This window comes from Streptomyces spororaveus, assembly GCF_016755875.1.
GTDB classification, from domain to species: Bacteria; Actinomycetota; Actinomycetes; order Streptomycetales; family Streptomycetaceae; genus Streptomyces; species Streptomyces spororaveus.
Genome location: NZ_BNED01000005.1, coordinates 112,323 through 335,499 on the forward strand (window position 1 = coordinate 112,323; position 223,177 = coordinate 335,499).

Consider the following 223,177-nt stretch of genomic DNA (forward strand, 5'->3'; position numbering starts at 1 on the left):
ACCGTGTTGATCAACGAGCTGGGCCTGAGGGGACTGTCCGCCATGATCGCCTTCCGTCGTGTGCGGTGGCGATCCTATCGACCTGGGCGAACGCGGCGCCGCCCAGGTCAGGGTGCTTGCGGCGGCGCGGTCAGAGGCGGGCGGCCCGCTTCAGCAGGCCCAGGTCCACGAACTTGAAGTCGGTGTCGGTACGGGTCTCGCCGTCGGCTCCGGTGGCCGCGGGGGTGTTGTGGCCGTCCTGGACGACCAGCAGGCCGTTCGGGAACCGCTTGCCCAGCGGTGCGGTCGTGACGGCGGCGCCGTCGCACTCCTGCGAGCCGTCCGGCACGCCGGGCTTCGCGGCGTCGTCGCCTACACGGAAGCCGCGGATGTACGCGTTGTCGTGCTCGCGGTCGAAGACGGCGAAGGTGTCGTCGCCCTGGCTGGAGGCGAGCAGGTAGCCGCGGCGGCCGGGCTGCTTCGGGTCGCGCCAGATCGTCAGGCCCTCCACGTCGGCGGACACGTGCCGGCCTCCGAAGCCGGGGTCAGCGCCCGCGTCGCACTCCTCGGTCCCGGGGTTCCAGGTGCCGGGCACGCCGAAGGAGCGGACCTTCTCGACGAGGCGGGCGGGGGTGCGCAGGTCGGCGTCGAGCTTCCAGATGCCGACGTCCTCCTGACCGGCGTAGAGGTCACCGGTGTCGGGATCGACGACCATGCCCTCGACCTGGGGCCGCTCGCCGGGTTCGCCGCACGGCGACCAGTTCTGCCTGTTCGGCAGGGTGAAGGAGGCGGGCAGCGAGGTGGTGCGGACGGTGCGGTATCCGACCTTGCCCCGGGCGTCGGGCAGCAGTTCGGCCAGCGCGAGGTCGGTGGCGTGGCGCCGGCTGGTGACCGCGTAGGCGCGGCCGTCGCGGCGGTCGGTGTAGGCGGCCAGGCCGTAGGCGGTGCGCTGGTCGTTGACCTCGTCCTGGCCGGTGGAGAAGACCCGCGGGGCGGCTGCCTCGTCGGTGACGTCGACCAGCGGGGCCGCGGGCCGCTTCGGGTCGATCCGGTAGACGCGCAGCTGGTCGCGGCCGCGGTCGGAGACGACGGCCACGTCGTGACGGCCGTCGGGGAAGCGGAGTCCGGTGATCAGGTCGACGTTGTTGAAGCGTCCGGGCTTGTCGCCGTCCCCCGGCGGCGGGGGCGCGGGCAGCGACTGCACCTGGCGTCCGTCCAGGTCGTAGACGCGCAGGCCGCCCTCCTTGGCGGTGGCGATGACCAGACTGGCGTCGGGATCCTTGGCGTTGCGCCAGATCGCCGGGTCGTCGGCGTTCGCGTTGCCGCCCGCCTCGTCGTCGAAGAGGGAGGGCGTCTCGACGGAGGCCGTCACCCGGGGCAGTGACGGCGACGTGCCGCCCCGGTCCGTCCGGGCGTGCGCCGGTACGGCGAGCACGCCCAGGGCCACCATGGCCGCCGCGGCCACGACCGGGGTCCGCCTGCTCGGGATCACGCGCATCTTGCCTCCTGTTGGGGGTACGGGGTGGGGCCGGCCGCGGGGTGGCCGGGGTCCTCCGGCGTCCCGCGACGGGCCGCCCCCACGGTGGGCCACGCCCGGGTGACGACCATGGAGCGGGCATGACGTGCGCATGACGGAGTGGTGAAATCCGGCGGCCACGGGGCTCTCCCGGGAGCTTCCTTAGCGGAACGTTAGATCTGCGTGGCGGACCTTGTCCGGGTCCGACGGCCGCCGCATGCTCTGGACACTCCCCCAGCGCCGGGGCAGTTCTGCCGTCCCTCATCAGGGACTTCCGTCTGGAGCCGCCATGTCCCCGTCCGTCGTCATGCCCGCGTCTCCGCCCGGGGACGAGCGCAGGAAGCGCCGTCTCGCCCTGGTCGGCGGCTCGCTCGGCAATCTCGTCGAGTGGTACGACTGGTTCGTCTACGCCAGCTTCGCGATCTACTTCGCCGACTCGTTCTTCCCCGGCGACAACCCGACCACCCAGCTGATGAACACGGCGGGGATCTTCGCCGTCGGCTTCCTGATGCGTCCCGTCGGCGGGTGGATCCTGGGCCGTGCCGCCGACCGGCACGGGCGCAAGAGCGCGCTCACCCTCACCGTCACCATGATGTCGGTGGCCGCCCTGCTGATCGCCGTCGCCCCGACCTACGGCCAGGCCGGGTACTTCGGCGCCCTGGTGCTCCTGCTCGCGCGGCTGCTGCAGGGGATGAGCATCGGCGGCGAGTACGCGGCCAGCGCCACCTATCTGACCGAGGCGTCCGCCCGGAACCGGCGCGGCCTGGGCTCGTCCTTCCAGTACGTGTCGATGACCTGCGGGCAGCTGCTCGGCCTCGGCATCCTGATCACCCTTCAGCACACGCTGACCACCTCGCAGCTGGAGAGCTGGGGCTGGCGGATCCCCTTCCTCGTCGGGGCCCTGTTCGCGGTGGTCGTCTTCTGGCTGAGGCGGCGGCTGCAGGAGACCGACGCCTTCAAGGAGGAGACGTCGGCCGCGGGCGACGAGGCCCACGACGACAGCACGCGCGGCACGCTCAAGGCCCTGTGGCAGTACCGGCGACAGGCCGGGCTGGTCATGGCGCTCACCCTCGGCGGCACCGTGGCCTACTACACCTACACCACCTACCTCACCAAGTACCTCGTGGGCAGCGCGGGCATGGAGAAGACCACCGCCACGCTCGTCAGCTTCACCGCGCTGACCCTCTTCGCCGTGCTGCAGCCCTTCGCCGGCATGCTGTCCGACCGGATCGGCCGCCGGCCCCTGCTGATCACGTTCGCGGTGGGCTGCACCGTCGGCACGTACCCGATCATGACCGCGCTCGGATCGGCGTCCTCGTACTGGTCCGCGCTCGGGCTGTCCCTGCTGGCCCTGGTCGTCATCACCGGTTACACGTCCATCAACGCGGCGGTGAAGGCCGAACTGTTCCCGACCCGGGTGCGCGCCCTGGGCGTGGCGCTGCCGTACGCGATCGCCAACGCGCTGTTCGGCGGCACGGCGGAGTACGTGGCCCTGTGGTTCAAGAACAGTGGTCACGAGAAGATGTTCTTCTGGTACGTCTCCGGGTGCGCGCTGATCTCCCTCGTGACCTACGTGCTCATGCCGGACACCCGCGATGCCGCGCTGAGCCGCGCCGAGGCCGAGGACGACGGCGAGCCCGGGCGGGAGCGGCCGGCGGCGGCGCCCGCCGAAGCGGCACGCTGATCCTCACCCGATGGCCCGGTGGCCCGGCGGGCCGGCTCCCGTAAGCTGCTGCGCCGGGTCACGGGAAGGACTGTCCATGCACGCGCTGCTCGTCGAGGACGACGATCGCATGGCCCAGGCCCTCGGCACGGCCCTCGCCCAGCGCGGGCACACCGTGCGCCGGGTCGGGCGCGCCCTGGACGCGTTGCGGCACGTCCGCGAGGCCGAGTTCGTCCTGCTCGACCTGGGGCTTCCCGACCTGGACGGGCTGGAGCTGCTGCGTCGGCTGCGTACCGTCTGCGACGCGCCGCTGATCGTGGTGACCGCGCGCTGCGAGGAACGCGACATCGTGCAGGGACTGCGGGCGGGGGCCGACGACTACGTGGTCAAGCCGTTCCGGATGGCCGAGCTGATGGCCCGTATCGACTCCGTACGGCGCCGGACGGATCCCCACCCGGGCCGCCCGGACCCCTCGGACGCCGCCGCGACCGGCTCCCGGCCCGTGCGTGCCGGTGATGTGGAGGTGGACCTCGCGGGTCGCACGGTCACGGTGGCGGGAACCGGAGTACGCCTCACTCGACGCGAGTTCGACGTACTCGCCTTCCTTGCCGCCCGCCCGGACGAGGTGCATGCGCGCGCGGTGATCCTGGACCGGATCTGGGGTGACGTCTTCCTCGCGGCCTCCCGCTCCCTGGACGTCCATGTGGCGGGTATCCGTGCCAAGACCGGCCGCTCGGGGCTGGTGCGTACGGTCCGGGGATTCGGCTACCAGCTCGGCCTCCCGGACCCGCCCTCCGCCGACGACGGCTCCGACGACGGCCCCGACGACGACGCGCGGGACGGCGCGCCGTGAGGCGCAGGCTGCTGGCGGTACTGATGGTGCTCATGGGGGCGGCGGCGCTGCTGCTCTGCATCCCCCTGGCCGACGCCTACGCGCGCGGGCGCACCGAGCACCTGCTCCTGCAACGGCGCTCGGAGGCCGTGCGGTTCGCCGACCTCGCCGACCGGATGCGCACCGCCGCCGACCGGGCGGAGCTCTCGGCCGAGATCGGCCGCTACGCCCAGCTGTACGGGGCCGGGGTGGTCGTGGTCGACTCCTCGGGTGCGACGGTGGCCCGGGCCGGGTCCGGGCCGGCGGCGGAGGCCGCCACGAACGCGGCCACCGACACCGCTTCGGCCCCGGGCGGCTCCGCGGGCGGCTCCACCGACGGGGCGGACGCCCGACGGCGCGCCCTCACCGGCCGCTCCACCGACCGCCTGCCCACCCTGCGTCCGTGGGGCCCGCGCACCGTCGTCCTGGCCGAGCCGGTGGGCCGGGACGAACGGGTGAGCGGGGCGGTCCTGATGGCCGTGCCCACCGACGCCTCCCGCCGGGATGTGACGGTCCGCTGGTCGCTCATCGGCGCCGGGGCCTTCGGCGCCTTCGCGGCGGCGGCTCTGGTCGCGGCCGGGATCGCCCGCTGGCTGATGCGCCCGGTGCTGGACCTGGACCGCGCGGTCGGGCGCCTGACCGCCGGCAGCCTGCAGGCCCGGGCCGTGTCCGCCACCGGTCCACCGGAGCTGCGTCATCTGCGGCAGCACTTCAACACCATGGCGGAGGCGATGGCCGACTCCATCGGCCGCCAGCGCGACTTCGTCGCCGACGCCTCCCACCAGCTGCGCAATCCGCTCGCCACGCTGGTGCTGCGGCTGGAGAACGTCGAGCCGCACATCGCACCCGGGCCGGGCCTCGCCGAGCACGGCCGCGCGCTGGACGAGGCGGAGCGGCTGGAGGAGCTGCTCGACGGCCTGCTGGCACTGGCCCGTGTGGAATCGGGCACGGCGGAGCTGGGCGACGAGGACGTGTCGCGGAAGGTACGGGACCGGGTGACGGCCTGGACTCCGGTCTTCGGCGCCGCGGGGGTGGAACTGGTGGCCACCGGCCTCGCGGAGGGCCTGCGAGCACGCGCCCTGCCCGACGCGACGGGCCGGATCCTCGACGCGCTCCTCGACAACGCCGTCAAGTTCGTCCCGCGCGACGGCCGCGTCGAGGTGCGCGCCGCGCCCTCGGTGGACGGGAGCACCGCCGTCGTACGGGTCGTGGACGACGGCCCGGGTGTGCCGGAGGAGCAGCTGCCGCTGCTGCTGCGCCGTTTCGCGCGTTCCCCGGAGCACCAGAACGTCCCCGGCAGCGGCCTGGGGCTGGCCATCGCCGACGAGATCGCCCGGATCAGCGGCGGTCGGCTCGACGTCGGCCGCAACGAGCCGCACGGCCTGGTGGTGGAGCTGAGGCTCCCGTCACCTCCGCCCGGGTGAGGCGCGGCCTCAGCCGTACACCGACCGGTAGTAGGCGACCGCGCCGGGGTGCAGCCGGACCTCGCCCGTGGAGATGGCGAACCGGGGCTCCAGCCGGGCCCCCGCCGTCACCTCCCGCAACAGGTCGCGCCACCTGTCGAACACCACCTGGAGCAGGTCACGCGCGACGCCCTGCGGGACGTCGGCGCGCGCGAGCAGGTAGTTGCCGACCCCGATGGTTCCCACCGGCTCGGTCAGCCCGTAGACCCCGGCCGGCAGGGTGACCACCGTGTAGACGGGGCCGTAGCGGTCCCGTAGCGGGCCCACGTGGGCGTCGAGCGGCAGGAACCGCAGCGTCAGCTCGCGCGCGAGGTCCGCCAGGGCCGGTGTGGGCACCCCTCCGGACCAGAACAGCGCGTCGACCGAGCGCTCGCGCAGGGCCGTCACCGAGGCGGCAAGGCCCAGTTGCCGCTCGTCCGCCGCCGATGCGGGTACGGGCGCGGGTGCGGTCGCGGGTGCGCCGCCCAGCCCGGCCGCCCGCAGGACCCGTTCCGCCACCACCTGGACCCCTGAGCCGGCCGCGCCCGCCGCGACCGGGCGCCCGGCGAGGTCCGTCACGGAGTTCACGGGGCCGTCCGCGGGGACGATCAGGTGCGTGTAGTTCACGTAGACCCGGGCCAGCGCGGTCGCGGCGGCCGGCCGGAGGAACGGCTCCCGCCCCAGCACCGCGTCCTCCGCCACGTCGGCCATGGCCAGGGCCAGCTCGACGGAACCCTCGTCCAGCTTCCGCAGGTTGTCCACACTGGCCGCCGTGCTCACCGGGACGATCTCGATCCGGTGGCCGCTCGCGGCGACGGCCCGCGCGAGTGCCTGCCCGAACGCGTTGTACGGCCCGCCCTCGGGGCCCGTGGCGAGCCGGAGCCGCCCTACCGGTCCGGAATCCCCCGAGCAGCCGGCCGGCAACCCTGCGAGGGCGCCGAGGCCGAAGCCCATCACCCGTCGCCGGGTCACTTCTGCGCTGGTCACGGCGGAATCCTAGGCGCACATGTCAAGCGACGGACTTCGGGTCGTGGCCCGTCCTGGTCTCGCCGTCTTCCGCGCAGCGGCACTTCCCGCCGCCCGATAAGGTGTTCGACGTTCGTGGTGGTGCTCGTGTGCCCCACGGAGCTTACGGAGCACGGCGTTATCGGGGGAGCAGGAACAAGTGAGCGGGACCAGAGCGGTATTCGGGAGCCGGACGGACTCCGGCGGCGCGGTGAAGGCGTTCTTCCGCTCCTGGACGGTGGAATTCGAGTACTCCCCCATGGCCGAGCACGTGGAGGACGGGCTCATCACCTGGATGCAGCGCGCGCGGACCGTGCTCGGTCTCGTCGCCGCCGTCTGGCTGGTCGTGGCGTACCCGCTGAGCAGCGGCGGCGAGGAGTTCGTCCTCGGCAAACTCGTCGAACTCGGCCTCGCCTGCGCCGTCCTGGCACTCGGGAGCCTCATCGGCATCACCGTCTTCCTCGTCGCGAGCACCCCCGACAGGCGCCGTGACTTCGCCGAGCGTCTGCGCAGGCCGATCAGTGCGGCCCTGCTGCTCGTCAGCGGGCCCCTCGCCCTGTGGCTGTCCATCACGACCCTCAAGGGCGAACTGATCAGCGGTGGAGACCTGAAGGGCTTCTTCTCGGCGATCACGGGCCCCGGGGTCATCTCCTCCGCCCTGGCCTTCGTCGTCCTGGCCGTCGGCTGGATCGCCGCCGTCATCGTGGTGATCTGCTCCGTCCCCTACACGCTCGTCTCCTGCTACGCCTGCGTCTTCACCTGCCTGCGGGTCGCGGACGTGCACCAGCTGCTCCCGGCGCTGCTCTCGCCGCTGCTGGTCTGGTCGCTCTTCGCCTTCCAGGTCTTCAACGGCCCCGACGTCGCCGCGCCCCCGGAGGTGCTCTACACGTTCATGATCGGCGGCCCGCTGTCGGTGACCGCCCTGTCGGTCTGGGAGGTGCGGCGCCTGCGCGCCCGCCACGGGATCACCCTGCGCACCGCGCTCGGCCGCTGACCGCCTTGCGGCACTCGGCCGCACTCCCCCGCTCCCGGTAGCGTCGCCGCCATGCGCTACCACCACGTCGACGTCTTCACCGACCGTCCCTACGGCGGCAACAGCCTCGCGGTGTTCCCGGAGGCCGATTCGCTGACCGGCGCTCAGATGCGTGCGATCACCCAGGAGTTGCGGCACTTCGAGTCCGTCTTCCTCGTGCGCGACGACTCACCCGGGCGGCCGCGGCCGCGACGGGCCCGGCGGGCGCGCGTCTTCGACCTCACGGGCGAGCTGGACTTCGCCGGGCACCCTCTCATCGGCGCCGCCGCGGTCCTGCACGAGCTCCACGGCTCCGCGGACCACGAGACCTGGACCTTGCGCCTGCCCGACCGTCCGGTGGACGTCACCACCGAACGCCGGGGCCCCGGGCGGTACGCGAGCCTCCTCGACCAGGGCGCGGCCGCCTTCCTCGACCGCCCCGACCCGGACGGCCTGGCCGCCCTCTTCGCCCTCGAACCGGGCGATCTGGACCCCTCTCTGCCCGCGGAGGTGATCTCCACGGGCCTGCGGTACCTGGTGCTCCCCGTACGCGGCGACGCGCTGGCCCGTGCCCGGGTCGCGCAACCGCTCGACGCGCCGCTGGCCCGCCTCGGCGCCGAGTTCGCGTACCTGCTGGACGCCGCGGCCATGGAGGGGAGGCACTGGAGCAACGACGGGCTCCTGGAGGACGTCGCGACCGGAAGCGGTGCCGGGTGCGCCGCCGCCTGTCTGCGCGGCCACGGCCGGATCGGCTCCGGGGAGCGGAGCCTGCTGCGCCAGGGCCGCTTCACCGGGCGCCCCAGCGTGATGACCGTCAGCGCCGACGGCCACGGCCGGGACATCCGCTCGGTACGTGTCGGGGGCGGCGTCGCCCTCGTCGGCGAGGGACGCCTGCGCGAGCTCCCGCCGCCCTGAGGGTCTCCGGGCCGCCCCGGCTCACCTCGCGACCCGGGGCGGCCGGACCTAGGCTGATGGTGTTGCCCGAGCCCTCGGACGGCGGGAGACCATGCCGTGAAGCCAACCCATCTCCGGCTGTGCCGGGCCTGCGCGGCTGCCGCCGCGGCAGGACTGCTCATAGCCCCGGCGGCAGCGGGTTCCGCGTCCGGGGCGTCCGTTCCCCGGTCGTCCACTCCCGTCACCACGACCGCCACCACCGCGGCCACCGCCCCCACCCCGAGCTCGACCCCTTCCCCGGAGACCGGTACGGGCTTCACGCCGCTCACACCGGCCGTCGCGGCGCAACTCGACGCGGCCGTGCGTCAGGTCATGCGCGAGGCGCAGGTACCGGGCGTGACCGTCGGGCTGTGGGCCCCCGGCAAGGGCAGCTACGTACGGTCCTTCGGGGTGGCGGACAAGGCGACCGGCGCGCCCATGACGCCCTCGCTCCACGTGCGCATCGGCAGCGAGACGAAGACGTTCACCGTCACCGCCCTCCTCCAGCTCGTCGACCAGGGGAAGGTGCGGTTGGACGACCACATCGGCGACTACGTGGCGGGAGTGCCGAACGGTGACCGCATCACCCTGCGGGAACTGGCGGGCATGCGCAGCGGGCTGTTCAACTACAGCCTGGACGGGGACTTCATCAAGAACCTCCAAGCCGATCCGGAACGGTACGTCGCACCGCGGCAGTTGCTCGACTACTCCTTCAAGCACCCCGTGCAGTTCGAACCGGGGGCGGAGTTCGACTACAGCAACACCAACCTGATCCTGCTCGGCCTGGTGGTGGAGAAGATCACCGGCCGCCCGCTCCACGAGGTCATCACCAAGGACGTCCTGGGACCGGCCGGGCTCCGCAGCACGGTGTTCCCGACGAGCCCGGCCCTGCCGGTGCCCTACGCGCACGGCTACACCGACCAGACCGCCACGGGCAAGACCGAGGACGCGACGCGCTGGAATCCGTCCTGGGCCTGGGCCGCCGGAGAGATGGCCTCCGACCTCCAGGACCTGCGCAGCTGGGCCCGCACCCTCGCCACCGGCACGCTGCTGAAGCCGGCGACCCAGGCCGAGCGCCTGAAGACCACTCCGATGGACATTCCGGGTGCCGGCTACGGACTGGGCATCTTCGACGTGCAGGGCTGGATCGGCCACAACGGCTCGATCCCCGGCTACGAGGTCCTGCCCGTCTACCTGCCGTCGGCACAGGCGACGATGGTCATCCTCCTGAACACCGACAGCCAGTACAAGGGCCAGGAGCCCAGCACCCTGTTCGGTGAGGCGGTCACCAGTATCGTCACCCCCGACCACGTGTATCCCGGCCACAAACCAGTCGTGCCCAGGACGGGCTGACGACGGGAGCGGCCGTGAGCGTGGTCATCGGTACGTGGAACCTGGAGAACCTCTGCCGCCCGCTGCCCCCGGGCAGCCCGCCCTCGAACCGCTGCGCCGTCAAGGACGAGGCCACTTACCAGGCGAAGCTGGAGGGCCTCGCGGCCACCATCGGCCGGCTCGCGCCCGACCTCCTCGGCGTACAGGAGGTGGGCAGCCACGAGGCCCTGTCCGATCTGGTCGACAGGCTCGACGGTGACTGGCACATCGCCCTGTCGACGCACCCGGACCGCCGCGGCATCCGGGTCGGCTTCCTCAGCCGCCGGCCGCTCACCGTGGTCGAGGACCGCACGGCCTTCCCTGACCACCTGCCGCCCGTCCGGGTCGAGGACGACGGAACCATGATCAAGAGGATGGGCCGCGGCGGGCTGGTCGTGCGCTGGAGTCCGGCCCCCGGCCACAGTGTCGGTGCGGCCGTCTGCCACCTCAAGTCCAAGCTGCTGACCTTCCCCGGCAACCGGCACAGCACGGACGACGAGCAACTGCGCGCCCGCTACGCCGCGTACGCCCTGTACCGCCGGGCCGCCGAGGCCGTCACCATCCGCTTCGTGGCCGACCAGCTCCTGCAGGGCGACGGCCGCGCGCACGAGGTGATCGTGATGGGCGACCTCAACGACGAGTTCAAGGCGGCCACCACACAGATCCTGTACGGCCCGCCGGGCTCGCAGATCGGTGGCGGCGGATTCCACGACGCCGACCTCGGCGACCCGAGGCGGCTGTGGAACCTCGCTCCGCGCATCCTGGAACAGGGCGGTTTCTCCCGCGTCTTCGAGGGCCAGAGGGAACTCATCGATCACATCCTGGTGAGCCAGGCCCTGCTGCCCCGCCTGGAGCGCGTCTTCACCGGCCGGGAGCAGCTGCCGACGGTGGACGGAACCCACCCGGCCGCGCCGCACGACAGCCCCTCCGACCACGCGCCGGTCCTCGCCGTACTCGACTACTGACCGGCGCCCATTTCCCGGCTGCCCGAGCGGAGCTTGACGGCCCATCAGTACCGATTTCCGGCCGGAATCGGCCGGAATGGGCCGGGAATCGGCGGGGATTCGGCGGGGAGAAATTCCGGTCGGCCGACCGATTCCATTCCGGTGACCGTTCCGACAACAGCAGGTGAAACGCGGTCGACAAGCCGCCGACAGAGCCGAATCGGCCTCGCTCGAAAGATGCCCGGGTCAACCGTGTTGTCCGACAGATGAGTTACTACCCAGAAGACATGGAAGGTAGCTCTCAGTTCGGGTAGCTTTCCCTCACGTCGCCGCCACACCCGGGGCACAGGGCCCCATGGGACTAGCGGCACAAAGGACCCGACCCCTGTTGACGACAGCAACCGAAGTCTTCACAGTCCGGCCGTACACCCCGCATTGCCAGGTGATCAGCACCGAAGGCGATCATGCCGTCATAGGTATTTCCCCGGGGAACAGTTATTTTTCGGCCCAACGTGTCAATGACCTTGCCCACTGGGGCCTGCGCAACTTCGAGCAGGTCGACCTCATCTACACCGACATGCACGTGGCCGAGATGTACGAGGCTCTCGGCTACGGCGAGGACGAAGCACGGCGGAAGGCGGTGAAGAACCTGCGCGGCGTCCGCGCCAAGGTGAACAACGCCGCCGCGGAAGCCGACCCCACCGGCGCCCGGCTCCGCGCCCGCCCGATGTCGTCCCTCACCGACATCCCGGCCTACCGGGCGCTCCACAGCCACCTGACCAACCTGCTGGACACCGACCCGGAGTTCCGCAAGACCAGCAACAAGCTGGTCGACGCGTTCCTCTCGTCGAAGGTCCTGAACGGGAAGGCCGCCACCACCCGGCAGCGGGACGTGTGCCTGGAGTACGTCTGCGCCGAGATGCCGCTCTTCCTCGACACGCCGGCCATCCTCGGCGTGCCGTCCTCCCTCAACTGCTACCACCAGCTCCTGCCCATGGCGGAACTGCTCTACTCACGCGGCTCGGGCCTGCGCGCCTCGCGCAACCAGGGTCACGCCATCATCACCCCCGCCGAAGGAGCTCCCGATGCCCACTGACACCCTGCTCGACTTCCCCTTCTCCGCACGCGGCGACCAGCTCCCGCCGGAGATCGAGGAGCTGCGCGGCGAACCGGTGAAGCGGGTCCGCACCATAGCCGGGGACGAGGCCTGGCTCGTCTCCTCCTATCCGCTGGCCAAGCAGGTCCTTGAGGACCCCCGGTTCAGCCTGAAGGACACCTCCGCCCCCGGGGTGCCCCGTCAGTACGCGCTGACGATCCCGCCCGAGGTCGTCAACAACATGGGCAACATCACCGGCGCGGGACTGCGCAAGGCCGTCCTCAAGGCGATCAACCCGAAGACCGACGGGCTCACCGACTGGATGCGCGCCCAGGCCACCACCCTGGTCGACAGCCTCCTGAGCCACGGGGCGCCGGTCGACCTGCGGGGCCAGTTCACCAACCCGTACGCCGAGAACCTGCACTGCCGCATCCTCGGCATTCCCGAGTCCGACGCGCCGCGCCTGGCGGCCAGCCTCGACATCGCGTTCATGAACTCGGCCTGCCCGGTCACCGGCGCCAAGCTCAACTGGGACCGTGACATCGCCTACATGGTGGAACGCCTCGACGACCCCACCACCACCGGTCTCATCGCGGAGCTCGCCGCCCTGCGCAACGACCCCGACTACGACCACCTGACGGACGAGATGCTCGCCACCGTGGGCGTCACGCTCTTCGGCGCGGGGGTCATCTCCACCATGGGCTTCCTGACCATGGCGATCTTCTCGCTCCTCCAGCACCCCGAGATGTGGGAGCGGTTGCGCAACGAGCCGGAGAAGATCCCGGCCGCCGTGGACGAGCTCCTGCGCATCAACCTGTCGATCGCCGACGGCCTGCCCCGGCTCGCCCTGGAGGACGTCACCCTCGGCGACGTCGAGGTGAAGAAGGGCGATCTCATGCTCGTCCTGGTCGAGGCCGCCAACACCGACCCGGACGTGTACCCCGACCCCCACGTCGCGGACATCGACCGGCCGAACGCCGGCACGCACCTCTCCTTCGGCGGCGGACAGCACTACTGCCCGGCCACCGCGCTCGGCAAGCGGCACACGGAGATCGCCATCGAGGTGCTGCTGGAGAAGATGCCCCAGCTCGCCCTCGCCGTGCCCGTCGACCAGCTGGTGTGGCGTACCCGCTTCATGAAGCGCATCCCGGAGCGCCTGCCCGTGCTCTGGTGATCGTGTCGGTGCGCGGAGGACGCGCCTGACCGATGGCGGCCCCGGCCGGGGGGAATCCGGCCGGGGCCGTCGCCCTGCCCGGGAGCGGGTTCCGCAGGGGTCGCTACGCCAGGAATGCGGCGGTGGTCGCCACGAACCGGTCGGCGTCGTCGAGCCAGGGGTAGTGGCCCGCGCCCCGCTGTACGACGAACGTGGCGTCCGGGAACAGTTCGGCGAACTCGGCCGTCGACCGAGGGGGACTGTTCAGGTCGAACTCCCCCGCGAGCAGCAGCACGGGGCTCCCGCAGCCGCCGATCGCCGCGCGCGTGGCCTGCGGGTCGAAGGCACCGTCGGCCGCGAAGAGGGTGACGGCTTCCGCGTTGTCCGGGCGGGCCGCCGCCTGGTGACGGCGGGCCGCGGCGTCCCACCGGCCATGGAAGAAGGGACTGATGGCATCCCAGTCGCTGCCGGTGCCCCCGGTGATCTCCTCCAGCGCCGCGAACGCCTCCGGGAACCACGGCTCGTCCTTCCGCAGCCGCGCGAGCTCCCGCCGGCACTCCGCCGTGACGACCACGCCGACGGCCCGGGTGCCGGGTGTGATCAGGGCGAGCCTGCGGACCCGGTGCGGGTACCGGGCCACGTACCGCGTGGCGAGGTTCGCGCCGGCCGAGTGGGCCAGCAGGTCCGCCTCGGCGAGGCCGAGGTGTTCGCGCAGGGCCTCGACGTCCTCGACGAGGCGGTCGCAGCGGTAGGAGGAGGTGTCCTCGGGAACCGCGGACCGGCCGGTGCCGCGCAGGTCCAGGAAGATCAGCCGGTGGTGTGCGGACAGGCCGCCGAGGTCGCCGAGGTAGCGGGAGTCCGCCGGGCCTCCGGGGACGCAGAGGACCGGGTCGCCGCTGCCGTGGACGCGGTAGGCGAGCCGGGTTCCGTCAGGTGCGGTGAAGGTGGGCATGCCGGGATCCTGCCAGTCATAACCTGGTTGTACAACCAGGTTATGACGGAGGGCGCGCCCCGGTGTATAACCGAGGGGTGGCAGACCGAGAGAGTGCGCGGCGGACGACCGGCACGCTGACCGAGGAACAGGCCGTGCGGATGCTCGCCGGTATGAACGAGGTCATCCGCGCGGGCGAGGAGATGCGGAAGCTGCGCGCGGAGATGATCAAGCTGTTCGCCGGCTTCGGCTGGACCCAGGACACGATCGCCCGGATCGCCGACATGAGTCAGCCGGCCGTGTCCAAGCAGGTGGCGAAGTACGCGCTCGACGACCCCGCACCGCCGATGGGGCTCACCCTCGACCAGTACGACACCCCGTGGCTCGAAGGGCGCCTGTGGGGGCTCGCGGAGGCGGTCTCCGAGACCCTCGACACCGCGCGCTGCACCCGCTGCGTCGACGCACTCGGCCGTGGCCGCAAGCGCTTCACGCCGCGGACCGTCGACGAGCTGCGACGCCTGCTCGAAGAGGACCTGACGCTCCGTCGCGCGGAGCTGCCACCGGGCTTCCGGGCCGCGTACGACCAGATCAGCCGCGGTCTCGACGTCCCGCCGAAGGCGGCGGCCGGCACCGGCACGGCGGCTCCGTTCTCGGCGTCGGTACGCCGCACGCTCGCCCACCAGTTGCAGCGCGACCGGCTCCAGGACGAGCGTCCCCCCGGCGAACACTGAACCGCCGCGGTCCGGCAACCGGTTCCGGCGGCCTCGTCCCGGCGGCCTCGTCCCGGCGGTCTCGTACCGGCGCGCTCGCGTCGCGTTTGCGAGCCGCTACGGACAGCAGGAGACTGGAAATACCAGCGTGGCCCTCGCCGGACACGCGGCTGAGCGGCTCCGGCGCTTCATTCGCTGCTGCCACGCTCGTCATCGGCCGAATTGAACTTCGAGAACCTGTCCGCGCCTTGGCGGTCGGATTCCATGTCGGCGGCTTTTGCGTGGCCGGGGACCCGTCGGGCGTCCCGGCAACTCCGGTCCCTGAATTGTCGACCTCGAAGTCCAATGACGTCAAATTGAATGCGCAACCGTCGGTCCTCTCACTCAGGAGGTGCCCCATGAGCAGGACCCACCCGATCAACTGCATCATCCCCCCGTACATCCTCGACAAGCTCCTTGAGAGCGAGGACGGTGACGTACGCAAGGCCGCCCTGGACACCCTGCTGACCACGGCTCGCCTGCGCGGTGAGCGATCGGTCCGAGCAGCCTTCTCCGGCGCGGCCGCGCCCGGGAACGGGCGGCGCACCATCTTCGACTGCAGGCAGTCGGAATTCCTCCCCAGTGCCGAGCTGGCCAGGCCGGAGGACGGGCCGGCGTCGGAGGACGCGTCCGTCAACCGGGCGTTCGACGCGCTCGGCCTGACACGCGATTTCTTCAAGGAAGCGTTCCAGCGCAATTCCGTCGACGATCGGGGGATGCGCCTGGACGGATACGTCCACTACAGCATCAAGTACGCCAATGCGTTCTGGGACGGACGACAGATGGTCTTCGGGGACGGAGACGGTCAGGACTTCACCGACCTCACCAAGTCCCTCGACGTGATCGCGCACGAGTTGGGGCACGGAGTCACCGAATTCACTTCGGGCTTCGAATACCACAAGCAGGCCGGGGCCCTGAACGAGTCGATGTCGGACGTCTTCGGGTCGCTGGTCAAGCAGTGGTCGCTGAAGGAGACGGCCGATGAGGCGGACTGGCTGATCGGGGCCGACGTATGGACCCCGCTCATCGGTGGTGACGCCCTGCGGTCGATGAAGGACCCGGGAAGCGCCTACGACAATCCGTTGACCGGAAAGGACCCCCAGCCCGACCGCATGAGCGAGTTCGTACACCTGCCCGACACCAGGCGGGGCGACTGGGGCGGGGTGCACTACAACTCCGGTATCCCGAACAAGGCGTTCTACCTGGTGGCCAAGCACATCGGCGGATTCTCATGGGAGGCCGCCGGAAGCATCTGGTACGAATCGCTGAAGGCGTCCGGCGCCGAGGACACGTTCCAGGATTTCGCCGACACCACCTTCCGGAAGGCCGGGGAACTGTTCGGGGCCGACAGCCCCGAGCAGTCGATCGTGCTGGCCGCGTGGCAGGAGGTGGAAGTCCAGATCACCGGTGTGCCGACCGGGATCGCCCGGGCCCGCAGCTTCGCCGTCGACGGGAACGGCGGCGTGGGCCGGGAGGACGGTGGCATGGAAGCCCTGAGCAGGCAGATCGGGCAACTGAGCAACAAGGTGACGGTACTGGCCAAGGATCTGGCCGGGATGAAGGGCACCAGGTGACCCCAGGTTGCCCGCGATGAAGGTGACCCTGGAAACCTACGGCGGGCTGGCGGCGGTGGGCGACCTCCGCCGCCGGCCCCGGGTGCTGGACACGGACACCCTGCCCGAGGACACGGCGGCGGAGCTGGTCCGGCTGGTCACGGCGGCCGTCGCGACGCCCGATACGGACCGGGCCGAACCCGCCCGGGACGCGATGAGCTACACCGTCACGGTGCAGGACGACGGTCGGGTGACGGTTCTGGAGCAGTCGGACGCCGCCATGACCCCCGCGTTCGCGGCGCTGCTCGCCCTGCTCAGGAAACACCTCGCGCAGCAGTGACGCGGGCGTCCGGCGCGGTTGATCCGCGCGGCACCGTTGCCCGACCGGGGTCGTGATCGTTTGCGGGCTGAGAGGACATGCCGGGCAGTCATCGGCGGACGGGGCGAGTGGTCGGGTGGCCGGGTTTCGCGTGGGACCCGCGGTTCCCGCACACGTACGTCCCGGCGTACGAGACCGTGCAGCCGCGAGGGCTTGTCGACGGGGCCCGGATCAGGGCTGGTCGTACCAGGCGAAGGCCGCGATCCGCCAGCCCCGCGCGGTGCGGACGAACTGGATGGTCTTGGTCCCGGCCCCCTCGAACGGCTTGCCGTCCAGGGTCCCGGACTTGCGGTACCCGCCGAATCGCGACGCGATGTCGCCCGCGATCTCGGTCCGTTCGGAGGTCTCCCACTCGGAGAACTCGGCCAGGCGGCCGCCGGCGGACAGCAGCAGGCGGCGCGGCTCGATGAACTCGTCCACGGTGTAGACGGTGAACTGCGGGCCGGTGAGGGTGATCACCGCGTTCGGCAGGGTCAACCGCCGGATCCGGTCCAGATCGGCGCTCCTGCCGCCCCGGTTGTCGAAGGCGCCGAAGAACTCGGCGGTCACCACGTCTATCTCGGCCTTGGACGACATGGCGTGACGGTAACACCGAACCGGCGGGACGAGGACCGTTCGCGTCGGGTCAGGCGGCGGTCGCGGTCGTGACCACGAGGGGCGGTCCCGCCCGTTCCGCCGACCACGCGCGCCCGGCCGCGAGCTCCGGGTCGGCCACGGTCAGTGCCTCGTCGACGGTGGGCCGGCGCCGGGCGACGTCCCGGAATCCCGCGCGCTCCAGCAGGGCGGGGAGGGTGCCGACGGGCCACGCGTGGTTGCGTACCTCCTGCCAGGACCCGTCCGTACGCCGCAGCCGTACGGTCAGCTCGTCACCGGGCCCGTACACCTCGCCCGGGTCGCCGATCCGCAGCGAGGCGTACTCCGTGCCGCCGCAGGCGGGATCGGTGGTCAGCAGGACGAACGGGGCGCCCGGCCGCAGGAGCCGGCGGATCTCGGTGAACACGCCGAGCACCGCCTCCTGGGTCGGCAGCGACGCCAGTACGTGGTTACACATGACCGCGTCCGCGCAGCCGTCCGGCAGGCCGGTCACACGCCCGCCCTCGACCAGGTGGAATTCCGCCACCGCCGTGGCCGAGCCGCGGGCCAGCGCCAGCATCTCAGGGCTGGTGTCCACGCCGAGCACCCGGGCTCCCAGCCGCCGGGCCGCCTCGTCGGCCACCTTGCCCGGCCCGCATCCGTAGTCCACCAGGACCTCGCCGGGGCCGATCCGGTCGGCCAGGGCCCGGAAGACGAAGGGATAGCCGAGGAGCCAGTCCGTGGCCGCCTCCACCGCCGCGAAGGCCCGTGCCCCTTCGCGTCCGGACCAGGCGGTGCCGTCCCCGCCGCCACCCTGCCCGGGTCCCTCCGGCCTGTCGCTCACCACCCCACTATCGACCCGTCCGGGCTCTCCGGCGACGGAACGACACGGGGCTCGCCCGTGGCCTCGCCGAAAGCCGCCCCTCGGCCCCGCCGTCCGTTTTCCGTCCGGACCCTCCCCGCCCCTACTGGAGGTCGATCCAGTAGCGCCGCTTGGGGCCGATCAGGGTGTCGCGGACGTCCTCCAGCACCCCGCCGTTTCCCTCGATCGTGCGGGCCGACGCCTCGTTGTCCGGGTCGCAGGTCAGCAGGACCCGGTCCAGCCCCAGGAGGCGCGCCTCGTGCAGGACGGCCGCCAGGGCCCAGGTGGCCAGGCCGCGGCGGCGTGCCGAGGGCCGCACGCTGTAGCCGATGTGGCCGCCCGCGTCGAGGAGGAAGCCGTTCAGGTAGTGGCGCAGGTCGATCGCGCCCAGGTACGTGTCGCCCTCGGCGATCCACCAGTACGTCGCGTGGACCCGGCCGTGGTCGACGGGCAGGGTGCGGTCCGAGTAGCGGCGCAGGCGCTCCACCCAGGCCGCGAAGCCCTCCGGGGTGTCCACTTCGTCGTCGGCGCCGAGCCCGCCGCCGTCCAGGTGGGCGTCGGGTCCCCATTCCCGCTGTGCGTCGAGCCAGGAGGCGTGCAGGTGGGACGTGGGGGCTATGAGCTCGGGCATACCTCGGACGATAACAGTCGCCGTCGGCGGTCTCCGGCGCGCGGGCGGCGTGCCAGGGGTCAGGCGGAGCCCGTCGGCAGGGGCCGGGCCCGGGCGATGACCAGGGCGACGTCGTCGTGGTCGTCCGTGCGCCGCAGGGAGTCCAGGAGGCGGTCGCAGGTCTCCTCCAGTGGACGTCCGGTGTCGGCGAGCAGGGTCAGCAGGAGGTCGAGGCGTTCGTCGATGGGCTGGTCGCGGGTCTCGACCAGTCCGTCGGTGTAGAGGACGAGTTGGTCGCCGGGGTCCATGGCGATGGCGGTGGACTCGAAGGGGATGCCGCCGACGCCGAGCGGTGCGCCGGTGGGCAGGTCGAGGAGTCGGGGCAGGCGGCCGGAGCGGATGAGGACGGGGGGCAGGTGTCCGGCGAGGGCGACCCGGCACTGGGCGGCGTGCGGGTCGTAGACGACGTAGACGCAGGTGGCGATGGTCTCCTCCAGCGCGGCGGTCGTGTGGTCGAGCTGGTGGAGCACCTGGGGCGGGTCGAGGGCGAGTTCGGCGAGGGTGCGGGTCGCCGTGCGCAGCTGGCCCATGCTGGCGGCGGCGTTGATGCCGCTGCCCATGACGTCCCCGACGACGAGGACGGTGGTGTCGTCCGGTCCGGCGATGGCGTCGAACCAGTCGCCCCCGATCTCGCTGCTGGCCGCGGCGGGCCGGTAGCGGTAGGCGACCTCCAGGCCGGGTGTGGGCGGTGGGTGGTGCGGCAGCAGATGGTGTTGGAGGGCGAGGGCGGTGTGGTGCGCGTTGCGGTACCAGCGGGCGTTGTCGATGCACACGGCGGCGCGGGCTGCGAGTTCACCGGCGAGCACGATGTCGTCGTCGTTGAACGGCAGCGGGTTGCGGGTGCGTTTGAGGTCGAGGGCCCCGAGGACCTCGCCGCGGGCGATGAGCGGCACGGCCAGGTAGGAGCGCAGTCCGGCGCGGCTCAGGAGGCTGGCGGCGGTGCTGTCGCGGGCGATGCGCGAGATGTCCTGGGCCTGTACGTGGGCGACGAGGACCGGGTGGCCGGTCGTCACGGACTGGGTGACCAGCCGGTCCGCGGCGTAGCGCGCGATGTCGCCGGGCGGGTCGGCGGCGCGGACGGCATCGCTGGGGTAGGCAGCCGCGAGGGCCAGAGCCCGGAACACCGCGGGTTCGTGGGCGGAGGACCGCAGGGTCGGACGGCCCTCGAGGACGGAGTCGAGGATGTCGACGGCGGCGATGTCGGCGAGCTCGGGCACGACCACGTCGGCGAGCTCGCGGGCGGTCTGGTCGAGGTCGAGGGTGGTGCCGATGCGCACGGTGGCGTCCGCGATGAGGGCGAGCCGGCGGCGGCTGCGGGCGATCTCGATGGCCGCCTGGTGACTCTGGGTGACGTCCACTACGGAGGTGGCCAGGCCCAGGACCCGGCCGGTGGCGTCTTCCAGCCGGTAGTACGACACCGACCAGGCGTGTTCGGTGCGGTCTCCGCCGTGGGTGCGGCCGGCCGTGAACTGCTCGAGCAGCGGCCTTCCGGTGGCCAGGACCTGGCGCATCGCCGACTCGGCGGCCTCCGTATCGTCGAGGAAGGCCAGGGCCTCGCGGACGCCCCGGCCGATGTGCTGGTCGGCGGGCAGCCCGTTGATCCGCTCCAGCGTGGGGTTCACGAGCACGTACCGCAGCTCCGTGTCCAGGACCGCCAGGCCGATCGGGGACTGCGCCACCAGGCGCGCGGACAGGGCGAGGTCCCGCTCCAGCTGGCGCAACCGGGTGCGGTCGGTCGCGATGCCCAGGGCGAACCGGTCTCCGTGCTCGTCGAGCAGCCGCATGTTGCGGAACTCCACCAAACGCGTGGTGCCGTCCCTGCGCCGCACGGGGAAGGCACCCGCCCAGTCCCCCGCGCCGCCCATGACCCGCGCGAACAGCTCCGTGACCAGGCCTACGTGCTCCGGGGCCGCCAGCAGCCGGGCGGCGGGGCGGCCGAGTGCCTCCGCCGTCGTCCAGCCGAACAACTGCTCGGCCTGCGGGCTCCACAGCGCGACCCGTCCTTCGGAGTCGAGGACGACCGCCGCGACGTTCAGGACGTCCAGCAAACCGCTCGGCGGGGACACCCCGGCCATGCCGGATCTGATCCCACCGGTCCCCGACCCGTCGATCGCACCCATCGGCGACGCTCCTTCCGGCATCGTCGGCCCGGCACCGCCCGCCGCCACCCGCCCCTGCGGCGGGCCGAGGCGCACGGCTTCCTCTCATCGTGCCCCCGAACCCGCCCGGCAGCGTCCGGAGCGTCCGCGCCGGCCGCGCCAGGGGCTCGCACCGCGGTCGCCCCGCACGGAACGGCGGACGGCGCAACCCCGACGTTCGCCGGGGTCCGAGGCCGCCGTTCGGCCGGGGCCGGCGGGCTCGGGCGTTCGTACGGCCGGGCGCATGACGACGGCCGCCCACGCGCTCGGCGGGGCGCGAAACTCCTGGTCGACGAGGAACGGCCGGGCCGGGCCGCGGCCCCGGCCCGGCCGGTCCCCCGATCCGTCAGACCGCGCCCATGAATCCCGGGTCGGCCCCGTCGAACTGCCGTCCGGTTTCCCGGGCGATGCCCAGCAGCTCCGCCATGGGGACGGCCCGACGGCTGGTCGCGGCCACGTCGCGGCGGCCCTCGGCGGACCACAGGGGAGGGTGGAGCGACAGCCCCCGGTCGCCGTTCAGTTCCGCGACCTCCTCCCGCCACCCGGGCCAGCGCAGGTCGGCGTAGAACTGGTCGAGGGCGCCGGACAGCAGCCAGGTGAGCCACGCCGAGTGGCCGGCCCCGAGGGCCTCCCAGCGCAGCGTGTCGGGGGCGAAGTAGACCATCTCGCCCGGTCCTCCGGGGCGGCCGCTGTCGGCGGGACGCGCGCCGTTCAGGGCGAAGACCCCGCCCAGCGCGTCGTACGCCACCACGAGCCCGGCATCCGGGCGCCAGCCGGGGTCGAACGCCGTGGGGAAGCCGTTGGCCCCGGCGAGTGCGGGCAGTCCCCGCGAGCGGTCGGCGGCCGGGCTGCCGAGGACCCGCAGCCAGCCGTCGTCCAGGAGCAGGCCGCCGCAGTGCAGCACCATCGCGCCCAGGTACGAGCGCGCCGTGACCTGCAGCTGGAGGAGTGACGCCCGGGCCAGCGCGGGATCGGCGGGCAGCACCTCCATGGGCACGGCTCCCGCGCCGAGCTCCTCGCTCAGTTCGGGCCAGGCGGGTCCGTCGATGTCGATCAGTTCGTTCAGCGTGCGCATCCGCGCAATCGTCGCACCGGTACCGCGCCTCCCGGCAGCCGGGTCCGGGCGTACCGGAGCCGGGTCGCCGAGCGCGTAGGCTCGGCGGATGGCGAAATACTTCGACGTTCACCCCGAGAATCCCCAGCGGCGCACCATCGACAGCGTGGTGGACATGATCCGCGGCGGGAAGCTCGTCGCGTACCCGACGGACTCCTGCTTCGCGCTGGGCTGCCAGCTGGGCAACCGCGACGGCATCAACCGGATCCGGTCGATCCGCAACCTCGACGACCGTCACCACTTCACCCTGGTGTGCCAGAACTTCGCGCAGCTGGGCCGGTTCGTCCAGATCGACAACGACGTGTTCCGCGCCATCAAGGCCTCGACCCCCGGCAGTTACACCTTCATCCTCCCCGCGACGTCGGAGGTGCCGCGCCAGCTGCTGCACCCGAAGAAGAAGACGGTCGGTGTCCGGATTCCCGACCACGTCGTCACCCAGGCCCTGCTCGCCGAGCTCGGCGAACCGCTGCTCTCCAGCACCCTCCTGCTGCCCGACGAGCCCGAGCCGATGACGCAGGGCTGGGAGATCAAGGAGCGGCTCGACCACGAGGTGGACGCCGTACTGGACTCGGGTGACTGCGGTACCGAGCCGACCACCGTCATCGACTTCTCCGGCGGTGACGTCGAGATCGTGCGCCGGGGAGCGGGCGACGTCTCCCGGTTCGAGTAGTCACTGTCCGCAGTCGCCGCCCGTCGTCACCGTCCGGACGCCGGCTTGACCTCCGTGTAGCGGCCCAGGTACCGGAAGGCGCCCGATTCGACCTGGTAGAGGTGGGCGGTGCCGATCCTGTTCAGCACGTGCGTGTTGGTGTCGAAGGACAGCGGCTTGGCCAGGCCCTCGTGGCTCGTCCGGAAGATCCGGCGGGTCACGCCCGCCCGGTCCCGCCCCTCCTCCCCCAGGCCGGTCAGGGTCGCGGCCAGGAGGCCCACGGCGTCGTACGCCTCGGTGGCCCAGCGGGCGGGCGGCTGCCCGTACGCGGCGCGGTGGGCGGCGACGAAGTCGGCGGCGGCGGGAACGGCCAGCGGGTCGGTGAAGAGGGAGCTGAACAGCCAGCCCTCGGCGGCCGGTCCGGCGGCCGCGAGGAAGGCCGGTTCCATGGCGTGCTGGATGCCCATCCGCCGGCCCTGGAATCCGCCCTCGGTCAGGGCGCGGGCCATCAGGGCCGCGCGCTGCGGTGAGGTGCCGGCGTAGACGACGGCCTCCGCCCCGGCCTCGGTCAGCGCGCGTACGACGGCGGCGAAGTCGGTGCCGCCCGCCGGGATCCGGTGGACGCTGACCGTGCCCTGGGACGGCGGGGACTGCTGCAGGGCCCGGATGAGCGGATAGGCGGGCTCGCCGCCTTCGGCGTCCTCCACCAGGCCCGTGCGGTGGACGGGCCCGATGCGGCTGAAGTAGTCGACGACGGGGAGGGCGAGCTGGTCGCCCGCCGGGCGGGTGGCGACCACCGTGCGCCATCCCGGCTCGGAGGTGGCGGTCTCGGTGATGTCGGCGGACACCAGCAGCAGGGCGAGGTCGGCCGTGCCGCAGGCGGTGGCCATCGCGGGTACGGCCGCGTCCCAGGTGGGGCCGGTGAGTGCGAGCACCGCGGGGTCGGCGGCCAGCTCCTTGACCAGCTCGGCGGCGCGCGCGGGGTCCCCGCCGTCGTCGGCGACGCGCAGGGCCAGCCGGAACGCCGCATCCGAGCGGCCGTTGTGCCGCTCCACGGCGAGTTTCATACCGCGCTCGTGGGCCTGGCCGGTCTCCTTGCCGGATCCGGTCAGGTCGGCCTGCAGGGCGAGGGTGTGGGTGGCGAGTTCGCGGTCCGGGGGCGCGGTCGTGCCGCGGGCCCGGCCGCGGGTGGTGAACCAGGCGACCGGTGCGCCGACGACGGCCAGGCCCGCGCCGGCCGCCAGCAGCCGTCTGCGCGTGAGGCCCCGTACGGCCGTCTCCGGCACGTCGATCCGGGTCGGCTCGGGGGCGGGCAGGTCCAGGGCCCTGGTGGAACGTTCGGCGATGAGCCGGGGCAGCGGGGGCGGCAGCCAGTCCTCGGCGTCCGGGCCGGGGAGGCCGTGGCCGAGTACGCCGCGCAGCGCCTGCGGGGTCGGCCGGGCCGCCGGGTCCTTCGCCAGGCAGGCCCGTACGGTGTCGAGCAACTCCGCAGGAAGTGCGGCGAGTTCGGGCTCGTCGTGCACCGTACGGTAGACCACCGCGGCCGCGTGCCCGCCGCCGAAGGGGCCGCGCCCGGTCGCCGCGTACGCCAGGACGCAGCCGAGGGAGAACACGTCGCTCGGGGCGCCCGCCGCGGCGCCGTCCGTGCGGGCCTGTTCCGGCGCCAGGTATCCCGGGGTGCCGAGGACGGCGTCGACGGCGGTGAGCGTGACCGCGCCCTCGGCCCGTGCGATCCCGAAGTCGATCAGACGGGGCCCGTCCGGGGCGAGCAGGATGTTGCCCGGTTTGACGTCGCGGTGGACCAGCCCGGCGGCGTGCACCTGCGCGAGCGCCTCCGCGAGCCGCGCGCCCAGGGTGCGGACCGCCCGGACGGGCAGCGGGCCGTAGCCGCCCACGGCCTCGGCCAGGGAGGGCCCGGGGACGTAGGGCGTGGCCAGCCAGGGCTCGCGCGCCTGCGGGTCGGCGGCGACGACCGGGACCACCCAGCGCCCGGTCAGCTGCCCGGCGGCCTCCACCTCGCGCCGGAACCGGGCGCGGAAGTCCGGGTTCGCCGCGTGGTCGGCGCGGATGACCTTGACGGCGACCAGGGTGCCCGCGGCGGAGCGGGCCAGGTACACGGTGCCCATGCCGCCCGAACCGAGGCGTCCCAGCAGCCGGTTGCCGCCGATCGCGGCCGGATCGGCGGGAGTGAGGGGCCGCATCGGGGACTATCCCGCCGCGGGCTGGACGGCCGGGCCGACGTAGCGGATCCGGCCGCCCTCCACCTGGTGCATGAAGTAGACGTTGCCCTTGACCTTCCGCCGGTCGTCGAAGGCGTACTCCTTGGTGAGGCCGCGGAAGGTGCCCTGGGTGAGCGCGGTCAGCAGCCCGGCACGGGTCGGGCGCGCGCCGCCCGCCGCGGCCGCGACCAGCCGGTCGATGATCAGGCGGGTCGCGTCGAAGGCCTCCGCCGTCCAGATGTCCGGGGCCGTTCCGTACGCCGCCCGGTGCGCGCGGGTCATCTCCGCGACCTCGGGGGCCTCCGGGCCGGTGTACGGCGTGAAGAACTGCCAGGCTTCGGCCGCCGGGCCGGCCGCGGTGAGGAACTCGGCGCCGGCGATGGTGTAGTCGGCCACCCGGGGGCCCCGGAATCCGGCTGCGGCCAGCGACGCGGCGACCTTGGCTCCGCCGGCCGGGGTGCCCGTGTAGAAGAAGCCGTCGACGCCGTGCGCGAGCATGTCGGCGACCACCGGGGACAGGTCCTGGACCCCGCGGGGGACGACGCGCCCGTAGTAGGTGGCCTCGGGTGCGAAGTAGGCGATGGTGCGGCCCAGGAGCAGGGCCGTCTGCCAGGTGTCGGTGTCCCCGCCGCGGTCGCTGAGGATGCCCATCCGCCGGACGCCCTGCTTCCCGGCGAGTTGCAGGTTGACGGCGGCGGCCTGTGCCGAGGCGATCGGGCAGCTCTGGAAGAAGCTGCGCCGGTCGGTGATGCTGAAGGTGGTGGCCAGGGCTGACACCGTCACCAGGGGTACGGAGCTCTCGCCGTAGAGTTCGAGGCACGGGATCACGGAGTCGTTGCCGGTGGGGCCGACCACGGCGAACAGGTCGCGGTCGGCGATGAGTCCGGTGGCGGCGGCCGCCGAGCGGTCCGCCCGGCCGGCGTCGTCGGCGGTGGCGACGGTGAGCGTGAAGGGCTTGTCCTTGCGGGAGTTGAAGGCGTCGACGGCCAGGCGCACCCCGCGTTCCTGGGCCTGTCCGGCGGCCTTCTGCGGGCCGGAGAGGTCGGCGTGCACCCCGATGACCCAGCGCCGCGGGGCGTCCGCGGCGGGTGTCCCGGGCTTTCCGGGCTCGCGCAGGGCCAGCCAGGCGGCCAGGCCGCCGCCGGCCGCGAGGACGGCGCCGCCGGAGGCGAGGGCGAGGAACCGTCTGCGGGAGGGCGCCGTCGGGGCCGTTCCGGGTGCGGGGGCGGCGTCCGGGTCGGCGACGGTCTCGTCGATGCCGGGCAGGGCGAGCAGCGCGGCGGCGCGTTCGGCGATGGTGGCGACGACCGGGTCGGGCAGCCAGTCGGTGCCCTCCCCCGGGGTGTCCTCGGTCAGTGCCGCGTCCAGCTCGCTCGCGCCGGGGCGGATGTCGGGGTGCTTGGCGACGCAGGCGCGCAGCAACGCGGTGAGTTCGGGGTCGGCGAGGACCTCGGGTCCGAAGTCGGGCTCGTCGTGGACCGTGCGGTAGAGGACCGCGTCCACGGTGCCGGTGCCGAAGGGCAGCCGTCCGGTGGCGGCGTAGGCGAGGAGGCAGCCGAGCGAGAAGACGTCGCCGGCCGGTTCGGCGGGGCGGCCCTCGGCCTGCTCGGGCGGGAGGAAGCCGGGGGTGCCGAGTACGGCGTCGGCGGAGGTCAGGGCGGTGTGCTCGCCGCCACGGGCGATCCCGAAGTCGATGAGCCGGGGCCGGTCCATCCCGAGGAGGACGTTCCCGGGCTTCACGTCCCGGTGTACGAGGCCCTGCGCGTGCATCACCCCGAGGGCCTTGGCCATGGCCTTGCCGAGGATCCGTACGGCGCGCAGCGGGAGCGGGCCGTGGGCCGCCACGGCCTCGGCGAGGGAGGGCCCGGCGACGAAGGAGGTGGCGAGCCATGGTTCGGGGGCGTCCGGGTCGGCGCCGGTGATGCGTACGGCCCAGGGGCTGTCCACCTCGGCGGCGATCTCGGCCTCGCGTCGGAAACGGGCCCGGAAGTCGGCCTCTTCGGCGTACTCCGCGCGGATCACCTTGACCGCGGCGAGCGCGCCGTCTTCGGTCCGGCCGAGGTAGACGACGCCCATGCCGCCCGCGCCGAGGCGTCCGAGGAGCCGGTGGCCGCCGATCCGGGAGGGGTCCGAGGGGTGGAGCGGCTCCATCAGCCCGCCGCCTTTCCGAGCTCCTGCTTGGCCTGCAGCATCATCCGGCTGGTGCCCTGGACCACGAAGGCGGTCAGTTCCTCGTCGGTGATGCCCTTCGTTCCCCTGGCGGCGATGGCCACGGTGACGGGTCCGTACTGGGCCTGCGACCAGGTGTAGTAGTAGGGCCCGCCGTCCTGCGCGCCGATGTACTTGCCGGATTCGGTGAAGGCGTCCTCGGTCCAGCCGTTCATCTGCTCGCCGAGGTAGAGGACTCCGCCCCAAAGGCCCTTGAGCTCCTCGCCCTCACGCAGCTTCTGGTCGGGGCAGCGCAGGACCTCTTCCATCGCGCGGGCGGTCTCCCAGCCGGATTCCCCGCGGTTGTGGTGGACGGTGACCGTGGCGTTGATCCGTACGCGGCCGCGGCCGTCCGCGGCGGGGATGTGGAAGTGGCGGGTGCTCGTGGCGAGCACGTCGTCCGGCAGGCCCTCGGTCTGCCAGACGCAGGCCTCGTCGAGCACGGGCCAGCGGCCCGGATCGCTCTCGAACGGGGTGCTGCGTACGAACTCGGGCCCGAGGGCCTGCTCGGCGATGATGATGCGGCCGAGCAGGGCGCGGGCCTCGGCGGCCGTCTTCGGCTGCTTGGAGTCGTCGAGCGCGGGCATCGGGATCGGGACGGGCGTGCCGGGTGCGGCGGTCGGGGTGCTCGCTCCGCTACTGCCCGCGCCCGCACCGCCCGTGCCGGACGGCGTGCCCGGGGCCGTGGCCGACGCGCCCGGAGTGCCGGTCGCCGCACCGCCCTTGGGCGTACCGTCGGCCGTGCACCCGGCGATCAGGAACAAGCCCGCCACCGCGCAGCCGCAGGCGCGCAGCACGGACTTCCCTCTGCTCTGTCCCACCAGTCCCCCCACGGCACGGATGGTACCCGTCCGTGGGTGCGCGTAACTGGCTTATGGAAAAAGGATGTTGAGGTCCACTCTCTTCTTACTTCAGGCGGTTCAGGGTCCAGGCGGACTCGTGCCGGGTGAAGCCGACGTGCGGGTAGTAGTCGACCGCGGCCGGCGCGGCGAGCAGGACCAGCTTCGCCTCGGGCACCTCTTCCCGCGTGACGCGGATGAGCTCGCGGCCCACGCCCTGCCCCTGGTGGGCGACATCGACGGCGAGGTCGCCCAGGTAGGTCGAGTACGCGCCGTCGGTGATCGAACGGGCGATGCCGATCAGGCGGCCGTCCTCGGTCCGGGCGACGACGACGAGGTTGGCTCCGGCCAGCATCCGGGTGAAGCGCTCGACGTCGTCCACGGGACGGCGCTCGGCGAGGGTGGACGCACGGTAGACACCGAGCACCTCCTCGACGTCCAGGTCGGCGCCGATGACACGCTCACACTTCCACATACCGGTGCAACTCCTCGCACAGTTCTTCGAGTCGGCCGCCCGGACCCAGGCGGTCCCCATGGAAGCCACCCTCACATGTAATGGGTCTATCCGTCTATCGATTATTACCTGACGAGGCGACTCATATACAAACCGGTCCACCGGTATGTATCGCACCACCGCTGGGCATGCTGCAGAAGCGTCCATGACATGGGGAAGGAGCCGCTCGTGCTCACTCAGGTTCTCACTTGGCTCCGACGGCTCACAGGACGCTCCACCGGCACCCCCGACACCGGGGCCACGCCGACGAGCGCCCGGGCCCCGGCCTTCACCGCGGACTTCCGGTCGGCCACCCAGTGGGTCGCCGGCCGGTCCTGGGCCTATCCGAACGGCGGTCCCACCAACACCGGTGACAACAAACTCGACTACCTGGTGACCGACCCCTCCTACAGCCGTACCGGCACGTTCCGCGCGACCCGCCGCCCCGACGGCAAGTGGAGCGCGGGACTGCTGACCACCGAGGGCAGCGACGAAGGGTTCATGGTGCGGACCGGTGACGTACTGGAGTCCCGGGTGCGGCTGCCCGCCGAGATCGGGGCGTGGCCCGCGATCTGGACCTGGCGGGACGGCGGCAACGAGATCGACGTCTTCGAGTACCACCCCGACAACCCCGACCTGCTCGAACTCTCCAACCACGTCAAGGGCGGCTCGCGCTACCACCGCGACTCCGGCATCGCGCCCGGCGGCTGGGTGGACCTCAAGGTCGAGTTCGGGTCACGCTCGGTGGTGTGGTGGGTCAACGGCACCCGGGTCTTCGCCGACCGCCGGGGAGTCGGGCGCAACTGGCGGGCGTACCTCATCGTCAATCTGTCCGTGTGCGCCGGCCGCTATCACCCGGCGCCCGAGCCGGGCGTCTCGCAGATGTCCTACGAGGTGGAGTACCTACGCGTCCACCGGCCCTGACGAACCGCAGGCCTGGTGACCCCAACGGCTGCCGTTCTTGGTGATCATGTCACCGGCGGCGTAGGGCTTTCCGCAGGCGCAGCTGCCGGGGAACTTCGCCTTGATGGCCCGGGATCCGCCGCCGCCCGACGCGGCGCCCGCGGACGCGCGCTTCCCCGGTGCGGCCGCTCTACGGCGCACCGGCGAGGCCGCGGCGGGATCCGGTACCGGCATGTCCGGGCTGCCGAGCGCCGTACCCGCGGCCTCCTGCCGGACCGCCGCGTCGCTGGCGGCCTGGTCGGCGATCGCGTTCAGGTGGTCGCCGTCCTCGCGGTGCGCCGGAACGTACTGGAAGGTCACGTCCCGGCCCGCCAGCAGCCGGTCGATCGCCTCGACCAGTTCACGGTTGGCGACCGGCTGGCCGGAGGCGGTCTTCCACCCGTTGCGCTTCCAGCCCGGAAGCCACTGGGTCACGGCCTTCATCGCGTACTGGGAGTCCATCCGCACCTCGACGGGCGTCCCCGGGTCCACCGCCTCCAGCAGCCGCTGGAGGGCGGTCAGCTCACCGATGTTGTTGGTGGCCCGCCCCAGCGGGCCGGCCTCCCAACGCTCGGGGTGTCCCTGGGCGTCGGCGATGACCCAACCCCATCCGGCCGGCCCGGGATTACCTTTGGCCGCTCCGTCACAGGCGGCAATGATGCGATCAGACATCCCCCGATCATGCCTCATCCCGCAGGGCTTCCCGATCGGCCGGTCCGGGTGCGTGGAGCCGGCGCGGATGACCGGGCAGGGACGATCGGGCGCGGATCAGGCGCCGGGACCGTCGGCGGAGAGCAGCGCGCACTTCTCGAAGTTCATGCAACCGCACGCCAGGCAGTCGGCGACGGCGTTCCGCAGGATCCGCGTCTGCTCGATGAACCGGTCCAGTTCGGGGAGCTTGCTCTCGGCCAGGGCGCGCCACTGCCGGGTCGCGCCGCGCTCGGCGTCGCCGTCGAGCAGACCGCGGATCTCGGCCAGGGTGAATCCGGCCCGCTGGGCCATCTTGATCAGCGCGAGCCGCCGGACCGTGCCGGCCGGGTAGACGCGCCGGCCCGCGGCCCGTTCGGCGGGCGGCAGCAGGCCGACGCTCTCGTAGTAGCGCAGGGCCGATGGCTGCATTCCCACCTGCCGGGCGAGCTCACCGATCCCGAGCTGTCGCACCCGTCACTCCCCCTTGACTTCAAGCGCGCTTGAACCATGAGTCTGACCTGGTGACTCGCGTACAGACAACTCGCCTCCTCCCCCAGGCCTACCGGCCGCTGTTCGCCCATGCCGACTTCCGGCGGCTGCTGCCCGCGCTGGCGGCCTCCGATCTCGGTGACGGGATGAGCGTGGTCGCCGTGGCGTGGCTGGCCATCGAGATCGCTCCCCCGGGGCAGTCCGGGATGCTCCTGGGTGCCGCGCTCGCCGCGTACGCGCTTCCGGGGGCCGCGGGAGCCCTGCTCTTCGGGCGGTGGCTGCGCCGGCTTCCCGCCGGCCGGCTGCTGGCGGCCGACAGCCGGATCCGCGCGGTGCTCCTCGGCTGTGTGCCGCTGGCCTGGGCCGCGGGGGTGCTGCACCCGGTGCTGTACGTGGCGCTGCTGGCGGGCTCGTCCGTCCTGCACGCGTGGGGGAACGCGGGCAGGTACTCCCTGCTCGCGCAGATACTTCCGCCCGACCAGCGGCTGGCCGCCAACGCGCTGGTCAGTTCCAGCGTCTCGGCCTCCATCGTGGTCGGCCCCGCCCTCGCCGGGTTCCTGGCGGCCGTGATCGCTCCGGCCTGGCTCATCGGCCTCGACGCGCTGTCCTTCGCCGTGCTCGCCGCCCAGGTCGGGCGGCTGCGGGGCGTGGCGGCCGGGCAGGACGGGAAGGGTGGGACGGGCGAGGAGGCAACCACGGCCACGCCGGTCGACGCCGACCGGTCGGCGGCCGGCCTGCGACTGCTGCGTACACAGCCCGAGCTCCTCGGCGTCCTGGCCCTGACCTGGTTCTTCAACTTCCTCTACGGGCCGGCGGAGGTCGCGCTCCCGTTGCACGTCACCGACGACCTGCACGCCGGGGCGGGTCTGCTCGGGCTGTACTGGACGCTGTTCGGAGCGGGCGCCGTGCTGGGCGGCCTGGCCGCGGGCGCGCTGCAGCGGTTCCCGCTCTGGCCGGTCACGCTGGGGATCGTCGCGGGCTGGGGGCTGGCGCTCGTACCTTTCGGCCTCGGCGCGCCCGCGGCCGTCACCCTGGCCTGTTTCACCCTCGGCGGCCTGATCTACGGGCCGTTCACGGCGCTGTCCTACACCCTCTTCCAGGAACGCACCCCGGCCGCCTCCCTGACCACGGTCCTCGCCGCCCGCAGCGCCGCCCTCCTGACCGCCGGGCCGGTGGGCACCGCGCTCGGGGGACCGCTGATCGCGCTGCTCGGGCCCCGGCAGGTGCTGGCGGCCTCGGGGATCGCGACCGTCGCACTCGCCGTGATCGGGGCCGCGGTACGGGTCTGGGGGCTGCGGCGCGTCAGGACGACTTCTGTCGTGTGACGGCCGACGTGGTCCCGTCCGTACGGCGGCCGGTCGGCGCGTGGCACCGGGCGGAGCCGGGCAGACGGATCAGGGCCGTGCGGCGACGCCGCACGGCCCTGATCTTTCCCCGCGGCCCGTTCAGTGAACGGGCGGTACGGGGAAACGGTTCTCCGGCGCCCGGTCGTCGGACCGGGCCGTCGTCCGGAATCAGGCGGGGGTGATGTTCTCCGCCTGCGGGCCCTTCTGGCCCTGCGTGATGTCGAAGGTCACGGCCTGACCCTCCTGGAGCTCACGGTAGCCAGAGGCGTTGATCGCCGAGTAGTGGGCGAAGACGTCCGGACCGCCGCCGTCCTGGGCGATGAAGCCGAAGCCCTTTTCCGAGTTGAACCACTTCACAGTTCCCGTAGCCATGTTCATGCCTTCCCGTTGACGTACGTCTTCCACACGGCGTGGAAGACGGAGGTGATCGCCCTGGTCCTACGGCACAACACAGCAAAACTGCCCACACCAAAGGGCACGGGCAAGGCACTTGGAACCACGACAGCTACCCGTGAAGGTACACGCCTGCACGCACTGTCACCAGGGGGAATGATCTCGCCTTCGGGGCGAGATTCCGCCCTTTCGCCCACACTCCGGGCGCGGCCGCCGGTAAACATGTCGAGCACCGCCCCCGGGATGCCGTAGGCTGAGGTCTACCGACGCGGGGTGGAGCAGCTCGGTAGCTCGCTGGGCTCATAACCCAGAGGTCGCAGGTTCAAATCCTGTCCCCGCTACTGCTCGGAAGGGCCCGGATCCTCATGGATCCGGGCCCTTCTGCTGTGTCGGGACCTGTCCGCCCTGTCGGGGCCCTTCTGTCTTCTGCCGCGCCGGACCCCTCCGCGCGCCGCCCGACGCGATCGCCCGGACCGGCCCGAGGCCCGGATCCGCATCACCCCGCGGCCCGTGGCGCCGCCGCGTCTCCTCGCCGTGGCCGCCTCGACGATGAGTACCCCACCCACCGTGTGACGGCACTCACACGGCGACTTGTCGTCCGGTGTCGACCGGATGGGGTGCGGCGGGCGTATGCCCGGTGAGAGGGACACATGGATTCGGGAGCGATTTTTTGACCATCGAGGAGTTCGAGGAGTTCTACGCGCAAGCGGCAGGACGGCTCACAGGACAGCTCTACGTGATGCTCGGCGACCACCACGAGGCACAGGACGTGGTGCAGGAGGCCTTCGTCAGGGGGTGGGGCCGCCGGCGTCAGCTGGACCGGGACGGCCGGCCCGAGGCGTGGATCCGCACGGTCGCGTGGCGACTCGCCGTCAGCCGCTGGCGCGGGCGGCGGCGCACCGCCGACGCCTGGCAGCGCACGGCCCCCGCCGGTCACGTGGAGGGGCCGGGTCCGGAGGTGGTGGCGCTCGTCGAGGCACTGCGGCAACTGCCCCTGAAGCAGCGCCGGACCATGGCGCTGCACTACGTGTGCGATCTGAGCGTCGAGCAGATCGCCGCCGAGACCTCCCTGTCCACGAGCACGGTCAAGACCCATCTGTCCCGGGGCCGCACCACGCTCGCCCTCCATCTGCAGGACCCCCGCATTGAGGAGGCTCCCGATGCCTGACTCCCACGACCCGCTGCGGTCCCTGTTCCGGGAAGCGGCCTCCGCCGGACAGTCCGCGAGCACGACCCCGCCCGTCGCGGTCATCGAGCGGCGCGGCGAACGGCACCGCCGGAACCGGATCGTCGGTATCGCCGCCGCCTGCCTCCTCGTCCTCGCCGGATCGGGCGCCGCCCTCTCGGCGTTCCTCCCGGAGGACTCGGGCCCGGTCCTTCCCGCGACGACGCCCTCTCCGGCGGCCCCGTCCCCGACCTCCGCACCGCCCCCGCCGTCCCACTCCACGACACCCACGCTCAACTCGCTGATGCCGCCGCGCAACACCACGCCACCGCCGGCGCGCAGCAGCACGGTGCCGGCGCGCACCACGACGGCGCCGCCGCCCTCTTCCACCGGGACGGTGGAGCCGAGCATGTCGGCCACTCCCCCACAGCCGCTCCGGTAGCCCTCCCCTCTTCCCGCAGCACACCGCCGGCGGACACCGGCCCGAGCCGGGCCGGTGACCCCGCATGCCCTCAGACGGCCAGGAGATCCAGATATGTCCGTTTCAACCGCCCGTCGGCCGGTCGAGCTTCCCGGCCCGCCCACCGCCTGGCCGCCCGTGAACGAGACCGGTCGCCGCCCCCACCGCCCCCGCCGCTCCCGCCCGGCGTTCCTGAGGCTCGGCCCGGGCGAGCGCGAGGTGTTGTGGCTGTACCTGCTGACCCGCGTCGGCATCTGGGCCACCGCGGGTGCCGTCAGCTGGCTGTTCCCCGCCGACGGCCAGACCCGCCGGCCCGCCTCGCTGCTCTCTCCCTGGCAGCAATGGGACTGGTGGTTCTACCTCCACATAGCCCAGGACGGCTACTTCCCCGCGGGGGCCGGACCCTGGACGGCCGGCTGGGACAACCGGGAGGCCTTCCTCCCCGGCTTCCCCCTCGCCCTGCGCGCCGTTCACACCGTGGTCCCCGACTGGGCCGCCGCCGGAGCGCTGATCTCGTTCCTCTCGGGGGGCATCGCCGTCCTGGCCCTCGCCCGGATCGCCCGCCATCACCTGGCCGACCTCGAAACGGGCCGCCGTGCGGCTGCCTTCCTGCTGCTCTCGCCATGCGCCGTGTTCCTCGCCGCGGGCTACACCGAGGCGCTCTTCCTCGCGCTGGCCCTGCCCGCCTGGCTCGCGGCGCAGCGCCAGAACTGGCCCGCGGCCGCGGTACTGGCCTGCCTCGCCTGCTCGGTCCGTGTCACGGGGCTGTTCCTCGCGGCCGCCCTCGCCCTCCACTTCGTCCTCACCGCCCGCGGCCGCGCCGCCTGGCGTTCGGCCCCGTGGCTCTTCCTGCCCGCCCTCGCCCCGGCCCTCTACAGCTGGTACCTGCACACGCGAACCGGGGACTGGATGGCCTGGAAGCACTCCCAGGAACGCGGCTGGTTCCGCGACTTCCACGCACCGTGGGAGGCCTGGGCCCACACATGGGAGGCCGCGTTCCAGCACGTCCAGCCCACCGGGTACGCGTTCATGTGGCAGGCCGAGCTCCTGGCCATGCTGGTCGGTGCCGTACTCCTGGCCCTGCTGGTACGGGGCGGCCGCTGGCCCGAAGCCCTGTACATCGGCCTCACCCTGTGGGCCCTGGGCACCTCCTACTGGTACACGTCCCTGCCCCGTTCCACCCTCCTGTGGTGGCCGCTGTGGATCGGCCTGGCCTCCTGGAGCCTGAAGCGTCCCCGGATCCACACCGCCTACCTCTACGCCGTGGCGCCCCTGTCCACCGTGGTCGCCCTCACCTTCCTCACCGGCCGCTGGGCCGGCTAGGCCTTCTCTTTCGGATCTTGCCGGGTCGCGACGCCCGGTGCCGCCACTGCGCCGACTGGCCCATACCGGGCGGTGGGCGTTCCATCGAAGGGTGGGCCCTGTCCCGAGGGGCCCTTCGCGGCAGGAGATGGGCATGATCCGAGTCAGGACCGCGCACCCGGGCCGCGTCCGAACGGCACTGCTGTGCGCCACCGCACTGCTCGGCACGGTCCTGCCGGCCGGCGGCGCTTGGGCGGCGAACGGCGCGGGTTCCGCGCCCGCCCCGTGCGTGGCGTCGCCCGAGCCCTCGGGCGGCGAAGCGAAACAGATCATGGACATCGCCAGGGCGGCGCAGAAGGAACTGGACCTGAACGCCGTCGTGCTGCGGGTCACGCGTGACGGGCAGGAGGTCGTCACCGGCGCGCTCGGCGAGTCGATGACGGGGGTCCCCGCCACGGCGGACATGCACTTCCGGGCCGGGTCGGTCGCCATCGTCTACATGGGCATCGCCATGCTGCAACTGGTCGAGCAGGGCAAGGCCGGCCTCGACGACCCGGTCTCGCGCTGGCTTCCCGACGCGCCGCACGCCGACCGGATCACCCTGCGCATGCTCGGCGCCTCCACCTCGGGCCTGCGTGACTACGTGCCGGATCCGAAGTTCCTCGCGGCCCTGTACGCCGACCCGTTCCGCCAGTGGACGCCCGCCGAGCTCGTGGGCATCTCCGCCGCCCACCCCCTCTGGTACGAGCCGGGGACGAGCTGGAGCTACTCGCACGCGAACTTCGTGCTCCTCGGGCAGGCCCTGGAGAAGATCGCCGGGATGCCGCTGGCCCAGGTGATGGAGCAGCAGATCACGGGGCCCGCCGGACTGGCCAACACCCTCAACAGCTTCACGCCCCAGATCGAGGAGCCCGTCCTGCACTCCTTCGACGCGGAGCGCGGCAGGTACGAGGAGTCGACCTTCTGGAATCCCTCCTGGACCACCGCCCCCGGCGCGGTCCTGACCACCCACATCTGCGACCTGGCGCGCTCGGCCGAGGCCGTCGGTACGGGCGAGCTCCTCTCACCGCAGAGTTTCAAGGTCCAGCTCGACCCGGGCACGGTGGGCCTCGGCGGCAACACCCCGGGCTGCCCGCCCAGGGACTGCTTCCGCCAGCTTCCGGCCGAGCACTTCGGGTACGGCGTGATCGTCCAGAACGGCTGGATCCAGTCGAACCCGTCGTTCGCCGGATACGCGGCCATCCAGGCCTACCTCCCGAGCAAGCACCTGGCCATCGCGGTCTCCACCACGGTGGGGCCCAAGGCACCCGGGGACAACACGGCGCAGACCATCGCCGCCCGCATCGCCGAAGTCCTCGCCCCCGCGAACTCCCTGGCGGGACGAAAGTGACCGGCGGACGGTCCGACGGCCCCGGACTGTCGCACCCGCTCCCGCAGCCCGGGCAGCGGATCCCAACAGGCGGAACCCCCTGGTGGCGGCGGGGTGCGGGCCGGTAGCCTCCGCATGATCACTCACATCGTTCCGGGGACGGACCATGCCTGTACACGTTGCCCGGCGGGCTTCCCTCCTGTCGGCCCTGGTGGCCGTGGCCTCGCTGGCCGTCGTGGGCTGCGGAGCGCATCCCGGGAACCCGGTGACCGCGCCCGCGGCCCCTTCCACGTCTGCGTCCGGCTCTCCCTCCGCGCCCGCCTCCGCGAGCCGTACGCTGACCGCCGAGGAGCTGGTGGCGGCCGCCCTGCCGACCGAGGCGAGCCCGGACGCGTACGGGCACCCCGTCTCCGTCCGCCGGCCCCGGGCAGGCGAGCGGGAGTCCGAGGTCTCCGATCCCGCCTGCGCACGGCTGCTGGAGGCCGCCCATGCCCGGCGGCCCTCCCGTCCGGCCCCGGCGGTGGCCGAGCAGACGTTCAACTGGAGGAACGACCCCAACGGCGGCGACTCCACGCTCGCCTCGTACGGGAACTCCGGCGCGGTGGCGGTCTTCGCTGAGGTCAGCGACGGTCTGGGCGCCTGCCGTTACTACGAGAGCCCGGGCCCGGCCACGACCTACAAGGGCACGGTCACGGTCGGTCCCGCCCCGCGGCTCGGGGACGAAGCGGTGCAGTTCGAGATCACCGCCCCGACCGAGGGGGGCTCGCACGTCACCCAGTACACGGTGGTCCGCACCGGCAGTGTCATCGCGACGTTCACCAAACTGTCGGTCGGCGACCCGGACCTGCGTGCCTTCCCGCCCGCCCTGATCGCCCGGCAGATCTCCCTCCTCCAGCAGGCGCAGAGCTGAGGCGGCGCGCCTGACGCGGTGGTCCCCGGTCCGTTCCGTCACCGCCGCACCTCGGCCACCTCGGCGACCTACCGGGACCGTGCCCCGTGGGCAGCACGCCTGTGCCGAACGGGCCCCCGCCCGGTCACGGGGCGCGCATACTCGGAGCATGGCCGACACCACCACCGTCGAGGTCGACACCGATGTGCACGACCGCCTCGCCGCGCTCGCCGCGGACCGCGGACTGAGCCTGCGCGCGTACCTCGCCCAACTCGCCACCGCCCAGGAGAACGAGGCCGCGCTCACCCGGGCCGCGCGCGCCTTCGAGAGGGCCCTGGAGCGGCCCGGCTTCCGCGAGGGCTTCACGCGTGACTTCGGCCGCCTGGCGTCCCGGGACCGTACCGGCGGGTGAGCCGGGGTACGGGCCCACCGGCGCCGCCGGTCGCCCGCGGGACCGCCGACGGGCCGGGTCCGCGAAACGTACCTATGCTCGGACAAGGGGCTACCCGAGCCCTGGAGGACGGCTGTCATGACCGAGGCGAGCGATGCGGCCCAGGCGGACCGCACTCTGAAGGCCCGGCACCGCGCGATGTGGGCGATGGGTGACTACCAGTCGGTGGCCCACCACGTCATTCCGGAGCTGGGGGCCGTGCTCGTGAAGGAGTGCGGCGTCCAGCGCGGCGACCGGGTGCTGGACATCGCTGCGGGCTCGGGCAACGCGGCCATCCCGGCCGCCCTGGCCGGGGCCGACGTGGTGGCGTCCGACCTCACCCCCGATCTGCTGGAGATCGGCCGGCATCTGGCCACCGTGCGCGGTGCCGCTCTGGAGTGGCGGGAGGCGGACGCCGAGCACCTGCCCTTCGCCGACGGCGAGTTCGATGTCGTGATGTCCTGCGTCGGCATCATGTTCGCCCCGCACCACCGGCCCGCCGCCGAGGAGATGCTGCGCGTCTGCCGCTCCGGCGGCACCGTCGGACTGATCAACTGGACCCCGCAGGGCTTCGTGGGCCGCATGTTCGCCACCATGAAGCCCTTCGCTCCCCCGCCGCCGCCCGGTGCCCAGCCGCCCCCGTTGTGGGGGGACGAGGAGCACGTGCACGAGCTGCTGGGTGACGCGGTCACCGACGTGGAGTCGCGGCGCCGGACGGTCCGCGTGGACCGGTTCACCGGGCCTTCGGACTTCCGCGAGTTCTTCAAGGCCTGCTACGGGCCCACCGTGGCCGTCTACCGCGCCGTCACCGGCGATCCGGACCGGGTCGCCGAGCTGGACGCGGCGCTCGACGCCCTGGCCGCCGAGCACACCGTGGACGGTGTCATGGAGTGGGAGTACCTGCTGCTGACGGCGCACCGCCGCGGCTGATCGCCGATCCCTCCCCCGGCCCGTCCCTCGGCCCGTCCCTCCGTCCCTCCGTCCCTCCGTCCGTCCGTCCGTCCGTCCGCCGGCGGCTTCGGGTCCGCCCACCGGTCAGTCGAGGACCGGATGGACCTCCGGGTGGGCGTCCCACCACTCCTTGTGGAAGGGGTTGTTGTCCACATTGGCCAGGTAGGCGCGGGCCGCGGCCCGGTAGAGCAGTTCCGCCTGCCCGGCCGAGAGCGCGGCGCGGCGCCAGGCGAGGCGGATGCGGCCGATGATGGGGGTGCCGACGAGCGGGCGCATCACCGTGCCCTCCCCCGACGGGGCCGTCGGCTGGCTCAGCGCGACGGCGCGTCCCGCGGCGATCAGGTCGTGCTGCATCTTGCGGTCGGTGATCCGGTAGCGCAGTGAGGGGCTGAATCCGGCCTTCGCGCAGGCCGTGACGAGCGCCTCGGGGCCGCCGTCGTCGTCCTCCACCAGTGTCATCCACGACTCCCCGGCCAGGTCGGCCAGTTCGACGCGCTCCAGGCCCGCGAGGGGGTGCCCGGCGGACAGCCGGATGCAGAACGGCTCCTTCGGGATCAGCGTCCTGGCCAGGGTTCCTTCCGGCAGCGGCACCTCGTGGTCGTTGACTTCCCCGTACACGATGGCGTCGTAGCGCCCGGCGCCGAGCATCCGCGCCAGCACGGTGACCGAATCCTCCAGGTCCACGGCTATCTCCCGGCCTGACATGGACAGGTCGGTCTGGGCGAGGAGACCGTCGAGCAGCACGAGCATGATGCAGCCCAGCCGCAGCGGTCCGCCGGTCGAGATGGCGCGTGCCTGCGCTCCGAGAGCGTCCATCTCGCTCAGTACGCGACGTGCCTTGGCCAGCACGAACTGGCCCAGTGCCGTGGGTTCCACCCCGCTGCGGCCCCGTACGAAGAGCTCGCCCCCGGTGACCCGTTCGATGCGGCGCAGCTGGGCCGACAGTGCGGGTTGGGACACCCCGAGCCGCCGCGCCGCGCCCCCCAGGCTGCCAGCCTCCGCTATCCGGCAGACGGCTTGCAGATGCCTCAACTCCAGCTGCATCCGGGCAGCGTACGAGCCGGGCCGCCACGGCACCATAACGCGGACCTTATGCCCCACGAGATGTCCCAATCTCGTCATGTTCACGCTCATACTCGGCCGCGAACGACACTCATCCCCGACCCCCCACGATCGGAGTGGACGTTGCATCCCAGCAGATGGACGGCGGCCGTGGCAGCGATGGCGCTGACCGCGAGCCTTGCCGGCGCTCTGGCCGGGACGGCATCGGCGGCGCAGCCGGCGCAGCCCTCCCCGTCCCAGAAGGACACACCGGCCGCACGTGCGGTCGCGGCCGCCGACCTGGCCGTCGACAGCGGCCTGGACTCCCTGGTCAACTCCTCCCAGGAACAGTACGAACGACGCCTCGTCACCCCCTGGGTGAAGGACCTCTACTCGGTGTCGTACGAGCGCAGTTACCGCGGTCTGCCGGTCGTCGGCGGCGACGCGGTCGTGCTCGCCGACGGTACCGGCAAGGTGCGTGCCCTGCAGTCCGCCTCCTCCGTACGCATCGACGTCTCCACCCGGGCGTCGGTCTCCGCGAAGGACGCCGAGGCCGCCTCCCGGGCGAAGCTGGCCTCGGTCGACAAGGTCGAGAGCAGCCGGCTCGTGGTCCGCCTCAAGGACGACAAGCCTGTGCTGGCGTGGGAGACCGTACTGAGCGGCCGGACCAGGACCGCGCCCAGCAGGCTGCACGTCTTCGTGGACGCACGGACCGGCGCCTTCGTCGACAGCCACGACGAGGTGGTCGCGGGCACCGGCAACAGCAAGTGGAACGGGCCGGGCCCGGTCACCATCGACACCACGGCCTCGGGCTCCACGTACACGCTGCGCGACCCGAACCGGACCGGCCTGAGCTGCGCCGACTACAGCACCGGTACGGTCTTCTCGAAGTCCTCCGACTCCTGGGGCACCGGTAACCCCACGAGCAAGGAGACCGGCTGCGTCGACCTGATGTTCGCGGCGCAGAAGCAGTGGGACATGCTCTCCCAGTGGCTGGGCCGCAACGGCGTCAGCGGCAACGGCCGCAGCTTCCCCGCCAAGGTGGGCCTGAGCGACCTGAACGCCTACTGGGACGGCAGCTCGGTCACCATCGGCCGCAACAGCGCCAACGAGTGGATCGCCGGCATCGACGTGGTGGCCCACGAGTACGGGCACGCCATCGACTCCAACACCCCGGGCGGTACCAGCGGCCAGGAGTCCGGGCTCGGCGAGGCCACCGGCGACATCTTCGGCGCGCTGACCGAAGCCTTCGCCAACGAGCCGGCCCCCTACGACACCCCGGACTACACGGTCGGCGAGGTCATCAACCTCCAGGGCCGGGGTCCGATCCGGAACATGTACAACCCCGCGGCCGTCAACAACGACCCGGCCTGCTACAGCTCGGCGATACCCGGCACCGAGGTGCACGCGGCGGCCGGTCCCCTGAACCACTGGTTCTACCTGCTGGCCGAGGGCACCAGTCCCGGCGGCGGCAAGCCCAGCAGCAGCACCTGCAACGGCACCACCCTGACCGGTGTGGGCGTGCAGAACGCCGGCAAGATCTTCTACGGCGGCATGCTGCTCAAGACCAGCAGCATGTCCTACAAGAAGTACCGGACGGCGACGCTGAGTTCGGCCAAGTCGCTGGACCCCACGTGTGACCTCTTCAACAAGACGAAGGGTGCCTGGGACGGGATCAGCGTGCCCGCCCAGAGCGCCGACCCGACCTGTACCCCGAGCGGCCAGAACAACGACTTCTCCATGTCGCTGAGCCCGTCCTCGGGCGCCGTGCAGCAGGGTGCCTCCGTCACCACCACGGTCGGCACCGCGGTCACCACGGGCAACGCCCAGTCGGTGGCGCTGACCGCGTCGGGCCTGCCGGCCGGTGTGAGCGCCTCCTTCAACCCGGCCACCGTGCAGTCCGGCCAGTCCTCGGTTCTGACCCTGACGGCCACCGCCAACGCGGCCCCCGGCGCGTCCACGGTCGTCGTCAAGGGCCAGGGCGCGAGCCTCTCCCACACGGTCGACTTCTCGCTCAACGTGGGCGGGACCCAGCCCGGCAACGACCCGCCGGACATCAACGTCGCCAACGTGCAGGCGCACCTGACCCAGTTCAACACCATCGCGAGCCAGAACGGCGGCCACCGCCGGGCCGGCAGCGCCGGCTACACCCAGTCGCTGGCGTACGTGAAGGGCAAGCTGCAGGCGGCCGGTTACACCGTGACCGAGCAGAACTGCACCTCCTGCACCTACCCGTCGAACAACCTGATCGCCGACTGGCCCGGCGGTCCCGCCGACCAGACCGTCATGTTCGGCGCGCACCTCGACAGCGTCTCGGCCGGCCCCGGCATCAACGACAACGGCTCGGGCTCCGCGACCCTGCTGGAGAACGCCCTCGTCCTCGCCGAGAAGAACCCGACGATGACCAAGCACGTCCGCTTCGCCTGGTGGACCGACGAGGAGCAGGGACTCAACGGCTCCGAGTACTACGTCAACCAGCTGAGCAGCGCCCAGCGCAGCGCCATCAAGGGCTACTACAACTTCGACATGGTCGGCTCCACCAACGGCGGCTACTTCATCAACAACGTCAACTCCACCACCGCCGCCCCGCTGAAGGCGTACTGGACCTCGCTGAACCTGGCACCCGAGGAGAACACCGAGGGACAGGGCCGCAGCGACGACTACTCCTTCCAGCAGGCCGGCATCCCCACCTCCGGCTACGCGGCCGGCGCCAGCGCCCGCAAGACCTCGGCGCAGGCCACGAAGTGGGGCGGCACGGCCAACTCCGCCTACGACTCCTGCTACCACAGCGCCTGCGACACCACGAACAACATCAACGCCACCGTGCTGAACCGCAGCGCCGACGGTGTCGCCTACGCCGTCTGGAAGCAGGCGGTCGGCGGTGAGACCCCCGCGCAGGACTTCTCCATCGGCGTCAGCCCGTCCGCGGGCAGCGCGGCCCCCGGCGGTTCCGTCTCCGCGACGGTGGGCACCACCACCGTGAGCGGCGCCGCCCAGACCGTGGCGCTCTCCGTCTCCGGCGCGCCGGCCGGGGTCACCGCGACGCTCAGCCCGACGTCCGTCCAGTCCGGCAGCTCCTCGGCGCTGTCCGTCCAGGTCGGCGCGAGCACCGCGCCCGGCACCTACACCCTGACGATCACCGGCTCCGGCACCGTCAGCCACACCACCACCTACACGCTCACCGTCACCGGTGGCGGCAGCTGCACACCGCGCCAGCTCGTGGTCAACGGCGGCTTCGAGAACGGCTCCAGCCCGTGGACCTCGACCGCGGGCGTCATCACCAACCAGTCCGGCCAGACCCCGCACGGCGGCAGCTACAAGGCATGGCTGGCCGGGTACGGGTCCACCCACACGGACAGCGCCGCCCAGACGCTGACGATTCCGTCGGGCTGCTCCACGTACCGGCTCGGCTTCTTCCTCCACATCGACACGGACGAGGACGAGAACGTCGCCTACGACCGGTTCACCGTCTCGGTGGCCGGCCAGACCCTGGAGTCCCTCTCCAACGTGAACGCTAACTCCGGCTACGCGGAGAAGTCCTACGACCTCTCGCAGTTCGCCGGCCAGAGCGTCACCCTGAAGTTCACCGGCACCGAGGACCAGTCCCTCCAGACCTCCTTCGTCGTGGACGACGTCACCCTCCAGGTGAGCTGACGCCCACCTGAGCTCCCGACCGGAACGAACCCGGCCCGGCCCCGCACCACGGGGGCCGGGCCGGTCCCGTGCCCGGGGCTACCGCGTCCGGGCGGCGCGCGTGGTGCTCGTGGCGCTCGTCGGGGGCGTGGTGCGCGCGCCCCGCATGACGCCTGCCGTGGCCACGGACCAGCCCGCCACCCACAGCGCGCCGACCACCAGCGCCGCGACGGCCGTCGCCATGTGGGGAGGCCTCTCCCCCAGTCCCGGGGCCACCCCGGCCGCCCGGGCGCCGAAGCCGATCACCCCGGCCCCGACCATCGCGATGCCCAGCCAGGAGACGCCGGCCACGGACCGTCGCAGCCACCGGGCGGCCGGCGGGCGGACCAGCAGCAGGGCCACGACCGCCATGAGCAGGCCGAGGCCGGCGTTGCCCAGCTGGGCGGCCGTGACGTCGGTGACCTGGGCGTAGGCCTCCGGCGGGGCGGGGAAGCCCGGCATGCCCAGCTCTCCGTCCCGCGCGAGGTCCACCTTGCTCACGGTGTAGGCGAGCGCGCCGGCGCAAGCGGTGAGTGCGGAGATCGGTCGGCTTCTCGGTGATCGGGGCATGGCCTCATGCTGTCGGCCGGGACACCGCCCGCACGTCCTCCCCGCGTACCGGACGCCTCCCCCGCGCGGGGGAGGCGAGCCGCCCGGGGCATCAGCCGGCGTCTGCGGCCCGTCAGTGCCGGCCGGTCAGTGCTTGTCGTGGCCCCGGTCGGGGGCGATCATGGCGACCAGCCCGTAGCCCAGCTCCGCACCGTCGACGAGCAGGGCCTCGACCGTACGCGTGCTCGGGTCGATGTCGGCCTCCACGCCCTGCCCGCGGTAGTGGGGGTAGCCCGAGGCTCCCGTCTCACCGGTCGCCTCGACCGTGGCCGACCGCAAGGCCCGGGCCGCCGCGGGCTCGCCGCGCAGGTTCTCGATGTGCTCGGGCACCAGCAGGATCTCGAAGCTCTGCGGCTCTGTGCTCATGGACCGAAGCTACCGGATGAGGTGCCCCGGAGCGGGCGTGCACACGCCCCGCCTCGTAGGCTCTGCGGGACCCCCCACACGGACGAAGAGGAACCACATGAGCGGCGACACCCAGGGCAGGATCCTCCTGGTGGCGAAGGAGACCACCCTGCGGGGCCTGTTGGAGCGTCTCCTCGTGGCCCGGGGGTTCTCGGTCGTCGACGGCGGGACCGGGGCGGACACCGTCTCCCTGCTGGGCAGCGACGGCCCGATCGACCTGGTGATCTGCGAGCGCACCGGACCCGGCCTGGACGAGGTGGCGCTGTTCGAGGAGATCCGCCGGCACCCCGATCACGGCCGGGTGCCGATCCTGGCGCTGCCGCCCGCGGACCCGGAGTGCACGGCGCGCGCGCTGGAGGCCGGTGTGAGCGACTGTCTCGCGAAACCGTTCCATCCCACGGAGTTCCTGGCCCGCGTCGAGCGGCTGGCCCGGCCGGCCACCGCCTGATTCCGCTCCTCGGCCACCGGCCGGTCGTCGTGATCCGGCCGGTCCGGGCCGGGAGCGCGATTGGCCGGACATCGCCCTGGTCCGCCGCGCCCTGGGTTCCTACGATTCGGTCACCCGGTCTTCACCGACCGGGATTGTCAGGGACATGCCCAGATTCCCCTTCCTGGGCCTGCCCCGTTCCACCCTGCACACCGGTCTGTGACGACCCGGCCCCGCTCTGGCCGGCCGCACCCCCCACCCTCCGGCGCACAGGCATGCCCGCCCGCGCGCCGCCCGGTACCGAAGCAGTGGAATGGAGAACCATGTCCGGCGGATTCCTCGTGAGCGGCGCGATCGGCGCCCTGCTCACCGCCACCCTCCCCACGCACACCACCCCCTCCACCATCGTGGACCCGCCGCCCGACCGCATCGTGATCGAAGTCGCCACGGTCAACGGATCCGGGTGCCCCAAGGACACCGCGGAGGTCGCCGTGTCCCAGGACAACACCGCCTTCACCGTGACCTACAGCCAGTACCTCGCCCAGGTCGGCGGCGGCGCCCCGCCCACCGCGGCGCGCAAGAACTGCCAGCTCAGCCTGATCGTGCACGTGCCCCAGGGCTTCACGTACGCGATCGCCAGCGCCGACTACCGCGGCTACGCCTCGCTCGCGCCGGGTGCGAAGGCCACCGAGAAGGCCTCGTACTACTTCCAGGGCTCACCGGACACCGCCGCCCGCACCCACAACTTCAGCGGGCCGCAGGAGGACAACTGGCAGGCCACCGACGTGACCGACTGGGCCCAGATGGTCTGGGCGCCGTGCGGCGTGCAGCGGAACTTCAACATCAACACCGAGCTGCGCGTCACCAGAGGCACCTCGTCCCCCTCGTCGACCAGCTACATGACGATGGACTCCACCGACGGCAGCATCAACACCATCTATCACCTCGCCTGGAAGGAGTGCCCCGGCAGGTGATCCACCCCGCTCCCGGCCGCCTCCCGCCGCGCGTGCCCGCGCGGCGGGGGGCGGTAGCCGCGGGTGCGCACCAGGCGGGCGGTGAGCTCGGTGAAGGCGCGCGCCGCGGCGCTCTCGTACGCGCTCTCCCGGCGCAGCAGGGTGACCGTCCGGGAAGGAAGGGCCGGGTCGAGCGGTACGGGGCGCAGGTACGGGTGGTCGTGGGTGACGGCGTCCGGCAGCACGGTGGCCAGCGTGGTGCGCCGGACGATCTCGGTGAGGGCGTGCACGGAGTTCGCCTCGACCGCGATGTGCGGCCGCACGCCATGCGCGGCGAGGTAGGCGTCGACGTGCTCGCGCGTGGCGAAGTCCCCGCTGAGCAGCGCCAGTCGGCGCGTGGCGAGGTCGCGTACGGGCAGTGGTCCGGGGTCCGCGTCGGCGGCGGTGACCAGGCCGAGGGTCTCCGTGAACAGCGGGGTCGCCGCGATCCCGGGCAGGTGGAGCCCCTCGAAGGCGAGTCCGAGCTCGTGCTCGTCGGCGAGCAGACCGGCTTCGATGCGGTCCTGGGGCATTTCCCTGATCTCCAGGGTGATGCCGGGGTGGGCGGTGTGGAGCCCGGCGACGAGCGGACCGACGAGGTACGCGGTGAAGGTGGGGGTCAGCGCGAGGCGCAGGTGGCCGCGGGACAGGTCGGCCAGGTCCAGTACGGCACGCTCGGCCGCGGCGAGGTCCCGTAGGGCGCCGCGCGCGTAGTGGACGTACGTCGCGCCGGCGTCGGTGAGCCGCACGGCGCGTCCGGTCCGGTCCAACAGCTGGACGCCGACGGTGCGTTCGAGCTGCTTCACCTGCTGGGACAGGGTGGGCTGGGAGATCCGCAGCTCTTCGGCGGCGCGGGTGAAGCTGCCGTGTTCGGCGACGGCGATCAGATAGCGCAGGTGACGCAGTTCCAGAGCCATGGAGACGACTATAGATGGCATCGATGAGAGGCATGGATATTGCGTCTTGGACACAATAGATGCAGGTCATGCATGGTGGAACACGTCAAGCCCCGCACGGGGCCCGTCCCACCGCAGGGAGTGACCATGCAGACCGATCTCGCGGACGGCGTCGCGCGTTTCCAGCGCGAGGTGTTTCCGGCCAAGGCGGACCTCTTCGCCCACCTGGCCGAGGTGCACCGGCCGGCGACCCTGTTCATCGGATGCTCGGATGCCCGTGTGGTGCCGGAACTGATCACTCAGAGCGAGCCGGGCGAGTTGTTCGTCGTGCGCACGGCCGGAAATCTCGTACCCGCCCACGCCCCGGGCGCGGACGGGGTGGCGGCCAGCATCGAGTACGCGGTCGCCGTCCTCGGCGTCACCGCCGTCGTCGTGTGCGGGCACTCCGCCTGCGGGGCGATGACCGCGCTGGCCGAGGGCACCGACCTGAGCGCCGCCGCGTCCGTCGCGCGCTGGCTGGGGCACGCGGACGCCTCGGTGGCCCGTACGGCGGGCACCGCGGGCCCCGACCGCCTGTCCGCCCTGATCCGCGAGAACGTGCGCGCCCAGCTCGCGAACCTGGCCACCCACCCGTCGGTGGCCCGCGCGCTGGCCGCCGGGACCCTCACGCTGCACGGCTGGGTCTACGACATCCGCTCCGGCCGCGTCACGGACACGGGCCCCGCCCCGGCCGTCTGACACCTGCCCTCTATCCCCCTCTCCCCTCTCCCCTCTCCCCGAAGGACACTTTGATGCCGCACGCCCAGTTCGACCCCACCGCCCGCCAGGCCCTGGCCGTCACCGCCGTCGACGCGAAGACCCGCAAGGACCTCACCTGGCAGCAGCTCGCCGACGCCGCCGGCCTGTCGGTCGCCTTCGTCACCGCCGCCCTGCTGGGCCAGCACGCCCTGCCCGAGTCCGCCGCGAAGGCGGTCGCCGAGCTGCTCGGTCTGGACGAGGACGCGGTGCTGCTCCTGCAGACGATCCCGACCCGCGGGTCGATTCCCGGCGGCATCCCGACCGATCCGACGATCTACCGCTTCCACGAGATGCTCCAGGTCTACGGGACCACCTTGAAGGCCCTGGTCCACGAGCAGTTCGGGGACGGCATCATCAGCGCGATCAACTTCAAGCTGGACGTGAGGAAGGTCGCCGACCCCGAGGGCGGCGAGCGCGCCGTCATCACCCTCGACGGCAAGTACCTCCCGACGCGCCCCTTCTGACCGCGAGGGCGGAACGGACACGCGCAGAGCCTCCGGCCCGGTCGGGCAGGAGGCTCTGCGGCGTACGGTCCGGTGCCCACCCCGGCGGCCGGGGGGCCGCCGCGCGCCGGTGGAGGGGGCGGATCCGTGGAACCGTGGATCCGGGTGGAACAAGCCGGGGCCCCGTGGGCACTCGCGCAGGCGTCGGAGGCCCCGGCTCGCACAAGGGGAATGCGTCAGCTGCCGGCCGAGACGTTGCCCGACAGGACCGGGATGTTGTCCAGGATGTGCGAGAGCGGCTCGTCGCCCTTGGCCTGGGTGGAGTTCTCGGTGCACTGCTGGTTCTGCGGGTTGGACAGGACGTTGATGTCCTGGACACCGATGTTGCCGAGAGCCAGGATCGACTGGGCGTTGACCTTGACGGGCAGACCGATGCAGGGCTTGTTCAGCGTGCCCTGGACAACGCCGAGCTGCGGGCTCAGGTCACCGTGGGTCTTCTGGTTGCCGTAGATCTGCTGGGAGTTGTTGCCGTTGACGGTGTTGATCCCGTTGTCGTTGCCGATGGCCATGGCCGGGGCGGCGAGGGCCGCACCCGCGCCGACGATCGACGCGGTGGCGGCGGCGGTGGCCATGAACTTCTTGATCATCAGTGGTCCTTCTGTCGCACGAGTGCACGGTGACAAGCACCTTGATCAACGCCCGGGGTGCCGACGGGTTGCGCCGCTTCACCCGAACGGCCGCTACCGGGTCTCACGCCCCCGGACCGCGACGCTCAGCTCGACGACGTAGTGCTCCTCCACCCATCCGTCGGGGAACCGGTCCATGAGGAGGGCCCGTTCGTCCTCCAGGAAGGCATCCGTGCCCGGCTCTCCGATCAGGAACAGCGAGTGGGTGGAGAGCTTGGCCAGATGGGTGCCGACGGGAACGCGGCGCGACCATGCCAGCCGGCGGTCGGTGAAGCGCAGCCCCTCCTGCGACAGGGCACGTTCGTTGATGTACCAGCCCGGGCCGAACCGCTCCTCGATCCGGTGCTGCTGGTCGGCGATCCAGCCGACCCCGGTGTCCGGGTCGTTCTGCCACACGGCCAGGGCGCCGCCGGGTCGCAGCACGCGCAGGGCCTCCGGAACGGCGTGCGCCGGATCCGTCCAGTGCCAGGACTGCGCGTACGTCAGAAGGTCCAGGCAGCCGGACGCGAGCGGCAGCCGGTTGCCGTCCGCCCGGACCAGCGGCGTACCGGGGTTGCGGCGGCGGAACTCCTGCGCCATGCCCTCGCCCGGTTCCACCCCGACCACCAGGGCCCCGCGGGCCTCCAGGAGGGCGGTGGCGATTCCCGTTCCCGCCCCGACATCGGCGACCCGTGCCCCGGCCAGCGGAAAGCCGGCCATCTCCGCCAGCGTGTCGAAGAGCGCGGGCGGGTACGCGGGGCGGTGGGCGGCGTAGCGTGCGGCCGCGGAGCTGAAGGAACGAGCACGGGATTCGTTCGTCATGGCGTCCATGATGCCGGTGTCCCGGAGCGGCGCGGAGAGGCAGTCCCCCATGGTGGCCGCGCGGTATGTCACGTCGCTGGTAGAGGCGTTGGAGCGGTACGCGGAGCGGCCCGCGCTCGGCGTCGGGCCGGCGGTGCTGAGTTTCCAGGAGGTGCTCGACGGGGCCTCCCGGCTGGCCGGGGTGCTCTCCGGGGCGGGGATCGGGCGCGGCTCGGGCCTGGCCTGCGTCACGGGTTCGAACCGGCCGGAGGTGCTGCTGGTACGCATCGCCGCGCACCTGCTGGGCGCCCGGCTGACCCTGGTGCTCGCCGGACCCGCCCTGTACGCGCTGGACTTCGTCCTGCGGGACTGCCGGCCGGACCTGGTCGTGCACGATGTGCCGGTGCCCGAGTCCGGTGCGCCCCGGGTCGGTCTGGAGGAACTGCTCCGGCGGGCCGCCCGGTGCGAGCCCGGCACGGTGTCGGTGCGGGCGTGCGAGGACGACGTGGCGCGGGTGACCTACACCGGCGGGACCACGGGGCTGCCCAAGGGGGTGGCTTCCACCTTCGGGGCGATGGCCGCGCGGAACACCGTACGGCCGGCCGGCTGGGCGGAGACGGTGTACCTGTCGGTGACGTCGCTGGCGCAGCGCTCCGGAGGGCGGTGCCTGGAGCAGTGGCGGGGCGGAGGCCGGGTGGAGATCCTCGAACCCTTCACACCCGCGGAGTTCGCGGCGGCCTGCCGGCGCCTGCGGCCGGTGGCCTCGTACCTGACGACCTCGATGGTGTACCGGCTCCTTGACGACCCGGCCACCGCCCATGGCGTACCGGGGCTGGAGGCGGTCTCCTACGGCGATTCGCCCGTCCACCCGGAGCGGCTGCGCGAGGCGGTGACCCGCTGGGGCGGCCGGTGGCGGCAGGGCTACGGCACGAACGAGGCGGCGGTGATCTGCCGGCTGTCCCCCGCCGACCACGATGCGGCGGTGGGCGGGCGGCCGGAGCTGCTGGCGTCGGTGGGGCGGCCCGTCGCCGGAGTGGAGGTGGAGGTGCGCGACGGGCGGGGCACGGCGGTCGCGGCCGGCCGTACGGGCGAGGTGTGGATGCGGTCGGGGGCGGTGATGACCGGATACTGGGGGCGGCCGGGGCTGACGGCCGGGGTACTGCGCGACGGATGGCTGCGGACCGGAGACCTCGGGCACTTCGGGACGGACGGCTACCTGTACCTGGACGACCGGGCCCACGACGTGGTGATGGTGCACGGGGACAACGTGTACTGCGTGCCCGTCGAGGCCGCGCTGGCCCGGCATCCGGCCGTCGCCCAGGCCGTGGTGGTGGGGCGGCACAGCGACCTCACCGGCGAGGAGGTGTGCGCCTTCCTGGTACCGGCGGCGGGGTACGCGCCCGGCGCCGGGCTCGCCGCCGAGGCCTGCGACCTGGTGGAGAAGGACCTGGCCCCGGCGCACCGGCCCACCGCGGTGTTCTGGGTACGGGCGGTCCCGCTGACCGCGCGGGGCAAGCCGGACAAGCGCCGGCTGCGGGAACGGGCGGCGGGGGCCGCGGGCCGGCAGCCGTAGGCGGGGCCTGGCGGCCGGGGACCCCGCGGGTCGGTCAGGGACGGGCGGCGGCGTAGGTCCAGAACTCCCGCATCACCGCGGGGGCGGCCGGCCCGCCCAGCTCTCGCTGGGTCAGCAGCAGGGTGATCGTCCCGGTGGCGGGGACGATGTGGGCGGCGGTGCCGGTGCCGCCGATCCAGCCGTACCGGCCCGGTACGTTCCACGGGTCGAGGCGGGCCACGTCGACCGAGCCGCCGAAGCCCCAGCCCTGACCCTCGAGGAACAGCGTGCCCGCGGCGCGCTGGGGAGCGGTGAGGTGATCGGTGGTCATCTGCCGCACCGAGTCCGCCGACAGCAGCCGCCGGCCGCCGCTCCCGTACGAGCCGCCGGCGATCAGCATCCGGCCGAAGGCGTACAGGTCGTCGACGGTGGACACCAGGCCTCCGGCGCCGGACGGGAAGGCGGGCGGAGTGCTCCACTCGCCGTCGGGCGCGTCGACGAGCTCCAGTGCTCCGCCGTCGGGGGCGGCCCGGTAGTAGCTGGTGAACCGGTGGAGCTGCTCCGTCGGTACGGCGAACGCGGTGTCCCGCATGCCGAGCGGCTCGAAGACGCGCTCGGCGAGCACGTCCTGGAAGGGCTGTCCGGTCGCCCGGGCGATGAGCACCCCGAGGATGTCGGAGCAGGTGTTGTAGAGCCACGCCTCGCCGGGCTGGTGCAGGAGCGGGATCCGCCCCAGGGCCGCCGTCCACGCGTCCGGCTCCGCCACCTCCTGCGGCCTGGGCGGGCCCTGCTTCAGCGCGCCGAACAGCGGGGCCACGGCGGGCAGCGAGAAGTCGGCGGGGAAGCCGTACCCGGCGCGGAAGGTGAGGAGGTCGGCGACGGTGATGGGACGGTCGGCGGGCACCACGTCGTCGAGCGGTGCGGACGGGGTACGGACCACCGTCGGCGCCGCGAGCTCCGGCAGCCAGCGGGCCACGGGGAGGTCGAGGGCCAGCAGTCCGTCCTCGACCAGCATCATGGTGGCGGCGGCGGTCACGGGCTTGGTGACGGAGGCGATCCGGAAGAGGGAGTCGCGGGCCATGGGTGCGGTGCCGGCCGTGTCGAGGGAGCCGACGGCCGCGACCTCGACGTCCTCGCCGCGGGCCACCAGGGCCACCGCCCCGGGCAGTGATCCGTCACCGACGTGGGTCTGCAGAAGACTGCGCAGGTCGCTCATGGTCCACCTTCTCGTACGTGCGGATGCCCGTAGGGAAGGCTGCCGTCCGGCGCCGCGATCGCCGGTCCGACACGACCGGTGCGACACGACAGGTCCGACATGACCGGTGCGGCGAGACCCGGAAGGGGCCCTCCTCAGGCGGCCGGGACCACCGACGCGCGTATCGCGGAGGCCCACTCCCCCAGCAGGGTGGCGTGGCGGATCCGCTCCGCGTCGGAGAGGCGGCCCTCGGCGCGTGCGAAGAGGCGGCGGATGTCGGCGTTGATGTCGGCGAGGGATCGTTCGGGTACGGGGTGATCGTCAGGGGTCGGGCTCACGTGATCAAGAGTAGGGGGCACCTCTGACAGCGGTGGACCATGTCCGTCATGCGGACGCCCTGAAGCGCGGCCCTTCCCGTTCAATCCGCGAGCCTGGCGGCCCGGAGCCGGAGGTAGCGGCGCTCCGGAACGCTGAGCGTGAGGCCGGCGGCCTTCGCGTAGGCGGCCCGCGCCGCCGCCCGGTCGCCCGCCATCTCGAGCAGGTGGGCCCGTACGGCTTCGAGGCGGTGGTGGCCGGCCATGCGCGCGTCCCCGTCCAGGTCCGCGAGCAGGGCCAGGGCCCGCCGCGGCCCGTGCACCATGGCCACCGCGACCGCGTGGCCCAGGCGCTCGACGGGGCCGGGGACCAGGCGGATCAGCAGCTCGTACAGGGCGAGGATCTCCGCCCAGTCGGTGTCCGCGTCGCTCGCCGCCTCGTCGTGCACGGCCGCGATGGCGGCACGCAGCTGGTACGGGCCGAGCGGCGCGCGGGTGAGGGCGTCGCTGACCAGGGCGACCCCTTCGGTGACGGCGGCGCGGTCCCAGCGCGTGCGGTCCTGCTCGGCGAGGGGGATCAGGTCGCCGTCGGGTGTGGTGCGGGCGGCCCGGCGGGCGTCGGTGAGCAGCATCAGGGCCAGCAGGCCGGCCACCTCGCCGTCGGCCGGGAGCCGCGCGTGGACGGCGCGGGTGAGGCGGATCGCCTCGGCGGCGAGGTCGGCGCGCTGCAGGTCGTGGCCCGAGGTGGCGGTGTAGCCCTCGTTGAAGATCAGGTAGAGCACGTGGAGCACGTCGGCCAGCCGTTCGGCGCTGCCCTCGCTCCCGGCGCTCCCGGCGCTCCCCTCCGGGCCGTCCGGCCGGATGCCGAAGGGGGCCCCTGAGGCCTTGATGCGTCGCTTCGCCCTGCTGATCCGCTGCGCCATCGTGGCCTCGGGCACCAGCAGCGCGCGGGCGATCTCCGCGGTGCTGAGGCCGCCCACCGCGCGCAGGGTGAGGGCGATCCGGCCGGCGGGAGGAAGTTCGGCGTGGCAGCACAGGAAGAGCAGGGCCAGGGTGTCGTCCTCGGCGGGAGCCCGGCTCTCCCCCGGGGGCGGCCCCACGAACTCGTCGCGCGGGGTCAGCGCGGCGGCCGTCTCCTCGCGCCGCCTGCGCGCGTCCTCACTGCGCAGCTGGTCGGTGAGCCGACGGGAGGCGACGCGGATCAGCCAGCCGCGCGGATTGGCCGGGCGGCCCTCCCCGGGCCACTGCCGGGCGGCGGCAATCAGGGCCTCCTGTACGGCGTCCTCGGCCGCGTCGAAGTGCCCGTAGCGGCGGACGAGCGCGCCGAGGACCTGCGGCGCCAGTCGGCGCAGCAGGTCCTCGCTCGCGGGGGTGGGGCCGGGATCGGGGCCGGGCCCGGAATCGGTCAGCACATCTCGGTCCCCGAGCGGCTGTCCACGGGGTGGACGACGACCGGGTAGTTCGGTGCGCCCTCGGGGACCGGGCAGGCGTAGGCGCGGGCGGCGATCTCGGCAGCGCGGTCGAAGTCGACGACGTCGACGATCCAGTACCCGGCGAGCACCTCCTTGGCCTCCCCGTACGGCCCGTCGGAGATCACGGGGGTGCCGTCGGCGGCCGCGGTGACCAGGCGGGCGTGCCGGGGGTCGGCCAGGCCTTGCCCGTCGACCCATTCGCCCGACTCGGCGAGGTCGTCGTTGAGGGCGCCCATGTAGTCGAACATCGCCTTGAGGTCCGCCTCGGACCATCCGGGGCTGTCGCTGTTCGCGGCGCCGCCCATGGCGTCGTAGTCGGCCTGCTTCCCGAGGACCATCAGCATGTACTTCATGGGGTGCCACTCCTTCTGTTCTGCGCGGCGGCTCCGGGATCGGGAGCCTCTCACCGGGGACGTCGGAGCCGTCCTTCCCATTTCGACACGTCGGCCGCGGCAGCGCGCGACGGCTTCGGCCGCGGGCCGCCCCGTACGGCCCCGTAGGCTCATCGCATGAAGATCATCGACCTCGGGCCGGGCGACCCCCGGCTCACCGCGGACCTGCTGCCCGTGCTGCTCGAACTGCGTCCCCACCTCACCGAGGAGCTCTTCCTCGGCATCCTCGCCGAGGCGCACGGCCAGGGGCTGCGCTTCACCGCCGCCTACGACGCGGACGGCGTGTGCGTGGGCGCGGCCGGCTGGCGGATCGTCGTCAACACGGCGGCGGTGCGGTCGCTCTACGTCGACGACCTCGTCACCGCCTCCGCCACCCGTTCCACCGGCGTGGGCCACGAGCTGCTCGCGCACCTGGAGCGGCACGCCGTGGCCGCCGGCTGCACCGCCCTCACGCTGGAGTCGGGCACCCAGCGGACCGACGCGCACCGCTTCTACTTCCGCGAACGGATGGCGGTGACCGCTTTCAGCTTCGAGAAGCCGCTCGGCTGACGCGTCCACCCGCCAACGCACGGGGGTGTGGGGCAGCATGGCCGCATGGAACGTGTACGTGGAATCGGTGGGTACTTCATGCGGGCGGCCGACCCGGCCGCCCTGAGCGCGTGGTATCGCGAATGCCTGGGCCTGGACGCCGACGAACACGGCCTGTGGCAGCAGGGTGCCGGGCCGACGGTGTTCGCGACGTTCGAGTCCGAGACCGACTACTTCGGGTCCCGCGCCCAGCGGACCATGCTCAACTTCCGGGTCCGCGACCTCGACGCGATGCTCGCGCAGCTGCGCGCCGCGGGAGCGGACGTGGACGAGGAGACGCAGGACATGGAGGGGGTCGGCCGATTCGGCTGGGTCGCCGATCCGGAGGGCAACCGGATCGAGCTGTGGCAGCCCGCCTGACCGCTGACGCAGGTGGGCAGCCACGCGCCCGTCCGAGACATCAGGCCACTTTCCCGGAATTGGCCTTGCCCAGAGGCTGATTGGCCTCGATACGTTCACGGCATGCGCATCCAGATCGTAGACGCCTTCACCAGCCGCCCCTTCACCGGAAACCCCGCCGGTGTGTGCCTGCTCCCGGTCGGCCCCTGGCCGGACGACGTATGGCTGGGGCAGCTCGCCGCCGAGCTGAACCATCCGGAGACGGCCTTCGCCCTGCCGCTCCCGGCCGGGTCCGAGGCCGACTGGGAGATCCGCTGGTTCACCCCGCTCGTCGAGGCCAACCTCTGCGGCCATGCCACATTGGCCACGGTGCACACCCTGCGCCGGGAGGGGCTGCTGACCGGTGGTCCGGTGCGGTTCCTGAGCCGGTCCAGCGGTCTGCTCACCGCGTGGGCCGAAGGGTCGGACGGGGAGGACGGAGTGGACGGGGTGGACGGGGAGATCACCCTGGACTTCCCGGCCGCCCCCGGCGCCCAGGTGCCGGTACCCGCGGGCCTCGCCGACGCCCTGGGGGTTCGACCCGAAGCCACATTCCGTACGGGCGCGCTCGGCGATCTGCTCACGGTCCTGCCCGACGAGGCCGCCGTACGGGCCCTGCGGCCCGACCTGGAGGCGATCGCGGCCCTGTCCCTGCGCGAGGGGGTGCGCGGGGTCATCGTCACCGCGGCGGCCGAGGCGGCGGGGTCCGGGTACGACTTCGTCTCCCGGTTCTTCGCTCCCGCCCGGGGCATCCCCGAGGACCCGGTCACCGGCAGCGCCCATACCGCGCTCGCCCCTTACTGGGCGGCGCGGCTGGGCCGGGGCGACGCCCTCACCGGCCTGCAGGCCTCGGGCCGCCCCGGGCAGGTCAAGGTCGCGCTCCACGGGGACCGGGTACTCCTCACCGGACGCGCGGTCACCGTCCTGGAGGCCACGCTTAGCGTCTGACCGGCCGCCGGGCAACCGTGACCGAACCGTCGCCGCCCCGAAGCGTGATCGACCTCGTCGGCAGGCCGCCTCCTTGCTAGCTTCCTGCCGAAGCCGAACCCTGGAGGACCGATCACATGCCAGCATCCCGAGGCCCCCGCAGCGCACTGAGCGCGGCGGCCGTGGCCGCCGTCCTGCTGGCGGGCGCCACCGGGTGCGGGGACGAGAACGGCGCGGCCCCGGCGGCGGCCTCCGTCGCGGCCTCCGGTTCGGCGTCCGCCGCGGTGTCGCCGTCGGTGTCCGACACGGGTCCGGCCTCCGCCTCGCCGTCGGCCCCCGCCTCCTCGCCACCCGGGTCCTCCGTACCCGCGACCCCGGCCCCGGCGGTCACCCGGATCGTGACGCCTCCCCCGGCTCCGACCCGGCTCACGGTCGCGGTCGACACCCGGGGCGGCCGGCTCGCCCTCGTACGGGGCGGCGCCCCGCAGGAGTTCACCGTCACCCTGTGGAACGGCAACTCCGCCGCATACCGGCATGTGCTGGTGGCCTTCCAGATGGAGATGCTGGTCGGCGAACCCGGCGCCGGAGCAGGCGGCGGGTCGGGTTTCCTGCTGGAACGTTTCGACCCGGCCTCGGGCAGCTGGCGCCCGGCCGCCGACTTCCGTGTCGCGAACGACGTCAAGCCGCCGTCGCAGTTCTCGGGCGGCGGCCCGCTCGCCCGCGAGGCCGTACGCACCGAGCGCTACCGGCTGCGCGCCACGGCGGGCGGACCCACGGGCAGCAGCCCGCTGGTGGTGTCCTTCATCGACACGGACGCCGACGGTGAGGTCGCGGCCCATGTGGTCCTCGGGCACAGCACCCGCTGAGGCGGATGAGCCCGTGCCGGGCGGGCCCGGCCCGGCAAGGTCCGGAAGGGGCGGCCTAGCCCGGGATGGTCCAGGTGAACTTCCCGCCACTGACCCAGTGGACCACCTCCAGGTCGTCGAGGTCGTGGATGGTGATCCCCGCCTCCGCTGCGATCAGGAGCACGTCCGTCATCGATCTCGCCCTGCCGACGAACTCTCCGTCGACCTCCACGATACGGAAGGGCGGGTTTCCGGGTTGCACCCCCCGTACGGTGATCCGCGCCGGGGAGATGTGAGGTGTCGAGCCTTCGGTCATGCGGAGACGGTCGCACGTCGTGGCCGGTGACGGGCTCGGCGACACGTTCGAGGGGCCCGATCGGCGTCCCGCGGGGCGCTCAGATCGTCTCCCGCCCCGTCTCCCCCAGGGCGTACGCCGCCGTCCGCCAGGCTGCGGTGACGGCCTGACGGGCCCGGTCCGTGGCCTCCGGCACCCGGTCGGGCAGGTACAGCGGCGAGCCGATGTGGACGTGGAAGCCGGGCCTGCGCAGCGGGGCGGTGAAGACGCCGGCGAGCTGCTTGGCGCCGCTCCCCGAGCACAGGCGGCGGGCACCCGCCTGGCCGACGGGCACGACCGGAGCGCCCGTCGCGGCGGCGAGCCGGGCCAGGCCGCTGCGGAAGGGGCCGGGAGCCGTCTCCCCCGCGTCGCGGCGCAGGGGCAGCCGGCCTTCGCCGTAGAGCAGCACGCTGCGGCCCGAGGCGAGGGCGACGGCCGCGGCGTCGAGGGAATCCGCCGCGCGGGCGGTGCCGCGGTGCACGGCGATATGGCCGTCGCGGCGGAGCGCGGAGCCGAGCAGCGGCACCCGCCAGAGGCCACTGGTGGCCAGGATGACCGGCTCGATCCCGTACCGGCGCAGTGCGGCGACGACGAGGGCCGGGTCGGCGAGGGAGGTGTGGTTGGCGACCAGGATGGCGCCGGGTGCGGGGCGCGCCCCGGGGTCGGCGGTGACGGTCAGCCGCCCGAAGGCGGGCACGAGGGCGGCGGCGATTCGGCTGAGCATGGACGACCCCGTTCGGATGGCGCGGCGGTGGCGCGGTGCGTTGTGGCCCATGGTCGGCCGGTGCGGCAGGCGGGGTCATGAGTAGGCGTACTCAGCGAATATGACCGAACGGTCACAAGATCCAGGGCACGGAACGAGCGGAACGACGGGGACATCTAGCGGTGCGGCGGGGCTCCGCGGGGGTCTCGCCGGTCGTATCGGCATGGTGTGAGCAGCAAGGCGGGGCTGGGATGAAGGCGGTAACGGTGGCGGGCGGTTCCTCGGACGAGCCGGAGATCGAGGCAGAGACCACCGTCGTGGAGGGGACGCCCGAGGTGGCGGCCGAGGCCGACGCCGAGGGGCGGGTGGAGCCGGAGGCCACGGACACGGACTCGGACTCGGACGACGCGACCGGTTCGGCGGCCGACGCCCGGGCCGGATCCGGCCCCTCGGACGCGGTGACGGCGCAGCCGAAGGCCGAGCCCGAACCCACGCCCGAGGCAGACCCGGAGCCCGAGGGCGACACCGCCCCCCGGCCCGCCCGTGACGCCGAGGCCGAACCCGCGCGCCGCCGGCTCGAAGACGAGCCCCAGCCGGAGGCAGGAGCGAAGGCCGGGGGCGAACTCCCGAGTGAGGCCCGTTCCGCGGCCGAAGCCGCACCGGCGGCAGCCGCCCCGGAGAACGGCCCGCGGACCGCGGCCGTCCCCGAAGCCGACCCGCGCGCCGGAACCAGGCCCGAGCCGGAGGCGGCAGCGGACACCGCCCCCGAGCCCGAAGCCGAACCGAAGGCGGCGGCCGACGTCGAGCCCGAAGCCGAGATCGAGGCCCGCACCGAGCCCAAGGCGAAGGCGGCAGCGAACGCCGCGCCTGAGGCGGAAGCCGAGCCGAAGGCCGCGGCCGACGCCGAGCCCGACGGCGAAGCCGACCCGGAGGCCGACACGGGCCCCGAGGGCAGGACCGAACCCGAAGCAGCCCGCGTCGAGACCGACGACACACCCGAGGCAGAGGCGGCGGCGCAGGCCGCGCCCGAGGACGGAGCCGAGCCGAAGGCCGCGGCGGACCCCGAGCCCCCGGCCAAGGACCCCGCCGACGCCAAGGCCGACCCCGAGCCGAAGGCAGAAGCAGAAGCCGCGGCGAAGGCCGCGCCCCAGCGCAAAACCGACCCCGAGCCCCCGGCCAAGGGCCCCGCCGACGCCAAGGCCGACTCCGAGCCGAAGGCAGAAGCAGAAGCCGCGGCGAAGGCCGCGCCCCAGGGCAAAACCGACCCCGAGCCCCCGGCCAAGGGCCCCGCCGACGCCAAGGCCGACTCCGAACCGGAGGAAGAGGCAGGGGGCGAGTCCGAGGGTCGGAGCGGGGCGGGCGAGCGCTCCGCCCGGGATCAGGCCGACGGCGGGACCGAGCCGGAGGCTCCGGGCGGGTCCGGTGCCGCCGCCGACGAGACGATGCTCATCGCCCTGCCCAAGCAGAAGACCGCCGGGCCCTCCTGGGCGCGGGAGCCGAAGCCGGAGCCTGAGCCGGACCCCGAGCGGACGAGCCAGTTCGTCGCGCTCAAGGACATCGACCTGCCCGCACCCGTCGCGCCGCGGGCTCAGCCGCGGCCCGCCGCCGAGGCCAAGGCGGCGGTGGCGGCCCCCGCCGTACCGCTGCCCCCGCTCGATCTGCTCGCCGAGCTCACCAACACCCCCGCCCCGCCGGAGACCCCGCGCCGGACCGCGCTGCGCCGCGTCAAGATATGGACGCCGATCCTGCTCCTCCTCGCGGGCGCCGGCGTCGGCGCGCAGCTTCTGCGCCCGCTGCCCGCCCCGCAGCTCGTCGCCGCCGAGACCGACCGCACCCTCGACGGGCAGTTCTCCGTCCCCTGGCCCGCCAAGGGCCAGGGCGCCGTTCGCGTCTCCGGCTCCGGCGACATCGGCACGTTCGGGGAGCAGAAGCCCGTCCCGACGGCCAGCGTCGCCAAGGTGATGACGGCCTACGTGATCCTCAAGGGCCACCCGCTCCGCAAGGCCGACCCGGGTCCGGACATCACGATCGACGCGAAGACCGTGGCGGACGGCAAAGCCGACCACGAGTCCCGCGTCGAGGGTCTGACCGTCGGGCAGAAGTTCAGCCAGCAGGACGTGCTCAAGATGCTCATGATCCCCTCGGGCAACAACGCCGCGCGCCTGCTGGCGCGCTGGGACACCGGCACCGACTCCGAGGCCGCGTTCGTCGCGAAGATGAACGCCGCCGCCAAGGAGCTCGGGATGACGAACACCACGTACACGGACCCCAGCGGTCTGGACTCGGGCACCGTCAGCACCGCCGTCGATCAGCTGAAGCTCGCCGAAGCCGTCATGAAGGACGAGGTGTTCCGTTCGATCGTCGCGCTCCCGAACGCCAGCATCAAGGGGTTGTCCACGCGGCTCGAGAACAACAACATCCTGCTCACCTCCCAGGGGCTCAGCATCCGGGGGATCAAGACCGGTTCCAGCACGCCCGCCGGCGGGGCCCTGATGTGGGCGGCGTACAAGTCGATCGATGGCAAGGACCAGTTGGTCCTCGGCACGTTGATGGATCAGCATGCGGACGGGCCGGACGAGGACGGCGCGGACAGCCTGAAGCTGGTGCTGGCGAACAGCAAGACGATCATCGAGGGGGTACGGACGGCGCTCGCGTCGGCTCCGGTGATCCGCAAGGGCGACGTCGTGGGCCATGTGGACGACGGGCTCGGCGGCCGTACGCCGTTGGTGGCCACCAAGGACCTGAACGTGATCGGCGTGCCGGGCCAGCAGCTGAAGCTGTCCGTCACGACCGGCGCCGGCGCGGGTGCCGGAGCGCTGCCGCACACCGCGAAGGCCGGTACCGAGGTGGCCGTACTGACGGTGGGCAGCGGAGAAGGAGCCAAGAGCGTGCCGGTGGCGGTCAAGGGCGCCCTGGCCGAGCCCTCGTTCGGAACCCGGCTGACGCGCGGCCGCTGAATCGCGGGCGGGTGAGGGGAGGCCGCGGCCCGTGGGCCGCGGCCTCCCCGTTCCTCAGGCGCCCGGGGGCACCCGGGTCGGGCGGCCGGAGCCACGGGTGAGGGTGTACCCGAAGACTCCCGCGAGGGCGGCGAGCACGCCGCCCGCGGCGGTCCAGATCCAGCGGTCCGACCACCAGCCGCCGGACCAGCCGTCCTCCGGCTCGCGCAGGGTCGCCGTCACGGTGCCCGCGACCAGCGGGGTGGACAGCGCCCCGTCCACCGCGCGACTGCCGCCGGTCTCCTTGACGTCCGCCTCGATCGCCGCGCGGATCGGCAGGCCCTTGTCCTCGTCCGGCTGGCCGATGGCGGTCAGGCGTACGTAGTAGCTCCCCGGCAGCGGGTCGTTGGCCCACGGCTCGGCGCCCGCGCGTACGGTGCGCAGGGTGCAGGACAGTTCGACCGTGGCGGCTTCCTTCGCCGCGGCCGCGGTCTGCGTGCCGTAGGTGCACGCCTGCCGGCGGCGCAGCCCGTCGTACACGTCGAGCTGCCAGGTCGAGGCGCCGTGCCGGGCCGCCGGCTCGGGCAGGGTGACGGCGGCCTTCACCGTGGCGCGCTGCTGCGCGTCGATCGGCACCACCCAGTAGAGGTAGTCGCCGCTGGACGCGCCGGCCGTGGCCTTCTGGCCGGGGCGGAACGCCGCCGCGGTACGGAAGCTGGTGCCTGCCTCGGTCGGAGCGGACTCGGCCTTGGCTCCGCCCCCGGTCGCGGAGGCGGTGGCACTCGGCGAGGGAGAGTCAGCGACGGCCGTGCCCACGGCCGTGCCCGCCACCGTGAGGGCGGCGGCCGCGGCCAGCAGGGACGCGGTCAGTGTGGCTACTCTACGCATCAGTTGGTCCTCCAGACGGAGATACGCCAGCGGGAGATCCAACCCCACACCAGACCGGCCAGCAGCCCGGCGAGCGCCAGCACGGCCAGCAGCCACCAGCCCCGCCCGAGGCCGAAGGCGGCGACGTCGGAGGCCTCGTCGGGGCCGTCCACCAGGTCGATGGTCAGCTCGACGGGCATGCCCGGGGTCGTCTTGACGGAGGCGGGAGCGGAGAAGGAGTTGCTGACCTGGAGGCAGACGGTCTCCGGTACGGGCTTGGCGTCCGAGTCCAGGCCGTCGATCTCGGCCTTCGGGTAGCGCAGGCCGGTGGAGAGGACATCGGTACGGCCGTCGCCCGCCTCCGAGCCGCGGACGATCTCGCGCCCGTGGACGGTGGTGGCGCGCAGCAGGACGCCGTAGTCGTTGTTGACGGCACGGTCGGCCCCGATGCTGACCGAGGCGCGCAGTTCCTGGCCCGGCAGGACGTCGACCCGGTACCAGCGGTGTTCACCGAAGGTCTCGCGGTCGCTGTAGAGGCCGGCCTTCAGCGGCGGGGCGCCCTCGCACTGCTTCGCGCCCTCGGTCGCCACCGGGTTGACGACCGGGTCCGCGGCCCGGTCGACGAGTTGTTTCACCCGCTTGGAGAGGTCGGCCTTGTGCTGCACCGAGGTGTAGGTACCGCCGGTGGCCTCGGCGATGCAGGTCAGCTGGGCCCGGGTCTTGGCGTCCGGGACCAGGCCGAGGGTGTCGATGACCAGGTGGATGCCCTTGGCGGCGATGTCGCGCGCCACTTCGCACGGGTCGAGCGGGGCGCAGGTGTCCTCGCCGTCCGTGATGAGCACGATCCGCTTGGAGCCGTTGCCGCCCTCCAGGTCCTGGGCCGCGCCGAGCAGGGCCGGTCCGATCGGGGTCCAGCCGGTGGGGGCGAGGGTCGCCACCGCGGTCTTCGCCTCGGTCCGGTCGAGGGGGCCGACCGCGTAGAGCTGCTTGGTGTCCTTGCAGCCCGTGGCCCGGTCGTCCCCCGGGTAGTCGGCCCCCAGGGTCCGTATGCCGAGGCGCACCTCGGCCGGGACCGCGTCGATGACCTCGTTGAAGGCCTGCTTGGCCGCGGCCATGCGGGTCTGTCCGTCGATGTCGTTGGCCCGCATGGAGCCGCTGACGTCGAGGACGAGGTCGACCTTGGGGGGTTCCTTCGCCGTCGGTTCGTCGGCGGCGGTGGCGCTCGCCGGGAAGAGCCCGACGGCCAGGGCGGCGAGCAGGCCGCACGCCCCGACCGCAAGCCGTTTTCTTGTGATCATCGCCGGATCGTATTGAGGATCGTCCGGCAATCCAAAACGGGCTCCCGGCCGGGGCTTTCGGGGTGTCCGTGCGGTGTGCGCGGCCTTGCGCCGGCCGTCTGCGGGGTGGTGGGCGGGGCGGACCGGCGGATATCCGGGTGCATGGGACGCGGCGCCCGTCCTAGGCTGCGGGGATGAGTGCTACCCGTACCTTCCGCATCACCGTCCGCGGCTCTTTCGACGGTCTGACCGACGGCCAGAGGGCCGAGCTGCTCGCCGCCGCGCCCGAGCACGACCTGCTGCGCGCGGAGTTCACCGCCGAGGGGCATCTGTCGTACGACGTCTCGGCCCGCCCCTTCTTCACCTTCCGCTTCGTGGACACGGGTGAGGCCGAGGAGGACATCCTGGACGCGACGGCCCGTGCGGAGCTGGCGGCGGAGAGCTGGTTGGTCGAGCGCGGGTACGGCTTCAAGCAGCTGAAGTCGCAGGCCCAGGACATGTCGCTGGCGCCGCTGGGCAAGCGGCAGCGCCGGGAGGCCGCCGCGGGCACCGGCGCCTGACGGATCAGTCCCGGGTGTGCGCGGGGGCATCCGGGGCGAAGACGGCGGCCAGATGGGCGGCCAGCGGTCCGGGGGCGGGCGGGGCGAGCGGGAACCGGGCGCCGAGGTATCCGTCCGGGCGGATCACGAAGGCCGTGGGCTCCTCGGCCGCGTAGAGGCGGGCGAACTCGCCCCGGGTGTCGGCGTAGACCGGCAGCACAGTGCCGTCCGCCTCGGCCATGGCGCCCGCATCGGTACCGGCGTCGTTGCCGTTGCCGGCATCCGCCGCGCGGACCACGCAGACGTCCATCCGGCCGCCCGAGGACTCCCGGGCCGTCCGTACGAGTTCGTCGAGGCCCGAACCGGAGCCGAACCCGGCCCCGTACAGCAGCAGTACGTGGTCCCGCTCGCGCAGGACGTCGTACAGGCGCATCGGGTAGGTGTGGACGGACCCGGTGAGGCCCGTGCAGTCGGGTGCCCGGTCGCCGGGGCGGGGGCCACGGCCCTCGCCGGCCTGGGCCACGGCCGGGCTTCCCCGGTAGCCGACGAGGAGCTGGGCTTCGCGCATCATCAGCGTCGCCGGGTCGTCGGGGTCGTTCTCCATTCCCTCGACGGCGTGCCGCACGGTCCGGCCGACGACTTCCTCGCCGACGGGCCGGCGCTCGGCGTCGTAGCCGGCGAGCAGTCCGGGGTGGGCCGCGCCCTCGCAGGCCAGTGCGAGCTTCCAGGCCAGGTTCCAGGCGTCCTGGATACCGGTGTTCATGCCCTGGGCGCCGGTCGGGGGGTGGATGTGGGCCGCGTCCCCGGCGACGAAGACCCTGCCGTCGCCGTAGCGGTCCACGATCCGGTGGCTGATGCGGAACACGGAGGTCCAGCGGATGTCGAAGGCGGTGGTCGGCTTCGGTGAGAGCCGGTCCAGGACGGTCTGGATGTCGGCCAGGCCCGGGCCCCGGCCGTTCTGCAGGCCGTGGGCGACGCCGTCGGCGGCGGCCGTGTCCTGCTGTGCGGTGGAGAGTTCGGGCGGCACCATCATCGACATCCGGTACCGGCCCCGCCCGGGCAGCGGAATGCAGACGAGCACGTCGTCGACCGCCCCGTCACCGTCGCGGTGCATGGAGCGCACGGTGTACTCGTGCGGCAGGTCCCAGTCGACGCGTACGTCGGCGAGCATGTACTCCTCCGCGAAGGCCCCGCCCTCGAAGGTGAGGCCGAGTCCCTTGCGGACGATGCTGTGGGCGCCGTCGCAGCCCACCAGGAAGCGGGTCCGCAGCTCTTCCTCCGCCCCGGACGAGCCGTGCAGCCGGCAGGTCACGCCGTCGGCGTCCTGGCTGAACGACACCAGCTCGGTGCCGCGTTCGACGGCCGTTCCGAAGCGGCCCAGGAACTCGTCCAGGATGCGCTCGGTCTCGTACTGCGGCAGCGCCGCGAATCCGTAGGGCACGTCGGGCGGGACGGAGAGCTCGGTACGGGGCTGCTCGGCGCCGTTGACGTAGAGGAACTGCCCCCGCATCGGGACGGCCGCCTCCAGTGCGGTGCGGGCCAGCCCCATGCGGTCCCAGACCTCGAAGGTGCGCGGCTGGATGCCCACGGCCTTCGCGAACGGCAGCCTGGCGGGCAGCCGGTCGACGATCCGGCAGGAGACACCGCGCCGGCGCAGCTCCACCGCGGCGGTCAGGCCGACCGGGCCCGCGCCGACGACCAGGACGTCGGTCGGGTGGGTGTGCGCCATGGGCGCCTCCTGGCGTGCGGCCCCCGGAGGAGTGGATGCTCCTCCATGGTGGCCGCCCGCCCGGTGTCCGGCATCCTTACTCGATCACGAGGTCCACGTCGATGTTGCCGCGGGTGGCGCGGGAGTACGGGCAGACCTCGTGGGCCTGCTTGACCAGCAGGGCGCCCGTCTCGCCGGCCAGGGACTCCGGGAGCTCGACGCGCAGGGTGACGCCGAGGCCGAAGCCGGCGCCGTCCTTGCCGATGGAGACCTCGGCGGTGACCGAGACCTCGCTGGTGTCGGCCTTGGCCTGGCGGCCGACCAGGCCGAGGGCGCTGGCGAAGCAGGCCGCGTAGCCGGCCGCGAAGAGCTGCTCGGGGTTGGTGCCCTGCCCGTTGCCGCCGAGCGCCGGGGGCATCGCGAGGGCGAGGTCGAGCTGGCCGTCGGAGCTGACGGTGCGGCCCTCGCGGCCGTTGGCGGTGGCGACAGCGGTGTAGAGCGCGTCCATGAGAGGTCCTCTCGCAGAAATGAACCGTGGTGGCGGCCGGTGTCGACCGCGCTCCACTACTAGAGCACACAATTCAGTTGTGCACAATTCAATGCCTCGCAAGTCCACTCCGGGTACACTGGGCGTCATGACCGAGCAGCCCACCGCGACCCACGCCGACCAGGACTTCCTGCGCCTCGACGGCCAGATCTGCTTCGCGCTGAACGCGGCGAGCCGTGCTTTCGGCGGCCTCTACCGCGTCGTCCTCAAGGACCTGGGGCTCACCTACCCCCAGTACCTGGTGATGCTGGTGCTCTGGGAACACGGCGAGATGCCGGTCAAGGAGATCGGGCAGCACCTGCGACTGGACTCCGGAACCCTGTCCCCGCTGCTCAAACGGCTGGAGGCGGCCGGACTGGTGCGCCGCGAGCGCAGCACCGAGGACGAGCGTTCCGTGCACGCCCACCTCACCGAGGAGGGCGCCGCGCTGCGCGTCCGCGCGGTGGAGGTGCCCCGGCGGATCGCGGCCGCGACGGGCTTCGAGCTCACCGAGGTCCTCGACCTCCAGGCCCGCCTGAACCGCCTCACCGCCGCCCTCGACGCCGCCGTGCCCCGGGAGGCCGGAGAGGCGTAGCCGCCTCCCGCACCGGACACTGGACCGGGTGACGGTGGAGGGGCGGCGGGCAGGAGGTGCGCGATGGACCCGGTTGCGGCGCTGGACCGGATCGCCTTCCTGCTGGAACGCGCCCAGGCCCCCACCTATCGGGTACGGGCCTTCCGCTCCGCGGCGGCCGTCGTCACCCGGATGGGCGAGGGCGAGGTGGCCGAGCGGGTCGCGGCCGGTTCCCTGGAGGCCGTGAAGGGCCTCGGCCCCAAGACGGCCCAGGTCGTGCGGGAAGCGCTGGGCGGGGCCGTCCCGGCCTATCTGCAGGCGCTGGAGGACGAGATCGCCGCGCTCCCCGAGGGCCCGCCGGCCACGCCCGCCGCCACCGCCCTGCGGGCGGCCCTGCGCGGGGACTGCCACGTGCACTCGGACTGGTCCGACGGTGGCAGCCCGATCGAGGCGATGGGCCGGGCCGCGGCCTCGCTGGGCCACGAGTGGGCCGTACTGACCGACCACTCGCCCCGGCTGACCGTCGCCCGCGGGCTCTCCCCGGAGCGGTTGCGCGAGCAGCTCCGGGTGGTGGCCGAGCTCAACGAGACCTGGGCCCCCTTCCGGCTGCTGACCGGGATCGAGTGCGACATCCTCGACGACGGGGCCCTGGACCAGGAACCGGAGCTGCTGGAACAGCTCGACCTGGTGGTCGCCTCCGTGCACTCGAAACTGCGGATGGACTCGCCGGCGATGACGCGACGGCTGCTGGCGGCCGTACGCAACCCGCTGATGGACGTCCTGGGCCACTGCACGGGGCGGCTGGTCACCGGCCGGACCCGGCCGCAGTCGCAGTTCGACGCCGAGGCGGTCTTCGCGGCCTGCGCGGAGAGCGGCACCGCCGTGGAGATCAACAGCCGGCCCGAGCGGCTGGACCCGCCGCGGCGGCTGCTGCGCCTCGCCGTGGCGGCCGGCACCTTCTTCGCGATCGACACGGACGCGCACGCCCCGGGCCAGCTGGACTGGCAGATCGTCGGCTGCGAAAGAGCCGTGGAGTGCGGGGTCCCGGCCGGGCGCGTGATCAACACCTGGCCGGCGGACACGGTCCTGGCCTGGACCCGCACCCGGGAGATGCCCTGAAGCCCGTCCCGGCGCCGGCCTCGTGTCGCGGGTACCGCGTCCGCGGGGCCTCGCGGCTCAGGGGCGGAGCTCGACGACCAGCAGGATCACATCGGCTCCGGCCACCGCCATCGTGGCCAGGAACGGGAGCCTTCCGGCGGGCCGGCGGGCCGCGAGGAGCAGCGCCGCCGCGGTCGCCGCGAGCAGCAACCAGCCGTACGCCGTCACCCGCCCCGGTGGTCCCACGACCAGGGTGGCGGTCGAGCCGAGGACGAGCAGCCCGGCCAGCGCGGCCGAGACGGGCCGGCCGAGCCGCTGCGGCAGCCCGGTCACGCCGGTGGCCAGGTCGTCCTCGATGTCGGGCAGTACGTTGGCGAAATGCGCGCCCGCACCGAGGAGGGCCGCGGCGGCCGTGAGCCACGGGGGTGGCCAGGGGGCGCCGGGCAGGCCCAGGGTGACGAAGGCGGGCAGCAGGCCGAACGCCAGGGCGTACGGGATCCAGGAGGCGGCCGTGCGCTTCAGCCTCAGGTTGTAGGCCCAGGCGGCCGCCACGCCGACGAGGTGCGCGGCCCCGGCGAACGGTCCGCAGGCGAGGGACAGCGGCACGCACAACAGCAGCGCCACGGCCGCGGCCCCGGTCACGGCCGCGGGCGACACCGTACCGGCGGCGAGCGGTTTGTCCTGCCGGCCCGTGGCCAGGTCGCGCCGCAGGTCGGCCCGGTCGTTGCACCAGCCGACCGACAACTGTCCGGCGGCCACCGCGCCCACGGTGACGGCCGCCCGCGCCGGAGCCTGCCCCGCGGCCGCCGTCAGGGCCGCGGCGAAGACGGTCACGGCGGCCGCGGGCAGCGGGTGGCACGCGCCGGCCAGGCCGCGTACGGCGGCGGCGCCGGACGCCGCGCTCCCGGTGGCTCGGGCGTTGTCGTGGATCTGCGTGGTTCGTGCGGGCACGGCGACACGCTATGCGGCGCCGCGCCCGGTTCGCCTGATTCATTACGATGTGTCAGTTGTTTTCTATGGTGAACGAATGACACGTGTTCTCGCAGTGCGCAGCGTGTTCCCACCTCATCACCACCCCCAGTCCGAGATCGCGGAGGCGCTGGCCCGCTTCCTGCCACCGGGCTCCGACGCCACCCTGCTGCGCCGCATCCACGGCTCGGTGCGGGTGGACGGCCGACATCTCGCGCTGCCGCTGGAGCGGTACGGCCCGGGGAACGACTTCGGCGCGACGAACGCCCTCTTCATCGAGACGGCTCTGGAGCTCGGTGCCCGGGCCCTCGAACTCGCCCTCGGAGACGCCGGACTGGCGGCCGACGAGGTCGATCTGGTCATGTCGACCACGGTGACCGGGCTCGCGACGCCCTCGCTGGAGGCCCGCCTCGCCACCCGCGCGGGCCTGCGTCCCGACGTACGGCGCGTACCGCTCTTCGGCCTGGGCTGCGCGGCCGGCGCCGCCGGAGTGGGCCATGTCCACGACCATCTGACGGGCCGTTCCGGCCACGCGGCCCTGCTGCTGTCCACCGAGCTCTGCTCGCTCACCCTCCAGTCCACCGACGCCTCGATGGCGAACCTGGTGGCCGGGGCCCTCTTCGGCGACGGCGCGGGCGCCTTGGTGGCGGTGGGTCGCGACCATCCCCTGCACGCCACCGGCGCCGGGCCCGAGGTGGTGGCCGCCCGCAGCCGCCTGTACCCGGGCACCGAGCACCTCCTCGGCTGGGACATCGGCCACTGGGGGATGCGCATGGTGCTCGGCCGCGAACTCCCCGACCTGGTCAGGCTGCACGTGGCCGAGGAGGTCGAGTCCTTCCTCGCCGCGCACGACCTCAAGCCCGCGGACGTCGACGCCTGGATCTGCCATCCCGGCGGCCCGAAGATCCTCGACACGCTCTCGGACGCCCTCGCACTGCCTGAGTCGGCCTTCGCCGCGAGCCGGCGCTCGCTCGCGGCCGTGGGCAACCTCTCCTCCGCCTCGGTCCTGCACATCCTGGACGGCGTCCAGAGCGCGGGCCCGCCCCCGCCCGGATCGGTCGGGCTGATGCTCGGCTTCGGCCCGGGCTTCGCCTCCGAACTCGTCCTCCTGCGCTGGTGACCCCGATGATCCCGTTCCCCGCCGTGACCTCCTCCGCCGCCGCTTCCGCCTCGGCCTCCCCCGCACTGACCCCGTACCTGGTGCTCATCGGCCTCGTCGCCGCCGAGCGGCTCGCCGAACTGATCACGGCCCGCCGCCACACCGCGTGGAGCCTGGCCCGCGGCGGCCGCGAGTACGGCCGCGGCCACTACCCGGCCATGGTCGCCCTGCACACCGCGCTGCTCGTGGGCTGCGTGGTGGAACCCTGGGCGGCCGGGCGGCCGTTCGTCCCCCTGCTCGGCTGGTCGGCCCTCGCCGTCGCCCTGGCCGCCCAGGGCCTTCGCTGGTGGTGCATCGCCACGCTCGGGAAGCGCTGGAACACCCGGGTGCTCGTCGTGCCCGGACTGCCGCTGGTGGAGGCGGGACCGTACCGGCTGCTGCGCCACCCGAACTACGTGGCGGTGGTCGCGGAGGGAATCGCGCTGCCGCTGGTGCACAGCGCGTGGATGACGGCGCTCGGCTTCACCGTGCTCAATCTGATGCTGCTGCGGGTGCGGATCGGCTGCGAGGACGCCGCCCTCACCGACGGCGGCCGGCTGCGGGCCCCCGCCTCCGTCCATTCGGCCGGCGCCGCCTCGTGATCGACCTGCTGATCGCGGGCGGCGGCCCGGCCGGGCTGGCCACCGCCATCCACGGCGCGCTCGCCGGCCTGGAGGCCGTGGTCGTGGAGCCGAGGCCCACCCCCATCGACAAGGCCTGCGGGGAGGGCCTGATGCCGGGGGGCGTACGCCGCCTCCGGGAGCTGGGCGTCGCCGTCACCGGGCAGCCGTTCCACGGCATCCGCTACCTCGACGGCGTGAGCGGCCGCCACGCCGAGGGACGCTTCCGGTCCGGCCCGGGCCTCGGCGCCCGGCGCACCGCGCTGCAGGCCGCACTGGCCGAACGGGCCGCACAGCTCGGCGTACGGGTGCTCCCCGGGCGCGTCGACCAGGTACGCCAGGACGTCGACCGGGTCGGCGCGGCGGGGCTCACCGCCCGCTACCTGGTCGCGGCGGACGGCCTGCACTCCCCCGTCCGGCGCGGGCTCGGCCTGTCGGCGCCGGCCGCGCCCCGCCGGCCGGCCCGCTACGGGCTGCGCCGCCACTACGCCGTCGAGCCGTGGAGCGACCTCGTCGAGGTGCACTGGTCGGCGCGGAGCGAGGCCTACGTCACCCCGCTGGCGCCCGACCGGATCGGCGTGGCCGTCCTGACCTCCGACCAGGCCCCGTTCGACGTACAGCTGGCCCGCTTCCCGGTGCTGTCGAAGCGTCTGGCCGCGGCGGCGGGAACGCCGGTGCGCGGGGCCGGGCCGCTGCGCCAGGGGGCTCGCGTACGGGTGGCGGGGCGCGTGCTGTTCGTGGGGGACGCGGCCGGGTACGTGGACGCGCTGACCGGTGAGGGGCTCACCCTGGCCGTGACGGCGGCGGGCGAGCTGGTGCGGTGCGTCCGGGCGGGGCGTCCGCAGGCCTACGAGCAGGCCTGGCGGGACCTGTCACGCAGCTACCGCACGCTCACCGCGTCCCTGCTGTGGGCCCGTCACCAGCCGCGGCTCGCTCCACGGATCGTCCCGCTGGCCGCCCGGCTCCCCCGGGTGTTCACCGGGGCGGTGAACCTGCTCGCGTGACCGCGCCGCCCTGCCCGGCCGCGGGCCCGACGGCGAACGGAGCGGCACCCCGCGCACGGGGCGCGGGGTGCCGCACGTGGAGCCGGCGGCCGGTCAGGCCGAGGGCGCCCGGCGGTTCCGCAGGGCCAGCCCGGAGAGGACCGCGCCGACCGCCGCGCACAGCACGACGGTGACACCGGCCCAGGCCAGGGTGCCGCCCACCGCGCCCTCCAGGGGGTCGTACCGCAGCGACCCGCCCAGCACGTGCAGGGCGACGACGCCGAGGGCGGTGACCGCGCCCGCCCGCCACACCGTCGCGGTGTCCCGGAGCGCCACGAGCGCGCCGCTCACCAGGCAGAGCACGGTGACGAGGAGGGGCAGGCCGTCGACGGGGGCCGCGAACTGCAGGGCCGTCAGGTCGTTCGGCAGGTGCAGGGCGCCGCTGACCAGCAGGGCGATCGCCACGGGCCAGCGCAGGGCGCGCCGCAGTGCCCGGTCGCGGGAGGCGGCGGGCTCCGCGACGGCAGCAGCGGTGTGCCGGGGCCGCTCCTGGTACGGGGCGTCGTTCGGCTCCGGGTGGCGCGGCCGGCCGGGCTCCGCGTACTTCGCGTCGTCGGGCTCCGCGTGGGGCTCCGCGGGCAGGCCGTACGGGCCGGCCGGGGCGGCGGGCCCGGCGCGGCCCCGGCGCTCCGCCTCGGCCGCGTCCTCCTTGCCGAGGATGGTCACCAGCAGGGCGACGTCCTCGATGGACCGTCCGACGGCGGCGGCCCGCAGCGTGAGGTCCGCCTCGGCCACCTCCTGGGGCGACTCGCCCAGCAGGGCGACCATCCGTCGTACGTCCCGCACCGGTCGGGTGACGGCTGCCGTGCGCAGGGCGTCGTGTCCGGCGTCGGGCAGCGGGCCGCCCTCCTTGAGGAGGCTCACGAGCGCCGTGACCTCCTCGACCGGACGGCAGGTCGCCGCCGTCTCCAGCAGGGTCCGCATGGGCGGCGTGGTCGGCTCGTCCGGTGCGGTGGGGTCGGGGGTCCCGTGGCGGTCTTCGTGCTGTTTCGCCGCGAGGGTGATGGGGTCATTCATGGAAAGCTCCGTTCGCCGACGCGCGGGTCTACGCAATCGCGCGCCGGTCATCGTGCGTCATGGGAAGCGCACGCTTTGTTACATTGAGTGCCACTTCCGCCCACTGCGCCATTCGGGGCGGGCAAACGGGGGGGCTCCGCGCGGGCCCCGCAGGGGAAAGGGCGTCGGCCGTGTCCGACTTTCGCCGGTTCCTTCGCCGTTGGGCACTGCTGCTGCCCGCCGTGTCGCTGCTGCTGGGCGCCGCGCCCGCCGCGGACCGGCCCGTGGTCGACACGGACCGGGGGCCGGTACGGGGCCTCGGGCACGGCGCCTACGACACCTTCGAGGGGATCCCGTTCGCCGCGCCCCCGACCGGGCCGCTGCGCTGGCGGCTGCCGGAGCCGGCGCCCCGCTGGGAGGGCGTACGCGATGCCGGGGCGCCCGGTTCGCGCTGTGTGCAGCTGCCCGCCGTCGGGGCGGGCGGGCCGACCGGCTCGGAGGACTGCCTGTACCTCAACGTCACCGCTCCGGCGGGCCGGGCCGCCGCCGGGGGCCGGGGACGGCCCGTCATGGTCTGGTTCCACGGCGGCGGCTTCTTCAGCGGCTCGGGCGACGCCTACCGGCCCGAGCGGCTGGCCACGCAGGGCGGGGTCGTGGTCGTGACCGTGAACTACCGGCTGGGGGTCTTCGGCCTGTTCGGCCATCCGGAGCTCGGCGGGGCACCCGGATTCGCCCTCGCGGACCAGCGGGCGGCGCTGCTCTGGGTGCGGGCGAACGCGGCGCGGTTCGGCGGGAACCCGGGCGACGTCACCGTGTTCGGGGAGTCGGCCGGGGCTCTCAGCGTCTGCGCGCACCTGACGTCGCCCGCCTCGGCGGGCCTGTTCCACCGGGCGATCGTGCAGAGCGGATCCTGCTCGACCACGGCGCCGCCGCGCTCCCTGCTGCCCGGCCTCGGCACGTACGAGCCCTTCGTACCGGAGCGCCGCACGGTCGAGGACGGCGCCCTGGCGGCGGCCCGGCTCGGCTGCGACCGGCCCGGCGGGGTGCTGGACTGCCTGCGGGCTCTGGACCCGGCCGTCCTGGCGACCCCCGAACTGATGCAGCGCTTCTCCCTGGTCGCGTACGGCAACGGCGTGCTGCCGATGGAGCCCCGGCGGGCGCTGGAGGCCGGCCGGTTCCACCGGGTGCCGGTCGTCCAGGGCACCGACCAGGACGAGATGCGCCTCTTCCTCGCCCAGACCCTGGCCGTGTATCCGATCCCCGACGGGGCCGCCTACCGGGCCCGGCTGTTGCGGTCCTTCGACGCACCGACCGCCCGGGCGGTGGAGGCCGCGTATCCGGTGTCCGCCTTCGCGACCCCGGCGGTGGCGTGGGCCACCGTACTGACCGACGCGTCGTTCGCCTGCCCGACGCTGCGGGACGGCGCGGCGCTGGGCCGGCACGTGCCGGTGTACGCGTACCGGTTCAGCGACCGGGGCGCGCCGAACTTCACGGGCCAACCGGAGCCGCCGGACCTGCCGTACGGCGCGGCCCACGGCTTCGAACTGCCCTACCTGTTCACGATCGCGCCGCTGACCGGACCGCAGCGGCGGCTCGCGGACCGGATGACCGGCTACTGGACCGGCTTCGCCCGTACGGGTGTTCCGGCGGCGCCGGGAGCACCGCTGTGGCCGCGCGGGGGGACGTCGGCCTCGGCGCTCTCGCTGGCGCCGGGGGCGGACGGGATCCGTACGGTGGACGCGCGGGCGGAGCACCACTGCGCGCTGTGGGACGCGCGGTGGCCCGGGGTCACCAGGACGCGGTGACGTCCAGCCGCGCACCCGTCGCGGTCCGGAGCGTCAGCGTGCCCGTGTCGCCGTAGACCTCGTGCCGCCAGGCGGCGAACAGCGCCGCGATCGAGCGGGCGGCGTCGCCGCGGCCCTTGCCCACTTCCCTGGTGGTGAAGGTGATCCTGGCCTCGCCGACGGTGCGCACCTTGCGGACGCGGACCTCCTTGAGCTCCTCGGATCCCGCGTAGCCGTCGTCGGCCGCGTGCTTGACGTAGTAGGCGGTGAAGTCGCGGGTCATGTCGAACCAGTCCGCCGGGCCGCAGGGGCCACCGCCGTCGGTCATCTCGCCGTCGGTCGGCGGACCCGCGTACCCGCCCGTCTCCTGGTCCGTCGGCGGACCGGCATACCCGCCCGTCTCCTCATCGGTGGGCGGACCGGCATACCCGCCCGTCTCCTCATCGGTGGGCGGACCCGCGTACGCCCCCGTCTCCTGATCGGTCGGCGGACCCGCGTACCCGCCCGTCTCCTCATCGGTCGGCACGTCGAGATCGCACTCCGCCCGGACGAGCGTCGGTACGCCCGCGGGCGGCGCCGCCTGCCCCGTCCGTGTGGTCCCGCACCCCGCGAGGGCGGCGCACAGGAGCCCCGCCACCACCAGTCGCCCGGTCACGGACACCGCTGTCTTCGTCATGGCCGTCCCCCCTTCTGGCCACCAAGAGGCGATCGCGGGGACCTGGGTTCCGTCCCAGGGGCTCCGGTACGGAAAAAGGGCTCGTGAGCCGGCTGGATCGCTCCTGACGCCGTCCGGCCCGGCCGGGCTCGGGCGCGCCGGCTCGCTCAGGCGAGCACGACGCGGTCCCCGACCCGGGCCGTTCCCGGGGTGACGATCCGCGCGAGCGCGTCGAGCCGGTTGTCGTGCGCCCTGGCGATCGTCCGCAGGACCAGCGGGGAGTGCGGCAGGTCCCGCTGGGCCTGGTTGGTCATCACGCACCGCTCGCTGGAGCGCACGAACGCGATGCGGAGGGTGTCCCCCACGGTGGCCTCGCGCCCGATCCACTCGTCCTCGACGAAGGGCGGGGTACCGGGCGGGGTACGCACGAGGATGTTCGGGCGGAACCGGCGCTCGTCCACCGGTACACCGGGCACCTCGCGGCGGATCCAGTCGAGGGTGGCCGTCGTGAGGACGCTGAGCGGCAGTTGGTCGAAGTGCGATATCTCTTGCTCGCGGGCGAGCTCCACGTCGTCCCGGCCGAGGTAGGTGCGCAGGTACGCCGTCGGGTCGGCCACCGCGTTCCCGTGCGGGTCGAGCAGCTCCGGCGGACCCGGCTCCGGGGTACTGCGCGGGTAGCGGGAGCTCAGGTGGAGCAGGCCGTCCATCCGCCGGAATCGCCGCGTGTTCTTGCCCGAGCCGAACCTGCCCTCCGCGTCGCGCACGGCGAACAGCCGGTCGCCCACCAGGCCCCGCTCGTCGACGTCCACACGCCGGAGCCGTTCGCCACCGGTCGACTTGATCGGGTACCGCCACAACCGCTCGATCACGCCCACGTCCTTCCCCACCGTCCTGATGTCCGTCCTGATGTCCGTCCTGGTGTCCGCCACCCCGCCATCCGTCCTCCAAGATCATCGTTCATACCCGGGTCGCCGGAGATCAAGATCCAGGGCCACCGCCGACGATCCCCGCCCCGCCCGGGCAAAGGCGTCAAATCGCGCTTACGCATCGTCAGTTGTGACGTCTACTGTGGGCCGATGAGTGAGCAATCGAATCCGCGGGTGTTCCCGAACCGCTGGGCCGACGCCGCCGGGTCCAGCGGCCAGGGTTCGCCTCGCGATCTCTGCAGGTGTATCGAGCAGGGCACGAGGACGCAGCTACCGACCGGCTTCCATCCGGAACGTCAGGACACCACCGCACCGGGCTGGGTCCGCCTTCTCGAACTGGTCGAGGAGGCGGCGGCCGACGGGCGGGAAGTCTTCAAGCCGCTGGTGGAGCTCACAGCGGAACAGCGGCGCCAGGTCATCACGCTCCCGCCGACCATCACCACACTCACCTCGGTGAAACACCTCGTGCTGTACGGCAGCAACCTGGTGCGCATCCCGCCTGAGATCGGCGCGATGAAGAGCCTTGAGGAGTTCACCCCGTACACCTCCTACCGCTTGCACTGGTTCCCGTACGAGCTCACCCGTTGCCTCGACCTGCGGCACAGCACCGTGAGCACCCGTGCCGTCTACGGCAACCACAAGCGACGGCCCCCGTTCCCGCCGCTGTCGGCCGCGGCGCCGACCAGCCTCCAAGGGGTTGACCTCGAAGACCTCGACCCCGGTGTATGGGGTGCCTCGGCGATCCGCACGTGCAGCGTCTGCGACCGGCGCATCCAGGGTGCGAACCTCCGCCAGGTCTGGATCTCCCTCTGGACGTCGGGCGCGGACGTCCTGCCCTTGCTGGTCAACGCCTGTTCGACGGCTTGCGTCGACGCGCTGCCCACGCCGGCCGAGGGCTACGTCCAGATGGCGCACACCGGCGGTCCAGGCGTGAGCCAGCCGTCAGCCGGCCGACGGCCTCGCTGAGACTTGTCCCGCGAACGGCCCGCTCAGGCCCTGATGGCATGATCGAGGCGTGATCAGTGAACCCGGTCAGTCCGGTGCGATGAGGTATGTCCTGTTCGACGTCGATGGCACGTTGATCGACGCCGTGGACAATCAGCGCCTGGTCTGGCGCACATGGGCGGAGCGGTACGGTCTGGACCCCGATGAGGTCTACCAAGTAGCACTACGGACGAGGCCGGTGGAGACCTTCGCTCAGGTCGCTCCGGACCGGGACGCTCAGAAGTGCCTGGCCGAACTGCACGAGCTGGAGGACGAGGACGTCCGCACCGGCACCTATACGGCTTTCGACGGTGCCCCGGAGCTGCTGAACGCTCTGCGACCCGGGGCCTGGGCGTTGGTGACGTCGAACTATGAGCACCGGGTACGCGGACGTTTCGCCCGGACGGGCCTGCCGGTCCCGGAAGTCCTCGTGGACGCCGCCGCTGTGGAGGAGGGCAAGCCGTCACCGGTGCCGTATCTGCAGGCCGCCGCGCGGCTTGGCGCACGACCGGAGGACTGCCTGGTCATCGAGGACGCCCCCTCCGGAGTGCAGTCCGGGCTGCGTGCCGGGATGACGGTGTGGGGCGTCAACACCCCCGCAGCGGTGGACGGCGTGCATCGCCACTTCGACACCTTGCACGAAGCAGTCCGCGACATCCTCGCCTTCGTCTCCGGACCCCACCCTCACCGGCTGGAGGGTTCCACCACAGTGCAATGATCTTGCTGTGGCCGGTGTGATCGCGGCGTACCGGCGCACGAACCGCCGGCTCGGACCCAGGTCTCACAGGCCAGGCAGGCCGTCCACCTGGGAATGCCGGTCACCGGCCGAGGAGGGTCTTCAGCGTCCGTGCCGTCGCCCGGGGGAACGCGGTGTTCCCGTTGTGGCCGCCGGGGAACTCGACCGGCTCCGTGCCCAGTCGCGCCGCCAGCGCCAGCGCGCAGCGGTAGGTGTGGACCGTGGGCCGGGTCGTCCGCCCCGTCGCCGGGACGATCCTCGTTCCGGCTCGCGCCGCGGCCCGCACCGGCTCCGCCGGATCCAGGGCGTCCGTGGTGACGGCCGTGAACTCCGCCGCGATGAAGTGGCCGAAGTTGGCCCGTCGGCGCGGGGTCAGCGGCTGGGGGGTGAGGCCGTCCTCCGTCTCGTCGTGCGACGGGTCGATGCCGAGGTGCCGGGCGATCGCCGGGAACGCCGCCATCAGGCCCTCGGCCGCGTAGACGTCCTGAATGGCCCTCAGCTCGGCCAGGTGTTCCGCACGGTCCGCGGCGGGCAGCAGGTTCGGCATCACGGGCTCGTGCGCGATCAGGGTGCCCAGCAGGCCGGGGTGGCGGGCCACGGCCTGGAGGCCGATCGCGGCGCCCATGCTGAACCCGGCCATCAGCGCCGGCCGGTCGGTGACCTCGGCGAGCAGCCTGGCGACGTCGTCGGCGTGGTCGGCCATGGTGACGGGCCGGGCGGGGTCGTGGAGGGTGCTGCGCGACAGGCCGCGGCGGTCGTAGGTGACGACCGTGAAGGTGTCGGTCAGGTGCGGAACGAGGTCGACGGTGCGGTCCGCGTCGCCCTCACCGCTCTGGGACAGGAGGAGGACGGGGCCGCCGCCCTCGACCTGGAAGTGCAGGGTGGCGCCCGGGACGTCGAGGGTGCGGGTGGTGGTGGAAGCGGCGGTCGTGGGCATGGCGGATCCCCCTTGCTGGCGTGTCATCGGTATCTCCGGCTGACGACACGACAGTAATCCATCTCAATAGATGCATCAAGATAGATGCATCTATTGAGATGTACTCTGCTGTTCATGAACGGAGTCGAAGCGTTCCTCCTGGGACGCGCCCTCATGAAGATCGGCGAACAGGCGATGCCGCAGCCGAAGTCGGGACCGACGGGATCGGTCCGCTCGGTGGTCGTCGTCCTCGGCGACGTCGTCTCCCACCCCGGAACCACGGTCGGCGAGATCGCCGCACGGACGGGCCTGCCGCAGAGTCAGGTCTCCACCTCTGTCGCCCGGCTGGAGCAGGCCGGCTCGGTCGACACCGAGCCCGACCCCGCCGACCGGCGCCGCCGCCTCATCCGGCCCGCCGCCGAGCCCTCCGCCCGGGTCGCGGAAGTGCGGGCCACCACCATCGACGACGCTCTCGCCGCGGCCCTCGCCGGTCCCGGCGGAACGCCGCCGGACCCGGAGACCGTTCGCGAGGTCACCGCGGCCCTGGACCTCCTGGCCCGCACACTGACGCCGTCCGTTACCGCCCGCTGACCGGGACGGGGCCCGGGACGGGGCCCGGGACCGCCGCCCAGGACGCGGCGATCAAGCAGCGTTCCGCCGCCGCGAGGTGGATGGCGGCGGCCAGCCAGGCCCAGGCGTAGCCGTCGGACGACGGGTCGGCCAGCCGGCCGAAGACGTCGCGGGGACGGCGGTCGGCCTCGGCGGCCAGTGCGGCGGCCAGGTCCGCCGCCGCGGTGAGCCCGGCCCGGCGCAGCGGTCCGTACGAGGCCGCGGCCAGGGATGCCGTGCCGCGGGCCGCCTCGGCCACGGCGCGCCGGCCCCCGGCGACCCCGGTCTCCAGGAGGCGGCGTACCCGCCACAGCGGGGAGTCGGCCAGCGGATCCGGACCCTCGGCCGCCTGAAGCGGTACGGGGGCCGCGTCCCCCTGTGGGAAGTGCGCGCCCTGGAGCCGGTCGTAGCCGAGGTCGGCCCGGCCCAGCCACTCCTCGGGCAGCCGCAGCGTGTACTCCGCGCCCGGCACCGGGCCGACGGCGAGCGGGCGGAGCGTGGCCGTGCGGTCCAGGTCGGGGCGGCCCAGGACGCGCAGCACGAGCCCGGGGTACGAGGCGATGCGGCGCAGGTTCTCCGTGTGCGCCAGCTCCGGGTGCGGATGCGCGGGCAGCAGCCGCAGCAGCGGCGCGTCCGGGCGCGTCTCGCGCACGAGGAGGTGTTCGCCGGCGGCGCCGACGACCATGACATCGCACCCGAGCAGCGCGGACTCGGCCCCCTCGGGATCGGCGAGCAGCTCGGCGACGGCTTCGGCGGCCGGGCGGGCGAAGAGCCGCGCCGCGGGCTGTTCGGTCCAGGCGAGGCCGGGCAGCGGGGTCGCCCTGACCCCGCGTCCGGCACCGAGCCGGCCTTCCGGGGAGACGGTCGCGCCGACGATGCGCAGGCCGCCGCGGGCGAGACCCGCATGGTCGAGGGTGGCGCCGCCGAGGGCGACGGAGGCGGAACCGGCGCCGCGGGCGCGGGCCAGGCCGCCGGGACGGACGTCGGAGACCGAGTAGGGGGTGCCGCCGGGCCCCAGCAGGTGGGTGACCACTCCGCCGTAGCCGGTGGCGGACAGCACGGGTTCCCGGCACAGACCGTGCACCTGGAGGCTGCCGCCGGGAGCGTAGGAGCGGCGGGCGGTGCCGGTCAGCGCGGGGTCGGCGGCGCCGGAGGCCAGCATGCCGGCCGTGTGGAGGAGCTCGCGGAAGGCGCCGGTCAGGTCGCCGAGCCGCTGGTCGGCCCGGCGTTCGCGGGCGGCGCGCAGCCCTCGTACGACCCGGAGGGCGGCGGCTTCGGCGCGCGGGAGCCCGGCGAGGCGGGCGGTGTGGGCGGCGCGCAGCAACTCGGCCTGGACCACCGCTCCCCCGGCGGTGACCCCGGCGGCGAGGGCTTCGGCGGCCACGTGCCAGAGGGCGCCGGCGGCCCGCGCCTGGGCCGCGGTGAGGACCGGCGCGGTCGTCTCCACGGGCGCCGCCGTCTCGGCGGGCGCGGTGCTCTCGGAGGGCTCCGTGCGGTCGACGGACACGGCGGGATCGGCGGGGGCGACCGGTTCCGCGGAGCCGGACCCGGTGGGACCGGCCGGCCCGGCCGCCGTGGCGGACTCCGGCCCCGCCACCGGCTCCGGCGGGATGTCCGCGAGCGGGGCCGCGCCCAGGGCTGCGGCCCGGTGCAGGCAGCGGGGTGCCAGCAGGCAGCCGCACACGGCCTGTTCCGCCGTGGTGATCGTGCCCGCGGGGCCGGGGCGCAGGGTGACGAGTGCGTCCTCGCCGAAGCGGAGGGTGACGGTGCCGTCGGCCTCGAGGACGGCGCCCGCCGCGCAGCCCTCCGTGGCGGCGTCGAGCTTCTTGCGCAGGCGGGGGGTGAGGTTCTCGACGGCTTCGGCGAGCACCTCGGGGGCTACGGGTGGCAGTTCGGTGCTCAACGGGACTCTCCTCGGAGGCGGTCGCCCACCCAGCGGGCGAGGGCGAGGGGACTGAGGGCGGCCACGGGCATGCCGGCCGCCACGAGTTGCCGCGCGACCGGGACCGAGTACCGGGGCGTCCCCTCGTCGTCGAGTGCGGCGCAGCCCATCAGGTGGGCGCCCGAGGCGGCCAGCGCGCGGACCTCGCCGAGGAGCCCGCCGATCGGCGCGCCCTCCTCGAAGTCGCTGACCACGACGACGAGGGTGCGGCTCGGTACGGTGATCAGGGAGCGGGCGTGCGCGAGACCGGCGGCGATGTGCGTGCCGCCGCCGACCCGGACCTCCAGCAGCAGCGAGAGCGGGTCCTCGACCCGGTCGGTGAGGTCCACGACCTGGGTGGAGAAGGCGAGGAAGTGCGTGGACAGGGTCGGTACGCCGCCCAGCACCGCCGCCGTCAGCGCCGACCAGATGACGGAGGCCTCCATGGAGCCGGAGACGTCGACGACCAGGATCAGCCGCCAGTCGGCCTCGCGGCTCGCCCGGGTGCTGAAGACCGGCCGCTCGGGGACGACGACCACGCCGCCGTCGGCCCGGCGCCGGGTGTGCGCGAGATTGGCGCGCAGGGTACGGGCCAGGTCGAGCTTGCCGCCGGGCCGTCGGGTGGGGCGCGGGGTGGCGAGGCCGGAGAGGGCCGGGCGCAGCCGGGTGGCGAGCTCCTTGGCGAGTTCGTCGACGAGCCTGCGCACCAGGGGGCGCAGCCGGGCGAGTTGGGCCTCCGGCATACCGCCGGCGAGGGACAGTACGGAGCTCAGCAGTTCCACGGAGGGCCGTACGGACGCCGGATCGAGCTGGGTGAGGACGTCGGTGCGGCCCGCTTCGGCCGCTCCCGCCAGCACCTCCTCCCGTACGTCTGCGCCGAACAGCGCCTCCAGCTCCTGCGACCACTCCCGGGCGGTGGGGAAGGAGGCCTCCTGGCCGCCGCCCTGGCCGCGCCCCTGGCCGAGGTCGAGGTCGGAGGCGCCTTCGCCGCGCCCGGCACCGTACAGCTCGTCCAGCGCGTGGGCGTAGCGGCGGGCGCCGGCGGGGAGCCGGTCGCGTTCACGGCCGAGCAGCAGCCGCCAGCGGTCGGCGGGGGCGAGCCGTTCACCCGCGGGCCGCGGGGCGGGCGTGCCGGGCGTGGTCCGCGCGGCGGCGTCGGGGACCGGCGTCGGCGCAGACGGTGCCGCGGGCAGCGGAAGGGCCTTGAGCGCGGCGAGACCGGCGGCGTCCGCGGCGGCCCACAGGGCCAGCAGGGCGGGTGACGCTTCGAGTGCGAGGTCGATCCGGTCGCCGAGCCGCTCGGTGACGGTGTCGAGCAGCCGGTCGCGGGCGGCGGGCGCGAGGGCGTCGAAACCTCCGCGCAGGGCCGGGAGCCGGTCCAGGAAGTCCTGGTCGGCGAGGTGCTCGACGCGGTCCAGGAGCGGGGTGAGGGCGGCCGGGGAGGACTGCAGCAGGGGCCCGGCGGCGGTGAGGAGTCCGCCGAGCCGCCGGGTCAGGGCGCGCCTGCTGTCGGCGGTGCCCGCGCCGTCGATCCATCCGGCGGCGCGGCCGCCGAGCCCGGCGGCCGGATCGAGGTCGAGGAGGACCCGCACGGCCAGGGCCGCGCCCTGCATCAGCGGGGATCCGGAGTCGGCCAGGGCGGCGAGGGCGTCGTCCGTACGCAGGCCCAGGTGGTGGGCGGCGGCCCGGTCCGCGAGCGCCACGAGGGCGGCCGCGTCGGCGGGGTCCTCGCTGCCGGCGAGGCCGGGCAGGCAGCGCACGGCCGCTTCGAGGAGGTCCCCGGCGAGGTCGGCGGAGGCGGCCCGGGACGCGTCGGAGGTGCCGGGCAGATGGCCGCGGTGGAGGGCCTCCAGGAGGTCGAGGGCGTCGAGGAGTTCGGGCAGGGTGGCGGTCTGCGGCAGGGCGGTGGCCGCCTCGTGGAGGCGTACGTCGACCAGCTCGGGCAGATCGCACCGCGCGGCGGCGGCCAGCCCGGCGAGGACCTGCGCCGGGGTCGGCCCGCCGTCGGCGGCGGCGCGTCGGGCGGTGTCGCGGAGCGTGCCCGCGGCCGCCTGGGCGGCCGTGACGCCGCGCACCCCGGCGAGGTCCAGCCGGGCCGGGACGGAAGGCGTCCAGGACAGCCGCCACTTGGTGCCGAGGGCGGTGCCGTCGCCGGTGGCGGCGACGGTGAGGGGCTCCCCGTAGGAGGCGCCGCACACGAGCAGCCGTTGCAACAGGACCTCGCGGCGGCCGTCGAGGGCGGAGCGCAGCGGGTCGAGGCGGATCTCGCGGGGCGCGGGGTCCTCGGGGGACGGCAGTCGCAGCGCGGCGAGCTCGCCCTCGACGGAGGGGCCGAGGCCGGAGCGGGGGGCGTGCGGGGTGATCCGGCCGCGGGCGGTACCGACGAACACGGCCTCCAGGGCGCGGGCCAGCGCCCGGCCGCGGCCGAGGGGTTCGCCCTGGCCGAGGACGGTGGTGACGGCTTCGAGGAGCTCGCCGCGGCCGGGCGCGGGGAGGGCGCGCAGGGTGGCGAGGTCGCAGGCGAGCCGCAGGGTCTCGGCGGCTTCGCCGGTGCCCGCGGTGTGTCCGGCGCGGCGCAGCTCCCGGCAGAGCCCGGTGACGGCGACGGAGGCGGCCTCGCGGACCCGGCCGGGGTCCCCGCCGGCTTCGAGGACGGCCTGCTGCCAGCGGGGGTCCCGGATCCCGGCGGGGTAGCCGGAGCGGGAGTCGAGCAGGTCGAAGGAGTACGGCACGAAGGAGGTGACGGCCGGAGCGGTGTCCGCGGCGGCCGCCGTGGTCGCGGTGGCGCCGGAGGCGGCGGCCTTGCCGGAGTGCCGCCCGGCCCCCGGGCCCGGGGCGGGCGCGGGGGGCGCCGCCGGCGCATGGCCGCGGTCGCCCGGCCGCGCGGGGACGCACGCCTCGGCGTCATCCGCCGGGGTCGTACCCGTACCGGTGCGCGGCGGACCGGCGGCGTCCCCGCCGCCGTCCCGGTCCCGCACGTTCGCGTGCGTCGCCTCGGCGCCCGCCGCCCCCGGCATAAGCGCCGGGGCGTGGAAGGCGCCGATGACCGCGGCCACGCGGTGGCCGCCCGCGGCGGCGTCGGTGATCACGCTGCGCATGTGCGCCTCGCGGGCCAGGTCCGTCGCCGGGACGGCGCCCGTGTCCGCGCGCAGCGCCCAGCCGACGCCGAGCGCCGCACGGCGTACTGCTTCCGGGGGGCACCCCGGTGCGAGGACCTCGACGGCCCGGTCCCACAGGTCGTCGCCCTCCCGGCCCGTACCGGCGGCGGTGAGGGCGTCGGCGAACGAGACACCGGGCTCCGCCCCCGCCTGCGACACCGGCTCCGGCGCGGGCCCGGTGGCCGTGGCGGTCCAACCGCGGTCCGCCAGCGGGAGGTCGCAGCAGACGACGGCCGCGCCGGCCGCGCGGGCCCAGCGGATCGCGGCCAGCTCCGGGGAGAAGTCCGCGAACGGGTAGAACGCCAGGCGGCCGTCCTCGCCCGTGCCCGCGAGGGCGACCGGCGCGACCGTCTCCGGGTCGGCGAGGTGCTCCAGCCACGGCTGGAACTCCGCCGGGAGCTCGACGCACACGACGTCCGCTCCCGAGGCGTCCAGCAGGTCGGGGACCACCGCGGCCAGCGCGGGGCTGTGGTGGCGCACCCCGATGAGGTACGGCTCACGGGCCGCGGCGAGGCTGTCGACCGCGGCACGCGGGTCGGTGTACGTCAACGCAGGCTCCCGCGCAGGTCCCAGAGGCGGCGCCACATCGCCGAGCCGTCCTCGGCGCGGCGCCGGACCGGCCCGTCCCAGTACCCGAGCAGCCGGCCGTGGTCGGCCGGGTCGTCCTTGCGTACGACGCCCAGCAGGTGCCCGGGCAGCAGGTCCAGAACGTCCCCGCCCGGCAGATAGGCGGCCGCGACCCCGAGGGAGGCCGCCACCTGGACGGCTTCGGCGGTGGACATGACCGTGCCGGGGCGTTCCACGTCCCAGCCCTCGGCGGAGCGGCCGGAGCGCAGGTCACGGAAGACGGTGACGAGCGCGTCGAGCACGGCGTCGTCGACCCCGAAGGCGGCGCCGGCCCGCTGGACGGCGGCGACCGCCTGGCGGCGGATCAGGGTGGCCTCCGCGTCCGCGTCGGCGATCGGGGCGACGGTCTCGAAGTTGAAGCGCCGCTTGAGGGCGGCGGACATCTCCGAGACACCGCGGTCGCGCAGGTTGGCGGTGGCGATGACGGTGAAGCCGGGAGCCGCAGAGACCACCGCGTCCTCGGTGGCGGTCAGTTCGGGCACGCTGAGCCGCCGGTCGGACAGGATCGACACCAGCGCGTCCTGTACCTCGGGCAGGCAGCGGGTAATCTCCTCGACGCGGACCACGCGGCCGGTGCGCATCGCGGCGAGCACCGGGGAGTCGACCAGGGCCTGCGAGGTGGGGCCCTGCGCGAGCAGCAGCGCGTAGTTCCAGCCGTAGCGGAAGGCGTCCTCGGTGGTGCCTGCCGTGCCCTGGACGGTGAGGGCGCTGGTGCCGCTGACGGCGGCCGCGAGCAGCTCGGAGAGCATCGACTTGGCGGTGCCGGGCTCGCCGGTGAGGAGCAGACCGCGCTCTCCGGCGAGGGTGACCACGCAGCGTTCGACGAGGGCGCGTTCGCCGACGAACTTGGGCGCGACGGCCAGCTTGGCGGGGAGTCCGGCGCGGCGCTTGGGCAGTGCCAGTTCGGCTCCGTCGCTGCCGCAGACGAAGGTGACGACGGCGCGCGGGGTCAGGGCCCAGCCGGGCGGGCGGGGGCCGGGGTCCTGGGCGGCGAGGAAGGCGAGTTCGGCGGCGTGGCGTTCCTCGGCGGGCAGCACCTGCCGGGCGGCGGGGGCGGATTCTTCGGTGACGGTGACGGTCATCGGGGTCCTCTGGAAGGTGTACGGGAGGGGGCGGTGGGGGCGCGGCGCTCCTGCGGGCAGGTGCGCCGCGCCCTGGGCGTGTCCGGGGCGGAGGGCCCGGGACGGCCGGTTCAGCGGCGGCGGGCGCGGGTGCGCTTCACCTTGAGCTCCTCGAAGCGCGGCAGGTCGCCTTCCTGGACCCGCTGCCAGGCGCGGCGGTAGAGCTCCGCGACCGGTTCGGCCGGGACGAGCACGCCCAGCGAGGGCCGGTCACCGGCGCGCAGGCCGTACATCGGGAGCTTCCACTGCTCCACCGGCAGCGTCGGGGAGGGCATGTCGGCCCACCCGCCGGGCAGGAACAGCGAGCGTCCGGCCCGGCTGCGGCCGGCGCTCACCACCAGGTCGGTGGTGGCCAGTTCGGCGCGGGCGGCCTTGAGGCGGGCCGGCTTCCAGCCCGTCCACCGTGCGGTGTTGCGGTCGGTGGGGTCGGGCATGGCGAGCAGCATGAGGTAGAGGGTGGCCGCGTCGGCGCCCAGGCCGTGCCGGGTGCCCGCCTCCTCCACCAGTTCGGGGACGGAGCGGCTCGGGTCCTGCGGCCACCAGGTGCCGTCCGCGGCCACGGCGCCCGCCGCCGGGGCGCCCGGGTCGGCGAGCAGCGCGGCGAACCGCGGGTCGTGGGCGGCGCGCAGTGCCGCCTCGGCCGCGGAGGGCCGCTGGTCGTCGCCGCGCAGCACCGGCAGGTACGGGTCGGAGCCGGTGGAGTCCAGCAGCGCCGGGCGCAGTGCGGGCTTGGGCTGGTTGTCATGGGTGGCCATGACGACGGCGCCGTAGCGTTCGTAGCCCTCGCCGGTCTCGGTGGGGGTCCCCGCCGCCTTCCGGAAGTCCGGAAGGCTGGTGTAGTGCCCGATCTCCAGGAGGAGTCCGGGCGCGGCGAGCCGCTGTCGTACGGCGGTCAGCGCGGGCGGCAGGGCCGCTCGTACGGTGTCTCCGGCGGGCAGCCGGTGGGCCAGCCACGCCGCCATGGCCAGGGCTCCGGTCAGGACGGACCCGGTGAACGGGTCGGTGGCCGGCTCGCTGGGCTCCACGTGGTCGCCCTTGACCGTCCAGGGCACGTCGACGGACAGCTCGCGCGAGGCGGCCGGGTCGAGCAGTGCGGCCAGGGCCCGGTGCGCGGGCCAGGCTCCGCCGACGGCCCGCGCGGCTTCCGTGGCCAGCCAGTCGGGTACGGCGGTACGCCTGCCCACGCGCCGGTTCCAGAGCTCCGCGGCGGCGGCGACGTCGGGGCCGTCGCTCCACAGCTTCGCCGGATCGGCGGGCAGGAGGGCGGCGACCAGCGCGCGCCGCAGCTCGGTGTCGAGCCCCTTGAGCTCGTCGCGGGCGTACGCGGCGTCGGTGGCCTTGACGCCGAGGGCGGTGCGCAGCTCGGGGGTCAGGAAGTTGCGCTCGTAGCTGTCGACGGCCGGGAGTCCGGCGAGTACCAGGCGGGCGAGGGCGCTGGAGACTCCGGTGAGCCGGGCGAACTCCTCCGCGGCTTCGGGGCGGAAGGGGACGGGTCCGTGCTCGGCGGCCGCACCCAGGAGGGCGGTCAGCCACCCGGCGCCGCGTTCGCGGTCGCCCAGGGGGGCGTCGCCGCGCACGGTGTAGGGGCCGGGGACGGTGAACCGGCCGGTGGGGTCGTACAGCAGGGCGCCGAACTCGTGGCCATCGGGCACGGACTCGCTGTGCTCGGTCAGTGCGAGGACGGCTCCGCCGCCCAGCGGCAGCAGACTGCGGTGGTGGACGTTGCGTTCGCCGTCCGGGGTGGACAGGTGCTGCTGGTCGAGGCGGAGCAGTACCCGGCGCCAGCGGTCGGCGGAGCCTTCGGCGGAGGCCAGGCCGAGGGCGTCGATGGTGCCGAGCAGGGTGAGCAGTGCCTCCCGTTCCTCGTCGGTGGGTGCGACGGTGACGGCGCGGTACGCGACGGCCGCGGGCTGGTCCAGCAGCGGCGTCCACGTGAAGGACCAGTACGGGAGCGCGGGCGTGTCGAAGTGCAGCAGGCCGGGCACCGGGGCGGTGTCGGTCCGCGCGCGGGCGGCGCCGAGTTCGCTCAGCGTGTGGTGGGCGGCGTCGCTCTCGCCGTTCCAGCGGTAGTAGCCGGAGCCGATGAGGCCGCTGAGGCCGTCGGCGATCAGCCGGTCGCCGGGGCCCTGCTCGCGTTCCGGTTCGGGGGTGTTGTCGGGGTGGAGCCGGGCCGCGATGTCGTCCAGGGCCTTCTGCTGGGTGAGGGTGAAGCGGAGGATCTCGACGATGCCGGCGATGATCTCGGGGGCGGTGATCTGCGGCAGGGCCGCGGTCACCAGGTCGGGCAGGTCGGCGGCCTTGTCGGCCGCGGCGGCCGTCTTGAGCAGTGCGGCCACGGTCTCCCGGTCGGCGGTGCGCAGGACGGCCGAGCCCTCGGTGTCGCGGGGGCGCAGGGCGTACCAGTGCGTGAGCGGCGGAAGGTGCACGCTGCCCGTGCCGAAGGCGGAGCGGCGGTTGTGGCCGTCGCGCGTCCGGGCGGTGAGCACGCCGTCCGGGTCGGTGATGCTGAGCTCCCGCCATTGCTGGGACAGTGCGCGGGGACGGTCGTCGCCGGGGAAGACGAGGGCGGCGACGGGCATGTCGTGGCCCTCGGGCACGGTGACGGTACGGCCGCCGGTGTCGGTGCCCTCCCAGCCGTGGCCGGGGACGCTCACGGTGCGCCAGCCGAGCAGGCCTTCGGTGGTCTCGCCGAGCACCGAGCCGGCCACGGTGGGCGTCGGCCGCAGCCGGTGGGAGTATCCGCCGCGGCGGCCGGTGCCGGCGTCGGCGCTCAGCGCGTCGGCGAAGAACGCGGGCAGGGAGGGCCGCCCGTAGGTCCCGCCGACGGGGTCGTACTCCAGCCAGCCGGTGTCCTCGTTCTGGTCACGGCGCTGCCACACCCAGTACGAGGTGCCGTCGGACAGCAGGGGCCGCTCCTCCGGCAGCTTCGTGTCGCCGCGGTGCAGGACGCCGCCGCCGGTGGTGCGCCCGCCGCCGGGGAGCGGCAGGGAGAGGTGGTCGCTGCGCAGCGACCAGTGGTTGCGGTCGGTGTCCAGGGTGAGGACGTCGCCGGGCGAGTGGTGCCAGTAGCCCTGCGTCCCGCTGCTGCTCCAGGAGGACCAGAGGACGAGCAGTTCACCGTCGACGTAGTGGAAGCCGTAGTTGTACGAGGTCCCGGTCGGCACCCGCAGGTCGTGCGTGAGGACGGTGGACTCGGCGTCGATGACCCGGACCTGGGTCCGGTTGGCGACGATCAGGTACGGCCATGCCTCCACCACGTTCAGGGCCTCCCGGCCCTGGCCGGGTGCCAGTTCGGCGAGGGCCTCCTCCCAGGAGGGCCAGGCCAGCTCCTCGAAGAGGCCTCCGCGCAGGGTACGGGCGAGGGTCTCGGCGAGGTCCGCGGCCGCGGCGGCGGCCACTTCCTCGGGGGCGAGTTCGAGCGCTTCGGTGGGCAGCCAGCGCAGCCGTGCGATGGCGTCGGGGACTCCGGGCAGACCGGCTGCGGTGGAGGCAAGGGCGATGTCGCGCATCCACGCGGCCAGCAGCGGGCGGCCGCCAGGCGAGGCGGCGACGCACCGGACGACGTCGGCACAGCCGTCGCCCAGGCTGCTCAGGGCGCGGCGGAAGGCGGGGTGGAAGCGCTGGTCGGCGGCGAGGGCGAGCAGGTCGCGGCGCTGGTCGCCGTCGGCCCACTCGGACAGGTTGAAGTGGTCGTAGCGGTGGCGCCGGCCCTCGGTCTCGGGGTCGGCGACCGGGATGTCCAGGGCGAGGAGCAGGTCGAGGAGGTCGGTGTCCTCGACGCCGACCCGCAGGCCCGTCTCTCTCTGGGGCCCGTCGAGTTCGGCGCGCAGCCGGTCGGCGCAGCGCTCGGCGAGGTCGAGGAGGAGCGGGAGGGTGGGGCGCCGGCCCCAGCCGGAGTGGCGGGCGGCGTGGAAGCGCTCGAGCCAGCCGGCCGTGCCGTCGGCGCAGCGCTGCTCGGCGGGCAGGTCCGCGTCGGTGAGTCCGGCGGTGGCGCCCGACTCCTCCAGGACCTCCAGCCACAGGGTGGTGAACTCGCCGCCGTCGCCGCTCGGCGGGGTCAGCCCGAGGAGCGTGCCGCGGACGGCGGGTACCCGGCGGGCGAGTGCGACGAGGGCGCCGCGGTGGGCCTTCCACCAGCCGAGCGCGGCGCGCAGGGTGGCGGGCAGGGGCAGCAGTTCGGCGAGGTAGTCCTGCTCGGGTTCGGTACCGGTCAGGCCCGCGGCGCGGGCGAGGCGGCGCAGTTCGGCGGCGGCCTGGGCGGAGGGCGGCAGTCCGCCGGCGGTGCGGCGTACGCACAGGCGGCGGAAGCGCTCGTAGGCCTCGGCGGGGGTGACGCGGCCGGCGAGGGCCTTGCCGTAGCCGGTGAGGACCTTCACCGGGAGGGCGCCGACGAGGGCGAATTCGAGGAAGACGGCGTCGAGGCGGTCCTCGTCGATGTCCAGTCCGTACTGGGCTTCGGCGGCGCGGGCGCGGCCGAACAGCTGGGCGGCGTAGGTGGTGTTCTCGACGGCGAGGAAGACGCGCGCGGCCTGCTCGTGGAAGAGGGGCAGGAAGTGCGGGACGGACGCGGCGAGGCGGCCGGCCAGTTCGACGCAGGCGTCGAGGGCGGCCTTGGGCTTGGTCTTGGCCTGCCGGGCGATCCGGTCGAGTTCGGGGACGACGGCGAGGGCGTGGTGGCCGTCCTCGGGGTGGTGCACGAGCACCCACTCGGGGAAGCCGAGTGCCTGGCGCCGGCTCAGGCCGACGACGGGCGGCTCGTCCTCGTCCCGTACGAGCCCCAGGAAGCCTGCGGCGAGGTCCTCGGCCGCGCCCAGTTCGCCGGGGGCGAGCCGGACCACGACCCGGTCGTCGCCGAGGCCGGGGTGGCGGTAGGAGCGCGCGGTCAGTTCCACGACGTCGCCGCCGGCGCCGGTGGTGTCCCGCGGCAGTACGGCGCCGGCCTTGAGCAGCAGTTCGGCGTTGTTCATCTCGGTGTCTGCGTCTTCCTGGTGGGTGCTCACGCGTCCCCGCCCTCCTCGATCTTGCGCCCGGCGTAGAGCGCCGCGGCCATCCGCATTCCCTCGGACCAGGCGACCGGTCCGACCGTGGTCAGGGGTACCGTCCGGCCGTCCTCGTCGTGCCAGCTCAGGGCGCCGGTGGTGGTCTCGTCGTCGTAGTAGGGCTCGCCGATCCACACGGCGGCCTCGGTACCGGATCCGGAGTCCCGGACCTTGCAGGTGGCGTAGCCGCCGGAGACCCGGTAGCCGAGGCTCGTGGCCCGGGCGGCGAGGCTGAAGCGGGTGGGGAAGACCCCGCCCGCGTAGTCACGGACCTCGGTGGCGGTGGCGGCGACCTCGGCGGGCTTGGCCCAGGTGGCCCGGTGGATCTGCTCGACCCGCTGGACGATGCCCAGCTCGGCCGCGAAGTCCCGTACGTCGTCCAGGTCGGGCAGCAGGACCGGGTGCGGCAGGGTCACCGTGCGCGGGGAGAGCCGTACGGTCTCGCCGTCGAGGTTGACCACCTTCAGCTCACCGGAGGCGGTGGCGTCCCGCAGGAAGCCCACCTCGTCCGGGTCGTCGCCGACGACGGCCACGTCGCGCAGGGCGCTCTGCCAGGCCTCGTCCGGCCAGACCCGGGCGAGCAGTTCGGTCGGCACGGGCAGCGAGGAGACCATCCAGCCGTCGACCTGTGCGGCGCAGGCCGCGTCGTGCCGGTCCAGCCATTCGGCCAGCCTGCGCAGCCGGTCCACCTCGGGATGGTCCTTCAGGGCCTTGGGCAGTGTCTTCAACTGCCGCCCCGCCGTCCGCCCGGTGGCGGACCTCGCCGCCACCCGTCCCTCCACCAGGGCGATCTCGTACCCCTCGCCCGCCGCCAGCCATGCCATCAGACCGTGCCCCTCCGCCTGTCCCGTTCCGGTTCCGCGCAGCCCTGACAGGGGGGAGCCGACCCCCCTGAGCTGCGGTATGCCGGGAGACTAGCGAGAGCCACTGACAACGCCCGCCCGAGGGCCCTCGGTAGGTTGATTGTCCGGTTCTGGGTAGTGTTTCCGGGACAGTGTGCGGAGCGGTACCGGCTCGGGGTGGGGTTATGGGACGTCAGATACGTGTGCCGGGTGCGGTGCTGGCGGCGCTTCTGCTGGCGGCGGCGGCCGGGTGCTCCGGTCCGGGCTCGCCGGGCGGCGGGGATCCGAAGGCCTCCGCTTCCGCGGGCTCGCCGTCCACGGCGGCGCCGGGGTCGCCGAAGTCCCCGAACCCGCCGGGTGACGACGCCAAACCCGCCGGTGGGGACGTACTGCCCGGTATGGTCAGCGCCGCCGTCGCACGGACCCAGTTGGCGGCCCTGAAGGTGGCGCCGGTGGGCACGATGGCGGGGTACAGCCGGGACAAGTTCACGCACTGGGCGCAGCAGGGCAACAAGTGCGACACCCGTGAGGTGGTCCTGAAACGCGACGGCACCGGGGTCACCCAGGACGCCGAGTGCAAGGCCGTCTCCGGGAACTGGAAGAGCCTCTACGACGGGGCGGTCGTCACGGAGGCGGGGAAGATGGACATCGACCACATGGTGCCGCTCGCCGAGGGCTGGCGTTCGGGCGCGGCCGGCTGGGACCCGGCGCGGCGCAAGGCCTTCGCCAACGATCTGACCCATCCTCAGCTGCTGGCCGTGACCGCGGCCTCCAACCGCTCCAAGGGTGACCAGAGCCCCGACCTGTGGCAGCCGCCGGACAAGGCGAGCTGGTGCCAGTACGGGCGGGCCTGGACCACCGTGAAATCCACGTACGCGCTGACCGTCACCGAAGCGGAGAAGAAGATGCTCACCACGATGCTGGACACCTGCGCCTCATGACGCGGGCGGACCGGTGGCAGGAGGAGGTGCTCGCCGGGCCGGGCGGCGCCATGACCGAGGAGGTCGGCGTGATCACCGGCCCGCTGACCCTGCGCACCACGGTGGTGGCCGGGGGTCTGGTCCGGTTCGACGTCCAGTACAAGGACGCCGACGAGTGGTACACGCTGACCGGCAGCCCCCGGGCCCACCACGGTGACCCGGCCGCCCTCCACGCCGCCGCCCTCGCCGCGATCCGCGCGGGCGGCGGGGCCGTGGCGCCGGGCTGAGACGCCCTGCGCGGGGGACGGCTCAGAGGACGGCGATGCCCAGGGGCCGGGCGCCCGCCGCGAGCCGGCGGGTGGCTCCGGTGTCCAGGTCGACGACCGTGACGCCGTTCCAGTAGCCGTCCCGGGTGTGGCCGCCCGTGACGTAGGCGGTCCGGCCGTCTCGGGAGACGGCCACGTCCTCGTGCGGGCCCTGGAGCGGGTACACCCGCTCGGCGCCGTCCGGGGAACGGACCGTCAGCGAGGGGCCCCGGCCGTCGCCCGGCCGCACGGCGCCCGTGCCGACCACCAGGAGGCGGCCGTCGGCCGTGAGGGCGGCGCCGTGCTGATGGGTGTCGGCGGTCATCGGTTCGATCCGGGTCCGCCCGGTCCGCGGATCGACCACGGCGAGCCGCTCGCCCTCGAAGGGGAGCAGCAGTTTCCCGTCGGCGGGGCGTACGACGGCGTAGTGCGGCTTCAGCCACGAGCCGAGCCCGCCCTCGGTGCCGTAGGGGGCGACCTCGATCCGGCGGGGGCGCAGCGAGCCGGCGGCCACGGCGGTGACGTCGAAGGAGTCGTGGCCGGTGACGTAGACCTCGGTGCCGTCCGGTGACACGTCCACGTCGAAGGGGCGCCGCCCCACCGGCACGACGGCGGTGACCTCGGCGCTCGCCGTGTCGAGGACCTCCAGGACCCCGGTGGTGCCGGGGACGTTGACCCCCACGTAAGCCTGCCGGCCGTCGGGCGACAGCGCGATGCCCATGCCGCCGCCGCGGTACTCGCCGTCGGTGACCGGGCCGGTGCCGGTGCGGTACGGGATCAGGGCCCGCCGTACGCGGGTGCGCGTGTCGACGACGGCCACGCCCTGGGCGGTGGCGACCCAGGCCCGGCCGTCCGCGCCCACGGCGAGTCCGTACGGGGCCCGGCCCACGGCGACCGAGGCGACCGCGCCGCGCCCGGGATCCACGAAGGTCACGGTGTCGGCCCCGAAGTCGGCGATCAGCAGCAGCCCCTGCGGGGTGGGGGCGGTGGCGGGCAGCGGGGAGGCGGCGGAGGGCGCCGGGCCGCCCGGCGGGACGGAGGCCGCGTGCTGGGCGCAGGCGCCGAGCAGCAGGGCCGCGGCCACCGCGGCGAAGCCCCTGCGGGCCCCGTCGAGGAGGAGTCGGTCGTGCGCGTTCATGGTGTCCCTCTCGGCTCCGGGGCGGGGAGGGCCGGGTTCGCCCTCCCCGCTCCCCGGTCCATGCTCACCGCGCCGGAGCCCCCGGCGGATCCGACCGGCGGACGGAGCGTGCGGGCGGTCCGGAGGACGCCGGGGTCGACCGATCGGCCGATGCGCCCGCGCGGGGATCGTGGGACGGTGCTCAGGCCTCGTACTCGGTGAGGTCGATGCCGTGGACCCGTACGGCGGTCCCGTACCGGGGGTCGGTGGTGTCCCGTTCCTTCACCATGCCGAGCTTGCGGATCACGTTCTCGGAATCCGAGTTGCTCATCCTGTTGATCGCGACGACCCGGTCCAGGCCGCGGTCCTGGAGCGCGAACTCCAAGGTGGCGTGGGCGGCCTCGGAGGCATAGCCCTGGCCCCAGTACTGGCGGCCGAGCCGCCAGCTGATCTGTACGTCCGCACGGGCGTCCGGGAGGTTCTCCAGGACCGAGAGCCCGACGGCGCCGATGAGCTCGCCGGAACCGAGGAGCTCGACGGCGAAGACCCCGAAGCCCTCCTCGTCCCACTCCTCCTCCCAGCGCTCGATCTCCCCGGCCGTCTCGTCCAGGTCGAGGGTCTCGCCCTCGCCGATCCAGCGCATCACCTCCGGGTCGGCGTTGATCTCCGACAGGGGGACGAGGTCGTCGTCGGTCCAGCGGCGGAGGAGGAGTCGGGGGGTAAGGATCTCGGTCATGCCCACATCCTGCCGAATCTCCGCCGACCAGCGGTAATCGGCCGTTGCGGCAGTGTTGCGGGTTCGTGGACATCACCGTGGGAAGGTTTCCGCGGCCCGCCCCGGGCCTCTACGGTCCGTGGGAACCGCGACCAAGGAGTGCTTCTGCCATGCCCCTCGATCTGTCGGACGAGAGCCGGTACGACCGTACGCGCCTGCGGCAGTGGGCCCGCGGCCGCGCCCGCTCCGCCGGAATGGACCGCCGCGATCTGCTGAAGCTGTTCGCGGCGGGGGCCGCTGCCGGAACGCTGGAGCTGGCCGTCGGCGGCGCCACGGCCTCGGCGGCCGCCGGGGCACCGGTCGCCGACCCGGTACCGCGCACCGTCAAGCCGCTGCCGCCCGAGCTGTTCACGCTCCGCGGTACGAACGCGGAGACGAACTTCGCGGCGCTGCGCGGCACGGGCCCGCTCACCCCGATCGACCGGTTCTTCGTGCGCAACCACACCTCCACGCCGCGCGTGGATGCCGCCGGGTGGCGGCTGACGGTGTGGGGCGACGGGCTCGCGGGCGGCCCGCTGGAACTGTCGTACGAGCGGCTGCGCGCCCTGCGGCCGCTGGAGCGGACGCTGTTCATCGAGTGCGCGGGCAACGGCCGGAGCTTCTACACCACGCAGCAGGGCCAGCCGGTCACCGGCACCGCCTGGACCCTGGGCGCGATCGGCGTCGCGCGCTGGCGCGGCGCGCGGCTGTCGGACGTACTGCGCCTGGCGGGGGTGACCCGGGGCGCCGTGGACGTCCTGCCGCGCGGGCTGGACGACGAGGTGGTGGCGAACGGCGTGAACCTGGGCCGGGTGCGGCGCCCGCTGCCGGTCGTGAAGGCGCTGGACGACGTACTGCTGGCCTACGAGATGAACGGGCGGCCGCTGCCGCCCGACCACGGCGGGCCGGTCCGCCTCGTGGTGCCGGACTGGGTCGGGATCTCGTCGATCAAGTGGGTCGGGGACATCGAGGTGAGCACGGAGCCGCTGTACTCACCGTGGAACACGGACATGTACCGGCTGTTCGGGCCCGAGCACCCGGCACAGGGCGGTGCCCCGCTGACCCGGCAGACCCTCAAGAGCGCCTTCGAGCTGGAGCTGGGAGCCACCGTCGCCGTGCACCGGACGCGGCTGCTGACCGGCCGTTCCTGGTCGGCGGCGGCACCGGTCACGCGTATCGACGTGAGCACGGACAGCGGCGGCCACTGGCGGCGGGCCCGGCTGCACGACACCCCGCGCCGGGGTGGCTGGGTGCGCTGGTCGCTGCCGTGGACCCCGAGGGCCACGGGTGCGACCTCGCTGCTGGCGCGGGCGACCGACGCGACCGGGCGGACCCAGCCCGACCGGTCGGTCCACAACACGCAGGGGTACCTCTTCGACGCCGTGGTCCGCCACCCCGTGACGGTGGTCTGACCGGCAGGAGTCAGGGGGTGTGGAAGCCGACTTCCGGCGCGTCGGGCGACGGGCCGTCGAGCACGGGCTGCGGCCTGCCCCCCAGGTGCTGGTCGAAGAAGGCCGCGACGTAGCGCCGGGTCAGTTCGACGGAGCGGGCGCCGGGCAGCGGGGCCTCTCCGTCGGGCAGGCCCAGCTGTTCGCCGATCGCCGGGAAGTCGGTGAAGGTGAAGTGTCCGGAGTCGGCGAAGGTGATCCAGCGCTTCCAGCCGTCGAGCAGCGGCCAGTCGCGGTCCCAGCTCGCGTTGCCGCCGGGACGCCGCTGCTGTGCGCCGAGCAGCATGAAGGGGCGCCCGCCGAGTCCGGCCGCGGGGACCGGGGTGGAGAAGCCGCCGTCCATGTTGACCCCGGCACGGATCCTGTGGTCGGCGGCCATCGCGGCCGCGGTCGAGGAGCCGCCGATGGAATGGCCGGCCATCGCGATGCGGCCCTTGTCGATGAGTCCGGCGTGGCGCCATACGGGGTCGCGTCCGGTAAGGCGGTCCAGGAGGAAGGACACGTCACGGGCCCGGGTCTCGCCGACGGTCCGGTAGCCCTCCTCGCCCTGGACCTTCTCGCAGGCCAGGCACTGCAGCACGCGGCCGCCGGGGAAGGCGGTGCCCACGCTCTCGTAGGCGTGGTCCACCGCGGCGACGACGTAGCCGCGGGAGGCCAGGTCCTCGGCGAGCGCCGTGAGGGTGGCCCGGTGGACGGTGAACCCCGGGGAGAGCACGACCAGCGGGTACCGTCCGGCGGCCGGGCGCGCGCCGGTCCGGGCGTGGGACCGTGTGCCGGTCAGGGTCTCGACCGGGATGACCTGGTCCAGCCCGCGGTCGACGAGCAGCAGGCGGGCCTCCTCGGAGGTGAGGTAGCGCGTGGTCCGGCCGGTGTCGTGCCGCGCCGGGTATCGCATGGTGACCATGAGCTCGCGGGGCCCGGATCCGGCCCAGGGGTCCGTGCGGCTGTGGTCCACCAGGTGCAGGTCCTCCCGGCCGACGGCGAAACGGCCGGTCGGACGCGGGAGTTCCACCGCCGTACGGCGGCTTACGGTGTCCGCCGCCGCGGGCCCGGCCGCCACGGAGGTGTCCGCGGCGAACGAGGTTCCGGCGGTGACGAGCGGGATCGGCAGGAGCAGGGCGAGAAGAGTCACGGAGGCAACGGTTCTGCGGTTCGTCATGAACTTCACGCTATGCGGAAGGTCCTGGCGGTTCGTCAGCTGAGAGACCGATCCGCTGTCCGACCTCGGAGGGAGGGGGTGGCTCCCGGTCACTCCTGAGGATGAGCCACGCTGATCGCGTCGAGTTTGCCCCGCAGGTACGTGTGGGAGTCGACGGGGTCGTGCACCACCCGGCCGACGGGGGCGGGCAGGGACTCCACCCGGGTGTGCGGGTCGCATTCGTAGAAGTAGACGAGGGAGATCAGCTCCTCGGCGGGCGTGTCGGCGGGCGGTGGCAGTACCCGGTGGCGGCCCGCGCGCCAGCGGTCACCCGTCCAGCGGGCCATCAGGTCGCCGATGTTGACGGTGAGCGCCCCGGGGTCGAAGGGCGCGTCCTGCCAGCCGTCGGCCTCGGTGTGGATCTGGAGCCCGCCCGCGCCCAGCTGCCGGTCGAGGACCGTGACCGTACCGAAGTCGGTGTGCGCGCCGATACGGAACTGGCCGGGCAGCGGCGGGCCGACGACCTCGGTGCCCGGGTACCAGTTGAGGTTGAACCCCCAGGTGGGGTGTGAGGTGTGGCGGGTGAAGTGGTCCTCGGCCAGGCCCAGGGCCCCGGCCAGGAGTTCCAGCAGCTCGTCGGAGAGGGTGCGCATCAGGCGCAGGTACTCCGTCACCAGGGGCCTCAGCTCGGGCACTTCGGCCGGCCAGGTGTTGGGCGCGAACCATTCGGTGTCCACGGAGGGGACGCCGGTGGGGTCCTCGGCCGCGAAGGACCACGATTCCTTGAGGTCCGGTGGTGAGGCCTGGCCCTCGGCGTAGCTGTTGGCCTCCGCCCCGGGGCCGAGCCAGCCCCGGCCGCCGACCCTGACGGCGTACGGCGCCTTGGCGCGCGCGGGCAGCCGGAAGAACTCACCCGCGGCCTCCCGGATCCTCGCGGGCAGCGCGGGGTCGACGCCGTGCCCGGTCACCAGGAGGAAGCCGGCCGCGCGCAGGGCCTCGTCGACGCGGACCGCCGTACGGGCGCGCGCCTCGGGTCCGCCGGACCGCCACGGCCCGAGATCGATCACGGGAATCTGGGATCCGGCCATGGGAGACCTGCCTTCCGGGGCTGCGAGGGCGTCCGGGACCGAGGTTATCCCTCGTGCCGCGGTGGGAGGCGGCGGAGCTCGCGATGAGCGTGTTCGGGGACGCCGGGTCGTTGGCGCAGCGCTCGCGCCCCGGCGCTCCAGGATCAGCCACGAGTTCGACGAGAACCGACACGGAGCGTAACGATGGGCGACCTTCTGTGTGCATTCACTCCCGTCGGTCGCGAGGATCATCACGATAAGGACCAGAATGAGGGGGAGGGCGAACGGCTGGTCAGGGACGGAGAGAGTGGTGGAGATTTCGACGAGGGAAGTCTTCGGGGCACCCTGCTGGGTGAGCCTGATGACACGCGACCTCGGCACGGCCCAGCACTTCTACGGTGCGGTCGTGGGCTGGAGATTCCGTCCGACCCGCCTCGGCGAGGCGTTCTCGGTGGCGTTCCAGGGCCGTGTCCCGGTGGCGGGCATCGGGGCGCTGGCCGCGGACCTGGGGGTCGCCGCAGCCTGGACCCCGTATTTCGCGGTCGACGACGCCGATGTGGCGGTGGACCGGATCCGGGAGCGGACGGGCACGATCGCGGTCGGCCCGGTCTCCTTCGATTCGGGCGGCCGCGCCGCCCTCGTCGCGGACCCGGACGGGGCCGTCTTCGGAATCTGGGAGGGCAATGTGGAGGCGGACTGGCGGGTGGGCAGGGGCCCGTCACCCGCCTGGCTCGAACTGCGCACGAGGAACGCGCTGGACGCGGCGATCTTCTACGGCGCGGTGCTGGAATGGGCCACCGGCCGCGCCGGCTGCTGCGAGGTCTCGTACGAGGAGGACCAGGTCGTGCTGCGGCAGGACGGCGAGCCCGTCGCCCGCCTGAACAGCGGTCCCGTGGAGATGGCCTCCTACTCCCCGCACACCAGGCCCCGCTGGCACGTCCACTTCCGGGTGCCGAAGCTCCGGCCCGCGGTGGAGGCCGCCGTCTCGCTGGGCGGGCGGCCCGTCTCGGATGTCACCTCGAACGCCCTGGAGCGGTGGGTGACGCTCCGCGACCCGGACGGGGCTCTGTTCACCCTGACCACCGCCCTCGGGTCGGACCCGGACTGACCGCCCCTCCTGCATCGGTGTGGGGGGAGATTCACACTCGGTGACGTTTCGAGATGCGCACGCACGGCAGTACTGATTCGCTGAGTCCGCCCGCTCTCCCCACAGATCCAAGGAGCGATCATGAGCGTTTCAGGTGAGTCCCGCGGCCGGTCCCAGCAGATGCGCGCCAAGGCCAAAGAGCTGAACGACGCGGCCGAGCGGTCCACCGACCCGGAGGAGCGCCGCCGGCTGAAGGAGAAGGCGCGCCGCCTCCAGGAGCAGAGCGAGCAGGAGGGCCGTATGGACGACCGGGGCATGGACCCCATGTAGCCCGTACGCCTCCCCCACCGGCCGGTGGCCGCCGCGATCCCCGTCGCCGCGGCCACCGGCCGCCGCGTGGTCACCGGGGCCGGGTCCGCGGTCGGTGGTCGGGCTCGTTCAGAGCATGATGAGCAGACGGGTCCTGGGCTTGAGCTTCCGGTTCACCGAACGGCTCTGGACGTACACCTCCAGCTCGGGATTGCACCCCGCCTTCACGGAGACGGTCCCCTGGATGCCCGTGCCGAACAGGAGACTGCGCGCCGCATCGCCCGTGTACGCGCGGTCGGTGCTCTTCTCGACCACGATGACTTCCTTGTCGGCCTGCACCTGAACCCGGCTTCCCAGCTGGTAGTAGCACGAGCCGCGCTCGTACGCCACGCCCGGATGCGAGTCGACGAAGGACCGGATCGCGACCTCCTCGTCGACCTTCAGCAGCCGGTACTTGTCGGCCGGGACCGGTTCGAGCTTCGCCCGTACGTCGTCGACCGAGAGGTCCTGGCCGACCGCGAACAGGTTCTTCGTACCGCGGACGCCCTTCTCGCGGCCGCGCAGGAAGCTGGTGGCGGCGGCACGCACCGTGCCGATCGCCTCCTCGACGCCCTCCTGCGAATCCGCGTTCCAGATGGCGATGTTGCCGGCCGGGAAACCGTAGTTCTGGGCGGTCCGCTTCGCCAGGGAGTTCGGAACGAGGATCGCGGACGTCCAGTGGCCCGGGAGCGTGCCCATCTTCGACGTGATCCTGTCGAGCCAGGGGCCGAGGATCGTCATGTCGCCGTCGTGCCGCCGGTCGCCGCCGGAGGCGTTCTCCTCGCCGTCCGTCACCACGATCTGGAGGAAGCTGTGCTCGCCGTACTCCTCCCAGATGTGGCCCAGGTCGTCCAGCGACTTCAGCGAGGCCTCGATCAGGGCGGTCGCACCGTTGTTGACCTTGTACAGACCCCGCATGGACGGCAGGTGCTTCACGTCCATGTCCCAGACCAGGTTCTCCACCTTGTGGTCGAAGGAGTAGAGGCTGATACGGGTCTCGTGACCGAGACTGTCCGACTCGGCCTTGAGACCCGCCACGAACTCGTCGACCACGCGGATCAGTTGGCCCTGGTGCTGACGCATGGAACCCGAGCAGTCCACGACCAGCGCGACGTGGTTCACCTTGTGCTGGATCCTGTTGGCGGACATGGTTCTGCTCCTTCTCCGTGGCTCCCCGAGTGATGGCTTCACACTAGGAGGAGCCACTGACAACGGAGTTCGTCAGAGCCGGACGTTCCAGTCGGCCGAGGAGCGCAGGGTACGGATCACCTTCGGGTCGCGCACCGACGGGGTGCGGTCCTCGGCCGTGACCGTCAGGCGGTGCGTACGGAGGTCGAAGAGCCACAGTTCCGCCACCGACACCGTCCTGCGGCCCTCGAAGCGCTTCAGCTCCCGGCCGTCGAGGTACCAGCGGACCACGGGTTGGCGGCCGTCCGCGCCGGCCAGCTTCGGTACGGACACCTTCGCGGAGTGGCGCAGCCGCAGGGTGCGGTCGGTCGGGGTGAGCGGGGTGACGATCCGCGCGTGCTGGTAGAACCCGGCGATCATCGACTCGACGCCGGGCAGGTTGAAGGGCTTGCCCAGGACCCGCATGAGCGAGTTGTCGGTGGGCCGGTTCAGCCCGGTCACGAAGTAGTTGCCGCCCTCGTAGGCGCCCACGGTGCCGCCGTCGGGTGATTCCTCGCCGAGCCAGCGGTACCACTTGGTCCGCTGCTCGGCCATGCGGTCGGCCGGCAGGGCCGAGCTGTTGGATTCGACGGGCTCGGGGCCCGTGTACTTCTCGTACTCCGGGACGCCCGGGTAGAAGTACTCGTCGGCGAGCTTGCCGAGGGAGTGACCGGTCTCGTGGATGGCCACCTGGCCGGACTTCGGGTGACCCGCGGATGCCGTCGATATCCCCTCGTACCCGAGGGCGGCATTGCGCTCGTTGTAGCCCGCGCCGCCGTACTTGGCGCTGTTGGCCAGGACGATGACGAGGTCGGCGGCAGGAGCCTTGGCCACGTACGCGTCCACCTTGGGCTGGTCGACGCAGAGCAGCCGCTCGATGTCCTCGCACCAGAAGGAGGAGCCGAGGGCGGTGTCGCGGACGGTGGCCGGGTCGGGGTCGCCGGAGACTCCGGAGTCGTGCGAGACGGCGTCGACCGTCCAGACGTTGAAGAGGTTCCGGTACGTGGTGTAGGGCTCGACGGCGGTCACCTCGGCCCATTTCTGCTCGGCGTCGGTGTGGAACCGTGCCAGCTCCGCGGCGGTGTAACCGTCACCGATGACCACGACGTCGAGGCGGTCGGCGGTGGAGCCGTTGTCGATCAGCTTGGTGACCTGGCCGTCGGCCGACCGCTCGGCCGGGGACAGCCGGCCCGACGCCTTGGCGGGGCTGCCCGCGGCCGGTACGCGGGCGTGGCCCGACCCGGCGTCACCGCCGTGCTCGGGCCCGGGTATCTCGACCTCGATCCGGTGCCCCGCCGGGGCGTCGGCCGCGCCCGCGGGTCCGGCGGCCACCAGCGCGGCGGTGGCGCAGATCGTCGCGACGGCCGCGCGCAACACCGAGCGCCTGACCGAGCGCCTGACCGAGCGCCTGACCGAGCCTCTGACTGGATCCATGAAGTACTCCCCCGAGGACGGAAGTTAAGTAGTTTGTTAAGCACGGTGAATCGGTTGCTTAAACTAGGTGGCGCGCGGGGCGTGCGCAATGCCTGCTCCCCCTGAATACTGGGGAGTTCGAGCGACCAGGGGGAATCGATGGACGAACCGGCCCGGATCGGGCGCAGGGTTGCGCACATGCGCGGTGAACTCGGCCTGACACAGAAGCAGTTGGCGGAGCCCGCCTATACCTCGGCCTACATCTCCACCCTGGAGTCGGGCAAGGTCCGGCCCTCCGAGACTGCGCTGCGCTTCCTCGCCGCCCGCCTGGGCACCTCGTACGAGGAGCTCACCACCGGCCGCCCCGCCCACCTCGCCACCGAACTGCGGCTCGCCCTCACCGACGCCCAGCAGACGCTCGCCACGGGCGCGGCCGACGAGGCCGCCGCGCGCTACCGGCGGCTGCTCGCCGAGGCCGAGGAGCTCGGGCTGGTCCCGGAGCAGGCGGAGGCCCGGCTCGGGCTCGGCGACTGCGCCCTGGAGTCCGGTGAACTGCCCGAGGCGATCACACACTTCGAGGCGGCGGAGCGCCTCCTCGCGGCCGAGCCGCTCCCCCGCCGGGCCCGGCCGGTCCGCGGCCGGGCGGTCGCGCACCTGCTCGCCGGTGAGCTCCGCTACGCCTGCTACCTGCTCGAATCCGCCATCGACGAGCTGGGCGCGAGCGGGCTGGCCGACCCCGAGGCGCTGGTTCTGCTCAACGCCGCGATCATCGGGCCGTACCTCGACATGGGCGCCCACGCCCGCGCCGCCCACGCCGCCGAGGTCGCGCTCGCCCTGGCTCCGCAGGTCGGCGACCCGGCCCTGGTGGCCGGCATGCACCGGCAGGTCGCCCGGACCTTCCTGGCCGGGGGGCGGGTGGCCGACGCCGACGCCTCACTGGCGAAGGCCCAGGAGATCTACGGGCAGCTGCGGCTGCGGACCGATCTGGCGCACTGCCACTGGATGCGCGGCTACGTACAGGCACAGAACGGCGAACTCGCTTCGGCGGAGCGTGAGTTGCGCATAGCCCGGGACATGCTGTCGGCTCGCCGCGCCGGACTCTACACGGCCCAGGTGGAGGTCGAGCTGGCCGACGTACTGCGCCAGCTCGGCCGGTACGAGGAGGCGGCCGGACTGCTCTCGGCCCTGCTGGAGCTGGGGGACAGCCACGGCGCCGTGCACGCGGGCGGCGCGCACCGGCTCCTCGGCCTGATGGCCGAGGCGCGCGGGGAGTGGGAGTCCGCCGAGGAGCACTACGTACAGGCGCTGGCCCTGCTGGAACGCAGCGGGGCGACGGGCGATCTCGCGGACCTGTGCCGGCTGCTGGGTGATCTGCTGCGGCGTACGGGCCGGGTCGAGGCGGCCATGGACGCGTACCGAACGGGCCTGGGGCACCGGGCGGCGCCCGGCACCACCACCTTGGGCCCGGCGCCCGCCGCGCCCGCGGTGCTGCCCGCCCGGGTCAGTGGTTCTCGGTGGGCTGCAGGTCCCGCGGAATGAGCGTCCAGGTCGTGGCCGCCGCCGCGACCGCGAGTACGGCGGCCAGCAGGAAGGCCGGAGTGATCGCCAGGGTGTAGGCGTGCGAGGCGGTGTCGAGCAGGGCCTGGCCGACGGCGCCGCCGATGCGTTCGGCGGTGTGCGCGGCCTCGCCGACGGAGCCCTGTACGGCGGCGGTGCTCGGGCCGTCCAGCTCCAGGGCGGGCAGGTTGCCCCGGTAGAGCGCCGCCGCGGTGGAGCCGAGGACGGCGACACCCATGGCCGAGCCTAGTTCGTAGCAGGTCTCCTCGATGGCGGCGGCGCTGGAGACCTCGGCTGCGGGAGCGGCGGAGACCAGGGTCACCGAGGCCACGGTGGTGGCGAGGCCGGCGCCCAGGCCCATCACCGCCAGGGCGGCGGCGAAGGCCTGGTAGCCGAGGTCGGTGAACTGCTGGAAGGTCCAGGGCAGGGCCATGCCGGAGGCCAGGACGACGAGCCCGGCGCCGAGCACGTGGCGGATGGCGAAGCGGTGCATCAGCGACGGGGCCACCATCGAGGCGGCGATCAGCGCGAGCGGGGCGGGCAGCAGGCGCAGTCCGGCCTCCAGCGGGGTGTAGCCCTCGCCGTACTGGAACCACTGGGTGACGAGGAAGAGGATCGCGCCCATGCCCACCATGGGCAGGAAGATCGCGGTGGCGGCGACGCTGAAGGCGGGCTTGGCGAACAGCCGTACCTGCAGCAGCGGGTTGTCCAGGCGCAGCTGGCGGCGTACGAAGACCGTCAGCAGGGCGGCGGCGATCAGGAGCAGGGCCCAGGGCAGCGGGTCGGCGACGCCGCTCTTGCCGAGCTGCTTGATGCCGCCCGCGAGGGCGAGCATGCCGACGACGGACTGGCCGACGCCCCACCAGTCCCATGCGCCGCTGCTGCGCGGGGAGCGCGATTCGGGCAGGTAGCGCAGTCCGGCCGCGACGATGACGGCGGCGACGGGGAGGTTGAGGAGGAAGGCGGAGTGCCAGCCGTAGTCCTGGACCAGGAGTCCGCCGACGACCGGCCCGAAGGCCATGCCGCCGCCGAAGACGGCCGCCCAGACGGCGAGGGCGAAGGCGCGCTCCCTGGCGTCGGTGAAGACGGTGCGCAGGATCGACACGGTGGACGGCATGATGGCGGCGCCGCCGATGCCGAGCAGGGCGCGGGCGGCTATGACGTGCCAGGCCTCGGTGGCGAACACGGCCATGAGCGAGGCGGCCGAGAAGATGCCGAAGCCCGCCATGAGCAGCCGCTTGCGCCCCCAGCGGTCACCCAGCGCGCCCGCGGTGACCAGGAGTCCGGACAGGGCGAGCGCGTAGACGTCGATGATCCACAGCTGCTGGACGGCGCCCGGCTGGAGGTCGCCGACGAGCGAGGGGAAGGCCACGTTGAGGATCGTGGTGTCCATGGAGATGAGCAGGAGGCTGCCGGAGAGGATCGCCAGGACGATCCACCTGTGCGGGGCCTGCGCAGGGGTGTGCATGAGGTTCCGTTCAGAGGTGCGCCGTGTGCGCACGGTGGAGGGGAGTTCAGGGCGCGGGAGGGCCCGCGGGGGGCTGCGCGAGCGGCCGTGTCCCGCTGAGGAAGGAGGTCAGCACCAGGTGGCCGATCTGGCGCGGGGCGAAGTGGCCGTCGCGCACCCCCTCTGCGGCGGCGTCGAGCAGGCCCCAGAGCGAGTACCAGATCCAGTACGGCGGCAGGTCCGCGCGCAGTCGGCCCAGCCGCTGGCCGTGGGCGAGGAAGGCCACGGCCTGCTGGTCCTGCCGGTCCACGCCGGCCCGGAACTCGGGATCCGCGAGGACGGTGGCGTCGCGCGAGGTGAAGCCGTACAGGTGCGCGGCCGGCATCAGGGCGACGACCAATTCCTCGATGGCGGCGTCGAAGGCGGCGGCGTCGGCGCTCCGCGTGAGGTCGAGCGGCGCCAGGCAGCCGTCGACGACCTCGATGGCCCGGACGGCGACGGCCTTGAGCAGGGCTTCGCGGGTCGCGTAGCGGCGGCTCAGGGTGGCGCGGCTGGTGCCGATGCCGGCGGCGATCTGCACCATCGAGGCGCTGTGATCGCCGGCGAGGACGCGGGCGGCGCCGTCCAGCAGCTCTTCTTCATTCACCATGTATGAGCCTCCTTCGCCTCGAACGATACAAGTTTGTCTCATTCGATGCAAAGAAGACCCACGAGACGGGCGTGTCCCGTCGTCGAGGTGGAGATCATTTCGCGGAGCCGGCCGCCCTTCCGTCGGAGGAGACGGCAGGACACCCCTTAGTCGCCGGTGCTGCGGGCGCGGGCTCCCGAGCGGGTGCGGCTTGCGGTCTGGGCTCGCTGCGGGTGGCGGCGCACGTACTCGTGCTCCAGCTCGTTCATCCGCTTCGTATGGGTGACCAGGGCGTCGTCGGACCCGTGCAACAGGGTCTCGTGGCGCGTCCGGTGGATGGCTTCCAGCTCTTTGAGCAGCCGGCCCTCTTCCAGTTTCTGCGCCGCCGGACCGCCGTCGTGCTCCGTCATGGCACGTGCACCTCCTCCACCGGGCCGCGGGATCACACTGGGCCTGCCTCCCCGGCCACTCCATCATCCCCCGCACCGCGGGAGCGGGCCTCCGGGGCCGGGCGCGCCGCACGGAAGGTGCGGCGGTACGCCTGCGGCGAGACACCGATGGCGGTGCGCAGGTGCTGGCGCAGCGAGGTGCCGGTGCCGAGGCCCGCGCGGGCGGCCACCGTGTCGACCGTCCAGTCCGTGGTCTCCAGCAGGTGCCGGGCCCGCTCGATCCGCTGCTGCACGAGCCATCGTCCGGGGCTCGCTCCGACCTCGTCCCGGAAGCGGCGGGTGAAGGTCCGGACGCTGACCTTGGCGTGCGCGGCCATGTCGGCCAGGGTCACGGGCTCGCCGAGCCGTTCCAGGACCCAGGCGCGCGTGGGGGCCGTACCGTCGGCCGTGGGCTCGGGCACGGGGCGGCGGATGTACTGCGCCTGCCCGCCGTCGCGCCACGGCGGGACGACACAGGCACGCGCCACCTCGTTGGCGATCTCGCTGCCGTGGTCACGGCGGACGATGTGCAGGCACAGGTCGATGCCGGCGGCGACCCCGGCCGAGGTCAGCACGTCGCCGTCGTCGACGAACAGCACGTCGGGGTCGACGCGCACCCGGGTGAACGTCCGCCGCAGCCGGTCCGCCTCACGCCAGTGGGTGGTGGCCGAACGGCCGTCGAGGAGGCCCGCGGCGGCCAGGACGTAGGCGCCGGTGCAGATCGCCACCATCCGCGCGCCGGGCCGGACGGCGGCGAGGGCGGTGCGCAGGGCGTCCGGGAGGAGGCCTTCGGTGCGGATCGGCCCCAGGCCGCGGGAGGGCGGGATGACCACCGTGTCGACGTCGGCGAGGACGGACGCGTCGTGCGCCACGGCGAGTCGGTAGTCGGAATCGGTCCGCACCGGGCCGCCGTCCAGGCTGCACGTGGTCACGGAGTAGAGGGCGTCGCCCTCCGCGTCGCGTGCCGCGCCGAAGACGCGGGCCGCGATGCCCAGTTCGAAGGGCAGCACGCCGTCCAGGGCGAGGACTCCGATGCGGTGCATGACCCGATCCTTTCAGGTGTTGACCATCGGGCCGCTGTCCGGCCCCTCCCCCTCGCGGCAGCCTGGGAACGTGCCCTGACGAAGGGGTATGAACCCACTGATTCCCTCCCGAAAGCGATCGCCATGACCCACGAAGCCCGTCCGATGATGCGCGCCGTCACCCAGGACGGCCCCGGCGGACCGGAAGTGCTCCGGCTCGTCGAGACCGAACGGCCGAGTCCCGGCCCGACCGAGATCCTGGTCCGGGTGCACGCCGCGGGCGTCAACCCGGCGGACTGGCAGACCCGTTCGCGGGGCGCGTTCTCCACGGGCGCGACCACCCCGTTCACATTGGGCTTCGACGTCTCCGGCGTCGTCGAGGAGGTCGGCCGCGGCGTCACCGTCTTCCAGCCCGGCGACGCGGTGTTCGGCATGCCGCGCTTCCCGCACCCGGCCGGGGCCTACGCCGACTACGTCACGGCTCCGGCCCGCCATTTCGCCCACCGCCCCGAGCGGCTCGACCACGTCCGTGCGGCGGCCGTCCCGCTGGCGGCCCTCACGGCCTGGCAGGCCCTGGTCGACACGGCCGGCGTCGGGCCGGGCAGCCGCGTCCTGATCCACGCGGCGGCGGGCGGTGTCGGCCACCTCGCCGTGCAGATCGCCAAGTCCCGGGGCGCGTACGTCATCGGCACCGCCCGTGAGGCCGGGCACGGCTTCCTGCGCGCACTGGGCGCCGACGAACTCGTCGACCACACCCGCCAGGACTTCGCGGGGGCCGTCGGCGACGTCGACGTCGTCCTCGACGCCGTCGGACCCGCCTACTGGTCCCGCTCCCTGAGCACCCTGCGGCCCGGCGGAACGCTGGTCTCCATCGTGCCCCTGGACGAGACGTTCCCGGCCGAACAGGCCCGCGCGGCCGGCGTCCGCGCCGTGTTCATGCTCGTCGAGCCCGACCAGGCCGCTCTGCGCGCGGTCGCCGCCCTGATCGACAGCGGCCGGCTGCGGGTCGAGGTCGCCGCGGTGTTCCCCCTGGAGGACGTGGCCAGGGCTCATGCGCTCGGCGAGGGCGGACGCACCCGGGGAAAGATCGTCCTGTCCGTGGCCTGACGGGCCGAGTAAGCCCGCCGCCCAGCGGCGAGAACCAGTAGACACTGTCTACCCACCCTGGTAGACAGTCTCCATGGACCAGGAGAGACCGCTCCGGGAGCGGCTGATCGACGCAGGTGTGGAACTCGTCCTGAGCGAGGGCGCCGACGCCGTCGGGCTGCGGGAGATCGCCCGCCGCGCCGGTGTCTCGCACGGGGCGCCGCGCCGGTACTTCCCCACCCACCGGTCCCTGCTGTCGGCGATCGCCCGGCGCGGGTTCGAGGATCTCGGCGTGCGCGTCGCGGCGGTGGTCGGTGCTCCGGACCTGACGCCGCGGGCGCGGGTGCGGACGATCGGGTGCGCCTACGTCGACTACGCGCTGGAGCGCGCGGGGATGTTCGCGCTGATGTTCCGGCACGACCTGCTGGACAGTACGGGCCAGGGGCCCTCCGAAGGACCGCGGCTGCGGGAGTCGACGCTCCCGCTGTTCGATCTCCTGGTCACGCTCGTTCGCCGGTGCGGAGCCGCCGAACCCTCCGTCACCGCCGCCGCGTTGTGGGCCAACCTGCACGGCGTGGCGCAGTTGTGGCGCTGGGGGAGCCTGCCGCTGGTCCTCGGCGGCGCGACGGACGGCGGCGTCGAACGGCTCGTCGGCGCCGCCGTCGACGCGCATCTGGGTCCGGAGCCCGTATGAGGCAGCGGATCTCACTGCTCGTCAGCGTGGCGGGAGCCATGCTCGTCGCACTGGACGGCACCGTGCTGACCGTGGCGCAGCCGAGCCTGCGCCGCGACCTGGGGGCGAGCGTGGCGCAGGTCCAGTGGACCAGTACCGCCTATCTGCTGGCCGTGGCCGCGTTCCTGGTCGTGGCCGGGCGCCTCGGTGACCGGTACGGGCACCCCCGGCTGCTCTTCGTCGGCGTGCTCGGGTTCGCCGCGGCCTCGGCCGGCATCGTGTTCGCGCCCGGCGTGGGCTGGGTGATCGCGCTGCGCGCCGCGCAGGGCGTGTTCGGCGCGCTGCTGCAGCCCGCGACGCTGGCGCTGCTGCGGCTCGCGTACCCGGCCGACCGGCTCGCCGTTCCGGTCGCCGTACGGACCAGCGCGATCGGTGCGGCCGCGGCGGTCGGTCCACTGCTCGGGGGCGTGCTGGTCGCCCGGTGGGACTGGCGGGCGGTGTTCGTGATCAATGTGCCGGCGGCCCTGGTGATCGCCGCGCTGACGCTCGCCGTACGGGCCCCCGCGCCGCCGCGTGCGGAGCGCGGGCGGCTGGAACTCGCCGGCGCCGCCCTGCTCGCCACCGCCCTGGCGGTGTTCGTGCACGCGCTGGTCGGCGTGCCCGAGTACGGGTGGACCGCCGCGCCCACCGTCATCGGCTTCGGGGCCGCCGCGGGGCTCGCGGCCCTGTTCGTACGCCGCGAGCGGCGGGCGGCGCGGCCGTTCGTACCGCACGCCGTGGCCCGTTCCACGGCGGTGACGGCCTCGATGGGGCTGCTGCTGATCGTCTCCGCGGGCATGTTCGGGGCCCTGTTCACCGCCACGTTCCACCTGCAGGACGGAGCGGGGCTGGACCCGCTCGCCACCGGGGTGCGGGTGCTGCCGCTGACCGCGGCGATGGTCGCGGGGGCGCCGGTGGCGGGCCTGGCGCTGCGCCGGTTCGGGGCCCGCCGCACCGCGCTGGCCGGTACGGGGCTGGTCGTCGCCGGGATCGCCGGGCTGGGCTCCGCTTCGGCGGTGGCCTTCGGGGTGCTCGGCGCCGGGTTCACCACGGTCATGGTCACGGCCACCGGGGCCGTGGTCGGCGAGGCCCCGGCCGGGTACGCCGGGGTCGTCGGGGGGCTCAAGCAGACGTCGATGAACATCGGCCCCGCCCTCGGGATCGCGGTCGCCGCGAGCGCCGGGTCGCACGGCGCGGCGCTGGTGGTGCTCGCCGTGCTGGCGGCGGCCGGGCTGGCGGCGGCGTCACTGCTGCCCGGCGGCGCGCGCCCGGCAGCTGCGGGCGACCTCGTCGGCGAAGACGAGGGCCGGCCGGGCGAGGGCGGCCCAGCGGCGAACGGCCCAGCCGACGGCGAGGGGCGGCAGCGCGGGGATCGGCACGAGGCGCAGCGGGCCGTCCGAGCCGGGGACCTGCCAGCCGGGCAGCGCGGGCACGACGGCGTGCCCGAGGCCCAGTTCGGCGAGCAGCAGGGCGGTGTCCCAGTCGGCCACGCTGGTGTCGGAGCTGACCCGGATGCCTGAGGCGGCGAAGGCGGCGTCGAGGTGGGCGCGGGAGGCGGAGTTCTCGGGCAGCCGGATGTGACGGATGCCGGCGAGGTCGGCGGGGTCGATGCGGGCGCGGCCGGCGAGGGGGTCGTCGGCGCCGACGGCGAGTACCCAGGGCAGCTCCATGACGGGGCGCAGCTCGATGCCGCGGACCGGGGCGCCGATGGTGATCCAGGCGAGGTCGAGGTCGTCGGCGGCGAGGGCGTCGAAGCAGCTGCGGCTGGAGTTCTCGGTCTGGAACTCCAGGCTCACCTCGGGGTGGCGGCGGCGGAAGGTGACGACGGCTTCGGACATGAAGTGCCGCACCGTCGTCGCTCCCGTGGTGACGCGGACGGTGCCGCCGCCGCCCCGGACGAGGTCGTCGAGGCGGCGCAGGGCGCCGTCGAGTCCGGCGATGCCCTCGGCGGCGGCCGTCCGGAGGATGCGGCCGGCCTCGGTGGGTACGACGCCACGGGCGTGGCGCTCCAGGAGGCTGGCGCCGGTCCGCTTCTCCAGTCGGCGGATGTGCTGGCTGACGGCCGACTGGGTGCAGCCGAGATCGCGGGCCACGGCGCTGAGGCTGCCGGAGCGGCAGACGGCCACGAACACACGAAGATCATCGAGGGTCATGAGATCCAAGGTATCGCTTGGATGCAGAGAGCAAATCGGAGGATTGACTTGGGTTTTGGATGGGATCAAGATCGATGCAGGGCCCGGGCGGCAACCCGTCCCCGACCGCGCCACGGGGTCCGGAACCCAGGTACGGGCAGGGACGGGTGCCGACCCACCCGGCCCACCGGACCCACCCAGCCCACCCGACCCACCCGACCCGCCGCCCGCTGACCGCTGACCGCTGACCGCTGACCGCTGACCGAAGGGAGACGCCGGTGCCGGATCATGCCGTCGCATGGCTGCGGGAGCTCGGTGCGCAGCACCTCGCCCATCCGGGCGGGACCCTCCTCGCACACCTTGAGCGCGTGCAGGGACTCCTGGCGTCCTGGGGGGCGCGGCCGGCGCTCCGCCGGGCCGGCCTGTGCCACGCGTTCTACGGTACGGACGGTTTTCCCACCGCCCTGCTGCCGCTCTCCCGGCGGGCCGAACTGGCCGCGGTGATCGGCGACCAGGCCGAGGAGATCGTGTACGCGTACGCCGCCTGCGACCGGGCGGCCTCGTATCCGACGCTCGCCCGCGAGGAGGCTTCCTTCCGGGACCGGTTCACCGGCCGCGTCCACTCCCCCGCCCTGGAGCTCCGGCGGGACCTCGCCGAGCTGTCGGCGGCCAACGAGCTCGACCTGGCACGGGTCGATCCCGCCTTCCGCGACGCGTGGGGTGCCCGACTCCGGGCACTGTTCGCAGGGTTGCGCCCGCTGCTGAGCGAGCCGGCCCGGCGGGAGTGCCGGGCCGTGCTCGGCGACGGGGAGGGTTGAACCGGTCAGGGGGCGGGCCGCCCGGTGAGGGTGATCTCGGCGGCGCTGGTCCAGGGGCCGCGGCCGCCGGCCTCGGTCAGTGCTTTCAGGCGGAGGTAGCGGCCCTTCTTCGGCGCGAGCGCCGCGGACTTGGCGGCCGCGGTGTCGGCGAAGGTACCGCTCGCCACGGGTGGCCCCCAGTCGGCGGTGCTGTCGGACACGTAGACCTCGTATCCGCCGATCCGGCCGTTGACGCCGCCGTCCTGGCGCGGCAGGTAGCCGAGGCCGTCCACCGTGTAGCGGGCGCCGAGGTCGAGCTGGATCTCGTGCGGGAGCGGGGCGGGCTTCGCCGGGGACCAGGCGGTGTGCCACAGGGTGGCCGGGTTCCCGTCGAAGGCGTGCGCGGCTGCGCCGTTCTCGGCGGCGCTCTCCTGGCTGTCGGCGTGGACCAGGGACCAGGCGGACCGGTCGAGCGGAGCGGATGAGGAGGGCAGCGCCGCGGCCTCGGGGACGGCGGTGCCGGTGGCCGAGACGCTGAACGCGCCTGCCGTGGCGGGCGTCTTGACCCGGAGGACGCCGGAGCGGTCCGCCGGGTCGAAGTACCAGCCGGACGCGGCGGTGTCGTAGGCGGCCCTGGAGGACAGGCCCGTCAGGGGGCTCCCGTCCAGGGTGACGGTGGCGGGTGCGGTGGCCACGTGCAGGGTGAACTCGTAGGCCCGGGAGGCGGGTTTGCCGGTGTAGCTGCCGGTGGGGGCGCCCACGGAGACGGTGACCGTACCGGAGCCGCCGGTCGGGGCGGCGACGTCGACCCGCTGGCGGGCGTAGGCGCCGGACTCGTGGGCGCGGGTGCGGCCGTCGTCCTCGTAGAGGCTGAAGGTGGAGGCACCGCGCGGGTGGATGTCGTAGGTGAGGGTCGAGACGGGCTTCTCGCCCGTGTGGTTCATCTGCGGCCACATCGGTACGACGGCGCCGCCCTTGACGAAGAGCGGCAGGGTCTCCAGCGGCGCCTGGTACCCGTTCAGCCAGCCCGGGCCCGCGTAGGTACGGCCCGTCCAGTAGTCGGTCCAGGTCCCGGCGGGGAGGTAGATGCCGTCGCGGACGGAGGTGTCGGAGACGACGGGTGCGACGAGCAGGGAGTCACCGGCCATGAACTGGCCGCTGGTGAGGTTGCCGCGGGCCACCGGGTCGTCGGGGTACTCCAGGACCATGGCGCGGGTGCTGGGCACGCCGCTCTCGTGGGCGACGCGGCTCATCGTGTACAGGTACGGCATCAACCGCATCTTGAGCTGCAGGTACTTGCGGTTGATGGACAGGTACGGCTCGGCGAACCGCCAGGGCTGCTTGTCGTGGTAGCCGGCGGACGGGCCGGTCGCGCCCCAGCCGGACATGGTCATGAAGGCCGGGGTGAAGGCCTTCCACTGCAGGTCCCGGGTGTACGTCTGCGGGCTGCCGCCGAAGATGCCGTCGATGTCGCCGGCCGCGTAGTTGAGGCCGGACAGACCCGCTCCGGTGATGGCGGGGACGTGCCAGCGCATGTCGTCCCAGGTGCCGTACGTGTCGCCGGTCCAGACGACGGCGTTGCGCTGGGTGCCCGCCCAGCCGTCGACGGTCCAGACGAAGCGGCGGGCGTCGGAGTTCTTCTCGATCCCGTCCACGGCCTGCCGCACGCCGTCGAAGGCGTACTTGTAGCCGCTGCCGATCCAGGCCACGTCGGTCTTCACGCCCCGGCTGCCGGCCGTGCCCACCTCGTCGGCGATGGACCCGAGGCCGGTGGAGGTCCACAGGCCGGTCTGGAAGCCCTTGGCCTTCAGGGCGTCGACGGTCGACTTGAGGGGCGCGGTGTAGCCGCAGCCGTAGCCGTCGTTGGGCAGGAACCAGCCCGAGGGCATGTCGGCGGCCCGGGCGTCGGCCGCGTAACCGACGACGTCGGGGGTGGTTTGGTGGCGGAGCCGGTCGTGATCGCCCTGGTAGTCGGGGTTGGAGGCGTTGAAGCAGTCGGCGTTGCCGAGCTCGAAGCCCCACATCGGGGCCAGGAAGGGCTTGCCGCTGACGTCGGTGTACGCGTCGAGCACGGACTTGAGGGAGTCGCCGGTGAAGTACCAGGCGTCGAAGCGCTTCTCGTCGTGGGTGAGGGTGGTGGGCGCGTCGAAGCCGTAGGAGCCCGGGGCCCAGGTGTTGCGCATGGCGCCGTAGCCGTTGGTGGACATGTAGAAGGGGGCGGGGCTGGCGTTGTCGTTCTCACGCCACTTGTTGTCGACGGCGACCGGGACGGTCTTCCCGCGCAGCGCCCACTCGCCCAGGCGCAGGCCCGTGCCGTAGAACTGCTCGTCCGCGCCCCGGGCCAGGTACTGGGTGGTGCGGCCGCCGGTCCAGCTGGTGGGCCGGGTCTCCTGCCAGACGGGGGTGGTGTTGTCCGCGCGGTAGACGGAGAACCGCAGGGGCTTCTTGTTGACCCGGATCGAGAGGGATCCGGTGGTGATCCGGTAGTACGCGCCGGCGTCCGACCAGCTCGTGGGCACGGAACCGAAGTCGGTGGTGGGGGCGAGGTCGGTGCCGGCCGGATCGTCGGTGAAGGACCCGTCGGGCGAGAGCCAGAGGCGGAAGATGTCGGCGCGGGCGACCACCACGCGGGCCTTGGCGCCGCCGGAGGCCGTGACGGTGAAGGTGTTCCCGGACCGGGTGAAGCCGGTGACGTCGCCGGCCGTTGCCGTGGCCTCGGCGGGGCCGGCAGGGGCGGAGGCTGAGGCGGAGGCCGGTAAGGCGACCGGTCCGGCGGCGGCCAGACCCGCGACGGTGAGGGCGGCGGCGAGCAGGGCGACGGCCGGGGTGCGCCGCCTGCGCCCCCGCCGCGCCGCGTGAACTCGGCTGCCTGACGGGCCTTGCCGACCCTGGCTCCTGCGGATGCTTGGCAGTCTCATGGGGCAGCTCCTCGTGCGGTCCGGACACGGACACAGCTCCTTGGCATGCTCCCGGCAAGATAGCGCTCCGACGGGCCTCAGTGAAAGATGATGCTCGAAGTCGACTGTCATCAAGCATGTTTGAGCATCCATCAGGTGAACGTGAGGCCTGGAAGGTGGCCGTGGCCGTCTCCGTACGGGAGGGCGCGGCACCGGCCGAGGCAGGACGGTACGCTCCGGGACGCGTTCGGTCGGCCGTTGCGGCCAGGTCCGGCTATCGGCGGACGCCGTTCGCGGTTGCCGGATCGCTGAACGTCAAAGAGGGGGGCCGATGTCCTGGCGGGATGTCACGGTGGTTGATGCGTGCGTGCGGCGCGACGGCCGGGGCGGCAGCCCCACGGCCGTCACCGACGACGACCCGGCGGCGACGGACGCGGACCGGCGTGCGGTCGCCGCTGCGGCCGGCACCTCGCACGCGGCGTTCCTCGGCCCGGGGCGGACGCCGGACGGCGGCCGGCCGGTCCGGTTCTTCACCGCCACCGCCGAACTGTCCGGCTGCGGCCACGGCACTGTTGCCGCGCAGGCCGTCCGGTTGACCCGCACCACGCTGGGCGGGCTGAACGACCGCCAACACACCGGCGGGCGCACGTTCGACACCGTCGCGATCCGCCGCTCCGCCAGCATCGAGGTGTGGTTCGACCAGGGCCTCGTCGCGCTGCGTCACCCGGCACCGGACGAGCGCGCCGCGATCGTCGCCGCGCTCGGGCTCACCGCGGACGATCCGCATCCGACCGACGCGCCACGGATCGCCTCGCCCGGCGCGCCACGCATGCTGGTACCGGTCCACGACCGGTCGGCGCTGCTCCGAGTCCACCCACATCTCGGCAGGCTGACAGCGGCGTGCAGGCGGTACGGGCTACTCGGCTGTTTCGTGTACGTACCACCGGTGGGCGACCGACCGGGTGCGGCGCGGATGTTCGCGCCGGCGATCGGCGTCGACGAGGACGTCGCCAACGCCAACAGCACCGGCTGCCTGGCCGCCCACCTGCTCGACACGACAGGGGCGCGGACGGTCACGATCGAGGTGGAGCAGGGCGACACCCTCGGTCGACCGGCCAGCGTGCTCGCTTCGGCCCGACGCGGACCGGCGGGCATCACGACCCGGGTCGGCGGGTTGGCGGTGGTCCGCGACTCTCACGAATGACCCTCTCCGCGAGTTCCGCGAACGCCCCCTCGGCGACCGCGTTTCCGCAGGTGCTTCATCCTCGTTCCCGCGCTCCGCGAAGAGCTCGATGTCGCCTGGCCCCGCCGTTTACCGGGCCGTCGGGAGCGGTGGGGTGACCGTGAGGACCGGTGGGGCCGGGGAGGACCAGTGGTGGCCGCAGGGGTCGAAGACCAGGATCACCGGCCGGCCCGGGCGCTGGCGCCAGGAGATGCGTTCGGGTGCGTCCGCGCACACCGGGCAGCAGGGCAGCGGGCGGGGGTCCGCACGGCACTCGGGAGCCGCCGTGAGCGGCGGGGCGTGCGGATCGCGCATGGAGGCTCCCTGGTCGTGCGGTTGGGCTGATCGCACTGTGCCATGGACCGGCCCGTGTGCGCACGGGCGAATCGTCCAGTGTTCCGGCTGGTCAGAGGTGCGGTCCTCAGGAGGAATCCGGTCCGCTCACGGGCACTTGGTGATCAGCCACTCCCGCCGCCGGCCTCCACCAGGCCCGATTCGTACGCCGCGATCACCGCCTGCGCGCGGTCGCGGACACCCAGCTTGCCGAAGATGCCGGTGATGTGGTTCTTGACCGTGGAGACGCTGATGTCCAGTTCCGCGGCGATCTCGGCGTTGCCCCGGCCGGTGGCCATGAGCCGCCAGATCTCCAGCTCGCGCGGGGTGAGTTCGTGGGGGGTCCCGGCGGCCCACGACGGCGGCCGTGCGGGGGTCCGTACGTAGGCGGAGAGGAGCCGGCTGAGCAGCCGCGGCGCGACGGCGGCCTCGCCGGTGTGGACGATCCGGACCGCGGCGATCAGCTCTTCCGGGGAGATGTCCTTCGGCAGGAAGCCGTACGCGCCGGCGCGCAGGGCGGCGACCACGTACTCGTCCATGTCGAAGGTGCTGAGGGCCAGCACGCGGGTCTCCGGAAGCGTGCGCGCGAGTTCCTCGGTGGCCTTGACCCCGTCCATGACCGGCATGCGGATGTCCATGACGACCACGTCGGGCCGTAGCCGCTGGGCGAGGGCCACGGCCCGGGCCCCGTCCTCGGCCTCGCCCACGACCTCGACCTCCGGGTCGGGACCCAGGATCAGCGCCAGGCCGCGCCGGACCAGCGGCTGGTCGTCGGCGATGAGTACACGGATCATCCGTGCGGTTCCTCTCTTCAGGGGGTGTCTCGGACAGGGAGGGGGATCCGTGCCGCCACCCGGAATCCACCGCCGGCGAGGGCGGCGGCCTCCAGGGTTCCGCCCTGCAGGGCGACCCGCTCGTGCATGCCGATCAGACCGTACCCGGAGCGCGCCGCGGGGCGTGCGGGCGGTGCCTGTGCTCCCGCCCCGTCGTCGCGCACCTCCACGCCCACCTCGTCCCCGTGGTACGTGAGCCGTACGTGGGCCCGCGCCCTGCCCGCGTGCTTGCGGGTGTTGGTCAGGGCCTCCTGGACGATCCGGAAGACGGTGAGGCCCACCGTGGGCGGGAGCGGGCGGACCGCTCCGTCCACCGTGAACTCGGTCTCCGTCCCGGCCAGCCGTGACTCCGTGATGATCCGGGCCAGGTCGTCGGCCCCGGGCTGCGGCGCCGGCGGGGTGGCCTCCGGTTCCTCCCCGGCGCGCAGTACGTCGAGGAGTTGGCGCATCTCGCGCAACGCCATCCGCCCTGAGTCCTCCAGGGTGACCAGTGCTTCCCGGGACGCCTCGGGGTCGTAGGCCAGGTTGGCCCGCGCCCCGCCGGCCATCAGCTGCATGGTGGTGATGTGGTGGGCGACGATGTCGTGCAGTTCGCGCGCGATCCGCCGCCGCTCGTCGGCGACCGCCCGGTCGGCGTGCCGCATCCGCTGGGCCTCGGCCTCCCGTTGCCGGTGGTTGACCACCACGGCCGCGGTGACCGTGATGAGGGCGGCCACCGCGTTTCCGGCCAGACCCCACCAGCCGTAGGGCAGCGGCCAGCCGCTCTGGCCCGCGGACACGAGCGGTACCGCGGCGGCCACCGTCACCGCGACCACGGCGGGGCGGCAGGCCCTGACCACCGAGTAGAGGGCGACCGTGAGGCTGAGGGTGAAGTGCGGGGACAGCGGGGCGGCCATGTTCACGAGGGCGCCCAGGGCCAGTACGGCGGCGAGGACCGGCAGCGGGTGGACGCGCCGGGCGAGCAGGGTCATCGCCGAGACGACCAGCAGGGCGGCCGCGGTCACGCTGAGGGACCTGCCCTCGGTCAGGGCTCCCAGGGAGAACCCGACGAGGTCCGTGGCGCCGGCCGCCGTCGCCACGAGCGCGTCGTTGCGCGTCCACGGTCCGCGCTCGGCACCTCCGTCCGCGCCTTTGGCCTCGGCGCTGCCCGTACCCGCGGCAGCGGCAGCGGCCGCAACCGAATCCGCACCCATGCCCGCCCCCATACCCGCCCGTCCTGTCCCCCGGTGATCCATTCTGGCACCGGCCGCCGCCCCTGCCACCCGACCGGGGTCGGGGCCCGTACCAGGACCGGAGTCCTGGTCGGCGCGGGAGGCCGGACCCTGGTCCCGGGGTGCGGATCCTCCCCCGACCCGACGTTTCGCCCGCTCGCCCCTGATGGTCTGGAGTCAGGCCGGGAACCCCCGGCCGGCACCGCACAGACCGGAGGAAATGTGATCCGCGCCCTGACCGGATTCTCGACGAGAAGTCCGTGGAAGGTCATCGCCCTGTGGGCGGTCCTGGGATTGGCGGCGGCCGTCCTGGGCCAGGCGTTCGTCTTCCGCGCCGTCCAGACCGGCAACGGCGGGTTCCTGCCCGCGCAGTACGACTCGGCGGCCGCTCTGAAGATCGCCGAGGAGCGGTTCGGGGCGAAGCCGGACGCCAACCTCCTGACGGTACTGGTGGCCCGGTCGGACGGGGCACCCCTCGGCGCCGCCGACGAGCAGCGCATCGACGCGCAGGCCGCACGGCTGGCCCGCGAGCGCGTCGTCATGCCCAGGACCGAGGAGACGATGCCGCTCGCGCAGGACCACTCGCAGGTCCCCCGGGTCAGCCCGGCCATGACGGCGCCCGACCGCACCTTCCGGCTGCTGACCGTCGAACTGACCGGGAATCCCGCCGATCCCGGGGTGCAGGACACCTACCGGGCGTTCCGCGACTCGACCCGGGACGCTCTGGCGGAGGAGGGCCTGCGCACCGGCTTCACGGGCGGCATCGCCGACCGCGTGGACACGACGGAGGCGGAGGAGACCCGCTCGAAGGCCGTCGGCATCGCCATGCTCGCGGTCATCGTCCTGTTGCACGTGCTCGTCTTCCGCAGCGCCCTGGCCGCCCTGCTGCCGCTGCTCGCGGTCACCGTCATCGGGGGCGCCGCGGCGGGCGCGGTGGTGGGCGCCGCGCTGCTGACCGGAATCGGGCTCTCGGAGTCCACACCGAGTCTGATCAGTGTGGTGCTGATGGGCATCGGCATCGACTACTTCCTGTTCCTCCTCTTCCGCTTCCGGGAGCAACTGCGCGAGCACCCCGAGCAGTCCGGGCGCGAAGCGGCCGCCCATGTCGCCGGGCGGGTGGGTACGGCCATCACCTCCGCGGCCCTGACCATCGTCGCCGCCTTCGCCACGCTCGGGGTCGCCTCCTTCGGCCAGTTCCGGGTGCTCGGTCCGGCCATCGCCCTGTCGGTGCTGGTGATGCTGCTGGGCAGCCTGACCCTGATGCCGGCCCTGCTAGCGGTCACCGGCCGCAAGATGTTCTGGCCGTCCCGGGCCCTGCGGCACGAGCCCCGCGCGGGGTCCGCCGCGCGGATGGGCGACCGGGTCGCGCGCCGGCCGTTCGTCCTGGTCCTGGCCTCGGTGGCGCTGCTCGGCACGCTGGCCGCCGGAGTCGTGGGGGTACGCATGGACTACGGGCAGAGCGGTGGGGGCGGCGAGCGCACCGCCGCCACGGCCACCGCGGCGGAGATCTCCCGCGCCCTGCCGGCCGGGGTGTCGGATCCGACGAGCGTTTTCGTCACCGCTTCCGACGGCGCGGCTCTGAGCGCCGAACGCCTCGGCGGACTGTCCGAGGCGCTCGCCGGGGTGGGCGGTGTGGGCCAGGTCGCGCGGACGGTACTGACCGAGGACCGGCGGGCGGCGCGGATCGACCTGTTCCTGACCGCCGATCCGCAGGGGCAGGCCGCGCGCGATCTGGTGACGGGCCCGGTCCGGGCCGCGGTCGCGGCGCACACTCCCGACGGTACGCAGGCGCACGTGGGCGGCACGGCGGCCGTCTTCGCCGACATCGCCACCGCGGTGGACAAGGACCTGCGGGTGGTCTTCCCGGTGGCGGCGGCGCTCATCGCGCTGATCCTGCTCGCCCTGCTGCGCAGCCTGCTGGCACCGGTGATCCTGCTGGCCTCGGTCGGGCTGGGCTTCGCGGCCACCCTCGGCGCCTCGACCCTGGTGTTCCAGCACGCGCTGGACCGCCCCGGGGTGGACTTCACCCTGCCGCTCGTGCTGTTCCTGTTCGTGGTCGCGCTGGGCACCGACTACAACATCCTGATGAGCGACCGGATCCGGGAGGAGATGGCCCGGCCCGGTCCGGCCCGCGCCGCCGTGGGGCGCGCCGTGCGGCACACGGCGCCCGCCATCGCCACGGCGGGCCTGGTGCTGGCCGCGTCCTTCGGCAGCCTGGCCGTCACCCCCGCCCCGTCCACCCAGCAGATCGGTTTCGCGACGGCCCTCGGGATCATGCTCTCCGCCTTCGTCCTGTCGATCGTGCTGGTGCCCGCGCTGGCCGCCCTTCTGGGCCGGTCGATGTGGTGGCCGGTGCGTCCGCGCCACCCTGAGCGGGACATCGACGCGGACCGGCGGCCGAGCACGGACCGGGTGCTGGTCGGCTGAGCGACAGCCCCGGGCATGACGAAGGCGCCGCCGCGCGCGGGACCGTACGGTCGTACGGGGCCCTGCGTGCGGCGGCGCCTTCGCCGTCCGGCCGCCTTCGGTGTCAGGCGAGCCGGTCGGCCTCCGGGTGGTCCTGGAGCCAGGCGCGGACCGCCTGCTGCTCCTTGCCCTTCCCGGTCTGCTGGATCCTGGCCTCCAGGCCGGTCAGCTGTTCCTCGGTGAGCTTGAAGGACTTCAGCCATGCGGCGACCTTCGGCTCGTCCTCCGCGAAGCCCTTGCGGGCCAGGGTGTGGATGCCGTCGCCCTTGCCCCAGGCGCCCTGCGGGTCCTCCAGCTTGGTGAGCTCGTAGGAGGAGTAGGCCCAGTGCGGGGACCACAGGACGACCGCGACGGGCTCCTTCTTCTCGTAGGCCCGCTTCAGCTCGGCAAGCATGCCGGGCGTGGAGCCGTCGACGACCTCGTACTCGCCGTCGAGGCCGTAGTCCTTGAGCACCTTGTCCTTGAGGATCGACATCTCGCCGGCGCTCGGCTCGATGCCGATGATCCGGCCCTTGAACCGGTCCGCCTTGCCCTTGAGGTCGGCGAGCGAGTGCACGTCCTTCACGTAGGACGGCACGGACAGCTCCAGGGAGGTGGGGCCGTACCAGGAGCCGAGGTCCTCCAGCTTGTTCCCGTACTTCTCCCAGTACTGGGCGTGGGTGACGGGCAGCCAGGCGTCGGTCTGGAAGTCAAGCTTGCCGCCGGCCAGGCCGGTGTACAGGGCTCCGGCCTCCAGCTGGCGGGCGTCGACCTTGTAGCCGCGGCGCTCCAGCAGCTCCTTCCACAGGAAGGTGGAGGCGATGCCCTCGTCCCACGGGATGTAGCCGACGGAGAGGGTGCGGCCCTTGCCGATGTTCGCGGCACCGGCCGGACCCTCCTCGGCGGTGGAGCCGCCGAAGGTGTTCAGGCCGCCCGCGACGAGCGCCAGGACGACGGCGCCGCTGATCGCGTACGCGGGCTGGGGGCGGTGGTTCCACAGCTTGGCGGCGCCGGTGGCGGCGGCCCGCGCCTTGGCGAGCGTACGGCGGCCGATCGGGGAGACGTGGCGGCCGAGCGCCCCGGTCATCCGGTCCAGGTACATGGCGAGGACGACGATGGACAGGCCCGCCTCGAAACCGAGGCCGATGTCGACGTTGCCGATGGCCTTGTAGACGGCGCCGCCGAGTCCGCCGCCGCCGACCATGCCGGCGATGACGACCATGGACAGGCCCAGCATGATGACCTGGTTGACGCCGGCCATGACGGTGGGCAGGGCCAGCGGGAGCTGGACGCGTACGAGGGTGTCGCGCGGGCTGGTGCCGAAGGCCTCGGCGGCCTCGACCAGTTCCCCGTCGACCTGGCGGATGCCGAGCTCGGTCATCCGCACGCCGGGCGGCAGCGAGAAGATGATGGTGGCGATGATGCCGGGCACCACGCCCACCCCGAAGAAGATGATGCCGGGGATCAGGTAGACCATGGCCGGCATGGTCTGCATGAAGTCCAGGACCGGCCGCAGGAGGGCGCTGACGCGGTCGGATCTGGAGGCCCAGATGCCGAGCGGGATCGCGAACGCCAGGGTGACGAGCGTGGCGACCAGGACCAGGGACAGGGTGGACATGGCCTCCTGCCACAGGCCGAGGGAGTCGACCAGTGCGAAGCCCGCGAAGGCGAGCAGGCCCGCCAGCAGACCGCGCAGCCACCAGGCGGCGACGGCCAGGATGCCCGCGAGGAGCAGCGGGGCGGGGGCGGAGAGGACGGCGTCGACGCCGTCGTAGAGGCCGGTGACGAGGGAACCGATGGCCTCGAACAGCCAGGACAGGTGGCTCTGGAGGAAGTCGACTCCGCTGTCGACCCAGGCGCCGAGGTGCAGGCGGGGCATCAGGCGGCCACCTCCGCGCAGTACATCGGGGGCCGTTGTTCGTCGCCGATGAAGGCGATGAGGCGCTCCTGGGGTACCGAGCCGATGACGGCACCGTCCGTGCCGGTGACGGCGACCGCGTGCGGGACCCGGGCGCTGACCGCGCACAGGTCGGCGAGCGGGGTCCCGGCGGTGACGGTGGGGCAGTCGCAGGCGTCGGCGTCCGGTTCCGGATCGTCCATGACGGCATCGGCCGTCAGGACCCGGGAGCGGTCCACGTCCTGGACGAACGAGGCGACGTAGTCGTCGGCGGGGCGGGTGAGGATGTCCTCGGCCGTGCCCTGCTGGACGATGCGGCCGTCGCGCATGACGGCGATGCCGTCACCGAGGCGCATGGCCTCGTTGAGGTCGTGGGTGATGAAGACGATGGTCTTCTTCAGACGCGTCTGGAGCTCCAGGAGCTGGTCCTGCATGTCGCGGCGGATCAGCGGGTCGAGGGCGCTGAAGGACTCGTCCATCAGCAGGAGCTCGGCGTCCGTGGCCAGGGCCCGGGCGAGGCCGACCCGCTGCTGCATGCCGCCGGAGAGCTCGTCGGGCCAGGACTTCTCCCAGCCTTCCAGTCCGCACAGGGCCAGGGCCTCGGCGGCGCGCCGCTCGCGCTCGGGGCGGGGCACGCCCTGCACCTCAAGGCCGTAGCCGGCGTTCTCCAGCACGTTGCGGTGCGGGAACAGCGCGAAGTGCTGGAAGACCATGGAGATCTTCTTGGACCGTACGTGGCGCAGCTCACTCGCGCTCAGGGCCGTGAGGTCCTGCCCGCCGAAGAGGATGCGTCCCGAGGTGGGTTCGAGCAGCCCGTTCAGCATGCGCAGCAGCGTGGACTTGCCCGATCCCGACAGCCCCATGACGACGAAGATCTGGCCCGGCTGGACGTCGAAGGAGGCGTCGATCACGGCAGCGGTGGTCCCGTCGGCGCGCAACTCCTCGCGGCCTGCACCGCCTTCGAGTGCGCGGACGGCGGCTGCGCTGTCGGCGGGGCGCCTCCCGAACACCTTGTAGACGTGCTCGGCCTGGAGCGTGGACACATACACCTCACGGGTCGTACCAAGTACGGCGCGCGCCGGCGGACCGGCGGGCCGTGGAGCGGGACGGGATCGGCCCGCGTGCGCCGCGCCCTCCGGCACGAACGGCCGGAGGGCGTGGTTCCGCTCCAGCAGCGCCGATGCCCTGCATTCACCTGAGCAAACGCCGGGGTGACCCTCCTCACGTGTGGGTCGCGGGGGCGCCGTACGCGGATCCGCACACCCCGGGCCGGGCGGCCGCGGGTGGCCGTGACCGGGTACGCCCGCCCCCTGGAGGGGAGTTGGGGCGGGAGCCCGGCGACCGATGCGGCCGCCGGGCCCGGTGCGCTGCCGCCCGGGGTGTGGCCGAGGCCACAGCGCGCGTCCGGCAGTTACGTGATGCGGAAGCCGGTGGTCGCGTGGTCACGGCGGTCGCGGTGGAAGGTGAGCCGGTCCCATGTCGGGAAGGCCAGGTCGGTGACGGCGAGCAGCCGGCCGGAGGTGTCGTGCAGGGTGCGGCGCACGGTCAGCCCGCAGGCCGGGGCGGTGGCCGGCGGGTGGGTGACGCGGGTCATGGTGAGGGTCTCGGCGACCCGCCCGGCCGCGGCTGCGCGGTCGAGCCAGCGATGCAGGGGGGTGAGGTCCTGTTCGCGGGCGGTCGTCGCCCCCGCCCGGTTCCGGAAGGCCGTCAGTTCGGGGCTCCGCTCGACGACCCCGGGGCTGAAGTAGGTGACGGCGTGCCGCAGGGCCTCCCCGCCCGGACCGCGTTCACGGTGGTGATGCACCAGGGTGCGGTCCCCGCCGGCCATGCCGAGCAGTGCGGCGAGCGAGGGCGGGACGGTGACGAGAGTGATCCAGCTCCGGGTCCGGGCGGCGTTCCCGGGGGGCGGGGCGGGCGTGGCAGGCGCGGCAGGCGGATTCCCCGGGACGGCCGGGCGGGTGCCGCGGCGGCCGGTGACGACCAGGCCGTCCTGGCGCAGGTGCTGGAGGGCCGCCCTGATGGTCTGCCGGTTGACCTGGTACCGGGCGGCGAGACTGCGCTCGGAGGGCAGTCTGCCACCGGGGGTGTGTGCGGCGCGGTCGAGATCGCGGCGCAACGCTGCGGCGATCCACTGGTACTTGGGCATGGCGGCCTGGCCGCCACCCCGCGAAGGGGAGGGCATGACTTCTCCTCTGACGGGTGGTCAAGGACTGCGCGGTCTGCCCGACCAACGTAGCATTGGTCTATACCTTTCAGTGAGGGTGGATCGCGGCGCGCGCACCGGCTTGGCCGATTCCGCACCCACGCCCGAGCGCCCCGGCAGGGAGGCCCGGCGGCGACCGCCCTCCCCGCGGACCGGGCCCACCGGAGATCCCCGAGAGAGCCCTGGCGGATCCTTGCCGGATCCTTGACAGCCCAAGTGGTTAGCCGCCATATTACTTCCATGACGAGGGACGGCATCGACGGCGAAGCGCCCACACTCGACCAGGCCAGACGGCAGGTCGAGCACTACGGCCTGGAAGTCGACCCGCAAGCGGTACTGGTCGCGGTCCGGCTGATCTCGGCGGGCGCGCGGGTCGGGCGGGCGGCCGAGGCGCATTTCGCCAGGTTCGGCCTGTCGACGGGGCGCTACCGCCTGCTCGCCGACCTCGAAGACCACGGCGGGGAGAAATCCCCTTCACACCTCGCGGACGACCTCGGCGTATCCCGGGCCACGGTCACCGGCCTGCTGGACGGCCTGGAGCGCGAGGGGCTGATCGCCCGCCGCCCGTCGACGGAGGACGGCCGGGGCACGGTGGCCGTCCTGACCGCACGCGGGGCGCAGCGCCTGCGCGAGATGGCCCCCGAGCATTTCGGGCGGCTGGAGGCGATGGTGGGCGGGCTCTCCGTCGAGGAGCGCGCGGTGTTCCTCGACCTGCTCGCCCGCGTCGTGCGGGGCAGCACGGCCCTGGCCGCGGACTGACCCGACCCTCGGCCGTTCGGCCCCGCTCCACCGGTGGGGCCTTTTTTACACCCACATAGTTAGCTGCCTAATTACATCGCTTTCCCTCATACACCCGAGAAAGAGGTCAGCATGCCCGCGACGAAGGACAGAACCGGCCGAAACCGAGCAGTCCCCCGGCCGTCACGGCCGTCACGGCCGTTCACCTTGTGGCGCGAGGTGCTGACCGCCTACGCCGCACCCGCGCTGACGGCCGGTACGGCCGGCCTCGTCACCGGGCAGCGGGATCTGGCGGTGGCCGCCTGCACCTCCATCGCCGGCACCTCCGCCGTGGTGGCGTACCTGGTCGGCACCTGGCTGCGGCGCGGCGGGCGGCCTCGAGGGTGGACCCTCACCACGCCGCGCGGCGTCCTGACCGGCGCGCTCGTGATCACCACCGTCGGCGCGGCGGCCCTGCTGGGATGGTTCGCCGCCCAGTGGCTGCCCGCGCACACGCCGGTCCCCGCCTCCCTGTGGCTGGAGCGCCTGCGCGTGGACCTGCCCGTCTCCGCGGCCCTCGCCACCACCATCGTCACCCTGCGCTGGCGCGGCACCACCGCGTCATAGCCCGCCCCGACCCCCGACCCCCGGCACCACCCGTCGCCGGGACATCACCAAGGAATGAGCACACGATGATCGTTGTCATGGGAGCGACCGGAGCCACCGGGAACGCGCTGCTCCACAGCCTCCTCGCACGCGGCACATCCGTCCGCGCGCTGACCCGCACCCCGCACACGCCGATTCCCGGCACGACCGGCACGCACCGCCCGCTCGTCGAGGTGCGGTACGCCGACGCCACCGACCCCCACTCGCTGCGCACCGCCTTCAGGGGCGCCGACCAGCTCTTCCTCGCCATGGCCAACAGCCCCGCACAGGTCGAGCTCGAAACCCGCGTGATCGACATCGCCGCCCACACCGGCATCCGACACATCGTCAAGATCTCCGCGCCCGCCGCCGAACCCGACTCCCCGGTCGCCGTCTCGCGCGGACACCACGCCGTCGAGGAACACCTGCGCGCCGTCGGCATCACCCACACCGTCCTGCGCCCCTACGCGTTCACACAGAACCTCCTGCGCCTGGCTCCCGGCGTCGTCGCCCAGGGCGTCATCCTCGGGACGACGGGCGACGCGCCCCTCAACCACATCGATTGCCGCGACATCGGCGACGTCGCCGCCGCCGCCCTCACCAGGCCGGACGTCGCCGGCGGCGTCCACACGCTGACCGGACCCGAAGCCGTCTCATACCCCGATCTCGCCTCCCGGCTGACCGCCCTGACCGGCCGTCCGATCCGTTACGTCCACCTCACGCCGGAGGAACTGCGCGACCGGCTCGTCCGCGACGCCCGCATGCCCGCCTGGCTCGCCGACCACGTGACGGAGATCCAGCGACTCGCCGTCACGCGGCCCGAGACCCCGACCACCGCGGTCACCGACGTCCTCGGCCGCCCGCCCCGCACACTCGACGCCTTCCTCCACGAGCACCAGGCCCACTTCCGCGGATAGGACGCCGGGGCGGGGCGGAATGCCACGGGGTCAAGGCCCCGGCCGGACGGGCGGCCGGATCAGCGCAGGCCGGAGAAGAGATCGTTCTCGGGCACGGCCGCTCCGGTGGCGTCCTGGACACGGACGAAGGTCTCCACGCCCATCAGCTCACCGAACCTCTCCTTTCCCATCCTGAGGAAGACGATGTTCTCGCCCTGACTGGCATGTGCGGCCAGCGCGTCGAACTTCTGACCGCTGAATGCGGTGGTGTCCACCCACGTGCTGATCTCGTCGTCGGGGAGGCCGATCTCGGCCAGCGCGGCGGCTTCGGCGGGATCCTGCTCCGGCATGTCCTCATGGAACTCGTGCATGATCTTGCCGAACCGCTCCATCGCCGAGCGCGGCATCGTCGTCCAGTAGACCTTCGGCGTCAGCGCGGTCATCTCCAGTGCCGCCATCGTGATGCGGTGGGCCTGGATGTGGTCGGGGTGGCCGTAGAAGCCGTTCTCGTCATAGGTGACGACCACATCGGGCCGGTAGTGCCGCATGAGGGCCGCGAGCCGGGCAGCGCCTTCCTCCACGGGGGTCCTCCAGAAGGACCCAGGGGCGTCGTTGCTCGGCCAGCCCATCATCCCGGAGTCGGCATAGTCCAGCATCTCCAGATCACTGACACCCAGGACGTCACAGCTCGCCTCCAGTTCCTGTCGGCGCATCGAGGCGACGGCCGCCGGATCGTGCCCGGGATCACCCGGCTTGACGCCTCCCGGCCCGTCACCGCAACCGCCGTCGGTACATGTCACGAGGACCGTGCGGATGCCCTCTGCCGCGTACCGTGCGAGAACGCCTCCGGTTCCGGTGGCTTCGTCGTCGGGGTGGGCATGCACTGCCATGAGGGTCAGGGGCCGGTCAGTCATGAAGGAGTCCTCCTGCGGAGACATGTGTCGGTCGGCGTTCGCGGCAGGTCTTCCGCGATCCCGGGAGGCCGGATCCCGCCCGGGCGGATGTCCTCTTTCCCACCCCCGCGGCGCCTGACCTCCCGTTCGGTGCAACGACGCCGACGGGACCGGCTGTTCCCGCGCGGCTGCCCGGCTTTCGCGGGCGACGGCACCACCCCCTCCCCCGAAGGCCGGCCGCGGAGAGCGTGCGGGCAAGGAAGCGGCGGGTGCTGTACCGGCAGGGAACCGGGTTCTGGCCTTCGGGCCCCTTTCTTCGGCACCTTCGCGGTAACGGCGTCCGGCGGGCCGGAAATCGTCCGTGCGAAAGCCTCGACGGAGACCTACCCGGATCCGGGGTACCGGCAAGAACCCTGTAGCCGACCGCAAAACGGCGGTGCGCGCGGACGTCGTGCCCGCGGAACTCGGCCCGTCCCCGGCCGCACGGATCCGCGCGTCGTCCTACCTGGTGCCCACACTCCTTGCCCTACAAGGGAACGCCCGGCTGCCCCGGCCCGGGGGATACCGGATCGGGGAGCGCGGCATGGCGACCTGCACTTCACGGTGTACGAAGCGTTCGGTGACCGTGTCGCCGTCCAAGACGAGGGCTATGACGCCGCGGCGGGTCGACCCGCGAGGCCTCCTGATGCTCGGTGGTTCGACACCAGCGAGCTGTTCAGGAGGCCCTCCTCGGATGCGCCGAGCACCCGACGACCACCCGATCGAGACAGCCGTTCGAGCACCGAGCCCCCAGAGCATTACGACAAAAGCTACTTACGCGTCGGGGTGCTCCGGCAGGGCGAGCCAGTCCGACCAGGAGATCTCCCGGCCGAGGAAGCGCGGCTGCTCGAACGGCCAGTCGGCGGCGATCCACTGCGGCACCAGCTCGTCGAGGGCCTGCTCGACCTTGCTGTCCACCAGCTCGTCCACCACCCACCAGGAGATCTCGACGTCCGCGCCGGCCTTCTCCGGCGGGTCGATGTAGACGCAGCCGAGCAGAGCTGTCTCCGCCGCGTCGAACAGCGCGTAGTTGAAAGACTGGTGTGCGGCGATCTCCTTCTCGTGCCGCAACAGGTCGGCCTGGTCGGCCTCGTAGGTCATGGTGGCCGCGGGCCAGCCCCAGGCTGGGCCGAAGATGGTCCACAGCCGCTCGCGCGAACCCATCACAGCCGGATAGTCGAGCGGGGTGTCCGCCTCCCGGATCGGCCGCAGGTGATGACCACTGCCCGGCAGCGGTATCAGGACGGGATGGACGAAGTCATCGGGGAGCCAGCTCATAACGCCCGACCGTAGCAGCGCGCGGCCGTCCGCTCCCTTGGATTTTCCCCGCATACCTCCAGGCCAGGTCGGCCCCCGGCCCGGGGCCCTCCGCCTCGCACCCCACGACCCGGACTATCCCTGCCCTGCCTGCAAGAAGCCCAGCTCTGGGCAAACGTGCACGCGCCCCTCCTGTCGTCATCACCAACTGCAGCACCTGATTTCCTAAGGGCAGTCCATCGTCTCGATCCCCGTCGCGCTCTGTTCGGGGAGGGCCAGTTCGAACCAGACGACCTTGCCGCTGCTGTTCCGGGTGGCACCCCAACGCTGTGACAGCCGGTTGACCAGGAACAGGCCGCGCCCGCCCTCGTCGGTCTCCCGGGCCCGGCGCTGGCGGGGCAGCCGCGGGGAGTCGTCGCCGACCTCGCAGCGCAGCACGTCCAGGCGCAGCAACCGCAGGACCACCGGCCGCTCCGCGTACCGGACCGCATTGGTCACCACCTCGCTGACCAGCAGGGCGAGTCTGTCTTCGGGGTCCTCCAGGCCCCACCTCGTCAGCGTCTTCCGGGCGAAGTTGCGGGCACGGCCCGGAGCGGTGTCCTCGGCGTCCAGGATCCAGTACGCGACGTCACTGGGCTCGATCCCGTCGAATCGGGCGGCCAGCAACGCGATGTCGTCGTCCCGGCCGCCGGGCACGAGCACGTCCAGGACGTCGTCGCACAGAGCCTCCAGCGGTGGCGGGCCGTCCGGACCCAGCAGTTCGGCGGTGGTCGCGAGCCGCTCCCGCAACTGCTCGATGCCGACCCACACGTCCCGCAGCCGGGATTCGACCAGACCGTCCGTGTAGAGCAGCAGCGTCGCCCCGACCGGTGCCTCCAGCTCCACCGCCTCGAATTCCACACTCCCCACGCCGATCGGCGCGCCCGGTGGCACGCGCACCACCTCGGCACGGCCGTCGGAGTGCAGCAGGATCGGCGGCGGATGGCCGGCGTTGGCGACGGTGATCCGGTGCGCGACCGGGTCGTAGACGGCGTACAGGCAGGTGGCTATCCGGTCGGCGCCAAGCCGCTGGGCCTGTTCGTCCAGGTGGTGCAGAACCTCGGCGGGCGGCAGGTCGAGCTGGAGGAGGATCCGGGCGGTGGTCTGCAGCTGACCCATGATCGCGGCCGATGTGATCGAGTGGCCCATGACATCGCCGATCACGAGGGCGACTCTGCTGCCGGGCAGGGGGATGGCGTCGTACCAGTCGCCGCCGACCCGCGCGGCCTCGGCAGCGGGCAGATAGCGCGAGGCCAGCCGGACCCCGGTGGGCTGGGGCAGGCCGGCGGGCAGCATCGTGCGCTGCAGCTCGTCGGCGATGTACGCCTCACGCCCGTACAGGACCGCCTTGTCGAGGCCCAGAGCGGTCTGGCTGGCCAGCTGGGCCGCGATGACGAGGTCTTCCGGGGTGAAGGCGGGACGATCGGCGTCGCGGAGGAGAACGGCGACTCCGATGATCCTCCGGCGTCCGCGTAACGGCGCGATGAGTACCCATTCGTCGGCCAGCGCGTCGGTGTCGACGGCGAGCAGTTCATGGAGGGCCGCCGCTGCGCCCGGAGCCGATCCGACGGCCGGGCGTACCTGCCGTAACAGGTCTGCCAGGGGCCCGTCCAGGGCGACCGTGCAGAGTTCGGGGATGCTCAGACCGCCGTGCGGGCCTCGGAGGAGGCTGCTGCGCACGTGCTTGTCGTTCGTGCCCGCTCGGTGGGGGCCCGTCGGTTCGGCGGGGATCTGGTCCAGTGGGCGGAGCTGGTCGCGGCGGAGCAGCCGGAAGACGGCGGGGCCCTCGCGACGTTCGTCTCCGACGGGCAGCGGGTCACCCATGTAGACGAGGATCGCGTCGGCGAAGGTCGGCACAGTGGCCCGGCACAGTCCCACCACGATCTCGTCCACGTCCATGCCGCGGGCGATCTGTGTGCTGGCGGCTCCCAGGAACCGCAGACGGTCTTGTGCCCGTTGGTGGCCGATCCGGCCCTGGGCCGGCTCGTCGTCGCCGGCGGACGAGTTGTCCGGGGTTGTGCCGAACAATGCCGTCCCACCAGCGGCTGCGCTGTCGGTGCGGACCAGTTCGCCCTGGAGGGTGCCCGGCACCCGTGCACGCCAGCCGAGCTCGTCGGCCGCGTCCAGGATGGTTTCGTGTTCACGGTCGAGGGCCGCACCGACCCGGTGGAGCGCCTCGTCCACCTCGTCCAGTTCGCGGTCGGGGGCCGAGGCCGTGGGTACGGGCAGGTGCATGTCGAGAGTCTCCCCGTTCGGGGTGATCCCCAGCGGGTGGGCCTGCGCGAGGCGTTGGAGCCGGCCTTCCAGATCGGTGACGCGCCGGGCAGCGAGGTCGGCGACCTGCTGCGCGGTGTCCCGTTCCTGCTGGGCTCGGGCCAGCTCACCGCGTAGCCTCGTCTCCTGCTCTTCGGCCCTCGCCAGACGGCGGCGGGCCGAATCGAGTTCTCCGCGTCCTTGTGGGCCGGCCTGCAGGGCGTCGACGCGACGCCTCAGCTCGGCGGTCTTCGCGTTGGCCTGCCCCAGCATCCCGAACAGGTAGACCGCGATCTGCAGGGCCTGCTGCCTGCCCTGCTCGCTGTTGATGTAGGCGCGCCGGGCCCGGTCCATGTCCTCGTACGCGCGGATCGTGCGCTCCTGGGCTTCCAGCAGCGCGCGGGCGGGAACGGTGTCCGGGTTCGCACTGCCGACGGGCGTGGGCGCCTCGTTGGCCTGGCGCCACAGCCGCCGGGCCAGGTCGAGGTCTTCCGTGTCGGCGGTGGCCTTCCCGGACGTGAGGCAGAGGTCGGCCACCGCCTCGACCAGGTCCCACTGCAGGCTCTCGCCGGCCAGCTGCTCACGCAGTTTGCGCAATGCGGGAACCCTGCCCGCCATGAAGTGCTCCGGGGTCAGCAGCCGGTGCAGCTGTGCCACCGAGACCGTAGCGTCGTCGAGCCAGCCCCGGACCATGCCCACCAGGTCGTTCGTCTCCTGGTTCGCGCCCCGTGCCGGCGCCCAGGGGCGCCCCGGCCGTTTCCCCGTGCCCACCCGGCCCCCTCGCCGACGTTGTGCGCCGGACAACCCCGCGTTGTGCGGCGGACAACATCCAATCGCTTCCCGCCGCCCTTCCGCATGGAGATCCTCGATCCCGCTGCCCGACTCCTCCTGCCGCACGATCGAGGTGCCCTCGTGACCGTCAGCCCCACAGTCCTGGTCTGCCTTGCGACCGCCGTACTGCTCTCCTTGATCGTCGCGCTGATGGCCGTCTCGCTCACCCGGTGGGACGGTGCCTCGCTCCCCACGGCACTCGCTCGCGGCGGCATCGCCTTCGGCGGCACCCTGACCCTTTGCTGCGTGGTACTGGCCGTCCTGATCAGCAGCACCCGCTGACGCGGGCACGGCCCAGGCCGTCTCTTTCGGATCTTGGCCTGGCAAGGTCCGAAAGAGACGGCCTACGAGTGTTGTCCGCGCAGTGGGTTCGGCAGGGGGAGGTAGCGGGCGTCCGCGCCGTCCGCGCGGGTCCAGCGCAGCAGCAGGTTGGTCTTGCCCGGCAGGGTCGGGGCGGCGAGCAGATCCGCGATCTCGGGGAGCCCGCGGGTCGCCTCGTAGCGCAGGAACTCCTCGCGGGCGGCCGGCCACAGGTGCGCAGCGAGGTCCGGATGCCGTCCGGCCAGTGCCCCCGCGATCTCCGTCAGGTTGTTGACGACCAGGCAGTAGACCAGGCGCTGCCACGCGTCCGCCCGCGGCAGGTCCGCCGCCAGTTTGACTCCCTCCGCGTCCCGGAAGAGGGCCTGCACCGGCATGCCGTCCGCGTCGACGGCGACCAGCGTGTTCTGGAGGTGGGCCTCCAGGACGATGCCGTGCCGGGCGAACAGTTCCAGCACGGGCGGCACCACCTGGCGCAGGTACGCCCGCCACCAGTGGAGCGGGTCCGTGGTCCCGGCCGGGGGGTTCCCGGGGTAGCCCTCGGCGAGCGCGGCGGCCAGCAGCGGCGTGGCCCCGGGGACGGTGTGCGCGTGCAGGCCGTCCCGGACCAGGACGGCGAGCTCCTCGAAGGCGAAGGCGGCGGTGCGGTAGCCGCGGTCGGGGAGCCAGGCGGCGGCCGAGCCGGTCCGGCGCAGGGCGGCGAAGCCGGCCTCGACGGCCGCGTCGGTGCGGCGCAGCTTCAGCAGGTCGTGGCGCCACAGGCGGCGCACGTCGTTGGTGATCCGGACGTCGAGGCTGAACTTCACGAAGAGGTCGGCCGCCGGGTCCGGTACGTACAGGGTCCGGATCGAGGCGGTCGGCCAGGCCGGCCGCCGGCTCGCGCCGAGCCGCACCAGCCGCCCGTCGGCGAAGGCCTCGCGCACCGCGGGCCCCTCGCCGACCAGGTCGAGCTGCCAGGGGTGGGCGGGCAGCAGCCGGTATCCGGCGGGCGGGCGCGGCCCGTCGAGGAGGTCGGCGAGGGCGTCGATCGCGGCGGAGGCGGCCGGGCCGCCCTCCTCGGTGCTCTGGTCCTCGCGCAGCCCCAGGAAGACCAGCGGGAACCGGGCGTGGGCCTCGGGCGCGTACGGCAGCCAGCTCCCGGCCGGCGCCCCGCCGCGGGCTTTGGGGGCGGGGTGGTGCGGGTGGCCCATCACCAGGGACTGCTCGGAGAGGAGGTACGGGTCCGCCGGGGGCTCGGCGACGGCGCGCGCGGCCAGCAGCGCGGCGATCGCGTCGCGGCTGTCGGTGATCTCGACGGGGAGCTCGTCGTTGGGGACGCCGGTGTACCGGCCCAGTTCGTCGGAGACGAGTTTGGCCAGTTCGGTGTGGCTGAGCGGGTGCCAGCCGTGTGCCGTGCGCAGCTCGGGGCGTTGGGGCCGGCGCCCGCCGCGCACCCGGAGCAGCCGCCCGCTGCCGCGCAGCCGGTGGACGCGTACGTCTTCCGCCGTGCCCGCGTCGTGCCCCTCGGCGGGTTCGGCCGCCTCTCTGAGCAGGCAGTTCAGGAGGGGGGCGGCGGCGTACGCGTCGGCGGCGGCGTTGAGGTCCACTGGTTCCATTCGGTCCATCCGGTGCGCCGGAGGTTCGCAGGGCGCAACCACCAGCCGTGATCTTCAGTATCCGCAATCATTACTTGATCATCCCGAAAAGCGATATTCCGATGCCGGAGCCTCAGCATGCATCCTTCCCCCTCCCCGGCCGAAGAGGCCTTCGCCGCCGAACTGGCCGACGTACGCCCGTCACTCGGGCCCTCGTACGGCGCCGCGCTCGACGGGGCCCGGGCGGCCGTGCTGACCCGGCTGTGGCGGGCCCTGGCCTTCGAACCGCTGCCCTGGGTCGTGGGCCGTGAGCACGCGCCCGGCGGCCTGGCCCTGCTGCTGGCCGGGGGCGCCAGACTGGAGGGCCCGCTGCCGGATCCGTACGCGACCGACGCGTACGTGAGCGAGCTGCTGCTCGACGGCAGGCCCTACCGGCAGGCCGCGCGGCTGGTGACGGCCCTCGGCGTGCCGCACGGGGAGCAGTTCGCCGCCGAGCTGGACGCCGGTACGGCCTCCCTCGCGCTCTCCCGGGCCGGTCAGCCGCCCACCGGGGAGGACCGGGCCCCGCGGACCACCTGGGAGTGGGAGCAGCGGGTGGTCGACGGGCATCCCTACCACCCGAACTGCCGTTCCCGGCCCGGTTTCTCGGTGGCCGAGCAGCTGGCGTACGCGCCCGAGCACCGCCCGGTGGTGGAGCTCGGGCTGGTCGCCGTGCGGGCTGAGGAGTGCCTGGTGACCGGCGACTGGCCGGAGGGGCTGCGGGACGCGGGGCGGATCCTGGTCCCGGTGCACCCGTGGCAGGCGGCGCACGTCCTGAAGCACGAGCGGGTGCGGCCCGGTTTCGCGGCGCATCCGCTGATGGCCCTGCGCACCCTGGCCCCCGTCGACGGCGGGGCGCACGTGAAGACCGCGCTGAGCGCCCGGCTGACCTCGTCCGTGCGGGACATCTCGGTCTACTCCATCGAGACGGCGGCGGCCGTGTCGGCCTTCGCCCAGGGCCTGTCCGAGCGGCTCGACGGCCGGCTGCACATCACCCGTACGCTGGGCGCCACGACCGCGCACAGTCCGGACCTGGCGGCGGTGCTGCGCGAGCCGCCCGAGGTGTACGCGGACACCGCCGCCGGGGAGCGGGTGCTGCCGGTGGCGGCCCTGGCCTCCTTCGGGCCGGCGCGTTCGGCGGCCTGGCGGGCCGGGTTCGCGCGGCTCGCGCTCTCGGTGTGCCTGCGGGTGCTGGAGCTCGGGGTGGCACTGGAGGCCCACGGTCAGAACCTCCTGGTCGTGCTCTCCGCCACCGGCGCCCCGCTGCGGCTGGTCTACCGCGACCTGGCTGACATCCGGATCAGCCCGGCCCGGCTGGCCCGGCACGGCCTGCCGGTGCCGCCCCTGTCCGGCAGGCTGGTCACGGACGACGTGAGCGTGCTGCGGCGCAAGCTGTTCGGGTCCCTGCTGACGGGGGCGCTCGGGGCCACGGCGGGCTCGGCCGGGGCCTTCGCCGAGGCGCTCGCGGAGGCGGCCGCCCTGCCGGCCACCGCGGACACCGCGGCGCTGCTGACCGCGCCGCTGCCCACCAAGGCGCTCACCCTGATGCGGCTGAGTCCCGGGGTTCCGGGCGATCAGTGGGCGGAATTGCCCAATCCGCTGGTCGGGGGGTGAGCGGGAGCACTCGGCCGGTTTCCCCTCGGAGGGGCTTCGGACACTACTGTTCAGGGGCATGACAGAGACCTCGTACCTCAGCTCCGTACGGGCGTCCTACGACGCCGTCGCCGTCGACTACGCGCGGCTGTTCAGCACGGAACTGGACGGAAAGCCGCTGGATCGCGCCATGTTGGCGGCCTTCGCCGAATACGTGCGCGAGGACTCGGGCGGCGGGGGCCGGGCGGTGGCCGACCTGGGCTGCGGCCCGGGCCGGGTGACGGCGCATCTGAACGGGCTCGGCGTAAGGGCCTTCGGCGTCGACCTGTCCCCGGCGATGGTGGCGGTGGCCCGCCGGACGTATCCGGGGCTGCGGTTCGAAGTGGGGTCGATGGCGACCCTGGACGTGGCCGACGGGGTCCTCGGCGGGGTGCTGGCCTGGTACTCCACCGTGCACACACCTCCCTCGGAGCTGCCCGCGCTGTTTGCGGAGTTCGCCCGGGTCCTGGCGCCGGGCGGCCACCTGCTGATCGCCTTCATGGCGGGCGACGAGCTGTTCCGGCTCGACCACGCGTACGGGCACGCGGTCGACCTCGACGTGTACCGGACACCGCCCGAGCTGATCGCCGGCCTGCTGGCCGGGGCCGGACTGGCGGAGGTGGCCCGGCTGGTCCGGGAGGCGGGCCCCGACGAGAAGTCGCGTCACGGCTTCCTGCTGGCGCGCACGTCGTAGTCCGCCGGAGACCCGTCGCCGGGGGCCGCTCCGTGTGTGCTGTTGACCGCCGCCATGAGCATCGACGACGCGACGGCAGCGGGACCGGGGACCGGACCGGGACCCGGCCCCGGGCCTGGACGGGATGCGGAGCCGGGGGCGGGGGCGGGCGGCTTCGGCCTGCGGGGTTTCCAGGACGGCGACTCGGTGGAGGAGCCGACCGCCCTGCTCCACCGGGCCTACGCGGACCAGTCCGCCGCCGGGCGGGTCTTCTTCGCCTCCTACCAGTCGCCCCGGGACACCCGCCACCGGCTGAGCAGGGGCGCGTGCCGGGTCGCGACGCGGGGCGGGGCGCTGGTCGGCACGGTCACCGTGTCCGCCCCGCACACCACGCCCGACGGCTGCCCCGCGCCCGCGGGAGCGGATCGTTCTGGCAACTGGCGGTGGACCCGCCCCAGCGGGGCAGCGAGCCGGGCCACCGGCTGCTGGAGCTCGCGGCCTGACACGCCTAGGCCGTGTCCGCAAAGTAGCGCCGGCCGCCCGAAGGGCGGGCCACGCGGCGTCTGGCGCCGTGCATCGCAAGGCGGAGGGCCGTCCGTGTACTGGACGTACTCGGACGTGCCCGACAACGCAGCGAGGTGCGGTGCCAGACGCCGCGGGGCAGGCGGGACTTTGCGGACACGGCCGAGAGCCCCGGGCTCACCACTGCAGCGGTAGCCGGGTCACGCCGCGCATCAGACTGCCCGGGAGCCAGTCGGGCGGGCCCGCGTCCGGGGCTTCGGCGAGGTCGGGGAAGCGGTCCAGCAGGGCCCGGACCGCGATGGGTGCCTCCATGCGGGCGAGCGGGGCGCCGAGGCAGAAGTGGATGCCGTGGCCGAAGGCGAGGTGGCCCGGGCCGGTGCGGCGGATGTCGAAGACGTCCGGCCCGGGGTGCGCGAAGCGCGCCGGATCGCGGTCCGCCGCGGCGAGGGCGACCAGGACGGAGGAGCCGGCCTCGATGCTGACGCCGCCCAGCTCCAGGTCCGTGGCGGCGAAGCGGTACGTGGCGTGCTGCACCGGGCCGTCGTAGCGGAGCATCTCCTCCACCGCCCCGTCGATCAGGGCGTCCGGGTCGGCGCGCAGTGCCGCGAGCTGGTCGGGGTGCGCGAGCAGGGCCCGTACGCCGTTGCCGATCAGGTTGACGGTGGTCTCGTGGCCCGCGACCAGCAGCAGGAAGGCCATCCCGATCAGCTCGTCAGGGGAGAGCCGGCCGCCGTCCTCGTCGCGGGTCCGGATCAGGGCGCTGAGGAGGTCCTCGCCGGGATCCTCGGCCTTGGCGGCGACGAGTTCGAGGAGGTACGCGGTCATCTCCTCCACCGCCCGGGGGTCCGCGCCGACGCCGTTGAGCGGGGCGACGATCTCGCCCGACCAGGACCGGAAGCGCTGCCGGTCCAGGCCGGGGACGCCGAGCAGTTCGCAGATGACGGTCATCGGCAGCGGTGCGGCGAAGGCGGCGATCAGGTCGGCCCTGCGGTCGGGCCGGGCCGCCATCGCGTCGAGCAGCTCGTCGGTGATCTGCTGGACGCGCGGACGCAGGGACTCCACGCGGCGGGCCGTGAACGCGCGGGCCACCAGGCGGCGCAGCCGGGTGTGACGGGGCGGATCCGAGTCCAGCATGCTGGTGGCGACGGCCTGGACGGGGGTGCCGTTCGCGAACGGTTCGGAGCCGAACCAGTTCTTCGACAGCCCCGGATGGGTCAGGGCCTGCCGGGCCTCCTCGTGGCCGACGACGAGCCAGGTGCGTTCGCCGCCGAGCACCAGCCGGTGGACGGGGCCGGCGGTGCGCAGTGCGTCGTAGAACGGATACGGGTCGGCGTTGAACGCGTCGGCGTGCGTACTGAGATCCACGAGAGCCATGGGGGCAGCGTACGGCGGCCGTTCGCCGGTCCCCGAGCGATTTCCGGTATGACTGTCCGACCAATGGAACCGTTTCCGCTGTGCGCCGTTCAGGGGGCACCCCGGTGCGCGTGGGACCCGCCTGCACGGCTATCGCGCCGGGCGGTGGCAGGAAGGAGGTATGAGCCTCGATCGCCGCCAAGTCCTCGGCAGTGCGGCCGCAGCCGTCCTCGCCACCGTCGGGGCGGCGGCCCGGACCCCGGACTACGGTGCGCTGGCGCGCGGGATCGACGGGCGCGTGGTGCTCCCCGCGGATCGGGACTACGCGGAGGCCCGCCGGCTGTTCCAGCCCCGGTACGACGCCGTCGCCCCGGCCGCGGTGGCGTATCCCGCGCACGCCGGCGACGTGGCCGTCTGCCTGGACTTCGCCCGCCGCTCCGCCGTGCCCGTGGTGCCGCGCGGCGGCGGGCACAGCTACGCCGGCTGGTCCACCCGCTCCGCAGGCCTGGTCGTCGACACCGGAGCCATGGCCGCCGTCTCGGTCGACGGGGACGGTGTCCGGGTCGGCGCGGGGGCCCGGCTCGGGGACGTCCACACGGCTCTCGCCGGGCGCGGCCGGTCCGTCCCGACGGGTCTGTGCCCCTCCGTCGGCGTCGCCGGGCTCGCCCTCGGCGGTGGCCTGGGCCTGGCCTCGCGGGCGTACGGGACCACCGCCGACCGGCTCACCGGCGTCCGGGTGGTCACCCCCGACGGGATCGTCCGCGAGGTCTCCGCGGACGCCGGCCGCGATCCGGAGCTCTTCTGGGCGCTGCGTGGCGGGGGCGGCGGCAACTTCGGCGTGGTCACCGAGTTCCGCTTCCGTACGCACCCGGTCGGCACGTGTGCCCTCGCCGAACTCCACTGGCCCGGCGACGACTCCGCGGCCGTGCTGCGCGGCTGGCAGCGCTGGCTGGCCGGGCTGCCGGACCCGTTCTGGAGCCAGGTGGAATTCACCGTCGAGGCGGTCGCCGGGGCCGGGGCGTCACCGGCGGTGCGAGTGGTCTGCCTCGACGGGCGCCGGGAGCTGGAACGGCAGTTGGCCCGGCTGTCCGACCTGGTCGGCGGGGCGCCGCGGGACAGCTGGATCACCGTACGCGGCCACGAGGACACCGTCCGGGCCATGTCCGGCTGCCTGGAGCTGAGCCCCGCGCAATGCCGGCTGCCGGGCGTCCTGCCCGGCCGGGACCCGCAAGGACGGCTCGGCCGGGACTCGTACGCCGCACGGTCCGACTTCTGGGCGGGCGGCGGACTGCCGGACGCGGCGATCGGCGCGGTCCTGGACGCCGTGCGGCGGTACGGGACGAGCGTGCCCCGGGGCGGCCTGGGAGTGGTCCAGTTCGACGGGGTCTGCGGCGGCGCGCTGAACCGGGTCGCGGCCGACGCCACCGCCTTCGTCCACCGCGACAGCGCCTTCCTCGCCCAGTACCTCGTCTACTGGCCCGGGTCGGCACCGGCCGCCGAGGTGGCCCGGCACCAGGGCTGGCTCGACGGGCTCTGGCAGGACCTGCGCCCCTGGGCGAGCGGCCGCGCCTATCAGAACTACACCGACCCGAAGCTCACCGGCTGGCGCGAGGCCTACTACGGCCCGAACCTCGCGCGCCTTCAGGAGGTCCGGCGTGCCTACGACCCGGACCGGCTCTTCCGTTTCCCCCAGGCCGTTTAGGAGTGTCCGGCATGCGACATACGTTGACGATGGCCGCGGTGGCGGCCGCCCTGCTGGTGGCGGGAGGGCCGCTGCCCCTGGCCGAGGCCGGGAGCGTCGCCGCCCCGGTGGCCGTCGGCCGCTGGTCGGCGCGTGAGGCGCAGTCCTTCTGGACCGCCGAACGGATGGCTTCCGCGGCCCCGTTGCCGCCGGTGCCGCCCCAGCTCGTGGAACCCGAGCCGCCCGAACCCGTGGAACCCGCGCCGGCCGAACCGGTGGAACCCGCGCCGGCCGAACCGGGCGTGGAGGTACCGCTCGCTCCGCCGCCCCCCGTGGCGACGGAGCCGCCGGGGCCGTCCGCGACCCCGGCCGCCGCCACACCCGTGCCCGTTGCCACGCCCGTGCCCACCCCCGCTCCCGTCACCACGCCCGCCCCGGCCCCCGTCACCACGCCCGCCCCGGCCGCCGTCGCCACGCCCACCCGCGCGCCGTCTCCTCCGGCTCCCGCCCCGCTTCCGGCGCCGGCCCGCCCGGTGGTTCCGCGGCTGCCCGCGCTCTCCCCCGGCGTCGGGCAGAACTTCGACGGCGTCCCGGTCGCCGGCCGGATGTTCCTCGTCAAGGGCGGCGGGGCGTACTTCTGCACCGCGAGCGTGGTCTCCTCCCCCGGCCGCAACCTGGTGATCAGCGCGGGGCACTGCCTGCTCGGCTCCGACACGCAGCAGGTGGCCTTCGTACCGCAGTACACGCGGGCGAAGCCGCAGCCCTACGGCATGTTCCCGGTCCTGCGGGACGCGGGCGGGCGCTCCAAGATCTGGATCGACCCGCGCTACCGCTCCCAGGGACCCGACCGCGCGGCCGCCCTCGACGTGGCCTTCGCCCAGGTGGGTCCGGATGCCCGCGGCTTCCCGGTGGAGGCCGTGGTCGGCGGGAACCGGCTCGTGACCGGCGCCGGTTACGCCCACGCACGGGTCACTCTGATCGGTTACCCGGCCTCCGCCGCCCGGCCGCGCGTGTGCGTCAACCGGACGACCAAGTTCACCAGTGGCGACGCGCGGATCCCAGGATCGTTCCCGCGCATCAACTGCACCGGCTATCCCGGCGGGACCAGCGGCGGTCCGTTCCTGACCCGCTACGACGCCCGCACCGGGACCGGTGACGTGGTGGGGGTCATCGGCGGCTGGAAGACCGGCGGGGACCAGGCCGACACCTCGTACAGCTCCTACTTCGGCGCGGACATCAGGAAGTTGTACGAGAAGGCGGTTGCCGGGGCGAAGGCGCGGCGGTGAGCACCCGCACCCACCGGGTCCGGCGCGGATTGCCGACCGTACGCGGGGTCGCCGGGAGCCCGTCGCCGGTCAGCGCGTCGGCGGGCGCGAGGCCGAGCCGGCGGCGCAGGTCGGCGAGGGCCGCGTGGACGGGCGCGAGGACCACCTCGGCCCCCGGTCCGGCGGACGCGAGGGCGTGCGCGGTGGTCTCGATCGCCTCGGCGGCGTCCTCGGCGGCGGTCCGGCTCCATCCTCCGGGCGCGCCGGTTCCCCACGGAGCGACGGTGTCGTAGAGGTGGCAGGCGGCATCGGCCACGGCGTCGGCCCGTTCCCCGACGCCCGGCGCCGCGATGGTCGGCAGTTCCATGCCGGGTCAACGAGCCGACGGCGCCCGGGGTACGTACGAGCCGGCGCCGGGCGGTTCACGCCGCGACGGTCTGCAGCCACAGGGGCAGCAGCAGGAGCGACACCAGCGAGCTCTTGATCACGATCGACGCGGACAGGTCGACGCCGACGTCGTAGCGCTGGGCGAAGATGAACAGGTTCTGCGGGGTCGGCATCGCCGCGATCAGGACGAGGTACGCCAGCCACTCGCCCCGCACGCCGAAGAGCAGCCCGCACACCGCCCAGGTCAGCAGCGGGAACGCCAGGCACTTGAAGGCGATGAGGGCGAGTTCCTCGCGCGTGGTGCCCCGCAGGTCGAGGCCGAGGCCGCCGAGGTGGAGGCCGAGGGCGAACAGGGCCACCGGGGAGGCGCTGTCCCCGACGAACGCGGCGCCGTCCAGCACGACGGCCGGGATCCGGACCGAGAGCAGGTTGAGCAGGATCCCCGCGTTGCAGGCGAGGACCAGCGGGGTCGCGAGCGAGGCGCCGACCGCCCGGGAGAGGCGGCGGCCCGGGCCGCCGGCCTCCGGACCCGCGCGGCCCAGTTCCATGAGGGCGATGACGACCAGGGACAGGACGCAGACCTGGAACAGCAGGATCGGGAAGATCGGCGCCGCCGTCCCGAAGACGGTGATGAAGACAGGGACCGCGAAGTAGGCGGTGTTCACCTGGACTCCCGCCATCACGCGCAGCGCCACGTCGCGGGGCTCGCGCAGGCCGTGGGCGACCGCGGCCACGGCGACCGCCACCACGGCGAGGGCGGCGGCCCCGGCGTAGCCGCCGATCGCCCGCCAGTTGAACAGGGCCCCGAGGTCGCTGGCGTAGATGTTGCCGAAGAGGTAACAGGGGACGGCGAAGAGGAAGGCGTAGTCGGAGAAGACCTTGGAGGCCTCGGCCGGAACGATCTTCCGGTGGGCGAGCAGCACCCCGCCGCCGAATGCCAGCAGCACCGGCACCAGTTTTTCCAACGCGGCCGCGCCACCCATTCCCGTGTCCCCCATGATCGACAGGCGAGCAGCCTAGCTCTCCCCCACTCGGGCCACGGCGGCGCATAGGCTGGACCGATCATGAATGACGAACCCCGCACCCGGCCGCGCGGCCGGACCCGCGAACGCACCCGTACCTCGCCGTCGGCCGGTTCCCGGGTGCCCGGCGCGCTGGCGCGGCTCGCCGTCGTACTGCGCACGCCCGCCGGGGCGCAGCAGCCCCTGTTCGCGCAGGCGCCCAAGCGGTGGCAGCGGGCGACGCCGTTCGTCGTCGTGGGCATCTTCGTCGTCACCCTGCTGCCGGTGACGATCGCGGTGCTGTCCAACGACTACGGGGCGGGCGGCGGCTGGGCGGGCGCGCTGGGCGTGGCGCAGACCGTGCCGCTGCTCCTCGCGGTGACCCGGCCCCTGCAGGCCTGGGTCGTGGTCCTGGCCGCCGACACCGTGGCCGCGGTGCTCCTGATCGGTGCCGACAAGGTCGCCGGGCACTCCTGGCCGTGGCCGCCGATGACCATCGTCGGCTACCTGGTGCTGATGGCCTGCCTGGGTCTGCGCGAGTCCGTCCGGACGCTGGTCGGGGTCTGGCTGGTGACCGGCGTCGTCGGTACGGTGCTGGGCTTCTCGCAGCCCGCGGGCGTGATGAACACCACGGCCCTGCTGTTCGTACTGAGCGGGGTCGTGCTGGTCCTGACGGGCGCCCTGCGGGGGCTCGGTGACGCGCAGCAGCGGGTCGCCGAGCAGGAGAGCATCAGCGAGGCGGAGCGGTCCCGGCGGACCCTGCTGGAGGAACGGGCGCGGATCGCACGGGAGTTGCACGATGTGGTGGCCCACCACATGTCGGTGATCACCGTGCAGGCCGATTCGGCGCCGTACCGGGTGCCGGGTATGTCGGAGCCGGTACGGGAGGAGTTCGCGGCGATCGCGGCGAGCGCGCGGGAGTCGCTGGGCGAGATGCGGAGGCTGCTGACCGTGCTGCGCGGCGACGGTGCGGGCGGGGCGGAGGGCGCCGACGGCGAGCGGGCCCCGCAGCCGGGCATCGACCGGCTCCAGCAGCTGGTGGAGGCGACCGTACGGGCCGGGCAGCCGGTGGAGTTGTCGCTGGCGGCCGGCGCGGCGGGGGCGGCGCCGCCGGCGGTGGACCTGTCGGCGTACAGGATCGTGCAGGAGGCCCTGGCCAACGTGGTGCGGCACGCGCCCGGCGCGCCCACCCGGGTCTCGGTGACGGTGGACGAGGACGAGGTCCTCGTCCTCGTGGTCAACGGTCCGGCGCGGGACGCGGTGGTGGAGCTGGAGAGTTCGGGAACGGGGCACGGTCTGGTGGGGATGCGCGAGCGCGTACGGTTGACCGGCGGGACGCTCGACACGGGTCCGCTGCCCGACGGCGGCTTCCGGGTCGCCGCCCGGCTGCCCCTGAACGATCCGACCGAGGACTTGAGTTGACCATCCGCGTGATCATCGTCGACGACCAGGCCATGGTGCGGGCCGGGTTCGCCGCGCTGCTGTCGGCGCAGGCCGACATCGATGTGGTGGGCGAGGCCCCCGACGGTCGGCAGGGGGTTCAGGTGTCCCGCTCCACGCACCCCGATGTGGTGCTGATGGATGTGCGGATGCCGGAGATGGACGGGCTCACGGCCGCCCGGGAGATCCTCGATCCCCCGCCCGGGGTGGTGCACCGGCCGAAGGTGCTGATGCTGACCACCTTCGACATCGACGACTACGTGTACGAGGCGCTGCGCGCGGGAGCCTCCGGGTTCCTGCTCAAGGACGCCCCGCCGGCCGATCTGATCGCGGCGGTCCGGGTCGTGGCCTCGGGCGAGGCGCTGCTGGCTCCCTCGGTGACGCGTCGGCTGATCGCGGACTTCGTCCAGCAGCGCCCTGCACCGCGCAAGGACCCCGCCCTGCGGTTGAAGGGGCTCACCCCGCGCGAGACCGAGGTGCTGGAGCTCATCGCGCGCGGGCTGTCGAACCAGGAGATCGCGGGGCATCTGGTGCTGGCGGAGCAGACGGTGAAGACGCACATCGGGCGGGTGCTGGCCAAGCTGGACCTGCGGGACCGGGCGCAGGCCGTGATCTTCGCGTACGAGGCGGGGCTGGTACGGCCGGGCGACTCCGGCTGAGGCCGCGGGGCCTTGGGAGGGCTTGCCGATCAGGGCGGGCTCGCGGTGGCCGGTGCCAGATCCGCCCTGGTCGGCCAGACACCCCCTAGGGCAGGTCGGCCGTGGTCTCGCAGGCGGTGGCGAAGTCGGTTCCGCCCTCGCCGTCGCAGACGTCCGGGCCGTCCGGGCCGGCGGGGCCGCCGGTGAGGAAGTCGCCGGCCGGGCCCGCCGCGAGGGTGTCGATGCCGTCGCCGCCGTCGAGGAAGTCGGCGCCTCCCTCGGTTCCCGCGCTCGCCGTGCCGGTGAGGTCGACGTTGTCGCCGAAGATGCGGTCGTTCCCGGCGCCGCCGCTGATGGTGTCGTTGCCGGCGGCGGTCCGGCGGGCGTCGGCCGGTCCGCTGTCGCCGACGAGGAACTCGTCGGCGGCGCCGCCGATGATCCGGTCGTTCCCGGCGCCGGTCGCGCGCCCGCCCGCCGGGCTGGTGACGGTGTGGTCGCCGATCGCGGAGATGCCGCCGTCGGGGCCCAGGTCGAGCAGGTCGTCGCCGCCGCTGCCGATGGCGTTCCGCGCGGCCTCGCTGTCCCCGGTCATGGTCTCGGCGCCGGGCCCGCCGAGGAGTACGTCGCTCCCGGCACCCGTGGCGTTGCCCGCGAACGCGCCGGAGTCGCCGAGCATCGCGTCGTCGCCGGGGCCGCCGTCGATCCGGTCGGCTCCGCCGCCGACCGCGCTCAGCCCTCGGCTGTCCCCCGTCAGCCGGTCGTTGCCGGGGCCGCCGATGAGCTGGTCGTTCCCGCCGCCTTCGGCCCTGCCCGCGGGGGCATAGCTGTCGCCGGTGAACTGGTCGTCCCCGTCGCCTCCGAGGAGGCGGTCGTCGCCGCCGCCCGTGGCGTCGCCGGTCGGGCTGAAGCTGTCGCCGCGCAGCTGGTCGGCGCCCGCGGAGCCGTCGATCTGGTCGTTGCCGAGTCCGCCGACGAGGACGTCGTCGCCCGCCAGCCCGCAGATCAGGTCGTCGCCGCCCTGGCCGTGGATGGTGTCCGCACCCGGAGTACCGACGATCACGTCGTTGCCGGGGGTTCCGTCGGTGGTCGCGCCGGGGGTGGCGACGACGAGGGTGGCGGGTACCCCGAAGCAGGTCACCGCCCGTGCGCCGGCGTTCCCGGTCCCGAGGAGGACGAGGGATCCGGCGGCCAGGGCGCAGGCGAGGCCGGTGGCGGCCACCCGGCGCGGGCGGTGTCCCTGCTCGGCCGCACGCTGGTGTTCCCGGTGGGGCATCGTCTGTACTCCCTTTGCCGCGATTAGTCGGACTATCGCCATAACTAGTCGGGGACTGGGTGGCGGTGACGCCGACACACGGACCGGCTGGGGCAGACGGCTGACGCGGACCGCACCCATGGAGCAACGCCGGGGCGGGCGGGCGCCGTCTCCTCCACCCCCTACCGGGGTATGACATCCGACTTGGCTCCACGGTCGGACGTACGAGCCGGTACCCCCTACCTACCTTCCACCTCGTCACGAGGAGAGGAGAAGGGGCATGCGCCGCTTCGGAAGGACGCTGGTCACGGCCGCACTGGCGGTGACCCTCGTCGGGGGGACCGCCGGGTGGGCCTCGGGCGACAGCCAGGCGGCGGTCACCGGACCGCCGCCGGGCGCCGCCGCCTGGCGGGCCGATACGGTGTCCGGCCGCTCGCTGCCCGATCCGGCGACCGCGGCGCCGCGCGAGGTGGCCGCCTTCTTCGCCGGGCTGGACGACACGGCGCGACGGCGGCTGCTGCGGTCCCACCCGCTGGTCGTGGGCAACCTGGAGGGAGCTCCGCTCCCCCTGCGGTACGAGGCCAACCGGATCGCCCTGGCCGCCACGGGTGAGGCGCGGTACGCCTCCCTCGCCGCGCCGGACCGGCAGATCCTGGCCTTCGACCCGCGCGGCCGGGGTCAGGTGGCCGAGGTGTTCGGGGACCTGGAGCGTGCGGAGCACGTCGCGGTGATCGTGCCGGGCTCGGACAACGACGCCGCCACCTACGACGCCCCGCGCAAGCCCCACACCGGCCCGGCCGGGATGGCCCGGGCCCTGCGCGAGGCGGCCGGAACAGCCCCCGCGACCGGGAAGGGGACCCCGACCGGTGGGCCCGTCGCCGTCGTCGCGTGGATCGGTTACACCACCCCGGTCGGGGTCGGCCTGGACGCGGCCGACGGCCGCCTCGCGCGGGCCGGGGCGGCCCGGCTCGCCCGGTTCACCGCCGGACTCGACGCGGTCGGCGCCCCCGACCCGGTGCTGTTCTGCCACAGCTACGGCTCGGTGGTGTGCGGGCTCGCGGCCCGGCACACCGACGCCTCCGACATCGTGGCCTTCGGCTCGCCCGGGATGCGCGCCGAGACCGCGGCAGCCCTGCGCACCGGGGCCCGCGTCTGGGCCGCCCGGGGCCCCTCCGACTGGATAGCCGACGTCCCGAACGTCGAGTTCGCCGGGATCGGCCACGGCGCCGACCCCGTCTCCGAGGCCTTCGGCGCCCGCCGGGTGCCCGCGGCCGACGTACAGGGCCACACCGGCTACTTCATGCCCGGCACCCAGTCCCTCGCGGCCTTCGCCGCCATCGCGAACGGAGCGGCCCGATGAGCGCCTCCGCCACCCTGGCCCCGCTGCGCGAGGCCACCGCCCGGATCGACCGGCAGACCCCCGCCCACCGCGACCGCGCGATCGACGGGCTGCGAGCCCTGGCACTGCTGGCCGTACCCACCGGCCACTGGCTGCTCGGCGGCTTCACCCTCGACCCCGACGGCGGCCTGCACAACGCCAGCCCGCTGGCCGCCTTCGGCGGGCTGGCCCCGGCGAGCTGGGTGCTGCAGATGCTGGGCGTCTTCTTCCTCGTCGGCGGGTACGCCTCGACGCTCTCCTTCCGGCGCCGCACGGGCACGACCGGCGCCTGGCTCAAGGGCCGCATCGTGCGCCTGGGGCGGCCGGTGCTCGGGGTGACCGCGGTGTGGGCGCTGGCCGCGCCCCTGCTGTACGCGGCCGGCGTGCCGGAGGCGACGCTGCGGACCGGGGCGACGCTGGTGGTCCAACCGCTGTGGTTCGTCGGGGTGTACGTGGTGGTCACCGCGCTGACCCCGTACTGCGTGCGGGCGGCGCGGCACCTCGGGGGCTGGGCGGCCGCACCGCTGCTCGGTTCCGTCGCCGTCGTGGACTTCCTGCGCTACGGGCCGTTCGCCGACGCCGTACCCGCGTGGCTCGCCCTGCTGAACATCGCGCCGGGCTGGCTGTTCGCGTACCAGCTGGGCGTCTCCTGGGCCGAGCGGCGGATCGGGCGGAGCGGGGCCTGGCTGCTGCTGGCGGGCGGAACGCTGCTGTTCGCCGCGCTGCTGGCGGTGTTCCACTATCCGGCGTCGATGGTGGGCGTACCGGGTGCGGCCCGCACCAACTCGCACCCGCCGTCGCTCCTGGTACTGGCCCTGGCCTCGGCCCAGTCGGGGGCGGCGGTCCTGCTGCGCGACCGGCTGGTGAAACTGCTGGCGCGGCCCGCTCTGTGGGCCCCGGTGGTCGTGATCAACCTGTCCGCGATGACGATCCTGTGCTGGCACCAGACGGCGATGCTGGCCGCGGCCGTGCCCGGCTCGTTCGCGGGTGAACTGACCGGGCTGACGACGGCGCCGGACAGCCTCGGCTGGATCGCGGCACGGCTGGCCTGGATGCCGGTGTTCGCGGCACTGTTCGTCGCTCTCGCCCGCTACGCCCGGCGGTTCGAGGGGCCGCCCCGGGAGGGACGCCGGGCGGGCACGCTGCGCCGGACCGTGGCCGGGCTGCTGGCGGCGGGGTTCGCGGTCTTCGCGCTGGGCCTCGCCTGAACACTACGGGCCGAGGCCCACGCACGAGAGCGCCGCTCCCCGGCGGGAGCGGCGCTCTCGTTCCGTACGGGCGCTCCGCGTCAGGCGATCGAGGCGGCGACGATCGCGGCCACGGAGAGGTTGCAGGCGGCCGAGACCCAGACCGCCGGGTGGGGCTGCGGGTCGACGACGATGGCGCCGAGCTTGCCCGGGGTCACCAGGTCGAGCACCAGGAAGGCGACCGCCATCAGGATCAGGCCGAGCACACCGAAGGCCGCGGTGGACAGCAGGCCCTTGCCGAAGTCGGAGTACGTCGTCCAGATCGAGGTGAAGACGATGCCGCCGATGCCGAGGAGCGCCGAGCTGAGGAAGAGCGCCGCGTTGCGGTTGCGCTCCTCCCAGATCTGCTGGGGGAGCTTCCCGGGCGTCAGCACGTCCACGAGGACGATGCCGAGGATCAGCAGGACCAGGCCGAGGGCGCCGTAGGCGCTGGTGCGGCCAAGTCCGTTGATGATGTCGCTCATTGAGAAGCCTGTCTCCGCGTGGGTGGGAAAGTATGTGCCGTGGGGAGGCCGAATCTATCGCACGGCCTTGACCCGGACCATGGGGAGGTCAGCAGATGGTAAAGGTCAGGGCCGCGCGGCCGGCCGAGGCGGAGGACCTGACCGGGCTGGTGATGCGTTCCAAGGCGCACTGGGGGTACGACGCCGTCTTCATGGCCGCGTGCGCGCAGGAGCTCCGGATCCGGTCCGACGACGTGACGGCCCGCCGTATCGTCGTGGCCGAGAACGAGCGGGGAGAGGTGCTCGGGGTCGCCTCGCTGGAGGGGACCGCGCCGCGGGCGGAGCTCGGGATGCTCTTCGTGGAGCCGTCGGCCCTCGGGCAGGGCGTGGGCCGGCTGCTGTACCGGGACGTGCTGCGGCGGGCGGTGGAGCTGGGGGCCCGACGGCTGGTGATCGACTCCGATCCGCACGCGGCCGGGTTCTACCGGGCGATGGGGGCGGTGGCGGTGACCGCACCGGGCGGGGGAGGCGACGCCGTGGCCCTGGTGCGGTTCGAGGCGGCTCCCGTCCCGCTCGCCGACTGGGCGCGGGCCTGGACCGGTGGCGGGCGGGCCGTGCACCTGGGCAACGTCGGCGAGTTCAACGCGCAGTTCGCGGACGCCACCTTGGACCGGGAGCAGCGGCCCGCGCACCACTACGCCTGCCTGGCCGCCTTCTACAGTCCCTACCCGGCCGCGCTGGTGCTGCCGCGGCCGGTGCCACGGGGCTGGACCGAGCTGGTCTGCCGCCAACTGGGCTGGACCGGGGTCGAGGTGTACGACGGCCTGCTGGACACGGATCCCGGCCTCGCCGACGCGGTACGGGCCCGGCCGGCGCTGGCCGCTCAGGTCACCGGGGCCGGGCTGCCCCTCGTCCCGTGGGGGCGCACCCGGCCGTTCGGGCGGCTGGCGGGCCGGCCGTGGCAGCCCGGGGAGCTGCGCTACGAGTCGAAGTCGGCGGCGCACGAGCTCTTCGGGCGGATCCTGGCGGACGGCGGGCATCCCGGGATCGTGCTCCCCCGGCAGTGGCGGGCCGGCGGGCGGTGGGCGGCGGCCCGGATGCTGGCGGCCCGGACGAGGGCCGGCGAGAGCACCGTTCTGAAATCGGAGCACGGTGTGGGGGGTTCGGGCACCACGGTGGTCACGCCCGAACGGGTCCGCGCCGCGGGCGGGGCGCGGGCCGTGCTGCGGCGGCTGCCGCGCGGGCCGCTGCTGGTGGAGGAGTACGTCGGTGGGCCGGTGTCCGGGGCCGGCGAGGGCCCGCGGGATCTGACGTACGACGGTTTCGTGGACGACGCGGGCCGCGCGCACGAGGTGGGCGGGGCGGTGATGGACGTGGCGGACGGCTGCTACCGGGGCGCCACGGTGGGCCCCGGGGTGGTGCCCGCGTGGGCGGAGAAAGCCCTGGTCTCCTTCGGGACGGCGGTGGGCCGGGCACTGGCGGATTCCGGCTACCGGGGCTGGTTCGACGTGGACTTCGTCGCCGACGGGGAGGGGCGGCTCGCGCCGACCGAGACGAACCTGAGGCTGACCGGACCGTCGATCGCCTTCATGGTGGCGGCCCGGCTCGACGCGCTCCGGGGCGCGGGGCACCTCGTACGGATCGCCGACCGGGTGGAGCTGGGCGCGCGGCTGCCCGAGGCGCAGCTCGACGAGTTGTGCACGGCTCTGGCCCGGGGCTGCGCGGAGCTCGGGGCGGTGTTCGTGCCCGCGATCCCGACCGGTGCCTTCGAACCGGTCCCCTGGCTCGGAGTGCTGGTGGCCGCGCACAGCAGGGAGGTGCTGGACGCGGCCGAGGCGCTGGTACGGGCCGAGGCCCTGGCGGTGGGGGCGATGTTCGGCCCGCCCCGGTCCTCCGGCCGCAGCTCGTGATCTTCATGCCCGGGCGCCTGCCGCCGGTCGTGGACGGCCGGCCTTCTCACCGGGCGGGGACGGGGCCGGTCAGTGCTTGAGGTGGATCGTGAAGCGCCGCGTGCCCGTGCCGATCGTGTCGGCGTGGACCGAGCCGCGAGCCCGGTCGAATTCCCCGGTGCCGCCGGTGATTCCGTTGTCGAACGAGGGGGGCGGGCCCGGGACCAGATTGCCGAAGACCATCCCCTGCACGGAAAGCTGGCCGCCCGGGAGGGTGTACGTCACGACGCACTGCTCCGCTCCGCCGTTGTCGACCCGGGTGGTGGTGCAGGTGCCGCCGGTCTCGCCGACCTGGTTGCCGGCCTCGTCGAAGAGGTTCGAGCGGAAGGCGGTCCGGTCGCCCTGGGCGGCGGCGCCGCCGGGGTTGACGGGGAAGCGCGTCTGCTCCGCGAGCCGGCCGATCAGGGTGATGACCCGCTCCTTGCCCTTGTCATGGGCGGAATCGGCGTCCGTCGTTGCGGCGGCCGCGACAGGGGTGCAGGCGAGAAGGGTGACCAGCGCAGTGGCCGTACCGAGACAGACTGCTCTGATGGGGCGCATCGTGGGGCTCCTGAGGTTGATGCTCATGGATGGTCGGATGACGAAACCGTCATCCGATTTCATTCATAACCTCGGCTGTGTCGCCTCCCCGAACCTTCCGGCGCGACCCACCGGCAGATCTGACCGATCGGACCAAACCATGCCGGCCCTCACGGTCTGCGGCCGGGGCCCAGAGCTCCGGTCAGCGGTCGGGCCAGTCGTCGACGGGGTCGTGGAAGTCGAAGGGGTCGGCCGGTTTGCTGACGACGTAGGCCGCGACGACGACGCCCGCGATCATCAGGGGGATGTTGAAGGCGTAGACGAGCGCGGCCTGACGCGGCCAGTCCTGTTTGGCGGCCAGCCGGTAGAGGTTGTCCTGCGGCCACCAGGCCAACAGCAGGTAGGACACCGCCAGATGGGCGGCCACGGTGAGGGACGGGCTGCGGCGCTGGCGCAGCATCCGGGCGCGGCCGCCGAACAGGAAGACCACCCCGATACCGAAGGCGACGCACTCGAACACGTAGAGCAGGAAGAACAGGAACGCCCAGGGCTGCGGCACGCCGCCGAGTTCGGTCGAGCCGGGCCAGAGGAGATTCGTCAGGATCAGGGCGACGAAGCCCAGTCCGACTCCCCCGCAGCCGGCCGCGCAGCCCGCCGGGGTCTCTCTCTGGCTCGCGGCCGACCCGTACTTGCCGGCCTTGCTTCCGGGGCGCCCCGCCGCCGCGGGCATGATGGGCAGCGGCAGGGCGTCCCGGTCCTCCTGGCCCGTTGTGGTGCGGGGCAGGGCGCGCAGCCGGATCACCGTGCGCGGGGACTCCTCCCTGAGCACCTTGCCCGCCAGGTGGTCGCGCAGCTCCTCGATGTCCGGCAGCAGGACCCGGCCGGCTCCGGTCGGCCCGCCGGGCGGCGGGGCCACGTACGCGACGAGCCGCCGCGGGCCGCGGGGGCCGTCGACCCCCTTCAGGATGACCGCGCCGATGCCGTCGTGGCTGCGGATGGCGGATTCGACGGGATACGGGTCGAGCCATCGGCCGCCGGGCAGGGTGATGCGGTCCCGGATCCGGCCGCCGTACTCCAGCAGCCCGTCCGCGCGGAGCCGGCCCAGGTCGCCGGTCGGTATCGCGTCACCGCCGTCCGGCGGGAGGAGGCGGATCTCGCCGCCGTGCACCTCGGCCCGGAAGCCGGGGAAGGCGGTGCCGAGCAGGGAGATCTGTTCCGGGTCGTCCAACGGGTGGGGCAGCTGCGGCAGTTCGAACCAGGTGCCGATGCCTGCGCACTCCGCGGAGCCGTAGACGTTGAGTACGCGCGCGCCGGGGCGCAGCCGCATCTGCAGGGTCGCCTGCTCGTCGAGGTAGAGCCGGTCGCCCGAGACGGCCAGCAGCCGGAGGGTGCGGGCGGCGGGGTCGGCTCCGCGATGGGCCGCCGGGGTGAGGGTCTGCTGTTCCGCGTCCTCGATCAGCAGTCGGGCGGCGCCGGCCGGGTCGGTGTGCAGCACGGTGACGCGCTCGGTCGCGACGGCCGCGCGGATGTCCTCGGGCTGCCAGCCGGAACGCGGGGAGAGCACGAGGGCGCCGCCCGAGCACAGGGCCCGGGTCCAGCCCGCGGCGAAGGCGGTGACGTCCGTACCGACCGTGAACAGGTGGCGGTCCTGCGCGGTCGGCCGGGCGACCTCGGCCCAGCCGTCGTGGGCGGCGAGGAGCAGTCCGTGGCCCACGGGGACCGCGCGCGGCTCGGCCGCCCCGGTGAACAGCACCGCGGCGGTGCGGCCGGGCTGTGCGCCGGCCGACCCGGGAAGCCGGTCCGCGGGCGGATCCGAGGCCGGTTGCGCGGACGGATCCGCGGGCCGGTCCGCGGGCCGGTCCGCGGGCCGGTCCGCGGGCTGTTCGGCGCGCGGGCCGCCGATCGCCGCGGCCTCCGCGTCGAGCCGGATCACGCGGGGGCCGCCGCCGTCGTCGAGGGCGGCGTGCTGGGCGGCATCGGTGAGCAGGACGAGGGGCTGGGCCGCGGCGAGCTGCCGGCGCCCGGAGCGCGGGCTCCGCACGTCGAGGACGGCGTAGGCCCCGCCGGCCTTGAGGACGGCGAGGAGGGCGACGATCAGTTCGCTCTGGCGGGCGGTGCCGACGGCGACGAGTGCGCCGGGCGGCAGGCCGGAGCCGAGCAGACGGCGCGCCAGCCGGTCGGCGCGCGCGTCCAGTTCCGCGTAGGTGAGGCTGTCCGGGCCGGCGATGAGCGCGCGGGCCGCCGGGGTGTCCCGGGCCCACCGCTCGAAGCGGTGCAGGACGGTGTCGGTGGTTCGTTTGCCGAAGCGTACGGACTCGGATCCCTGCGTCATGGACCGATGATGCCACCGGGCACCGACAACGTACGGGGGTCGGCAAAATCGCTCGTGCGGACGGGAGTTGGCGCACCGTGCGGGCGATCCCGGACCGAATGCTTGACCTCAGGTTTGGTTGAGGTCCTAGCGTTCGGGTCATGGACATGGAAGTCACCGCGTGGACATCGCTGCACAGCGCGATCAACGCCCAGCAGGACCGCCGCCCGCTCTCCCGGGCCGGCCTGCGCCGCGTCGCCGCCTTCGCCCGCCCGCACCGCCGCGGGCTCACCCTCTTCCTTCTGCTGAGTGTGGTGACCGCGCTGCTCGCGGTGGCCACCCCGGTGCTCGCCAGCCGGGTCGTCACGGCCATCGTGGAAGGCCGGGACGGCTCCGCGGTCACCCGGCTGGCCCTGCTCATCGCGCTGATCGCGGTCGCGGAGGCGGGGCTCGGACTGCTGACCCGCAGACTCTCCGCCACCCTCGGCGAGGGACTCATCCTGGATCTGCGGACGGCGGTCTTCGACCACGTGCAGCGGATGCCGGTCGCCTTCTTCACGCGGACCCGGACCGGGGCGCTGGTCAGCCGGCTCAACAACGATGTGATCGGCGCCCAGAGGGCGTTCAGCAACACCCTGTCGGGGGTGGTCGCCAACACCGTCACCCTGCTGCTGACCCTCACCGTGATGCTCGGCATCTCCTGGCAGATCACCCTGCTGGCGCTGGTGCTGCTGCCGGTGTTCGTCCTGCCGGCCCGCCGGATGGGGGCCCGGATGGCGGCCATGCAGCGGGAGGCCTCCGCGCTGAACGCCGCGATGGGCACCCAGATGACCGAGCGGTTCTCCGCCCCCGGCGCGACGCTCGTCAAACTCTTCGGGAGGCCGGCCGACGAGTCCGCGGAGTTCGCGGCCCGGGCGGCCCGCGTGCGGGACATCGGCATCCGTACGGCGATGGCCCAGTCGGCCTTCATCACGGCCCTCACCCTGGTCTCGGCGCTGGCCCTCGCGCTCGTCTACGGGCTCGGCGGGTTCTACGCCCTGCGCGGTTCCCTGGACGCCGGTTCCGTCGTCGCCCTGGCCCTGCTCCTGACCCGGCTGTACGCCCCGCTGACCGCGCTGGCCGGCGCCCGCGTCGAGGTGATGAGCGCGATGGTGAGCTTCGAGCGGGTCTTCGAGATCCTCGACCTCGAACCGCTCATCGCGCAGAAGCCGGACGCCCGCCGGGTGGCGGACGGTCCGGTGGCCGTGGAGTTCGACCGGGTCTCCTTCGGCTACCCGGCCGCCGACAAGGTCTCCCTCGCCTCCCTGGAGGAGGTCGCCGCCCTGGACACCCGGGGCGGTACGCAGGTACTGCACGAGGTGTCCTTCCGGGCGGAGCCGGGCCAGATGATCGCCCTGGTCGGCTCGTCCGGCGCCGGCAAGTCGACCATCGCGCAACTGCTGCCGCGGTTGTACGACGCCGACGCGGGCGCGGTCCGGCTCGGCGGGATCGACGTACGGGACCTCACGGCCGACTCGATCCGCGAGACGCTCGGCATGGTCACCCAGGACGGGCACCTCTTCCACGAGTCGGTACGGGCCAACCTGCTGCTGGCCCGCCCGGAGGCCTCCGAGGAGGAGATCTGGGAGGCCCTGCGGCGCGCGCGGCTGGACGGGCTCGTCGCCTCGCTGCCGGACGGGCTGGACACGGTGGTCGGGGAGCGCGGGTACCGGCTCTCGGGCGGGGAGCGGCAGCGGCTGACGATCGCGCGGCTGCTGCTGGCCCGGCAGCGGGTGGTGATCCTCGACGAGGCCACCGCGCACCTGGACTCCACCTCGGAGGCCGCGGTGCAGGAGGCCCTGGGCGAGGCCCTGGCGGGCCGGACGGCAGTGGTGATCGCACACCGGCTGTCGACCGTTCAGGCGGCGGACCTGATCCTGGTGGTCGAGGACGGCCGGATCGTGGAACGGGGCACGCACACCGGGCTGCTGGCGGCGGGGGGCCGGTACGAGGAGCTGTACCACACCCAGTTCGCGGTGTCGGACGGCGAGGCACCGGTGCCGGGCGCATGATGCTGTGACGGACATCAAACTGGAGCTCGTCGCCGTCCCCGTCACCGACGTGGACCGGGCCAAGGCCTTCTACGAGAAGCTCGGCTTCAACGCCAACCACGACGTCACCGTCAGCGAGGACATCCGCTTCGTCCAGCTGACCCCGCCGGGCTCGGCCTGCTCGATCGCGATCGGCAAGGGGCTGACCCGGATGACCCCGGGGGCGCTGGACAACATGCAGGTCGTCGTCACCGACATCGAGGAGGCGTACGAGGACCTGCGCGGCCGGGGGGTGGAGGTGACGGAGATCCAGGACCTGCCGTGGGGCTGATTCGCTCATGACCAACCTGCTCGAGGCCCGACCGCCACACCGTCCGGACATGCCCACTCGCCGCCGAGGTCTTCCACCGCGCGATCACGGACCGGATCCCGTTCCGGTGGGTGACCGCCGACGCCGCCTACGGTACGAGGGCCGTGTTGATCTCCCGGACGTACTCCTTGGCCGCCTGACTGGTACGGGCCGTGGAAGACCGTCTACGAGGCTGGACGTGGGCCAGGAGCCGGTCCCAGGTTCCCTCCGCCGACCAGCGGCGGAACCGCGGTCGGTCCCGCGGCGGACTGAGCACCAAAATCCACCTCGCCTGCCCTGCACCCCCATGCGCTGACGGATCTCCGTATCGCGGCACCCGGGACCTCAGCAACCCCCACCGCACCGACAGCAGCGATGCCTTCCAAGGTGCCTGGAGTCAAGCCGGTCAGCCGGGGCCGGTCGGGGTCTGCGACCGTGTCGGCGAGCATGTGGCCGCGGGTGAGGGCTGGCCGATGGGGTCGCCGCCGGTGACCAACGGTCCAGCGCCGCATACGGCGCAGGCCGTCCCGCCCGGATCCCTCCCCGAATTGCCCCGGGCGGTGTGCCCGGTCTCCCGCTGGGACGGCCCGGCGCCGGCTCAGGGTGCCAGGTGGGCCAGTACGGCGGCCAGGGCGCGCCGGACGGCCTCGCGGGACGCGTCCGTCGGGTCGAGGGTCTCGAAGCCGTGGTGGCCGTCCGGGACGTCGACCACCTCGACACGGGTGCCGTGCTCCTTGGCCGCGGCCAGGAACTCCTCGACAGTGGCCGCGATTTCGGCCATCTCCAGACCCGCCCTGGTCAGCACCACCGGCAGCTCGCCCGCGCCGGCCAGCGCCGGCCAGCGCCGCCACCGGGTGGAAGCGGGGGCCGGTGAGGCCCCAGTTCGGCAGCGGTGCCAGGATCGGGTAGGCGGCCGCCAGGCAGCGCAGCCAGGCCGGCGGGGCGTCGAGGTACTCGGCCGTGAGCGGCCCGCCGCCGGAGAAGAACCAGAGCGCGATCCGGTCGGGGTCGACCCGCGGGTCGGCCCGGACCAGTTCCACCGCCGCGGCGATGTCCTCGGCGGAGTCCGGGTAGCCGGTGAGGTCGAACGGCCGGCGGTCGAGCGTCACGCCCACCACGCCCGCCTCAGCCGCGAGCCGGGCGTACCCGGGGAACATCGGCCAGTCGCGCGGGGTGACGTCGGTGTCGGCCGGGACCGGGCCGCCGTGCACGAACACCACGGCCGGGAGGGGGGCCGGCCGCGCCGTCGGAGACGTACAGATCCACGTGCCCGGTCCCCTCGCGCGGGACCTCGGGCACGTCCATCAGGAACGGCCGCAGGTGGACCGGGAGTTCCTCGGTCGCGGGGATCAGCCGGTGGCCCTCCCCCGCCGCGGCCGCCAGCAGGGTGTCCGCCAGCTCGGCGGGGACGGAGAGCATCGGCCAGTACCCGGTGGCCAGTTCGAAGAACGAGGCCTGCGGGGTGGCGAGCGCCTGGAGCCCGGGAAGGCCCATGTTCACCAAGTGCTGGAGCATCTCGATGCCCGCGCCGTTGCCGTTGCAGAGCACGCCGCTGGTCGGCACGCCGTAGACGGCACCGGTCAGCCTCAGCGGCTGGAGGAGCGTGCCGAGCGGCTGCGGGACGGCCCGGCGGGTCAGCCGCTCCAGCGCGTCGGCGGGGATGCCGGCGGTGCTGCCCCAGCGCTGCCACTCCGCGTCGAACGCGGGGGCCGCGAGGACCCCGGCCCCGGGCCCGGCGGCCAGTTCGTCCCGCAGTACCTGGTCGGGCACGGCGGCCAGCGCCGGGACGCCGTCCTGCGGCATACCCGCCTCCACGTACACGATCCGCGCGATCCGCCCGGCCCGCTGGTCGGCGGCGCCGAGCACAGGGTGGATGCCGTAGTCGTGGCCCACCAGCACGATGTCGTCGCCCGGCGCCACACCGTCGATCGCCCGCAGCACGTCCGCGACGTGCGCCTCCAGGTCCGCACCGGCCTCCCCGCCGAGTGTCACCGCGTGCGCCCCGGCGCCCGCCGCCCCGAGCCGCGCCGCGGTCTCCTCCCAGACGTGAGCGTCGGTGAACGCACCCGGCACCAGGATGAACTCGGTCATGGCCTTCTCCCCCGTACGTCACCGCCGGGACCTCCGCCCGGGGCCCGCGCCGAAGCGCACCGACGGCCTCGATTTCCTTGATCATCCGGCCGCCCTGACGGGTGCGCTAGATCCTCCCCCTGGTGGAGGTTCAAGTGGTGTCCTCGCACGACGGTCTGTGGAGCATCGGCGAGCTCGCCGAGTGGGCCGGGACGACCGTGAAGACGGTGCGGTTCTATTCGGACCGGGGGCTGTTGCCGGAGGCCGGGCGGAGTTCCGGGGGGGGCATCGGCGGTACGGGACGGCGGCGTTGGACCGGTTGCGGTTGATCAGGTCGCTGCGGGCGCTCGATCTGCCGGTGTCGGAGGTGCACAGGATCGTCGAGGACGAGGACATCTCGGGTCCAGTGCTCGAGGCGGCCGTCGCGGATCGTCTCAGTGAACTGGGCACAGAGATATCGGCGTTGCGGTGGCGCGAGGCGGGGCTGAAGCTGCTCGCGGAGAGAGCGCCGCAGGAGCGGGCCGAGGTGCTGCAGCTGGTCGGCGGGGTGACCAGTCCACCGACCACGGACTCGCTGGCGCGGTTCTGGCGGGCGTGGCTGCCGCTGCGGATGCCGGCGGGGGCGGTCTCTGCGTTCCTGGCGGCGGCGGTGCCGCAGCCGCCCGCGGAGCCGGCGCCCGGGCAGCTGCTGGCCTTCGCACAGCTGCATTCCTTCGTCACCCGCCCCTGTCCGGGCGACACCGGGCCCTGCCAGCCCTCGGCCCACCAGTTCCCCCCGACTTCCGGCCGGAGGTGCTCTACGACGGGCTGGCCGAGGCGTACGAGCTGGCCGCTGCGGCGCAGCCGGCCGCCGCGCGCCGGGGAGGCTCTCGACTGCTTCGTCACCGCGTCCGCCGCCTCGTACGGCGCCCCCGACACTCCGGGTTTCCGGGGCCTGCTGGCCGCCCGGCTCGCGGCCGACCCGCGGATCGACGGCTACTGGGAACTGGTGGCCCAGGTGAACACCCCGCAGGGCGCCCGGCCCGACCCCACCCCCGGCACCGCCCACGAATGGCTGGTGTCGGCCTTGAGCTCCGTTTCCATGGCGGACGCCGCCGCAAGCTAAGCCATTTCCTGCGGGTCGAGCACGGCACGGTCGACGGCTACCTCCTCCACCACCCCATGGACCCCACCAAGCCGTACCTCGCCTACTACCTCCAGAACCAGTGGCAACGCATCAAGCGCGCCGGCGAGGTCGACGTCCCCGACGGCCTGGTGATCTACAGCCTCCGCCACTTCTTCGCCTCGAAGTGCCTCACCAACGGCATCCCCATCACCGACGTCGCCGAGTGGATATGCCCAAGAGCCTCGGCATCGCCTTCAGGATCCACCGCCATCTCATGCCCGGCTCCATCGGCAAAGCCCCCAAGATCCTCGACATGGGACTCGCTGCATGACAACCCAGCCGAACCTGAAGGCGGCCAGCCCCGGCGGATGGCGAGTCCGCGGTCAAGGGTGTGGTGGCCCATCAAGTGAGGGCGGCGGTGCCGGCCTCAACTCCGCTCGGCGGCCTCTTCAGCAGCCGCGCGCCCTATTGCTCCAGCCGTAGATCGTGATCTCGGTGGTGAGGGGCGCCGAGGCGGCAGGTGGCCAGCGTCGATCATCTTGCCCGAGAGCGCCCACGCCGTCGCGGGCGTCGGCTCCTTCTCCGTCTACCCGAGTTCACCGAGACGGAGGGCATCCCTTATCTCGCTGAGCTTCGCGGTCGTGGCCGGGGTCCGCACCTGCGCTTGTTCAGCGAGTCGGAGGGCGTCGTCAATCTCGCTGAGCTTCACGGAGGACAGGACGGCCGCCCGCTCTATCAGGTCGTCCCGGGACACAGTGGTCAGCCACGTGCACGGGGTGAAGCCTGGACGCGGGAACGCGAGCCGCAGCACGCCTTCGAACGGCAGTCCTTCACCGGTGCCGACTGTCACTTCGATGCCCAGACCTCTGATGTCGACGCCCGCCGGAGCGACGACCTGCATCACCCGGATCCCGGACGTGTCATCTCCCGACAGCAGTACGACCAGCCTCCGCTCGTCGAACTGAACCCACCAGACTTCTCCACGTTGCACAAGTCCTCCAGACACATGACGGCAGGCAGACGCTGCGCGACCCTGACGCGCTGCGGAGACGGGTGCGGCCACCGTTGATCATCGGCGTGTGAAGACTGAAGATCAACCCCGACGTCGGGTCGGGCGGTTGGTGCTCGTCTGCTGTCGGACCTGCCGCGCAAAAGCTGCTGGACCATCGCAGAGTGGGCCGGAGAGAGCACCCCCGACGGCATGCAGCACCTGCTCGGGCGGGCCAAGTGGGACGCCGACCAGGTCCGCGACGACGTGCGGGCCTACGTGGTGGAGCACCTGCGGGACGACCAGCCGGTGCTGGTGGTCGACGAGACCGGCGACGTGAAGAAGGGCACCGACACCGTCGGTGCCCAGCGCCAGTACACCGGCACCGCGGGCAGGATCGAGAACGCGCAGCTCGCCTTCTATCTCGTCTACGCCGGCCGCCGCGGACACGCCGCGGTAGACCGGGAACTGTACGGACCGGCTACACCTACGCCCCACAGGCCAACCACCTGCTGGAACTCAGCCGCGCCGAGCGACTGTTCCCCATCACTGCACGCCCGAACACCAGAGTGCGTCTGGAGCGGGCGCCGCGAACCGGCCGGATGAGAACGATGTCCGTCATGCTCCAGGTGGACAACGACCACGGTCCGGTCGCGCACTTGCCGCCGCCTGGAGGCTGATACGCACCCACCCGGGTGACCTCCGCCCGATCCACGGCCCGGTACCTCTGCACCACGCACACGCCAACGCGAGGATGCACGAGCCGGTTTCCCCGATTCTTCGCGGCTGGAGTCCCTCATTGCTCGAACGCAAGCAGCTCAAGGGCCGTACCCAGGTCACCTTCATCCTCCCCGAGGACGCCCCGGACGGGCCGGTCAGCGTGGTCGGGGACTTCAACCACTGGAACCCCGCCGCCCACCCCCTGGAGCCCCGCGGTGACGGCACCCGCGCCGCGACCGTCGCCCTGCCCGCCCGCAGCGCGCACTCCTTCCGCTACCTCGCAGCCGGCGACTACTGGTTCGACGACGAACACGCCGACAGCCACGACGGCACCAACAGCCGCCTCCACACCTGACCCCCGACCTGCAGGCATCCGCCGATCCGCCTCCGAGCCGGCCCTGCATAGCGGCCTCCCTGGTCACCCGCGCCTCTCGTTGGACCAGCAGTCACCAGCGGCCGCGCAGCGGAAGGAACAGTCTTCCCACACGGCAGAACCACGGTGACAGCACGCTTGACGCCCCGATCCCCAGGTCCTGACCAGCACCGAGGTGAGACCCCTGTGAGCAGTCCGGCCAGCCTTTCGGGCAGCTCCCTTGCTGCCCTGCGCCACTTGAGGGAGAAGTGGGCGATCAACACCGTGCCCCTTCGCTACGAGGACGTCTCGGGTGCCTGGTCCCGGAGGTCGAGGGAGACCTGACCCATGACGAGCTGGTGTAGGCCCTGCCCGCAGACGACGAACGGAGCCAGCTTCCCGGACCAGGCAGCCCCCAGCAGCCGCGGCTTCGGCGAAACCGCTTAAGAGATCGTCTCAACTGGCTTGATCACTAAGCTGACTCTCGTGATGACGATGGTGGAGCGTCTGGTTCCAAACGGGTTGTGGGAGTTGTTCCAGCGGGTGGTTCCGGCGGCGCCGGTGCGGCCGCAGGGAGGGGGACGGCGCCGGTATGGGGACCGGCAGGTGCTGGCTGCCATCGTGTTCGTGGCCACTACCGGCTGCACGTGGCGGCAACTGCCGCCGGGCTTCGGCCCGTCCGGACCGACCGCGCACCGCCGCTTCACCGAGTGGAGCCAGGCCCGAGTATGGGGCAAGCTCCATCGCCTGGTCCTTGACGAGCTCGGCGCACGCGGCGGACTGGACTGGTCGCGGTGTGCGATCGACTCGGTGAACATGCGGGCCCCCAAAGGGGGGACCTGACGGGTCCGAATCCTGTGGATCGCGGCAAGAAGAGATCAAAGATCCACTTGATCACGGAGCGGACCGGTCTGCCCCTCTCCATCGGGATCTCGGCTGCGAACACCCACGACAGCCAGGGTCTGGAGCCTCTGGTGCGGGGCATCCCGCCCATCCGGTCCCGCCGCGGGCCGCGCCGCCGGCGACCGGCCAAGCTGCACGGCGACAAGGGCTACGACTACGACCGGCTGCGCGCGTGGCTCCGCTCCCGCAACATCACACCACGCATCGCGCGCCGGGTCATCGAATCCTCCCAGCGCCTTGGCCGTCACCGTTGGACCGTGGAGCGCACGGTGGCCTGGCTGTCCGGATGCCGCCGTCCTCACCGTCGCCACGAGCGGAAGGCCGAACACTTCCTGGCGTTCGCCGGCATCGCCGCCGCCCTGATCTGCTACCGCAGGCTGACAACCTGACCGGCGAGCCCTCCGAGCTGGGATGATCCATCCCGTAACCGAATGCCCCCAATCGAGGGGCTTACCTGCTGCACAGACTGCACACACCAGCGAGGAACGCCATGACCGACTACCTGGCCGCCGCCATGGCGATGCTCGGCCCTGCCCAGAACCGCTACGCGGACCCCGCCGCCTGGGACAAGCTCCACGCAGAAGTCGGCATCCGGCTGCCGACCGACTACCAGACCCTCGTGGACGCATACGCTCCCATCCAGCTCAACGGCCACCTGTACCTGCACCACCCCGCGACCGAACGCTGGAATCTGGGCCAGGACATACGGGACACGGTCCGCGCCTGGTCAGAGGTGTCCTGGGACGGCCTCGACCCGGAGGAGGACCCTCGGCTGCTTTTCGGACTCACGGAGTTGAGCTTCGGCACCCGCGACGGACTGTGGCCGATCGCGGGCACAGACCGAGGCGAGACGATCTTCCTCGTCGTTGCGAACGCCACGGCCCCCTGGCTCCTGACCGAAGACGGCGAAGGCGGCTGGGCACGGTACGACATGAGCTTCGCCGAATGGCTCTACCGCTATCTCATGGGCGAAGACATGGCCGGCCCCAACACCTCCGCCTTCTACCCCGGCCCGGTACAGCTGCGCCGTCTTCCGATGACCGCCGACGAACGGCCAGAGCCGTGGAGCGGGCCAGACCGCGGCATGTAACCCTGCCGCCACGACAGTCGCAGGCACCCACCCAGTTGCCTGGAGAACCAAACGAGACGACCTCTAAGGGCCACATGTCGACCTCCCTTTGCGCGAGTGAGATGCCGAGGACAGGGCAGGCGGAAGAGAAGGACAGCAGGCGCCTCCCCGCTAGTCGTCCCCATGCTCTTCCGAGCCCACGTGTAAGGAGACCTGTCATGCACAGTGCCCCGCCGGAGCCTGAACTTCCGGATCGTGTGCCGGAGAAGCGCGGCGCCCTCACTCCTGACCTTCCACCCGCAGGCCCGTCCGCCCCCGACCTCCCGGACGCCGCGGCCGGACGACCCCGGCGCGGCAGCCACGAGAAGGGCACGCGCGAGGAGGGCGAGCAACCCGCTGCCGGCCCGGGCAACGCCAAGCCACAGGAGCCGACCGACTGACAAAGGCGGTGGATCATGGGCGAGAAGGACCCGAACCCCCGCCCGGCACTGCTCCCCGATGAGGGAGCCATGGTGGACGAACACGGCCGCCCCCCAGGAGCTTCGTCCAGAACCGGCCCGGGCGGGGGCCCGCCCGCCGACCCGGACCGCGTGGCCCGAGCCCGTGCGGAGAAGCGGCGGGGGAAGGCCCGAAAGGACGGGTCAGCCTGAGGCAGCAGCCCGCACTGGCGTACCCCGGCCCCGTGAACTCGCGCTGCCGCAGTGCACGCCGGTCCCCACGGAGACGTCAAACCGCGCAATGGGGTGCGTCTGCGAGCCCGGGGCGGTGGGGCTGCTCTGCTGAGGGGCCGTGCGCAGGGGCTCTGCGCCAGCGGGCTTCGCAAAACGAGTAGCGGCCGCTTCGTCGGCTCGTCGGGCGGTGACGGCTGCCGAGCTGACGGCTCACGTGGTGGCGCACGGCAGGCAGGACGTGCGAGCGGTCGGTTCAAACGGTGCGGGTGACCGTCACCAGGACGGTGACGGGTTTGGGTGTGCCGTGTTGGGTCAGACAGGCGGTGACTGCGGTCCGCACGTCCTCGCGAACCTGTCGGGCGATGTCGACGACGCGACGGTCAGCGTGCAGGATGCAGCGCACTTCCACGTGCCATCCGCCTTCCGAGGTGTGTTCGCAGCGGATCCCGGACGCCTCGTGATGCGAGGTGGTTCTTGCCGTGATGGCGCGGGAGGCTGCGAGAGCCAGCCTGTCGGCGAGCGCGGGCTGGAGTGCGGCGACACCGGGAGCAGCAAGGGCTGCTGCGGCTACCGCCTGCTGGATGTCCTCAGGGTGGGGGGCGGTCATCGTTCGCTCAGCTCGAACCGCTCGCCACCCGGCACACTGTGGAGTTCCAGCACGGCATTGATTTCCAGGTCGACGGCCGTGACGGCGAGACCGAGGGTGTGCTCAGCGGCGTTGAGGACAGCTTGTCGCACCTTTTCGGCCCGTTCCCGCAGCGGCTTGTCGAGCGCGGCTGCCACCGTGATGGCGACGGAGTGGCCGCCCGGTACGGGGGTCAGGCGGCAGCTGGCCGCGCGGGCGCCGAGGACGGTGTCGGCGGCCCGACGCAGCACCTTGGCGGCGGCGCTCTCGGCGATGCGCAGATCGTGGTCGGGATCGTCCAGCCAGAGCATGGTCCCCAGTCGTGCCTCGGCCCGGACCGCGTTGATGACCCGGTTGGCGAGGCTAAAGCTGTCGGGTTGATCCTCGGCGCGTAGAGCACGGGTGGCCCGGTCCAGGGCTGTCAGCCCTTCGACAGCCTCTTGGCAGTAGGGGCAGCTGCTGCTGTGCGGGTCTGCGGCACCGGCGGCGGGGTCCCGGGCCTCTTCCCAGGCGCGGCCGAGGGGGCGTCCACAGGGCAGCAGCTCCGCGCCGGCCAGCAGCTCCGCGTCAGGGATCAGTGATGCCTCGGCCCTCGGGGCGCCCACGTTCTCGGGCTCGTCGCGGGAGGTGAGGTGCGGGTCGTCTAGCGCCATGGGCGCATCGCCTCCATCAGAGCGCGCCGTGCGCGAAAGAGTCTGCCGCGCACCGTTTGTTCGCTGGTGCCCACCACGTGGGCGATCTCTTCGTAGTGCAGGCCGTGCAGCTCCCGCAGGACCCAGCACACGCGCAGCTCGGGGCGCAGTTCCATAAGCGCTCGCGCCAGGGCCGCCGTCGCTGCGTCCGCCTCAGCCACGAGCGGCGGTGAGCTGTCCGCGTCCGCGGCAGCGGGTTCGGGGACGACGTCCAGGGGCAGAGGGCAGGGCCGGTGACGCAGAGTGTTGAGGCAGCGGTTCGTGACGATGCGGTACATCCAGGTGCCGAACGAGGCGCCGTGGCGGAATTCCGGCAGCCGCCTCCAGGCGCTGAGGAAGGAGTCCTGGACGGCGTCCTCGGCGTCTGCCCGGTTGCCGAGCAGATGCTGGGCGAGGGCGACCAGGCGGCCACCGTGCCGACGCACCAGCACGGCGAAGGCTTCTTCATCCCCTTCGGAAGCCCGTACCGCCAGGGCACTGTCGTCCAGGTCGCCGGGAGTGTCCCGGTCCGCGGCGACGTCGGCGATCGGCTGCGGCGCCGGCCGCAGCGAGAAGTCTGCGCCGTGCGGGAGCGGGGGTCTCGTCCGGTTGCGCATCCGCCGCTCGCTTTCTGCCGGAGACGGTCGCCGCGGCCTGCGTACGCACTCCTCGATGGTATGCGGTGTGTGTCACGCCAGCCGGGTGAGGAATGCCCCTGCGGCGTGTCTAAAGCATGAGGGCACCGCACCGGCGCCCGGATGGACACCCTGGGGAGGTCCTCATGTCGGACACCATCAACCCCACGGCGGGCGGGATCGAGTCGCGCCCTGCCGGCAAGGCGCTAAAGGGCCACACCGGCGCCGGGACGGCTCCCGAAACGCGGGGCCGGACGACCATCGCCGACAGCGTCGTCGAAAAGATCGTAGGAATGGCCACCCGCGAGGTGCCGGGCATCCACAGCCTCGGCTCCGGCATGGCCCGCACGCTCGGGGCTGTGACGGACAAGGTCCCCGGGGGACGTCCAAGCGTGTCCCGCGGCGTGAAGGTCGAGGTGGGCGAACGGCAGGCCGCCGTCGATCTCGCCGTCGTCGTGGAGTACGGCGTTGCCATCGTGGACATCGCCGCCGACGTCCGCACCAGCGTCATCACGGCCGTGGAACGCATGACCGGCCTGGAGGTCGTCGAAGTGAACATCACCGTCGCCGACGTCCACCTGCCCGACGAGAAGGACGACGAGGAGGGCGAGGGCCGCGTGCAGTGACCCCTCGCAGCCCACGGCATCCCCGCCGCCGGGCGAAGACGCGATCGACGTGAAATTCAGGTGAGTGAGATGAGCGCAGCAACCACGGGCCTGCTTGCCGGCATGGCCCTGGGCTTCGCCGCATTCTTCGGCGGCTTCTGGGCGTTTCTGCTCGTGGCGTTCCTGGGCCTGGTGGGCCTGGTGATCGGCCGCATGCTGCAGGGTGACCTGGAGCTCTCCGACTTCACACGCTCCCGGGACCGGCAGTGACCTCGCAGCCTGCCGCTGATTCGCCCGGCGGAGCAGCAGCAACCCGGCCGGTCCTACCGGCTGCCGAACGTGGCGCCACGGTGATCCCTGAGAAGGTGGTGGCCCGCATTGCGGCCCGCGCCGCGCGGGAGGCCCTGGCCACGCACACGGACACGTCAGCCGCGCATGCGGAGCTGGCCGCTCCGCACGCCTCGGTCACCGTCGGGAGCGGCACAGCCCGGCTGGGACTGACTATGGACTTGCCCTACCCGATAGACCTCGCCCGTGCCTCCCGCCACGTGCAGCACTACGTCGGCGAGCGGGTCGCCCGTCTGACCGGGATGCGCGTCACTGAAGTGACCCTCGCCATCGAGCGCCTGGTTCCCTCCAACGGGCTGGAAGACCGACGCGTGCAGTGAACCGGTCCGCAGGCGCACCGGGAAGGAGAGCCGGTATGAAACGGGACCAAGCCCACCCGGCCGAAACGGAGCAGCCCACCGCACCGGACGAGGTCACCTCCCGCACCGTGGGGCAGCTGGCAAAGCAGTCGGCCGGCCCACGGCCGACCGTCAGGCGCCCGTGGTCCGCACGCCGGATACCCGCGGCGCTGACCGCCCTGCTCATCGGGGCCGCGGCCGGGACCCTCCTGTTCGACATCATCAGGGTCCATGCCGGCCGGACCGCCGCAGCCTGGCGCACGCGCCTGGCCGACGAACTGGCCACCCGCCCGCTGGATGACACCTGGATGCAGATCAGCGCGGTCGTCATCGGCCTCCTCGGCCTCTGGCTGATCGTCATGGCCCTCACCCCCGGCCTGCGTGACCAGTTGCCCCTCAGAACCCCCGACGCGCAGACGCACGCCGTGCTGGACGGTGACGCCGCGGCACTCCTTCTGCGGGATGCCGCCATGCACGTCCCCGGGGTCAGTGCTGCCAGGATCCGGATCTCCCGGAACCGCGTCGGGGCCCGGGCGGACGTGCGTTTCCGTGCCCCGGCCGATGTCAAGGCCGATCTCTTGGTCGCTCTACGGGAGGAACTCGCCCGGCTTGCCCTTGCCCGCCCTCCTCGGCTCGCCGTTCGGGTACGCCCACGCCGGAAGTGACTCGCCCCTGAAGGACCACGGTCGAGCGAGAGACAGGAAACGGATCCCATGAAGAGGAAGTCCGCGATCAACCGAGTCCTGCTGGCCCTGACAGGCATCGTCCTGCTCGGCTCCGGCATCCTGATTCTGGCGGGTGGCTTCGACTTGTACCGGCGCTGGCGGCTGACACCACCCGACGGCTGGCCCCTGACCGCTCCCGACGGCGTCCTGCTCGACGCCGCCGATCGCACCCGCTGGACGGACGAAGGATGGTGGTGGCCCGTGGTCATTGCCGTCTTGACGCTCGTCGTTGTGCTCGCCGTCTGGTGGCTGCTGGCGCAACTGCGCCGCACGCACCCCGGCCACATCCCCCTGGGCGGACTGCCCGTCGTGGACGGTGTGGAACTGCGCGAGCGCGCCCTCAGCGACGCTCTGGCCGCCGACGCCCGACAACAGCCAGGCGTCCAGAAGGCCCGGGCAAGGATGGACGGCTCGGCCAAGCATCCGGAAGCCCACCTCGACCTCACCCTTGCCTCCGACAGCGCCCCCGGCCCCGCCCTCCAGGCGCTGGTCGACGGTCCGCTGGAACGCGCCCGCCAGTCCACCGGCCAGACCCACCTCCCCGCGAAGGTACAGCTGCGGGTGACTCCGCACAAAGCCCACCGCGCCGACTGAGTCTCGTGCGCCCGAGTACGAGCCCGACAGGCGTAGCTCTGGAAAACGAGTGCCGAGCCCGGGAAACGGCTCCCCCTCAAGCTGGAGGGGGAGCCGTTTCGGCGGGTGGTGGGCCGATCAACGCGCCGGGTCAGGCACGGCGGTGCCTGTTGCGAGTGAGGAGGCGGTAGAGGATGAGGAGGATGAGGGAGCCGACGATGGCGGCGATCCAGGTGGAGAGATCGAAGAAGCCGTCGATGGAATCGACGCCGAAGATGACCTTGCCGAGCCAGCCGCCGAGCAGGCCGCCCGCGATGCCGATGAGCATGGTGATGATGAGGCCACCCGGGTCCTTGCCCGGCATGAGCGCCTTGGCAATGAGGCCCGCGAGCAGCCCGATGAGGATCCAAGCAATGATGCCCATGATGCCTTCCTACCTCGTCCTGTAAAGCCGGTGTCAGTTCAGCTTCTTCACTGTCCGAGCACTTTCAAACATCCGAATGTGATCTTCCCGCCGAAGCCGATCGGGGTGATCGCGACGCTCCGATGACGATCGCCAAGGACCTCTCCAGCGCCTCCCACGCAGGCTCGTGGAAGCCCTCGATGTCATGGCGTGCCGGTGGTGTTCACCGAGGTGGTGTGCTCGGATGCGGCCGTGCATCCGCTCACCGACTCGGCCGCGAATACCTAGGGCGACAACCTCAACGCGGGGGTGCAGAACGGTGTGGGCTCGCTCTGATGCATCCATTGGGGCGATCAGCTGACCGGGTCTGTCTGAGCCGCTCGCCTGGCGGGGGACTAATGGCTCGCGCGCTCCGAGCGCATCCGTCCGCCCGGTGAACGCCGAACAGGTGGCGGGCACCACTTCACAACACGGAGGACTGAATGCACGTGGAGTCGGTTGCTCATCATCTCCTCAAGACCTCCGGGCGGAAAACCGTGCTTACCTCCCCGCACCCAGCCGCAGCGGCAGTCGACGCCGACGTGACCGCCGCCGCAAACCGGGCCATGCGGGCCTGCGGCGGGTCGGACCCCCACGTGCCTGGGGCCCTCCGTGTCGCTGCCGCGCTCGAACTCATCCAGACCTGCGCCCTCCAGTGGAAGTTGCCCGGGCTGGACCAGTGTTCGGCGGAGTCACCCCTCGCAGGTCGCCCCGCTCGCCCGCATGAACAATCCGTTCGACCCACGGTCAGCGCTTGGCGCTCGGGACCGCCAAGGGCTCGCCAGGAGCCCTCTTCTTCGCCGCCTCCATCTGTTCGCCGAGTTCGGTGAGGCGGTTACGGCCCATGGCCTTGCGGACGTCGGGGAACCACTCCTTCTCCTCCTCCTCGACGTGGTGGCGGACGTTCTCCATCAGCACGCTCATCTTGGCGTCGAACCGCTCGTCGGCCGCGTCCAGATCCTTGAGCTCCGACAGCATCCACAGCACGACGTGGTGCTCCTCGATGCTCTCCAGGACGTGGTCCCTGGTGTCGGGCGCCGCCTCCCGGGCGGCCGGGTAGAAGATCTTCTCCTCGATCCAGGTGTGCGTGGTCAGCTCGTCGATCACCTTGTCCGCGATCTTCCGCTTCTCCGCGTGAGCGTCATCGCCAGCCTTCTCGAACTGCTTGAACAGCCTCTCGACCGTCTTGTGGTCTTCCCTGAGCAGCACGATCCCGTCCACCAACGCCTCCAGACTTCGCAGTACCGGGCGGCGCGGCCGGCCACCCACGCCCGTTTACCCCGGCCCACGCTTGCGATGCTCGCCCAGAACGAGGGATTGGCCAGGATGGGCGACAGGCCTACGCCGTCCGCTGGGGTACCGGGCAGGCGCACCGTCGATTTAAACCCGTTCGACTGCTTGTATGTCCATGCATCGCGGGTAGGGGCTGCGCATGACAGGTATCGAAATTCTCGCGGCCGAAGGCCAGGCCTCACTCTTCCTCATATTCGCCGGAGTGGTTCTGGTCATCCTCCTGATCGGTGCCTTCTGGTACGGCAGCCGACGCAGGCGCCGCGAAGTACCGCCGACCGAGCAGAATCCCGTCGCACAACGCCGCGAGGATTCCTGGCAGACCCCGGAAGAGCACGCGCGCGATCAAGAGGCCCAGGAGTATCCCCGACCTTGAGTACACGGGCCGGACCCATAGATCCGTGGACCTGGAACGGCCAGAAGGATCAGGGCCCAGGCTCGTTCAGCCGCGAGAAAACAAAGGCTTCACCGGAGGAAAAATGCCGCACGAAGAGAACGACCTCATCACCTATCACGACGGGCGACCGGATCTGCAGGAGGGGCGGATTGAAGAGGCCCGTGACCAGGGCCCGCATGCGGTGTACCGGGTGCGGAACGCGAAGACCAACGAAATTCAGGTCATAACCCAGGGCCAAATCGACTGAAGCGTCCGTCCACGCGGTAGCGCTCCGAGGTGGGGCGTGGCAGAGCGGCCGTGCCCCGAACGCAGGTTCCGGGCATGGCCAGTCACCATCTTCCGTGAAAAACGGGGGTGCTGAATGGTCCGGGCGGTGCCGGCCAGAGCGGGGAGGCGGGCCGGCACCATCGGTCGGTCAGCCCGGCCGCCCTCCACCCAGACGACGTATGGCCACTGCGCCCGATCGCTCGACCGAAGCCTTGACTACGGCGAAGATCGCTCCCTGGATCGCAGCGGCAAGCAGGATCTGCCTCCACGTGCGGTCTTCGTCAGTGGCGTCCGGGGCATCACCCTCACCTTCGATGATCTTCCAGGCCTGCCTGAACGCGGCCCCCGCGACCATGCCGCTCGCCGCTCCGAGGAGGAGTCCGAGGGGCTTGTAGGCAGCGGTGGGGGCCTTCATCGGCGACGCGCGCGGCTGCGGCGCACCAGCACGAGGGCGATGATCACAGCGCCGGCGACCAGGAGCGGAGTGCGGTTGCCTCGTGCGGCCGTCGCGGCTTGGCCGGCCTTCTCCAGAAGCGGGTCGGGGGTCTTGTCCGCCGCGTACTGTCCGGCGCGGGTCGCGCCGTCCCACACCTGTGTGACGGCATGGGCGGCATTGTCCAGGACCGAGTCGGGGGTGTTGTCCCGCACCAGGCGGGCGGCTTGTTCCGCCTTCTCGCGGATCTGATCGGCGATCAGGGAAGCCTTCTCGGCGCTTTGCTGCTTCATGGCGGCGGTCTTCTCCTTGGTTCGGGCCTCGATGGCGGCCTTGGCGGCCAGAGCCTCAACGGCCTGTTCTGGCTCATGCGCGAGTGCGCTCCACGTTCTTGCACAGCGCATACCCCGGCACCGCCTCAACACCCGCCCCCGCGAGCAAGAGCTCTGCGCGGGCCGACGCAGTAGGACGGCGATGAAGACCGCGGCTCCCCCTCGCCGGGCCGGTCGTTCGGGTGCAGTCGGCGCCAGGCCGGGATGGCGGCGTGGCAGCGGGCCCCTGGGCGGCATGCGCGATCTGCTGCGCGGCAGACCTCTGGGCCACCCCGTACACCCGTGCTCGTGCAGGTGCCCATCGGATGCTGGCTGTCGGCCTCGGTACTCGACTTCGTGCCCGGGGCACACCACGCGGCGACCACTCTGACCGCCGTCGGACTGGCCGGCGTCGCACCGGCAGCGGTCGCCGGCTGGGCAGTCTGGGCGGACACGTGGCCTACCGGCAGGCCGTCGGAGCGCACGCCGCAACGTGAGGGGCCCTACGCGCCCCGTCAGTACCCTCTGATGAGGCCCGATCCGAGCTGAGCTCCGGTAGGCCTCCCCCAGAGCCTTCGCCAAGCCGAGCCTTGGGTCAGGAGGGTGGAGTTGCAGGCCTCGACAATCTGGAACGTCGAGCGACCCGGGATGACGTTGCGGCCCACGATCTCACGCTCGACCAGGGCGGCCTGCTCCTCGCAGCCCGACTCCCGCAAGAGCCGCACCGCGTCGCCGAGCTCGAAGTCCGCAGTCCCGGTCAGCTGGTGGAACCCGTAGAGGTGGCCACGGGCCCGCTCCGTGGTTTCCAGCGCCTTCGAAAGCGCACCCGTGTTCTCGTCGACGCCGTCCGGAACTTGGTGTGCCGGATCCATCTCCTGATTGCTGTTCGATGCAGGCAAGACCTCCTGCCCAGCCACCGGGATAAAAAACACATAAAAATCGCATGCATGTCCCGGATGCGGTCGGGCAGATGGCGCTTCGGAGGTTGATAACTATGGTTCCCCTGCTTCTCGTTCTTCTGCTGGTCCTTCTCCTCTTCGGCGCGGGTTTCGCGGTGAAGATTCTTTGGTGGGTGGCTATCGCAGTCCTGATCCTGTGGCTGATCGGTTTCGTTGCCCGACCTAAGGGCGGTAGTGGCCGCTGGTACCGCTGGTAGCCGTACGACAGCGCAGTTCTGACTCTGCACGGCGGTGGCCGGCCACCCCTTCCTTGGGGTGGCCGGCCACCGCCATGTCATTGTCGACAGGCCTTCGCCGACACGCAACGAATGGAGGAGCATAGCGGGGGCATTCGGAGGCAGCAGGGACGGTCGCCGTGATGCAGCAGGGGACCTGCTCGCCTCCAATGATCGACGGCCGCCCCGGTCTCGAATGTGATCCGGGTGCGTGAAGTCGAAAAGGCGGGGCAGACGAAGTTCAGGCGGAACGCAGCGCAACCGCCGAGCACGACGTACGGAACAAGGAGGATCGGTGGAGATTTCATTCTCCCGCCGCCCCCTCCGTTGACCGAGGAGTTGTTTTCGCGTGACTGAGAATGTGTGGAGTTACCAGCCGACCGCGGGCCACCTGGCCGGTACGGACCTGACCGGCTACAAGGTCGAGGCGACCGACGGCAGCATCGGCAAGGTCGACAAGCACTCCGACGAGGTCGGTGACGCCTACCTGGTGGTCGACACCGGCGTATGGATCTTCGGCAAGGAGGTCCTCCTGCCGGCCAGCACGGTCGTCAAGGTCGACCCGGAGGACAAGAAGATCTTCGTCGACCGCACCAAGGAACAGATCAAGAACGCCCCCGAGTTCCACCGGGACAAGCACCTCGGCGACACCGGCTACCGCGAAGAGCTCGGCACCTACTACGGCACTGGCGCCCCCTTCGGCGGCCGCCCCGCCTGATCGCACCCCCGCCACGAAGCCGGTCCCGGCACCCCTTGGGTGCCGGGACCGGCTTCGTGGCGGGGTCAGCCACTTTCGAAATCGAGGACCTCGGCCAAGGGGGTTTCCTGCTCCTCGACGTCCGCAGCGCTCCTGGCAATCACCACATACCGCCAGGAGCGACCGTCGGGCGGTGCGTCGGCGTAAAGGACCACGCCCTCGCCGCGGTCCGGGTCGAAGGCGAGGCGGGAGGCGCGCAGCCGGGCAAGCGCCTCGTCGAAGTCCATGGGAGTCCGTGTCCAGCCCTTCGACACCGACCATGCCGGGTGTGCGTTGGCAGTTCCCTCCGTCAGCCGGGTGACCATGGCGTGGGGTGTGGTGGTGGCCGTACGGCGGATGTTGCTCTCACTCGCGTACACGACGCCGTCCGTGTCCACCAGGGCGTCGAGCCCGAAGGGCCCGGCGTAGCCGTGGTCGGCAAGGTAGCGGCCCAGGGCCGTCCCCCACTCCTCCAGCTCGCCGGCCACGTGCGCGCAGGACGGCGGCAGCGGAGAGACATAGCCCGTGAAAGAGCCCTGAACCGTGCGCATCGCTCCGCTGAAGAGCGCGCGCGTCCCGGAGGCGGAGACCTCCACCTGGACACTGACCGACTCGGCCACGTCGAGGCACTCCTCCACCACCCATAGGCCCTCGGGCCCACCGACCGTATCCAGCGGCAGGCTCGCCCCGCCCCTCAGCCCGTCGCGGGACACGAAGCGCATCCCGTGTCCGCCGGCGGAACGGTCGGGCTTCACCACGACGCCCTCGTGGTCCCGCAGGAGCTCACGCGCCACCCCTTCGACCTCCGGGCGCCGGCACATCCGCCCCGCAGGCAGCCGCATGCCCAGCTGCTCAGCCGTCTCGCGGAACCCGGTCTTCGTGTTGAGCAGCATGGTCGTCTTCAGGGCGGCCTCTGCGGCCTCGACCGTGGGATACGGGTGGATGTCGATGCCGATGTCCCGGGCAAATGCGATCGCCGACGCGTCCAAAGCCGTCGGCAGTAGCGCCGCACCCCGGTCGCAGGCGAGCGCCCGAACCTGCTCGACGAGGCCGGCCTCGCGCACCGCCCGGGCCAGCGGAACGGCTCCGGCAGGAGGCACCTCGATCACCGCGACCGATTCCGGGGACACCCCGGTGAGGTCGTGGACGTAGCGCAAGAACTCCCGGCTCAACCGCACGGGAGTGACGAACACGTCCCCTGGTCGAAGCAGCCACGCCTTCCGCGGCGCCTGCTGGGCCCACGTCGTCAGGATCTGCCCCTCGTCGAGATCCACTGCCAAGTCCGAGAGGAAGTTCGCGAACACAACGATCGGGCCCGTCTCCGTCACCGCCCTGCTCCTCTGGTTGCCGCACGTCCGCCCAGGGAAGCCTGTCAGGGAGACGGTTCCCACACCTCGGGGCCGGCCCCCCGCCACTCCACGAAGTCAGGGTCGGTGAGGTCGACATCCTCGGCGTTCTCCCTACCTGCCGCGGCGAGGAAGGCTCGGACATCGGCTGGGCGATGCGCCACTCCAATGGGCACGCCGTCATAGCGGACTCGTCGCCAGCCCTGCTGGTCGGGCGGGTAGATGATCAGCTTGGCGGCCATGGGCCCAGCCTCTGCCGCACCAAGCTCCTTGGCACCCCTTCACGTCCAATCGGGTGACCTTCACCGGGCAGCTGCCGCCTGGGCACCGTCCGCGGTCGGTGCACGCCAAACTGCCCGCCTTCCGGCAGGCGCCTGCCCACGAACCTCACGCCTCTCATCCTTCCTCTGGATGCATGCGGGCGGGTAGCGCCCACTGACGGCTGAACCCGATCAGCCGGTGACGAGCACGGAGTCATCGAGGGCGCCCGTGCCGGGCAGGTGGTGGCGGGCGGCAATCAGGGCGGCGTGCACGTCCGTCGTGCCAGTGGCCACGCAGAGCGCCCGCTCGACGTCCTCGGTCTCCCCGCGTACGGGAGAGTCGCCTTCCGCGGCGTCGAGTACGGACAGCGCCCAGTAACGGTCGACGAGGCCGGGAAGCACAGCCGGGTGAGCCATCAACATGGGAGGTTGCCTTTCGCCAGCGGATCCAACAGGTGGCCGTCGCCTACCCTTCCGATCACCGTTGAACCCCGTCGCCCTCCGACGCGCTCCACTGCTCCGACCGCGATGCGTCAGGCTGATACCTCGCGGCCCCGTCAACACGAGCCGGCCACACTCGTGACCCCACGGCAGAGGCGGCGTGAGGAATCTGCCGCCGTCGGCCAATCCCCGCTCGGCGCGCGACGGCTTCCCGGCGATGGGGCCCTGCCCGGACACCCACCGCCGGGACATCCTTCTCCAATAGCCGAAGAGGACGGCACAGACGATGGCACCGTCCTGAGGCGGAACGGTTGACCCGCGTCCCAGTCGGGGTGCGTGGCGGCATCAGGTGGTGCGCGGCGCTCTGAGGGGGGCTCCGGCCGCGTGGAGGCTGGCGAGGGTCTGCCGGTAGGAGTTGACCAGGCTGGTCTCCAGGTAGCTGACCCCGAGCTCCTGGCAGTACCCCCGGACGATGATCTGGGCCCTGCGCAGGTGCGGGCTGGGCATGCTCGGGAAGAGGTGGTGCTCGATCTGGTAGTTGAGACCGCCCAGCACGATGTCCGTGAAACGGCCTCCGCGCACGTCGCGGGAGGTCAGAACCTGGCGCCGCAGGAAGTCGGGCCGCTCGTCACCTCGCAGAACAGGCATGCCCTTGTGGTTCGGGGCGAAGATCGAGCCGAGGTAGACGCCGAAGAGGCACTGGTGGACGAGGAGAAACACGACCGCTTTGCCCGGCGGCAGAACCAGGAACAACGCGCCGAGGTAGGTGGCGAAGTGCGCGGTGAGCAGGGCCCCCTCCCACACCCGGTGACTGAGGGAACGGTCGAACAGCGACCGCACCCCGGACACGTGCAGGTTGAACCCCTCCAGGGTGAGGAGCGGGAAGAAGAGGAAAGCCTGCGATCGGCCGAGCAGCCGCGGCAGCCCCCTCGCCGCGCGGGCCTGGTCCTGCGTCCAGACGAGGATGTCCGGGTCGAGGTCGGGATCGAGGTTCTCGTGGTTGGGGTTGGCGTGGTGTCGTGTGTGCTTGTCCTGCCACCAGCCGTACCCCATGCCGATGCCGAAGTTGCCGGCGATGCGCCCGGACACCTCGCTGGCCTTGCGCAGTCGGAAGACCTGCCGGTGGGCGAGGTCGTGCGCGAGCAGGGCCACCTGCCCGAACACGAGAGCAAGGAAGGCGGCCGCCGGCAGTGTCCACCAGCTGTCGCCGATCAGGAAGAAGGCCGTCCACCCGGCGGCGTACAGGACCGTCACGGCCGCGATGCGCAGTGCGTAGTACCCGGGGCGCCGGGCCATGAGACCCGCCTCCTGGATCTTCCGGGAGAGTCGGGCGAAGTCGCTCCCCGAATCCGCCCGTACGGGAGGAGGGCGCATCGCCTGGGAGGAATTCATGATCAAGAGTCGCTTTCCGTAGTCTGTCTCGGAGGAGCGGCCCCGGCACGCGCGGAACGCCCTGTGCCGGAGCCCACCCGGCTCGCGGGTGACGCTCCCGTCGTACTGCGCATACCCGGGATGTCGACATCGACGTACTTCCCGCCCCGCGCCGTTGTCCCGGCCTCGGGCGAGCGGACGCCGGCCCGGGACGCCGACCGGGCCGGCACGGTTGCGCTACCGGGCGGAGCCCTGTCGGGAGGCATCTGCCCCGCTACTCGCACTCGCCCCGAGGGCCGCGCGTACACGCAGGGCGTCCATTCGCCCTCGCATGGCGGAAGCGGCGGCTCCCGGGGTTACCGCGTGCTGAAGAGTCGAGGACGCAGTGCCCGGGTGACTGCCGAGATGCGCAGCTCCTCCAACAGCACGAGCTGCTTCTCGGCGCGCTCCGCCAGGGCGTCCAGGTGCTTGGTGGAAAAGCGTTCGTCGGTGTCGGCGAGGATCCTCAGGGTCCGCCAGCAGGCCTTCTTGCCCTGGACGCCGAGGAGCATGGACTCTGCTTCCAAGACGTCGCTGAGGGGCGAGCGGGTAAGGAGGTGGCCATTGGTCTTGAGGCGGCCCGCCTTCTCCGCGAGCCAGCCCATGGCCGCCTTGGAGTGGCTGATCGGGACCTCCAGAGCGGCCATGATCTGTGCCAGCGAGTCACGGTCCTCATCGGCCTGACGGGTCAGTTCGGTCAGTACCGTGTGCGCCGCTGTGCTCGTCTGCGCCTCTGCGGCGCGCCGGAAGAGTTCCAGGCCCCCGGTAGCGGCCGAATAGTGGTCGTTGAGGTAGATCGCGAGCAGCTGGGCGCTTTCGGGTCCTCCATTTCGGCTCCCGGTGTCGTCGCAGGTGTCGCCGGCTTCGGGGTGCATTTCTCGCCCCACCGAGTCGCCGAGCTCCTGCCAGCTGTCCTCGAACTTGGTGAGTCCTTCGCGTTCCAGGGTGTCGGTGACGTCGGTGATGTCGGCGCCCGCCCGTTGCAGCGCCTTGAGGTGGGCGCCGGCGGCCGCGTAGTCGTTCGCCGTCGGCGGGTGGACGGGGAGGGTGCCGTGGTCTGCGAATGCGGCCAGAGTGGCCCTCGGCATGGTGTTCACGGTGCCCGTGATGACGAGTTGGCTAACGTACATCGTGTCCGGGTAGGACGGGTCCTTCACCCCGGTGGACGCCCACAGGGGCCGCTGAACGCGGGCGCCGGCCGCGGCGAGGCGCTGCCAACGCGGCTCCTCGGTCATCTGCTCGTACGCCTGATATGCCAGGCGGGCGTTGGCGACCGCTGTCTTGCCCTTGAGCGCCAGGGCCTCTGGGGTGCCGAGGGTGTCGAGGCGGCGGTCGACCTCGCTGTCGACGCGGGAGACGAAGAACGAGGCGACCGAGTGGATGTCCGACAGATCGCGTCCCGCTGCCTGCGCCTGTTCCAGACCTGCCTGGTAGGCGTCCATCACGTCGCGGTAGCGGTCCAGGGAGAAGATCAGCGTGACGTTGACGCTGATGCCCTCGGCGATGACGGCGGTGATCGCCGTGAGACCTTTACGAGTGGCCGGGATCTTGACGAACAGATTCGGCCGGTCGACTGTTTGCCACAGCTTTCGGGCCTGGACAATGGTGGCATCGGCGTCCTGCGCCAGGCGCGGGTCGACCTCGATGGAGACCCGTCCGTCGATGCCTCCGGTGCGCTGATGGACGGGGGCGAGGACCTCGCAGCCGCTTCGCACGTCGTCCGTGGTCAGGGCGAAGACTGCGTCGTCGACACTGGTTCCCGCGTTGCCGAGGCGGCGCAGCTGCTCGGTGTAGCGGTCCCCCTTGGACAGGGCGGAGGCGAAGATCGTGGGGTTGGTCGTGACCCCCACCACGTGCTTTTCGGCAACCAGCTCGATGAGCTCTCCACCGGCCAGGAGCTCGCGGGACAGGTCGTCGAGCCAGACCGCCACTCCGGCCGCGGACAGTGCTGCAAGGGGGGCGGTGCCGGTGGGAACAGACATGTGAGACCTCCAGATGGCGCGGCGCCGCTCGCACTGGGGTGCTTCTCGCCCGGCGGGCGGGCTTGCCGGCGGCGGCACTCGACCCGTGGTTCCCTTTGCGCATGCCCGCCCTGTCCGGCTGCAAGCGCGGATCTCATGGGGTGAGGCAGGGGCGCAGGGTGAAGAGGCTGCGGGTGCCGGTGAGGTCGAGGACGCGTAGGGGTTGGCGGGGGACGCCGCGCAGGTGCAGCTCGCCGTGCTCGGCGCGGGCGCGGTTGCGCAGGGTGAGGAGCATGTTGAGGCCGCTGGAGTCCATGTGGGTCACGGCCGACAGGTCGAGGGCAAGGGTCTGACCCTTGAGGGCCAGGGTGTCGGTGGCTTGGGTGATGGAGGGGCAGGTGGTCATGTCGAGTTCGCCTGCCACGGTCACAACCGTCGCGTCGGGTTGCACACTGACACCGAGTTGAAACCTGATGGGGAGCATCACTGGTCCGCCGTTCGGGATCGAAGCCCATTACGGTCGGCTCCCGGCGTGCGCGGAGGAGGCCGTCAAGCGTGCAGCCGTCGGAAGGCCACTCACAGCCGAGCGAGACCACCCGTACCCGCCGGTCGCTTTCAGGCGTGTGGGGTCTCCCACCAGACCAGGCTGGTTCCCCTTGAGCGTGTCACGCCGAGGCTGGGAACACCAGACCGCCTTATCCGCCCGGCTGCGGACGCACCCATGACCGTGCCGCAGCGGTCCGTAGTCGCCTCTGTGCGCACTCGGCAGACGGCGTCGCGGTTTCCGTTCGCGTAGCGGGGCATCCGCCAGACAGGCACGCCGGGCGAAGGAGGAACAGGTGACCACAGCCGTCCTGGACCAGTCCCTGTCTCGTATTGGCTGGCCCGGAGCAGCAGCTCGTGAGGCCACCCGTGCCTTCCTTGCGCGCGCAGCCCGGCTACGGGCGCCCACCAAGGGCGGGAGCATGGATGACGTCCTCCTGGTGGTGGCCGAGCTCGTTGCAAACGCGATTCGACACACCGACGGTCCCTCTTCCCTCCATCTGAAACTGTTCGATGACGCCGTCGATGTCTGCGTCTCCGACCGCAGCCCCCGGCCGCCCGAGCCGAGGGTCCCTCGCACGGACGGGACGGGTTGGTGGGGATGGTTCATGATTCAGCGCCTCGCAACCCACATCCGGATCAGACCAGCAGTCGGTGGCGGCAAGATCATCTGCGAGGAACTCCCCTGGTAGCAGGGTGTCGGCGCGGCGTGTTGCCGACACGGCCGAGCCGACGCCTGTACTTGTCGCCGCGCGGCTGCGGGATCTCCGGCCGCCTGGGCGTCCCGTGGTGCAATGTGCTGTGCGACGCCGCCTTGGCGCGGGTCTTGCCGATCCGGGACGAGTCCCGGCCGCCATCACGCGATAAGGGGTCGTTGTGACCGCAGGAGAGCCGGACGACGGGCAGGCCTCTCGTCACCCCATGAGCGGGAGCCGACCTGGCCGGGCGATGACGTTGGCGGAGACGTTGGAGGCTGCGGAGGCCGCGGCGCCCGTGGAGTCGCTCGATGTGGTCGCGCGCATGCTCAAGGAGCACCTCGGGGCAGCCTCGGTCTCGTTCTTGATCACTGACTTCAGCGGCAGTTCGGTCGTACGGCTGGGGGCTGCGGGCAGCGTCGAGACCGGTGAGCCGGCCGCGCGCATTCGGCTGCGGGGAACCCTGTACGACGATGTGATCCGCAGCCAGCGGCCGCAGGTGGAGGAAAGGGGCGACAGTGAGCTGGTGCGGGTCATCGCCCCGGTGACCAACCGGGGGGATGCCATCGGGCTCCTGGAGCTGTTCCTGCCCGCCGCTCCGAGCGCCGAAGTGATGCTGGAGATCGGTGAGACCGCGCACGCGCTGGCGTACATCGTCATCGCGAACCGGTCCCATACCGATGTGTACCAATGGGGCCGACGCACCAAGCCCCTGAGCCTGGCCGCTGAGATCCAGCACCGGCTGCTGCCGGCATCGCTGGCGTGTGAGGCCGCCCAGTTCGCGCTCGCAGGGGCCCTGGAACCCGCCGACCACGTCGGGGGCGACACCTTCGACTACGTGATCGACCGGGATACGGTCCAGCTCTCCGTCACCGACGCCATGGGCCACGACGTCGACGCCGCGCTGTTGGCCACCCTCGTCGTGGGTGCCCTGCGGCGGGCGCGGCGGGCGGGCGCCGACCTCGACGAACAGGCCCGCCAGGCCGACCAGGCCATGCGCGATCACGGCCGCAGCGGTTACGTCACCGGTCAGCTGCTGCGCATCAGCCTGCTCGACGGCCGGGCCGAGTTCGTCAACGCCGGGCACCCCTGGCCTCTGTGGATGCGCGACGGGCAGGTGCAAGAGATCGTTCCCGAAGTCGATCTACCGTTCGGCCTCAATGTCCAGGCATCGCCGGCCGGCACCTACCGGGTGCAGACGCTGGACCTGCGGCCGGGTGACCGGCTGGTGATGCTGACGGACGGCATGCTGGAGCGCAACGCCGAAAATCTCGACCTCTCGGACCTGATCCTCCGCACCCGCACCCTGCATCCCCGCGAAGCCGCCCGCACCCTCATCGGGGCGATCGTGGACGCCGGCAACGGTCATCTGGACGACGACGCAACCGTCATGTGCCTGGACTGGCACGGCATCGGAAACTCCCAGCGTGACGCGGCCACCGGGGCCGACCTCGCCGATGCCTCACTACCGTCGAGGACTGGACGCCGCAATCCGGGCGCGTAGGGGGCAGCAGGCTCATCGGGCGTTGGCCATCCCGGATCTGTCTCACTTGAGTCTGACGGGTGCGTCGTCGGTGTACGGCCCAGGAGAGCTGGGCCCCTCCGCACGGGCGTGCCGGCCAGCGGGCCGGTTTGGCTCGCTGCTGGTCGGACACCGGTCAGCGGGTCTCGCCGCCTTGGACGTCGGTCACAGGTCCGGACAGGCTAGTCGCCGTTTCCGAACGCATGGTTTCGGGTCACACGTGTAGGGCCTGTCCCCTGTGTCTGGAGATGTGATGTCCGAGAAGAATCCGGTCAAGGCAGTTACCGACAAGATCACCGGCGCCTTGCACGGCGACGCCGCGCCGACCGACGGACCGGAGGACGGCGTCCCCGGTAAGCCCGCTCCGGTCTCCCCGCAGCTGGTGGAGCCGACCGAGCCAGTAGAGCCGCTGCCGCCGAAGGCAGATCAGAGCGGCCCGGAGACTGTGAGTCCGACCGGGCAGCCCACCGGCGCGGACCAGGCCAGGGTCGCACAGAGCGGGGCATATCTGACGACCGCGCAGGGCGTACGTATGCCCGACACGGACCACTCGCTCAAGGCGGGCTCCCGGGGGCCGGTGCTGCTGCAGGACCACCACCTGCGTGAAAAGCTCATGCACTTCGACCACGAGCGGATCCCGGAGCGTGTGGTCCATGCCCGCGGCTCGGCCGCGCACGGCGTCTTCCAGTCCTACGGCACCGCGCAAACGGTCACCAAGGCCGCGTTCCTCGCCCGGGACACCGAAACGCCGGTGTTCGTGCGGTTCTCCACCGTGCTCGGCTCGCGCGGCTCCGCCGACACCGTGCGCGACACCCGCGGCTTCGCGACGAAGTTCTACACCGAGGAAGGCGTCTTCGACCTGGTCGGAAACAATATCCCGGTCTTCTTCATCCAGGACGCCATCAAGTTCCCCGACATCATCCACGCCGGCAAGCCGCACCCGGACCGCGAGATCCCGCAGGCACAAAGCGCGCACGACACGTTCTGGGACTTCGTGTCCCTGCACACCGAAGCCACCCACCACACCCTGTGGAACATGTCCGACCGCGGGATCCCCCGCTCGTTCCGCATGATGGAGGGCTTCGGGGTCCACACCTTCCGCCTCGTCAACGCCCAGGGCACCTCGACGCTGGTGAAGTTCCACTGGAAGCCCAAGCTGGGCGTGCACTCCTTGGTGTGGGAGGAGGCGCAGATCCTCGCCGGGGTGGATCCCGACTTCCACCGCCGGGACCTCTTCGACGCCATCGAGTCCGGCGCCTTCCCGCAGTGGGAGCTGGGCATCCAGACCTTCCCCGACACCGACGACCAGACGTTCGAGGGCATCGACCTCCTCGACGCCACGAAGATCGTCCCGGAGGAGCTCGCTCCGGTGAAGCCGGTCGGGCTGCTGACGCTGAACGCGAACCCGTCGAACTTTTTCGCCGAGGTCGAGCAGGTCGCCTTCCACACCGGACACCTCGTCCCGGGCATCGACGCGACCGACGACCCGCTGCTGGCCGGCCGGATGTTCTCCTACCTGGACACCCAGCTCACCCGGCTCGGCGGCCCCAACTTCCCGCAGATCCCGATCAACCGCACCCACGCACCCGTCAACGACATGCTGCGTGACGGCTTCCACCAGACCGCCGTGCACCGGGGCGTGGCTCCCTACAAGCCCAACAGCCTCGATGGCGGCTGCCCCTTCTACGCGGGCACCGACACGGGCACGTTCACCGGCGCGTTCATCGAGGTACCCGTCGAGGTTCCCGCCGGACGCAAGGTCCGCGAAGCACCCGCCTCGTTCGCCGATCACTTCTCCCAGGCGCGCCTGTTCTGGCTCAGCATGAGCCCGGTCGAGCGCGAGCACATCATCGCCGCCTACACGTTCGAACTGGCCAAGTGCTACGAGCAGGCCATCAAGGAACGCACTCTCGGCGTGCTCGCCAACATCGACCCCGAGCTGTGCGCCCAGGTCGCGGCCGGACTGGGCCTGCCAGCGCCGGCCGCCACCGAGGTGCTCGTCGATGCCCGCCCCAGCCCCGCCCTGTCCCAGGTCGGCCGCACCTGGCCGCTGGACGGACGCGTCATTGGCATCGTCACCGGCCAGGCCATGGACATGGTCGGTGTGAACGGGGTACGCCGGGCCATCCTCGACGCCGGAATGGTGCCGCTGGTCGTGGCGGCCGCAGGCGGAGTGCTGGGCACCGGCGACGACACGGTGACGGTCCAGCGCACCTTCGCCACCGCCCGCTCGGTCGAATTCGACGCGCTGATCTTCGCGGGCGTGCCCGGAGCGGGCGCCGACGCCTACGGTGCTCGCGATGCCAAGGCCGGAGCCCCCAGGCCACCCGTCAGCGACCCTCGGGTCCTCGCTCTGCTCACCGAGGCCTACCAGCACGGCAAGGCGCTCATCGGCTTGGGCGGGGCCGAAGCCCTCTTCGAGGCCGCCGGGATCTCGGTCGGCGAACCCGGCGTCGTCGTCACCGACGGCGCCCAGGGAATGCGCCAGCTCATGGAACTGCTCGCAGCCCACCGCGTCTGGGAACGCTTCCCCGCCGCCATGTGAGACCCCGTCCCCGCCGCGACCGCACCCCCTCGGGTGCGGTCGCGGCGGGCAGATGCCTGAGGCAGGCGTACGACCTGCCGATGGCCGCTCCCGCACCGAGCACCACGGGCCGCGCGGACGTCGAGCGGAGGGCGACGAGGTTCCGTCCAGTGCGCATGCCGGGATCTTGCCGGTCACGGGCCCACGTGCTGTGGCCGGGCCGCACCTTTGGGGAAAGCCACCGGATGCGTGCCCATTCAGGACCTCCGAGCATCGGCTGCGATGCCGTGCGGGCCGAGCCTTAGCCCTCGGGGGTCGCGGTAGGGGTTGGTTGCTTGGGCGGCGCGGCGGTATTCGGCGTTGAGGCGCTGGGCTTCTTCGAGCTGGTCCTCGAGGATGATGATGCGGCAGGCGGCCTCGATGGGGGTGCCCTGGTCGACGAGTTCGCGGGCGCGGGCCGCGATGCGCAGCTGGTAGCGGGAGTAGCGGCGGTGCCCGCCTGCGGAGCGGAGCGGGGTGATGAGGCGGGCTTCGCCCAGAGCGCGGAGGAAGCCCTGGGTGGTGTCGGGCATTTCGGCCGCCCGGCCCATGGTGTAGGCGGGGCAGTCGTCGTGGTTGAGGCGTTCGTACGAGTCGTCTGCGGTCGTTCACGTCTCTCTCGTGGAACGCGTGGAGGGGCCCTGGTGCCGTATGGCACCAGGGCCCCGAAGGAACTGCTACACCATCTGCCGACCCTCATACTGCGTCGGCGTTCCATGTCCGCTGACCCGACCGGCACGGTGCCGGGGGTGCGGGGATCGCGGTTGCTTGACCGGAGACCACCTCACTGTCGATGTCCTGCGGTACCCGGGCTCAGTCTTCGACCCGGGCGATCCTGATGGCGCTCGGCTCCTCCGTTCTTCCCTCGGTGATCAACTGCTGGTACTGCTCTACTGCGTACTACTGGTGGCCTGACTCAGCGCCACTCTCCGGCAGCCAGCCCCGTCGCCCGTCCTGCGTCTGCTCTGGCTTAGAACCCCACTGCCGAACTTCCCGGTGCGCGCGCCTGCAGCCGACGCCTTCACCGAGGTGCTGCTCACTGACTTCACTGCTGAGTACTGCGGACTGCACTTACCGGTACTGCCACCGCTGCGTTGACTGCGGCACTGCTCACGGCGGCCCCTGATCACCGCGGGCCACCCGGTCCGGTCGTCAGCCCCGTCGCCGTCCTGCAACAACCTTGGCTTCGAAACTCCACCACCGGACCGTCATACGCACTGCAACTACGGGTAATGCCGTACTGCTGCCCGGCAGTTCGTCTCTGCCAGGCCCTTTCGGTCTTCTCTGGGCTACGAGAGAAACCATAACCACGCCGCCACCCAATGTCTACTTCGGCCGTCATAGATTTTCGTGTGGCGCATGAGGAGGTAATCGAACTCCAACGCATGGCATCCCGAGGCTGCCGAGCGCGGCACCAAGGAGCAGCCGGGATCGCACTGCCGCCGGAGAGGGGGTCGGGCACCCACCCCGGCACTCAGACCGATGCGCCTCGTGGCGCCCCGTCTGTTTAGGACGGATCCCGCCGGTCATACGGGGGTCTGGTAAGACCTTTCCATCGAACAGGGAGTGATCAGCTGTGTCTGGTGAGCAGAAGGCCGAGGCAAAGGGCGAGCAGGCCAAGGGCAAGCTCAAGGAGACCGCTGGCCGCCTGACGGGCAATGAGCGGCTGACCGGCGAGGGCCGAGCGGAGCAGGCCAAGGGCGATGCCCGCGAGGCCAAGGAGAAGGTCAAGGACACCTTCAAGCACTGACCGCTCGTGCGCAACGGGCCGGGGCGGCAGTAACGGTCCCGGCCCCGTTGCATGTCCGCGCGCAGTCGGCTCCGGTCAGGCGGCGGCGCGCTGAGGCCGGCGCAGTCGCGCCTGTTCGAAGAGGAGGGCGTAGTCGTCGGGCAGTCCTTGCAGGATCCGGGCGAGGAGGCCGGGGTCGGCGAGCGCGGTGACGGCGGAGAGTACGGCGCCGGTGTCCCAGCGGGCGATGGCCGGGCTCACGCCGGTTCGGGCGGCCAGGTCCTTGACGAAGCCCCAGCCGGTGAGGTGCTGGGTGTCGGGGATCTGGGCGGTCAGGGTGAGGGCGGCTTCGACGGGCAGGCACTGGGCGAGGTCGACGCGTTCGTCGCCGGTGAGCTGGCGGCCGAGGGCGGACAGGACGTGGTGGACGGCTTCCGCGGCGCGTTCGCGGGTGGGGTAGGCGCCTTCGTAGCGCACGCGTTCCAGCATCTGGTCGAACGTCATGGCGGGGGTGGGCCGGTCCGGTCGAGGCTGGTGGTACATGGTGCTGCGGTTGCCTTTCTCTTCGAAAGTTCACGTTGCGTCAGTCGGCGCCGGTCAGGTGGGCTGGGGGTGGCCGAAGAGGAGGTCGTAGCCGGGCGGGAGCTGGAGCAGGACCTCGCGCGTGAGGACGTCACCCGCCGCGGCGGCCACGGTGGACAGGACCGCGCCGATGTCCCACAGGGCGGTCTTCTCGGTGGCGCCCTCGATCCAGGCCGCGGTCGCACGCACGAATCGCTCGGGCGGGAGCGGCTCCGCGGCCTGCAGCGGGTTGAGCAGGATCAGGGCGTACGTTTCGGGGAGTCGGGCGGCGAGTTCGGCCCGCACGGTGCCGACCAGGTGGGCGCCCAGCAGGGCCAGGACGACGCGGGCCGCCCGTTCCGCTTCCTGTGGGGTCTGGTACTCGCCGCGTTCCTGGACGTGTGCCTGGAACGACTCCCTGCGTATCGTCATGACGTCACCTCCGGGGAGGGCGAACGGTCCGAGGGGGTGCGGAGGACGGGGTGCCGGAGGGGGATCGGTTCCCCGTCCTCCGCCGCTGGTGCCGGTCTGGTCAGCCGGAGATCTGCTTGCGGCCGCTCTCGCCGCCGATGCTGATCTTGCGGGGCTTGGCGCGCTCGGCGATCGGGATCCGCAGGGTCAGGACACCCGCGTCGTAGTCGGCCTCGATGTGCTCGGTGTCGAGGGTGTCGGCCAGCATGATCTGGCGGGAGAAGACGCCGAGGGGCCGCTCGGAGAGCTCCATCTGCACGCCGTCGGACTTCCCCGTGGGCCGGCGCTCGGCCTTCACCGTCAGCATGTTCCGCTCGACGTCGATGTCGATCGCCTCGGTGCTCACACCGGGGAGGTCGAAGGCGATCACGTAGACGTCGCCCTGACGGTAGGCGTCCATCGGCATCACGGACGGCTTCGACCACGTACCCGACGTGCCCGAAAGCTGCTGGACGATCCGGTCCATCTCGCGGAACGGGTCGGTGCGCATCAACATCGCGAAACACCTCCAGTTGGTTCAGGCAGAAACTGCCAATGCGCTTCAACGTGCTCCCGTTGTAACATGTCATCGAAACGATGACAAGCAAGAAGTCATCCGGAGGGTGACGGACTGGAGACGGTAATGAACGAGACCCCTGAGCCGCCCGAGCCGATCCCTTTCCTGGCCGCCACCGCGGCACTGGAGGCGATCAACCAGGCCGTGAGAGACGCGCGTAAGCCCTTCGCACGCCCGACCGCGGCCGGAGCGGCGGCGACCACAGCGGATACCGACGCCGCTCTGGCCGCGCTGGTGATGCTGCGCGAGGTCCGCGAGCAGCTCGCCGGTTGGGAGAGCGGCCTGATCGAGACCGCCCGCGGGCAGGGCGCGAGCTGGGCCGACCTCGCGGGCCCGCTCGGGGTCGCAAGCCGCCAGGCCGCCGAACGCCGCTACCTGCGGCTGCGCCCGGGAGCGGCCGGGAGCACCGGCGAGCAGCGCGTCCAGGCCACACGCGACACACGTGCCGCCGACCGCACCGTGACCGCGTGGGCCCGTGACCACGCGGCAGACCTCCGCCGGCTCGCCGCCCAGGTCACCGCACTGACCGATCTCCCCGCCAGCGCCGAGGGCGCCGTCGGAGACCTGAACCTCGCCCTCGCCGACAACGACGCCGCCCGCCTCGTCCGACCCCTGGCCGACACCCGCGACCACCTGCGGCCCGAGGACGCCGAGCTCGCAGAACGCATCGACGCCCTGACCCGGCACACCGACCAGCTCCGCCAGGACACCCACGACCAGCGCAGCACCTGACCCTCCCCTCCCCCGAACCCTCGACAGGCCACGGGGTCCGGGGGCCACGCCACGAACCGAGGAGTACCCACCATGGTCGAACGCCCTTCCCCGGAGGCCGGCGGCAACGCCATCGCCGTGGAAGTCCTGGATCACGCCGTCGCCATCAGGCCCTCGGGCGAGATCGACATCGAGACGGCCCCCGCCCTGCGGTCCGCTCTCGCCCAAGCCCTCGCCCACGCCTCACCGGCCAAGCCCGTGACGGTCGACTGCAGCCGCGTCTCCTTCTGCGACTCCTCCGCGCTCAACGCACTCCTCGCCGCGCGGCTCACAGCGCAGGAGGCCGGAACCGTCGTCCGCCTGGCAGCCCCCAACCACCAGCTCCAGCGCCTCCTGGAGATGACCGGCGCCCTGCCCCTCTTCCCCGTGGACCACGACCCGCCGCCCGCCGACCGCTCCTCGAAGGAATACCCGCACGGGCTGCCTCGGTAGGCAGGCCGGTGGTGCACGGGCACCGACCGGAACGCCGGTTGCAGGCGGTGCCCGATCGGACGGCCGCGGGACGACCACACGGCGAGCTCGCGGCCCCGGCCCTCAGCGGGCTGCGCCTCGTCAGTAGCGTCAGCAAAGTGTCAGCATTCGTTCGACTAGACCTGACCACAGCCTGGTCCACATGAGACTCGGCATCAAGATCAAAATGTCGCTGCAGAGATCATTTCGACTCCCGCCGGACCCTCGCAATCGGAACGATGTGAGCCGCCACGTACAGCCCGCACCCATGATGACATCAGCGCTGTTCAGCGCGTCCCACCCCTAGACTTCAAGCGAGTTGGGGGCCAGTTCCAGGGCAGGAATCGGAGGGCAGCCGTAGCCCTTCACCTCGCCATAGCGGGTGCCGTTCATCCAGTCTTCGCGGAAGCCTGCAATATCCTCTTGGGACCGTCCGATCCAGTTCCAGAACGTCTGTCGCGCCATGGTTATCGGGCGAGTACTCGTCAATTTCATGGTCGATGGCAGCAACGCATGAGCCGGATACCGCTCAACCGGCCGTGCTTACGCGGCCACGTCCTGTCGAGCGCCGTCGAGTTGGTCTGCCACCGCGACGACGGGCCACGAATACCTGACGTCCCTCCCCGACTTGGGGGACACACGAGCATGCCGAATCCGGATCTTCAGCAGGGCGTCGCTCCCCTCACCCTTCAGTGGCACCCCCACCTCGTCCAGGGACTCAGCCAGCGACCAGGAGGAGGACTCCAGGCGGAAGATGCCGAGTGCGGGCGCGGCCTGAAGCCGAAGGCGCAGCTCCACTTCAGGCTCGGGACCGATCCGCTTCCTCGCCGCGATCTTGCCGAGTACGTCGATCACGTCTGGTGATGCAGCGCGGCGCATCGGCGTCCCCCCGAAGAGCTGAGCCGCCGTTTCCGCGACCTCGCTGTCCGCGGTGGTAAGCAGCCAGCCAGGACTGACGTCTCGTCCGCCTGGGCGAGGTCTCCCACCTCGTGCGGGTCGGCCAGGCCGTCGGCTACGTCGGTCCCGCGGCCCACCGGGGCTTCGACCTCACCGGGATGGCCGCGGACATCGCCGCCCAAGACCCCTTCCTGAGGCGGGTGTTCACCTTCGAGGCACCGGGTCGATCGAGCGCCGACCAGGTGGCCTTCTTCCTGCCCTCCGGCGGTACCACTGCGGAGCCCGCGCTCGCTCCGCGCACGCACAACGACTACGCCTACCAGGCCCGGGCCGCCGCGGAGCTGGTGTCGCTGACCGCGAACGACGTGTACCTCGCGGCGCTGCCCGCCGGGTCCGACTTCGCCTTCGGCTGTCCCGGCATCCTCGGCACGCTCTCCGTCGGCGGCACCGTCGTCCTGGTCGAGGGCCCCGGGGCCGACGGGTGCCTCGCGGCCGTCGAGCGCGAGCGGGTCACCATCACGTCGCTGGAGCCCGCCGCCGCCAGGCTCTGGCTCGACCTGCTTCCCAGGGTCCGGGCCGACGTGAGCAGTCTGCGTCTCGTGCAGATCGGTGGCGGGCCCCTGGACCGGGCGACCGCCGAACGGGTGGGCCCGGCGTCGGGCTGTCGCCTCCAGCAGGTCCTCGGCACGGCCGAGGGGCTGCTCACCCTCACCCGGCCCGCCGATCCGGACGAGACCGTCCTCACCCACGCAGGGCCGCCCGCTCTCGCCCGGCGACGAGATCCGCGTGGTCGACGCCGACGGCGTGGACGTTCCCGAGGGGGAACCCGGCCGGCTCCTCGCCCGCGGTCCGCGCACCCTGCGGGGTTACTACCGGGCGCCCGACCGCAACGCACGCTCCTTCACCCCCGACGGGTACTTCCGCACCGGCGTCCTCGCGCGGCGCACCCTGGACGGCGGACTGGTGGTGACCGGCCACCACACCGACGTCCCGTCAGCCCTGTGACGGGCGGCCGCCGGTGGGAGGATGGGCCGATGCCGACACCGATGCCGATGGACCGTGGACCGATGGATCTGGAGGCCTACGTCGAACGGACGCGCGGCGGGCCGTGCTTCGTCTGCGCCTTCCTCGCCGGACACCCGGACTACGCGCACGAGAAGGTCTTCGAGGACGAGCAGCACGTGGCCTTCCTCGACCGCTGGCCCACCCTCCCCTGCAAGGTCCTGGTGGCTCCCAAGGCGCACATCGAACACGCCGTGCGCGATCTGGACGCCACGGCCTACACCCGGCTGATGCTGGTCGTGCGGGAGGTCGCGCTCGCTGTCGAGGACGTCCTCGACAGCGAGCGGACCTACCTGTACTCGCTGGGGAGCCGGCAGGGCAACGCCCACCTGCACTGGCACATCGCGGCGCTGCCTCCCGGGGTTCCGTACGAACGGCAGCAGTTCCACGCCCTGATGACCGAGAACGGCGTCCTGTCGCCGTCGCCCGCCGAGCAGTCCGCCACGGCGGCGCTGCTGCGCGCGGCGCTCGCCGCGCGCAGCGCGGTCCCCGAACCGCCGCGGTGAGCTCAGGCCTTGGCGGCGGCGTGGTCGTGGTGGTCGAGCTCCCAGGCGTGGTGCTTGAACTCGTGGCGGAAGTCGGCGTGGTCCTCCCACTGGCGGGCGATCCCGCGCAGCACGTCCCAGTTCTGCTCCACCGACTGGTCGATGACACGGCGCATGGCCGGCTCCGCGGATTCCCGCTTCTCGATGAGGCCCTTGACGGCGGAGGCCTCCAGGACGGAGTTGCGCAGCGCACGCAGGGCGCGGGAGGTGTCGTCCATGGCGAAGCCGTGTTCGCTGCCCGTCGCCTCGTCGAACAGCGGGGTGAGCCGCGCCTCGATGAATGCGGTGATCCGCTCGAAGTGCTGCACGTCCATCGGGGGCTCCCTCTCCTGCCGGAACCGCACGCGGCCCCGGCGTCTCCACTCGCTTCTGCTGTTCGGGGGCCATTATCCAGCAGCCCCCCATGATCTATTTTGATCATCCGCTGTACGCGATCTATGTGGGGGACCCGTGGACGGGAATGTGTACCTGACGGAACGTTTCGAAGAGCACCGCTCTCACCTGAGAGCGGTGTCCTACCGCATGCTCGGCTCGCTCGCCGAGGCCGACGACGCCGTCCAGGAGACCTGGCTGCGCCTCGACCGTACCGACGTCAGCGAGGTGGAGAACCTCGGCGGCTGGCTGACCACGGTCGTGTCGCGCGTCTGCCTCAACATGCTGCGCTCGCGCGAGTCCCGGCGCGAGGACTCCATGGAGACCTATCCGTCCGATCCCGCCGTCAGCCGTGAGGACACGGTCGACCCCGAGCAGGAGGCCCTGCTGGCCGACTCGGTGGGGCTGGCGCTGCTGGTGGTCCTCGACCAGCTGGCACCGGCCGAACGTCTGGCGTTCGTGCTGCACGACCTGTTCGCCGTGCCCTTCGACGAGATCGCCCCGCTGATCGAGAAGACCCCGGCGGCGACCCGTCAGCTCGCGAGCCGCGCCCGCCGCCGGGTCAAGGGGGCCCCGCTGGTGCCCGAGGCCGATCTGACCCGACGGCGCCGGGTCGTGGACGCCTTCCTCGCCGCCACCCGCGGCGGGGACTTCGACGCGCTCGTCGCCCTGCTCCACCCCGACGTGGTGCTCCGGGCCGACAAGGCCGTCGGACCCACCCCCGGCCCGCTCCTCGTCCGCGGCGCCGTCACCGTCGCCACGGGAGCCATGGCCGCCATGCAGCGGGCGCAGTCCACGGTGCCGGCCCTGGTCGACGGAGTGGTCGGCCTGGCGATGGCCCCCCTGGGACGGCTGTTCCTGGTACTCGGCTTCACGATCGAGGACGGTCTGATCACGGAGATCGACATCGTGGCGGAACCGGAGCGTATCGGCGCGCTCGAAATCGCCGCGCTCGACGTCTGAGGCCGGGTGTCCGCCGCCCGGAAGCGGCCGTAGCGATTCCGTGCCGCGGCATCCTCTTCTGGGCCGCGGCACGGCGCTCACATACTGGCGCCGTGACCGACTACGTCAAGCACCTGCCGACGGCGGCGATACCGCAGGGCCCGGTCGCGGCGTGGGGCGCCGACAACGCCCCGCGCTGGCTCCGGGCCCGCGTGCCGGCGGTGTTCGCGCCCGCCGCCGGTGCCCGCCTCCTCACGGGCCCGGTCCTCCTTGCCGTCGCGCTGACGGCCGAGTCCGCCGGGGGGTGGCGGGGTTTCGCGGCGATCGCCCTGCTGGCCGCACTGCCGTTCTGGTTCCGGTACATGCCGGTGGCCACCCTGCTCGCCGCGCCCGCCCTCGCGGCCGAGGCCGTCCTGGCCTTTCCCGGCTCCCCCGACAGGGCGGGCCGGGCCGGTCACGGGCTGGTGGCCGCCGTCGCCGCGTGGGCGTTCACCGGTGCGGTGCTCCGGCTGCGCGCCCGGCACCGCCAGCGCGAACTGGCCCTCGCCGCGGCCGGATCCGCCCGCTTCCCGGTGCCGGCCGTGCTTCCGGCCGCCCACCTGCGCCGCGGACGGCCGGGCATCGTCCTCGGCTCCGTGTGCTGCCTGGCGGCCGCCGGAGCCCTCGCCCACCCGTACGGGCCGTTCGGCGGGCGGCTGTTCGCCACGCTGCTGCTGGTCGCCGGTACCACCGCGCTCGGCCGGAACCTGGCCCGGCGCCGGGCGGCCCGGCGCCTGCGCGGGCGGCCGCAGCCCGTGCTCCTGGTCGGCGTACGGGCCTCCGCGTCCGGACACCACTGGCTGTGCCCGGACGCCGACACCCCCACCGCCCCGCCTCTGATCGCCGCCTTCCCGCGAGCCGGGGACACCGCCGCGGGGCAGCGGATCCTGCTCGCCCGCTCCGAACCGAGCCTGCGCGCGGACCATCACGACATCGACCCGCGCCGGGAACCGTTCCAGGCCGTCCTGTACGGAGCCGTGTACGAGGGCGCCGAGGTCCTCCTGGAGAGCGCCGTCTACGACCAGGACGTCCGCCTCGTCTCAGCCGTCACGGCCGCCCCACTGCTCCCGCGCCGGCGCCACGGGCTGCGGGAATGGAAGCCGGCGGGCCTCTCGTACCGCGAGTCCGTGCGCGAGCAGGCGCGCCGGGACGAGGAACGCAGGCGCGACCGGGAGCGGGCACAGTCACGCAACTCCGACTCCTCCACCGGTGGCGGATGCGGCGGCGGCTGTGGAGGGGGATGCGGCGGAGGGTGCGGCGGCTGCGGCGGCTGCGGCTGACACCCCGCCCCTGCCCCCGGGTCCGGGGGACAGGGTCCAGGGGGCAGAGGCGGGGCGCTGCGCTCAGGGCGCGAGTACGTCCAGTTCCTCCAGCGCCCCCACCGCGATCCGGCGGGTCAGCGCCTCGGCGCGCGCCGCGTCGCCCTCGCGGACCGCCTCGGCCACCTGGACGTGCAGGGTGACGGCGGCGGGGTCGGGATCGTGGAACATCACCGCGTGCTCGGTGCGGCCGGTCAGCACCTCGGCGACGACGTCTCCGAGGCGGGCGAACATCTCGTTGCCCGAGGCGTTCAGCACCACGCGGTGGAAGGCGATGTCGTGCCGCAGGTAGCCCTCCAGCTGGTGGCCGCGCGAGGTGCGGACCATACCCAGGGCCGCCTCGGTGAGTTCGGCGCACTGCTGCGGTGTGGCCAGCCTCGCCGCGAGTCCGGCCGCGACCGGCTCGATCGCGGAGCGCAGCACGGTGAGGGAACGCAGCTGCCGGGACCGGTCGGTGCCGGCCAGGCGCCAGCGGATCACGCGCGGGTCGTAGACGTTCCACTCCTCGGTGGGGCGCACGGTGACACCGACCCGGCGGCGGGACTCGACCAGGTGCATCGACTCCAGTACGCGGACGACCTCCCGTACGACGGTGCGGGAGGCGTCGAAGCGTTCGGCGATCTCGTCCGTGCGCAGGACGCTGCCGGGCGGGTACTCCCCCGCCGTGATCGCGAGCCCGAGGGTGTCCAGCACGTGGGTGTGGAGCCCCTGCCCCTGTCCAGGACTGCCTTCGGTGGTCATGACGTAAGCGTACGGTCACACCCCAGCCCACAAAAGATGTGATGTTTCCGACCTGAGGCTTGAATACGTAGTACTTAATGCGCTTCAGTGGTGCCACACGAACGTATGTCGACGAGGACAGCGAGGTAGACGTGAGCACCCAGCGCGTCATTGTGGTGATGGGCGTGGCCGGCACGGGCAAGACGACCGTGGGCCGGCTGCTCGCCGAGGCACTCGGCGTTCCCTACGCGGAGGGCGACGCGTTCCATCCGGCGGCCAACGTCGCCAAGATGTCGGCCGGGAACCCGCTGGACGACGAGGACCGCCGGCCCTGGCTGGACGCCATCGGCGAGTGGCTGCGCAACAGCGCCGCCCTGCGCGGCGGGGTGATCGCCGCCTCCTCGCTCAAGCGCGCCTACCGCGACCGGCTGCGCGCCGCGGCGCCCGGGGCCGTCTTCGTCCACCTCACCGGCGACCGCCCGCTGATCGAGAAGCGCATGGCGGAACGCAAGGGCCATTTCATGCCCACCACCCTGCTCGACTCCCAGTTCGCGACGCTGGAGCCGCTCCAGGCCGACGAACCCGGTGTCGTCGTCGACGTGTTCGGCTCCCCTGAAGACATCACCGAGCGGGCGCTGGCCGCGCTGCGCCGGCTCCCCGCCGACCAGAACTGAGGAAACGTCACCGTGACCACCGGTCTCAACGTCGAGACTCTGGCGGCGGCCACCACCGGACCGATCACCTCGGCCGGGAACACCCAGCTCGGGATAGCCGTCCTGGCGGGCATAGCCGTCATCGTCCTGCTCATCACCCGCTTCAAACTGCACGCCTTCCTGGCCCTCACGGTCGGCTCGCTGGCCCTCGGGGTCTTCGCGGGCGCGCCTCCGGCCAAGACCGTTTCCAGTTTCACCGCCGGACTCGGCGCCACGGTCGCGGGCGTCGGCGTACTGATCGCGCTCGGCGCGATCCTCGGCAAGCTGCTGGCGGACTCGGGAGGCGCGGACGAGATCGTGGACACGATCCTCGCCCGGGCCAAGGGCCGCGCCATGCCGTGGGCGATGGTGCTCATCGCCTCGGTGATCGGGCTACCGCTCTTCTTCGAGGTCGGCATCGTGCTGCTGATCCCGGTGGTGCTGCTGGTCGCCAAGCGGGGGAACTACTCCCTGATGCGGATCGGCATCCCGGCGCTGGCCGGCCTGTCGGTGATGCACGGGCTGGTCCCGCCGCACCCCGGACCGCTCGTCGCCATCGACGCGCTCCACGCGAACCTCGGTGCCACCCTCGGGCTCGGTGTGCTCGTGGCGATTCCGACCGTGATCATCGCCGGGCCGCTGTTCTCCCGTTACGCGGCGCGGTGGGTGGACATGCCGGCGCCGGAACGCATGATCACGGAGCGTCCCCCGGCCGAGTCGGCGCACCGCCCCCGGTTCGGGGCCACGGTGTTCACCGTGCTGCTGCCGGTGGCCCTGATGCTCGTCAAGGCCCTCGTCGACATCGTGGTCGACGACCCCGAGGCCCCGGTGCAGCGCGTGACCGATGTCGCGGGCTCCCCGATGATCGCGCTGCTCACGGCCGTCCTCGTGGGCATGTTCACGCTCGGCCGGGCGGCCGGCTTCACCCGGGACCGGATCTCGGCCACGGTGGACCGGTCCCTGGCCCCGATCGCGGGCATCCTGCTGATCGTGGGCGCGGGCGGCGGCTTCAAGCAGACGCTGATCGACGTCGGCGTGGGCCAGATGATCCTGGACGTGTCCAGGAACTGGGCCGTACCGGCCCTGTTGCTGGCCTGGCTGATCGCGGTGGCCATCCGCCTGGCCACCGGCTCGGCGACGGTGGCCACCATCTCGGCGGCCGGACTGGTGGCCCCGCTCGCGGCGGACATGTCCACCACCGGGACCGCGCTGCTGGTCCTGGCCATCGGGGCCGGCTCGCTGTTCTTCAGCCATGTCAACGACGCCGGCTTCTGGCTGGTCAAGGAGTACTTCGGGATGACCGTCGGTCAGACCCTGAAGACCTGGTCGGTGATGGAGACCATCATCTCGGTGGTGGGCCTGGGCCTCGTGCTGCTCCTGTCACTGGTCCTGTAGCGGTTTCAGCTGGGCGGCGGCCAGGGCGAGGCCGCCCGCGGCCGTCGCGCAGCGGGCCGCGAGCCTGGCGACCTCGGCCCTCAGGGCCTCGGTCTCCGGGCCGTGCCACTCCGGCGCCGCGGCCACCGCGTGCAGCCGGAACGCGTGCGTACGCAGTGCGGCGGCGCGGCCGCTCAGGCCGCCGGCCGGCGGCCTCGGCGCCGGCCGGGGCGGCCGGTACGTGACCCGGCGGCGGGCCGGGCCGCGTACGGGCACGGCCCCCGTCACGGCCTGCCCTTCCGGCAGGCCCGGGCCCCGGTCGCAGAAGGCCCAGAAGGCGGCGCCGAGTCCGAGGACGGGCTCGGCGGGCTCGGCCCGGCCGGTGGCGACCTGCCAGCCGGCGTGGTCGTTGAAGGGATTCGTGTCGGTCAGCGCGTGCCAGGCCAGGATGTCGGCGAAGGACGGGGCCAGCAGCGCGAAGGCGTGCTCGGCGCCGCGCTCGCGCATGATGGCGCGGAACAGCCGGACGGCCTCCGCCTGGCGGCCGGCTCCGACGGCGGCCAGGACGGCGGCCGCGCCCGGATCGTCGAACAGTTCGGGGCGGCCCGCGCTCGCGGCCCGGATCCGGGCCTTCAGCCCGCACACGGCGATGCTGATCGCGAGGCTCTCACGGCCCGCCAGGATGCCGGCGAGCCGGCCGGCCCGGGCCACTCCCCGGCCGCGCGGGGCCCAGCCGAGGCCCGCCGGGTCGGTGAGCGTACGCAGCAGGGTGCGCCAGCCCAGCCGGGTACGGCCGCCCCGGGTGAGGGCGGCGGCGGGCAGCCTGGCGCCGAAGGCCAGGCCCGAGGCGTAGCGGGCGGCCTCACCGACCGCGTCGGCGGCCTCGGCGAGGGCGCGGCACGCGGCGTCGGGCAGGTCGATGTCCGGGGCGGTGGACGCGGAGGTCGCGGCGTCGGGCATGTGATCCTCATGGGGTTCGGCAGGGGCTCGGGGACGGGCAGAGGGTCAGGCGGTATCGAGCGGCATCGGGCACGTCGCACAGGTCGAGCGGGTCACAGAGGTCGGGCGGGTCGGGCGGGTCAGGCGGGTCGGGCGCGAACGGGGCGCCGGGACGCGCTCAGCGGCGGGTGAGCGTGAGCCGGATGCCCTGCGGGTCGAGCGTCGTGGGCAGTGGCCCCACCGGGTCCAGCACCGGCCGGGTACCCGCGACGCGATGGCCCCGCAGCACCTCGGCGCAGAGCGCGGCGGTGGCCATCAGGCCGAGCTGGTCGCCCGGACAGCGGCCGCCGCCGTGGCTGAAGGGCGCCATCCGGATGTCCTGGTCCGCGCCCGGGTTCTTCCACCGGCCGGGCACGAACACGTGCGCGGCCGGTACCCGTTCGGGGTCGCGCTGGTGGAAGGCCGCGGGCACCAGCACCGAGGTGCCGGCCGGGTAGCGCACGCCCCGCCATTCGGTCTCGGTGCGGGTGACGCGGATCAGGTCCGGCACCACCGGGTACAGGCGCAGGGACTCCCGGACGCAGGCCCGAAGCCGGGGCAGTTCGCCCCGGTCCGCGCCGACGGCGGCCTGGGCCGCCGCCTCGGCCGCGGCCAGGTCCTGCTCCGCGGGGTGCGCCCCGAGCAGGAGCAGGGTGCGCAGCAGCGTGTCCGGGACGGCGTCCATGGCCAGCAGCCACAGCTGGGCCTGGCCGACGGGATCGAGCGTTCCGGTGGGGTCGGCGTGGCGGGCGGCCCGCCCGACGAGCGTGTCGCCGTCGGCCCGGGCCGCGTACTCCTCGATGCGGGCGCGGGCCTTGTCGTGCGCCGAGCGGGCGGCGCGCACCCGGCCGCCGCGCGGGCTCCCGCCCTCGGCGCGCAGCTGGGTGAGCCATCCGGTGAGCTCCTCGTCCGCGGCTGCCGCGTCGCCGAGCACGATCCGCCGGGCGGCGCGCCGTACGGCGTAGCGGGCGCGGGCGAGGTCGAGGGTGGAGGCGGCGGTGAAGATCCTGGCCGCGGTGCCGGCCGCGACCCCGCTCACGGTGCCGGTCACGGTGCCGGTCACGGCGGCGTGCGTGGCGGCAGGCGTGGCGGCGAAGGCCGTCAGGTGCCGGGCCTCCTCGGCCAGGGCCGCGAGGAAGGGCCCGCTGCAGGGGTGCACGGGCAGTCCCGCCGCCAGCACCTCGGCGCTGATCCGGCTCCGCTCCGCACGGAGTTCACCGCGGGAGCAGCCGGAGTCGGCGGCCTCCTCCGGGTTCGGGCCCCGGCATTTGTCCGGCGGGGCCGTCGCGAGGACGCTGACGGGTTCGGCGTAGAAGCGGCGCAGGTCCTGCGGGTCGAGGAGGACGAGGAGGGTCCGCCCGGAGCGGGTGCGGACCAGGGCGGGCGCGTCCCCGTGGCGGGCACGCAGCGCGCGCAGGGCGGCGGCGGAGGTACGCACCTCGCCGGGGCGGGGCCGGGCCAGGCCGCGCAGCAGGACGCCGAGTCCGGCGAGGGCCGCGCGGGCGGTGGTTCCCGGGGCCGGGGCGGGAGCCCCGTACCGCGGGGATTCCTTTACGGACGTCCGCCGGCCGGGGGTTTCCGCGTCCGGCCGCGGCACGGCGGGCCCGCGGTCCGCGAGCGGTGCCGCACCGCGGGCCGGCCGGCGGGCGCGCTCGGGGCGGCGCCGGGCGGCGAGGGCCCGTACCCGGGCTCGGAGCCCGTCGAGGGCGGCCCCTTGGACCGTACGCATCCGTGTACCTCCGCGGCGGGAGCGACAACACTCGGCGACAACGGCATCACCGTACGTCCCACCTGCGCGCTCCGCGCCCCGAGGGCCGCGTCAGGGGTCCAGCCCGACCAGCAGCGCCGCGACGTCCAGCCCGGCGGTGAGGTAGGAGGTGAAGGCCTCGTTGTGCAGGGCCCACGGGGAGCGGCCCCGGCGCACCCGGGCGACGGCCTCGTCGGGGGTGAGTCCCCGGTCGACGAGGCACCGGGCGACGACGAGGCCGGACCTGTTGTAGCCCGAGTGGCAGCGGACGAGCGTGGTGAGGCCCGAGTCGAGCGCCAGTCCCGCGACGCGGGCGAGGCGCTGCACGGTGTGGAGCTGGTCCGCGGTGAGTTCGGCGTCCGGGATCTCCCCCACGATGTGCTCGGCGCGTGGTCCCGGGCCGTGGCCGGTCCGGGTGAAGAGGCTGATGACGAGGTCGAACTCGTCCGCCACGACGACGGGCCGCAGCTCACCGGCCAGGTCGGTCCAGTAGTGGCCGCCCATCCACAGGCCCGGTGCGATTTCGTCCCACGGGGAAGCCGGTCCGGGTACGCCCCGGTCGCCTCGGCGGGTCTTCCTCATACGGCTGTGACCTCCTGGGACGACCCCCAGGGTCTCACACAACCAGCCGTCATTCAGGGGTAGTTGGCGCGAAGGCGGCCTCACGGAAGGCCATGTGCGGCGCCGGCCGGCCGGCGGTCGGCAGGAGGACCGCCCAGCGGTGGTGGCGTGGGGAGATCCACAGGGCCGGACCGCCGGGCCCCGGGGCGTGGTGGGTCCAGACCCCGTGCGGGGCGGGGTCCCAGAGCAGGCCGCGGGCGGGGGTGAGTTCGCCGGTGCGGATCCGGAGGGACTCGGTGGTCCAGGCGCGGCTGATTCCCGGCGGGCCCGCCGGGTCCCCCGGATCCAGGAGACGGCACAGGAAGCGGACGAGGTCGGCGAGGGGTGCGTGGAGGGTGCCGTCGGCGAAGCGGGTGCCGGTCATGCCCAGGGGGTGCCAGATCCGGGCGGCCGCGAGATCGGCGAGCGGGCTGCCGGAGAGGTGCTCGACGAGTCGCGTGAGATGGACGAGGGCGGCGGTCCCGGCCGGGTGCGTGAGGAGGTGGTGGGCGGTGGTCCCGGCGGGAGTCCCCTCGGCGGCCGCGTCCCCGTAGGCGGCGAGCGGTGTGTGCAGCCGCAGCGCGCCCTCGTCGACGAGGCTGCCGATGACCGGCCAGAGCGCGAGGACGGCGCTGAGGCCGTCCACGTCGAAGGCGGCGTCGGCGGGGTGTTCGCCGTCCGAACCCGCCCGGGGGCCCTCGGGTCCGCCGACGGCCCACACCGCCCCGGGGTCGGCGGACTCCACGAGGGCCCGGACGGCGGTGGCCTGGTCGCACAGGGGGGTCATGGTCGCCCACGTTAACGAGCCGGGCGGCGGCCCGTCGGCAGGCCGCCGCGGAGTCCGCGCTCCCGCCACCCGAATGCCCGCGCGGCAGCGGGAAGGGGCGGGGCGCCCGCAGGCACCCCGCCCCCGTGTCCTACTGGCCGGGCTGGTTCTTGTCCGGGCGGTCGGTCACCCGCAGGGTGTTCAGCAGGGGCTTGCCGAACCCGCTGTGCGTGACGAAGCGGACGTTGAGCACTCCGTCCGTGACCGTGACCGTGTACGTACGGGTCAGGGCCGTGTACGTGCCCGCCTCCAGGGAGATGTCCAGGGAGGGCAGGACCTGCGTGCCCTCGGCCAGGACGTCGAAGACGCGCTTGTTCGGCTTGGCCGAGGAGAGCTCCGCGAAGCCGAGCTCCACGGTGTAGGTACCGTTCGGCACGTTGTCGAAGCGGTACTCGTACATGCCCTCACGGGCGTTGCGGAACAGCCGCTGCTCGTCCGTGCCGGTGATGGTGCGGCCGGTGGCCTGCACGGTGCTGTTGCCCTGGTACCCGTAGGAGCCGGGGGTGTACTTGCGGTCCGGGGACCAGGCGTCGCCCAGGCCGTCCGTGGTGGTGTAGCCGGATCCCGCGTCCAGGCCGACCTGGTAGCGCGGGACGACGACCTTGACCGGGACGGTGAGCACCGGGGTCCGGCCGCTCGCCGACGTGATCTTCAGGTCGGCGGTCAGGACCGCGCCCGGGGTCAGTCCGGTGGTGTCCACCGAAAGGGTGAGCGGGACCTTCGCTCCGGTGGCGAGGGTGCCGGTCGCCGGTGTGGCGCTCAGCCAGGTCGCGTCCTCGGACACCGTGAACTCCGTGCCGAGGCCCGGGTTGGTGAGGTCCAGGGTCCGGGTCCGCTGCTGGTTCGCCGGGAGGACGACCTCCACGGACGGCTTGGACGCCGTCACCTTTCCGGTGCGCAGGGACTGGGTGACCGCCGTGACGTCGGCGGCCTTGACGTTCACCGTCGTCGTGGCGGACTCGTACTGCGGTGCGGCCAGCGAGACGGGGAGCGAGCCGGACGGGCTCTGGACGACATAGCCGCCGTCCGCGGCCGTGGTGGCGGAGACCGCCGTGCCGCCGGTGCCGACGGTCACCGTGGCGCCCGCGATGCCGTTGCCGTCGTTGGCGTCGAGCACCCGGCCCGCCACCACACCGCTCTTGGTGGTCCGGAAGGCGATGGAGAGGCCGTCCGTGATGACCGCGGTGTTGAAGGAGTACGCGAAGGCGTCGGTGCCGGCCGCGTTCTCTACACCGACCGTGGCCGAGGAGCCGCCCTTGATCCCGGTGCCGCCGGTCCCCTTGTAGGAGTAGGAGACGGTGCCGTCCTCGCCGATCGTGGCCGAGAAGGAGAACTTGTCGGCCTGCGCCGACCAGTGGGACACCTGGCGCCATTCGATCACGTAGCTGCGGTGCGGGGCGGTGCCGGTGACGGCCGTGAAGACGCCGGAGCCGCTGCCCGCGGCGCCGACGACCAGGTCGTCCCAGAACGGGTACAGGGCCGCGTTGGGCGTGGCCGTGCTCGGGAGGTCGCCGTTGATGTCGCCGGTGTTGTTGCCGCCGAAGCTGACCGTGCCGTTGGTGCCGATCCAGGCCTGGCCGTACGTCTTGCCGTACAGGGGCAGCGGGAAGGGCAGGTCGACGCGCTCGGTGGTGTTGTCGCCGGTGAGCGCGAGCTGGCGGGTGCCCTCGGCGTACGGGCGGTCGCCCGCGGCGGCGCAGGCGTAGCCGTAGGCGTCGGTGCGTTCGGGCAGGTTCACCGCGACGGTGGTGTCGCCGGCGACGGTGACCTTCGCCGTGCCGCCGGTGACGCAGCGGGAGGCGTGGGTGGCGTTCACGTCGTAGGTGCCGTGCGGCAGGGTGACCTCGAAGCGGCCCTGGGCGTCGGCGGTCGCGGTGACCGGGGTGTCCGCGATGGTGACGGAGGCGCCCGCGGCGGGGCCTGCGGCCGAGGAGACGGTGCCGGTGAGCTTGCCGGAGGCCGCCTGGGTGAGGGTGAAGTCGCCGGTGGCGGTGGCGTTCTCGGTGACCGTGGCGGTGCCGGTCTGCTGTCCGTAGCCGAACTTGGCGGCGGTCAGGGCGTAGTCGCCGACCGAGAGCGAGGCGAAGCGGTAGCTGCCGTCGGCCGCGGTGGTGGTCGTCCGGTCGATCGGACCGTGGGCGGTGATCTTCACGCCCGCGAGGGGCTGGTCGCCGGAGCGTACGGTGCCGCCGAGCGAGCCGATGGCGCCGCGCGGGGCGGCGTTCACGGCGGCGAGGACGTCGAGGCGGCCCTCACCGAAGACGTTGTTGTCGGCGGCGCTGCCGCCGCACTGGTTGCTGTCGGTGTCCAGGGCGGTGCCGTCCAGGAGCGCCTCGGTCTGCGCGACGTCGCCCTCCAGGGCGGGTGCGGCGGACCACAGCAGGGCCACGGCGGCCGCGGTGTGCGGTGAGGCCATCGAGGTGCCGGAGAAGGCCTCGTAGGCGCCGCCGGGGACGGAGGAGCGGACGTTCACGCCGGGGGCGGCGATGTTCGGCTTGACGATGCCGCCGGGCCCGGCGCCGCGCGAGGAGAAGGACGCGATCGCGTTGTTGATGTCGAAGGCGCCGGAGCTGTAGGAGCTCGCGTAGTCGCCGGGCGAGCCGCTCGTGTTGCAGCTGGGGCCGGAGTTCCCGTTGGAGAAGGCCGGGAAGATGCCGGCGGCCCGCCAGGTGTCGACGATCTGCTGGTACCAGGTGTCGCCGCCGCTACCGCCCCAGGAGTTGTTGACGATGTGCGGGGCGAGGTCGGGGCGCGGGTTCTGCCCGTTGAGATCGGTCGGGGCGACGATCCACTGGCCCGAGGCGAGGAGGGAGGCCTCGGAACAGGAGTTCGACTCGCAGCCCTTGGCCGCGATCCACTTGGCGCCGGGGGCCACGCCGATCTTGTTGGCGCCGCCGTCGTCGCCGACCATCGTGCCCATGGTGTGGGTGCCGTGGTCGTTGTTGTCGCACGGGGCCGCGGTGGTGCACACGCCCGCCGGGTCGAACCAGTTGTAGGCGTGGTCGTAGGTGCCGTCCGCCTTCTTGCCGCGGTACTGGTTGTTCACGGCCGGGTGGGTGTAGTCCACGCCGCTGTCGATGTTGGCGACGACGATGCCCTCGCCGCGTACGCCGAGCTGGTCCCAGACCTGCGGGGCCTTGATCCGGTCGATGTTCCACTCGATGGCGTCGGCGACGGCCTTCTCGCGCTTGCCCTCGGTGGGCTTGGGGAGGGCGACCTTGTCGTCGGCGTCGATCCGGGAGACCTCGGGGCGTTGTGCGAGGGTGCCGGCGAGCTTCTGGCTGCCGACGACGCGCACGGCGTTCACGATCCAGTACGAGGTGTACTCGGCCCCTGCGCCCTGCAGGGCCTTGACGACTTCGGCCTGGCTGCGCGCGGCGTGGTCCTTCTTGATCCGCAGAACCGTTTCGGCCTTGGCGGCGCGGGTCTGCTGCTTCCCCGCGGCGGTGAGGTCGGCGGCGCTGTCGAGGTAGACCCAGAAGGCGGCCTTGGCGGACTCGTCGAGCTGGGCGCGGAGCTTGGGTTCGATCTTGCGCTCGGCCGTGGCCCGTGCGCCGGGGCCGGGGTCCTGCGCGGCCGCGGCGACGCCCGCGCCGACCGGCAGGAGCAGGACCGAGGTGATGGCGGCGAGCGCCGTGCGTAAGGACCTTGCGGGCCTCGATGACCTTGTGGGCCGTAAGGCTCGTGAGGACCGGTTGTCGCGTTGGGCCACGTGTTGTCTCCTCGTACGCCGTGTGCGGGATGTGCGGGAAGGGTGCGCGTGACGTGCGCGGGTCATGGTGAACGAGACGTCATGTTCATTACAAGGGGGGCTTTTCGGCCGTCCTCCGGGCCGCCCCGGTGGCCCGTACCGGCCGCGCGGGCCAGCCTGAAGACATGACTGCGCCCGCCGAGCCCTCCGGAGCCGGTGTCCCGATCGCGTCCGCACGCGGCCGGTGGATCCTGCTGACCACCGTGCTCGGGTCGACCATGGCCATGCTGGACGGGACCGTGGTGAACGTGGCGCTGCCGCGCATCGGCGAGGACCTCGACGCCGACCTGGCGGTGCTCCAGTGGACGGTGAACGCCTATCTGCTGACCCTGGCCGGGCTGATCCTGGTCGGCGGGTCGCTGAGCGACCGCTTCGGGCGGCGCCGGATCTTCGTGCTCGGCGTGGTGTGGTTCGCGGTCGGCTCGCTGCTGTGCGGCATCGCGCCGAACGCCGGGGTGCTGATCGCCGCCCGGGCCCTGCAGGGCATCGGCGGGGCACTGCTGGCGCCCGGCTCCCTGGCCCTGATCCAGGCGTCCGTCCGCGCCGAGGACCGGGGCCGGGCGATCGGCCTGTGGTCGGGGCTCGGCGGGGTGGGCGCGGCCGTGGGACCGTTCCTCGGCGGCTGGCTGGTGGACGGGCCGGGCTGGCGGTGGGTGTTCCTGCTGAACGTGCCGCTGGCCGCGGTGTGCGTGCCGGTCGCCCTGCGGCACGTACCGGAATCGCGGGACCCGCAGGCGCACGGGCGGTTCGACGTGGCCGGGGCGGCACTCGGCGCGAGCGCCCTGGGGCTGGTCACCTACGCGCTGATCGAAGCCCGGTCGGGCGCGCCCGCGGTGATCGTCGCCGCGGTGCTCGGGGTCCTGCTGGCCATCGCCTTCGTCTACGTGGAGCGGCGGCGGCCCGACCCCATGGTGCCGCCGGACATCTTCGCGTCCCGTCTGTTCACCGCCGTCAACCTCGTCACCCTGTGCGTGTACGCGGCGATCGGCGGATTCTTCTTCCTGGTCGTGCTCCAGCTCCAGGTGGTGTCCGGCTACTCGGCGCTGGCCGCCGGAGCCGCGATGCTGCCGACGACCCTCCTCATGCTGCTGCTGTCGGCGCGCTCGGGTGAGCTCGGGGAGCGGATCGGGCCGCGCGTCCCGCTCACGGTGGGGCCGCTGCTGTGTGCGGCCGGGACGCTGCTGATGCTGCGGGTGGGACCCGCGGCCTCCTACGTGCGGGACGTGCTGCCCGCGATGGTCGTCATGGGCATGGGCCTCGTGGCCCTGGTGGCCCCGCTGACGTCGACGGTGCTCGCCTCGGTGGATCCCGGCCGGGCGGGCCTGGCCAGCGGCATCAACAACGCGGCGGCGCGCGTCGCCGGGCTGCTCGCGGTGGCGGCGCTGCCACTGCTGTCCGGAATGGGGCCGGAGTCGTACCGTTCGGCGACCCAGTTCGACGCCGCTTTCGGGCGGGCCATGCTCTGGTGCACCGGGGCGTTCGTGGCCGGTGCCGCCCTGGCCTGGGCGACCGTACGCTCCCCCGTGCCCGAGGCGTGCCACCCCCAGTGTCATACGTACTGCGCGGTGTCGGCCCCGCCGCTCGAACCCCGTGAGGAGTCCGGCTGATCCCGTGTGCTGGAGCGCGACGGCCGATCTGATGGCGGGGACGGTGATCTCCGCCGCCGGCATCGTGTGCCTGGCGCGGCTGCGGCGGGCCCGTGACCTGCCCGTCGCCGCGCTGCCGCTGCTCGCGGTCTGGGTGCCGGCCGGGGTCCTGCTGGCGGCCGCGCCCGGGGTCCCGGCGCCGCCTGTGGGGGCCGGTGGCCGCGGGGCCGGCCACCGCCGGAGTGCTCTCGTACTGCCTCGCGACCCGGTCGGTGACCGCCGAGATCCGGGGCCGCGGCATCGGGTACGGCGTGAATGTTCCGTGGACGCCGCTGGTGCTGGCGGGCTATCTCTTCGCCACTCTGGGCGCCTTGCTGCTCGGCGGCGACAAGCGGCTGAGAACCCTCGGCGCGGTGCTGGCGGCGGGGGCGCTGGCCTGCTCAGCGCTGTGGCGGCTGGAATTCGCCTCCACCTGGTGCGCCTTCGCGGCGGTCGCGTCGCTGCTGGTCCTGGGCTGGGTCCGGCGCCCGGATGCCGCTTCCCCCGTCACGTGATCGACCGGAAGTTACCTAGACGTATGTAGTGACTTCACACGCGGGCGGCAGTAGAACTCGTTCCCATTCTGTCAGCGAGTGAGGAACGCCACATGAGCGATAAACCGCTGTCCAGAAACACCTCCAACGGGATCTCCCGGCGCGGATTCCTCGGTAGAACAGGTTCTGTTATCGGGGCCATGGCCCTGGCGGGTCACCTCACCCCGGCGCAGGCGGCCGCCCCGCCCGGCCCGGTCTCCGACGGCGCCCGCGTAGCGGCCCTGGTCATCGGTACCGGCTACGGCGGATCGGTGGCGGCCCTGCGGCTGGCACAGGCCGGCGTGGACGTGCAGATGATCGAAATGGGCATGTCCTGGGACACGCCGGGCTCGGACGGCAAGATCTTCCCCACGGTGACCAGCCCGGACTACCGGTCCTTCTGGCTGCGCACCCGGACCAAGGCGCCGCTCAGCAACTTCCTGGGCTTCCCGATCGACAAGGACGTCCCCAAGTACACCGGGATCCTGGACGCCGAGGACTTCGCCGGCATCACCGTCTACCAGGGCCGCGGCGTCGGCGGCGGTTCGCTGGTCAACGGCGGCATGGCGGTCACGCCCAAGCGCGCGAACTTCGCCGCCGTCCTCCCCTCGGTGGACGCCGACGAGATGTACGGCACCTACTACCCGAGGGCCAACGCGGGGCTCGGGGTCGGCATGATCGACCCTGCCTGGTTCGACACCGCCGACTGCTACCAGTTCTCCCGCGTCGGCCGCAAGCACGCCCAGCGCTCCGGCTTCGCCTGGACCTTCGTACCCGACGTGTACGACTGGGACTACATGAAGAAGGAGGCCGCCGGCACCGCCACCAAGTCCGCCCTGGCCGGGGAGATCCTCTACGGCAACAACCACGGCAAGAAGTCGCTGGTGCAGACGTACCTCGCCCAGGCGAAGGCCACGGGCCGGGTCGCCATCTCGCCGCTGCACAAGGTCACCTCGGTCTCCCCCGCCACGGCGGGCGGCTACACGGTCACCATCGACCAGCTCAACACCACCGGCGACACGGTGGCCACCAAGACCGTGACGGCGGACCGGGTGTTCTTCGCGGCCGGCAGCGTCGGCACCAGCAAGCTCCTGGTCAAGCTGAAGGCCACCGGGGCACTGCCGAACCTCAACGGCGAGGTCGGCAAGGGCTGGGGCGAGAACGGCAACGTCATGTGCGGCCGCGCGAACCACCTGTGGGACCCGACCGGCAAACTCCAGTCGACCATCCCCTGCTCCGGCATCGACAACTGGGACGCCGGGGGCGCCTTCGCCGAAGTGGCGCCGCTCCCCACCGGGATCGAGACGTACGCCTCGTTCTACCTGTCGATCACCAAGAACCCGAACCGTGCCGAGTTCACCTGGAACGCGGCGACCGGCAGGGCCGACCTGAGCTGGCAGACGGCCTGGAAGCAGCCGTCCGTCTCGATGGCCAAGACGATCTTCGACAAGATCAATTCGAAGGAGGGGACGATCTACCGGACCGACCTGTTCGGCGGCAACAAGATCTGGAACGACACCCTCACCTACCACCCGCTCGGCGGCGCGGTCCTGAACAGGGCGACCGACAACTACGGTCGCCTGCACGGTTACACCGGCCTGTACGTGATCGACGGCGCGCTCATCCCCGGCAACACGAGCGTGAATCCCTTCGTCACCATCACGGCACTCGCCGAACGCAACATCGAGAAGATCATCGCAACCGACCTCCCGTAGGGCCGCGCCCTCCCCCCAGCGGCCGGGGCCGTTCGGATCCACCGAACGGCCCCTTTTGCCTTCCCGCCGCGCTCCGCGCGCGGTGCGCCGCCGCTCAGTGCCCCGGCAGGACACAGACGCTGTCCAGGCCGAGCACGTGGTTGAGCCGGCCGAAAGCCAGCCAGGACCCGATGCTCATCGTCAGCTCCACGATCTCCAGCTGGCTGTAGTGCGTGGTCATCCGGTCCCAGAACTCCTCGTCGAGCCCGTGGTGGTCGAGGGTGTACCGCTCCGCGTACTCCGCCGCCAGCCGGGTGCGCTCGTCGAACGCGCCGGTCGTACGCCACTCGGTGACCGCGTCGGAGAACTCCTCCTCGACCTTCTCCCCCTCCCGCTCGGTGCGCCAGTCGAGGCAGAAGACGCACCCGTTGATCTGTGCGACGCGCAGCCGGGCCGCCTCGAACTCGCGCAGGCCCAGGGTGGTGTGGGCGTACACCGACAGGGAGAAGTTCGCGGCGGCCATGCCGATGCCGGGGACCATGTCGCCCCACACGTACTCGATGGGGTGCTGGCCTTCAGGGATGTCGATCCTCATGACTGCTTCCTTCCGAGTCTGCCGATGGCGGGGCGCAGCGGGATGTCGAGGGCGTCGTAGAGTCCGGGTTCCGCCTCGACGAGCCAGTCGATGGCGCCGACGAGGCGGCCGACGGCGGTGGCGTTGCCGCCCGCCGAGCGGTTCTCGCCCTCGTCCGTGGCCTCGATGGTGACCTCGATGCGCGGGCGGCCCTCGATGACGACCCGGTGGGCGCCGTCGCCGCCGTCGGGCGGCACGGGCCAGTCCGGTGCGCACGAGGCGTGGATGCGGGTGACGTGCTCGATGACGATGCGGGGTTCGCCCTCGACGATTCCCTGCACCTCGAAGCGGATGGCGCCCTGGGTGCCGGCCTCGAACGCGCCCATGGTCCTGGTGGTCACCGTGGTGTCGAGCGCGCGGCGGTCCGAGGTCTCGCGTATCTCGTCGAGTTCGACCCCGAGCGCCCGGGCCATCATCCGGATCTGCCCGCCCCACACCATGGTGGGGATGGAGGGCATGAGCATCATCGGCTCGTAGTCCATGGGATGGCCCATGCCGACGAGATGGCGGACGGAGTCCGGCTGGTCGTAGGTGGAGTAGTCGAAGATCTCCTGGCAGCGGATGGCGTCGATGGTGGTGCCGAGTCCGCTGAGCAGGAGCGGGAGTACGTCGTTGCCCCACCCGGGGTCGACGCCGGAGGCGAAGAGCGAGCCCCCGCCCTCCGCGACGGCGGCGAGCACCGGGTCGCGGAACTCGGGCGGGGCGCTGCGGTGATCGTAGAGCGGGTACAGGGCGGGGCTCACGACGACCGCGCCCGACCGGACGGCCCGTGTGATGTCGGCGAGCGCCTCGTCGGGCCGGATGTCTCCGGACGCGGCGTACACCACGGCCTGGGGGCGGGCGGCGAGTACGGCTTCGATGTCGTCGGTGGCCTCGACCCCCGACGGGCGGTCGAGTTGCCCGAGTTCACCGGCGTCGCGGCCGACCTTGGCTGGATCGTGGACGATGACTGCGCAGAGTTGGAGCGCGGGATGGGCCTCGACGGCACGGATCGCCAGACGGCCCACGTTGCCAGTACCCCAGACAACCGTGGAAATCATGCGCGGAGGGTAGCCACAGGTCCTTGACGTTGCCAGAGTCGCGCGGCCTGAACTCGTCCGCCCCCGGGGGTTACTGGTTCTGGCCGCCCAGGACGAAGAGGAGGTAGACGAAGAAGGCGAAGAGGTGGCCGACGAACAGGTAGGCGATCAGCCGGATGATCAGGCCGCGCGGGAACTTGGACTCGAAGCGGGCCCGTATGGACGTGGGCGCGGGCACCGGCGTGGTCGCGGTGGCGGGCTTCTCGGCTTGGGACATGGGTACGGCTCCTCCGCTTACTGGTGGTGCGTGGGCATGGTCGTGGGTGTGGACGCGGGCGCCGGCCTTGCGGGCGCGGGCCCGGTCGTGGCGGCGCCGCCGAGGCAGAGCCCGGCCAGGCTGCTCTGCAGCAGGGTGTGGACGAAGAGCAGGTCGGCCCCGCTCGCGGAGGCCGCGCCGATCCGGTGCGGGGTGAGCGAGTCGAAGTGCGCGCTGTCCCCCGGCTCCAGCAGGTACTCGGCCTCGCCCAGGTGCAGCCGCAGCCGACCCTCCAGGACGTGGAGCCACTCCTCGCCGGGATGTACGCGGACCAGCTCGCCCTGGCTGCGGCCATGCGGCACGTGCACGCGCAGCGCCTGCATCCCCCGCCCGGAGCCGCCTGCCTGCCAGTACGTCCAGCCGTCGGCCTCGCGGGCGCCCGGACCGCCGGCCCGTACGATGGGATCCGCGACGGCGGGGGTCTCGCCGAGCAGCTCGGAGACGGTCGTACCGTAGGTGCGGGCGAGTCCGAGCAGCAGCGGCAGCGAGGGCTGGCGGCGGCCGGTCTCCAGGCGGGACAGGTGAGCGGGCGAGAGCCGGGCCCGCGCGGCGGCGGCCTCCAGGGTGAGTCCGGCACGGCGGCGCAGTTCGCGAAGCTGTGGTGCCACGGCGGGCAGCTCGTCGGCCGCGGCTTCGGGACCGGGGCCGGGACCGGGGGCAGTACCGGGGTTCATGTCCCCGATTGAGCCAGAATCTTGCCTTCCTGGCAAACCGCCTTACCTCTGAGGCAAAACCGTGGGGACGTCTCCTCTCACCTGTTCGGGGCGGCTTGCCGGGCGAATGCGTCACCGCGCTTGCGCGGGATCCCGCTCGCTACAGGCTGGGAAGCACCGCACCGGCCGACCCACGGCGAGGGACGATGATCGTTTCGATGATGTCCATGCCGGAGGGCACCCTGGCCCGTGGCCAGGTGTCGGAGGCACGCGAGCGTCTGGCCACGTCCCGCTTCCTGTTCGTGGACGTGGAACTGCCCGCGGAGAGCGCTTCCGGCGAACCCCCGCTGGCCCACCTGCTCGGCCTGGAGGCCGAGCAGGTGGCGTGGCTCGGCCGCAAGGAGGAGTCCGCGCGGGCGGACATCTTCGGGGACAGCGGCGCGTTCGTCGTGCCCGCGGTCGACGCCGACCGGGTCATCCACGTCCACGCCGTGGTGACCGATCGGTACCTCCTCACGGTGCACCGGGGGCCGGCCCCCCTGATCGGGGACGTCACCGCCCGCTTCCCCCTGGAGAGCCCGGCGGACTCCGTCGCCATGCTGTTCCTGCTGCTGGACGAGGCCATGGAGACCTACCGACGGGCCGCCGTCCGGGCCCTGCTGGAGGTGGAGGACCTGGAGGACGCCATGTTCCGCCGGCGCGAGCCCGAGCAGCTCTACCGCCTGTCACGGCTGCGGCGTACCGCGGCCCTCCTGCACCACACCCTCCTCCCCTACCACCGGGTGGCGGAGGAGACCGTCACGCGCCGGGTGATGAACCGCGGCTTCCAGCAGGAGCGCTGGCAGCTCGTCCACGAGTACCGGCGCACCGCGAATCTGGTGCTCGCGGACATCGAGTCCCTCCAGGACACCGCCCGGCGGGCCTTCGGCAGCTACTCCTCCCTGGTGTCGGGCGACCAGAACGGCGTGATCAACCGCCTGGCGGTGGTGTCGACGATCTTCCTGCCGCTGACCTTCCTGACCGGGTTCTTCGGCATGAACTTCGCCTACCTGACGGACGAGCTGGAGAGCCGTGCCGTCTTCTGGCTGCTCGCCGTGGGCCTGCAGGTGCTCTTCCTGCTCGCGGCTCTCTACGTGCTCCACCGCACCCGGCTCTGGCGGATGCTGCGCGAGGACGACAGCGACCCCGACGACGCGTAGGCCGCGTCCGGCGGATCAGGGCGCAGCGCGGGCCATGATCCGCCCGGCACTCCTAAGGCCGTGTCCGCACAGGAGCGCCGGCCGCCCGAAGGGCGGGCCACGCGGCGTCTGGCGCCGTGCATCGCAAGGCGGAGGGCCGTCCGTGTACTGGACGTACTCGGACGTGCCCGACAACGCAGCGAGGTGCGGTGCCAGACGCCGCGTGGCAGGCGGGACTTTGCGGACACGGCCTTAGGCCGCGTGTGCCGCCAGGACCGTGGCCACCGTGTCCGCCTCGGCCGCCGTCTTGTCCGGGCGGTGGCGCAGGACCCGGGCGAAGCGCAGGGCCACCCCCGCCGGGTAGCGCGAGGAGCGCTGCAGGCCGTCGTAGGCGATCTCCACCACCAGCTCGGGCCGCACCCGCACGGTGAAGCCGTCGTCCGAGGTGGCGAGCGCGCGCAGGGCCTCGGTCTGCCAGCGCAGCATCTGGTCGGTGAGCCCCTTGAAGGTCTTGCCGAGCATGGCGTACGTCCCCTCGGCGGTGCGCGCCCCCAGGTGCAGGTTCGACAGCAGACCGGTGCGCCGCCCGTGGCCCCATTCGGCGGCGAGGACCACCAGGTCCAGGGTGTGCACCGGCTTCACCTTGAGCCAGTGCCTGCCGCGCCGACCGGCCGCGTAGGCCGAGTCCAGCCCCTTGACCACGACCCCCTCGTGCCCGCGGCGCAGGGTCTCGGCCCAGAACTCCTCGGCCTCGGCCTCCTGCTCCCCCGGGTCCTCGACGGCGAGGCGGCGGACCCGCGCGTCCTCGGGTACGAGCGCGGCGAGGGCCGCGTACCGCTCGCGCACCGGCAGGTCGAGGAGGACGTCCTCGCCGACGGCCAGGACGTCGAAGAAGCAGGGGACGACCGGGAGGGTGCGGCGGGCCGCCCCGACGTCGACCCGGGAGCCGACGCGGCTCGCGATCTCCTGGAAGGGGACCGGCCGGCCGTCCGGCGCCCGCCCGATGACCTCCCCGTCGAGGATGAACCGCTCCCCGGGCAGCGACCGGGCCAGCTCCGCCACCTCCGGGAGCCGCTCGGTGATCTCGTCGAGGGAGCGCGTGTACACCCGTACGTCGGCCCCGTCCCGGTGGACCTGGACGCGGATGCCGTCCAGCTTCTCCTCCACCGCGCACGGTCCGAGCGCGCCCAGCGCCTCGGCGACCGACTTCGCCGTGCCCGCCAGCATCGGCTGGACGGGCCGGCCGACGCGCAGCGTGACCGTGCACAGCGCCTGCGCGCCCTCGGCCAGCACGGCCGCCGCCACCCGGGGCAGCGAGCCGTCCAGCATCACCGCCCGGCGCAGATCGGCGGCCGGTACGCCGGCGGCCGCGGCCACGCCCTCCAGGGCCACCGCGTCCAGCGCGCCCTGGCGTACCTCGCCGGAGAGCAGGCTGCGCAGGAACACCTGCTCGGCCGCGGTGGCCCGGCCCAGCAGGCCGGCGAGGACGCGGCCGCGCCGCTCCACCGACCCGGCGCCCCGGGTGGCGGCCAGTTCGCCCACCGCCGTGTCGACGTCGAGGACGGTCAGCGTCGGTGCGTCCGCCGGTTCGGCTTCCTGGCCGAGGGTGCGCCAGCCGATGCCGGGGCGGCCCTGCGGAAGGCGCCCGGAGAGGTAGGAGATGACCAGGCCGGCCTCCTCCGGGGGCGCGTCGGCGAAGAGCCCGGCGAGCAGGGCGGTCTTACGGGACCGGGCGGAGGTCTCGGCGACCTCCTTGGACACGCGTGCGACTTCGGCCAGCAGCATGCGGCCATCCTGACGCCACCGGCCCCCTGGCGCAGGTCGGTCCACGCAGGTGGGTCCGCGCAGGTGGGTCGGGCGTGTGGCGCTGTCACGCGCCCGTGACAGTCGGAGGACGCTCTCGTGAGGATCGGCCGCCAGTCTCGTGCGTAGGGGCAAAAGCGACATAACGACTCATCGCCCCTTTCACCCCACCCCCACCCCCACCCCCTGGAGCACTCTCATGATCCGCACCTCCCGCAAGCAGCGTTTCGCGATGGTCGCCGTGTCGGGCGCGTTCGTCGCCGGAGGCGTACTGCTGCCTGGGACGGCCTTCGCCGCTCCGCACACCCCGGAGACGGCCTCGGCCACCGTCCACCGGGCCGGATACGAGAACGGCGGTCATCAGGACAAGGGCCGGGAGGATCACCGTGGTGAGCGCAAGGGCCACCACGACAGGAAGAACCGGCACGACCGCAACGGCAAGGTCCGGGACGTCGACAACATGCCGGGATGCAAGTTCTACCAGGGCAAGGTCTACTGCGAGCACCAGCCGAACCCGGCACCGAAGCCCGCTCCGGCCCCGAAGCCGGACCCGGTCAAGGCGGAGAAGGACAATCCCGACCACGTGCCGAACGTCTAGATGTGTTGTCCGGACAGGTTGGTGACGCGGCTGGCGGGTGTCTGGCCACTGATGCCGGTGTGGGGTCGGTGGTAGTTGTACCAGTGCAGCCAGTCGGTGAAAGCTTCCTGGCGCTGCCGGTCTGAGGTGTAGGGCTTCTGGTAGGCCCATTCTTCGAGCAGGGTGCGGTGGAAGCGTTCGACCTTGCCGTTGGTCTGTGGGCGCCAGGGCCTGGTCCATCGGGGCTGGATGTCCAGATCGCGGCAGGTCTGGCTCCAGGTGTGCTTGGTGTAGGCCCAGGCGTTGTCGGTCAGGACCCGTTCGACGGTGATGCCCAGGGACGCGAACCAGGCGGTGGCCCGGGTGAGGAAGGCGGCGCAGGTCGGGGCGGTCTCGTCGGGCAGGTCTTCGGTGTAGGCGAGTCGGGTGTGGTCGTCGAGGGCGGTGTGGAGGTAGGCGTATCCGGCGCCGTTGCGGCGGTCCTTGTTCGGGCTGCCGGCGGCCCGGCCGAGGACTCTGTGGCCGCCGCCGTCGGGGATCCGGCCGAGCTTCTTGACATCGATGTGGACGAGTTCGCCGGGCCGGGCGCGTTCATAGCGGCGGACGGGTTCGCCGGTGGCCCGGTCCAGAGCCGCCAGGGGCGGCTGGCCGTTGCGGACGAGGATGCGGTGGGCGGTCGAGGCCGCGATACGGCACCGGACTGCCAGCCGCAGTGGACCGATCCGGTGTTCCCGCCGGAGGCGGAGCACTTCCGTCTCGATCTCGGCTGCTGTCCTGCGGGGCTGGTGGTGGGGCCGGCTGGAGCGGTCACTCATTCCGGCGACGCCCAGCAGCCGGTAGCGGGTGGCCCAGCGGGCCGCGGTGGTGTGGCTGACCTGGAAACGCTCTGCCGCCCGGCGCACGGGCCAGCCGTCATCGACGACACAACGCGCCAGACGAAGTCGCCCGGTCTCGGTCAGCGGCGCATTACGGTGGACCACGAGGGCCTCCTGAAGTTGGCGTAGATGTCGCAATCCACACCGAGCCAGAAGGCCCTCACCCATTTCAAGAACCCAGCACGCGTGTCACCAACGTCCCGGGACAACACATCTAGGCCGTGCGGCCCCCGGGCGTACCGCAGGTGCGGTACGCCCGGGGGCCCGGCGTGGTCCCTGAGAAGGGGGACGGCTCCCCCTGCGGGTGCTCGGTGCCCGAGCGGTGGCCCTTTAGGGTTCCCGTATGAAGCTGCGAATGTTCCGGCGCCGTCGCGACCGCCTGCTGGCCGGCGCCGCCGCGCTCGCCGTCGTGGCGGGTGCCGGTACGTGGACGGCCGCGTCCGCGGCCGGCGACACGCCCGCGGTGCACCGCGGGGACCAGGTCCTGTCCATGCCCGGCGCCCGGATCGACACCTCCTACTTCACGGCGGGCGACGGTGCGCAAAAACGTCCCGCCGTGCTCCTCGGGCACGGTTTCGGCGGCAGCAAGGACGATGTCCGCGAGCAGGCCGAGCACCTCGCCCGCGACGGGTACGCCGTCCTGACCTGGTCGGCGCGCGGCTTCGGCCGCTCCGAGGGCCGGATCGGCCTCAACGACCCCGAGTACGAGGTCAAGGACGTCTCCCGGCTCATCGACTGGCTCGCGGCCCGGCCCGAGGTCCGGCTCGACGCGCCCGGCGATCCGCGCGTCGGCGTCTCCGGGGCCTCCTACGGCGGCGCGATCTCGCTGCTCGCGGCCGGTCACGACCCGCGGGTGGACGCGATCGCCCCGCAGATCACCTACTGGAACCTCGCGGACTCCCTCTTCCCGAACGGAGTCTTCAAGAAGCTCTGGTCCGGCATCTTCTTCACCAGCGGCTCGACCGACGGGATGCAGCAGGCCCCGCCCCGGCAGCGGCCGGACGCCTCGGCCGCGCCCGGCTGTGGACGGTTCCAGCCCGAGCTCTGCGCCATGTACGAACGCGTCGCGGTGGCGGGCAAGCCCGATCCCGAGGCCCGCGCCCTGCTGGAACAGCGCAGTCCGTCGGCCGTCGGCGACCGGATCAAGGTGCCGACCCTGATCGTCCAGGGCCAGGACGACTCCCTCTTCCCGCTGGACCAGGCCGATGCCATGGCCAAGGCCATCGCGGCGAACGGCGCGCCCGTCTCCGTCGACTGGGCGGCCGGCGGACACGACGGCGGGATGCGCGAGACCGACCGGGTCGAGGCCCGGGTGGCCTCCTGGTTCGACCGCCACCTCAAGGGGGACGAGGGCGCCGGCACCGGCCCGGCGTTCCGCGTCACCCGCTCCGGAGGCATCGACTCCACCGACGGCGAGGTCACCCTGCGCGGCGCGACCGGCGACCGGTACCCCGGGCTGGAATCCGGCCCGCGGGAGTTCACCCTGACGGGGCCGGAGCAGACGTTCGCCAATCCGGCGGGCGGCGCACCTCCCGCGCTGTCCTCGCTGCCGGGCATCGGTGGGCAGCTCGCCGCCTTCGGGGCCGGGCTCTCGCTGGACTTCCCCGGCCAGAACGCCCGGTTCGACTCGGCGCCGCTGACCGAGGACGTACGGATCACCGGCACCCCGACCCTCACCCTGAAGGTGAGGTCGACGGCCGCGGACGGCTCGGCCGTCCTCTTCGGCAAGGTGTACGACGTGGGGCCCGACGGCCGGCAGCAGGTGCTGCCGAGCCAGCTGGTCGCCCCGGTGCGGGTGGAGAACGCCCAGCAGGGTACGAGCGTGCGGCTGCGGCTGCCCGCGATCGACCACTCAGCCCCGGCCGGACACCGGCTTCGGCTGGTGGTCGCCGCGACCGACCTCGGCTACGCGAGCCCGGCCGCGCCCGCCACCTACACCGTCGCCGTGGAGGGCCCCCTGGCCGTGCCCGTCGCCGCGGAGGTACGGACCGCCGCGGCCGGGATGCCCGCCTGGATCTGGTGGCTGCCGCTGGGCGCCGCGGCCCTGGCCGCGGCGCTGCTCGGGATCCGGCGGACCGGCCGGGGGGCTTCCGGAGCCGCGGGCCCGCGGTCGGGCGCGCCGCGGCCGGAGGCCGCACTGGCCGACGTACCCCTGGAGATCACGGGACTGACGAAGCGGTACGCGAAGGCGCAGGACCGGTACGCGGTGCGGGACCTGTCCTTCCGCGTCGAGAAGGGGCAGGTGCTGGGACTGCTCGGGCCCAACGGCGCCGGCAAGACCACCACCCTGCGGATGCTGATGGGGCTGATCTCGCCGGACGCCGGGGAGATCCGGGTGTTCGGGCACGCGGTACGGGCCGGGGCGCCCGTGCTGTCCCGGGTCGGCGCCTTCGTGGAGGGCGCCGGATTCCTCCCGCACCTGACGGGCCGCGCCAATCTGGAGCTGTACTGGCAGGCCACCGGCCGCCCGGCCGAGGACTCGCACATGGCGGAGGCCCTGGAGATCGCCGGACTCGGCGACGCGCTGGAACGCGCGGTACGCACGTACTCGCAGGGCATGCGCCAGCGGCTCGCGATCGCGCAGGCCATGCTCGGGATGCCGGACCTGCTGATCCTCGACGAGCCGACGAACGGTCTGGACCCGCCGCAGATCCGCGAGATGCGGGACGTGATGATCCGCTACGCCGCGGGCGGGCGGACGGTCATCGTCTCCAGCCACCTGCTGTCGGAGGTGGAGCAGTCCTGTACGCACCTGGTGGTCATGGACCGCGGGCAGCGGGTCGCGGCGGGCGAGGTCGCGGAGATCACCGGTGGCGGGGACACCCTGCTGGTGACCCTGGCGGAGCCGGTGGACGAGGTGAGCGTCGAGAAGGTGGCGGCGCTGGAGGGAGTGGGTTCCGTGGTGGCCGCCGATGACGGGCTGCTCGTACGGCTCGAAGGCGCGACGGCCGCGGGGCTGATCGCCGAACTCGTACGGCTGGAGGTGCCGGTGAGCGGAGTGGGACCGCACCGGCGACTGGAGGACGCGTTCCTCACCCTGATCGGAGGTGCGGCGTGAGTACGGTGACGACGGCGCGGGAGGCGGCTCCGGAAACGGCTCCGGGCTACCGGGCGAGCCATACGCTGCCGCTGCGCGTGGAGGCGCTGCGGCAGTGGCGCCGACGGCGGACGCTGGTGATGGGCGGGGTGCTGGCGGCGCTGCCCTTCATCCTGATGATCGCGTTCGCGGTGGGCGGCGGGCCGGGCAGCCGGGGCGGCGGCAACGGCCGGATCACCCTGATCGACACGGCCACGGCCTCGGGTGCGAACTTCGCCGCGACCTGTCTCTTCGTCTCGGCCGGCTTCCTGCTCGTGGTGCCGGTGGCCCTGTTCTGCGGGGACACCGTGGCCTCGGAGGCGAGCTGGTCCTCGCTGCGCTACCTGCTGGCCTCGCCGGTGCCGCGGGCGCGGCTGCTGTGGAGCAAGCTGGTGGTGGCGCTCGGGTTCAGCCTGGCGGCGATGGTGCTGCTGCCGGTGGTGGCCCTGGCGGTGGGCACGGCCGCGTACGGGTGGGGGCCGTTGAAGCTCCCGGCGGGCGGGGCGCTGGCGGCCGGGGACACGGTGCCGCGGCTGGCTCTGGCGGTGGCCTTCGTCTTCGTTTCGCAGCTCGTGACGGCGGGTCTGGCGTTCTGGCTGTCGACACGGACGGACGCGCCGCTGGGCGCGGTCGGCGGGGCGGTCGGGCTGACGATCGTCGGCAATGTGCTGGACGCGGTGACGGCGCTCGGCTCGTGGCGGGAGTTCCTGCCGGCGCACTGGCAGTTCGCGTGGGCGGACGCCCTGCAGCCGCAGCTGGAGTGGGGCGGGATGGTCAAGGGGGCGGTGGTGTCGGTGTCGTACGCGCTGGTGCTGTTCGCGCTCGCCTTCCGCGGCTTCTCCCGCAAGGACATCGTGTCCTGAGCCCGCACGGGCGGCCCACAGCCCCAGAGCGCGCGGCCCGCGGCCCGCGGACCCAGGACACGATGTCCCCCGGGCCCGTGGGCCGTGGGCCGTCCGTGGCAATGCGCCCGCGCCCGCGTGTGGCTGCGGTCCGCCCGCCCCCGGAACGATGAACAATCGCGGTCATCACGACCGAGGGGTACCGCCCATGCACACAGCAGGATCTCCGGCCCGCAGGGCCGTGCTGACCCGCGGCCTCGTGGCCGCCGCCGGGGCCTTCGCACTCGCGGGATGCTCCTCGCCGCGCGCGCCGAGGGCGACGACCGCCGCGCCCGAGCCGCGGCCGGACACGCCGAAGGCCGCCTTCGCCCGTCTGATGGAGGGCAACGCGCGCTGGGTGAGCGGGGATCTCGACCACCCCGACCGGGATCCCGAGCGGCGGCAGCTCGTCGCCGAGGCGCAGGACCCGTTCGGGGTGGTCCTCACCTGCATCGACTCCCGGGTGGCGCCCGAGCTCGTCTTCGACACCGGGCTCGGCGATCTGTACGTCCTGCGCACGGGCGGGCAGGCGGTCGGCCCGGTGGTCACCGGGTCCGTCGAGTACGGGCCCATGACGGGCGGCACCCCGCTGATCGTCGTACTCGGGCACCAGCGCTGCGGCGCCATCGAAGCCGCGTACAAGTCGCTGCAGGACGGCACGCCCCTGCCCGGGAACCTGCAGGCGATCGTGAAGGCGCTGGGACCGGCGTACCTGCTGACGGTCGAGAACCCGGGTGCCGACCCGGTCGACACCATGATCCACCAGCAGATCCGGGTCACCGCGGACGGTCTGCGCGCCAACTCCGACCTGGCGCCCCTCGTGAAGAAGGGCGCCCTGGCCGTCGTCGGCGCCTACTACTCGCTGGACACCGGCCAGGTGGACGTCCTGACGGGGGCGCCCGTCTGAGCGGACACGCGCTAGGGCTTGAGCGCCCCCGGGATCGCGTCGATCGCGGCCAGCAGTTCGGCGTCCAGCGGGCGGTCGGCGACGGCCGCGTTGGCGCGTACCTGCTCGGGGGAGGTGGCTCCGGCGATGACGGAGGCGCAGCCGGGCTGGGCGGAGAGCCAGCCGATGGCGAGTTCGAGGACGGTCCGGTCGTGCTTCTCGGCGAGCACGGCCAGTGCCTCGACGACGTCGAGGCGCTCCTCGGTGAGGTACGCGTCGCGTCCTTCGAGGCGGGATCCGGCCGGTACGGGCGCACCCCGGCGGATCTTGCCGGTCAGCAGGCCGTTGGCGAGCGGGAAGTACGGGAGCACGCCGACGCCGTAGTGGAGGGCCGCCGGGACCAGCTCGCGCTCGACCGACCGCTGCAGCAGCGACCACTCGTTCTGCGCCGACACGAAGGGGACCGAGCCCGTCTCGCGGGCGATGTGGGCGGCTTCGGCGAGCTGCCAGCCGGAGAGGTTGGAGTGGCCGATGTAACGGACCTTGCCCTCGGCGACGAGCTCGGTGAGCGCGGCCAGGGTCTCGGCGATCGGGGTGGCCGGGTCGGGGCTGTGCAGCTGGAAGAGGTCGATGTGGTCGGTGTCGAGGCGGCGCAGGGACTCCTCGACGGCCCGCCGGATGTAGGCGCGGCCGCCGCGGGAGCCGGCGGCGGGCCCGTACTTCATGTCCACGCCGTCGTAACCGAACTTGGTGGCGAGGACGACCTGGTCGCGACGGCCCTTGAGGGCCTGCCCGAGGTGTACCTCGGAGCCGCCGGCGCCGCCGTAGATGTCGGCGGTGTCCAGGAGGGTGATGCCCGCGTCCAGGGCGGCGTCGACGACGGCGCGGGTGGCCTGGGCGTCCAGTCGGCCACCGAAGTTGTTGCAGCCGAGCCCGACGGCGGAGACCTGCAGTCCGGAACTGCCCAGGGGGAGATAGCGCATTCGGTTCGTTCCTCCGACTCGACGATTACATGATCAACCGATCGTTCAGTCTAGGTGTCCGCCCCGGGCGCCGGAGCGGAAACCGGGCGTCGGTGTGAACAACGTGCAACACGCGCGGGCCTGCGACCCCACCGGCCGCCTCGACCCCGCCGGGTAGTTTGACCGGATGGATCATGACGCCTCCGGCGCTGTCGCGCCCGCGTTCTGACCGGACTCCCCGGCCCCCGCCCCGCCCGGTGCGGGGGCACCGCGACCCGAAGGGCAACCGTGAAAACCGTGAACCGCAGACTGATACCCGCCGCTGCCGTCCTCGCCTTAGAGGTCGTTTTATCCCTCTGTTTCATCCCGGAATCGGGTGTTCTGTGGTCTTCTTCGGGTCGCGCCAGGAGACGGTGTTCTCGCCGGTGAGGCGGCGGGCCATGAGGTCGGTCATCGCGATGTGGATGACGGCTTCGGAGCGGGTGGGCAGGGTTTCGTAGTCGCGGGCCAGGCGGCGGTGGAGCATGAGCCAGCCGTAGGTCCGCTCGACTGCCCACCGCTTGGGTATGGGGGTGAAACCCTTGGTCCCGGGCTTGCGTGCGGTGATCTCCATGTCGATGCCCAGAGCGGCGGCATGCTCGACCAGGTGCTGACGGTATCCGCCGTCGACCCACACTTTGCGGATTGACGGGTGGTCTGCGGCGGTCTGGTCGATGAGGCGGGTGCCGGCCGCGGAGTCCTGCACGCTGGCCGCGGTGACCAGCACGGCGAGGAGGAGGCCGAGGGTGTCGGTGACGATGCTGCGTTTGCGGCCCGCGATCTTCTTGCCCGCGTCGATGCCCT

The 223,177-nt window shown here is 72.9% G+C and carries 210 protein-coding genes, 1 tRNA gene and 5 pseudogenes (2 of these 216 only partly in view); 106 read left to right on the top strand and 110 right to left on the bottom strand.

The genetic code is table 11. The annotated features are described in order from the left end of the window. Both Sspor_RS03090 and Sspor_RS03095 read right to left on the bottom strand, forming a co-directional pair. On the bottom strand, positions 1-44 hold the beginning of the coding sequence (locus tag Sspor_RS03090; protein WP_202197631.1) for a PaaX family transcriptional regulator. The gene continues 784 nt to the left of window position 1, outside the view; 44 of the gene's 828 nt are visible here — the first part of the coding sequence; the start codon lies at positions 42-44; its stop codon lies beyond the left edge, outside the window. Positions 45-130: 86 nt separating this feature from the next. Further along, complete coding sequence (locus Sspor_RS03095; protein ID WP_202197632.1) at positions 131-1,477, bottom strand: phytase; 1,347 nt, start codon at positions 1,475-1,477, stop codon at positions 131-133. Positions 1,478-1,802: 325 nt separating this feature from the next. Here Sspor_RS03095 and Sspor_RS03100 point away from each other — a divergent pair, with 325 nt between their 5' ends. The 3 genes from Sspor_RS03100 (at position 1,803) to Sspor_RS03110 (ending at position 5,453) form a co-directional block, all read left to right on the top strand. Further along, a complete protein-coding gene (locus tag Sspor_RS03100; protein WP_202203450.1) occupies positions 1,803-3,179 on the top strand; it encodes an MFS transporter in 1,377 nt (458 codons plus the stop codon). A 76-nt stretch (positions 3,180-3,255) separates the two neighbouring features. Next, positions 3,256-4,011, top strand: a complete 756-nt coding sequence (locus Sspor_RS03105) for a response regulator transcription factor (protein WP_202197633.1) — start codon at positions 3,256-3,258, stop codon at positions 4,009-4,011. Beyond that, positions 4,008-5,453 carry a sensor histidine kinase gene (locus tag Sspor_RS03110; protein ID WP_202197634.1) on the top strand — a complete coding sequence of 482 codons (1,446 nt, stop codon included), beginning with the start codon at positions 4,008-4,010 and terminating at the stop codon, positions 5,451-5,453. The genes Sspor_RS03105 and Sspor_RS03110 overlap by 4 nt, the downstream gene beginning before the upstream one ends. 9 nt (positions 5,454-5,462) lie before the next feature. Here Sspor_RS03110 and Sspor_RS03115 read toward each other — a convergent pair whose 3' ends face one another. Beyond that, a complete protein-coding gene (locus tag Sspor_RS03115) occupies positions 5,463-6,458 on the bottom strand; it encodes a TAXI family TRAP transporter solute-binding subunit (protein ID WP_237403632.1) in 996 nt (331 codons plus the stop codon). Positions 6,459-6,636: 178 nt separating this feature from the next. On the opposite strand from Sspor_RS03115, the gene Sspor_RS03120 reads away from it, so the two are divergent. The 6 genes from Sspor_RS03120 (at position 6,637) to Sspor_RS03145 (ending at position 13,006) form a co-directional block, all read left to right on the top strand. Then, positions 6,637-7,470, top strand: a complete 834-nt coding sequence (locus Sspor_RS03120; RefSeq protein WP_202197635.1) for a hypothetical protein — start codon at positions 6,637-6,639, stop codon at positions 7,468-7,470. Positions 7,471-7,521: 51 nt separating this feature from the next. Continuing rightward, entirely contained in the window at positions 7,522-8,403 is an 882-nt protein-coding gene (locus Sspor_RS03125; RefSeq protein ID WP_202197636.1) for a PhzF family phenazine biosynthesis protein, read from the top strand. A gap of 96 nt (positions 8,404-8,499) precedes the next feature. Continuing rightward, complete coding sequence (locus Sspor_RS03130) at positions 8,500-9,774, top strand: serine hydrolase domain-containing protein (RefSeq protein WP_202197637.1); 1,275 nt, start codon at positions 8,500-8,502, stop codon at positions 9,772-9,774. Between the two features lie 14 nt (positions 9,775-9,788). After that, the gene (locus tag Sspor_RS03135) at positions 9,789-10,757 is read left to right on the top strand and encodes an endonuclease/exonuclease/phosphatase family protein (RefSeq protein WP_237403633.1); all 969 of its coding nucleotides are present in this window, start codon (positions 9,789-9,791) and stop codon (positions 10,755-10,757) included. A 334-nt stretch (positions 10,758-11,091) separates the two neighbouring features. Continuing rightward, positions 11,092-11,832 (top strand): cyclodityrosine synthase, encoded by a 741-nt coding sequence (locus Sspor_RS03140; protein WP_202197638.1) that lies wholly within the window; start codon positions 11,092-11,094, stop codon positions 11,830-11,832. After that, a complete protein-coding gene (locus Sspor_RS03145) occupies positions 11,822-13,006 on the top strand; it encodes a cytochrome P450 (protein WP_202197639.1) in 1,185 nt (394 codons plus the stop codon). Before Sspor_RS03140 ends, Sspor_RS03145 begins: the two co-directional genes overlap by 11 nt. A gap of 103 nt (positions 13,007-13,109) precedes the next feature. Here the strand turns inward: Sspor_RS03145 and Sspor_RS03150 are convergent, their stop codons facing one another. Beyond that, a complete protein-coding gene (locus Sspor_RS03150) occupies positions 13,110-13,937 on the bottom strand; it encodes an alpha/beta fold hydrolase (protein ID WP_202197640.1) in 828 nt (275 codons plus the stop codon). Positions 13,938-14,014: 77 nt separating this feature from the next. Here Sspor_RS03150 and Sspor_RS03155 point away from each other — a divergent pair, with 77 nt between their 5' ends. The 3 genes from Sspor_RS03155 to Sspor_RS03165 all read left to right on the top strand — a co-directional run bounded on the left by Sspor_RS03155 (position 14,015) and on the right by Sspor_RS03165 (position 16,558). Further along, complete coding sequence (locus Sspor_RS03155) at positions 14,015-14,647, top strand: sigma-70 family RNA polymerase sigma factor (RefSeq protein WP_237403635.1); 633 nt, start codon at positions 14,015-14,017, stop codon at positions 14,645-14,647. Positions 14,648-15,024: 377 nt separating this feature from the next. Next, positions 15,025-16,239, top strand: coding sequence for a M4 family metallopeptidase (locus tag Sspor_RS03160; RefSeq protein ID WP_202197642.1), 1,215 nt, complete (start codon positions 15,025-15,027; stop codon positions 16,237-16,239). Positions 16,240-16,255: 16 nt separating this feature from the next. Beyond that, complete coding sequence (locus Sspor_RS03165) at positions 16,256-16,558, top strand: protealysin inhibitor emfourin (protein ID WP_202197643.1); 303 nt, start codon at positions 16,256-16,258, stop codon at positions 16,556-16,558. Positions 16,559-16,768: 210 nt separating this feature from the next. Here Sspor_RS03165 and Sspor_RS03170 read toward each other — a convergent pair whose 3' ends face one another. From Sspor_RS03170 to Sspor_RS03190, 5 genes are all read right to left on the bottom strand, one after another. Next, positions 16,769-17,173: a Cif family virulence factor gene (locus Sspor_RS03170; protein WP_202197644.1), complete on the bottom strand. Its 405-nt coding sequence runs from the start codon at positions 17,171-17,173 to the stop codon at positions 16,769-16,771. A 49-nt stretch (positions 17,174-17,222) separates the two neighbouring features. Beyond that, a complete protein-coding gene (locus Sspor_RS03175; protein ID WP_237403636.1) occupies positions 17,223-18,014 on the bottom strand; it encodes a class I SAM-dependent methyltransferase in 792 nt (263 codons plus the stop codon). A gap of 121 nt (positions 18,015-18,135) precedes the next feature. Then, the gene (locus tag Sspor_RS03180; RefSeq protein ID WP_202197645.1) at positions 18,136-18,663 is read right to left on the bottom strand and encodes a GNAT family N-acetyltransferase; all 528 of its coding nucleotides are present in this window, start codon (positions 18,661-18,663) and stop codon (positions 18,136-18,138) included. Positions 18,664-18,722: 59 nt separating this feature from the next. Beyond that, positions 18,723-20,822, bottom strand: a complete 2,100-nt coding sequence (locus Sspor_RS03185) for a SpoIIE family protein phosphatase (RefSeq protein ID WP_202197646.1) — start codon at positions 20,820-20,822, stop codon at positions 18,723-18,725. Positions 20,823-21,186: 364 nt separating this feature from the next. Beyond that, positions 21,187-21,915, bottom strand: a complete 729-nt coding sequence (locus Sspor_RS03190; protein WP_202197647.1) for a DUF2625 domain-containing protein — start codon at positions 21,913-21,915, stop codon at positions 21,187-21,189. A gap of 88 nt (positions 21,916-22,003) precedes the next feature. Between Sspor_RS03190 and Sspor_RS03195 the strand changes: the two genes are divergently transcribed. Then, positions 22,004-22,624 (top strand): L-threonylcarbamoyladenylate synthase, encoded by a 621-nt coding sequence (locus Sspor_RS03195; protein ID WP_202197648.1) that lies wholly within the window; start codon positions 22,004-22,006, stop codon positions 22,622-22,624. A gap of 26 nt (positions 22,625-22,650) precedes the next feature. Here Sspor_RS03195 and Sspor_RS03200 read toward each other — a convergent pair whose 3' ends face one another. From Sspor_RS03200 to Sspor_RS03215, 4 genes are all read right to left on the bottom strand, one after another. Next, on the bottom strand, positions 22,651-24,804 hold the full coding sequence (locus Sspor_RS03200; protein WP_202197649.1) for a bifunctional serine/threonine-protein kinase/ABC transporter substrate-binding protein: 2,154 nt from the start codon (positions 24,802-24,804) through the stop codon (positions 22,651-22,653). Positions 24,805-24,810: 6 nt separating this feature from the next. After that, positions 24,811-26,973, bottom strand: a complete 2,163-nt coding sequence (locus Sspor_RS03205; RefSeq protein ID WP_202197650.1) for a bifunctional serine/threonine-protein kinase/ABC transporter substrate-binding protein — start codon at positions 26,971-26,973, stop codon at positions 24,811-24,813. Next, positions 26,973-27,863: a hypothetical protein gene (locus tag Sspor_RS03210; protein WP_202197651.1), complete on the bottom strand. Its 891-nt coding sequence runs from the start codon at positions 27,861-27,863 to the stop codon at positions 26,973-26,975. Before Sspor_RS03210 ends, Sspor_RS03205 begins: the two co-directional genes overlap by 1 nt. A 73-nt stretch (positions 27,864-27,936) precedes the next feature. After that, positions 27,937-28,344 (bottom strand): GNAT family N-acetyltransferase, encoded by a 408-nt coding sequence (locus tag Sspor_RS03215; RefSeq protein WP_202197652.1) that lies wholly within the window; start codon positions 28,342-28,344, stop codon positions 27,937-27,939. A gap of 207 nt (positions 28,345-28,551) precedes the next feature. Between Sspor_RS03215 and Sspor_RS03220 the strand changes: the two genes are divergently transcribed. Further along, positions 28,552-29,286: a LamG domain-containing protein gene (locus Sspor_RS03220; protein ID WP_237403637.1), complete on the top strand. Its 735-nt coding sequence runs from the start codon at positions 28,552-28,554 to the stop codon at positions 29,284-29,286. Here the strand turns inward: Sspor_RS03220 and Sspor_RS03225 are convergent. Together Sspor_RS03225 and Sspor_RS03230 are read right to left on the bottom strand one after the other, a co-directional pair. After that, complete coding sequence (locus tag Sspor_RS03225) at positions 29,266-29,976, bottom strand: ribonuclease H family protein (RefSeq protein WP_202197654.1); 711 nt, start codon at positions 29,974-29,976, stop codon at positions 29,266-29,268. The two genes, Sspor_RS03220 and Sspor_RS03225, sit on opposite strands and share 21 nt — an antisense overlap. A gap of 96 nt (positions 29,977-30,072) precedes the next feature. Next, positions 30,073-30,465, bottom strand: coding sequence for a MerR family transcriptional regulator (locus Sspor_RS03230; protein ID WP_202197655.1), 393 nt, complete (start codon positions 30,463-30,465; stop codon positions 30,073-30,075). A 50-nt stretch (positions 30,466-30,515) separates the two neighbouring features. Between Sspor_RS03230 and Sspor_RS03235 the strand changes: the two genes are divergently transcribed. Beyond that, positions 30,516-31,808 (top strand): MFS transporter, encoded by a 1,293-nt coding sequence (locus Sspor_RS03235; RefSeq protein ID WP_202197656.1) that lies wholly within the window; start codon positions 30,516-30,518, stop codon positions 31,806-31,808. A gap of 189 nt (positions 31,809-31,997) precedes the next feature. Here Sspor_RS03235 and Sspor_RS03240 read toward each other — a convergent pair whose 3' ends face one another. Continuing rightward, entirely contained in the window at positions 31,998-32,201 is a 204-nt protein-coding gene (locus Sspor_RS03240; RefSeq protein ID WP_030384970.1) for a cold-shock protein, read from the bottom strand. 288 nt (positions 32,202-32,489) lie between these two features. Here Sspor_RS03240 and Sspor_RS03245 point away from each other — a divergent pair. The 8 genes from Sspor_RS03245 (at position 32,490) to Sspor_RS03280 (ending at position 38,767) form a co-directional block, all read left to right on the top strand. Then, positions 32,490-32,563 (top strand) — tRNA-Met (locus Sspor_RS03245). A gap of 329 nt (positions 32,564-32,892) precedes the next feature. Then, a complete protein-coding gene (locus Sspor_RS03250) occupies positions 32,893-33,390 on the top strand; it encodes a SigE family RNA polymerase sigma factor (protein WP_202197657.1) in 498 nt (165 codons plus the stop codon). Further along, positions 33,383-33,829 carry a hypothetical protein gene (locus Sspor_RS03255; protein WP_202197658.1) on the top strand — a complete coding sequence of 149 codons (447 nt, stop codon included), beginning with the start codon at positions 33,383-33,385 and terminating at the stop codon, positions 33,827-33,829. The genes Sspor_RS03250 and Sspor_RS03255 overlap by 8 nt, the downstream gene beginning before the upstream one ends. A gap of 93 nt (positions 33,830-33,922) precedes the next feature. Beyond that, positions 33,923-35,170, top strand: a complete 1,248-nt coding sequence (locus tag Sspor_RS03260; RefSeq protein ID WP_202197659.1) for a mannosyltransferase family protein — start codon at positions 33,923-33,925, stop codon at positions 35,168-35,170. 133 nt (positions 35,171-35,303) lie between these two features. After that, on the top strand, positions 35,304-36,539 hold the full coding sequence (locus Sspor_RS03265) for a serine hydrolase domain-containing protein (protein ID WP_202197660.1): 1,236 nt from the start codon (positions 35,304-35,306) through the stop codon (positions 36,537-36,539). 145 nt (positions 36,540-36,684) lie between these two features. Beyond that, complete coding sequence (locus Sspor_RS03270; protein WP_202197661.1) at positions 36,685-37,428, top strand: hypothetical protein; 744 nt, start codon at positions 36,685-36,687, stop codon at positions 37,426-37,428. A gap of 148 nt (positions 37,429-37,576) precedes the next feature. After that, positions 37,577-37,819 (top strand): antitoxin MazE7, encoded by a 243-nt coding sequence (locus tag Sspor_RS03275; protein ID WP_202197662.1) that lies wholly within the window; start codon positions 37,577-37,579, stop codon positions 37,817-37,819. Between the two features lie 117 nt (positions 37,820-37,936). After that, on the top strand, positions 37,937-38,767 hold the full coding sequence (locus tag Sspor_RS03280; RefSeq protein WP_202197663.1) for a class I SAM-dependent methyltransferase: 831 nt from the start codon (positions 37,937-37,939) through the stop codon (positions 38,765-38,767). 105 nt (positions 38,768-38,872) lie between these two features. Here the strand turns inward: Sspor_RS03280 and Sspor_RS03285 are convergent, their stop codons facing one another. Then, positions 38,873-39,832 carry a LysR family transcriptional regulator gene (locus Sspor_RS03285; RefSeq protein WP_202197664.1) on the bottom strand — a complete coding sequence of 320 codons (960 nt, stop codon included), beginning with the start codon at positions 39,830-39,832 and terminating at the stop codon, positions 38,873-38,875. Between the two features lie 168 nt (positions 39,833-40,000). Here Sspor_RS03285 and Sspor_RS03290 point away from each other — a divergent pair, with 168 nt between their 5' ends. Then, positions 40,001-43,483 (top strand): M28 family peptidase, encoded by a 3,483-nt coding sequence (locus Sspor_RS03290; RefSeq protein ID WP_373318734.1) that lies wholly within the window; start codon positions 40,001-40,003, stop codon positions 43,481-43,483. Positions 43,484-43,561: 78 nt separating this feature from the next. On the opposite strand, the gene Sspor_RS03295 is transcribed toward Sspor_RS03290, so the two are convergent. Further along, positions 43,562-44,071, bottom strand: coding sequence for a hypothetical protein (locus tag Sspor_RS03295; RefSeq protein WP_202197665.1), 510 nt, complete (start codon positions 44,069-44,071; stop codon positions 43,562-43,564). Between the two features lie 126 nt (positions 44,072-44,197). Then, positions 44,198-44,476, bottom strand: a complete 279-nt coding sequence (locus tag Sspor_RS03300; protein ID WP_202197666.1) for a hypothetical protein — start codon at positions 44,474-44,476, stop codon at positions 44,198-44,200. Between the two features lie 97 nt (positions 44,477-44,573). Between Sspor_RS03300 and Sspor_RS03305 the strand changes: the two genes are divergently transcribed. After that, positions 44,574-44,963 carry a response regulator gene (locus Sspor_RS03305; protein WP_202197667.1) on the top strand — a complete coding sequence of 130 codons (390 nt, stop codon included), beginning with the start codon at positions 44,574-44,576 and terminating at the stop codon, positions 44,961-44,963. A 302-nt stretch (positions 44,964-45,265) separates the two neighbouring features. After that, positions 45,266-45,916: a DUF4360 domain-containing protein gene (locus Sspor_RS03310; protein WP_202197668.1), complete on the top strand. Its 651-nt coding sequence runs from the start codon at positions 45,266-45,268 to the stop codon at positions 45,914-45,916. Here the strand turns inward: Sspor_RS03310 and cynR are convergent. Then, positions 45,883-46,851 (bottom strand): transcriptional regulator CynR, encoded by a 969-nt coding sequence (cynR, locus tag Sspor_RS03315; protein ID WP_202197669.1) that lies wholly within the window; start codon positions 46,849-46,851, stop codon positions 45,883-45,885. The two genes, Sspor_RS03310 and cynR, sit on opposite strands and share 34 nt — an antisense overlap. Positions 46,852-46,977: 126 nt before the next feature. Between cynR and Sspor_RS03320 the strand changes: the two genes are divergently transcribed. Both Sspor_RS03320 and cynS read left to right on the top strand, forming a co-directional pair. Continuing rightward, positions 46,978-47,568 (top strand): carbonic anhydrase, encoded by a 591-nt coding sequence (locus Sspor_RS03320; protein ID WP_237403638.1) that lies wholly within the window; start codon positions 46,978-46,980, stop codon positions 47,566-47,568. Positions 47,569-47,621: 53 nt separating this feature from the next. Continuing rightward, complete coding sequence (gene cynS / locus Sspor_RS03325) at positions 47,622-48,092, top strand: cyanase (RefSeq protein WP_202197671.1); 471 nt, start codon at positions 47,622-47,624, stop codon at positions 48,090-48,092. Positions 48,093-48,307: 215 nt separating this feature from the next. Here cynS and Sspor_RS03330 read toward each other — a convergent pair whose 3' ends face one another. Both Sspor_RS03330 and Sspor_RS03335 read right to left on the bottom strand, forming a co-directional pair. Beyond that, entirely contained in the window at positions 48,308-48,718 is a 411-nt protein-coding gene (locus Sspor_RS03330; RefSeq protein ID WP_202197672.1) for a rodlin, read from the bottom strand. 93 nt (positions 48,719-48,811) lie between these two features. Next, positions 48,812-49,558 carry a class I SAM-dependent methyltransferase gene (locus Sspor_RS03335; protein ID WP_202197673.1) on the bottom strand — a complete coding sequence of 249 codons (747 nt, stop codon included), beginning with the start codon at positions 49,556-49,558 and terminating at the stop codon, positions 48,812-48,814. Between Sspor_RS03335 and Sspor_RS03340 the strand changes: the two genes are divergently transcribed. Continuing rightward, complete coding sequence (locus tag Sspor_RS03340; RefSeq protein WP_202197674.1) at positions 49,557-51,110, top strand: AMP-binding protein; 1,554 nt, start codon at positions 49,557-49,559, stop codon at positions 51,108-51,110. The genes Sspor_RS03335 and Sspor_RS03340 overlap by 2 nt on opposite strands. 34 nt (positions 51,111-51,144) lie before the next feature. Here Sspor_RS03340 and Sspor_RS03345 read toward each other — a convergent pair whose 3' ends face one another. The 4 genes from Sspor_RS03345 to Sspor_RS03360 all read right to left on the bottom strand — a co-directional run bounded on the left by Sspor_RS03345 (position 51,145) and on the right by Sspor_RS03360 (position 54,423). Next, positions 51,145-52,305 (bottom strand): serine hydrolase domain-containing protein, encoded by a 1,161-nt coding sequence (locus tag Sspor_RS03345; protein WP_202197675.1) that lies wholly within the window; start codon positions 52,303-52,305, stop codon positions 51,145-51,147. Positions 52,306-52,439: 134 nt separating this feature from the next. Then, positions 52,440-52,622, bottom strand: a complete 183-nt coding sequence (locus Sspor_RS03350) for a hypothetical protein (protein ID WP_202197676.1) — start codon at positions 52,620-52,622, stop codon at positions 52,440-52,442. Between the two features lie 80 nt (positions 52,623-52,702). Next, on the bottom strand, positions 52,703-54,010 hold the full coding sequence (locus Sspor_RS03355) for an RNA polymerase sigma factor (protein ID WP_237403639.1): 1,308 nt from the start codon (positions 54,008-54,010) through the stop codon (positions 52,703-52,705). Further along, on the bottom strand, positions 54,004-54,423 hold the full coding sequence (locus Sspor_RS03360; RefSeq protein ID WP_202197677.1) for a YciI family protein: 420 nt from the start codon (positions 54,421-54,423) through the stop codon (positions 54,004-54,006). Before Sspor_RS03360 ends, Sspor_RS03355 begins: the two co-directional genes overlap by 7 nt. Before the next feature lie 156 nt (positions 54,424-54,579). Here Sspor_RS03360 and Sspor_RS03365 point away from each other — a divergent pair, with 156 nt between their 5' ends. The 4 genes from Sspor_RS03365 to Sspor_RS03380 all read left to right on the top strand — a co-directional run bounded on the left by Sspor_RS03365 (position 54,580) and on the right by Sspor_RS03380 (position 57,221). Further along, complete coding sequence (locus Sspor_RS03365; RefSeq protein WP_202197678.1) at positions 54,580-55,011, top strand: GNAT family N-acetyltransferase; 432 nt, start codon at positions 54,580-54,582, stop codon at positions 55,009-55,011. 45 nt (positions 55,012-55,056) lie between these two features. Continuing rightward, positions 55,057-55,410, top strand: coding sequence for a VOC family protein (locus Sspor_RS03370; protein WP_202197679.1), 354 nt, complete (start codon positions 55,057-55,059; stop codon positions 55,408-55,410). A gap of 102 nt (positions 55,411-55,512) precedes the next feature. Then, positions 55,513-56,376 (top strand): PhzF family phenazine biosynthesis protein, encoded by an 864-nt coding sequence (locus tag Sspor_RS03375; protein ID WP_202197680.1) that lies wholly within the window; start codon positions 55,513-55,515, stop codon positions 56,374-56,376. A gap of 116 nt (positions 56,377-56,492) precedes the next feature. Continuing rightward, a complete protein-coding gene (locus Sspor_RS03380; RefSeq protein ID WP_202197681.1) occupies positions 56,493-57,221 on the top strand; it encodes a hypothetical protein in 729 nt (242 codons plus the stop codon). Positions 57,222-57,276: 55 nt separating this feature from the next. Here the strand turns inward: Sspor_RS03380 and Sspor_RS03385 are convergent, their stop codons facing one another. Together Sspor_RS03385 and Sspor_RS03390 are read right to left on the bottom strand one after the other, a co-directional pair. Beyond that, positions 57,277-57,516, bottom strand: coding sequence for a hypothetical protein (locus Sspor_RS03385; protein WP_202197682.1), 240 nt, complete (start codon positions 57,514-57,516; stop codon positions 57,277-57,279). A 79-nt stretch (positions 57,517-57,595) separates the two neighbouring features. Continuing rightward, complete coding sequence (locus tag Sspor_RS03390; RefSeq protein WP_202197683.1) at positions 57,596-58,258, bottom strand: lysophospholipid acyltransferase family protein; 663 nt, start codon at positions 58,256-58,258, stop codon at positions 57,596-57,598. Between the two features lie 230 nt (positions 58,259-58,488). Here Sspor_RS03390 and Sspor_RS40230 point away from each other — a divergent pair, with 230 nt between their 5' ends. Beyond that, entirely contained in the window at positions 58,489-61,194 is a 2,706-nt protein-coding gene (locus tag Sspor_RS40230; RefSeq protein ID WP_237403640.1) for a serine hydrolase, read from the top strand. Positions 61,195-61,248: 54 nt separating this feature from the next. Here Sspor_RS40230 and Sspor_RS03400 read toward each other — a convergent pair whose 3' ends face one another. Together Sspor_RS03400 and Sspor_RS03405 are read right to left on the bottom strand one after the other, a co-directional pair. Continuing rightward, a complete protein-coding gene (locus Sspor_RS03400; RefSeq protein WP_202197684.1) occupies positions 61,249-62,061 on the bottom strand; it encodes a hypothetical protein in 813 nt (270 codons plus the stop codon). Continuing rightward, complete coding sequence (locus tag Sspor_RS03405) at positions 62,061-63,338, bottom strand: VWA domain-containing protein (RefSeq protein WP_202197685.1); 1,278 nt, start codon at positions 63,336-63,338, stop codon at positions 62,061-62,063. The genes Sspor_RS03400 and Sspor_RS03405 overlap by 1 nt, the downstream gene beginning before the upstream one ends. Before the next feature lie 173 nt (positions 63,339-63,511). On the opposite strand from Sspor_RS03405, the gene Sspor_RS03410 reads away from it, so the two are divergent. Then, a complete protein-coding gene (locus Sspor_RS03410; RefSeq protein WP_202197686.1) occupies positions 63,512-63,877 on the top strand; it encodes a DUF6204 family protein in 366 nt (121 codons plus the stop codon). 4 nt (positions 63,878-63,881) lie between these two features. On the opposite strand, the gene Sspor_RS03415 is transcribed toward Sspor_RS03410, so the two are convergent. Further along, positions 63,882-65,585 (bottom strand): FAD-dependent monooxygenase, encoded by a 1,704-nt coding sequence (locus Sspor_RS03415; protein ID WP_202197687.1) that lies wholly within the window; start codon positions 65,583-65,585, stop codon positions 63,882-63,884. Between the two features lie 76 nt (positions 65,586-65,661). Further along, positions 65,662-66,072 (bottom strand): organic hydroperoxide resistance protein, encoded by a 411-nt coding sequence (locus tag Sspor_RS03420; protein ID WP_202197688.1) that lies wholly within the window; start codon positions 66,070-66,072, stop codon positions 65,662-65,664. 127 nt (positions 66,073-66,199) lie between these two features. On the opposite strand from Sspor_RS03420, the gene Sspor_RS03425 reads away from it, so the two are divergent. Both Sspor_RS03425 and Sspor_RS03430 read left to right on the top strand, forming a co-directional pair. Continuing rightward, positions 66,200-66,685, top strand: a complete 486-nt coding sequence (locus tag Sspor_RS03425) for a MarR family winged helix-turn-helix transcriptional regulator (RefSeq protein WP_030771000.1) — start codon at positions 66,200-66,202, stop codon at positions 66,683-66,685. Positions 66,686-66,748: 63 nt separating this feature from the next. Beyond that, entirely contained in the window at positions 66,749-67,783 is a 1,035-nt protein-coding gene (locus Sspor_RS03430; RefSeq protein ID WP_202197689.1) for a PHP domain-containing protein, read from the top strand. Between the two features lie 57 nt (positions 67,784-67,840). Here the strand turns inward: Sspor_RS03430 and Sspor_RS03435 are convergent, their stop codons facing one another. Beyond that, positions 67,841-68,713, bottom strand: coding sequence for a UbiA family prenyltransferase (locus Sspor_RS03435; RefSeq protein WP_237403641.1), 873 nt, complete (start codon positions 68,711-68,713; stop codon positions 67,841-67,843). 76 nt (positions 68,714-68,789) lie between these two features. Here Sspor_RS03435 and Sspor_RS03440 point away from each other — a divergent pair, with 76 nt between their 5' ends. The 3 genes from Sspor_RS03440 (at position 68,790) to Sspor_RS03450 (ending at position 71,493) form a co-directional block, all read left to right on the top strand. Continuing rightward, a complete protein-coding gene (locus Sspor_RS03440) occupies positions 68,790-69,851 on the top strand; it encodes a type III polyketide synthase (protein WP_202197690.1) in 1,062 nt (353 codons plus the stop codon). Between the two features lie 65 nt (positions 69,852-69,916). Next, positions 69,917-70,471, top strand: coding sequence for an isoprenylcysteine carboxyl methyltransferase family protein (locus Sspor_RS03445; RefSeq protein WP_237404253.1), 555 nt, complete (start codon positions 69,917-69,919; stop codon positions 70,469-70,471). Then, positions 70,468-71,493: an NAD(P)/FAD-dependent oxidoreductase gene (locus Sspor_RS03450; protein ID WP_202197691.1), complete on the top strand. Its 1,026-nt coding sequence runs from the start codon at positions 70,468-70,470 to the stop codon at positions 71,491-71,493. The genes Sspor_RS03445 and Sspor_RS03450 overlap by 4 nt, the downstream gene beginning before the upstream one ends. Before the next feature lie 93 nt (positions 71,494-71,586). Here Sspor_RS03450 and Sspor_RS03455 read toward each other — a convergent pair whose 3' ends face one another. Further along, positions 71,587-72,549 (bottom strand): hypothetical protein, encoded by a 963-nt coding sequence (locus Sspor_RS03455; RefSeq protein WP_202197692.1) that lies wholly within the window; start codon positions 72,547-72,549, stop codon positions 71,587-71,589. Positions 72,550-72,719: 170 nt separating this feature from the next. Between Sspor_RS03455 and Sspor_RS03460 the strand changes: the two genes are divergently transcribed. Then, the gene (locus Sspor_RS03460; RefSeq protein WP_237403642.1) at positions 72,720-74,333 is read left to right on the top strand and encodes a carboxylesterase/lipase family protein; all 1,614 of its coding nucleotides are present in this window, start codon (positions 72,720-72,722) and stop codon (positions 74,331-74,333) included. Here the strand turns inward: Sspor_RS03460 and Sspor_RS03465 are convergent. Next, a complete protein-coding gene (locus Sspor_RS03465; RefSeq protein ID WP_202197694.1) occupies positions 74,317-74,988 on the bottom strand; it encodes a hypothetical protein in 672 nt (223 codons plus the stop codon). The genes Sspor_RS03460 and Sspor_RS03465 overlap by 17 nt on opposite strands. A gap of 146 nt (positions 74,989-75,134) precedes the next feature. Beyond that, complete coding sequence (locus Sspor_RS03470; protein ID WP_237403643.1) at positions 75,135-75,896, bottom strand: MOSC domain-containing protein; 762 nt, start codon at positions 75,894-75,896, stop codon at positions 75,135-75,137. 147 nt (positions 75,897-76,043) lie between these two features. On the opposite strand from Sspor_RS03470, the gene Sspor_RS03475 reads away from it, so the two are divergent. Both Sspor_RS03475 and Sspor_RS03480 read left to right on the top strand, forming a co-directional pair. Beyond that, positions 76,044-76,859, top strand: a complete 816-nt coding sequence (locus Sspor_RS03475; protein WP_237403644.1) for a leucine-rich repeat domain-containing protein — start codon at positions 76,044-76,046, stop codon at positions 76,857-76,859. A gap of 49 nt (positions 76,860-76,908) precedes the next feature. Continuing rightward, the gene (locus Sspor_RS03480) at positions 76,909-77,595 is read left to right on the top strand and encodes an HAD family hydrolase (RefSeq protein ID WP_202197695.1); all 687 of its coding nucleotides are present in this window, start codon (positions 76,909-76,911) and stop codon (positions 77,593-77,595) included. Between the two features lie 100 nt (positions 77,596-77,695). Here Sspor_RS03480 and Sspor_RS03485 read toward each other — a convergent pair whose 3' ends face one another. Further along, positions 77,696-78,550, bottom strand: a complete 855-nt coding sequence (locus Sspor_RS03485; RefSeq protein ID WP_202197696.1) for an alpha/beta fold hydrolase — start codon at positions 78,548-78,550, stop codon at positions 77,696-77,698. A 114-nt stretch (positions 78,551-78,664) separates the two neighbouring features. On the opposite strand from Sspor_RS03485, the gene Sspor_RS03490 reads away from it, so the two are divergent. Further along, positions 78,665-79,120 (top strand): MarR family transcriptional regulator, encoded by a 456-nt coding sequence (locus Sspor_RS03490; RefSeq protein ID WP_202197697.1) that lies wholly within the window; start codon positions 78,665-78,667, stop codon positions 79,118-79,120. Here the strand turns inward: Sspor_RS03490 and Sspor_RS03495 are convergent. From Sspor_RS03495 to Sspor_RS03515, 5 genes are all read right to left on the bottom strand, one after another. Further along, positions 79,107-81,041, bottom strand: coding sequence for a hypothetical protein (locus Sspor_RS03495; protein ID WP_202197698.1), 1,935 nt, complete (start codon positions 81,039-81,041; stop codon positions 79,107-79,109). The genes Sspor_RS03490 and Sspor_RS03495 overlap by 14 nt on opposite strands. Further along, on the bottom strand, positions 81,038-84,766 hold the full coding sequence (locus tag Sspor_RS03500) for a vWA domain-containing protein (protein WP_202197699.1): 3,729 nt from the start codon (positions 84,764-84,766) through the stop codon (positions 81,038-81,040). The genes Sspor_RS03495 and Sspor_RS03500 overlap by 4 nt, the downstream gene beginning before the upstream one ends. Further along, a complete protein-coding gene (locus tag Sspor_RS03505; protein ID WP_202197700.1) occupies positions 84,763-85,926 on the bottom strand; it encodes an ATP-binding protein in 1,164 nt (387 codons plus the stop codon). Before Sspor_RS03505 ends, Sspor_RS03500 begins: the two co-directional genes overlap by 4 nt. A 110-nt stretch (positions 85,927-86,036) precedes the next feature. Beyond that, positions 86,037-90,932, bottom strand: coding sequence for a DNA-binding protein (locus tag Sspor_RS03510; protein ID WP_202203461.1), 4,896 nt, complete (start codon positions 90,930-90,932; stop codon positions 86,037-86,039). Between the two features lie 29 nt (positions 90,933-90,961). After that, on the bottom strand, positions 90,962-91,828 hold the full coding sequence (locus tag Sspor_RS03515) for a DUF4132 domain-containing protein (protein WP_202197701.1): 867 nt from the start codon (positions 91,826-91,828) through the stop codon (positions 90,962-90,964). A gap of 203 nt (positions 91,829-92,031) precedes the next feature. Here Sspor_RS03515 and Sspor_RS03520 point away from each other — a divergent pair, with 203 nt between their 5' ends. Both Sspor_RS03520 and Sspor_RS03525 read left to right on the top strand, forming a co-directional pair. Continuing rightward, positions 92,032-92,787, top strand: coding sequence for an HNH endonuclease family protein (locus Sspor_RS03520; protein WP_237403645.1), 756 nt, complete (start codon positions 92,032-92,034; stop codon positions 92,785-92,787). Next, positions 92,784-93,053 (top strand): hypothetical protein, encoded by a 270-nt coding sequence (locus Sspor_RS03525; RefSeq protein WP_202197702.1) that lies wholly within the window; start codon positions 92,784-92,786, stop codon positions 93,051-93,053. Before Sspor_RS03520 ends, Sspor_RS03525 begins: the two co-directional genes overlap by 4 nt. Positions 93,054-93,075: 22 nt before the next feature. On the opposite strand, the gene Sspor_RS03530 is transcribed toward Sspor_RS03525, so the two are convergent. Both Sspor_RS03530 and Sspor_RS03535 read right to left on the bottom strand, forming a co-directional pair. Then, a complete protein-coding gene (locus tag Sspor_RS03530) occupies positions 93,076-94,209 on the bottom strand; it encodes a YncE family protein (RefSeq protein WP_202197703.1) in 1,134 nt (377 codons plus the stop codon). A gap of 181 nt (positions 94,210-94,390) precedes the next feature. Next, positions 94,391-94,924, bottom strand: a complete 534-nt coding sequence (locus Sspor_RS03535; protein ID WP_202197704.1) for a GNAT family N-acetyltransferase — start codon at positions 94,922-94,924, stop codon at positions 94,391-94,393. Positions 94,925-95,073: 149 nt separating this feature from the next. On the opposite strand from Sspor_RS03535, the gene Sspor_RS03540 reads away from it, so the two are divergent. Next, positions 95,074-96,354 (top strand): sulfite oxidase, encoded by a 1,281-nt coding sequence (locus Sspor_RS03540; RefSeq protein WP_202197705.1) that lies wholly within the window; start codon positions 95,074-95,076, stop codon positions 96,352-96,354. Between the two features lie 10 nt (positions 96,355-96,364). Here the strand turns inward: Sspor_RS03540 and Sspor_RS03545 are convergent, their stop codons facing one another. Next, positions 96,365-97,549 carry an alpha/beta hydrolase family protein gene (locus Sspor_RS03545; protein ID WP_202197706.1) on the bottom strand — a complete coding sequence of 395 codons (1,185 nt, stop codon included), beginning with the start codon at positions 97,547-97,549 and terminating at the stop codon, positions 96,365-96,367. 89 nt (positions 97,550-97,638) lie between these two features. Then, positions 97,639-98,616, bottom strand: coding sequence for an isopenicillin N synthase family dioxygenase (locus Sspor_RS03550; RefSeq protein WP_202197707.1), 978 nt, complete (start codon positions 98,614-98,616; stop codon positions 97,639-97,641). A gap of 340 nt (positions 98,617-98,956) precedes the next feature. Between Sspor_RS03550 and Sspor_RS03555 the strand changes: the two genes are divergently transcribed. Together Sspor_RS03555 and Sspor_RS03560 are read left to right on the top strand one after the other, a co-directional pair. Further along, the gene (locus Sspor_RS03555) at positions 98,957-99,703 is read left to right on the top strand and encodes a VOC family protein (RefSeq protein WP_202197708.1); all 747 of its coding nucleotides are present in this window, start codon (positions 98,957-98,959) and stop codon (positions 99,701-99,703) included. Between the two features lie 120 nt (positions 99,704-99,823). Continuing rightward, a complete protein-coding gene (locus Sspor_RS03560; RefSeq protein ID WP_030718106.1) occupies positions 99,824-100,012 on the top strand; it encodes a DUF6381 family protein in 189 nt (62 codons plus the stop codon). Between the two features lie 108 nt (positions 100,013-100,120). Here the strand turns inward: Sspor_RS03560 and Sspor_RS03565 are convergent, their stop codons facing one another. Together Sspor_RS03565 and Sspor_RS03570 are read right to left on the bottom strand one after the other, a co-directional pair. Beyond that, on the bottom strand, positions 100,121-101,179 hold the full coding sequence (locus tag Sspor_RS03565; protein ID WP_202197709.1) for a vWA domain-containing protein: 1,059 nt from the start codon (positions 101,177-101,179) through the stop codon (positions 100,121-100,123). A gap of 72 nt (positions 101,180-101,251) precedes the next feature. Next, the gene (locus Sspor_RS03570; protein WP_202197710.1) at positions 101,252-102,631 is read right to left on the bottom strand and encodes a M64 family metallopeptidase; all 1,380 of its coding nucleotides are present in this window, start codon (positions 102,629-102,631) and stop codon (positions 101,252-101,254) included. Positions 102,632-102,769: 138 nt separating this feature from the next. On the opposite strand from Sspor_RS03570, the gene Sspor_RS03575 reads away from it, so the two are divergent. Beyond that, entirely contained in the window at positions 102,770-104,149 is a 1,380-nt protein-coding gene (locus tag Sspor_RS03575; RefSeq protein ID WP_202197711.1) for a helix-turn-helix transcriptional regulator, read from the top strand. On the opposite strand, the gene Sspor_RS03580 is transcribed toward Sspor_RS03575, so the two are convergent. The 4 genes from Sspor_RS03580 to Sspor_RS03595 all read right to left on the bottom strand — a co-directional run bounded on the left by Sspor_RS03580 (position 104,112) and on the right by Sspor_RS03595 (position 107,713). Continuing rightward, positions 104,112-105,635, bottom strand: coding sequence for an MFS transporter (locus Sspor_RS03580; RefSeq protein ID WP_202197712.1), 1,524 nt, complete (start codon positions 105,633-105,635; stop codon positions 104,112-104,114). The genes Sspor_RS03575 and Sspor_RS03580 overlap by 38 nt on opposite strands. A gap of 46 nt (positions 105,636-105,681) precedes the next feature. Beyond that, positions 105,682-106,263, bottom strand: coding sequence for a TetR/AcrR family transcriptional regulator (locus tag Sspor_RS03585; protein ID WP_202197713.1), 582 nt, complete (start codon positions 106,261-106,263; stop codon positions 105,682-105,684). Between the two features lie 146 nt (positions 106,264-106,409). Beyond that, positions 106,410-106,652, bottom strand: coding sequence for a DUF6158 family protein (locus Sspor_RS03590; RefSeq protein WP_202197714.1), 243 nt, complete (start codon positions 106,650-106,652; stop codon positions 106,410-106,412). Between the two features lie 32 nt (positions 106,653-106,684). Continuing rightward, positions 106,685-107,713, bottom strand: a complete 1,029-nt coding sequence (locus tag Sspor_RS03595; RefSeq protein ID WP_202197715.1) for a GlxA family transcriptional regulator — start codon at positions 107,711-107,713, stop codon at positions 106,685-106,687. A 123-nt stretch (positions 107,714-107,836) separates the two neighbouring features. Here Sspor_RS03595 and Sspor_RS03600 point away from each other — a divergent pair, with 123 nt between their 5' ends. From Sspor_RS03600 to Sspor_RS03610, 3 genes and pseudogenes are all read left to right on the top strand, one after another. Next, complete coding sequence (locus tag Sspor_RS03600; protein ID WP_237403646.1) at positions 107,837-108,799, top strand: NADP-dependent oxidoreductase; 963 nt, start codon at positions 107,837-107,839, stop codon at positions 108,797-108,799. Between the two features lie 73 nt (positions 108,800-108,872). After that, entirely contained in the window at positions 108,873-109,472 is a 600-nt protein-coding gene (locus Sspor_RS03605) for a TetR/AcrR family transcriptional regulator (protein ID WP_202197716.1), read from the top strand. Between the two features lie 38 nt (positions 109,473-109,510). Next, positions 109,511-110,638 (top strand): annotated as a pseudogene (locus tag Sspor_RS03610) (MFS transporter); the annotation flags it as partial. A gap of 96 nt (positions 110,639-110,734) precedes the next feature. Here Sspor_RS03610 and Sspor_RS03615 read toward each other — a convergent pair. Then, positions 110,735-111,643 (bottom strand): LysR family transcriptional regulator, encoded by a 909-nt coding sequence (locus Sspor_RS03615; protein ID WP_202197717.1) that lies wholly within the window; start codon positions 111,641-111,643, stop codon positions 110,735-110,737. 257 nt (positions 111,644-111,900) lie between these two features. Here Sspor_RS03615 and Sspor_RS03620 point away from each other — a divergent pair, with 257 nt between their 5' ends. After that, positions 111,901-112,440, top strand: a complete 540-nt coding sequence (locus Sspor_RS03620; RefSeq protein ID WP_202197718.1) for a DUF6817 domain-containing protein — start codon at positions 111,901-111,903, stop codon at positions 112,438-112,440. 5 nt (positions 112,441-112,445) lie between these two features. Here the strand turns inward: Sspor_RS03620 and Sspor_RS03625 are convergent, their stop codons facing one another. Continuing rightward, on the bottom strand, positions 112,446-115,337 hold the full coding sequence (locus Sspor_RS03625) for a TIM-barrel domain-containing protein (RefSeq protein WP_202197719.1): 2,892 nt from the start codon (positions 115,335-115,337) through the stop codon (positions 112,446-112,448). Between the two features lie 310 nt (positions 115,338-115,647). Between Sspor_RS03625 and Sspor_RS03630 the strand changes: the two genes are divergently transcribed. Beyond that, positions 115,648-116,520 (top strand): PhzF family phenazine biosynthesis protein, encoded by an 873-nt coding sequence (locus tag Sspor_RS03630; protein ID WP_202197720.1) that lies wholly within the window; start codon positions 115,648-115,650, stop codon positions 116,518-116,520. Positions 116,521-116,628: 108 nt separating this feature from the next. Here the strand turns inward: Sspor_RS03630 and Sspor_RS03635 are convergent, their stop codons facing one another. From Sspor_RS03635 to Sspor_RS03645, 3 genes are all read right to left on the bottom strand, one after another. Continuing rightward, positions 116,629-116,853: a hypothetical protein gene (locus Sspor_RS03635; RefSeq protein WP_202197721.1), complete on the bottom strand. Its 225-nt coding sequence runs from the start codon at positions 116,851-116,853 to the stop codon at positions 116,629-116,631. A 143-nt stretch (positions 116,854-116,996) separates the two neighbouring features. Next, on the bottom strand, positions 116,997-117,665 hold the full coding sequence (locus Sspor_RS03640; protein ID WP_202197722.1) for a response regulator: 669 nt from the start codon (positions 117,663-117,665) through the stop codon (positions 116,997-116,999). Between the two features lie 17 nt (positions 117,666-117,682). Further along, positions 117,683-118,897, bottom strand: coding sequence for a sensor histidine kinase (locus tag Sspor_RS03645; protein ID WP_202197723.1), 1,215 nt, complete (start codon positions 118,895-118,897; stop codon positions 117,683-117,685). Positions 118,898-119,137: 240 nt separating this feature from the next. Between Sspor_RS03645 and Sspor_RS03650 the strand changes: the two genes are divergently transcribed. Beyond that, a complete protein-coding gene (locus Sspor_RS03650; protein ID WP_202197724.1) occupies positions 119,138-121,342 on the top strand; it encodes an MMPL family transporter in 2,205 nt (734 codons plus the stop codon). A gap of 103 nt (positions 121,343-121,445) precedes the next feature. Here Sspor_RS03650 and Sspor_RS03655 read toward each other — a convergent pair whose 3' ends face one another. The 3 genes from Sspor_RS03655 to Sspor_RS03665 form a co-directional block, all read right to left on the bottom strand. Further along, positions 121,446-123,239 carry an ABC transporter permease/substrate binding protein gene (locus Sspor_RS03655; protein WP_202197725.1) on the bottom strand — a complete coding sequence of 598 codons (1,794 nt, stop codon included), beginning with the start codon at positions 123,237-123,239 and terminating at the stop codon, positions 121,446-121,448. After that, the gene (locus Sspor_RS03660; RefSeq protein WP_202197726.1) at positions 123,239-124,300 is read right to left on the bottom strand and encodes a quaternary amine ABC transporter ATP-binding protein; all 1,062 of its coding nucleotides are present in this window, start codon (positions 124,298-124,300) and stop codon (positions 123,239-123,241) included. The genes Sspor_RS03655 and Sspor_RS03660 overlap by 1 nt, the downstream gene beginning before the upstream one ends. Positions 124,301-124,668: 368 nt before the next feature. Continuing rightward, a complete protein-coding gene (locus Sspor_RS03665) occupies positions 124,669-125,439 on the bottom strand; it encodes a GntR family transcriptional regulator (protein ID WP_202197727.1) in 771 nt (256 codons plus the stop codon). 261 nt (positions 125,440-125,700) lie between these two features. On the opposite strand from Sspor_RS03665, the gene Sspor_RS03670 reads away from it, so the two are divergent. The 3 genes from Sspor_RS03670 to Sspor_RS03680 all read left to right on the top strand — a co-directional run bounded on the left by Sspor_RS03670 (position 125,701) and on the right by Sspor_RS03680 (position 127,739). Next, positions 125,701-126,219, top strand: coding sequence for a MarR family winged helix-turn-helix transcriptional regulator (locus Sspor_RS03670; RefSeq protein WP_202197728.1), 519 nt, complete (start codon positions 125,701-125,703; stop codon positions 126,217-126,219). Between the two features lie 198 nt (positions 126,220-126,417). Beyond that, positions 126,418-126,804, top strand: a complete 387-nt coding sequence (locus tag Sspor_RS03675; protein WP_308445517.1) for a hypothetical protein — start codon at positions 126,418-126,420, stop codon at positions 126,802-126,804. 65 nt (positions 126,805-126,869) lie between these two features. Next, entirely contained in the window at positions 126,870-127,739 is an 870-nt protein-coding gene (locus Sspor_RS03680) for an NmrA family NAD(P)-binding protein (RefSeq protein ID WP_202197730.1), read from the top strand. 59 nt (positions 127,740-127,798) lie between these two features. On the opposite strand, the gene Sspor_RS03685 is transcribed toward Sspor_RS03680, so the two are convergent. From Sspor_RS03685 to Sspor_RS03695, 3 genes are all read right to left on the bottom strand, one after another. Then, complete coding sequence (locus Sspor_RS03685; RefSeq protein ID WP_202197731.1) at positions 127,799-128,632, bottom strand: PIG-L family deacetylase; 834 nt, start codon at positions 128,630-128,632, stop codon at positions 127,799-127,801. 792 nt (positions 128,633-129,424) lie between these two features. Further along, positions 129,425-129,928: a GNAT family N-acetyltransferase gene (locus tag Sspor_RS03690; protein WP_202197732.1), complete on the bottom strand. Its 504-nt coding sequence runs from the start codon at positions 129,926-129,928 to the stop codon at positions 129,425-129,427. A gap of 204 nt (positions 129,929-130,132) precedes the next feature. Next, the gene (locus tag Sspor_RS03695) at positions 130,133-132,970 is read right to left on the bottom strand and encodes an ATP-binding SpoIIE family protein phosphatase (protein WP_237403647.1); all 2,838 of its coding nucleotides are present in this window, start codon (positions 132,968-132,970) and stop codon (positions 130,133-130,135) included. A 141-nt stretch (positions 132,971-133,111) separates the two neighbouring features. Here Sspor_RS03695 and Sspor_RS03700 point away from each other — a divergent pair, with 141 nt between their 5' ends. Continuing rightward, entirely contained in the window at positions 133,112-133,312 is a 201-nt protein-coding gene (locus Sspor_RS03700) for a hypothetical protein (RefSeq protein WP_202197733.1), read from the top strand. 62 nt (positions 133,313-133,374) lie between these two features. On the opposite strand, the gene Sspor_RS03705 is transcribed toward Sspor_RS03700, so the two are convergent. Then, positions 133,375-134,952 carry an IucA/IucC family protein gene (locus Sspor_RS03705; RefSeq protein WP_202197734.1) on the bottom strand — a complete coding sequence of 526 codons (1,578 nt, stop codon included), beginning with the start codon at positions 134,950-134,952 and terminating at the stop codon, positions 133,375-133,377. Between the two features lie 108 nt (positions 134,953-135,060). Between Sspor_RS03705 and Sspor_RS03710 the strand changes: the two genes are divergently transcribed. Both Sspor_RS03710 and Sspor_RS03715 read left to right on the top strand, forming a co-directional pair. Further along, positions 135,061-136,575, top strand: a complete 1,515-nt coding sequence (locus Sspor_RS03710) for an IucA/IucC family protein (protein WP_202197735.1) — start codon at positions 135,061-135,063, stop codon at positions 136,573-136,575. A gap of 58 nt (positions 136,576-136,633) precedes the next feature. Beyond that, positions 136,634-137,287 carry a class I SAM-dependent methyltransferase gene (locus Sspor_RS03715; RefSeq protein WP_202197736.1) on the top strand — a complete coding sequence of 218 codons (654 nt, stop codon included), beginning with the start codon at positions 136,634-136,636 and terminating at the stop codon, positions 137,285-137,287. A 260-nt stretch (positions 137,288-137,547) separates the two neighbouring features. Here Sspor_RS03715 and Sspor_RS03720 read toward each other — a convergent pair whose 3' ends face one another. After that, positions 137,548-137,772 (bottom strand): hypothetical protein, encoded by a 225-nt coding sequence (locus Sspor_RS03720; RefSeq protein ID WP_202197737.1) that lies wholly within the window; start codon positions 137,770-137,772, stop codon positions 137,548-137,550. Between the two features lie 193 nt (positions 137,773-137,965). Further along, a complete protein-coding gene (locus tag Sspor_RS03725; protein ID WP_202197738.1) occupies positions 137,966-139,162 on the bottom strand; it encodes a cytochrome P450 family protein in 1,197 nt (398 codons plus the stop codon). 160 nt (positions 139,163-139,322) lie between these two features. Between Sspor_RS03725 and Sspor_RS03730 the strand changes: the two genes are divergently transcribed. After that, positions 139,323-140,843, top strand: coding sequence for an FAD-binding oxidoreductase (locus tag Sspor_RS03730; RefSeq protein ID WP_202197739.1), 1,521 nt, complete (start codon positions 139,323-139,325; stop codon positions 140,841-140,843). 11 nt (positions 140,844-140,854) lie between these two features. Further along, entirely contained in the window at positions 140,855-142,108 is a 1,254-nt protein-coding gene (locus Sspor_RS03735) for a hypothetical protein (RefSeq protein WP_202197740.1), read from the top strand. Here the strand turns inward: Sspor_RS03735 and Sspor_RS03740 are convergent. Then, positions 142,059-142,454 (bottom strand): hypothetical protein, encoded by a 396-nt coding sequence (locus Sspor_RS03740; protein WP_202197741.1) that lies wholly within the window; start codon positions 142,452-142,454, stop codon positions 142,059-142,061. The genes Sspor_RS03735 and Sspor_RS03740 overlap by 50 nt on opposite strands. Before the next feature lie 55 nt (positions 142,455-142,509). Then, a complete protein-coding gene (locus Sspor_RS03745) occupies positions 142,510-143,472 on the bottom strand; it encodes an AEC family transporter (protein WP_237403648.1) in 963 nt (320 codons plus the stop codon). A gap of 66 nt (positions 143,473-143,538) precedes the next feature. Between Sspor_RS03745 and Sspor_RS03750 the strand changes: the two genes are divergently transcribed. Continuing rightward, positions 143,539-144,897: a sensor histidine kinase gene (locus Sspor_RS03750; protein ID WP_202197742.1), complete on the top strand. Its 1,359-nt coding sequence runs from the start codon at positions 143,539-143,541 to the stop codon at positions 144,895-144,897. After that, a complete protein-coding gene (locus tag Sspor_RS03755; protein ID WP_030384870.1) occupies positions 144,894-145,574 on the top strand; it encodes a response regulator in 681 nt (226 codons plus the stop codon). The genes Sspor_RS03750 and Sspor_RS03755 overlap by 4 nt, the downstream gene beginning before the upstream one ends. An 85-nt stretch (positions 145,575-145,659) precedes the next feature. Here Sspor_RS03755 and Sspor_RS03760 read toward each other — a convergent pair whose 3' ends face one another. Beyond that, positions 145,660-146,826, bottom strand: coding sequence for a calcium-binding protein (locus Sspor_RS03760; protein ID WP_202197743.1), 1,167 nt, complete (start codon positions 146,824-146,826; stop codon positions 145,660-145,662). Positions 146,827-147,085: 259 nt separating this feature from the next. On the opposite strand from Sspor_RS03760, the gene Sspor_RS03765 reads away from it, so the two are divergent. Further along, entirely contained in the window at positions 147,086-148,165 is a 1,080-nt protein-coding gene (locus Sspor_RS03765) for an alpha/beta hydrolase (protein WP_202197744.1), read from the top strand. Beyond that, positions 148,162-149,391 (top strand): acyltransferase family protein, encoded by a 1,230-nt coding sequence (locus Sspor_RS03770; RefSeq protein WP_202197745.1) that lies wholly within the window; start codon positions 148,162-148,164, stop codon positions 149,389-149,391. Before Sspor_RS03765 ends, Sspor_RS03770 begins: the two co-directional genes overlap by 4 nt. A gap of 80 nt (positions 149,392-149,471) precedes the next feature. On the opposite strand, the gene Sspor_RS03775 is transcribed toward Sspor_RS03770, so the two are convergent. Further along, on the bottom strand, positions 149,472-149,894 hold the full coding sequence (locus tag Sspor_RS03775) for a DUF350 domain-containing protein (RefSeq protein ID WP_202197746.1): 423 nt from the start codon (positions 149,892-149,894) through the stop codon (positions 149,472-149,474). Between the two features lie 95 nt (positions 149,895-149,989). Here Sspor_RS03775 and Sspor_RS40240 point away from each other — a divergent pair, with 95 nt between their 5' ends. Continuing rightward, the gene (locus Sspor_RS40240) at positions 149,990-151,783 is read left to right on the top strand and encodes a GNAT family N-acetyltransferase (RefSeq protein ID WP_237403649.1); all 1,794 of its coding nucleotides are present in this window, start codon (positions 149,990-149,992) and stop codon (positions 151,781-151,783) included. 69 nt (positions 151,784-151,852) lie between these two features. Here Sspor_RS40240 and Sspor_RS03785 read toward each other — a convergent pair whose 3' ends face one another. Together Sspor_RS03785 and Sspor_RS03790 are read right to left on the bottom strand one after the other, a co-directional pair. Beyond that, positions 151,853-152,362: an allene oxide cyclase barrel-like domain-containing protein gene (locus Sspor_RS03785; RefSeq protein ID WP_237403650.1), complete on the bottom strand. Its 510-nt coding sequence runs from the start codon at positions 152,360-152,362 to the stop codon at positions 151,853-151,855. A 181-nt stretch (positions 152,363-152,543) separates the two neighbouring features. Beyond that, positions 152,544-154,673 (bottom strand): AMP-binding protein, encoded by a 2,130-nt coding sequence (locus Sspor_RS03790; protein ID WP_202197748.1) that lies wholly within the window; start codon positions 154,671-154,673, stop codon positions 152,544-152,546. 140 nt (positions 154,674-154,813) lie between these two features. Between Sspor_RS03790 and Sspor_RS03795 the strand changes: the two genes are divergently transcribed. Then, positions 154,814-156,703, top strand: coding sequence for an ABC transporter ATP-binding protein (locus tag Sspor_RS03795; protein ID WP_202197749.1), 1,890 nt, complete (start codon positions 154,814-154,816; stop codon positions 156,701-156,703). 4 nt (positions 156,704-156,707) lie between these two features. Continuing rightward, positions 156,708-157,013, top strand: coding sequence for a VOC family protein (locus Sspor_RS03800; RefSeq protein ID WP_202197750.1), 306 nt, complete (start codon positions 156,708-156,710; stop codon positions 157,011-157,013). Positions 157,014-157,140: 127 nt separating this feature from the next. Here the strand turns inward: Sspor_RS03800 and Sspor_RS03805 are convergent, their stop codons facing one another. After that, a complete protein-coding gene (locus Sspor_RS03805; RefSeq protein ID WP_202197751.1) occupies positions 157,141-157,308 on the bottom strand; it encodes a hypothetical protein in 168 nt (55 codons plus the stop codon). A gap of 321 nt (positions 157,309-157,629) precedes the next feature. Continuing rightward, positions 157,630-159,122: pseudogene (locus tag Sspor_RS03810) on the bottom strand (alpha/beta hydrolase). Between the two features lie 134 nt (positions 159,123-159,256). Between Sspor_RS03810 and Sspor_RS03815 the strand changes: the two are divergent. Together Sspor_RS03815 and Sspor_RS03820 are read left to right on the top strand one after the other, a co-directional pair. Beyond that, positions 159,257-160,206 (top strand): annotated as a pseudogene (locus Sspor_RS03815) (helix-turn-helix domain-containing protein). Next, positions 160,152-160,616: a site-specific integrase gene (locus Sspor_RS03820; protein ID WP_202197752.1), complete on the top strand. Its 465-nt coding sequence runs from the start codon at positions 160,152-160,154 to the stop codon at positions 160,614-160,616. Before Sspor_RS03815 ends, Sspor_RS03820 begins: the two are co-directional and overlap by 55 nt. 176 nt (positions 160,617-160,792) lie before the next feature. Here the strand turns inward: Sspor_RS03820 and Sspor_RS03825 are convergent, their stop codons facing one another. Next, entirely contained in the window at positions 160,793-161,197 is a 405-nt protein-coding gene (locus Sspor_RS03825; RefSeq protein ID WP_202197753.1) for a putative type II toxin-antitoxin system PemK/MazF family toxin, read from the bottom strand. An 88-nt stretch (positions 161,198-161,285) separates the two neighbouring features. Between Sspor_RS03825 and Sspor_RS03830 the strand changes: the two are divergent. The 5 genes and pseudogenes from Sspor_RS03830 to Sspor_RS03850 all read left to right on the top strand — a co-directional run. Then, a pseudogene (locus Sspor_RS03830) lies at positions 161,286-161,674 on the top strand (IS701 family transposase); the annotation flags it as partial. Between the two features lie 319 nt (positions 161,675-161,993). Beyond that, complete coding sequence (locus Sspor_RS03835; protein ID WP_202197754.1) at positions 161,994-162,269, top strand: isoamylase early set domain-containing protein; 276 nt, start codon at positions 161,994-161,996, stop codon at positions 162,267-162,269. Positions 162,270-162,761: 492 nt separating this feature from the next. Further along, a protein-coding gene (locus Sspor_RS03840) for an IS5 family transposase (RefSeq protein WP_373318891.1) occupies positions 162,762-163,558 on the top strand; the annotation gives its coding sequence in 2 pieces (ribosomal slippage) (positions 162,762-163,097 and positions 163,100-163,558; 795 coding nt in all). Between the two features lie 101 nt (positions 163,559-163,659). Further along, positions 163,660-164,259: an SMI1/KNR4 family protein gene (locus Sspor_RS03845; RefSeq protein ID WP_202197755.1), complete on the top strand. Its 600-nt coding sequence runs from the start codon at positions 163,660-163,662 to the stop codon at positions 164,257-164,259. 197 nt (positions 164,260-164,456) lie between these two features. Further along, complete coding sequence (locus tag Sspor_RS03850) at positions 164,457-164,678, top strand: hypothetical protein (protein WP_202197756.1); 222 nt, start codon at positions 164,457-164,459, stop codon at positions 164,676-164,678. 484 nt (positions 164,679-165,162) lie between these two features. On the opposite strand, the gene Sspor_RS03855 is transcribed toward Sspor_RS03850, so the two are convergent. Genes Sspor_RS03855 through Sspor_RS03865 form a run of 3 tightly spaced genes read right to left on the bottom strand, consistent with a single transcriptional unit; the run spans position 165,163 to position 166,822 of the window. Then, the gene (locus Sspor_RS03855; RefSeq protein WP_202197757.1) at positions 165,163-165,516 is read right to left on the bottom strand and encodes an Asp23/Gls24 family envelope stress response protein; all 354 of its coding nucleotides are present in this window, start codon (positions 165,514-165,516) and stop codon (positions 165,163-165,165) included. Continuing rightward, positions 165,513-166,187: a hypothetical protein gene (locus Sspor_RS03860; protein WP_202197758.1), complete on the bottom strand. Its 675-nt coding sequence runs from the start codon at positions 166,185-166,187 to the stop codon at positions 165,513-165,515. Before Sspor_RS03860 ends, Sspor_RS03855 begins: the two co-directional genes overlap by 4 nt. Further along, a complete protein-coding gene (locus tag Sspor_RS03865) occupies positions 166,178-166,822 on the bottom strand; it encodes an RNA polymerase sigma factor (protein WP_202197759.1) in 645 nt (214 codons plus the stop codon). The genes Sspor_RS03860 and Sspor_RS03865 overlap by 10 nt, the downstream gene beginning before the upstream one ends. 164 nt (positions 166,823-166,986) lie before the next feature. On the opposite strand from Sspor_RS03865, the gene Sspor_RS03870 reads away from it, so the two are divergent. The 5 genes from Sspor_RS03870 (at position 166,987) to Sspor_RS03890 (ending at position 169,450) form a co-directional block, all read left to right on the top strand. Next, entirely contained in the window at positions 166,987-167,466 is a 480-nt protein-coding gene (locus Sspor_RS03870) for an Asp23/Gls24 family envelope stress response protein (protein WP_202197760.1), read from the top strand. A 69-nt stretch (positions 167,467-167,535) separates the two neighbouring features. Beyond that, complete coding sequence (locus tag Sspor_RS03875) at positions 167,536-167,715, top strand: hypothetical protein (protein WP_030722688.1); 180 nt, start codon at positions 167,536-167,538, stop codon at positions 167,713-167,715. Positions 167,716-167,795: 80 nt separating this feature from the next. After that, positions 167,796-168,113 (top strand): hypothetical protein, encoded by a 318-nt coding sequence (locus Sspor_RS03880; protein ID WP_202197761.1) that lies wholly within the window; start codon positions 167,796-167,798, stop codon positions 168,111-168,113. 35 nt (positions 168,114-168,148) lie between these two features. Beyond that, on the top strand, positions 168,149-168,796 hold the full coding sequence (locus Sspor_RS03885) for a DUF6286 domain-containing protein (RefSeq protein ID WP_237403651.1): 648 nt from the start codon (positions 168,149-168,151) through the stop codon (positions 168,794-168,796). Between the two features lie 48 nt (positions 168,797-168,844). Further along, positions 168,845-169,450, top strand: coding sequence for an alkaline shock response membrane anchor protein AmaP (locus Sspor_RS03890; RefSeq protein WP_202197762.1), 606 nt, complete (start codon positions 168,845-168,847; stop codon positions 169,448-169,450). Positions 169,451-169,580: 130 nt separating this feature from the next. Here the strand turns inward: Sspor_RS03890 and Sspor_RS03895 are convergent, their stop codons facing one another. Continuing rightward, on the bottom strand, positions 169,581-169,853 hold the full coding sequence (locus Sspor_RS03895; RefSeq protein ID WP_202197763.1) for a GlsB/YeaQ/YmgE family stress response membrane protein: 273 nt from the start codon (positions 169,851-169,853) through the stop codon (positions 169,581-169,583). Positions 169,854-170,618: 765 nt separating this feature from the next. Further along, entirely contained in the window at positions 170,619-171,092 is a 474-nt protein-coding gene (locus Sspor_RS03900; RefSeq protein ID WP_202197764.1) for a hemerythrin domain-containing protein, read from the bottom strand. A gap of 211 nt (positions 171,093-171,303) precedes the next feature. Here Sspor_RS03900 and Sspor_RS03905 point away from each other — a divergent pair, with 211 nt between their 5' ends. Continuing rightward, positions 171,304-171,537, top strand: coding sequence for a DUF6479 family protein (locus tag Sspor_RS03905; RefSeq protein WP_202197765.1), 234 nt, complete (start codon positions 171,304-171,306; stop codon positions 171,535-171,537). A 103-nt stretch (positions 171,538-171,640) separates the two neighbouring features. Further along, positions 171,641-171,805 (top strand): hypothetical protein, encoded by a 165-nt coding sequence (locus Sspor_RS03910; RefSeq protein WP_202197766.1) that lies wholly within the window; start codon positions 171,641-171,643, stop codon positions 171,803-171,805. Between the two features lie 168 nt (positions 171,806-171,973). Here Sspor_RS03910 and Sspor_RS03915 read toward each other — a convergent pair whose 3' ends face one another. The 3 genes from Sspor_RS03915 to Sspor_RS03925 all read right to left on the bottom strand — a co-directional run bounded on the left by Sspor_RS03915 (position 171,974) and on the right by Sspor_RS03925 (position 173,441). Next, positions 171,974-172,240, bottom strand: coding sequence for a DUF4235 domain-containing protein (locus Sspor_RS03915; RefSeq protein WP_202197767.1), 267 nt, complete (start codon positions 172,238-172,240; stop codon positions 171,974-171,976). Next, entirely contained in the window at positions 172,237-172,551 is a 315-nt protein-coding gene (locus Sspor_RS03920) for a hypothetical protein (RefSeq protein ID WP_202197768.1), read from the bottom strand. Before Sspor_RS03920 ends, Sspor_RS03915 begins: the two co-directional genes overlap by 4 nt. 533 nt (positions 172,552-173,084) lie before the next feature. Further along, positions 173,085-173,441 (bottom strand): hypothetical protein, encoded by a 357-nt coding sequence (locus Sspor_RS03925; protein WP_237404254.1) that lies wholly within the window; start codon positions 173,439-173,441, stop codon positions 173,085-173,087. A gap of 98 nt (positions 173,442-173,539) precedes the next feature. On the opposite strand from Sspor_RS03925, the gene Sspor_RS40250 reads away from it, so the two are divergent. Both Sspor_RS40250 and Sspor_RS03930 read left to right on the top strand, forming a co-directional pair. Next, positions 173,540-173,725, top strand: a complete 186-nt coding sequence (locus Sspor_RS40250; protein WP_237404255.1) for a hydrophobic protein — start codon at positions 173,540-173,542, stop codon at positions 173,723-173,725. A 367-nt stretch (positions 173,726-174,092) separates the two neighbouring features. Then, positions 174,093-174,461 (top strand): ribosome maturation factor RimM, encoded by a 369-nt coding sequence (locus Sspor_RS03930; protein ID WP_202197769.1) that lies wholly within the window; start codon positions 174,093-174,095, stop codon positions 174,459-174,461. Positions 174,462-174,526: 65 nt separating this feature from the next. Here Sspor_RS03930 and Sspor_RS03935 read toward each other — a convergent pair whose 3' ends face one another. The 6 genes from Sspor_RS03935 to Sspor_RS03960 all read right to left on the bottom strand — a co-directional run bounded on the left by Sspor_RS03935 (position 174,527) and on the right by Sspor_RS03960 (position 180,381). Beyond that, a complete protein-coding gene (locus Sspor_RS03935) occupies positions 174,527-175,807 on the bottom strand; it encodes a preATP grasp domain-containing protein (protein WP_202197770.1) in 1,281 nt (426 codons plus the stop codon). A gap of 44 nt (positions 175,808-175,851) precedes the next feature. After that, positions 175,852-176,067 carry a hypothetical protein gene (locus Sspor_RS03940; RefSeq protein WP_202197771.1) on the bottom strand — a complete coding sequence of 72 codons (216 nt, stop codon included), beginning with the start codon at positions 176,065-176,067 and terminating at the stop codon, positions 175,852-175,854. Positions 176,068-176,277: 210 nt separating this feature from the next. Then, the gene (locus tag Sspor_RS03945; protein ID WP_202197772.1) at positions 176,278-176,508 is read right to left on the bottom strand and encodes a DUF5133 domain-containing protein; all 231 of its coding nucleotides are present in this window, start codon (positions 176,506-176,508) and stop codon (positions 176,278-176,280) included. 363 nt (positions 176,509-176,871) lie between these two features. Continuing rightward, positions 176,872-177,918: a fatty acid desaturase family protein gene (locus Sspor_RS03950; protein ID WP_202197773.1), complete on the bottom strand. Its 1,047-nt coding sequence runs from the start codon at positions 177,916-177,918 to the stop codon at positions 176,872-176,874. A gap of 335 nt (positions 177,919-178,253) precedes the next feature. Next, a complete protein-coding gene (tal, locus tag Sspor_RS03955) occupies positions 178,254-179,918 on the bottom strand; it encodes a transaldolase (RefSeq protein ID WP_308295769.1) in 1,665 nt (554 codons plus the stop codon). 133 nt (positions 179,919-180,051) lie between these two features. Then, positions 180,052-180,381: an STAS domain-containing protein gene (locus Sspor_RS03960; RefSeq protein WP_254722458.1), complete on the bottom strand. Its 330-nt coding sequence runs from the start codon at positions 180,379-180,381 to the stop codon at positions 180,052-180,054. A gap of 355 nt (positions 180,382-180,736) precedes the next feature. Here Sspor_RS03960 and Sspor_RS03965 point away from each other — a divergent pair, with 355 nt between their 5' ends. From Sspor_RS03965 to Sspor_RS03975, 3 genes are all read left to right on the top strand, one after another. After that, positions 180,737-181,132 carry an ATP-binding protein gene (locus Sspor_RS03965; RefSeq protein ID WP_272934827.1) on the top strand — a complete coding sequence of 132 codons (396 nt, stop codon included), beginning with the start codon at positions 180,737-180,739 and terminating at the stop codon, positions 181,130-181,132. A gap of 256 nt (positions 181,133-181,388) precedes the next feature. Further along, the gene (locus Sspor_RS03970; protein WP_202203469.1) at positions 181,389-182,639 is read left to right on the top strand and encodes a PP2C family protein-serine/threonine phosphatase; all 1,251 of its coding nucleotides are present in this window, start codon (positions 181,389-181,391) and stop codon (positions 182,637-182,639) included. A 271-nt stretch (positions 182,640-182,910) separates the two neighbouring features. Beyond that, the gene (locus Sspor_RS03975; protein ID WP_202197775.1) at positions 182,911-185,202 is read left to right on the top strand and encodes a catalase; all 2,292 of its coding nucleotides are present in this window, start codon (positions 182,911-182,913) and stop codon (positions 185,200-185,202) included. A gap of 236 nt (positions 185,203-185,438) precedes the next feature. Here Sspor_RS03975 and Sspor_RS03980 read toward each other — a convergent pair whose 3' ends face one another. Further along, positions 185,439-185,771: a MerR family transcriptional regulator gene (locus Sspor_RS03980; protein ID WP_202197776.1), complete on the bottom strand. Its 333-nt coding sequence runs from the start codon at positions 185,769-185,771 to the stop codon at positions 185,439-185,441. 1,025 nt (positions 185,772-186,796) lie between these two features. Between Sspor_RS03980 and Sspor_RS03985 the strand changes: the two genes are divergently transcribed. Then, complete coding sequence (locus Sspor_RS03985) at positions 186,797-186,970, top strand: CsbD family protein (protein WP_202197777.1); 174 nt, start codon at positions 186,797-186,799, stop codon at positions 186,968-186,970. A gap of 75 nt (positions 186,971-187,045) precedes the next feature. Here the strand turns inward: Sspor_RS03985 and Sspor_RS03990 are convergent, their stop codons facing one another. The 3 genes from Sspor_RS03990 to Sspor_RS04000 form a co-directional block, all read right to left on the bottom strand. Then, positions 187,046-187,492 (bottom strand): DUF2267 domain-containing protein, encoded by a 447-nt coding sequence (locus tag Sspor_RS03990; protein ID WP_202197778.1) that lies wholly within the window; start codon positions 187,490-187,492, stop codon positions 187,046-187,048. Between the two features lie 54 nt (positions 187,493-187,546). Further along, complete coding sequence (locus Sspor_RS03995; RefSeq protein WP_202197779.1) at positions 187,547-187,942, bottom strand: DUF2267 domain-containing protein; 396 nt, start codon at positions 187,940-187,942, stop codon at positions 187,547-187,549. A gap of 100 nt (positions 187,943-188,042) precedes the next feature. After that, positions 188,043-188,477, bottom strand: a complete 435-nt coding sequence (locus Sspor_RS04000) for an Hsp20/alpha crystallin family protein (protein WP_202197780.1) — start codon at positions 188,475-188,477, stop codon at positions 188,043-188,045. Positions 188,478-188,603: 126 nt separating this feature from the next. Between Sspor_RS04000 and Sspor_RS04005 the strand changes: the two genes are divergently transcribed. Both Sspor_RS04005 and Sspor_RS04010 read left to right on the top strand, forming a co-directional pair. After that, positions 188,604-189,269, top strand: coding sequence for an HSP18 transcriptional regulator (locus tag Sspor_RS04005; protein ID WP_202197781.1), 666 nt, complete (start codon positions 188,604-188,606; stop codon positions 189,267-189,269). 72 nt (positions 189,270-189,341) lie between these two features. Continuing rightward, positions 189,342-189,740 (top strand): STAS domain-containing protein, encoded by a 399-nt coding sequence (locus tag Sspor_RS04010; protein WP_202197782.1) that lies wholly within the window; start codon positions 189,342-189,344, stop codon positions 189,738-189,740. Positions 189,741-190,045: 305 nt separating this feature from the next. Here Sspor_RS04010 and Sspor_RS04015 read toward each other — a convergent pair. Both Sspor_RS04015 and Sspor_RS04020 read right to left on the bottom strand, forming a co-directional pair. Continuing rightward, a pseudogene (locus Sspor_RS04015) lies at positions 190,046-190,211 on the bottom strand (pirin family protein); the annotation flags it as partial. A gap of 90 nt (positions 190,212-190,301) precedes the next feature. Next, entirely contained in the window at positions 190,302-190,637 is a 336-nt protein-coding gene (locus Sspor_RS04020) for a hypothetical protein (protein ID WP_202197783.1), read from the bottom strand. A 110-nt stretch (positions 190,638-190,747) separates the two neighbouring features. Here Sspor_RS04020 and Sspor_RS41710 point away from each other — a divergent pair, with 110 nt between their 5' ends. Beyond that, a complete protein-coding gene (locus Sspor_RS41710) occupies positions 190,748-192,223 on the top strand; it encodes an AMP-binding protein (RefSeq protein ID WP_425587392.1) in 1,476 nt (491 codons plus the stop codon). A gap of 2 nt (positions 192,224-192,225) precedes the next feature. On the opposite strand, the gene Sspor_RS04035 is transcribed toward Sspor_RS41710, so the two are convergent. Beyond that, entirely contained in the window at positions 192,226-192,576 is a 351-nt protein-coding gene (locus Sspor_RS04035; RefSeq protein ID WP_202197785.1) for a hypothetical protein, read from the bottom strand. 208 nt (positions 192,577-192,784) lie between these two features. Between Sspor_RS04035 and Sspor_RS04040 the strand changes: the two genes are divergently transcribed. Together Sspor_RS04040 and Sspor_RS04045 are read left to right on the top strand one after the other, a co-directional pair. After that, the gene (locus tag Sspor_RS04040; protein WP_237404256.1) at positions 192,785-193,597 is read left to right on the top strand and encodes a sigma-70 family RNA polymerase sigma factor; all 813 of its coding nucleotides are present in this window, start codon (positions 192,785-192,787) and stop codon (positions 193,595-193,597) included. 92 nt (positions 193,598-193,689) lie between these two features. Further along, entirely contained in the window at positions 193,690-194,895 is a 1,206-nt protein-coding gene (locus Sspor_RS04045; protein ID WP_202197787.1) for a hypothetical protein, read from the top strand. A 63-nt stretch (positions 194,896-194,958) separates the two neighbouring features. Here the strand turns inward: Sspor_RS04045 and Sspor_RS04050 are convergent, their stop codons facing one another. Further along, entirely contained in the window at positions 194,959-195,675 is a 717-nt protein-coding gene (locus Sspor_RS04050) for a FadR/GntR family transcriptional regulator (RefSeq protein ID WP_202197788.1), read from the bottom strand. Positions 195,676-195,806: 131 nt separating this feature from the next. Here Sspor_RS04050 and Sspor_RS04055 point away from each other — a divergent pair, with 131 nt between their 5' ends. Next, positions 195,807-196,328, top strand: a complete 522-nt coding sequence (locus tag Sspor_RS04055) for a gluconokinase (RefSeq protein WP_202197789.1) — start codon at positions 195,807-195,809, stop codon at positions 196,326-196,328. 12 nt (positions 196,329-196,340) lie between these two features. Further along, entirely contained in the window at positions 196,341-197,741 is a 1,401-nt protein-coding gene (locus Sspor_RS04060; protein ID WP_202197790.1) for a GntT/GntP/DsdX family permease, read from the top strand. Here Sspor_RS04060 and Sspor_RS04065 read toward each other — a convergent pair. From Sspor_RS04065 to Sspor_RS04085, 5 genes are all read right to left on the bottom strand, one after another. Further along, complete coding sequence (locus tag Sspor_RS04065) at positions 197,727-198,680, bottom strand: hypothetical protein (RefSeq protein ID WP_202197791.1); 954 nt, start codon at positions 198,678-198,680, stop codon at positions 197,727-197,729. The genes Sspor_RS04060 and Sspor_RS04065 overlap by 15 nt on opposite strands. Positions 198,681-198,837: 157 nt before the next feature. Then, a complete protein-coding gene (locus tag Sspor_RS04070) occupies positions 198,838-200,427 on the bottom strand; it encodes a cytochrome P450 (RefSeq protein WP_202197792.1) in 1,590 nt (529 codons plus the stop codon). Positions 200,428-200,517: 90 nt separating this feature from the next. After that, the gene (locus Sspor_RS04075; protein WP_202197793.1) at positions 200,518-201,027 is read right to left on the bottom strand and encodes a protein-tyrosine phosphatase family protein; all 510 of its coding nucleotides are present in this window, start codon (positions 201,025-201,027) and stop codon (positions 200,518-200,520) included. Between the two features lie 49 nt (positions 201,028-201,076). Further along, complete coding sequence (locus Sspor_RS04080) at positions 201,077-201,832, bottom strand: serine hydrolase (RefSeq protein WP_202197794.1); 756 nt, start codon at positions 201,830-201,832, stop codon at positions 201,077-201,079. Between the two features lie 130 nt (positions 201,833-201,962). After that, the gene (locus tag Sspor_RS04085; RefSeq protein ID WP_237403654.1) at positions 201,963-205,583 is read right to left on the bottom strand and encodes a S8 family serine peptidase; all 3,621 of its coding nucleotides are present in this window, start codon (positions 205,581-205,583) and stop codon (positions 201,963-201,965) included. Positions 205,584-205,747: 164 nt separating this feature from the next. Between Sspor_RS04085 and Sspor_RS04090 the strand changes: the two genes are divergently transcribed. The 3 genes from Sspor_RS04090 (at position 205,748) to Sspor_RS04100 (ending at position 209,495) form a co-directional block, all read left to right on the top strand. Further along, complete coding sequence (locus Sspor_RS04090; RefSeq protein WP_202197796.1) at positions 205,748-207,229, top strand: MFS transporter; 1,482 nt, start codon at positions 205,748-205,750, stop codon at positions 207,227-207,229. Between the two features lie 194 nt (positions 207,230-207,423). Beyond that, on the top strand, positions 207,424-207,762 hold the full coding sequence (locus tag Sspor_RS41285; RefSeq protein ID WP_308295768.1) for a DUF6629 family protein: 339 nt from the start codon (positions 207,424-207,426) through the stop codon (positions 207,760-207,762). 92 nt (positions 207,763-207,854) lie between these two features. Then, positions 207,855-209,495: a GMC oxidoreductase gene (locus Sspor_RS04100; RefSeq protein WP_202197797.1), complete on the top strand. Its 1,641-nt coding sequence runs from the start codon at positions 207,855-207,857 to the stop codon at positions 209,493-209,495. Between the two features lie 94 nt (positions 209,496-209,589). Here Sspor_RS04100 and Sspor_RS04105 read toward each other — a convergent pair whose 3' ends face one another. The 4 genes from Sspor_RS04105 to Sspor_RS04120 all read right to left on the bottom strand — a co-directional run bounded on the left by Sspor_RS04105 (position 209,590) and on the right by Sspor_RS04120 (position 212,117). Continuing rightward, the gene (locus Sspor_RS04105) at positions 209,590-210,069 is read right to left on the bottom strand and encodes a carboxymuconolactone decarboxylase family protein (protein ID WP_202197798.1); all 480 of its coding nucleotides are present in this window, start codon (positions 210,067-210,069) and stop codon (positions 209,590-209,592) included. Further along, complete coding sequence (locus Sspor_RS04110; RefSeq protein ID WP_202197799.1) at positions 210,066-211,148, bottom strand: NAD(P)H-dependent amine dehydrogenase family protein; 1,083 nt, start codon at positions 211,146-211,148, stop codon at positions 210,066-210,068. The genes Sspor_RS04105 and Sspor_RS04110 overlap by 4 nt, the downstream gene beginning before the upstream one ends. 70 nt (positions 211,149-211,218) lie before the next feature. Then, positions 211,219-211,404 (bottom strand): DUF6126 family protein, encoded by a 186-nt coding sequence (locus tag Sspor_RS04115; protein WP_237403655.1) that lies wholly within the window; start codon positions 211,402-211,404, stop codon positions 211,219-211,221. Between the two features lie 17 nt (positions 211,405-211,421). Continuing rightward, positions 211,422-212,117, bottom strand: coding sequence for a helix-turn-helix domain-containing protein (locus tag Sspor_RS04120; RefSeq protein ID WP_237403656.1), 696 nt, complete (start codon positions 212,115-212,117; stop codon positions 211,422-211,424). A gap of 197 nt (positions 212,118-212,314) precedes the next feature. On the opposite strand from Sspor_RS04120, the gene Sspor_RS04125 reads away from it, so the two are divergent. Next, positions 212,315-213,295, top strand: a complete 981-nt coding sequence (locus Sspor_RS04125; RefSeq protein ID WP_237403657.1) for a magnesium transporter CorA family protein — start codon at positions 212,315-212,317, stop codon at positions 213,293-213,295. A 231-nt stretch (positions 213,296-213,526) separates the two neighbouring features. Here Sspor_RS04125 and Sspor_RS04130 read toward each other — a convergent pair whose 3' ends face one another. After that, positions 213,527-215,059, bottom strand: a complete 1,533-nt coding sequence (locus tag Sspor_RS04130; protein ID WP_202197800.1) for an ATP-dependent DNA ligase — start codon at positions 215,057-215,059, stop codon at positions 213,527-213,529. A gap of 217 nt (positions 215,060-215,276) precedes the next feature. Here Sspor_RS04130 and Sspor_RS04135 point away from each other — a divergent pair, with 217 nt between their 5' ends. After that, the gene (locus Sspor_RS04135; protein ID WP_202197801.1) at positions 215,277-215,675 is read left to right on the top strand and encodes a hypothetical protein; all 399 of its coding nucleotides are present in this window, start codon (positions 215,277-215,279) and stop codon (positions 215,673-215,675) included. Here the strand turns inward: Sspor_RS04135 and Sspor_RS04140 are convergent. Beyond that, a complete protein-coding gene (locus tag Sspor_RS04140) occupies positions 215,672-216,634 on the bottom strand; it encodes an IS481 family transposase (RefSeq protein WP_202197802.1) in 963 nt (320 codons plus the stop codon). The genes Sspor_RS04135 and Sspor_RS04140 overlap by 4 nt on opposite strands. A 238-nt stretch (positions 216,635-216,872) precedes the next feature. Here Sspor_RS04140 and Sspor_RS04145 point away from each other — a divergent pair, with 238 nt between their 5' ends. From Sspor_RS04145 to Sspor_RS04155, 3 genes are all read left to right on the top strand, one after another. Then, the gene (locus Sspor_RS04145) at positions 216,873-219,587 is read left to right on the top strand and encodes an alpha/beta fold hydrolase (protein ID WP_202197803.1); all 2,715 of its coding nucleotides are present in this window, start codon (positions 216,873-216,875) and stop codon (positions 219,585-219,587) included. 5 nt (positions 219,588-219,592) lie between these two features. Next, complete coding sequence (locus tag Sspor_RS04150; protein WP_202203471.1) at positions 219,593-220,468, top strand: ABC transporter permease; 876 nt, start codon at positions 219,593-219,595, stop codon at positions 220,466-220,468. A gap of 187 nt (positions 220,469-220,655) precedes the next feature. Next, the gene (locus Sspor_RS04155; RefSeq protein WP_202197804.1) at positions 220,656-221,393 is read left to right on the top strand and encodes a carbonic anhydrase; all 738 of its coding nucleotides are present in this window, start codon (positions 220,656-220,658) and stop codon (positions 221,391-221,393) included. 11 nt (positions 221,394-221,404) lie between these two features. Here Sspor_RS04155 and Sspor_RS04160 read toward each other — a convergent pair whose 3' ends face one another. Beyond that, positions 221,405-222,355: an aldo/keto reductase gene (locus Sspor_RS04160; protein ID WP_202197805.1), complete on the bottom strand. Its 951-nt coding sequence runs from the start codon at positions 222,353-222,355 to the stop codon at positions 221,405-221,407. Between the two features lie 340 nt (positions 222,356-222,695). Next, positions 222,696-223,177: the 3' portion of an IS5 family transposase gene (locus Sspor_RS04165; protein ID WP_202197346.1), read on the bottom strand. 388 nt of this gene lie beyond the right edge of the window; only the last 482 of its 870 coding nucleotides appear in the window; its start codon lies beyond the right edge, outside the window; its stop codon occupies positions 222,696-222,698.

Excerpts from the sequence above, each read along its gene's own strand:
- Sspor_RS03705 (WP_202197734.1), bottom strand. The coding sequence starts at position 134,952 with ATGGACCGAATGGAACCAGTGGACCTCAACGCCGCCGCCGACGCGTAC.
- Sspor_RS03455 (WP_202197692.1), bottom strand. The coding sequence starts at position 72,549 with ATGAATGACCCCATCACCCTCGCGGCGAAACAGCACGAAGACCGCCAC.
- Sspor_RS03180 (WP_202197645.1), bottom strand. The coding sequence starts at position 18,663 with ATGCCCGAGCTCATAGCCCCCACGTCCCACCTGCACGCCTCCTGGCTC.
- Sspor_RS04155 (WP_202197804.1), top strand. The coding sequence starts at position 220,656 with ATGCACACAGCAGGATCTCCGGCCCGCAGGGCCGTGCTGACCCGCGGC.
- Sspor_RS04065 (WP_202197791.1), bottom strand. The coding sequence starts at position 198,680 with ATGCCCGACGCCGCGACCTCCGCGTCCACCGCCCCGGACATCGACCTG.
- Sspor_RS03400 (WP_202197684.1), bottom strand. The coding sequence starts at position 62,061 with ATGCGTAGAGTAGCCACACTGACCGCGTCCCTGCTGGCCGCGGCCGCC.
- Sspor_RS03770 (WP_202197745.1), top strand. The coding sequence starts at position 148,162 with ATGAGCGCCTCCGCCACCCTGGCCCCGCTGCGCGAGGCCACCGCCCGG.
- Sspor_RS03655 (WP_202197725.1), bottom strand. The coding sequence starts at position 123,239 with ATGCCCCGCCTGCACCTCGGCGCCTGGGTCGACAGCGGAGTCGACTTC.
- Sspor_RS03845 (WP_202197755.1), top strand. The coding sequence starts at position 163,660 with ATGACCGACTACCTGGCCGCCGCCATGGCGATGCTCGGCCCTGCCCAG.
- Sspor_RS04075 (WP_202197793.1), bottom strand. The coding sequence starts at position 201,027 with ATGAGGAAGACCCGCCGAGGCGACCGGGGCGTACCCGGACCGGCTTCC.
- Sspor_RS03575 (WP_202197711.1), top strand. The coding sequence starts at position 102,770 with ATGGACGAACCGGCCCGGATCGGGCGCAGGGTTGCGCACATGCGCGGT.
- Sspor_RS03570 (WP_202197710.1), bottom strand. The coding sequence starts at position 102,631 with ATGGATCCAGTCAGAGGCTCGGTCAGGCGCTCGGTCAGGCGCTCGGTC.
- Sspor_RS03195 (WP_202197648.1), top strand. The coding sequence starts at position 22,004 with ATGGCGAAATACTTCGACGTTCACCCCGAGAATCCCCAGCGGCGCACC.
- Sspor_RS03745 (WP_237403648.1), bottom strand. The coding sequence starts at position 143,472 with ATGGGGGACACGGGAATGGGTGGCGCGGCCGCGTTGGAAAAACTGGTG.
- Sspor_RS03605 (WP_202197716.1), top strand. The coding sequence starts at position 108,873 with ATGGACCAGGAGAGACCGCTCCGGGAGCGGCTGATCGACGCAGGTGTG.
- Sspor_RS03685 (WP_202197731.1), bottom strand. The coding sequence starts at position 128,632 with ATGACTGACCGGCCCCTGACCCTCATGGCAGTGCATGCCCACCCCGAC.
- Sspor_RS04050 (WP_202197788.1), bottom strand. The coding sequence starts at position 195,675 with ATGACCACCGAAGGCAGTCCTGGACAGGGGCAGGGGCTCCACACCCAC.
- Sspor_RS03635 (WP_202197721.1), bottom strand. The coding sequence starts at position 116,853 with ATGCGCGATCCGCACGCCCCGCCGCTCACGGCGGCTCCCGAGTGCCGT.
- Sspor_RS03960 (WP_254722458.1), bottom strand. The coding sequence starts at position 180,381 with ATGCTCCCCATCAGGTTTCAACTCGGTGTCAGTGTGCAACCCGACGCG.
- Sspor_RS03215 (WP_202197652.1), bottom strand. The coding sequence starts at position 28,344 with ATGTGGAAGTGTGAGCGTGTCATCGGCGCCGACCTGGACGTCGAGGAG.
- Sspor_RS03645 (WP_202197723.1), bottom strand. The coding sequence starts at position 118,897 with ATGGGTGCGGATTCGGTTGCGGCCGCTGCCGCTGCCGCGGGTACGGGC.
- Sspor_RS03490 (WP_202197697.1), top strand. The coding sequence starts at position 78,665 with ATGAACGGAGTCGAAGCGTTCCTCCTGGGACGCGCCCTCATGAAGATC.
- Sspor_RS03790 (WP_202197748.1), bottom strand. The coding sequence starts at position 154,673 with ATGACGCAGGGATCCGAGTCCGTACGCTTCGGCAAACGAACCACCGAC.
- Sspor_RS03990 (WP_202197778.1), bottom strand. The coding sequence starts at position 187,492 with ATGTACCACCAGCCTCGACCGGACCGGCCCACCCCCGCCATGACGTTC.
- Sspor_RS03525 (WP_202197702.1), top strand. The coding sequence starts at position 92,784 with ATGACGCGGGCGGACCGGTGGCAGGAGGAGGTGCTCGCCGGGCCGGGC.
- Sspor_RS03995 (WP_202197779.1), bottom strand. The coding sequence starts at position 187,942 with ATGACGATACGCAGGGAGTCGTTCCAGGCACACGTCCAGGAACGCGGC.
- Sspor_RS03260 (WP_202197659.1), top strand. The coding sequence starts at position 33,923 with ATGTCCGTTTCAACCGCCCGTCGGCCGGTCGAGCTTCCCGGCCCGCCC.
- Sspor_RS03905 (WP_202197765.1), top strand. The coding sequence starts at position 171,304 with ATGACAGGTATCGAAATTCTCGCGGCCGAAGGCCAGGCCTCACTCTTC.
- Sspor_RS40230 (WP_237403640.1), top strand. The coding sequence starts at position 58,489 with ATGAAGGCGGTAACGGTGGCGGGCGGTTCCTCGGACGAGCCGGAGATC.
- Sspor_RS03910 (WP_202197766.1), top strand. The coding sequence starts at position 171,641 with ATGCCGCACGAAGAGAACGACCTCATCACCTATCACGACGGGCGACCG.
- Sspor_RS03510 (WP_202203461.1), bottom strand. The coding sequence starts at position 90,932 with ATGAACAACGCCGAACTGCTGCTCAAGGCCGGCGCCGTACTGCCGCGG.
- Sspor_RS40240 (WP_237403649.1), top strand. The coding sequence starts at position 149,990 with ATGGTAAAGGTCAGGGCCGCGCGGCCGGCCGAGGCGGAGGACCTGACC.
- Sspor_RS03715 (WP_202197736.1), top strand. The coding sequence starts at position 136,634 with ATGACAGAGACCTCGTACCTCAGCTCCGTACGGGCGTCCTACGACGCC.
- Sspor_RS03380 (WP_202197681.1), top strand. The coding sequence starts at position 56,493 with ATGCCAGCATCCCGAGGCCCCCGCAGCGCACTGAGCGCGGCGGCCGTG.
- Sspor_RS03915 (WP_202197767.1), bottom strand. The coding sequence starts at position 172,240 with ATGAAGGCCCCCACCGCTGCCTACAAGCCCCTCGGACTCCTCCTCGGA.
- Sspor_RS04020 (WP_202197783.1), bottom strand. The coding sequence starts at position 190,637 with ATGCGCCGCGCTGCATCACCAGACGTGATCGACGTACTCGGCAAGATC.
- Sspor_RS03735 (WP_202197740.1), top strand. The coding sequence starts at position 140,855 with ATGCGACATACGTTGACGATGGCCGCGGTGGCGGCCGCCCTGCTGGTG.
- Sspor_RS03140 (WP_202197638.1), top strand. The coding sequence starts at position 11,092 with ATGGGACTAGCGGCACAAAGGACCCGACCCCTGTTGACGACAGCAACC.
- Sspor_RS03690 (WP_202197732.1), bottom strand. The coding sequence starts at position 129,928 with ATGAGCTGGCTCCCCGATGACTTCGTCCATCCCGTCCTGATACCGCTG.
- Sspor_RS03385 (WP_202197682.1), bottom strand. The coding sequence starts at position 57,516 with ATGACCGAAGGCTCGACACCTCACATCTCCCCGGCGCGGATCACCGTA.
- Sspor_RS03335 (WP_202197673.1), bottom strand. The coding sequence starts at position 49,558 with ATGACGAACGAATCCCGTGCTCGTTCCTTCAGCTCCGCGGCCGCACGC.
- Sspor_RS03980 (WP_202197776.1), bottom strand. The coding sequence starts at position 185,771 with ATGGGCCGGGCGGCCGAAATGCCCGACACCACCCAGGGCTTCCTCCGC.
- Sspor_RS03240 (WP_030384970.1), bottom strand. The coding sequence starts at position 32,201 with ATGGCTACGGGAACTGTGAAGTGGTTCAACTCGGAAAAGGGCTTCGGC.
- Sspor_RS03665 (WP_202197727.1), bottom strand. The coding sequence starts at position 125,439 with ATGCCCTCCCCTTCGCGGGGTGGCGGCCAGGCCGCCATGCCCAAGTAC.
- Sspor_RS03925 (WP_237404254.1), bottom strand. The coding sequence starts at position 173,441 with ATGGATCCGGCACACCAAGTTCCGGACGGCGTCGACGAGAACACGGGT.
- Sspor_RS03580 (WP_202197712.1), bottom strand. The coding sequence starts at position 105,635 with ATGCACACCCCTGCGCAGGCCCCGCACAGGTGGATCGTCCTGGCGATC.
- Sspor_RS03420 (WP_202197688.1), bottom strand. The coding sequence starts at position 66,072 with ATGGACGCGCTCTACACCGCTGTCGCCACCGCCAACGGCCGCGAGGGC.
- Sspor_RS03975 (WP_202197775.1), top strand. The coding sequence starts at position 182,911 with ATGTCCGAGAAGAATCCGGTCAAGGCAGTTACCGACAAGATCACCGGC.
- Sspor_RS04070 (WP_202197792.1), bottom strand. The coding sequence starts at position 200,427 with ATGCGTACGGTCCAAGGGGCCGCCCTCGACGGGCTCCGAGCCCGGGTA.
- Sspor_RS03365 (WP_202197678.1), top strand. The coding sequence starts at position 54,580 with ATGAAGATCATCGACCTCGGGCCGGGCGACCCCCGGCTCACCGCGGAC.
- Sspor_RS03375 (WP_202197680.1), top strand. The coding sequence starts at position 55,513 with ATGCGCATCCAGATCGTAGACGCCTTCACCAGCCGCCCCTTCACCGGA.
- Sspor_RS03740 (WP_202197741.1), bottom strand. The coding sequence starts at position 142,454 with ATGGAACTGCCGACCATCGCGGCGCCGGGCGTCGGGGAACGGGCCGAC.
- Sspor_RS03565 (WP_202197709.1), bottom strand. The coding sequence starts at position 101,179 with ATGTCCGCCAACAGGATCCAGCACAAGGTGAACCACGTCGCGCTGGTC.
- Sspor_RS04040 (WP_237404256.1), top strand. The coding sequence starts at position 192,785 with ATGCTCGGCTCGCTCGCCGAGGCCGACGACGCCGTCCAGGAGACCTGG.
- Sspor_RS03485 (WP_202197696.1), bottom strand. The coding sequence starts at position 78,550 with ATGCCCACGACCGCCGCTTCCACCACCACCCGCACCCTCGACGTCCCG.
- Sspor_RS03670 (WP_202197728.1), top strand. The coding sequence starts at position 125,701 with ATGACGAGGGACGGCATCGACGGCGAAGCGCCCACACTCGACCAGGCC.
- Sspor_RS03370 (WP_202197679.1), top strand. The coding sequence starts at position 55,057 with ATGGAACGTGTACGTGGAATCGGTGGGTACTTCATGCGGGCGGCCGAC.
- Sspor_RS04115 (WP_237403655.1), bottom strand. The coding sequence starts at position 211,404 with ATGTCCCAAGCCGAGAAGCCCGCCACCGCGACCACGCCGGTGCCCGCG.
- Sspor_RS03970 (WP_202203469.1), top strand. The coding sequence starts at position 181,389 with ATGACGTTGGCGGAGACGTTGGAGGCTGCGGAGGCCGCGGCGCCCGTG.
- Sspor_RS03890 (WP_202197762.1), top strand. The coding sequence starts at position 168,845 with ATGAAGAGGAAGTCCGCGATCAACCGAGTCCTGCTGGCCCTGACAGGC.
- Sspor_RS03855 (WP_202197757.1), bottom strand. The coding sequence starts at position 165,516 with ATGACCGCCCCCCACCCTGAGGACATCCAGCAGGCGGTAGCCGCAGCA.
- Sspor_RS03520 (WP_237403645.1), top strand. The coding sequence starts at position 92,032 with ATGGGACGTCAGATACGTGTGCCGGGTGCGGTGCTGGCGGCGCTTCTG.
- Sspor_RS03285 (WP_202197664.1), bottom strand. The coding sequence starts at position 39,832 with ATGCAGCTGGAGTTGAGGCATCTGCAAGCCGTCTGCCGGATAGCGGAG.
- Sspor_RS04125 (WP_237403657.1), top strand. The coding sequence starts at position 212,315 with ATGATGTCCATGCCGGAGGGCACCCTGGCCCGTGGCCAGGTGTCGGAG.
- Sspor_RS03405 (WP_202197685.1), bottom strand. The coding sequence starts at position 63,338 with ATGATCACAAGAAAACGGCTTGCGGTCGGGGCGTGCGGCCTGCTCGCC.
- Sspor_RS03820 (WP_202197752.1), top strand. The coding sequence starts at position 160,152 with ATGGCTGGTGTCGGCCTTGAGCTCCGTTTCCATGGCGGACGCCGCCGC.
- Sspor_RS03505 (WP_202197700.1), bottom strand. The coding sequence starts at position 85,926 with ATGACCGTCACCGTCACCGAAGAATCCGCCCCCGCCGCCCGGCAGGTG.
- cynS (WP_202197671.1), top strand. The coding sequence starts at position 47,622 with ATGCCGCACGCCCAGTTCGACCCCACCGCCCGCCAGGCCCTGGCCGTC.
- Sspor_RS04110 (WP_202197799.1), bottom strand. The coding sequence starts at position 211,148 with ATGATTTCCACGGTTGTCTGGGGTACTGGCAACGTGGGCCGTCTGGCG.
- Sspor_RS03150 (WP_202197640.1), bottom strand. The coding sequence starts at position 13,937 with ATGCCCACCTTCACCGCACCTGACGGAACCCGGCTCGCCTACCGCGTC.
- Sspor_RS03330 (WP_202197672.1), bottom strand. The coding sequence starts at position 48,718 with ATGATCAAGAAGTTCATGGCCACCGCCGCCGCCACCGCGTCGATCGTC.
- Sspor_RS03160 (WP_202197642.1), top strand. The coding sequence starts at position 15,025 with ATGAGCAGGACCCACCCGATCAACTGCATCATCCCCCCGTACATCCTC.
- Sspor_RS04135 (WP_202197801.1), top strand. The coding sequence starts at position 215,277 with ATGATCCGCACCTCCCGCAAGCAGCGTTTCGCGATGGTCGCCGTGTCG.
- Sspor_RS03170 (WP_202197644.1), bottom strand. The coding sequence starts at position 17,173 with ATGTCGTCCAAGGCCGAGATAGACGTGGTGACCGCCGAGTTCTTCGGC.
- Sspor_RS04035 (WP_202197785.1), bottom strand. The coding sequence starts at position 192,576 with ATGGACGTGCAGCACTTCGAGCGGATCACCGCATTCATCGAGGCGCGG.
- Sspor_RS03545 (WP_202197706.1), bottom strand. The coding sequence starts at position 97,549 with ATGACGAACCGCAGAACCGTTGCCTCCGTGACTCTTCTCGCCCTGCTC.
- Sspor_RS03205 (WP_202197650.1), bottom strand. The coding sequence starts at position 26,973 with ATGGAGCCGCTCCACCCCTCGGACCCCTCCCGGATCGGCGGCCACCGG.
- Sspor_RS03590 (WP_202197714.1), bottom strand. The coding sequence starts at position 106,652 with ATGACGGAGCACGACGGCGGTCCGGCGGCGCAGAAACTGGAAGAGGGC.
- Sspor_RS03360 (WP_202197677.1), bottom strand. The coding sequence starts at position 54,423 with ATGAAGTACATGCTGATGGTCCTCGGGAAGCAGGCCGACTACGACGCC.
- Sspor_RS03270 (WP_202197661.1), top strand. The coding sequence starts at position 36,685 with ATGCCTGTACACGTTGCCCGGCGGGCTTCCCTCCTGTCGGCCCTGGTG.
- tal (WP_308295769.1), bottom strand. The coding sequence starts at position 179,918 with ATGTCTGTTCCCACCGGCACCGCCCCCCTTGCAGCACTGTCCGCGGCC.
- Sspor_RS04145 (WP_202197803.1), top strand. The coding sequence starts at position 216,873 with ATGAAGCTGCGAATGTTCCGGCGCCGTCGCGACCGCCTGCTGGCCGGC.
- Sspor_RS03630 (WP_202197720.1), top strand. The coding sequence starts at position 115,648 with ATGTCCTGGCGGGATGTCACGGTGGTTGATGCGTGCGTGCGGCGCGAC.
- Sspor_RS03640 (WP_202197722.1), bottom strand. The coding sequence starts at position 117,665 with ATGATCCGTGTACTCATCGCCGACGACCAGCCGCTGGTCCGGCGCGGC.
- Sspor_RS03190 (WP_202197647.1), bottom strand. The coding sequence starts at position 21,915 with ATGCGCACGCTGAACGAACTGATCGACATCGACGGACCCGCCTGGCCC.
- Sspor_RS03595 (WP_202197715.1), bottom strand. The coding sequence starts at position 107,713 with ATGCACCGCATCGGAGTCCTCGCCCTGGACGGCGTGCTGCCCTTCGAA.
- Sspor_RS03730 (WP_202197739.1), top strand. The coding sequence starts at position 139,323 with ATGAGCCTCGATCGCCGCCAAGTCCTCGGCAGTGCGGCCGCAGCCGTC.
- Sspor_RS03275 (WP_202197662.1), top strand. The coding sequence starts at position 37,577 with ATGGCCGACACCACCACCGTCGAGGTCGACACCGATGTGCACGACCGC.
- Sspor_RS03850 (WP_202197756.1), top strand. The coding sequence starts at position 164,457 with ATGCACAGTGCCCCGCCGGAGCCTGAACTTCCGGATCGTGTGCCGGAG.
- Sspor_RS03425 (WP_030771000.1), top strand. The coding sequence starts at position 66,200 with ATGACCGAGCAGCCCACCGCGACCCACGCCGACCAGGACTTCCTGCGC.
- Sspor_RS03465 (WP_202197694.1), bottom strand. The coding sequence starts at position 74,988 with ATGACGAAGACAGCGGTGTCCGTGACCGGGCGACTGGTGGTGGCGGGG.
- Sspor_RS03560 (WP_030718106.1), top strand. The coding sequence starts at position 99,824 with ATGAGCGTTTCAGGTGAGTCCCGCGGCCGGTCCCAGCAGATGCGCGCC.
- Sspor_RS03125 (WP_202197636.1), top strand. The coding sequence starts at position 7,522 with ATGCGCTACCACCACGTCGACGTCTTCACCGACCGTCCCTACGGCGGC.
- Sspor_RS03750 (WP_202197742.1), top strand. The coding sequence starts at position 143,539 with ATGAATGACGAACCCCGCACCCGGCCGCGCGGCCGGACCCGCGAACGC.
- Sspor_RS04130 (WP_202197800.1), bottom strand. The coding sequence starts at position 215,059 with ATGCTGCTGGCCGAAGTCGCACGCGTGTCCAAGGAGGTCGCCGAGACC.
- Sspor_RS03340 (WP_202197674.1), top strand. The coding sequence starts at position 49,557 with ATGGCGTCCATGATGCCGGTGTCCCGGAGCGGCGCGGAGAGGCAGTCC.
- Sspor_RS03415 (WP_202197687.1), bottom strand. The coding sequence starts at position 65,585 with ATGGCGCACACCCACCCGACCGACGTCCTGGTCGTCGGCGCGGGCCCG.
- Sspor_RS03475 (WP_237403644.1), top strand. The coding sequence starts at position 76,044 with ATGAGTGAGCAATCGAATCCGCGGGTGTTCCCGAACCGCTGGGCCGAC.
- Sspor_RS03300 (WP_202197666.1), bottom strand. The coding sequence starts at position 44,476 with ATGAGCACAGAGCCGCAGAGCTTCGAGATCCTGCTGGTGCCCGAGCAC.
- Sspor_RS04100 (WP_202197797.1), top strand. The coding sequence starts at position 207,855 with ATGAGCGATAAACCGCTGTCCAGAAACACCTCCAACGGGATCTCCCGG.
- Sspor_RS04120 (WP_237403656.1), bottom strand. The coding sequence starts at position 212,117 with ATGAACCCCGGTACTGCCCCCGGTCCCGGCCCCGGTCCCGAAGCCGCG.
- Sspor_RS04160 (WP_202197805.1), bottom strand. The coding sequence starts at position 222,355 with ATGCGCTATCTCCCCCTGGGCAGTTCCGGACTGCAGGTCTCCGCCGTC.
- Sspor_RS03585 (WP_202197713.1), bottom strand. The coding sequence starts at position 106,263 with ATGGTGAATGAAGAAGAGCTGCTGGACGGCGCCGCCCGCGTCCTCGCC.
- Sspor_RS04090 (WP_202197796.1), top strand. The coding sequence starts at position 205,748 with ATGACTGCGCCCGCCGAGCCCTCCGGAGCCGGTGTCCCGATCGCGTCC.
- Sspor_RS03540 (WP_202197705.1), top strand. The coding sequence starts at position 95,074 with ATGCCCCTCGATCTGTCGGACGAGAGCCGGTACGACCGTACGCGCCTG.
- Sspor_RS03535 (WP_202197704.1), bottom strand. The coding sequence starts at position 94,924 with ATGACCGAGATCCTTACCCCCCGACTCCTCCTCCGCCGCTGGACCGAC.
- Sspor_RS03710 (WP_202197735.1), top strand. The coding sequence starts at position 135,061 with ATGCATCCTTCCCCCTCCCCGGCCGAAGAGGCCTTCGCCGCCGAACTG.
- Sspor_RS03785 (WP_237403650.1), bottom strand. The coding sequence starts at position 152,362 with ATGCGCCCCATCAGAGCAGTCTGTCTCGGTACGGCCACTGCGCTGGTC.
- Sspor_RS03615 (WP_202197717.1), bottom strand. The coding sequence starts at position 111,643 with ATGACCCTCGATGATCTTCGTGTGTTCGTGGCCGTCTGCCGCTCCGGC.
- Sspor_RS03530 (WP_202197703.1), bottom strand. The coding sequence starts at position 94,209 with ATGAACGCGCACGACCGACTCCTCCTCGACGGGGCCCGCAGGGGCTTC.
- Sspor_RS03305 (WP_202197667.1), top strand. The coding sequence starts at position 44,574 with ATGAGCGGCGACACCCAGGGCAGGATCCTCCTGGTGGCGAAGGAGACC.
- Sspor_RS04000 (WP_202197780.1), bottom strand. The coding sequence starts at position 188,477 with ATGTTGATGCGCACCGACCCGTTCCGCGAGATGGACCGGATCGTCCAG.
- Sspor_RS03795 (WP_202197749.1), top strand. The coding sequence starts at position 154,814 with ATGGACATGGAAGTCACCGCGTGGACATCGCTGCACAGCGCGATCAAC.
- Sspor_RS03200 (WP_202197649.1), bottom strand. The coding sequence starts at position 24,804 with ATGCGGCCCCTCACTCCCGCCGATCCGGCCGCGATCGGCGGCAACCGG.
- Sspor_RS03185 (WP_202197646.1), bottom strand. The coding sequence starts at position 20,822 with ATGGGTGCGATCGACGGGTCGGGGACCGGTGGGATCAGATCCGGCATG.
- Sspor_RS03105 (WP_202197633.1), top strand. The coding sequence starts at position 3,256 with ATGCACGCGCTGCTCGTCGAGGACGACGATCGCATGGCCCAGGCCCTC.
- Sspor_RS03255 (WP_202197658.1), top strand. The coding sequence starts at position 33,383 with ATGCCTGACTCCCACGACCCGCTGCGGTCCCTGTTCCGGGAAGCGGCC.
- Sspor_RS03945 (WP_202197772.1), bottom strand. The coding sequence starts at position 176,508 with ATGTTGATGGCTCACCCGGCTGTGCTTCCCGGCCTCGTCGACCGTTAC.
- Sspor_RS03345 (WP_202197675.1), bottom strand. The coding sequence starts at position 52,305 with ATGAGCGACCTGCGCAGTCTTCTGCAGACCCACGTCGGTGACGGATCA.
- Sspor_RS03440 (WP_202197690.1), top strand. The coding sequence starts at position 68,790 with ATGACACGTGTTCTCGCAGTGCGCAGCGTGTTCCCACCTCATCACCAC.
- Sspor_RS03920 (WP_202197768.1), bottom strand. The coding sequence starts at position 172,551 with ATGAAGCAGCAAAGCGCCGAGAAGGCTTCCCTGATCGCCGATCAGATC.
- Sspor_RS03760 (WP_202197743.1), bottom strand. The coding sequence starts at position 146,826 with ATGCCCCACCGGGAACACCAGCGTGCGGCCGAGCAGGGACACCGCCCG.
- Sspor_RS03765 (WP_202197744.1), top strand. The coding sequence starts at position 147,086 with ATGCGCCGCTTCGGAAGGACGCTGGTCACGGCCGCACTGGCGGTGACC.
- Sspor_RS03095 (WP_202197632.1), bottom strand. The coding sequence starts at position 1,477 with ATGCGCGTGATCCCGAGCAGGCGGACCCCGGTCGTGGCCGCGGCGGCC.
- Sspor_RS03860 (WP_202197758.1), bottom strand. The coding sequence starts at position 166,187 with ATGGCGCTAGACGACCCGCACCTCACCTCCCGCGACGAGCCCGAGAAC.
- Sspor_RS03225 (WP_202197654.1), bottom strand. The coding sequence starts at position 29,976 with ATGTCTGATCGCATCATTGCCGCCTGTGACGGAGCGGCCAAAGGTAAT.
- Sspor_RS04010 (WP_202197782.1), top strand. The coding sequence starts at position 189,342 with ATGGTCGAACGCCCTTCCCCGGAGGCCGGCGGCAACGCCATCGCCGTG.
- Sspor_RS40250 (WP_237404255.1), top strand. The coding sequence starts at position 173,540 with ATGGCGCTTCGGAGGTTGATAACTATGGTTCCCCTGCTTCTCGTTCTT.
- cynR (WP_202197669.1), bottom strand. The coding sequence starts at position 46,851 with ATGGCTCTGGAACTGCGTCACCTGCGCTATCTGATCGCCGTCGCCGAA.
- Sspor_RS03555 (WP_202197708.1), top strand. The coding sequence starts at position 98,957 with ATGACACGCGACCTCGGCACGGCCCAGCACTTCTACGGTGCGGTCGTG.
- Sspor_RS03390 (WP_202197683.1), bottom strand. The coding sequence starts at position 58,258 with ATGCTCAGCCGAATCGCCGCCGCCCTCGTGCCCGCCTTCGGGCGGCTG.
- Sspor_RS03265 (WP_202197660.1), top strand. The coding sequence starts at position 35,304 with ATGATCCGAGTCAGGACCGCGCACCCGGGCCGCGTCCGAACGGCACTG.
- Sspor_RS03515 (WP_202197701.1), bottom strand. The coding sequence starts at position 91,828 with ATGGCATGGCTGGCGGCGGGCGAGGGGTACGAGATCGCCCTGGTGGAG.
- Sspor_RS03950 (WP_202197773.1), bottom strand. The coding sequence starts at position 177,918 with ATGAATTCCTCCCAGGCGATGCGCCCTCCTCCCGTACGGGCGGATTCG.
- Sspor_RS03145 (WP_202197639.1), top strand. The coding sequence starts at position 11,822 with ATGCCCACTGACACCCTGCTCGACTTCCCCTTCTCCGCACGCGGCGAC.
- Sspor_RS03875 (WP_030722688.1), top strand. The coding sequence starts at position 167,536 with ATGAGCGCAGCAACCACGGGCCTGCTTGCCGGCATGGCCCTGGGCTTC.
- Sspor_RS03600 (WP_237403646.1), top strand. The coding sequence starts at position 107,837 with ATGACCCACGAAGCCCGTCCGATGATGCGCGCCGTCACCCAGGACGGC.
- Sspor_RS03295 (WP_202197665.1), bottom strand. The coding sequence starts at position 44,071 with ATGCCCCGATCACCGAGAAGCCGACCGATCTCCGCACTCACCGCTTGC.
- Sspor_RS03280 (WP_202197663.1), top strand. The coding sequence starts at position 37,937 with ATGACCGAGGCGAGCGATGCGGCCCAGGCGGACCGCACTCTGAAGGCC.
- Sspor_RS03680 (WP_202197730.1), top strand. The coding sequence starts at position 126,870 with ATGATCGTTGTCATGGGAGCGACCGGAGCCACCGGGAACGCGCTGCTC.
- Sspor_RS03100 (WP_202203450.1), top strand. The coding sequence starts at position 1,803 with ATGCCCGCGTCTCCGCCCGGGGACGAGCGCAGGAAGCGCCGTCTCGCC.
- Sspor_RS03725 (WP_202197738.1), bottom strand. The coding sequence starts at position 139,162 with ATGGCTCTCGTGGATCTCAGTACGCACGCCGACGCGTTCAACGCCGAC.
- Sspor_RS03550 (WP_202197707.1), bottom strand. The coding sequence starts at position 98,616 with ATGGCCGGATCCCAGATTCCCGTGATCGATCTCGGGCCGTGGCGGTCC.
- Sspor_RS03320 (WP_237403638.1), top strand. The coding sequence starts at position 46,978 with ATGCAGACCGATCTCGCGGACGGCGTCGCGCGTTTCCAGCGCGAGGTG.
- Sspor_RS04005 (WP_202197781.1), top strand. The coding sequence starts at position 188,604 with ATGAACGAGACCCCTGAGCCGCCCGAGCCGATCCCTTTCCTGGCCGCC.
- Sspor_RS04105 (WP_202197798.1), bottom strand. The coding sequence starts at position 210,069 with ATGAGGATCGACATCCCTGAAGGCCAGCACCCCATCGAGTACGTGTGG.
- Sspor_RS03940 (WP_202197771.1), bottom strand. The coding sequence starts at position 176,067 with ATGGCCGCCAAGCTGATCATCTACCCGCCCGACCAGCAGGGCTGGCGA.
- Sspor_RS03870 (WP_202197760.1), top strand. The coding sequence starts at position 166,987 with ATGTCGGACACCATCAACCCCACGGCGGGCGGGATCGAGTCGCGCCCT.
- Sspor_RS03865 (WP_202197759.1), bottom strand. The coding sequence starts at position 166,822 with ATGCGCAACCGGACGAGACCCCCGCTCCCGCACGGCGCAGACTTCTCG.
- Sspor_RS03885 (WP_237403651.1), top strand. The coding sequence starts at position 168,149 with ATGAAACGGGACCAAGCCCACCCGGCCGAAACGGAGCAGCCCACCGCA.
- Sspor_RS03625 (WP_202197719.1), bottom strand. The coding sequence starts at position 115,337 with ATGAGACTGCCAAGCATCCGCAGGAGCCAGGGTCGGCAAGGCCCGTCA.
- Sspor_RS03895 (WP_202197763.1), bottom strand. The coding sequence starts at position 169,853 with ATGGGCATCATTGCTTGGATCCTCATCGGGCTGCTCGCGGGCCTCATT.
- Sspor_RS03165 (WP_202197643.1), top strand. The coding sequence starts at position 16,256 with ATGAAGGTGACCCTGGAAACCTACGGCGGGCTGGCGGCGGTGGGCGAC.
- Sspor_RS03430 (WP_202197689.1), top strand. The coding sequence starts at position 66,749 with ATGGACCCGGTTGCGGCGCTGGACCGGATCGCCTTCCTGCTGGAACGC.
- Sspor_RS04080 (WP_202197794.1), bottom strand. The coding sequence starts at position 201,832 with ATGACCCCCCTGTGCGACCAGGCCACCGCCGTCCGGGCCCTCGTGGAG.
- Sspor_RS03410 (WP_202197686.1), top strand. The coding sequence starts at position 63,512 with ATGAGTGCTACCCGTACCTTCCGCATCACCGTCCGCGGCTCTTTCGAC.
- Sspor_RS03310 (WP_202197668.1), top strand. The coding sequence starts at position 45,266 with ATGTCCGGCGGATTCCTCGTGAGCGGCGCGATCGGCGCCCTGCTCACC.
- Sspor_RS03775 (WP_202197746.1), bottom strand. The coding sequence starts at position 149,894 with ATGAGCGACATCATCAACGGACTTGGCCGCACCAGCGCCTACGGCGCC.